178 protein-coding genes, 3 tRNA genes, 16 pseudogenes and 1 riboswitch are annotated in these 195,229 nt (G+C 68.7%); of the genes and pseudogenes, 94 read left to right on the plus strand and 103 right to left on the minus strand.

What is annotated here, in order from left to right:
• The first annotated feature begins 130 nt into the window (after positions 1–130).
• Both L1066_RS13875 and L1066_RS13880 read left to right on the plus strand, forming a co-directional pair.
• Positions 131–547: a hypothetical protein gene (locus L1066_RS13875; protein WP_235736886.1), complete on the plus strand. Its 417-nt coding sequence runs from the start codon at positions 131–133 to the stop codon at positions 545–547.
• A gap of 167 nt (positions 548–714) precedes the next feature.
• Positions 715–1,095 (plus strand): hypothetical protein, encoded by a 381-nt coding sequence (locus L1066_RS13880; protein ID WP_235736887.1) that lies wholly within the window; start codon positions 715–717, stop codon positions 1,093–1,095.
• A 34-nt stretch (positions 1,096–1,129) separates the two neighbouring features.
• On the opposite strand, the gene L1066_RS13885 is transcribed toward L1066_RS13880, so the two are convergent.
• Complete coding sequence (locus L1066_RS13885) at positions 1,130–1,654, minus strand: hypothetical protein (RefSeq protein WP_235736888.1); 525 nt, start codon at positions 1,652–1,654, stop codon at positions 1,130–1,132.
• 102 nt (positions 1,655–1,756) lie between these two features.
• On the opposite strand from L1066_RS13885, the gene dcd reads away from it, so the two are divergent.
• The 3 genes from dcd to L1066_RS13900 all read left to right on the plus strand — a co-directional run bounded on the left by dcd (position 1,757) and on the right by L1066_RS13900 (position 3,196).
• On the plus strand, positions 1,757–2,332 hold the full coding sequence (gene dcd, locus L1066_RS13890; protein WP_235736889.1) for a dCTP deaminase: 576 nt from the start codon (positions 1,757–1,759) through the stop codon (positions 2,330–2,332).
• Positions 2,332–3,093, plus strand: a complete 762-nt coding sequence (locus tag L1066_RS13895; RefSeq protein ID WP_235736890.1) for an SGNH/GDSL hydrolase family protein — start codon at positions 2,332–2,334, stop codon at positions 3,091–3,093. Before dcd ends, L1066_RS13895 begins: the two co-directional genes overlap by 1 nt.
• Before the next feature lie 27 nt (positions 3,094–3,120).
• A tRNA-Gly gene (locus L1066_RS13900) sits at positions 3,121–3,196 on the plus strand.
• 47 nt (positions 3,197–3,243) lie between these two features.
• Here L1066_RS13900 and L1066_RS13905 read toward each other — a convergent pair.
• The gene (locus L1066_RS13905; protein ID WP_235736891.1) at positions 3,244–3,903 is read right to left on the minus strand and encodes a lysophospholipid acyltransferase family protein; all 660 of its coding nucleotides are present in this window, start codon (positions 3,901–3,903) and stop codon (positions 3,244–3,246) included.
• A 65-nt stretch (positions 3,904–3,968) separates the two neighbouring features.
• Between L1066_RS13905 and L1066_RS13910 the strand changes: the two genes are divergently transcribed.
• A complete protein-coding gene (locus L1066_RS13910; protein WP_235736892.1) occupies positions 3,969–4,523 on the plus strand; it encodes a TetR/AcrR family transcriptional regulator in 555 nt (184 codons plus the stop codon).
• A 63-nt stretch (positions 4,524–4,586) separates the two neighbouring features.
• On the opposite strand, the gene L1066_RS13915 is transcribed toward L1066_RS13910, so the two are convergent.
• The 3 genes from L1066_RS13915 to L1066_RS13925 all read right to left on the minus strand — a co-directional run bounded on the left by L1066_RS13915 (position 4,587) and on the right by L1066_RS13925 (position 6,649).
• The gene (locus L1066_RS13915) at positions 4,587–5,546 is read right to left on the minus strand and encodes a siderophore-interacting protein (protein WP_235736893.1); all 960 of its coding nucleotides are present in this window, start codon (positions 5,544–5,546) and stop codon (positions 4,587–4,589) included.
• 93 nt (positions 5,547–5,639) lie between these two features.
• Complete coding sequence (locus tag L1066_RS13920; RefSeq protein ID WP_235736894.1) at positions 5,640–6,062, minus strand: VOC family protein; 423 nt, start codon at positions 6,060–6,062, stop codon at positions 5,640–5,642.
• A 68-nt stretch (positions 6,063–6,130) separates the two neighbouring features.
• Positions 6,131–6,649, minus strand: coding sequence for a GyrI-like domain-containing protein (locus tag L1066_RS13925; protein ID WP_235736895.1), 519 nt, complete (start codon positions 6,647–6,649; stop codon positions 6,131–6,133).
• A gap of 111 nt (positions 6,650–6,760) precedes the next feature.
• Between L1066_RS13925 and L1066_RS13930 the strand changes: the two genes are divergently transcribed.
• Positions 6,761–7,402: a DUF2461 domain-containing protein gene (locus L1066_RS13930; protein WP_235736896.1), complete on the plus strand. Its 642-nt coding sequence runs from the start codon at positions 6,761–6,763 to the stop codon at positions 7,400–7,402.
• Positions 7,403–7,408: 6 nt separating this feature from the next.
• A complete protein-coding gene (locus tag L1066_RS13935; RefSeq protein ID WP_235736897.1) occupies positions 7,409–9,046 on the plus strand; it encodes an ABC-F family ATP-binding cassette domain-containing protein in 1,638 nt (545 codons plus the stop codon).
• Positions 9,047–9,056: 10 nt separating this feature from the next.
• On the opposite strand, the gene L1066_RS13940 is transcribed toward L1066_RS13935, so the two are convergent.
• Complete coding sequence (locus L1066_RS13940; protein WP_235736898.1) at positions 9,057–9,503, minus strand: nuclear transport factor 2 family protein; 447 nt, start codon at positions 9,501–9,503, stop codon at positions 9,057–9,059.
• Between the two features lie 114 nt (positions 9,504–9,617).
• On the opposite strand from L1066_RS13940, the gene L1066_RS13945 reads away from it, so the two are divergent.
• The gene (locus L1066_RS13945) at positions 9,618–10,175 is read left to right on the plus strand and encodes a hypothetical protein (RefSeq protein ID WP_235736899.1); all 558 of its coding nucleotides are present in this window, start codon (positions 9,618–9,620) and stop codon (positions 10,173–10,175) included.
• 65 nt (positions 10,176–10,240) lie between these two features.
• Here the strand turns inward: L1066_RS13945 and L1066_RS13950 are convergent, their stop codons facing one another.
• On the minus strand, positions 10,241–10,918 hold the full coding sequence (locus L1066_RS13950) for a Crp/Fnr family transcriptional regulator (protein ID WP_446499909.1): 678 nt from the start codon (positions 10,916–10,918) through the stop codon (positions 10,241–10,243).
• A gap of 75 nt (positions 10,919–10,993) precedes the next feature.
• On the opposite strand from L1066_RS13950, the gene nth reads away from it, so the two are divergent.
• From nth to L1066_RS13975, 5 genes and pseudogenes are all read left to right on the plus strand, one after another.
• Positions 10,994–11,773 (plus strand): endonuclease III, encoded by a 780-nt coding sequence (gene nth / locus L1066_RS13955; protein ID WP_235736901.1) that lies wholly within the window; start codon positions 10,994–10,996, stop codon positions 11,771–11,773.
• Positions 11,770–12,441 carry a TlpA family protein disulfide reductase gene (locus L1066_RS13960; protein WP_235736902.1) on the plus strand — a complete coding sequence of 224 codons (672 nt, stop codon included), beginning with the start codon at positions 11,770–11,772 and terminating at the stop codon, positions 12,439–12,441. Before nth ends, L1066_RS13960 begins: the two co-directional genes overlap by 4 nt.
• On the plus strand, positions 12,438–13,139 hold the full coding sequence (locus L1066_RS13965; protein ID WP_235736903.1) for an NUDIX hydrolase: 702 nt from the start codon (positions 12,438–12,440) through the stop codon (positions 13,137–13,139). The genes L1066_RS13960 and L1066_RS13965 overlap by 4 nt, the downstream gene beginning before the upstream one ends.
• Positions 13,136–13,510: pseudogene (locus L1066_RS13970) on the plus strand (CvpA family protein); the annotation flags it as partial. The gene L1066_RS13965 and the pseudogene L1066_RS13970, both read left to right, overlap by 4 nt.
• On the plus strand, positions 13,474–14,313 hold the full coding sequence (locus L1066_RS13975; RefSeq protein ID WP_235737055.1) for a MarP family serine protease: 840 nt from the start codon (positions 13,474–13,476) through the stop codon (positions 14,311–14,313). The pseudogene L1066_RS13970 and the gene L1066_RS13975, both read left to right, overlap by 37 nt.
• Before the next feature lie 21 nt (positions 14,314–14,334).
• Here L1066_RS13975 and L1066_RS13980 read toward each other — a convergent pair whose 3' ends face one another.
• The 7 genes from L1066_RS13980 to L1066_RS14010 all read right to left on the minus strand — a co-directional run bounded on the left by L1066_RS13980 (position 14,335) and on the right by L1066_RS14010 (position 19,308).
• Positions 14,335–14,733 (minus strand): phage holin family protein, encoded by a 399-nt coding sequence (locus L1066_RS13980; RefSeq protein ID WP_235736904.1) that lies wholly within the window; start codon positions 14,731–14,733, stop codon positions 14,335–14,337.
• A gap of 82 nt (positions 14,734–14,815) precedes the next feature.
• Entirely contained in the window at positions 14,816–16,027 is a 1,212-nt protein-coding gene (gene nhaA, locus L1066_RS13985; RefSeq protein ID WP_235736905.1) for a Na+/H+ antiporter NhaA, read from the minus strand.
• Positions 16,028–16,132: 105 nt separating this feature from the next.
• Positions 16,133–16,966 carry an MBL fold metallo-hydrolase gene (locus L1066_RS13990; protein WP_235736906.1) on the minus strand — a complete coding sequence of 278 codons (834 nt, stop codon included), beginning with the start codon at positions 16,964–16,966 and terminating at the stop codon, positions 16,133–16,135.
• Positions 16,963–17,838, minus strand: coding sequence for an NUDIX hydrolase (locus tag L1066_RS13995; RefSeq protein WP_235736907.1), 876 nt, complete (start codon positions 17,836–17,838; stop codon positions 16,963–16,965). Before L1066_RS13995 ends, L1066_RS13990 begins: the two co-directional genes overlap by 4 nt.
• The gene (locus tag L1066_RS14000; protein ID WP_235736908.1) at positions 17,838–18,302 is read right to left on the minus strand and encodes a RidA family protein; all 465 of its coding nucleotides are present in this window, start codon (positions 18,300–18,302) and stop codon (positions 17,838–17,840) included. Before L1066_RS14000 ends, L1066_RS13995 begins: the two co-directional genes overlap by 1 nt.
• Positions 18,302–18,457: a Sp36 family protein gene (sp36, locus tag L1066_RS14005; RefSeq protein WP_235736909.1), complete on the minus strand. Its 156-nt coding sequence runs from the start codon at positions 18,455–18,457 to the stop codon at positions 18,302–18,304. Before sp36 ends, L1066_RS14000 begins: the two co-directional genes overlap by 1 nt.
• A gap of 110 nt (positions 18,458–18,567) precedes the next feature.
• Complete coding sequence (locus tag L1066_RS14010; protein ID WP_235736910.1) at positions 18,568–19,308, minus strand: lipoate--protein ligase family protein; 741 nt, start codon at positions 19,306–19,308, stop codon at positions 18,568–18,570.
• 80 nt (positions 19,309–19,388) lie between these two features.
• Here L1066_RS14010 and L1066_RS14015 point away from each other — a divergent pair, with 80 nt between their 5' ends.
• The 6 genes from L1066_RS14015 (at position 19,389) to L1066_RS14040 (ending at position 26,051) form a co-directional block, all read left to right on the plus strand.
• A complete protein-coding gene (locus tag L1066_RS14015; protein WP_235736911.1) occupies positions 19,389–20,759 on the plus strand; it encodes an MFS transporter in 1,371 nt (456 codons plus the stop codon).
• 153 nt (positions 20,760–20,912) lie between these two features.
• Positions 20,913–21,947 carry a sensor histidine kinase gene (locus tag L1066_RS26035; protein ID WP_235736912.1) on the plus strand — a complete coding sequence of 345 codons (1,035 nt, stop codon included), beginning with the start codon at positions 20,913–20,915 and terminating at the stop codon, positions 21,945–21,947.
• Positions 21,944–22,603 (plus strand): response regulator, encoded by a 660-nt coding sequence (locus tag L1066_RS14025; protein WP_312007804.1) that lies wholly within the window; start codon positions 21,944–21,946, stop codon positions 22,601–22,603. The genes L1066_RS26035 and L1066_RS14025 overlap by 4 nt, the downstream gene beginning before the upstream one ends.
• A 156-nt stretch (positions 22,604–22,759) precedes the next feature.
• The gene (locus tag L1066_RS14030; RefSeq protein WP_235736913.1) at positions 22,760–23,617 is read left to right on the plus strand and encodes an ABC transporter ATP-binding protein; all 858 of its coding nucleotides are present in this window, start codon (positions 22,760–22,762) and stop codon (positions 23,615–23,617) included.
• A complete protein-coding gene (locus L1066_RS14035) occupies positions 23,617–25,602 on the plus strand; it encodes an FtsX-like permease family protein (RefSeq protein ID WP_235736914.1) in 1,986 nt (661 codons plus the stop codon). The genes L1066_RS14030 and L1066_RS14035 overlap by 1 nt, the downstream gene beginning before the upstream one ends.
• A complete protein-coding gene (locus L1066_RS14040) occupies positions 25,599–26,051 on the plus strand; it encodes an ABC transporter permease (RefSeq protein ID WP_235736915.1) in 453 nt (150 codons plus the stop codon). Before L1066_RS14035 ends, L1066_RS14040 begins: the two co-directional genes overlap by 4 nt.
• Before the next feature lie 68 nt (positions 26,052–26,119).
• Here the strand turns inward: L1066_RS14040 and L1066_RS14045 are convergent, their stop codons facing one another.
• Positions 26,120–26,746, minus strand: a complete 627-nt coding sequence (locus L1066_RS14045) for a CoA transferase subunit B (protein WP_235736916.1) — start codon at positions 26,744–26,746, stop codon at positions 26,120–26,122.
• Position 26,747: 1 nt separating this feature from the next.
• Positions 26,748–27,533: a CoA transferase subunit A gene (locus L1066_RS14050; RefSeq protein WP_235736917.1), complete on the minus strand. Its 786-nt coding sequence runs from the start codon at positions 27,531–27,533 to the stop codon at positions 26,748–26,750.
• 146 nt (positions 27,534–27,679) lie between these two features.
• Here L1066_RS14050 and L1066_RS14055 point away from each other — a divergent pair, with 146 nt between their 5' ends.
• From L1066_RS14055 to L1066_RS14070, 4 genes are all read left to right on the plus strand, one after another.
• A complete protein-coding gene (locus tag L1066_RS14055) occupies positions 27,680–28,333 on the plus strand; it encodes an IclR family transcriptional regulator (protein ID WP_235736918.1) in 654 nt (217 codons plus the stop codon).
• Between the two features lie 130 nt (positions 28,334–28,463).
• The gene (gene bagA / locus L1066_RS14060) at positions 28,464–29,435 is read left to right on the plus strand and encodes an ATPase BagA (protein WP_235736919.1); all 972 of its coding nucleotides are present in this window, start codon (positions 28,464–28,466) and stop codon (positions 29,433–29,435) included.
• 123 nt (positions 29,436–29,558) lie between these two features.
• Positions 29,559–30,410: an ArsA family ATPase gene (locus L1066_RS14065; RefSeq protein WP_235736920.1), complete on the plus strand. Its 852-nt coding sequence runs from the start codon at positions 29,559–29,561 to the stop codon at positions 30,408–30,410.
• A 53-nt stretch (positions 30,411–30,463) separates the two neighbouring features.
• Positions 30,464–30,661, plus strand: a complete 198-nt coding sequence (locus L1066_RS14070; RefSeq protein ID WP_235736921.1) for a hypothetical protein — start codon at positions 30,464–30,466, stop codon at positions 30,659–30,661.
• Between the two features lie 6 nt (positions 30,662–30,667).
• On the opposite strand, the gene L1066_RS14075 is transcribed toward L1066_RS14070, so the two are convergent.
• Positions 30,668–30,946, minus strand: a complete 279-nt coding sequence (locus tag L1066_RS14075) for a WhiB family transcriptional regulator (protein WP_249224836.1) — start codon at positions 30,944–30,946, stop codon at positions 30,668–30,670.
• A 249-nt stretch (positions 30,947–31,195) separates the two neighbouring features.
• Here L1066_RS14075 and L1066_RS14080 point away from each other — a divergent pair, with 249 nt between their 5' ends.
• Entirely contained in the window at positions 31,196–33,559 is a 2,364-nt protein-coding gene (locus L1066_RS14080) for a transglycosylase domain-containing protein (protein WP_235736922.1), read from the plus strand.
• 138 nt (positions 33,560–33,697) lie between these two features.
• Here L1066_RS14080 and L1066_RS14085 read toward each other — a convergent pair whose 3' ends face one another.
• Positions 33,698–34,156: a GatB/YqeY domain-containing protein gene (locus L1066_RS14085; protein WP_235736923.1), complete on the minus strand. Its 459-nt coding sequence runs from the start codon at positions 34,154–34,156 to the stop codon at positions 33,698–33,700.
• 26 nt (positions 34,157–34,182) lie between these two features.
• Between L1066_RS14085 and L1066_RS14090 the strand changes: the two genes are divergently transcribed.
• Positions 34,183–35,094, plus strand: a complete 912-nt coding sequence (locus L1066_RS14090; RefSeq protein ID WP_235736924.1) for a metallophosphoesterase — start codon at positions 34,183–34,185, stop codon at positions 35,092–35,094.
• Positions 35,095–35,171: 77 nt separating this feature from the next.
• A tRNA-Pro gene (locus L1066_RS14095) sits at positions 35,172–35,245 on the plus strand.
• 71 nt (positions 35,246–35,316) lie between these two features.
• Here the strand turns inward: L1066_RS14095 and L1066_RS14100 are convergent.
• From L1066_RS14100 to L1066_RS14110, 3 genes are all read right to left on the minus strand, one after another.
• Positions 35,317–37,647, minus strand: a complete 2,331-nt coding sequence (locus tag L1066_RS14100) for an arylsulfatase (protein ID WP_235736925.1) — start codon at positions 37,645–37,647, stop codon at positions 35,317–35,319.
• Between the two features lie 129 nt (positions 37,648–37,776).
• A complete protein-coding gene (locus L1066_RS14105) occupies positions 37,777–38,520 on the minus strand; it encodes an SDR family NAD(P)-dependent oxidoreductase (protein ID WP_235736926.1) in 744 nt (247 codons plus the stop codon).
• Positions 38,521–38,557: 37 nt separating this feature from the next.
• Positions 38,558–40,888 carry an arylsulfatase gene (locus tag L1066_RS14110; protein ID WP_235736927.1) on the minus strand — a complete coding sequence of 777 codons (2,331 nt, stop codon included), beginning with the start codon at positions 40,886–40,888 and terminating at the stop codon, positions 38,558–38,560.
• A gap of 267 nt (positions 40,889–41,155) precedes the next feature.
• Here L1066_RS14110 and L1066_RS27790 point away from each other — a divergent pair.
• From L1066_RS27790 to disA, 3 genes and pseudogenes are all read left to right on the plus strand, one after another.
• Positions 41,156–41,230: pseudogene (locus tag L1066_RS27790) on the plus strand (hypothetical protein); the annotation flags it as partial.
• An 89-nt stretch (positions 41,231–41,319) separates the two neighbouring features.
• Complete coding sequence (radA, locus tag L1066_RS14115) at positions 41,320–42,543, plus strand: DNA repair protein RadA (RefSeq protein ID WP_312007811.1); 1,224 nt, start codon at positions 41,320–41,322, stop codon at positions 42,541–42,543.
• Between the two features lie 103 nt (positions 42,544–42,646).
• Entirely contained in the window at positions 42,647–43,732 is a 1,086-nt protein-coding gene (disA, locus tag L1066_RS14120; RefSeq protein ID WP_235736928.1) for a DNA integrity scanning diadenylate cyclase DisA, read from the plus strand.
• An 87-nt stretch (positions 43,733–43,819) separates the two neighbouring features.
• Here disA and L1066_RS14125 read toward each other — a convergent pair whose 3' ends face one another.
• Positions 43,820–44,668 carry a hypothetical protein gene (locus tag L1066_RS14125; RefSeq protein WP_235736929.1) on the minus strand — a complete coding sequence of 283 codons (849 nt, stop codon included), beginning with the start codon at positions 44,666–44,668 and terminating at the stop codon, positions 43,820–43,822.
• Between the two features lie 63 nt (positions 44,669–44,731).
• Between L1066_RS14125 and L1066_RS14130 the strand changes: the two genes are divergently transcribed.
• Positions 44,732–45,595, plus strand: coding sequence for an HhH-GPD family protein (locus L1066_RS14130; RefSeq protein ID WP_235736930.1), 864 nt, complete (start codon positions 44,732–44,734; stop codon positions 45,593–45,595).
• A gap of 165 nt (positions 45,596–45,760) precedes the next feature.
• Here the strand turns inward: L1066_RS14130 and L1066_RS14135 are convergent.
• The 16 genes and pseudogenes from L1066_RS14135 to L1066_RS14215 all read right to left on the minus strand — a co-directional run bounded on the left by L1066_RS14135 (position 45,761) and on the right by L1066_RS14215 (position 61,660).
• Positions 45,761–48,318: pseudogene (locus tag L1066_RS14135) on the minus strand (ATP-dependent Clp protease ATP-binding subunit).
• 147 nt (positions 48,319–48,465) lie between these two features.
• On the minus strand, positions 48,466–48,600 hold the full coding sequence (locus L1066_RS26805) for a hypothetical protein (protein ID WP_283095432.1): 135 nt from the start codon (positions 48,598–48,600) through the stop codon (positions 48,466–48,468).
• A complete protein-coding gene (locus L1066_RS14140) occupies positions 48,597–50,462 on the minus strand; it encodes a hypothetical protein (RefSeq protein ID WP_235736931.1) in 1,866 nt (621 codons plus the stop codon). The genes L1066_RS26805 and L1066_RS14140 overlap by 4 nt, the downstream gene beginning before the upstream one ends.
• 79 nt (positions 50,463–50,541) lie before the next feature.
• Positions 50,542–52,016: pseudogene (locus L1066_RS14150) on the minus strand (TIGR03032 family protein).
• Between the two features lie 284 nt (positions 52,017–52,300).
• Positions 52,301–52,630, minus strand: coding sequence for a histone-like nucleoid-structuring protein Lsr2 (locus L1066_RS14155; protein WP_235736933.1), 330 nt, complete (start codon positions 52,628–52,630; stop codon positions 52,301–52,303).
• 90 nt (positions 52,631–52,720) lie between these two features.
• Entirely contained in the window at positions 52,721–53,491 is a 771-nt protein-coding gene (locus tag L1066_RS14160; RefSeq protein ID WP_235736934.1) for a type III pantothenate kinase, read from the minus strand.
• A gap of 4 nt (positions 53,492–53,495) precedes the next feature.
• Positions 53,496–54,517 (minus strand): annotated as a pseudogene (gene nadC, locus L1066_RS14170) (carboxylating nicotinate-nucleotide diphosphorylase).
• A complete protein-coding gene (locus L1066_RS28700) occupies positions 54,415–54,738 on the minus strand; it encodes a hypothetical protein (RefSeq protein WP_376707682.1) in 324 nt (107 codons plus the stop codon). The pseudogene nadC and the gene L1066_RS28700 overlap by 103 nt, the downstream one beginning before the upstream one ends.
• A 195-nt stretch (positions 54,739–54,933) precedes the next feature.
• Positions 54,934–56,152 (minus strand): annotated as a pseudogene (locus tag L1066_RS28705) (FAD-dependent oxidoreductase); the annotation flags it as partial.
• Positions 56,153–56,154: 2 nt separating this feature from the next.
• Positions 56,155–56,574 (minus strand): aspartate 1-decarboxylase, encoded by a 420-nt coding sequence (gene panD / locus L1066_RS14190; protein WP_235736939.1) that lies wholly within the window; start codon positions 56,572–56,574, stop codon positions 56,155–56,157.
• Complete coding sequence (locus L1066_RS14195; RefSeq protein ID WP_235736940.1) at positions 56,574–57,488, minus strand: 4-phosphopantoate--beta-alanine ligase; 915 nt, start codon at positions 57,486–57,488, stop codon at positions 56,574–56,576. The genes panD and L1066_RS14195 overlap by 1 nt, the downstream gene beginning before the upstream one ends.
• A 19-nt stretch (positions 57,489–57,507) precedes the next feature.
• A complete protein-coding gene (locus L1066_RS29290) occupies positions 57,508–57,636 on the minus strand; it encodes a hypothetical protein (protein WP_283095433.1) in 129 nt (42 codons plus the stop codon).
• Positions 57,636–58,541, minus strand: a complete 906-nt coding sequence (locus L1066_RS14200; protein ID WP_235736941.1) for a Rossmann-like and DUF2520 domain-containing protein — start codon at positions 58,539–58,541, stop codon at positions 57,636–57,638. The genes L1066_RS29290 and L1066_RS14200 overlap by 1 nt, the downstream gene beginning before the upstream one ends.
• Positions 58,542–58,685: 144 nt before the next feature.
• The gene (locus L1066_RS27795; protein ID WP_235736942.1) at positions 58,686–59,531 is read right to left on the minus strand and encodes a class I SAM-dependent methyltransferase; all 846 of its coding nucleotides are present in this window, start codon (positions 59,529–59,531) and stop codon (positions 58,686–58,688) included.
• The gene (locus L1066_RS14210; RefSeq protein WP_235736943.1) at positions 59,477–60,421 is read right to left on the minus strand and encodes a LicD family protein; all 945 of its coding nucleotides are present in this window, start codon (positions 60,419–60,421) and stop codon (positions 59,477–59,479) included. The genes L1066_RS27795 and L1066_RS14210 overlap by 55 nt, the downstream gene beginning before the upstream one ends.
• 66 nt (positions 60,422–60,487) lie before the next feature.
• Positions 60,488–61,660, minus strand: a complete 1,173-nt coding sequence (locus L1066_RS14215; protein WP_235736944.1) for a hypothetical protein — start codon at positions 61,658–61,660, stop codon at positions 60,488–60,490.
• An 87-nt stretch (positions 61,661–61,747) separates the two neighbouring features.
• Here L1066_RS14215 and L1066_RS14220 point away from each other — a divergent pair, with 87 nt between their 5' ends.
• Entirely contained in the window at positions 61,748–63,172 is a 1,425-nt protein-coding gene (locus L1066_RS14220; RefSeq protein WP_249224838.1) for a bifunctional cytidylyltransferase/SDR family oxidoreductase, read from the plus strand.
• A 1-nt stretch (position 63,173) separates the two neighbouring features.
• Here the strand turns inward: L1066_RS14220 and L1066_RS14225 are convergent, their stop codons facing one another.
• From L1066_RS14225 to hpt, 22 genes and pseudogenes are all read right to left on the minus strand, one after another.
• Positions 63,174–63,800, minus strand: a complete 627-nt coding sequence (locus tag L1066_RS14225) for a sulfotransferase family 2 domain-containing protein (RefSeq protein WP_235736946.1) — start codon at positions 63,798–63,800, stop codon at positions 63,174–63,176.
• 68 nt (positions 63,801–63,868) lie between these two features.
• The gene (locus tag L1066_RS14230; RefSeq protein ID WP_235736947.1) at positions 63,869–65,029 is read right to left on the minus strand and encodes a hypothetical protein; all 1,161 of its coding nucleotides are present in this window, start codon (positions 65,027–65,029) and stop codon (positions 63,869–63,871) included.
• A 19-nt stretch (positions 65,030–65,048) separates the two neighbouring features.
• Positions 65,049–65,369, minus strand: coding sequence for a sulfotransferase family 2 domain-containing protein (locus tag L1066_RS14235; RefSeq protein ID WP_235736948.1), 321 nt, complete (start codon positions 65,367–65,369; stop codon positions 65,049–65,051).
• Between the two features lie 59 nt (positions 65,370–65,428).
• A pseudogene (locus L1066_RS28710) lies at positions 65,429–65,674 on the minus strand (sulfotransferase family 2 domain-containing protein); the annotation flags it as partial.
• A gap of 41 nt (positions 65,675–65,715) precedes the next feature.
• Positions 65,716–66,882, minus strand: a complete 1,167-nt coding sequence (locus L1066_RS14240; protein WP_235736949.1) for a hypothetical protein — start codon at positions 66,880–66,882, stop codon at positions 65,716–65,718.
• Between the two features lie 70 nt (positions 66,883–66,952).
• Positions 66,953–68,452: a CDP-glycerol glycerophosphotransferase family protein gene (locus tag L1066_RS14245; protein ID WP_235736950.1), complete on the minus strand. Its 1,500-nt coding sequence runs from the start codon at positions 68,450–68,452 to the stop codon at positions 66,953–66,955.
• A 64-nt stretch (positions 68,453–68,516) separates the two neighbouring features.
• Positions 68,517–70,454 (minus strand): glycosyltransferase family 2 protein, encoded by a 1,938-nt coding sequence (locus L1066_RS14250; protein WP_235736951.1) that lies wholly within the window; start codon positions 70,452–70,454, stop codon positions 68,517–68,519.
• Between the two features lie 29 nt (positions 70,455–70,483).
• A complete protein-coding gene (locus L1066_RS14255) occupies positions 70,484–72,100 on the minus strand; it encodes a glycosyltransferase family 8 protein (RefSeq protein ID WP_235737058.1) in 1,617 nt (538 codons plus the stop codon).
• The gene (locus L1066_RS14260) at positions 71,989–73,239 is read right to left on the minus strand and encodes a hypothetical protein (RefSeq protein WP_235736952.1); all 1,251 of its coding nucleotides are present in this window, start codon (positions 73,237–73,239) and stop codon (positions 71,989–71,991) included. The genes L1066_RS14255 and L1066_RS14260 overlap by 112 nt, the downstream gene beginning before the upstream one ends.
• Before the next feature lie 70 nt (positions 73,240–73,309).
• The gene (locus L1066_RS14265) at positions 73,310–74,194 is read right to left on the minus strand and encodes a TylF/MycF/NovP-related O-methyltransferase (protein WP_235736953.1); all 885 of its coding nucleotides are present in this window, start codon (positions 74,192–74,194) and stop codon (positions 73,310–73,312) included.
• Positions 74,169–75,230 (minus strand): CDP-glycerol glycerophosphotransferase family protein, encoded by a 1,062-nt coding sequence (locus L1066_RS14270; RefSeq protein ID WP_235737059.1) that lies wholly within the window; start codon positions 75,228–75,230, stop codon positions 74,169–74,171. Before L1066_RS14270 ends, L1066_RS14265 begins: the two co-directional genes overlap by 26 nt.
• The gene (locus L1066_RS14275; protein WP_235736954.1) at positions 75,227–76,372 is read right to left on the minus strand and encodes a hypothetical protein; all 1,146 of its coding nucleotides are present in this window, start codon (positions 76,370–76,372) and stop codon (positions 75,227–75,229) included. Before L1066_RS14275 ends, L1066_RS14270 begins: the two co-directional genes overlap by 4 nt.
• A gap of 25 nt (positions 76,373–76,397) precedes the next feature.
• Positions 76,398–76,988 (minus strand): hypothetical protein, encoded by a 591-nt coding sequence (locus L1066_RS14280; RefSeq protein WP_235736955.1) that lies wholly within the window; start codon positions 76,986–76,988, stop codon positions 76,398–76,400.
• 92 nt (positions 76,989–77,080) lie between these two features.
• Entirely contained in the window at positions 77,081–77,605 is a 525-nt protein-coding gene (locus L1066_RS14285) for a DUF3180 domain-containing protein (protein ID WP_235736956.1), read from the minus strand.
• Between the two features lie 7 nt (positions 77,606–77,612).
• Complete coding sequence (folK, locus tag L1066_RS14290; RefSeq protein ID WP_235736957.1) at positions 77,613–78,182, minus strand: 2-amino-4-hydroxy-6-hydroxymethyldihydropteridine diphosphokinase; 570 nt, start codon at positions 78,180–78,182, stop codon at positions 77,613–77,615.
• Positions 78,179–78,652 carry a dihydroneopterin aldolase gene (gene folB, locus L1066_RS14295; protein ID WP_312007823.1) on the minus strand — a complete coding sequence of 158 codons (474 nt, stop codon included), beginning with the start codon at positions 78,650–78,652 and terminating at the stop codon, positions 78,179–78,181. Before folB ends, folK begins: the two co-directional genes overlap by 4 nt.
• A complete protein-coding gene (folP, locus tag L1066_RS14300; protein WP_312007825.1) occupies positions 78,547–79,419 on the minus strand; it encodes a dihydropteroate synthase in 873 nt (290 codons plus the stop codon). The genes folB and folP overlap by 106 nt, the downstream gene beginning before the upstream one ends.
• A gap of 2 nt (positions 79,420–79,421) precedes the next feature.
• Complete coding sequence (folE, locus tag L1066_RS14305; RefSeq protein ID WP_446499910.1) at positions 79,422–79,988, minus strand: GTP cyclohydrolase I FolE; 567 nt, start codon at positions 79,986–79,988, stop codon at positions 79,422–79,424.
• Between the two features lie 41 nt (positions 79,989–80,029).
• Positions 80,030–82,060, minus strand: a complete 2,031-nt coding sequence (ftsH, locus tag L1066_RS14310) for an ATP-dependent zinc metalloprotease FtsH (protein ID WP_235736959.1) — start codon at positions 82,058–82,060, stop codon at positions 80,030–80,032.
• Between the two features lie 100 nt (positions 82,061–82,160).
• Positions 82,161–83,420 (minus strand): SGNH/GDSL hydrolase family protein, encoded by a 1,260-nt coding sequence (locus L1066_RS14315; protein ID WP_235736960.1) that lies wholly within the window; start codon positions 83,418–83,420, stop codon positions 82,161–82,163.
• A 49-nt stretch (positions 83,421–83,469) separates the two neighbouring features.
• Entirely contained in the window at positions 83,470–84,174 is a 705-nt protein-coding gene (locus L1066_RS14320) for a YwaF family protein (RefSeq protein ID WP_235736961.1), read from the minus strand.
• A 138-nt stretch (positions 84,175–84,312) separates the two neighbouring features.
• The gene (gene hpt / locus L1066_RS14325) at positions 84,313–84,864 is read right to left on the minus strand and encodes a hypoxanthine phosphoribosyltransferase (RefSeq protein ID WP_235736962.1); all 552 of its coding nucleotides are present in this window, start codon (positions 84,862–84,864) and stop codon (positions 84,313–84,315) included.
• A 122-nt stretch (positions 84,865–84,986) separates the two neighbouring features.
• On the opposite strand from hpt, the gene L1066_RS14330 reads away from it, so the two are divergent.
• The gene (locus L1066_RS14330; protein ID WP_235736963.1) at positions 84,987–86,027 is read left to right on the plus strand and encodes a VanZ family protein; all 1,041 of its coding nucleotides are present in this window, start codon (positions 84,987–84,989) and stop codon (positions 86,025–86,027) included.
• 122 nt (positions 86,028–86,149) lie between these two features.
• Here the strand turns inward: L1066_RS14330 and tilS are convergent, their stop codons facing one another.
• The 3 genes from tilS to dacB form a co-directional block, all read right to left on the minus strand.
• Entirely contained in the window at positions 86,150–87,130 is a 981-nt protein-coding gene (gene tilS / locus L1066_RS14335; RefSeq protein ID WP_235736964.1) for a tRNA lysidine(34) synthetase TilS, read from the minus strand.
• Positions 87,127–88,155 (minus strand): Rv3626c family coenzyme F420 biosynthesis-associated protein, encoded by a 1,029-nt coding sequence (locus L1066_RS14340; RefSeq protein WP_235736965.1) that lies wholly within the window; start codon positions 88,153–88,155, stop codon positions 87,127–87,129. Before L1066_RS14340 ends, tilS begins: the two co-directional genes overlap by 4 nt.
• Positions 88,156–88,247: 92 nt before the next feature.
• Positions 88,248–89,666, minus strand: a complete 1,419-nt coding sequence (gene dacB / locus L1066_RS14345; RefSeq protein ID WP_235736966.1) for a D-alanyl-D-alanine carboxypeptidase/D-alanyl-D-alanine endopeptidase — start codon at positions 89,664–89,666, stop codon at positions 88,248–88,250.
• Between the two features lie 128 nt (positions 89,667–89,794).
• Here dacB and L1066_RS14350 point away from each other — a divergent pair, with 128 nt between their 5' ends.
• Positions 89,795–90,286, plus strand: coding sequence for an inorganic diphosphatase (locus tag L1066_RS14350; protein WP_235736967.1), 492 nt, complete (start codon positions 89,795–89,797; stop codon positions 90,284–90,286).
• Between the two features lie 164 nt (positions 90,287–90,450).
• On the opposite strand, the gene L1066_RS14355 is transcribed toward L1066_RS14350, so the two are convergent.
• From L1066_RS14355 to L1066_RS14390, 8 genes are all read right to left on the minus strand, one after another.
• On the minus strand, positions 90,451–92,436 hold the full coding sequence (locus L1066_RS14355; protein ID WP_235736968.1) for an acyl-CoA dehydrogenase family protein: 1,986 nt from the start codon (positions 92,434–92,436) through the stop codon (positions 90,451–90,453).
• Positions 92,437–92,507: 71 nt separating this feature from the next.
• Positions 92,508–93,782, minus strand: a complete 1,275-nt coding sequence (locus tag L1066_RS27800; protein WP_235736969.1) for a C40 family peptidase — start codon at positions 93,780–93,782, stop codon at positions 92,508–92,510.
• Positions 93,783–94,112: 330 nt separating this feature from the next.
• Positions 94,113–95,084 (minus strand): IS481 family transposase, encoded by a 972-nt coding sequence (locus L1066_RS14365; protein ID WP_235736970.1) that lies wholly within the window; start codon positions 95,082–95,084, stop codon positions 94,113–94,115.
• 104 nt (positions 95,085–95,188) lie between these two features.
• Positions 95,189–96,238, minus strand: a complete 1,050-nt coding sequence (locus L1066_RS14370; protein WP_235736971.1) for a phosphatase PAP2 family protein — start codon at positions 96,236–96,238, stop codon at positions 95,189–95,191.
• A gap of 67 nt (positions 96,239–96,305) precedes the next feature.
• Positions 96,306–97,307 carry an ABC transporter ATP-binding protein gene (locus tag L1066_RS14375; RefSeq protein WP_235736972.1) on the minus strand — a complete coding sequence of 334 codons (1,002 nt, stop codon included), beginning with the start codon at positions 97,305–97,307 and terminating at the stop codon, positions 96,306–96,308.
• A 5-nt stretch (positions 97,308–97,312) separates the two neighbouring features.
• Complete coding sequence (locus L1066_RS14380; RefSeq protein ID WP_235736973.1) at positions 97,313–98,953, minus strand: ABC transporter permease; 1,641 nt, start codon at positions 98,951–98,953, stop codon at positions 97,313–97,315.
• Between the two features lie 30 nt (positions 98,954–98,983).
• Positions 98,984–100,090, minus strand: a complete 1,107-nt coding sequence (locus L1066_RS14385; protein ID WP_235736974.1) for a thiamine ABC transporter substrate-binding protein — start codon at positions 100,088–100,090, stop codon at positions 98,984–98,986.
• Positions 100,082–100,193, minus strand: a riboswitch (TPP riboswitch). (Overlaps the previous gene by 9 nt.)
• Before the next feature lie 77 nt (positions 100,194–100,270).
• Positions 100,271–100,429 carry a hypothetical protein gene (locus tag L1066_RS14390; protein ID WP_235736975.1) on the minus strand — a complete coding sequence of 53 codons (159 nt, stop codon included), beginning with the start codon at positions 100,427–100,429 and terminating at the stop codon, positions 100,271–100,273.
• A gap of 105 nt (positions 100,430–100,534) precedes the next feature.
• On the opposite strand from L1066_RS14390, the pseudogene L1066_RS14395 reads away from it, so the two are divergent.
• The 4 genes and pseudogenes from L1066_RS14395 to L1066_RS14410 form a co-directional block, all read left to right on the plus strand.
• Positions 100,535–100,609, plus strand: a pseudogene (locus L1066_RS14395) (LysR family transcriptional regulator); the annotation flags it as partial.
• A gap of 37 nt (positions 100,610–100,646) precedes the next feature.
• Entirely contained in the window at positions 100,647–101,399 is a 753-nt protein-coding gene (locus L1066_RS14400) for a LysR family transcriptional regulator substrate-binding protein (protein ID WP_235736976.1), read from the plus strand.
• Between the two features lie 135 nt (positions 101,400–101,534).
• Positions 101,535–101,825: a hypothetical protein gene (locus L1066_RS14405; protein WP_235736977.1), complete on the plus strand. Its 291-nt coding sequence runs from the start codon at positions 101,535–101,537 to the stop codon at positions 101,823–101,825.
• 353 nt (positions 101,826–102,178) lie between these two features.
• Entirely contained in the window at positions 102,179–102,853 is a 675-nt protein-coding gene (locus tag L1066_RS14410; RefSeq protein WP_235736978.1) for a hypothetical protein, read from the plus strand.
• On the opposite strand, the gene L1066_RS14415 is transcribed toward L1066_RS14410, so the two are convergent.
• Positions 102,827–103,834, minus strand: coding sequence for an acyltransferase family protein (locus L1066_RS14415; RefSeq protein WP_235736979.1), 1,008 nt, complete (start codon positions 103,832–103,834; stop codon positions 102,827–102,829). The two genes, L1066_RS14410 and L1066_RS14415, sit on opposite strands and share 27 nt — an antisense overlap.
• Before the next feature lie 104 nt (positions 103,835–103,938).
• Here L1066_RS14415 and L1066_RS14420 point away from each other — a divergent pair, with 104 nt between their 5' ends.
• The gene (locus L1066_RS14420) at positions 103,939–104,700 is read left to right on the plus strand and encodes an ASCH domain-containing protein (protein WP_235737062.1); all 762 of its coding nucleotides are present in this window, start codon (positions 103,939–103,941) and stop codon (positions 104,698–104,700) included.
• Positions 104,701–104,841: 141 nt separating this feature from the next.
• Here L1066_RS14420 and L1066_RS14425 read toward each other — a convergent pair.
• A pseudogene (locus L1066_RS14425) lies at positions 104,842–105,519 on the minus strand (dienelactone hydrolase family protein); the annotation flags it as partial.
• Between L1066_RS14425 and L1066_RS14430 the strand changes: the two are divergent.
• The 6 genes and pseudogenes from L1066_RS14430 to L1066_RS14450 form a co-directional block, all read left to right on the plus strand.
• A pseudogene (locus L1066_RS14430) lies at positions 105,518–106,603 on the plus strand (CehA/McbA family metallohydrolase domain-containing protein); the annotation flags it as partial. The pseudogenes L1066_RS14425 and L1066_RS14430 sit on opposite strands and share 2 nt — an antisense overlap.
• A 422-nt stretch (positions 106,604–107,025) precedes the next feature.
• The gene (locus L1066_RS14435) at positions 107,026–112,029 is read left to right on the plus strand and encodes a metallophosphoesterase (RefSeq protein WP_235736980.1); all 5,004 of its coding nucleotides are present in this window, start codon (positions 107,026–107,028) and stop codon (positions 112,027–112,029) included.
• Positions 111,975–112,139, plus strand: coding sequence for a hypothetical protein (locus L1066_RS14440; RefSeq protein WP_235736981.1), 165 nt, complete (start codon positions 111,975–111,977; stop codon positions 112,137–112,139). Before L1066_RS14435 ends, L1066_RS14440 begins: the two co-directional genes overlap by 55 nt.
• A 154-nt stretch (positions 112,140–112,293) precedes the next feature.
• A tRNA-Thr gene (locus tag L1066_RS14445) sits at positions 112,294–112,369 on the plus strand.
• A 93-nt stretch (positions 112,370–112,462) separates the two neighbouring features.
• The gene (locus L1066_RS28715; protein WP_376707681.1) at positions 112,463–113,050 is read left to right on the plus strand and encodes a Fic family protein; all 588 of its coding nucleotides are present in this window, start codon (positions 112,463–112,465) and stop codon (positions 113,048–113,050) included.
• Between the two features lie 184 nt (positions 113,051–113,234).
• Entirely contained in the window at positions 113,235–114,635 is a 1,401-nt protein-coding gene (locus tag L1066_RS14450; RefSeq protein ID WP_235736982.1) for an amino acid permease, read from the plus strand.
• Positions 114,636–114,666: 31 nt separating this feature from the next.
• Here L1066_RS14450 and L1066_RS14455 read toward each other — a convergent pair whose 3' ends face one another.
• Positions 114,667–115,464 (minus strand): alpha/beta fold hydrolase, encoded by a 798-nt coding sequence (locus L1066_RS14455; RefSeq protein ID WP_235736983.1) that lies wholly within the window; start codon positions 115,462–115,464, stop codon positions 114,667–114,669.
• Between the two features lie 150 nt (positions 115,465–115,614).
• Here L1066_RS14455 and L1066_RS14460 point away from each other — a divergent pair, with 150 nt between their 5' ends.
• The gene (locus tag L1066_RS14460; protein ID WP_235736984.1) at positions 115,615–116,877 is read left to right on the plus strand and encodes a condensation domain-containing protein; all 1,263 of its coding nucleotides are present in this window, start codon (positions 115,615–115,617) and stop codon (positions 116,875–116,877) included.
• Entirely contained in the window at positions 116,853–117,266 is a 414-nt protein-coding gene (locus L1066_RS14465) for a GNAT family N-acetyltransferase (protein ID WP_235736985.1), read from the plus strand. The genes L1066_RS14460 and L1066_RS14465 overlap by 25 nt, the downstream gene beginning before the upstream one ends.
• 48 nt (positions 117,267–117,314) lie before the next feature.
• Here the strand turns inward: L1066_RS14465 and L1066_RS14470 are convergent, their stop codons facing one another.
• The 3 genes from L1066_RS14470 to L1066_RS14480 form a co-directional block, all read right to left on the minus strand.
• Complete coding sequence (locus tag L1066_RS14470) at positions 117,315–118,316, minus strand: DNA topoisomerase IB (RefSeq protein WP_235736986.1); 1,002 nt, start codon at positions 118,314–118,316, stop codon at positions 117,315–117,317.
• Between the two features lie 6 nt (positions 118,317–118,322).
• Positions 118,323–119,696 (minus strand): SpoIIE family protein phosphatase, encoded by a 1,374-nt coding sequence (locus L1066_RS14475; protein WP_235736987.1) that lies wholly within the window; start codon positions 119,694–119,696, stop codon positions 118,323–118,325.
• Between the two features lie 178 nt (positions 119,697–119,874).
• Positions 119,875–120,711, minus strand: coding sequence for a sigma-70 family RNA polymerase sigma factor (locus L1066_RS14480; RefSeq protein ID WP_235736988.1), 837 nt, complete (start codon positions 120,709–120,711; stop codon positions 119,875–119,877).
• A gap of 243 nt (positions 120,712–120,954) precedes the next feature.
• Between L1066_RS14480 and L1066_RS14485 the strand changes: the two genes are divergently transcribed.
• Together L1066_RS14485 and L1066_RS14490 are read left to right on the plus strand one after the other, a co-directional pair.
• A complete protein-coding gene (locus L1066_RS14485; RefSeq protein WP_235736989.1) occupies positions 120,955–121,092 on the plus strand; it encodes a hypothetical protein in 138 nt (45 codons plus the stop codon).
• Between the two features lie 61 nt (positions 121,093–121,153).
• Positions 121,154–121,351, plus strand: a complete 198-nt coding sequence (locus L1066_RS14490; protein WP_235736990.1) for a hypothetical protein — start codon at positions 121,154–121,156, stop codon at positions 121,349–121,351.
• 5 nt (positions 121,352–121,356) lie between these two features.
• Here the strand turns inward: L1066_RS14490 and L1066_RS14495 are convergent, their stop codons facing one another.
• Both L1066_RS14495 and L1066_RS14500 read right to left on the minus strand, forming a co-directional pair.
• The gene (locus L1066_RS14495) at positions 121,357–122,352 is read right to left on the minus strand and encodes a TIGR03557 family F420-dependent LLM class oxidoreductase (RefSeq protein WP_235736991.1); all 996 of its coding nucleotides are present in this window, start codon (positions 122,350–122,352) and stop codon (positions 121,357–121,359) included.
• 1 nt (position 122,353) lies between these two features.
• Entirely contained in the window at positions 122,354–122,626 is a 273-nt protein-coding gene (locus L1066_RS14500) for a DUF7218 family protein (RefSeq protein WP_235736992.1), read from the minus strand.
• Positions 122,627–122,856: 230 nt separating this feature from the next.
• On the opposite strand from L1066_RS14500, the gene L1066_RS14505 reads away from it, so the two are divergent.
• From L1066_RS14505 to L1066_RS14530, 6 genes are all read left to right on the plus strand, one after another.
• The gene (locus L1066_RS14505) at positions 122,857–123,435 is read left to right on the plus strand and encodes a cysteine hydrolase family protein (protein WP_235736993.1); all 579 of its coding nucleotides are present in this window, start codon (positions 122,857–122,859) and stop codon (positions 123,433–123,435) included.
• A gap of 45 nt (positions 123,436–123,480) precedes the next feature.
• Complete coding sequence (locus L1066_RS14510) at positions 123,481–123,798, plus strand: hypothetical protein (RefSeq protein WP_235736994.1); 318 nt, start codon at positions 123,481–123,483, stop codon at positions 123,796–123,798.
• On the plus strand, positions 123,780–124,862 hold the full coding sequence (locus L1066_RS14515) for an NADH:flavin oxidoreductase (protein WP_235736995.1): 1,083 nt from the start codon (positions 123,780–123,782) through the stop codon (positions 124,860–124,862). The genes L1066_RS14510 and L1066_RS14515 overlap by 19 nt, the downstream gene beginning before the upstream one ends.
• A gap of 81 nt (positions 124,863–124,943) precedes the next feature.
• Positions 124,944–125,903: an alpha/beta hydrolase gene (locus L1066_RS14520; RefSeq protein ID WP_235736996.1), complete on the plus strand. Its 960-nt coding sequence runs from the start codon at positions 124,944–124,946 to the stop codon at positions 125,901–125,903.
• Between the two features lie 340 nt (positions 125,904–126,243).
• Complete coding sequence (locus L1066_RS14525) at positions 126,244–127,965, plus strand: sodium:solute symporter family protein (protein WP_235736997.1); 1,722 nt, start codon at positions 126,244–126,246, stop codon at positions 127,963–127,965.
• Complete coding sequence (locus L1066_RS14530; RefSeq protein WP_235736998.1) at positions 127,962–128,093, plus strand: putative transporter small subunit; 132 nt, start codon at positions 127,962–127,964, stop codon at positions 128,091–128,093. Before L1066_RS14525 ends, L1066_RS14530 begins: the two co-directional genes overlap by 4 nt.
• Before the next feature lie 83 nt (positions 128,094–128,176).
• On the opposite strand, the gene L1066_RS14535 is transcribed toward L1066_RS14530, so the two are convergent.
• Positions 128,177–130,447: an alpha-glucosidase gene (locus tag L1066_RS14535; protein WP_235736999.1), complete on the minus strand. Its 2,271-nt coding sequence runs from the start codon at positions 130,445–130,447 to the stop codon at positions 128,177–128,179.
• A gap of 97 nt (positions 130,448–130,544) precedes the next feature.
• On the opposite strand from L1066_RS14535, the gene L1066_RS14540 reads away from it, so the two are divergent.
• Positions 130,545–132,077: a serine/threonine-protein kinase gene (locus tag L1066_RS14540; RefSeq protein ID WP_235737000.1), complete on the plus strand. Its 1,533-nt coding sequence runs from the start codon at positions 130,545–130,547 to the stop codon at positions 132,075–132,077.
• 21 nt (positions 132,078–132,098) lie between these two features.
• On the opposite strand, the gene L1066_RS14545 is transcribed toward L1066_RS14540, so the two are convergent.
• From L1066_RS14545 to L1066_RS14565, 5 genes are read right to left on the minus strand one after another with little or no spacing between them, the layout of a single operon-like run.
• Positions 132,099–133,679, minus strand: coding sequence for an alpha/beta hydrolase (locus tag L1066_RS14545; protein ID WP_235737001.1), 1,581 nt, complete (start codon positions 133,677–133,679; stop codon positions 132,099–132,101).
• On the minus strand, positions 133,591–134,838 hold the full coding sequence (locus L1066_RS14550; protein ID WP_235737002.1) for a DNA polymerase III subunit delta': 1,248 nt from the start codon (positions 134,836–134,838) through the stop codon (positions 133,591–133,593). The genes L1066_RS14545 and L1066_RS14550 overlap by 89 nt, the downstream gene beginning before the upstream one ends.
• A complete protein-coding gene (tmk, locus tag L1066_RS14555) occupies positions 134,835–135,500 on the minus strand; it encodes a dTMP kinase (RefSeq protein ID WP_376707683.1) in 666 nt (221 codons plus the stop codon). The genes L1066_RS14550 and tmk overlap by 4 nt, the downstream gene beginning before the upstream one ends.
• Before the next feature lie 51 nt (positions 135,501–135,551).
• Positions 135,552–135,986 carry a nuclear transport factor 2 family protein gene (locus tag L1066_RS14560; RefSeq protein WP_235737004.1) on the minus strand — a complete coding sequence of 145 codons (435 nt, stop codon included), beginning with the start codon at positions 135,984–135,986 and terminating at the stop codon, positions 135,552–135,554.
• Positions 135,986–137,593: a helicase HerA-like domain-containing protein gene (locus tag L1066_RS14565; RefSeq protein WP_235737005.1), complete on the minus strand. Its 1,608-nt coding sequence runs from the start codon at positions 137,591–137,593 to the stop codon at positions 135,986–135,988. The genes L1066_RS14560 and L1066_RS14565 overlap by 1 nt, the downstream gene beginning before the upstream one ends.
• An 80-nt stretch (positions 137,594–137,673) precedes the next feature.
• Between L1066_RS14565 and L1066_RS14570 the strand changes: the two genes are divergently transcribed.
• Both L1066_RS14570 and L1066_RS26050 read left to right on the plus strand, forming a co-directional pair.
• Complete coding sequence (locus L1066_RS14570) at positions 137,674–137,970, plus strand: type II toxin-antitoxin system VapB family antitoxin (RefSeq protein ID WP_235737006.1); 297 nt, start codon at positions 137,674–137,676, stop codon at positions 137,968–137,970.
• Positions 137,971–137,973: 3 nt separating this feature from the next.
• A complete protein-coding gene (locus L1066_RS26050) occupies positions 137,974–138,594 on the plus strand; it encodes a LytR C-terminal domain-containing protein (protein WP_235737007.1) in 621 nt (206 codons plus the stop codon).
• On the opposite strand, the gene L1066_RS14580 is transcribed toward L1066_RS26050, so the two are convergent.
• Positions 138,527–140,038 (minus strand): potassium/proton antiporter, encoded by a 1,512-nt coding sequence (locus L1066_RS14580; RefSeq protein ID WP_235737008.1) that lies wholly within the window; start codon positions 140,036–140,038, stop codon positions 138,527–138,529. The two genes, L1066_RS26050 and L1066_RS14580, sit on opposite strands and share 68 nt — an antisense overlap.
• Before the next feature lie 87 nt (positions 140,039–140,125).
• On the opposite strand from L1066_RS14580, the gene L1066_RS14585 reads away from it, so the two are divergent.
• The gene (locus L1066_RS14585; protein WP_235737009.1) at positions 140,126–141,577 is read left to right on the plus strand and encodes an FAD-binding protein; all 1,452 of its coding nucleotides are present in this window, start codon (positions 140,126–140,128) and stop codon (positions 141,575–141,577) included.
• A 209-nt stretch (positions 141,578–141,786) separates the two neighbouring features.
• A complete protein-coding gene (locus L1066_RS14590) occupies positions 141,787–142,971 on the plus strand; it encodes a pyridoxal phosphate-dependent aminotransferase (protein WP_235737010.1) in 1,185 nt (394 codons plus the stop codon).
• A gap of 10 nt (positions 142,972–142,981) precedes the next feature.
• Here L1066_RS14590 and L1066_RS14595 read toward each other — a convergent pair whose 3' ends face one another.
• Positions 142,982–145,048, minus strand: coding sequence for a hypothetical protein (locus tag L1066_RS14595; protein WP_235737011.1), 2,067 nt, complete (start codon positions 145,046–145,048; stop codon positions 142,982–142,984).
• Positions 145,045–145,470 carry a zinc ribbon domain-containing protein gene (locus L1066_RS14600; RefSeq protein WP_235737012.1) on the minus strand — a complete coding sequence of 142 codons (426 nt, stop codon included), beginning with the start codon at positions 145,468–145,470 and terminating at the stop codon, positions 145,045–145,047. The genes L1066_RS14595 and L1066_RS14600 overlap by 4 nt, the downstream gene beginning before the upstream one ends.
• A gap of 186 nt (positions 145,471–145,656) precedes the next feature.
• Here L1066_RS14600 and L1066_RS14605 point away from each other — a divergent pair, with 186 nt between their 5' ends.
• From L1066_RS14605 to L1066_RS14615, 3 genes are read left to right on the plus strand one after another with little or no spacing between them, the layout of a single operon-like run.
• The gene (locus tag L1066_RS14605) at positions 145,657–146,055 is read left to right on the plus strand and encodes a hypothetical protein (protein WP_235737013.1); all 399 of its coding nucleotides are present in this window, start codon (positions 145,657–145,659) and stop codon (positions 146,053–146,055) included.
• 1 nt (position 146,056) lies between these two features.
• Positions 146,057–146,977 (plus strand): hypothetical protein, encoded by a 921-nt coding sequence (locus tag L1066_RS14610; protein WP_235737014.1) that lies wholly within the window; start codon positions 146,057–146,059, stop codon positions 146,975–146,977.
• Complete coding sequence (locus L1066_RS14615; protein ID WP_235737015.1) at positions 146,974–148,287, plus strand: hypothetical protein; 1,314 nt, start codon at positions 146,974–146,976, stop codon at positions 148,285–148,287. Before L1066_RS14610 ends, L1066_RS14615 begins: the two co-directional genes overlap by 4 nt.
• A 27-nt stretch (positions 148,288–148,314) precedes the next feature.
• On the opposite strand, the gene L1066_RS14620 is transcribed toward L1066_RS14615, so the two are convergent.
• Both L1066_RS14620 and L1066_RS14625 read right to left on the minus strand, forming a co-directional pair.
• Entirely contained in the window at positions 148,315–149,724 is a 1,410-nt protein-coding gene (locus L1066_RS14620) for a vWA domain-containing protein (RefSeq protein ID WP_235737016.1), read from the minus strand.
• A 3-nt stretch (positions 149,725–149,727) separates the two neighbouring features.
• Positions 149,728–150,624: an AAA family ATPase gene (locus L1066_RS14625; protein ID WP_235737017.1), complete on the minus strand. Its 897-nt coding sequence runs from the start codon at positions 150,622–150,624 to the stop codon at positions 149,728–149,730.
• A gap of 402 nt (positions 150,625–151,026) precedes the next feature.
• Between L1066_RS14625 and L1066_RS14630 the strand changes: the two genes are divergently transcribed.
• The 4 genes and pseudogenes from L1066_RS14630 to acs all read left to right on the plus strand — a co-directional run bounded on the left by L1066_RS14630 (position 151,027) and on the right by acs (position 155,959).
• Positions 151,027–151,365 (plus strand): DUF485 domain-containing protein, encoded by a 339-nt coding sequence (locus L1066_RS14630; protein ID WP_235737018.1) that lies wholly within the window; start codon positions 151,027–151,029, stop codon positions 151,363–151,365.
• A 3-nt stretch (positions 151,366–151,368) separates the two neighbouring features.
• Complete coding sequence (locus tag L1066_RS14635) at positions 151,369–152,994, plus strand: monocarboxylic acid transporter (RefSeq protein ID WP_235737019.1); 1,626 nt, start codon at positions 151,369–151,371, stop codon at positions 152,992–152,994.
• A 154-nt stretch (positions 152,995–153,148) separates the two neighbouring features.
• On the plus strand, positions 153,149–153,832 hold the full coding sequence (locus L1066_RS14640; protein ID WP_235737020.1) for a hypothetical protein: 684 nt from the start codon (positions 153,149–153,151) through the stop codon (positions 153,830–153,832).
• Between the two features lie 169 nt (positions 153,833–154,001).
• Positions 154,002–155,959, plus strand: a pseudogene (gene acs / locus L1066_RS14645) (acetate--CoA ligase).
• Between the two features lie 99 nt (positions 155,960–156,058).
• Here acs and L1066_RS14650 read toward each other — a convergent pair.
• Complete coding sequence (locus L1066_RS14650; protein WP_235737021.1) at positions 156,059–156,559, minus strand: RrF2 family transcriptional regulator; 501 nt, start codon at positions 156,557–156,559, stop codon at positions 156,059–156,061.
• Between the two features lie 442 nt (positions 156,560–157,001).
• On the opposite strand from L1066_RS14650, the gene L1066_RS14655 reads away from it, so the two are divergent.
• The 14 genes and pseudogenes from L1066_RS14655 (at position 157,002) to L1066_RS14720 (ending at position 170,708) form a co-directional block, all read left to right on the plus strand.
• On the plus strand, positions 157,002–158,618 hold the full coding sequence (locus L1066_RS14655) for an acyl-CoA dehydrogenase family protein (protein ID WP_446499906.1): 1,617 nt from the start codon (positions 157,002–157,004) through the stop codon (positions 158,616–158,618).
• Positions 158,619–158,756: 138 nt separating this feature from the next.
• Complete coding sequence (locus L1066_RS14660; protein ID WP_235737022.1) at positions 158,757–159,626, plus strand: family 43 glycosylhydrolase; 870 nt, start codon at positions 158,757–158,759, stop codon at positions 159,624–159,626.
• A complete protein-coding gene (locus L1066_RS14665; RefSeq protein WP_235737023.1) occupies positions 159,623–159,802 on the plus strand; it encodes a hypothetical protein in 180 nt (59 codons plus the stop codon). The genes L1066_RS14660 and L1066_RS14665 overlap by 4 nt, the downstream gene beginning before the upstream one ends.
• Positions 159,803–160,307: 505 nt before the next feature.
• Positions 160,308–161,030 (plus strand): annotated as a pseudogene (locus tag L1066_RS28720) (proton-conducting transporter transmembrane domain-containing protein); the annotation flags it as partial.
• 61 nt (positions 161,031–161,091) lie between these two features.
• Entirely contained in the window at positions 161,092–162,840 is a 1,749-nt protein-coding gene (gene mbhE, locus L1066_RS14675; RefSeq protein WP_235737025.1) for a hydrogen gas-evolving membrane-bound hydrogenase subunit E, read from the plus strand.
• Positions 162,837–163,286: a Na(+)/H(+) antiporter subunit C gene (locus L1066_RS14680; RefSeq protein WP_235737026.1), complete on the plus strand. Its 450-nt coding sequence runs from the start codon at positions 162,837–162,839 to the stop codon at positions 163,284–163,286. The genes mbhE and L1066_RS14680 overlap by 4 nt, the downstream gene beginning before the upstream one ends.
• Complete coding sequence (locus L1066_RS14685; RefSeq protein ID WP_235737027.1) at positions 163,283–164,983, plus strand: Na+/H+ antiporter subunit D; 1,701 nt, start codon at positions 163,283–163,285, stop codon at positions 164,981–164,983. The genes L1066_RS14680 and L1066_RS14685 overlap by 4 nt, the downstream gene beginning before the upstream one ends.
• Positions 164,980–165,552 carry a Na+/H+ antiporter subunit E gene (locus tag L1066_RS14690; RefSeq protein ID WP_235737028.1) on the plus strand — a complete coding sequence of 191 codons (573 nt, stop codon included), beginning with the start codon at positions 164,980–164,982 and terminating at the stop codon, positions 165,550–165,552. The genes L1066_RS14685 and L1066_RS14690 overlap by 4 nt, the downstream gene beginning before the upstream one ends.
• Positions 165,549–165,836: an MrpF/PhaF family protein gene (locus tag L1066_RS14695; RefSeq protein ID WP_235737029.1), complete on the plus strand. Its 288-nt coding sequence runs from the start codon at positions 165,549–165,551 to the stop codon at positions 165,834–165,836. Before L1066_RS14690 ends, L1066_RS14695 begins: the two co-directional genes overlap by 4 nt.
• Complete coding sequence (gene mnhG / locus L1066_RS14700) at positions 165,833–166,201, plus strand: monovalent cation/H(+) antiporter subunit G (RefSeq protein ID WP_235737030.1); 369 nt, start codon at positions 165,833–165,835, stop codon at positions 166,199–166,201. Before L1066_RS14695 ends, mnhG begins: the two co-directional genes overlap by 4 nt.
• Positions 166,202–166,434: 233 nt before the next feature.
• Positions 166,435–167,664: a quaternary amine ABC transporter ATP-binding protein gene (locus L1066_RS14705; RefSeq protein ID WP_235737031.1), complete on the plus strand. Its 1,230-nt coding sequence runs from the start codon at positions 166,435–166,437 to the stop codon at positions 167,662–167,664.
• Entirely contained in the window at positions 167,661–168,602 is a 942-nt protein-coding gene (locus L1066_RS14710) for an ABC transporter permease (RefSeq protein WP_312007860.1), read from the plus strand. The genes L1066_RS14705 and L1066_RS14710 overlap by 4 nt, the downstream gene beginning before the upstream one ends.
• An 83-nt stretch (positions 168,603–168,685) precedes the next feature.
• Positions 168,686–169,567, plus strand: coding sequence for a glycine betaine ABC transporter substrate-binding protein (locus L1066_RS14715; RefSeq protein WP_235737032.1), 882 nt, complete (start codon positions 168,686–168,688; stop codon positions 169,565–169,567).
• A gap of 205 nt (positions 169,568–169,772) precedes the next feature.
• Entirely contained in the window at positions 169,773–170,708 is a 936-nt protein-coding gene (locus L1066_RS14720) for a TauD/TfdA dioxygenase family protein (RefSeq protein WP_235737033.1), read from the plus strand.
• A 24-nt stretch (positions 170,709–170,732) separates the two neighbouring features.
• Here the strand turns inward: L1066_RS14720 and L1066_RS14725 are convergent, their stop codons facing one another.
• Complete coding sequence (locus L1066_RS14725; protein ID WP_235737034.1) at positions 170,733–171,149, minus strand: hypothetical protein; 417 nt, start codon at positions 171,147–171,149, stop codon at positions 170,733–170,735.
• A gap of 14 nt (positions 171,150–171,163) precedes the next feature.
• Complete coding sequence (locus L1066_RS14730) at positions 171,164–172,549, minus strand: thioredoxin-like domain-containing protein (protein WP_235737035.1); 1,386 nt, start codon at positions 172,547–172,549, stop codon at positions 171,164–171,166.
• A gap of 66 nt (positions 172,550–172,615) precedes the next feature.
• Between L1066_RS14730 and L1066_RS14735 the strand changes: the two genes are divergently transcribed.
• Genes L1066_RS14735 through L1066_RS14760 form a run of 6 tightly spaced genes read left to right on the plus strand, consistent with a single transcriptional unit; the run spans position 172,616 to position 176,342 of the window.
• On the plus strand, positions 172,616–173,422 hold the full coding sequence (locus L1066_RS14735; protein WP_235737036.1) for a maleylpyruvate isomerase family mycothiol-dependent enzyme: 807 nt from the start codon (positions 172,616–172,618) through the stop codon (positions 173,420–173,422).
• Positions 173,419–173,790: an SDR family NAD(P)-dependent oxidoreductase gene (locus L1066_RS14740; protein ID WP_235737037.1), complete on the plus strand. Its 372-nt coding sequence runs from the start codon at positions 173,419–173,421 to the stop codon at positions 173,788–173,790. The genes L1066_RS14735 and L1066_RS14740 overlap by 4 nt, the downstream gene beginning before the upstream one ends.
• Positions 173,736–174,329 carry an SDR family NAD(P)-dependent oxidoreductase gene (locus L1066_RS14745; RefSeq protein WP_235737038.1) on the plus strand — a complete coding sequence of 198 codons (594 nt, stop codon included), beginning with the start codon at positions 173,736–173,738 and terminating at the stop codon, positions 174,327–174,329. The genes L1066_RS14740 and L1066_RS14745 overlap by 55 nt, the downstream gene beginning before the upstream one ends.
• Positions 174,326–174,820, plus strand: a complete 495-nt coding sequence (locus L1066_RS14750) for a GNAT family N-acetyltransferase (RefSeq protein ID WP_235737039.1) — start codon at positions 174,326–174,328, stop codon at positions 174,818–174,820. Before L1066_RS14745 ends, L1066_RS14750 begins: the two co-directional genes overlap by 4 nt.
• An 11-nt stretch (positions 174,821–174,831) precedes the next feature.
• Positions 174,832–175,962, plus strand: a complete 1,131-nt coding sequence (locus tag L1066_RS14755; protein WP_235737040.1) for a gluzincin family metallopeptidase — start codon at positions 174,832–174,834, stop codon at positions 175,960–175,962.
• A gap of 8 nt (positions 175,963–175,970) precedes the next feature.
• A complete protein-coding gene (locus tag L1066_RS14760; protein ID WP_235737041.1) occupies positions 175,971–176,342 on the plus strand; it encodes a hypothetical protein in 372 nt (123 codons plus the stop codon).
• Here the strand turns inward: L1066_RS14760 and L1066_RS14765 are convergent.
• Entirely contained in the window at positions 176,335–176,940 is a 606-nt protein-coding gene (locus L1066_RS14765) for a TlpA family protein disulfide reductase (RefSeq protein WP_235737042.1), read from the minus strand. The two genes, L1066_RS14760 and L1066_RS14765, sit on opposite strands and share 8 nt — an antisense overlap.
• Before the next feature lie 55 nt (positions 176,941–176,995).
• Here L1066_RS14765 and L1066_RS14770 point away from each other — a divergent pair, with 55 nt between their 5' ends.
• The 3 genes from L1066_RS14770 (at position 176,996) to L1066_RS14780 (ending at position 180,275) form a co-directional block, all read left to right on the plus strand.
• A complete protein-coding gene (locus L1066_RS14770) occupies positions 176,996–178,474 on the plus strand; it encodes a carboxyl transferase domain-containing protein (RefSeq protein WP_235737043.1) in 1,479 nt (492 codons plus the stop codon).
• Between the two features lie 95 nt (positions 178,475–178,569).
• The gene (locus L1066_RS14775; RefSeq protein ID WP_235737044.1) at positions 178,570–179,445 is read left to right on the plus strand and encodes an SDR family oxidoreductase; all 876 of its coding nucleotides are present in this window, start codon (positions 178,570–178,572) and stop codon (positions 179,443–179,445) included.
• A gap of 107 nt (positions 179,446–179,552) precedes the next feature.
• Positions 179,553–180,275, plus strand: a complete 723-nt coding sequence (locus L1066_RS14780) for a GTP pyrophosphokinase (protein WP_235737045.1) — start codon at positions 179,553–179,555, stop codon at positions 180,273–180,275.
• Between the two features lie 72 nt (positions 180,276–180,347).
• Here L1066_RS14780 and L1066_RS14785 read toward each other — a convergent pair.
• The 6 genes and pseudogenes from L1066_RS14785 to L1066_RS14810 all read right to left on the minus strand — a co-directional run bounded on the left by L1066_RS14785 (position 180,348) and on the right by L1066_RS14810 (position 187,158).
• A pseudogene (locus L1066_RS14785) lies at positions 180,348–181,825 on the minus strand (dihydrolipoamide acetyltransferase family protein).
• A 42-nt stretch (positions 181,826–181,867) separates the two neighbouring features.
• Positions 181,868–182,793: pseudogene (locus L1066_RS14790) on the minus strand (alpha-ketoacid dehydrogenase subunit beta).
• Positions 182,794–182,908: 115 nt separating this feature from the next.
• Positions 182,909–184,040: pseudogene (gene pdhA / locus L1066_RS14795) on the minus strand (pyruvate dehydrogenase (acetyl-transferring) E1 component subunit alpha); the annotation flags it as partial.
• 240 nt (positions 184,041–184,280) lie between these two features.
• On the minus strand, positions 184,281–185,204 hold the full coding sequence (locus L1066_RS14800) for a cation diffusion facilitator family transporter (RefSeq protein ID WP_235737046.1): 924 nt from the start codon (positions 185,202–185,204) through the stop codon (positions 184,281–184,283).
• A gap of 166 nt (positions 185,205–185,370) precedes the next feature.
• Positions 185,371–185,547 (minus strand): annotated as a pseudogene (locus L1066_RS27805) (ArsR family transcriptional regulator); the annotation flags it as partial.
• Between the two features lie 96 nt (positions 185,548–185,643).
• Positions 185,644–187,158 carry an MFS transporter gene (locus L1066_RS14810; RefSeq protein WP_235737047.1) on the minus strand — a complete coding sequence of 505 codons (1,515 nt, stop codon included), beginning with the start codon at positions 187,156–187,158 and terminating at the stop codon, positions 185,644–185,646.
• 115 nt (positions 187,159–187,273) lie between these two features.
• On the opposite strand from L1066_RS14810, the gene L1066_RS14815 reads away from it, so the two are divergent.
• Genes L1066_RS14815 through L1066_RS14825 form a run of 3 tightly spaced genes read left to right on the plus strand, consistent with a single transcriptional unit; the run spans position 187,274 to position 188,966 of the window.
• Complete coding sequence (locus L1066_RS14815; protein ID WP_235737048.1) at positions 187,274–187,807, plus strand: maltokinase N-terminal cap-like domain-containing protein; 534 nt, start codon at positions 187,274–187,276, stop codon at positions 187,805–187,807.
• On the plus strand, positions 187,804–188,367 hold the full coding sequence (locus tag L1066_RS14820; protein WP_235737049.1) for a TetR/AcrR family transcriptional regulator: 564 nt from the start codon (positions 187,804–187,806) through the stop codon (positions 188,365–188,367). Before L1066_RS14815 ends, L1066_RS14820 begins: the two co-directional genes overlap by 4 nt.
• Entirely contained in the window at positions 188,367–188,966 is a 600-nt protein-coding gene (locus tag L1066_RS14825) for a hypothetical protein (protein ID WP_235737050.1), read from the plus strand. Before L1066_RS14820 ends, L1066_RS14825 begins: the two co-directional genes overlap by 1 nt.
• Here the strand turns inward: L1066_RS14825 and L1066_RS14830 are convergent.
• On the minus strand, positions 188,870–189,868 hold the full coding sequence (locus L1066_RS14830) for a glutathione S-transferase family protein (RefSeq protein ID WP_235737051.1): 999 nt from the start codon (positions 189,866–189,868) through the stop codon (positions 188,870–188,872). The two genes, L1066_RS14825 and L1066_RS14830, sit on opposite strands and share 97 nt — an antisense overlap.
• A gap of 245 nt (positions 189,869–190,113) precedes the next feature.
• Between L1066_RS14830 and L1066_RS14835 the strand changes: the two genes are divergently transcribed.
• Entirely contained in the window at positions 190,114–191,580 is a 1,467-nt protein-coding gene (locus L1066_RS14835; RefSeq protein ID WP_235737052.1) for a DHA2 family efflux MFS transporter permease subunit, read from the plus strand.
• Between the two features lie 107 nt (positions 191,581–191,687).
• Here the strand turns inward: L1066_RS14835 and L1066_RS14840 are convergent, their stop codons facing one another.
• Both L1066_RS14840 and L1066_RS14845 read right to left on the minus strand, forming a co-directional pair.
• The gene (locus L1066_RS14840) at positions 191,688–193,748 is read right to left on the minus strand and encodes an acyltransferase family protein (RefSeq protein ID WP_235737053.1); all 2,061 of its coding nucleotides are present in this window, start codon (positions 193,746–193,748) and stop codon (positions 191,688–191,690) included.
• A 186-nt stretch (positions 193,749–193,934) separates the two neighbouring features.
• Positions 193,935–195,229 (minus strand): hypothetical protein (locus L1066_RS14845; protein WP_235737054.1); only part of this gene is annotated, 1,295 nt, incomplete at its 5' end.

The following is a 195,229-nucleotide window of genomic DNA, read 5'->3' on the forward strand; positions in this document are numbered from 1 at the left end:
ACCTGACTGCCCCCGAACCCGAAGCCGCCGCACCGGCGGCCGAGGCTCCGGCCGAGCCGGCCCCTGAGGCCCCGGAAGGCCGAAGCGCCCAAGGCCGCACCGGCAGCCGAGGTCCCCGACCTCAACGCCGGTGGCTCGCTCTTCGACATCGCGGCCTCCGAGCCCGGGCGCAGCCGCACCGGCAGCACCCGCCGAGGAGACCGCGACGGAGCCGGCCCCCGAGGCCCCGGAGGCCGAAGCGCCCGAGGCTGCGCCGAAGACCGAGGCACCTAAGGCGGCAGCGCCGGCCGCCCCGATCCCCGACCTCAACGCCGGCGGTTCGCTCTTCGACATCGCGGCCCCCGAGCCCGAAGCAGCTGCACCTGCTGCCCCGGAACCGGAGGAGGCACCGGAGGCCGAGACGCCTGTCGAGGAGGTACCCGTCGAGGCACCGGCCGCGGAGGAGCCTGAGGCCGAGGAGAAGCCGGCCACCGAGTCGACCAGCGGCCCGGAGAACACCCCGAAGCAGGCCGACATCAACCAGGCCAACTCGCTGTTCGACCTCTGAGGTCACGTTCCACCATCAGCGCCGTGCCGCGGTGTCACCTCATGACACCGCCGTACGGCGCTGATGCATTTCCCTCGATTGAACCCGGCTGGGGTGCCGAGATGCCGTGACATCTCGGGAGCGGACTCGTTGAGCACAGAGACGACGAGGCCCGAGGAGTGCACACGATGGAGTTGATCGGCATCGAGCTGACCGAGTTCACTCGGCGCTCCCGATCGATCCTCCTGAAGCACTGCGACCTGGCCCTCGACCGGGTGCTCCTGGTGGGAGAACGCGTCGTACTCTGGGAAGCCGTCACCAGCGCCTACCACTCAGGCACCGTCGTGGACACCGACGTGGTGGGCGACGGCGATCTCCGCTACCGCCTCGAGGTCGGACTCCGACTTCCCGAAGGCATCGCGCTCGACCGGGTCACGGGCATGTCCCCCGATCCCTCTGCGCCGAGCAGTTGCGATCTCCTGGACACCCACGAGGTCCTCGCACTGCTCAGGCAGCTCCGCTTCGAGCACGCCGAAACACGGCCGCGCGGCCTCGCTCACGACCGCTGAACACCCGGTCCGGTGAGTGCCGCGCCCGACGACGTCAGTCGCGGGTGTCCGGCTTGACGCGCTGCTTCAGGAACTCCTGGGTGAACTCGCGTACGTCGCGTTCCTGGCTCGAGCGCTGGGTCACCCGGATGACGCCGTCCCTCACCTTGGCCACACAGGTGACCTCAGGGCTGGTCACGCACGGGATCTGGTCGTCTGCGGCGGAACCGTCGAGGGCCTTCTCGATGCCGGTTCCCGGCAACCACTCGACGACGACGGTGGCGCGTCCGTCGCCGCGCTGGTCGTAGTGGGTCTCGATGTCACGATCACGGGCCTCGGGCGCCCGGTCGGGCATCGTCAGCTTCACGCCCTGGACCTTGTCGGGGAACCCGAAGCGCACCTCGTTGCCGTGCTCTGCTCCCCAACGACTCAGCACGAAGATGACCACCAGGAACACGGCGACGCCTGCGCCCAGGTAGGCCCAGCGACGGCGTGGGTCGATGCCGGGTCCGGTGACGACGACCTCATGGCCGATGTGCGCAGCGCGACCGTCGCGCGTGTCAGGGGCGGGTGTGCTCACCGCTCAAATGTAATCGGTCGTCCCACACCACCCGCCGAGCGGTCGCCGGTCCAGCCGGCGAGCCCCTGACTGGGGTCGGTGCGACGCCGATATTCTGCCCCAATGCTGCTCTCCGACCGCGACATCCTGGCCGAGATCGAGGCCGACCGGATCGCCATCGAGCCCTACGAGCCGGACATGGTGCAGCCTTCCAGCATCGACTTCCGCCTCGACCGCTTCTTCCGCGTCTTCGAGAACCACCGCTATCCCCACATCGACCCCGCGGCCGACCAGTCCGACCTGACCCGTCAGGTCGAGCCGGTGGGCGACGAGCCGTTCATCCTGCACCCGGGCGAGTTCGTGCTCGGTTCGACCTACGAGCTGGTCACGCTCCCCGACGACGTCGCCGCCCGCGTCGAGGGCAAGTCGTCACTCGGCCGCCTGGGGCTCCTGACCCACGCCACCGCCGGCTTCGTCGACCCGGGCTTCAGCGGTCACGTCACGCTCGAGCTCGCCAACGTGGCCACGCTTCCGATCAAGCTCTACCCGGGCATGAAGATCGGCCAACTGTGCTTCTTCCGACTGTCCTCTCCCGCGCTGCACCCCTACGGCTCGGCGAAGTACGGCTCGCGCTACCAGGGTCAGCGCGGACCCACCCCGTCGCGCTCCTTCCAGAATTTCCACCGAACCGAGATCTGATGTCCTACCTGCGTTACGTCGCCCTCGGCGACAGCTTCACGGAGGGCGTCGGCGACCCCGACCCAGCACGCCCCAACGGATTGCGCGGCTGGGCCGACCGGGTCGCCGAACAGCTCGCTCGCCACGACAGTGGTTTCCGCTACGCCAACCTGGCGATCCGAGGTCGCAAGCTGCCCGCGATCCTTGCCGAGCAGATCGAACCCGCGATCGCCCTGGAGCCGGACCTCGTCACCATCTACGCCGGCGGCAACGACATGCTCCGGCCCAAGGTTGATCTCGACGCAAGCGTGGCGGCGTACGACGAAGCCCTCGGCAAGCTCGCTGGCACCGGGGCACGCCTGCTCGTCTGGACGGCGTTCGATGCCGGTGACAGCGGCGTCTTCGGTTCCCTGCGCGGCCGCTTCGCGATCTACAACGAGCTCGTCCGCGATGCCGCCGACCGGCACGGCGCGACGATCGTCGACTTCTGGCGCTTCCGCGAGTACCGCGACTGGCGCTACTGGGACGAGGACCGCCTCCACATGGGGCCGGCCGGCCACCAGCACATGGCACAGCGAGTGCTCGAGATCCTCGGAGTCCCGCACACCATCGAGGACCCCGAGCTGCCCGAGCTCCCGGTCCGCTCCCGCCGCGAACAGTTGCGGCACAACGTGGACTGGACACGTACCTCGGCGCTCCCATGGGTGCACCGACGCCTGACCGGCCGTTCGTCTGGCGACACGATCACCCCCAAGCGGCCCACGCTGGCGCCGATCGAGTAATATCGCCTCGATCACTCAGGTGGTCGTGCGGACGTAGCTCAGTTGGTAGAGCGTCAGCTTCCCAAGCTGAATGTCGCGAGTTCGAACCTCGTCGTCCGCTCCACGGCTCGATGCCCTGCTCACCGTCTCCGGCGCAGGGCATCGGCCATTTCAGGAGCGTGACGCATAGTGCTCCCGCGGTTCCTGCCCGACCAGCTCCCCGATCGCCGCCATGAGCGCGTCCGTGACCAGTCGCGGCGCCACAGGATCCTCCGGGTCGTACGCCGCCAGGTCCATCGGCTTGCCGAACGTGACGGTCACCCGACCACGACGCCAACCGCGCCGACCGCGTGGGTCGACCTCCGCCGTACCCGTGATGCCGACCGGCACCACAGCGGCACCGGGGACGGCCAGCGCGACACGGGCAACGCCGGTGCGGCCCCGGTGCAGCTGCCCGTCGGGTGAGCGGGTCCCTTCGGGATAGATCGCCCAGACGTCGCCGGCCCTCAGCACCTCCTCCGCCGCGCGGAGCGAAGCCACCGCGCTCCGGCCGCCGGAACGATCGACGGGGATCTGGCCGGTGACCGAGCAGAGCCAGCGCTCCACCTTTCCGCGCAGGCCGGTCCCCGTGAAGTACTCGGCCTTGGCGATGAACCGTGGTTTCCGGGGCAGCACCAGGCACAGCACCAACGAATCGATCTCGGCACGGTGGTTGGCCGCCAGGATGACCGGGCCACTGCGCGGGATCCGCTCGAGTCCGATCACTTCTGGGCGCGCGAACCAGCGCACGATCGGCCCCAGGACGATCCACTTGAGCAACCAGAACCACATGTGCGCCCGCCAGCCGTAGACAATGTCTACTGGCAGTCTCGCGCATCGCGGTAGACACTGTCCACATGAGCGCCCGCGAACGCCTCGTCAGCGTCGGCACCGAGATGCTGGAGGAGCACGGGCTCGCGGGCATCTCGCTGCGATCGATTGCCAGCTCTGCGGGCGTCTCCCACGGCGCGCCGCGCCGCCACTTCCCCACCTACCGAGCCCTCCTGGCCGCCATCGCCCGCGGCGGCATCGAGGCCCTCGACCTTGAGATCAGGCCAGCGCTCGCCGACTCCGAGCCACGCCGCGGGATCCGACAGGCGGCCGAGGCCTATCTCGACTTCGCAGCGGCCCGCCCCGAGATGTTCGCCCTGATCACCCGCCACGACCTGCTCGAGGGCGCCGGCGGCGAACTGCGGGAGATCACGGCCTGCTGGTTCGCGGACCTCCGCCAGGCCCTCGGCCGCGCCCGCGGGGATGCGGTCTCCGCCGAAGACTGTTTGGCACTGTGGGCGGGAGTGCACGGCTTGGCCGCCCTGACCAGCCGCCGCACCACCGAACCCGTCGGCTCACCCGACCGCGACAAGGCGCTCTCCCTGATCCTGGACGCAGGCTTTCGCCCACACCAGCCCTGACCACCTCGCCGAAGTCGCCCGGAATCCCACCGAGGGCGCCCGCGCGACCACGACTGGGCGCGATCAGGAGCGCATCGCGACGCCCTGGCGCCAGTAACCCATGAAGGCAACCTGGCTGCGATCGATCTCGAGCTCCTTGACCAGCACCCTGCGCAGCGCGGTGACCACCTTGGACTCACCGGCGATCCAGGCATAGATGCCTGCCAGGTCGTGTCCGACGATCCGGCTCTCCACGATCTCCTCACCGGAGGACGACCACGTCGGTGTCTCCCAGAGGTCGGGATCCACCACGTCGTCGGGCACGGCGGCCAGATCGATGGCCTTGTCGTCCAGGCCGAAGTGGTCGCGTACGGCAGCAGTCAAGGGCTCACCATGCTTCTGGCCGTTGCGCGGCAACCAGATCACTTCGACACCCGGAGGCGCGATGAGGTGCAGGATGTCGGCGGTCAGCGGGACCTCGAGGAGCGCCGTACCCACAGCATTGGCGGGCAGTTGCTCCAGGATCGCAGACACGGCGGGGACGGCGGTCTCATCGCCCACGAGCAGCAACGACCGGGCGGTGCCCGGCTGGAACTCGATGCCGCCGAAGTCGCTGCCCAACCGCGGACCGACGAGCACGAGCTTGTCGCCCGGTCGCGCCGCAGCCGCCCAGCGCGACGCCGGACCGGATGCGCCGGGCACGAGGTGCAGTACGAAGTCGATGACCAGGCGAGTCCCCTCGCCACGGCCGATGACGCGGCGCACGGTGTAGGTGCGCATGTGGCCGCGCTCATCGTCGGAGAGCTCCGTCCAAGCGGTGTACCAGTTCTCGGCCCCGGAGCGGTCGAACTGCGCCAGTTCCCCCGATGCGTTGGGGAAGATCAGCTTCACCCGCTGATCCCACGTCGGCCCGTCGACACCGAACTCGGCGAGCGCCGGACCGCCGAACTCGATCCGGACGAAGGTGGGCGTGAGCAGTTCGACTGCCATCACCTCGACCTCGTCGACGATCATCGGAGGGAGCATGGTCGCGGTCTCGGTCATCAGGGTCTCCTTGGTAGACACTTAGGCAAGGCTAACCTCTAATGAAACCGATGCCAACGTCCGGGGTCGCCGCAAACGGACCGGCGATCGAACTCAGCCCTGGTCACCAGCGATGTTGACCATCCAGATGTGGCCGAACGGATCTGCACACTGTCCGAACCAGTCACCCCACGGCGCCTTCTCCAGGGGCACGTGCACCTCGCCACCCTCCCCGAGTCGGTCGAACCAGGCACGCAGGGTCGGCTCTTCGTCCGCAGCCCCGCTGAGCGCAATCTGGGCGACCCTGATGTCGTCTGCCGACATCGAGACGGGGGTGTCACTGCACATGAGCGTCTGCCCGTCCGGCGTCGTGAGCTGGCTGTGCATGATCCAGCCCTGTTCCTCCTCCTCGAGCCCCATCCCGCCCATGTCGGCGAAGGTCATCCTGGTCACCTCACCGCCGAAGACGGACTGGTAGAAGTCGATCGCCGCAGCGGCCTGGCCGCGAAAGCAGAGATACGGATTGAGCACGGACATGTTTCCTCCTGAGTTTGGTTGTTGGAAGGCAGACCGGACTCGTCTGCTGGATTCATCGCCTCAGGTGGTCACGACAGCGGGATGACCAGATCGGTGCGCAGCTCCTCCACCTCGGTCTGGCTGGGATCGGTCACATAGATCTCGATCACCCTCGTACGCCCCTGCGCCTGCGGGTGCTCACCCAACCGCTGCCAAACAGCCCCGAGCCCCTCGAAGGAACCCAGATGACTGACGACGAGCGCCGTTCCGGTCGGGAAGGTCCCCTCCATCACTCCGTCCGGAAGATCGGCAGGAACAGAAGCAGACCTGACGGGCACGAGACTCATCGCCGCCGGGCCCGCGATCGGGAAGCCGATGGTCAGCTCGAAACTGCCGCTGACCTCCCCGTCATAGATCGCGTAGCCGGGCCCGATCGGCCCGAGTCCGGAGAGCACGGCGAAACCGCCGTCGAAGAGGGCCGGCAGGTCATCGAGCGTCACGTCCGTGTGACGCATCTCGACCACCCGGACCCGGTCGTCGAGCTCCACGTCGGTCGGCATGCGGAACGGGGTGTCGGAGAGGACGAGTGGCGGGGTTCTGGTGGTCATGGTCCATTGGACCTGATCCGGCCCGCCCTGTCATCGGCCACCAGGCCTTTTTCTGTCCGACGACCACGACCGGATTGCCCTCCCCGACCGCGTGTCCCTAGGCTTGTTCCCATGACCTTCGAGGGCTTCACCGAGACAGCGCTGGACTTCTACGACGACCTCGAGATCGACAACACCCGCTCCTACTGGGAGGCGCACAGGACGACGTACGCCGAGCACGTACGCGCGCCGATGACCGCACTGCTCGCGGCGGTCGAGGACGAGTTCGGCGCAGCCAAGGTCTTCCGCCCCTACCGCGACGTGCGCTTCGCGAAGGACAAGACGCCCTACAAGACCCATCAGGGCGCCTTCGTGGGTCTCGCGCCGGCAACGGGTTGGTATGTCGAGCTGTCCGCACGTGGAGTCCGCATCGGCGGGGGCTTCTACGAGGCAAGTCCCACCCGACTCGCCGCCGTACGCTCGGCCATCGACGACGAGCAGACGGGCAAGGAGCTGGAGAAGATCGTGCGCCGACTCGCCAAGGGTGATTGGGAGGTCGGCGGCAACCGCCTCAAGACCAAGCCGCGCGGGTACGACGCCCATCACCCCAGGATCGACCTGTTGCGGCACCGCTCGGTGGTGGTGACCCGCGACCTCGGCTTCGACGCGGTCATCCATACCCCCGAACTGGTCGACGTGCTGCGCACGGGGTGGCGCGAACTGCGGCCCCTCGTCGAGTGGGTCGCCGCCCGCACCGACACCTTGGAGGGCTGAAACCCCGTGAGTGGCACCCTCGTCGCGAAGGACCTGGCCGGCGGATTCGGGCACCGCACCCTCTTCGAGGGCCTCGACCTCACCGTTGCTCCCGGCGATGTCGTCGGTGTGGTCGGTGCCAACGGTGCCGGCAAGTCGACCCTGCTGCGACTCCTTGCCGGGATCGACACACCACTGGACGGCACCGTGTCGACCGCACCTGGCGACGCCTTCGTCGGCTTCCTGCCCCAAGAACACGAGCGACTCCCCGGCGAGACCGTTGCCGACTACATCGGGCGGCGTACCGGGGCAGCCGAAGCGACCCGTGCGATGGAGGAGAGCGCAAGCCAGCTGGGCAGCGACACGCCGGGCGCCGACGACGCCTACGCGGCGGCGTTCGACCGGTGGATGGCCAGCGGTGCCGCCGATCTCGACGACCGTCTGCCGGCCACGCTGGCCGAGCTGGGCCTCGAGTTGGGTCCCGAGGCCCTGATGACGTCGCTCTCCGGCGGCCAGACGGCACGCGTTGCCCTGGCCGCACTGCTGCTGAGCCGCTTCGACATCGTCCTGCTCGACGAACCGACCAACGACCTCGACCTGGCCGGCCTGGAACGCCTGGAGAAGTTCGTCCAGGGCCTGCGGGCCGGGGTGGTGCTGATCTCCCACGACCGCGAGCTCCTCGCCCGGTGCGTGACCCGCATGGTCGAGCTCGATCTCGCCCAGAACGAGGTCACGGTCTACGACGGCAGCTACGAGTCGTTCCTGGCCGAACGCGCCACCGCGAAGCGTCACGCCCGCGAGACCTACGAGGAGTACGCCGACAAGAGGGCCGACCTGGTCACGCGAGCTCGCACACAACGCGAATGGAGCTCCCAGGGCGTCCGCAACGCGATGAAGAAGGCGCCGGACAACGACAAGGTCCGACGCCGCGCGCAGAGCGAGTCCTCGGAGAAGCAGGCCCAGAAGGTACGCCAGATGGAGTCGCGGATCGCCCGACTCGAGGAGGTGCCGGAACCGCGCAAGGAGTGGGCGCTGCAGTTCCGGATCGCCTCCGCTGCGCGTGGCTCGACGGTGGCTGCCACCTTGGACCAGGCGCAGGTGATGCGTGGCGACTTCACTCTCGGGCCGGTGTCGCTCCAGGTGAACGCCGGCGACCGGATCGGGATCACCGGCCCCAACGGCGCGGGCAAGTCCACGCTGCTCGGCCTGCTGCTCGGCGACATCGAGCCGACCCTCGGCCGCGCATCACTCGGCGCCAACGTGGCGGTCGGGCGGATCGACCAGGCCCGCACCGGCCTGGCCGACGACGTCCCCCTGGGTGAGGCCTTCGAGGCCGTCGTACCCGACCTGACGCCTGCCGAGGTACGCACCCTGCTGGCGAAGTTCGGCCTCAAGTCCGACCAGGTCACCAGCCGGGTGGATCGACTCTCCGGTGGTGAACGCACCCGTGCGGCGATGGCCCTCCTGCAAGCACGCGGGGTCAACCTGCTCGTGCTCGACGAACCCACGAACCACCTCGACCTGCCCGCCATCGAGCAGCTCGAGCAGGCCCTGGACCAGTACGACGGCACGCTGCTGCTCGTCTCCCACGACCGCCGTCTGCTCCAGAACGTGCGCGTGGACCAGCGCTGGGAGGTGACAGCTGGGGCGGTCAGCGTTCGCTGACCCGGATCGCTCAGGCCTTGGTGTAGCTCGCCATCGTGCGGTCGGGCTCCCAGAAGGCCTTCATCGACAGCACCTGGCCCTCGTCGTCGACCACGTAGACCATGATCAGGTCGGTCGTGGTGTGGCTGCCGTCGGCGAACGTCGTCCGGATCTGACCGATGTTGGCGCAGGTGTTGCTGCCGGGGTTGGCGAACGAGTCGTTGATCGTGAACCGGAACTGGTCGACGGGCTCGATCGCAGCCTTCCAGAAGGCACTGATGCCTTCGTGCCCGTGGTGGCCCTTGCCCTCGGCATCGAACATCGAGGGGCCGACCGGGTCCTCGAGCACGGCGTTCGCGGCATAGACGGTGAGCCACTGCGCGAGATCCTTCTTCGCGACAGCCGCATAAGAGCGCTGCGAGGCCCGGCGGGCCGGGTGGTCGTCGTCGGGAGCGTTCCAGATGATGGCGTCGGTCATGGCCGCAGCCTACGCATCTTCTAGAACTCGTTCTAGTGTCGCTCCCGGAAAATGTTCACCCGCGTGACACCTCGTCCTGCGCCTCCGGCAACCCGCGACACCCACCGTGGAGCCATGGCCAAGAACAAGATCTTCCTTCACGTCGGTCCCGAGCCCCGCACCCTGACCCACACCGACCTGATCGACCACAGCACCCTCCTCGCCGGCGCCGGCTGCCTCGTCCCCACCATCGCCCAACAGGCGCTCGACTCTGCCGCCACCGAGATGCTGCGCACCCACCGCGCGCACGGCCTGCACCGCCGCGACGTCGAGGGCAGCTGGGCGGGGATCACCCGCGGCCTGTGGCGCTTGGGCATCGACGTGGCGATCTCACAGCCACGGTTCGCCGAAGCCGACGGCGACCAGTTCGCCCTGGTCCTCGACCACCTCGCCGGACTGGAGGTGCACGTCATCCTGCTGAACCGCGCCGGCACCTCCACGCTGCCGGGCTGGACCACGCAGGTCCCCGAGAGCCGCCTGCACGTCCGCGAGATCGAGGACGACGCGGCGGCGATCGACCTGGCCGAGACCATCACCGGCGTCATCTGGGCGGTACGTCGCAACGACGAGCAGGGACGCATCTCCCGGCTGCGCGTCTTCAGCCAGCGCCGGCGTACGTCCCGGGCTGCCTGACACCACCAGCCGCACAAATCACGAGTGGCCGTCCCCGAGGGGACGGCCACTCGCTGTGTCTGGGGTCAGCGCGCGCGGCGCGACAGACGCTCGATGTCCATGATCACGACGGAACGGGGCTCCAACCGCAGCCACCCGCGCGAGGCGAAGTCGGCGAGTGCCTTGTTGACCGTCTCGCGGGAGGCGCCGACCAGTTGGGCCAACTCCTCCTGCGTGAGGTCGTGGTGCACGTGGACGCCGTCGTCGGCGGTGCGGCCGAAGCGGTCGGCGAGGTCGAGCAGCGCCTTGGCGACACGGCCCGGCACGTCGGAGAAGACGAGATCGGCGACGACGTCGTTGGCCTTGCGCAGGCGAGCGGCCAGCTGGCCCAGGAGGCCGTAGGCCACGACCGGACGACCCTCGAGCCACTTGGCGAGATCGTCGTGGGAGAGCGACGCGAAGGCGACGTCGGTGACGCAGGTGACCGTCGCGGAGCGCGGACCCGGGTCGAAGAGGGAGAGCTCACCGAACATCTGGCCGGGGCCGAGGATGGCCAGCAGGTTCTCGCGCCCGTCGCTGGAGGTGCGGCCGAGCTTCACCTTGCCGTCGAGGACGACGTAGAGCTTGTCGCCGGAGTCCCCTTCGTGGAAGAGCACCTCGCCGCGTCGCAGCCGCGACTCCGTCATGGACGAGCGCAGCGCGGTGGCCGCCTCGTCGTCGAGGTGGCTGAAGAGCGGCGCTTGGCGCAGCACGTCATTGTCCACGAGGTCCTCCATCTGGGTAGAGCGTCGAAGCGAGCACAGGTCCGGCTCGATTCTAGTAGTGCTTTCAGTCACATCATGGCCTATTGGCCCCCGCGCGCCCACATCGGGTTCCCCCGTACGTCGTCGGGGCCGCCACGTAGGCTGGTGGCCGTGCTCGCCAGCGACTCCCGGACCTCAGTCGTCCGACGTGCCCGCAAGGTCAATCGTGTGCTGGCGCAAACCTATCCTGACGCCAAGTGCGAACTCGACTTCGACAACCCGTTCCAGCTGCTCGTGGTGACCGTGCTCAGCGCGCAGACCACCGACAAGCGGGTCAACAAGGTCCGGCCGACCCTCTTCGCCGCCTACCCCGATCCGCAGGCCATGGCCGCTGCCGACCGATCCGCACTCGAGCAGATCGTCGGTCCGCTCGGTTTCTTCCGCCAGAAGACCGAGTCCCTGCTCAAGCTCTCGAGCGCTCTCGTCGAGCACCATGACGGGCAGGTGCCGGGCCGGCTCGACGACCTCGTCAAACTGCCCGGCGTCGGCCGCAAGACCGCCAACGTCGTGCTGGGCAACGCCTTCGACGTCCCCGGCATCACCGTCGACACCCATTTCGGCCGTCTCGTCCGCCGCTTCGGCTGGACCACCGAGACCGACCCGGTCAAGGTCGAGTTCGCGGTCGGCGACCTCTTTCCCAAGCGTGACTGGACGATGCTCAGCCACCACGTCATCTGGCACGGACGGCGCATCTGCCACGCCAAGAAGCCCGCCTGCGGGGCGTGCCCCGTCGCGAAGTGGTGCCCGTCCTACGGCGAGGGCCCGGTCGACGCGGCCGCGGCCGCCAAGCTGGTGCGCACCGAGGGCCCGGCATGACGGCAGCTCTCCCGAGCCGTTGGCACACGGCTGCCCTCGCGGCTGCGGCGAGCCTCCTGCTCCTCGGGGGCTGCTCCGCGCTGACCCCGCCCGACTCCTCGGGCGGCAGCCATCGATCCAACGTCTCGGTCGACACCCCGCAGCTGCGGGAGATGAAGGCCGAGACGTTGCTGCCCAACTGTGTTCCGGGCGAGGGCGGCGCCGTCGACGGCGGGATGCCTGCCATCACCCTTCCCTGCCTGGGCGGCGGCACCAGCGTCGACGTCTCCACGCTGCGCGGCCCCATGGTGATCAACCTGTGGGCGGCCTGGTGCGGCCCCTGCAAGCGCGAACTCCCGATCTACCAGGACTTCCACGAGCTCCATGGTGACGAGGTGGCGGTGCTCGGCATCGACTTCAACGACGCCCAGCCCGGTGCAGCCCTGGAGCTCGTGCGCGAGTCCAAGGTGTCCTATCCGCAACTGGCCGACGTCAACAGCGACCTCTCGCTCGCCGACCCACTGCCCAACCTCCCGGCACTGCCCGGCATCCTCTTCGTTGACGCCGACGGGGTCGTGGTCGACGCCAGCGGCACCCCGCGGGTCGTCTTCGAGGAGATCGATTCGGTCCAGGAACTCGAGGACCTCGTCAAGGAGCACCTCGGCATCGACTTGAAGGCAGGCACGTGAGCGCTCCCGCATGGCTCGACCCGGTCATCTCCGGGATCGACACGATCCGCGCCGACGACCTGACCCGGTTCGTGCCGCCCGAGAACCACCGGGGTCGGCGGGGCGCCGTACTCGTGCTCTTCGCGGACGGTCCACAGGGCCGCGACCTGCTGCTCACCGAGCGCGCCCACACGATGCGCTCGCATCCCGGCCAGGTGGCCTTCCCGGGCGGCGGCATCGACCCCGGCGAGACGCCCGTCGACGCCGCACTGCGTGAGGCGTGGGAGGAGACCGGTCTCGACCCGACGGGCGTCGAGGTGCTGGGCCAGCTGCCCGAGCTGTGGCTGCCGCCCAGCGACTTCGCGGTCACACCGGTGATCGGTTGGTGGGAACGCGAGACGCCGGTGACGACCCACTCGGTCGAGGAGGTCCACGCCATCCATCGGGTGCCGTTGCGCGAGTTGATCGAGCCCGAGCACCGGGTCGCCGTGCAGGGGCCCAACGGCTGGATGGGACCGGGCTACCTCATCGGCCCCGACCACGACGTCCTCCTGTGGGGCTTCACGGCCGGGATCATCTCGCGCTACTTCGAGCACATCGGCTGGGCGACGCCGTGGGACACGGCCCGGGTCGTGGAGTTGCCGCCGCACATGATGAAGGCTGAGCCTCGCGGCCGCGTCCCGGCACCCAACACGACCCTGAGCGAGGACGAACGATGAACTTCCTCGACATCCTCCTCATCATCCTGGTGCTCACCTACGCGTTGTCGGGCTACTGGCAGGGCTTCATCACCGGCGCCTTCGCCACCGTGGGCCTGCTGCTCGGCGGCCTGCTCGGCATCTGGCTGGCTCCCTTGGCGCTCGGCGACAAGGACCCGTCCACTTGGGTCTCGCTGGGCGCACTCTTCATCGTGATCCTCGCGGCCAGCCTCGGTCAGGCCAGCTTCCAGTACGCCGGCGCACGAGCCCGGTCCCTCATCACCTGGCAGCCGGCGCGAGCCGTCGACGCTGCGGGTGGGGCGCTGCTGAGTTCCGCGGCCGTCCTGCTGGTGGCCTGGGCGCTGGGTGTCGCGGTGAGCGGCTCACAGATCGGCGCGGTCACTCCGCTCGTGCGCGAGTCCGCCGTGCTGGCCAAGGTCGACCGAGCGATGCCCGACCGGGCCAACGAGGCGCTCAACGCCTTCAACACCGTCGTCGGCACCAACTTCTTCCCGCGCTACCTCGAGCCCTTCGCCCCCGAGCGCATCGTCGAGGTGAAGCCCCCGACACCGCCCGCATCATGCGCGATCCGGACGTGCGTGACGCGGCCGCGAGCGTCGTCAAGATCCATGGTGAGAGCCGATGCGACCGCGGCGTCGAGGGCAGTGGCTTCGTCTATGCAGCCGGACGGGTGATGACCAATGCCCACGTCGTTGCCGGCGTCACCGATCCAACGGTGCTGGTCGGCGACGACCGACACCCAGCGCGCGTCGTGCACTACGACAGCGACCTCGACATCGCGGTGCTGGCCGTCGACGGCCTCGACGCTCCCGCGCTCTCGTTCGAGCGCGAGGTGGGCGAGCGCGCCAACGTGGCGGTGCTCGGCTACCCCGAGGACGGGCCGTACGACGTGCAGGCCGGCCGGGTGCGCGCCGAGCAACGGCTCCGCTCCCCCGACATCTACAACGAGGGCTCCGTGATCCGTGAGGTGCTCTCGCTGCGCGCACTGATTCGGCCCGGCAACTCAGGCGGCCCGGTGGTCAACACCAACGGCGACGTCGTCGGCGTGGTCTTCGCCGCTTCGGTCACCGACAAGGACACCGGCTACGCGGTGACCGCCGACGCCGTCAGTGGTGCGGCCGACGCCGGCCGCACCGGCACCCGGGCGGTCGACACCGGCGACTGCACCGGTTGAACCGGACGGCCAGAGCTCGGTTCAGCTCTTGCTGAGCGCGGCCTTGGTCTCCTGGGCCTGCGCAATGGCCCGCTCCGGCGCCTTGACCTTCTTGACCTTCCTGATGCCGAGCAGCACGAGGAGCACGGCCAGCAGCGTGTAGACGCCGAAGACGATCAGGTAGGCCCAGTGCAGGTCGAGGCCGTCACCGTTCCAGTGGATCAGCTGCGCCAGCGCGATCGAGAAGATGATGACTGCGAGCAGCAACAGGAACCCAGCGGCGGCAAACATGCCGATGCCCGTGGTGCCAGCCTTGACGCTGACCTTCAACTCCGCCTTGGCGAGCTGGATCTCGCTCTGGACGAGCTTCGAGATGTCGCGTTGAGCGTCGCCGATCAGCCGCCCGATGGTGGGCTCGTCGCTGTTGATCTGCTCGGCCATCCGTGTCACTCCTGATGCTGGTCCTGCGGGTCCGGTGCGGACTCTACACGGCACTCGACCCCCGCCGACGTGCCCGACGCGGTCAGTCGGCGTACGGGCCCGAGATCGTCGCCCGTCGGCGGTGGATCCGGTTGCGCCAGACGAGCAGGGCGGAGCCCGCGACCGCGGAGAGGAGCGATCCGACCAGCACTGCCGTCTTCGCCGCTTCGACCTCGGGACCGTCGAACGACAGGTCGGCCACGAGCAGCGACACCGTGAACCCGATACCGGCCAGCATCGCTACGCCGAAGACGTCGGCCCACTCCACATCGGGATCGATCTCGGCCCGAGTGAGTCGGGTGAGGAGCCAGGCACCCCCGAAGACCCCGATGGGCTTGCCGAGCACGAGGCCCGCGACCACGCCGATCACGACCGGGTCCTTCACGAGGTCGGCACCTCCGGCGACCACGACGCCGGCAGACATGAGCGCGAAGACGGGCACGGCCAGGCCGGCCGACCACGGGTTGAGCACGTGGGCCACCCGCTCCGCCGGGCCGTCCTCCTCGTCAGCGTCCGGGCGGACGCGGGTGAGCAGGCCGAGCACGACACCGGCGATGGTGGCGTGGACGCCGCTCTCGTGGGTGAACCACCAGGCGCCGATGAAGAGGGGCACGTAGACCATCCAGGCACTGACTCGCAGGCGCTGCAGCACCCACCACGCGACGCAGCAGCCCGCGGCGAGCAGCAGCGAGTCGAGCTGGAAGCCATCGGCATAGAAGAGCGCAATGATCACGATCACGATGAGGTCGTCGACCACCGCCAGTGTGAGCAAGAAGGTACGCAGCTGGCTCGGCAGCGCCGACCCGACGACGGCGAGGACGGCAACGGCGAAGGCGATGTCGGTGGCCGACGGAATCGCCCAGCCGCCGGGGCGGCCCGCGTCGCTGGTCAGGTTGATGGCGGTGTAGACCAGCGCTGGTACGGCGACCCCGCAAGCCGCCGCCACGACGGGCACCACGGCGTCCGACAGCTTCGACAGCGAGCCGACGACGAACTCGCGTTTGAGCTCGAGTCCGGTGACGAAGAAGAAGAGCGTCAACGCACCGTCGGCAGCCCACTGCTCGACGGTGAGCGGACCGATCTCGTGTTCGCGCAGGTGGTGATAGCCGTCGCCGAGGGCGGAGTTGGCCCACAGGATCGCCACGACGGCCGCGGCGAGGGCAAGCACGCCCCCGACGGTCTCGCGGCGCAGGAGATCGCCGACGTACGTGGCGTCACGACGGCTCGGGTCAGGGAGGAAGCGGAGTCTGGGCACGGGTCCTTCGTTCAGGGGTTGCGGTCAGCAGAGCCGCCGCGTCCTCCGCGGCGGGCCGACCAGACTTCCCGGCACACCACGGTCAATCTAGCACCGCGAGGGCACTCACTGGGCCGCGGGGAAACCCGAGCGTGGGCCGAACTCCGTGTGTCCCAGGTGGGCGAGTTGCGCGCGCACGCTCATCTCGGCCGCACCCCACAGCACCTGGTCGACATCGGCATAGACGATCTCGACGACGCGGCGGGGCAACTCCTCGGGCGAGATCGCGGCGACGTCGAGCCCCACCAGGGCGGCCTCGACCTGCGCGAGCCGGTCGTGCCGGTGCGCGATGTAGTGGTCGAGCACCGCCAGGGCATCGTCGATCACCGGGCCGTGGCCGGGCCAGATCGCCTTCAGCTCGTGCTCGTCGGCCAGTCGGTGGAGCCGATCGAGCGAGTCCAGGTAGGCACCGAGGTGCCCGTCGGGGTGTGCGACGACGGTGGTGCCACGGCCGAGCACGGTGTCCCCCGTGAGCACGACCCCGTCAGCGGGGAGGTGGAAGGAGAGCGAGTCCGCGGTGTGGCCCGGGGTACCGATCACGTGCACCTCGAGCCCGTCGACGCTGATCACGTCACCGTCGTGGGCACCTTCGGAGCCCAGCTGGTACGCCGGGTCGAGGGCCCGCACGCCACACCCCATCCGCTCGGCGAACTCACGCGCCGCCTCGCTGTGGTCGTAGTGGTGGTGGGTCAAGAGCACGGCGGCAACCGGGCCGGAGGCCTCTTCGATGGCGTCGAGGTGACGCGCGATGGAGGGTCCGGGATCGACCACGATCGACCGTCGGCCGCCCGGCTCGCGCAGCACCCAGGTGTTGGTGCCGTCGAGCGACATGATGCCGGGATTGGGGGCAAGCACGCACTGCCCGCGCTCACCGAAGCTGCCGCCGCTCCACTCGGTCATTGGCCGTGCACCAACTTGCCCACCCGGATGCCGAGTTCGACGATCCGGGGCCGGCTCTCGAGGCGGTTGTTGTCGGGGTTGAAGGTCGGTTCGATCATCTCGAAGGGCACTTCCCGCGCGTGGGCCAATGCCTCGTCGATGCTGGTGGCGTCGTAGAACTCGCACATCGTGGCGTAGGTCGGCGGCAGCAGCATCATCTGCTTGGCGTCGGCCAGGGCGATCGCCTCGCGCACCGGGAACCATGCAACGTTGTCGGACTCGGTCGAGACGTCGCGGGTGACCTGGCCCTCCGGAAGGGTGGCCACGAAGAAGTAGGTGAGGTAGCGCTTCGGCTCGAAGACCGGAGTCAGCCAACCGCCGAGCACCGACAGGAGGTCGGTGCGCAGCACCAGCTCCCGCTTGGTGAGGAACTCGGTCATGGAGAGCTCGTGTGCCTCCAGTGCGACCCTGTCGGCCTCCCAGTCGTCGCCCGTCGTGTCGGCGACGACGGAATCGGCGGTGCCGGCCAGCAGCACCCCGGACTCCTCGAAGGTCTCGCGCACGGCAGCACAGACCAGGGCAAGGGCCTGCTCGGCGGTGCAGTCCATCCGCTCGGCCCACTCCTCCGGGGTGGGACCGGCCCACAGGGCCGGGTCGAGTTCACTGTCGCGGGCGTCGACACCGCCACCGGGGAAGACGCTCATGCCAGCCGCGAAGGCCATGCCGACGTGGCGCCGCAGCAGATAGACGTCGAGACCACCGGGCTGCCCGTCACCGTCACGCAACAGCACCACGGTGGCCGCGGAGCGGGGCGCCGCCGGTTCGTTCTCGCCCGACGTGAAGGCCCGAGCCACCTCGAGCAGGTGGTCGGGCAGCGTCAGTGTGGGGTCCATCAGTCGCGGACCTCGACCATGATCTCCACCTCGACCGGAGCGTCGAGCGGGAGCACCGGCACACCGACGGCCGAGCGGGTGTGCTGACCGGCGTCACCGAAGACCGTGCCGAGCAGCTCGGAGGCGCCGTTGGCAACCTGCGGCTGACCGGTGAAGTCGGGGGTGGAGGCGACGAATGCCGTCACCTTGACGATGCGGGTGACCTTGTCGAGGTCGCCGATGACGGACTTCACCGCTGCCATCGCGTTGAGGGCGCACTGCTGCGCGGCCTCCTTGGCCTCCTCGGCCGAGACCTCGCCACCGACCTTGCCCGTCACGGACAGCTCGCCGTTGCGCATCGGCAGCTGACCGGAGGTGAAGACATGGTTCCCGCTGCGCAGCGCCGGGATGTAGGCCGCCACCGGCTTGGCCACCTCGGGGAGTTGTAGCCCCAGGTCTCCCAGCCGCGCCTCCACCGCGCCCATCAGCTCGCCGCCGGGCGTTTGAAGAACGCGACCAGCCCACCCTGTTCGTTGGTGGTGAGCTGGACCAGCTCCCACCCGTCCTGGCCGAAGTTGTTGAGCATCAGGCCCTCGTTGTGCAGCGGAATCGGAGCAACTTGGTATTCCCACGTGGTCATGCTCCGCACCCTACGACCATCGCCCACTCCGCCCCACCCCCTGCCCGCCGAGAGCGCCCAAATCGTGCGTCGAGGGAGCGCCGATTGCGCGCGAGGGAGCGCCCAAATCGTCACACCCGGTGATCGTCGACCAGTCCCCGCGCTGCGGCCACGAGTACGTCGGACAGGTGCGTCTCGCTGAGATCGAACCGATCGTGGTGGGCACCGATGATCGCGGTCTCGACCTCATCGAGACCGACGCCCGGCGCCTCCTCCGCGATCGTGCCGACCGACCCGGGGTCGAAGTCCAGCTCCAGGGCGCCATACACCTTGGCGAGGAGGGGCTGCAGGACCGCTGCGTCGTCGTACTGGACGACCGAGCTGAACAACCACGCGTCCTTCACCATCCGCTGCGCCGTGCCCACCAGCTTCTTCACGCCCCCGGCGTTGATGCTGTGCGCACCGGGACAGTACTCACCGGGCACCTCACCCACCCGGGCGTCGATGCCGAAGCCGGCGAGCACGTCGGCGAACATGGCCCCGAAGCCCTCGAACCGGTCGTCCATGCCTCCGAGCGACCCGGGATCACGCTGGACGAGATCGATGACGAGAGCGGCCGACGTACACGCCACGGCGCGGCCACCGGACGCGCGCACGACAGGCACGAAACCCGCGTCGCGACAGGCGCGCACCGCTGCCGGGAACCCCGGCCGCCGAGTGTCGCGCCGCCCGAACGCAACCAGAGGCGTGGGACGGAGGATCCGCAACGCACTCTCGATCTCGCCACGGCTCGCCGCACGCAGCAACGCGTGGGACGTCGCCATCTCGAGGGCAGGGTCGGAGTCGGCGACGGGGCCGCGGATCAGGTGCACAGTTGCACGGTAGGGCAGCGCACAACGGGGGCGCCCTCGACGCGCAACGAGTGCTACTTCGCGGGACCTAGACTGCGGCAGTGAGCGAGATCCGGTCCCGGCGTCGCGAGCGACAGGGCACGGGAACCATGCGGCCGCCGTACGTCGCCACGACGGTCGGCTCGTTCTCCCTCGTCTTCTTCGCCGCGTTCGAGGCGCTGGCCGTCACGACGGTGATGCCGGACGTGAGTCGCGAGCTCGACGGAGTGCACCTCTACGCGCTGAGCTTTGCCGCTCCGCTGGCCAGCGGCATCGTCGGAATGGTGGCGACCGGGTCGTGGAGCGACCGCCGTGGACCGGTGCCGCCGCTGCTGATGTGCGCCGTGCTGTTCTCGGCAGGCCTGCTCGTGTGTGGACTGGCACCGACCATGGAAGTGCTGGTGGTCGGGCGCATCCTGCAGGGCATCGGTGGCGGCGGAGTCACGGTGGCCCTCTACGTCGTGGTCGCACAGGTCTATCCGCCACGCCTGCAGCCGGCAATACTCGCCGCCTTCGCCGCCGCGTGGGTGCTGCCCTCCCTCTTCGGGCCGGCGATCGCTGCCCTGGTCGCAGAGCAGTTCGGTTGGCAGTGGGTGTTCCTCGGCACCGTCGGCCTCGTGGCCGTCGCGGTCGGGTTGATCGCCCCGGCCCTGCGTGAACTCTGGGCCGGGAGGCCGCCGCTGCCTGCGGGCCGCATGCCCCTGATGCCACTGGCCTGGGCGACGCTGGCCGCTGTCGCCGTGTTGGCGCTGGAACTGCTGGGCGACCTCGGGCCCGGTCCGCTGCTCGGCGTCACCGCCGGGATCGTTGCGTTCTACGCGGCACGCCACCTGCTGCCTCGAGGCACCCTCAGACTGGGTCGCGGCCTGCCCTCAGTGATCGCCACCCGCGGCGCGATCGCCGCCGGCTTCTTCTGCGCCGAGGCACACGTCCCGTTCGTACTCCAGGAACAGTGGGGCTTCTCCACCACCCATGCCGGCTATGCACTGGCGCTGTCAGGCGTGGCCTGGGCCGGGGCGAGCCAGGCCCAGTCCCGGCTCGCCGACCGGATGAACAACGCCACCACCCTGGTCGTCGGCTCGACCATCCTCGTCGTGGGCACCGTGATCACGTGTCTCGCCGTCTTCCTCGGCCTGCCCGCGGTCTCCCTCATCGGCGGCTACGGTCTCGCGTCGGTCGGCATGGGGCTCGCATATCCGCGTCTCACCGTAGCGATGCTGACCGCATCCCCCGTCTCGGAGCGCGGCTTCAACTCCTCGGCCATCTCCATCGCCGACTCCCTGACCGCTGCATTCGCACTCTCCGTCGCCGGCGTCCTCTTCGCCGCGGCCAGCCACGCGCATCGCTTCGACGTGGTGTTCCTCCTGGCGGTCGGCTTCACCGCCCTCTCACTGCTCTGCGCCGTCCGCAGCCGGAGCCCCGAGATCGGCTGAGGACGGCACCTGCGTGCGGTCAGGCTCTACGCTCGTCGGCATGCAGCAGCCGTGGCGACTCGGACGACGAGGTGAGCGATGGCTCGACCGGTCGCTGGCAGGCCTCCTCGTCTTCGTCTCCGTGGCCGGCACGCTGCTCGGCGGACTCTCCCCGTGGCAGGCGCCCTTTGCCTGCTGCAGACCGCTCCGCTCTTCTGGCGCCGCAGCCATCCCGTCGTCGCTGGCGCTGTGGTGGTGGCCGCCACCGCGATGCAACCGCTGCTCGTCCACATGCCGCTCCCGGGGCAGTTGGCGTTCCCGATCGCCGTCTACTCCGTGGCCCGTTTCGCCAACGCACGTTGGGGATTCGCGATGCTCGCCACGGGCGTGGTCGGCGCCGGAGTGGCGGCGTACGACTGGCTCCGCCACTACGAGGCCAGCGGTGACGCCTACCTGCCCTACTTCCTGAGCATCACCGCGATCGTGGCGACCGCGTGGGCGCTCGGCACGCTCGGGCGCACCCGGGAGGCATACGTCGCCTCGCTGGTCGAGCGCGGAGAGCGACTCGAGCGCGAGGCCGCCCAGCAAGCACAGCTGGCAGCGCAGGACGAGCGGGCGCGGATCGCACGGGAGATGCACGACGTCGTCGCGCACGGGCTCTCCGTGATCGTGGTGCAGGCCGACGGTGCGCGCTATGCGGCTGCCAAGGAGCCGCAGAAGGCCACCGAAGCGTTGACCACCATCTCGGAGACGGGCCGCGAGGCACTCACCGAGATGCGGCGCATGCTCGGCCTGCTGCGTTCCGACGGCGACTCGGGCCTGGCACCGCAGCCGGGGCTGAGCGATTTGGACGAGCTCCTCACCGAGGCCCGGGTCGGAGGCATGCAGCTCGACGTCACCCGACCGTCGCCACTACCCCGGGTCTCCGACGGGATCGCCCTCACCGTCTATCGAATCGTCCAGGAGTCGCTGACCAACGTCCGCAAGCATGCCGGCGCCCAGGCCTCCGTGCACCTCACGATCGGCACGGAGGGCGAGGCGATCACGGTGGAGGTGGTCGACGACGGCAGGGGCGCCGCCTCCCTCGATGACGGGCAGGGCCTGGGGCTGGCGGGCATGCGCGAACGCGTCACCGTCCACGGTGGCACGCTCGAGACCGGCCCCGTCGTCGGTGGCGGATTCCGGGTCTCTGCAAGGATTCCGGCGTGATCCGGGTGTTCCTGGTCGATGACCAGCAGATGGTGCGCGCCGGCTTCCAGATGCTCGTCGACTCCCAGGACGACATGGAGGTCGTCGGGCAGGCGGGCGACGGCGCCGACGCCGTCGAACAGCTCGCCGTGACCCACGCAGACGTCGTACTCATGGACGTGCGGATGCCGCGCATGGACGGGGTCGAGGCCACCCGCGCGCTCGCTGCGCGCGGCGAGACCCCGCGAGTGATCGTGCTGACCACCTTCGACCTCGACGAGTATGCGTTCGCCGCGATCAAGGCCGGTGCTGCCGCGTTCCTGCTCAAGGACGCCCGCCCCGACGACCTGCTCGACGCGATCCGTGCCGTCCATGCCGGCGACGCCGTCGTGGCACCCAGCACGACCAGACGCCTCCTTGAGCACTTCGCCGCCGCTCTCCCTGACACGAACCCCCAGTCGCCCGTCGACAGGCGACTGGACGGCCTCACCGATCGTGAGCGCGAGGTGCTCGTGCTCATCGGCCGCGGCCTCTCCAACACGGAGATCGCCGACGAGCTCGTCGTCGCCGAGGCCACCGTGAAGACCCATGTCAGTCGGGTGCTCGCCAAGACCGGCGCCCGGGACCGGGTGCAGCTCGTGGTGCTCGCCTACGAGACCGGACTTGTCACCGCCTGACATCCGCGCGCCCTCGGCGGACATCCGGGCGCCCTCGGCGGACATTGGCGCTCCTTCGGCGGGGGAGGGGGCGTCATACCAAGGGTGTACGTCGCCTCGTGAGGTCCAGACGCTGGGCTGACGATTCGCTGCACGGATTCCGGAATCGTCGAAGGCATGATCGAGACGACACCTGACCACGGCTCCACACCTGACGACGGCTCCACATCCGCCCGCGAGCCCGCCGCTGGCCGAAGGACCGGCCCGCAGGAAGCCGCCACCCGCTCGGCCGGGACGAAAGAGCTTGCCGCGAGCACCCGGGGCCTCACCAAGACCTATGGCGGCGGCAGCGACGCGGAGGTGCACGCCGTACGCGGGGTCGACCTCGACCTCCCAGCAGGCCGGTTCACCGCGATCATGGGCCCGTCGGGGTCGGGCAAGTCGACCCTGATGCACTGCTTGGCCGGCCTCGACCAGCCGAGTTCCGGGACCATCACGGTCGCCGGTGTCGCCCTCGAGAGCCTCGACGACACTGCGCTCACCCGCTTCCGGCGCGATCACCTGGGCTTCGTCTTCCAGGCCTTCAACCTGCTCCCGATGCTCACGGCGGGCCAGAACATCCTGCTCCCCCTCGAGCTCGCCGGGCGTCGCGTGGGCCACGCCGAACGTGCCCGGATGGCCGAGGTCGTCGAGACCCTCGGCCTGGTCGACCGCACCGGGCACCTGCCCAGCCAGCTCTCCGGCGGTCAGCAGCAGCGCGTCGCCATCGCCCGCGCCCTTGTCGCCCAGCCCCAGATCGTCTTCGCCGACGAGCCCACCGGCAACCTCGACAGCACCGCCTCGGCGGAGGTCCTCGGCCTGCTGCGCCACACCGTGCGGGCCCTGGGCCAGACCGTGGTGATGGTGACGCACGAGCTCGACGCAGCGGCGTACGCCGACGACGTCGTCGTGATCGAGGACGGCCGGATCGCCAGCCACCTCACCGATCCGACGCGTGACCAGCTGGTCGATGCGCTGCGTCGCAAGGCCGCCTGATGCGGAGCGTGCTGCTCGCGTCGCTACGACGCCACACCCGACGGTACGTCGCCGCGGCCGTCGCCATCGTCATCGGCGTCGCGTTCATCGTCACCACCAGCGCCCTGTCGTCCGGTGCCCGCAACGGCATGGTCTCGGGCCTCGACGCCCCCTTCCGCAACGCCGACGTGGCGATCTCCGACATCGACGGCGCACAGGCCGGCGTCCTCCTGGACCGGGCCGAGGCCGAGGGTGCCGAGGCCACGGTGCTCGGCTGGACCTGGCTGCCGGTCGACCGCAACGGCGAGCAGATCACCGATGGCGCCGACATCGGGGCCATCGCCGCGGAGCCCGGTCTGCGGTGGCAGGAGCTCACGGCCGGCCGATTTCCGGAGGCCGACGACGAGGCCGTCGTCGACACCAACGCCGCCAAGCGCCACCGCGTCAGGATCGACGACGTGCTCACCCTCGGGTCCGGCGCCACCGCACACGACGTGACCGTCGTCGGCACGGTCGACAGCCCGTCCGCGTTGGTGTGGACCAACATCTACGTCACCGAGCACCAACTGCGCACCTGGCTCGACCAGGCCCACGTCAACAGTGTCGCCTGGGCCGGTGCGGGCTCGGTCGACGAGCAGATCAGCCATCTCGAAGGCGCTGGACTCGAAGGCGCAAGGATCCAGTCGACCGACGACTTCGTCGACGAGCAGCACAACCTCGCCACCAACGGGGTCGACGTGATCGCCATCGTGCTGCTGCTCTTCGCCGCGATCGCCCTGCTCACGTCGGCGATGGTCATCGCCAACACCTTCTCGATCCTCTTCGCACAACGCAGTCGTGACTTCGCGCTGCTCCGCTGCGTCGGTGCCACCCGCCGCCAGGTGCTGCGGTCGATCCGCGTCGAAGCACTCACGCTGGGCGTGGCCGCATCCCTGCTCGGCCTCGTGGCCGGCACCGGCATCGGCTTCGGCCTCATCGAGCTGATCCAGCACGTCGCTCCGTCTGCCCGGATGGGCGACCCGGAGATCTCGCTGCCCTGGTACGCCGCGGCGTTCACCACTGGCCTGGTGATCGCGGTCGGCGCCGCCTGGTTGCCCACCCGGCGCGCGGTCCGGGTCAGCCCGTTGGCCGCGCTGCGCCCCGACACCGGCATCGATGCCCGCTCCGCCGCTGGTCGCGTCCAGCTCGGACTCGGCATTGCGTTCGTCGTCACCGGCGCTGCGGCGTTGGTCGGCGCGGTGGCTGGCAGCAACGTGATGCTCATGGTGCTCGGCGGCGCCGCCTCCTCGGTGGGCGTCGTAGTGCTCGGGCCCACCATCGTCCCGGCACTCATCCGGGTGCTCGGTCGCCCGATCGGCCGGCTCGCCGGATCGCCCGGACGTCTGGCTGCAGGCAACGCAGTGCGCAACCCGCGGCGTACGGCGGCCACCACCGCCTCGCTGTTGGTGGGCGTCACGCTGACGACGGCCGTCCTCACCGGTCTTGCCACCGGTCGCAGTTCGTTGGATCACGAGATGGACGTCGACCACCCGCTCGACGCGGCGATCACCGCCACCGACGGTGAGGCCCTCGCCCCCGAGGTCGCAGCAGCAGTGGCCCGGTTGAAGGACGTCGAGTTCGTCGTTGCCCTGTCCGGCGTCCGCGCCGAGATCGAGGGTTTCGACAGCGGTCGTCTGGCCGCTCCTGACGCCGCTGCTCGCCGGCTGCTGCGCTCCGATGTCGACTTCGCCGCACCGAAGGACGACGAGATCCACCTCCCCGCGTCCATGGCGGCAGCAGTCGAGGAGATCCCGGAGCAGGTGACCGTGACGGTGGGCGACTCCACCCGCACCCTGCGCCCGGTCGTCGGTGACGACTGGGGCGGCACCGCCCTCGTCTCTCCGGCCACCCTGGCCGCGCTGACCGACGACCCCGCCCCCAGGAGCTCTGGCTGCGCACCGATCTCGGCGCCGACGCAGACGACCTCGACGGCGACCTGGGCGCGCTGGCCACCGGGGCAGAGTTGACCAGCGCCCTGCAGAAACGGGCGTGGGTCGACCTGCAGGTCAACGTGCTCACCGCTGCCATCCTGGGCCTGCTCGGCATCGCCATCGTGATCGCGCTGGTCGGGATCGCCAACACCCTCGGCCTGTCAGTGCTCGAACGGGTCCGCGAGAACGCACTGCTCCGCGCGCTGGGGCTGACCCGTGGTCAGCTCCGGGCGACCCTGGCGGTCGAGGCAGTGCTGCTGTCGGTGGTGGCCACCTTGATCGGCACCGCCCTCGGCGTCACGTTTGCCTGGGTGGGCATCCGAACGATGCTGGGTGACGTGCTCGGGGAGACGTCGATGGACGTCCCCGTCGGGCAGCTCACCCTCGTCGTACTCGTGGCCGCGGTCGCCGGGCTCCTCGCCTGCATGCTCCCCGCACGCCGGGCCGCGCGGGTCTCACCGGCGGCTGGGCTCTCCCTCGACTGAGCCTGCCTGATGTGAGCTGTGGGCTCGAAATCGCTGGCGTGATCGCCCTCAGCTCACATCAGGGCACGTCACCGCAGGGTGGGTTCGGTCTTCGCCCTGATCTCGTCCTCGGTGACGCCGGGGGCGAGCTCGACCAGGCGCAATCCGTCGGCCTCGACGTCGATGACACCGAGATCCGTGATGATCCGCTCGACCACCCGCAGACCGGTGTAGGGCAGCGAGCACTCATCGACGATCTTGTAGCTGCCGTCGCGTGCCACGTGCTCCATCAGCACGATGACCTTCTTGGCTCCGTGCACCAGGTCCATTGCGCCGCCCATCCCCTTGACCATCTTCCCGGGGATCATCCAGTTGGCGATGTCGCCGACCGCGGAGACCTGCATGGCGCCCAGGATCGCGGCATCGATCTTGCCGCCGCGGATCATCCCGAACGACGTGGCGGAGTCGAAGTACGACGCCCCGCGGTTGACGGTGACGGTCTCCTTGCCGGCGTTGATCAGGTCGGGGTCCACCGCGTCCTCGGCCGGGTACGGCCCGACCCCGAGGATGCCGTTCTCCGACTGCAGCACCAGCTCGACGCCCTCGGGCACGTAGTTGGGCACCAACGTCGGCAGCCCGATGCCGAGGTTGACGTAGTCGCCGTCACTGAGCTCGCGGGCAGCTCGGGCCGCCATCTGCTCCCGGTTCCAGGCCATCTCAGTTGCCTCCCTGCTCCGTGGTGCGTACGGTCCGTTTCTCGATCCGCTTGTCCGCGGCCTGCTCCGGCGTCAGCGCCACGACGCGGTGCACGTAGACGCCCGGTGTGTGCACGCTGTTGGGATCGAGATCACCGGGCTCGACGAGCTCCTCGACCTCCGCGAGGGTGATCCGACCGGCCATGGCCGCGAGCGGGTTGAAGTTGCGCGCCGAGTCCCGGAAGACGAGGTTGCCGTGCCGGTCTCCGCGCCAGGCGCGGACCAGCGCGAAGTCGGCCACGATCGCGTGCTCCAGCACGAACTCGCGCGGCCCCTTGTCGGTCTCGAAGGTACGCACGTCCTTGGCCGGTGACGACACGGTCACGTTGCCCGCGTCGTCGTACTTCCAAGGCAGCCCGCCCTCGGCGACCTGGGTGCCCACGCCGGTGGCGGTGAAGAAGGCCGGGATCCCCGAGCCACCGGCACGCAGCCGCTCGGCCAGGGTGCCCTGGGGAGTCAGCTCGACCTCGAGCTCACCGGAGAGATACTGCCGGGCGAACTCCTTGTTCTCACCCACGTAGGACGAGACCATCCGCCGCAGCCGATGCTCACCGAGCAACCGACCCAGCCCCCAGTCGTCGACGCCGCAGTTGTTGGACACCGCTTCGAGGTCCGTGGTGCCTTGGGCGAGCACCGCCTCGATCAGCACCGACGGGATGCCACACAGCCCGAAACCACCGACCGCGAGTGTCGCCCCGTCAGGAATGTCGGACACCGCTTCCGCGGCCGACGCCACCACCTTGTCCATGTCTGGCTCCTTCGTCGAAGTCGTTGCCCTCCATTCAAGGAAGCGGTCACTGAGTGGTCAACACCTTGGCCCCGAGTCGCTCGACCAGTGAGGATCAGGACTCCAGGACGTCCGCTCAGTGAACGCGTCGTGGCACACTGCCCACCATGGATGCCGCCAACACCGTCATCGGGCGGGCCAGCGCGCTGCTGCGTGCGCTCGCCCAGCACGAACCGCAAGGCCTCTCGACCACGACCGCAGCCACGGTGGTCGCTCTCGCTCGTCCGACCGTCCACCGTCTGCTCACCGCACTGCAGGCGGAGGGCCTCAGTGATCGCGACCGCGGCACCGGCCAGTGGCACTTGGGCCCGGAGGCCTACCTGCTCGGCCAGGCCGCGAGCAGCCGACACGACGAGACCGAGGCCGCGCGGCCCGTCGTGCGCAGACTCGCCCGGGAGACCGGGGAGAGTGCGTTCTTCTCCGCGCTTCGTGGCGAGGAGACCGTGTGCTTGATCCGCGAGGACGGCGACTTCCCGATCCGCTCCCACGTGCTGCACGAGGGCATCCGCTTCCCGCTCGGCGTCGCCAGCGCAGGCATGGCCCTGCTGGCCTTTCTCGACAACCGCTCCCGTTCGCTCTACCTCGACCGCGTCGATCTCTCCGCAGCGTACGGCGACCACTACGGCCCGGCGTCCCTGCGCAGGCAGGTCGCCGAGACCCGCAGGCGGGGCTTCTCCGTCAATCCGGGCCTGATCGTGGAGGGCAGCTGGGGGCTCGGGGCGGCCGTGTTCGACGGTTCCGACACCCCCGTTGGGCGCTGAGCCTGACCGGGATCGAGCAGCGAATCGGCCCGCCCAAGCAGCAACAACTGGGCGAACTCCTGCTCCGGGAGGCGCACGCGCTCTCGATTCGGATCCGCGACGGTCGAACCGGCCAGTAGGCTCCCGTTTCGTGAGCACTTCGACGAGCGATTGGCCCGGCGTCGAGTTGCACGTGGTGACCGGCAAGGGCGGCACCGGCAAGTCGACCGTGGCCGCAGCCCTGGCCCTTGCCCTCGCCAGCCGCGGCCGCAACGTGTTGCTGTGCGAGGTCGAGGGGCGTCAAGGCATCGCCCAGATGTTCGACGTGCCCCCGCTTCCCTACGAGGAGCGCAGGATCGCCACCGGCCTGCCTGGGCCGAAGGGTCGTGCAGGCACCGTCTTCGCACTCCACATCGATGCCGAGTCAGCGCTGCTCGAGTACCTCGCCATGTATTACAAGCTCGGCCGCGCCGGCAAGGCACTCGACCGCTTCGGCGTGATCGACTTCGCCACCACGATCGCTCCCGGCGTGCGCGACGTCCTGCTCACGGGCAAGGTCTACGAAGCCGCGAAGCCGGGCCGCAAGCGTGGCACCTCCAGCAAGGCGGGGGCGGCGTACGACGCCATCGTGCTCGACGCCCCGCCGACCGGGCGGATCGCCCAGTTCCTCAACGTCAACCGGGAGCTCGCCGGGTTGGCGAAGGTCGGCCCGATCAAGGCCCAGGCCGACACCGTCATGACCCTCTTCCGCTCCGAGCGCACCCGCGTGCACCTGGTCACCGTGCTCGAGGAGATGCCGGTGCAGGAGACGGCGGACGGCATCGCGGAGTTGCACGACAACGGCCTTCCGGTGGGTGGGGTCGTGGTCAATCTGGTGCGCCCACGCGATCTCGACGACGACCAGCTCGTCCGAATCCGCAAGGGGAGGTCGAAGCCCCCGAGATCGCCGAGACCCTGGCGAGGGCCGGCATCGAGCCGGTTCCCGCACTCGTCGACGCGCTGCTCGCCGAGGCCGCCGATCACGCGGAGCGTCGTGCTCTCGAGGACTCCCAGCGAGCACTCGTGGCGGGGCTCGGCGTACCCACCTACGAGCTGCCGCGGATCGCCTCCGGTGTGGACCTGACCGCCCTCTACGAGTTGGCGGCCGAGTTGAAGGAGCAGGGACTGGCATGAGCAAGACCGCCCACCCCCGCGTCGGGCCTCTGGCCGCGGGCTCCCCGCCCCGCTTGGCCTCGACGTCGACCGGATGCTCGATGACCCGGCCACCCAGATCATCGTCTGCTGCGGGTCCGGCGGCGTCGGGAAGACCACGACGTCGGCAGCGCTCGCGCTACGAGCTGCCGAGCGTGGCCGCAAGGTCGTGGTGCTCACCATCGACCCGGCCCGTCGCCTCGCCCAGTCGATGGGCATCGAAGCGCTCGACAACACCCCGCGCCCGGTCCCGGGGGTGGAGGGCACCGGCTCCCTCGACGCGATGATGCTCGACATGAAGAGCACCTTCGACGAGGTGGTGCTCAGCCAGGCCACGCCCGAGAAGGCCCGCCAGATCCTCGAGAACCCCTTCTACGTCGCGCTCTCGACCTCGTTCGCCGGCACGCAGGAATACATGGCGATGGAGAAGCTCGGGCAGCTGCACGCCTCCGCACTCGAGTCCGGACAGTGGGACCTCATCGTCGTCGACACCCCACCGTCGCGCTCCGCGCTCGACTTCCTCGACGCGCCGGAGCGGCTCTCCAGCTTCCTCGATGGTCGCTTCATCCGCCTGTTGCTGACCCCGGCTCGTGGTCCCGCGAAGCTGATGTCGGTCGGCTTCGGCATGATGACCGCCGCGCTCACCAAGATCCTCGGAGCGAGCGTGCTGCAGGACCTGCAGACCTTCGTCGCCGCCTTCGACACCCTCTTCGGCGGGTTCCGGGCACGTGCCACGGCCACCTACCAGTTGTTGCAGGCCGAAGGTACGTCGTTCCTCGTCATCGCGGCCCCTGAGCCGGATGCGCTGCGCGAGGCGGCCTACTTCGTGGAGCGGCTCGGCGAGGAGCAGATGCCGTTGGCGGGCCTGGTGGTCAACCGCGCCAGCAGCCAACCGGGGGCCGACTGAGCGCCGAAGCGTCCCTGGCCGCGGCCGAGCGCCTCGACATCTCCGAGGACACGTTGACCGCAGGACTGCTGCGCCTGCACGCCGACAAGCTGCGGATCGTGGCCCGCGAGGGCCGGTTGCGAGCCGGCTTCGCAACCTCACACCCGTCGGTCGCGACCTCGGTGGTGCCGGCACTGGCCGGCGACGTGCACGACCTCGACGGGTTGCGGACCATCGGCGAGTTGCTGGCCGATGCCGAGCAGAGCCACTGAGCCAGGTCAGATGGCGAGCTTCTGGCTGGCCTTCGCCTGCTGGAGCACCGAACGCCACGAGCTCACGCTGCGACGACGCAGGAGGGCCCGGCGCTCACGCTCGGTCATGCCGCCCCACACGCCCCACTCGATCTGGTTGTCGAGCGCTTCGGCAAGGCACTCGGTGCGCACCGGACAACCCGCGCACACCAGCTTGGCCTTGTTCTGCTCCGCGCCACGGACGAAGAGCTCGTCCGGCTGCGCACCGCGGCAGGCTGCAGATGCAGCCCAGTCCTCAACCCACATGATGCCCCCACATCCATGGGACTGGTCGAGCTCCGCTGTGAGCTCCCCGCCATAAGCCAATCCCCGAGACTGACAGTAGGCGCGAAGCCGGTGGGGCGTAAGACTCAGTTCGGCCAGACCATGTAGTCATTTGTGACTAGCAAAGAGGGCCCTGCGGCGGCGCGCGACCAGCCCGTCAGGGCCATGGCCCGGGACCCTCCACGCGCGCGGAATGGGGTCGCCTCTCGCCCCACCCGTACCCTAGACGTCATGTCCGCTCGCGAAAAGCGTCCCGGGTCCGGCTCGGTCCTCGGCGCCCTCGGTTCGATGCTCCTCGTCTCCGTCGTGCTCGGCGTCCTCGTCGCAGGCCTCGCCATTCCGTTCGCCGGGATGGCGGGAATCGCCGCCCGCAACGCCTCGGACTCACTCGACGACCTCCCCGAGGACCTCGACATGCAGGAGCTGCCGCAGCGCACCCGCATCCTGGCGGCCGACGACACCCCCATCGCGACGATCTATGACGAGAACCGTGTCAACGTGCCGCTGCGCCAGGTCTCCAAGATCATGCGCAAGGCCATCCTGGCGATCGAGGACTACCGCTTCTACGAGCATGGCGCCCTCGACGTGAAGGGCACGCTGCGAGCGTTCATCACCAACCAGGCCACCGGGGAGACCCGCCAAGGTGGCTCCTCCATCACCCAACAGATGGTGAAGCTGACGTTGGTGCAGCAGGCGGGCTCCGACAAGGAGGCCCGGGCCGAGGCGACCGAGGAGACCTTCGCCCGGAAGCTGCGCGAGCTCCGCTACGCCATCGCGTTCGAGGAGAAGCACTCCAAGGACTGGATCTTCGAGCGCTACCTCAACATCGCCTACTTCGGCGACGGCGTCTACGGCATCCAGGCCGCTGCTCGTCACTACTTCAGCGTCGACGCCCGCAAGCTCAACGTGCGTCAGGCCGCCACGCTGGCCGGTCTCGTGAAGAACCCTGTCGGTTACGACCCGACCGTCTACCCCGACCGGGCCCTGACCCGGCGCAACATCGTCCTCGACCGCATGGCCGAGCTCAACGTGATCCGCGACGAGAAGGCCGACAAGATCAAGGCCAAGCCGCTCGGACTGAAGATCACTGAGAGCCGCGACGGCTGCTACTCCTCGGTCGCCGCCTTCTTCTGCGACTACGTGCTCAACTACCTCAAGAGGGACCCGGCCCTGGGGGCCACCGTCGAGGAGCGGGAGCGCCTGCTCGAGTCCGGCGGCCTGACCATCAAGACCACGCTCGACCCCCGCTTCCAGGAAGCCGCCCAGGACTCGGTCTCCAACCACGTCTACGCCCAGGACGAGGCCGTCGGCGCCCTCGCTCTGGTGGAGCCCCGCACGGGTGCGGTCAAGGCCTTGGCACAGTCGCGCCCCATGGGCAGCAAGAAGGCCCAGGGCGAGACCTACATCAACTACACCGTGCCCAAGGAGTCGGGCGGCGCACGGGGCTTCCAGGCCGGCTCGACCTTCAAGGCCTTCGTGCTCGCGCAGGCGATCAAGGACGGTGTACCGCTCTCGAAGACGATCGACTCGCCCTCACCGAAGACGTTCCAGGAACGCGACTACGAGACCTGCGGTGGCGACCCCTACGGCTACGGCTCCTTCCCGGTCCGGAACTCGACGACCTCCGGCCCGAAGAACATGTACACCGGCACCCGGGAGTCGGTGAACACCTTCTTCCTCGCCCTGGAGCAGGAGACCGGGATCTGCGAGCCCTACAAGCTCGCGAAGCGGATGGGCGTCAACCTGACCAACCCGACCGGGAACGAGGAGTCGGGTTCGGCGGAGCGGGTGCCGATGTTCGTCCTCGGCGTCACCGACACCACACCGCTGGAGATGGCCGAGGCCTACGCGACGTTCGCCGGCCGCGGCCTGCACTGCGACTCGCGCCCCGTCGCGAGCATCAGCGACGCCAACGGCACGGTCGTCAAGAAGTATCCGGCCACCTGCACCCAGGTGCTGCCGAGCGCCGTTGCCGACGCGGTCAACGACATCCTCGCCGGTGTGCAGCAGCCCGGTGGCTTCGGCTACCAGAACGGCATCAACACGATCCAGCCCTCGGCCGGCAAGACCGGAACGACGAGCAGCCAGAAGTCGGTGTGGTTCGTCGGCTACACCCCCAACCTGGCCGGTGCGTCGATGATCGCGGGCGCCAACTCCGAAGGCTCGCCCTCCACGCTCGTGGGCAAGACGATCGGTGGCCGCTACATCGGTTCCGCCTCCGGTTCCGGAACCGCCGGCCCGATGTGGGGTGACACCTTCAAGGCCGTCGAGCAGTGGCTCGACGACGAGCAGTTCGTGCCACCGTCGGCCGATGAGATCGTCGGCGTCCTCATCCAGGTCCCGAGCGTGGCCGGCATGAGCGTCAGCGAGGCGACCCGGGTGCTGGAGAACGCCAATTTCAAGGTCGCCAATGCCGGCTACGTCGACTCCGGCTACTCCCGTGGCACCGTCGCCTACACCTCTCCCGGTGGCGGCGCCTCCAGTTCCAGCGGCGACACCATCACCCTCTACGTCTCCGACGGCACTCCCAAGGTGGAGAAGAAGCCCAAGAAGAAGAACAAGAAGGGCAACCGCGGCCGGAACCGAGGCCGCTGACCCCACCCGCCCCGTGCGCCCCACGATTCCCCGCCCGGGCGGGGAACTTGTCGCCTGGTGTGCGTAGCAACAGCATCAAACAGCTGAACTTGCGCACCCAGTGTGACCCTTGGGGCGGCAGCGAGGTGGAGGCCGGGATCAGGCGAGCTGGCGACGTACCTCGGCAGCGACCGCGGAACCGTCGGCGCGACCCTTGACCTGGGGTTGGACGACGCCCATCACCTTGCCCATCGCCTTCATGCCCTCGCCCGCAGCGCCGGTGCTCTCGATGGCGGCTGTGACGATGTCGGCCACCTCCTGCTCGGAGAGCTGCTGGGGCAGGTAGTCGGTGATCACGACGAGCTCGGCACGCTCTTGCTCCGCCGACTCCGGCCGGCCACCCTCATCGAAGGCGGTGGCCGCCTCGCGGCGCTTCTTCGCCTCGGTCGCGAGGATCGTGAGCACCTCGTCGTCGCTGAGCTCACGCTGCTCCTTGCCGGCAACCTCCGCGTTGGTCACGGCGGTGAGCACCATGCGCAACGTCGAGGAGCGGATCGCGTCACGCGCCTTCATGGCGGTGGTGAGGTCAGTGCGAAGTCGGTCCTTGAGGATGCTCATACCCCCCATTGTGGCAGCCTTGGCCCATGCAGCTCACCCGGATTCTTGGCGCGGGCGCGATGGCGGGCATCGCCCTGGCCGGGTACGCCGCCGCGGAGGCCCGCGCCTACACGTTGCGTGAGGTGACGCTCCCCCTCCTCCCGCCGGGCGCACGGCCCCTGAAGGTGCTGCACGTCAGCGACCTGCACATCACCCCCGACCAGACCAAGAAGCGTGAATGGGTGCGCGACCTGGCCGGCTGGGGACCGGACCTCGTGGTCAACACCGGCGACAACATGGCGCACCGCCGCGCGGTGCCGGAGGTACTCGATGCCTTCGGCCCGTTGCTCGACGTGCCTGGGGTATTCGTCCTTGGTTCCAACGACTACTTCGAGCCCGGCATGCGCAATCCCCTCGGCTATCTCGCCCCCGATCGTGGCAAGCGGCACATCGACGTACCGCAACTCCCCTGGCGCGACCTGTCGTACGGCTTCACCTCCGCCGGCTGGCTCGACCTCACCAACAACCGCCAGATGCTCCGCGTCGCGGGTCTCGATCTCGCGTTCACCGGCGTCGACGACCCCCATCTCGGCTACGACGACCTCGAGGCCGTCGCCGGACCGGCCCCGGTCGACGCAGACGTGCGGCTGGGTGTCGCCCATGCGCCGTACCTCCGGGTCCTCGACCAGTACGCCGCCACGGGGCACGACCTCATCCTTGCGGGCCACACCCACGGCGGCCAAGTGTGCCTGCCGTTCGTCGGGGCGCTCGCGACCAACTGCGACCTCGAGCCTGCACGAGCCAAGGGCCTGCACCGTCACCCGGCGGACTCTCGTGACGGCGACCCCGGCTCCTCGTGGCTGCACGTGTCCGCCGGGCTCGGCACCAACCCCTACATCCGCCTGCGCGTCGCCTGCCGGCCCGAGGCGACGCTGATGACCCTCACTGCTCGTAGCTGACCCGATTTCGGCAGGCACCTGCGGCTCGGGTATGCTCCCTCACGGTTCGCGAGTGGTCCGCCACTCACGGATCTGATCGGGCTGTGGCGCAGCTTGGTAGCGCGCCTCGTTCGGGACGAGGAGGCCGCAGGTTCAAATCCTGTCAGCCCGACAAGATGTGATTGTTCCCGACATCACGGAAACCCGGCCCCACGATGACGTGGGGCCGGGTTTCTGCTTCGCTCAGTGCTCGATGAGCTCGCGCTCCAGCTCCTGCTGGGCGCTGGGCTCCACCACGTCGTCGCCGGTGGCGAGCACCACCTCACCGATCTTGCCGGTGTAGGCATACTCTCCGCCACGGGCATAGTCGTCGGTGATCGGGATCCCCGGCTGGGCACCGATGCTGAGTTTTCCCTGGCCGAACACCGCCGTCCGCTCGATCCGCCCGGAGGCGACCTCGACCCCGTCCACGAACAGCCGCGCCACGCCTCCGGTCCCGACTCCGGACGCATCGGAGTCGAAGCGGTGCACGATGACGTGCTCGCCGGCACTCAGTGGTCGCTCGGCGCGTACATGGGTGGTCTTCACGCCACAGAAGTTCAACGCCAACGAGACGATGCCCTCCCGCACGTAGAGCGCGCTGCCGTCATGGCCGGTGCCGATGCACACCAGGACCCCGTCGGAGGCGTCCGAGTCAGCGACCACGGGCACGGTGAAGGTGAAGGAGCGATTGACTGTCGAGGGGAAGGCGCCGTGCGGCAGTCGCCGGGTGGACGGCGGCACGACCACCGTGGTCGGCACGTCGTTGCGTCGGCGTCCGGCCGTGACCGGGTTCATCCGCTCATTGCCGCGGTCGTCGAGCGGCAGCACCTGGTGCTTGCGGGCCTCGGCGAGGAACAGCTCCTGCAACTCGGCCAGCTTCTCCGGATGGGTCGCGGCCAGGTCGGTGGCCTGGGAGAAGTCGTCACGGATGTCGTAGAGCTCCCACCGGTCGTCCTCGAACGGGATCGGCGCCGTGCTGGTGAGCTCCCAGGGAGTGCGGTGCTTCACCACCGCCGTCCAACCCTCGTGATAGATCCCGCGGTTGCCGAACATCTCGAAGTACTGCGTGGTGTGGTTCTCGGGAGCCGCACCGTCCGCCAGGGCGGCGAGCATCGACGTACCCTCGATCGGCTTCTGGCGGATCCCGTCCACCTGCACCGGCTGCGGAATCCCGGCGGCCTCCAGCACGGTCGGTGCCACGTCGATCACGTGGTGCCAGTGATTGCGCAGCGCGCCGTTGTCCTTGATCCCGGCAGGCCAGTGCACCACCATGCCGTTGCGGGTGCCACCGAAGTGGGAGGCGACCTGCTTGGTCCACTGGAAGGGCGTGTCCATCGCGAGCGCCCAGCCCACGGGGTAGTTGGAGTTGGAGAAGCGGGTGCCGATCTGGTCGATCCGGGGCAGGATCTCCTCAGCCGTCTCGGGCACGGCGTTGTAGGTGCGCTTCTCGTTGAACGTGCCACTCAGGCGGCCCTCGCACGAAGCGCCGTTGTCGCCGAGGATGTAGAAGATCATGGTGTTGTCGAGCTCGCCCGACTCACGCAACGCATCGACGAGGCGCCCCACCTGGGCGTCGGTGTGCTCGGCGAACGAGGCATAGATCTCCATCAGCCGCTCGGCAACCGCCCGGCCCGCGTCGGTGAGGTCGTCCCAGTGCGGGACACCCTCGGGCCACTGTGTCAACAGCGTCTCCTCAGGTACGACGCCCAGCTCCTTCTGCCGGGCCAGCGTGCGCTCGCGCTGCTCGTCCCAACCGTGCGAGAACTTACCGCGGTAGCGGTCCAGCCAGGAATCGGGCACCTGGAACGGCGAGTGCGTCGCTCCGAACGCCAAGTAGGTGAACCACGGCTTGGTCGCGTCCACGGTGCGCACCTGTCGGATCCAGTTCTTCGCCTGGTCCACCATGTCCTCGGAGAGGTGGTAGCCCTCGTCCGCCGTGGCCGGCGGTTCGATCTGGTTGGTCCCCTCGAAGAGCGTCGGGTGGAACTGGTCGTCGGCGCCGCCGATGATCCCGTAGAACTTCTCGAAGCCCTCGTTCGTCGGCCAGTGGGTGAACGGGCCGACCGGGGTGATGTCGCTCTGGGGGATCTGGTGCCACTTGCCGAAGGCACCGGTGGCGTAGCCGTTCTCCCTCAACGTCCGGGCCAGCGGTGCCGCGTCCTGCGGCCGGATCCCGGTGTAGCCCGGCGCGGACGAGGAGAAGTCGGTCACCACGCCCATGCCGACGCTGTGGTGGTTGCGTCCCGTCAACAGCGCAGCGCGGGTGGGAGAGCAGAGCGCCGTGGTGTGGAACCGGTTGAACCGCAGGCCGTTCTCAGCAAGCTGTTCGGCGACCGGCATCGGGCAAGGGCCGCCGAAGGGAGAGGAGGCGCCGAACCCCATGTCATCGAGCAGGATCACCAGCACGTTCGGCGCACCCTCGGGTGCGCGCACCGGTTCGGGCGCAGCGAACGGCGTCGCCTGTTGCCGGATGTCGAACGCCGCCTCGACGTCAGGCTGCTCGATGCGGATGGGCAGGGTCGTGCGGTCCATTCGGTTCTCCTCGATGGGCGAAGTGACTCCTTCCTTGCAATGTAGGACCAAACCCGGCGCCCCCAGCTCGTGCTCCCACCGAGGGGCCGGGCAGCGTGCCCGCGAGGACCTGCCCGATCAGGAGTGCGCTCAGGCCCAGATGACCCCGGGAAAGCCGCCGTCGAGCTCGATCACCGAACCGTTGGCGATCCGCCCCCGCGAGGAGGCCAGGAAGACGATGACGTCGGCCACCTCCTCGGCGGTGATGGCGTGGCCCAGCGCGTTCTGGGCCGCCTTCTCGACGTACGCCGGGTCGTCGGCGTTGCGCTCGGTGACGGTGAGGCCCGGGTGGACGCAGGTGACGGCGATGCCCTGCGGCCCGAGCTCGTCGGCCAGGCTCTTGCTGATCGCCACGACCGCGATGTTGCGCGCCGATCCCGCATAGGAGCCCGGCCGACGCGCATTCATCCCGCTGACGTTCACCACCGCTCCCCCACCGTCACGCAGGTGGGGCGCCGCCGCCCGTACGACGCGCAGGTAACCGAGCGCCTTGGTGTCGAGGTTGCGCAGGAAGTCGTCGTCGTCCACGGCGTCGAGGCCCGGCGGAGGCGCCGTCGTTGCTCGCGGCGCCGCGCAGTTGACCACGATGTCGATCCCGCCCAGCGCATCGGCTGCGCGGTCGACCGCGGCCCTCACCGCAACGTCGTCGGTGGTGTCGGCGACCACGGTCGTCGCGGCACCGACCGCCGCGGCAGCCGACGCCAGTGACTCCTCGTCGCGGCCCAGCAGCGCCACCGACACGCCCTCGGCCACCAGTCCGGCGGCGACGGCGCGGCCGATGCCGCGGTTGCCGCCGGTGACCAGCGCCTTGCATCCTCTGAGATCCAGGTCCATGGACGGCAGTCAACCACCGGCGGCGAGCCGCGAGTCGTCAGTGCTCGGCGAGCTCACGCTCCAACTTCTGCTGGGCGCTGGGCTCCACCACGTCGGCACCGGTCGCGAGCAGCACCTCCCCGATCTTGCCGGTGTAGGCGTATTCGCCGCCACGGGCATGGTCGTCGGTGATCGGGAGCCCCGGCTGCGCGCCGATGCTGAGCCGCCCCTGGCCGAACAGCGCCGTGCGCTCGAACCGTCCCGAGGCAACCTCGTCACCGTCGACGAAGAGGCGCGCCGTACCGGCGCTGCCGAGTCCCGTCCCATCGGAGTCGAATCGATAGACCACGACGTGTTCCCCTGCGGTCAGCGGCTGCTCGGCACGCACGTGGGTGGTCTCGGTGCCGCACAGGTTCATCGCCAGCGAGACGATGCCCTCGCGCACGTAGAGCGAGGTCCCGTTGAAGCCGTTGCCGACTGCGACGAGCACGCCGTCGGAGGTCGCGGAGTCGGCCACCACCGGGACGGTCAGCGAGAACGACCTGTTGGACATCGATGGGAAGGCAGCCGGCATCAGCCGGCGGGTCTGCGGCGGGAGCACGATGCTGGCCGGCATGTCATTCACATGACGTCCTGCGATCGACGCACTCATCCGCTCCATGCCCCGGTCGTCCAGCGGGAGCACGTTGTGCTTCCGCGCTTCGTCGAGGAACACCTCCTGAAGCGCAGCCAGCTTCTCCGGGTGTGTCGCAGCCAGGTCGGTGGCCTGGGAGAAGTCGTCACGGATGTCGTAGAGCTCCCAGACGTCCTCGTCGAACGGGATCGGATCGGTGCTCGCGAGCTCCCATGGCGTGCGGTGCTTCACGACGGCGGTCCAACCCTCGTGATAGATCCCGCGGTTGCCGAAGATCTCGAAATACTGCGTCGTGTGGGCGTCGCCAGCCGCAGCGTCCTTCAGCGCCCCGAGCATCGACGTACCCTCGATGGGCTTCTGGGCGAGGCCGTCGACGTGGGTGGGCTGCGGGATCCCGGCAGCCTCGAGCACGGTCGGCGCCACGTCGATCACGTGGTGCCAGTGGTTGCGAATCACGCCGGCGTCCTTGATCCCGGCGGGCCAGTGCACGACGAGTCCGTTGCGGGTGCCACCGAAGTGGGAGGCGACCTGCTTCGTCCACTGGAACGGCGTGTCCATCGCCAGTGCCCAGCCCACCGGGTAGTTCACGTACGACGTCTTGGTGCCGATCTCGTCGAGGCGAGGCAGGATCTCCTCAGCCGTCTCCGGCAACGCGTTGTAGGTGCGCTGCTCGTTGAACGTGCCGGTCTGGCGACCCTCACACGAAGCGCCGTTGTCGCCGAGGATGTAGAAGACGATGGTGTTGTCGAGCTCGCCCGACTCACGCAAGGCATCGACGAGGCGACCGACCTGCGCATCGGTGTGCTCGGCGAACGACGCGTAGGTCTCCATCAGCCGCTCGGCAACCGTCCGCTCGGTGTCGGTGAGGTCGTCCCAGTGCGGAGCACCGTCGGGCCATTGGGTCAACAGCGTCTCCTCGGGGACGACGCCCAGCTCCTTCTGCCGGGCCAGCGTCTGCTCACGCTGGGCGTCCCAACCGTGCGAGAACTTCCCGCGGTAGCGATCCAGCCACGAGTCGGGCACCTGGAACGGCGAGTGCGTCGCGCCGAACGCCAGGTAGGTGAACCACGGCTTGTCGGCGTCGACCGTGCGCACCGACCGAATCCAGTCACGCGCCCGGTCCACCAGGTCCTCCGACAGGTGATAGCCCTCCTCCGGCGTCGCCGGCGGCTCGATCTGGACGGTGCCGTCGAAGAGCGTCGGGTGGAACTGGTCGTCGGCACCGCCGATGATCCCGTAGAACTTGTCGAAGCCCTCGTTCGTCGGCCAGTGGGTGAACGGCCCGACGTGCGTGATCTCGCTCTGGGGGATCTGGTGCCACTTGCCGAAGACACCCGTCGCGTAGCCGTTCTCCTTCAGCGTCCGGGCCAACGGCGCCGCGTCCTTCGGCCGGATCCCCGTGTAGCCGGGCGCAGTCGACGCGAAGTCGGTCACCACCCCCATGCCCACGCTGTGGTGGTTGCGACCGGTCAGCAACGCCGCACGCGTCGGCGAACAGATGGCCGTCGTGTGGAACCGGTTGAACCGCAGCCCGTCCTCCGCAAGGCGCTCAGCCGTCGGCATCGAGCACGGCCCACCGAACGGCGACGAGGCACCGAACCCCATGTCGTCGAGCAGGATCACCAGAACATTCGGCGCCCCTTCCGGCGCCCGTACCTGCTCAGGAGCGGGGAACGGCGGCTGCTGCTCGCGGATGTCGAACGCCGGCTCGATGACGGGCGGCGTGAGCTGGATCGGCAGTCGGGTGCGGTCCATTCGAGGTGACTCCTACAGACGTGAGCGGAGAGCCGCCTGCGACGGGCACACGCACGGCGACACCCTCGGCGGATCACCAGCAACGTAGGGAAGTTCGGCTCCGGGCGGGCAGTTCCCATCGTGCCGAATTAAAGTCTTGGCCACGGTCGGCAGCGATTGTGGGAGTCCCCGTTGGGCGAGGTCAGTGCATCGTCGGAGGACTTGGTCATGCCCGACGGAGCCGAAGGGCTGCCGCTGAGTGTCGGGACCCAGCCCTAGGCTCGTGCCATGAGCACCGCACGCAAGTCCCGCCCCACCTACCGCTGCAGCGAGTGCGGTTGGGAGACCAGCAAGTGGGTGGGCCGCTGCGGCGAGTGCCAGGCCTGGGGGTCGGTCGCCGAGGCGGCCGTGGTCACGGCACGGGTGACGGCCTCCCCGTCAGCGCGAAGGCCGTGCCCATCGGCCAGGTCTCCGTCGAGGAGTCCCGGATGCGCACCAGCGGCGTGGCCGAGCTCGACCGGGTGCTCGGCGGCGGTCTGGTGCCGGGGGCCGCGATCCTGCTGGCCGGAGAGCCCGGCGTCGGCAAGAGCACAATGCTGCTCGAGGTCGCTGCCCAGACAGCTCGCGGCAGGCGCCGCACCCTCTATCTCACCGGTGAGGAGTCGGCCTCCCAGGTGCGGCTTCGAGCCGACCGCACCGGTGCGGTGCACGACGAGCTCTACCTTGCTGCCGAGACCGACCTCGGCGCCCTGCTCAGCCACATCGAAGAGGTCCGACCCGAGCTGATCGTGGTCGACTCGGTGCAGACGATCAGCGCCAGCGGTGTCGACGGGGTGCCGGGCGGCGTGAGCCAGGTCAAGGAGGTCGCGGCGGCGCTGATCCGGGTGGCCAAGACCCGCAACATCACGACGGTCCTGGTCGGTCACGTCACCAAGGAGGGCAGCATCGCCGGGCCGCGGGTGCTCGAGCACCTCGTCGACGTGGTGCTCCACTTCGAGGGTGACCGCAACTCTCGCTTCCGCATGCTCCGTGCGGTGAAGAACCGCTTCGGGCCGGTCGACGAGGTCGGCTGCTTCGAACTCGGTCCCGACGGCATCGAGGCGGTCTCCGACCCCACCGGCCTCTTCGTCGAGCACCATGCCCAGCAGGTTCCCGGCACCTGTGTGGCCGTCTCCATGGAGGGGCGGCGACCGTTGCTGGCGGAGGTGCAGGCGTTGGTCGCGATGACGCAGTCCGAGAAGGTACGCCGCACCACGTCCGGGGTCGACTCCTCGCGGGTCGCGATGGTGCTCGCGATCCTGCAGCAGCACGGAGGCATGAAGCTCTCCGACCGCGACGTCTTCGTGGCGACCGTGGGCGGTGCCAAGATCCTGGAACCGGCCACTGACCTCGCGGTCGCCCTGGCGCTGGCCTCCTCCCTGCACCACCGTCCCCCGCCGGCCGGGCTGGTCGCGATGGGCGAGATCGGTCTCGCGGGTGAGTTGCGCCGGGTCCGCGACCTGCCACAGCGCTTGGCCGAGGCCGCCAGGCTCGGATTCAAGTACGCCGTCGTTCCCACCAAGGCGGCGGCAGGCACCCGCGAGAGTATGGTCGACGGCCTCAAGGTGCTCGAGGTGCCCGACATCGCCACCACCTTGCAGATGCTCGGTTTCACCGGGCAGACCAACACCCGCTGAGGCCGGACCAGCCGGGGCGCGCCGAGGCGAATCTCAAGCGACGGCGCACGCGTGTGCTGCGTACACTGAGGCGACTCACAGACATGCACTGAACGGGGACGGCGTGGCCAACATCGAACAGGCGGACGAAAATCTCCGGCTGCGGGCAACACTCTCGTCCATCGCCCCGGGCACACCGCTGCGTGACGGGTTGGAGCGCATCCTGCGAGGCCGCACCGGTGCCCTGATCGTGCTCGGCACCGACAAGACCGTCGAGTCGATCTCGACGGGCGGCTTCACCCTCGACGTACCCTTCACCGCCACGGGCCTGCGCGAGCTCGCCAAGATGGATGGCGGGATCATCGTCGACGCCGACGTCACCAAGATCCACCGGGCCGCCGTCCACCTGATGCCCGACCACACGATCCCCTCCGAGGAGACCGGCACCCGGCACCGCACGGCCGACCGCGTGGCCAAGCAGACCGGGTTCCCCGTCATCTCGGTGTCGCAGTCGATGCAGATCATCGCGGCCTACGTCGGCAACACCCGCCACGTGCTCGAGGACTCCGGCCAGATCCTGTCGCGCGCCAACCAGGCCCTGGCCACCTTGGAGCGCTACAAGACCCGCCTCGACGAGGTATCGAGCACCCTCTCGGCCCTTGAGGTCGAAGACCTGGTCACGGTGCGCGACGTGGTCGTCGTTGCCCAGCGTCTCGAGATGGTGGTGCGCATCGCCCGCGAGATCGAGGACTACGTGCTCGAGCTCGGCTCCGACGGTCGGCTGCTGTCGCTGCAGCTGGAGGAGCTCGTGACCGGCGTCGACGGTGAGCGCGAGCTCGTGATCCGTGACTACCTTCCCAGCGGCCGTCGCAAGAAGAGTCCCGAGGAACTCGTCCAGCGCATCGAGTCGCTCAATGCCACCGACCTGGTCGACCCGGCGTCCGTTGCCCGGGCCCTCGGTCTAGGCACCAGCGAACACCTCGACGGCGCCGTCGCCCCGCGTGGCTACCGCCTCCTCGCCAAGGTCCCCCGACTCCCCGCCTCCGTGGTCGACGGCCTGGTCGAGCACTTCGGCACCCTGCAGAAGCTGCTCTCCGCCGGCATCGATGATCTGCAGGCAGTCGACGGCGTCGGCGAGCTCCGAGCTCGCAGCGTCCGCGAGGGCCTCTCCCGCCTCGCCGAGTCCACGATCCTCGAGCGCTACGTCTGAGTGTCCGACATGGATCGTCCCTAACAGATTTGTAGTTTTCGGCCAGAAATCTACAAATCTGTTAGGGACGATCCATGATTTTCGGGGTCAGGGCTCCTGGGCACCGTTGCCGGAGGCACGTTCCTCGGTGGGGGTGCTCGCGTCGTCCGAGGGCTGGTTCCTCTTCTTCTTCTCGGCCTGCTCCTGGGCCTTCTTCTTCTGCTTGGCCTTCTTCTCGGCGGCCCTCTTCTCGGCGGCCTTCTCCTTCTTCGTCTTCTTCGGCTTGCGGGTCTTGGTGATGACCTCGGGCTTGGCAGCGGTCAGTTCGAAGTACTGGTCGGTCGGCTCGCCGCCGAAGGTTGCGGAGATGGCGTGATAGCCGCCGGGCATCGCCCAGCCACCCAGCACGCAGCCCTCCGACGAACGGCGTCCCTCCTGCCAACCGATCGTGACGACGGCCGGTTCCGCACGACGGACGATGACGTCGTGGCTGCCCAGCGCCTTCCCGCAGTGCTGGCTCGACCAGATCAGGTCGTCTCCCGAGGTGATCTTGAGCGCCACAGTGCGCTGGGAGACCACGAAGGTGCAGGCCGCCCGGTCGGTGGTGAGTTCAAGCGGGATCTCGATCACGTCGGCGCCGGCAGGCGTGCTCTTGAGCGTCGCACCGATCGACACCTCGGCGGGGTCACACGGCCCGTCGGGCGCGGCGAGCACCGGCTTCTGCTGCTTCTTCTTTTTCTTCTTCGGCTCATCCGTCGAGGCGTCGTCGGTCGGCTGCACCTGTTCCGAGGTCTTCCCCGAGGCCTGGCGAGCCGTCGCCTTGTCGTCGCCGTCGGAGCCACCACTGAAGATCCGGGTGAGCGTGAAGACCAACAGGAAGACGACGCCGAGGACGACCCCGCGGCGTACCCAGTAGACCCGGGCCGGCAGAGGTCCCCGAGGGCTGATCGTGCTCATGCCCCCACCGTAATGAGACGGCGTCGACGGATCGGGTTGCCACTCCGCCCTAGGATGCACGCGATGAATGAGCTGCACAGCCCCGTGCTCGACTGGTACGACGAGGCCGCCCGCGACCTGCCGTGGCGTCGTCCCGAGGCATCCGCGTGGTCGGTGATGGTCAGCGAGTTCATGCTCCAGCAGACACCGGTCAACCGGGTCCTGCCCGTCCACGCCGCGTGGCTCGAGCGCTGGCCGACGCCAGCCGCCCTCGCCGAGGAGGAGGCAGGCGAAGCGGTCCGCGCTTGGGGCCGGCTCGGCTACCCACGCCGGGCTTTGCGGCTGCACGCCGCCGCGACCGCCATCGTCGAACTGCACGGCGGCGAGGTCCCACGTGATCGCGACGACCTGCTGGCCCTGCCCGGCGTCGGCGACTACACCTCTGCCGCGATCGCCTCCTTCGCCTTCGGGCAGCGGCACATCGTGCTCGACACCAACGTGCGCCGCGTCTTCGCCCGGGTCATGGACGCGACCGAGTTCCCGCCCAACTCCGTCCGCCGCGCCGAGCGCGATCTCGCCACGAGCCTGCTGCCCGACGACGAGCCCACGGCCGCCACCTGGAGCGTGGCGGTCATGGAGTTGGGCGCGCTGGTCTGCACGGCCAACAACCCCACCTGCGGCATCTGCCCGGTAAGCGACCGGTGCGCGTGGCTGGCGGCTGGACGACCGGCGTACGACGGCCCGCCCCGCAAGGTGCAGACGTACGCCGGCACCGACCGTCAGGTGCGCGGACGCCTGCTGGCGGTGCTCCGAGACGCACCCGGTGAGGTGCCCAAGGCGAGGCTCGACCAGGTGTGGCACGAACCGGTCCAGCGCGAACGAGCGCTGCAGAGCATGCTCGATGACGGCCTCGTCGTCCGACGCGGCGACCACTACGCGCTGCCCTGATCCCAGTCCGGTGGCGGCTGAGGTCATCGGACCACGTTCTGGCCAGGCACCCCGCCCGGCCTGGTCTCGACGGGCTCCACCATCGGTCCGCGCACACGAAAGACGCCAGCCGCGGACCCATCGGGCCCACGGCTGGCGTCGTGACGTGCTGTTCGGTTCAGCCGATCAGGCGTCGCCCTCTGCCTTCGGCAGGTCAGGGGCGCCGGTCTCCTCAGCGGACCCGAGCGCTGCTTCCAGCGGCGGGGTGTCGGGGAGCGGGCTGACCTTCTGGCCGACGAAGCTGAAGGTCTGGTTGGGCGCCTCGCCGACCACGTCGACGAGCACGATCTGCCCAGGTCCGACCTCTCCGTAGAGCATCTTCTCGGCCAACACGTCCTCGATCTCGCGCTGCACGGTGCGCCGCAACGGGCGGGCACCGAGCACCGGGTCGAAGCCACGCTTGGCGAGCAGCGCCTTGGCGGCCTGGGTGAGCTCCAGCGACATGTCGCGGTCCTTCATCCTGGCCTCGACCGAGGCGACCATGTTGTCGACCATCGCGACGATCTGCTCCTCGGACAGCGGCGGGAACACCACGATCTCGTCGACACGGTTGAGGAACTCGGGACGGAAGTGCTGCTTGAGCTCCTCCGACACCTTGCTCTTCATCCGGTCGTAGGACCCCTGGGTGTCACCGGCCTGGTTGAAGCCGAGGCTGACGCCCTTGGCGATGTCGCGCGACCCGAGGTTGGTGGTCATGATGATGACGGTGTTCTTGAAGTCGACCACCCGGCCCTGCGAGTCGGTGAGCCGGCCTTCCTCGAGGATCTGCAACAGCGAGTTGAAGATGTCGGGGTGGGCCTTCTCGACCTCGTCGAAGAGCACCACGGAGAAGGGCTTGCGGCGCACCTTCTCGGTGAGCTGGCCGCCCTCTTCGTAGCCCACGTAGCCGGGAGGCGATCCGAAGAGCCGGGACACGGTGTGCTTCTCGGAGAACTCGCTCATGTCGAGCTGGATGAGCGCGTCCTCGTCACCGAAGAGGAACTCGGCGAGCGACTTCGACAGCCACGTCTTTCCGACACCGGACGGACCGGCGAAGATGAACGAACCGCCGGGACGCTTCGGGTCCTTCAGGCCGGCACGGGTGCGACGGATGGCCCGGGAGAGAGCCTTGACGGCCTCCTCCTGGCCGATCACCCGCTTGTGGAGCTCGTCCTCCATCTTGAGCAGTCGCGTGGACTCCTCCTCGGAGAGCTTCACGATCGGGATGCCGGTGGCGACGGCGAGGACCTCGGCGATGAGCTCCTCGTCGACCTCGGCGACGACGTCCATGTCACCGGCGCGCCACTGCTTCTCGCGGTCGGCCTTCTTGAGGATGAGCTGCTTCTCCTCGTCGCGCAGCGAAGCAGCTGCCTCGAAGTCCTGGCCGTCGATGGCGGCTTCCTTGCGCTGACGCACCTCGGCGATCTTCTCGTCGTACTCGCGCAGGTCCGGCGGAGCGGTCATCCGGCGGATCCGCAGCCGTGAGCCGGCCTCGTCGATGAGGTCGATGGCCTTGTCGGGCAGGAAGCGGTCGGAGATGTAGCGGTCGGCGAGGGTCGCCGCCGAGACCAGCGCCTCGTCGGTGATGGTCACCCGGTGGTGCGCCTCATAGCGGTCGCGCAGACCCTTGAGCATCTCGATGGTGTGCGCGATCGACGGCTCAGCGACCTGGATCGGCTGGAAGCGGCGCTCGAGCGCAGCGTCCTTCTCCAGGTGCTTGCGGTATTCGTCGAGCGTGGTGGCGCCGATCGTCTGCAACTCACCACGGGCCAGCATCGGCTTGAGGATGCTGGCGGCGTCGATGGCGCCTTCGGCAGCGCCGGCGCCGACGAGGGTGTGGATCTCGTCGATGAAGAGCACGATGTCGCCGCGGGTCTTGATCTCCTTGAGCACCTTCTTGAGGCGCTCCTCGAAGTCACCGCGGTAGCGGGAGCCGGCCACCAGGGCTCCGAGGTCGAGCGTGTAGACCTGCTTGTCCTTCAGCGTCTCGGGGACGTTGCCCTTGACGATGTCCTGGGCCAGGCCCTCGACGATGGTGGTCTTGCCGACGCCGGGCTCGCCGATGAGCACCGGGTTGTTCTTGGTGCGTCGCGACAGGATCTGCATGACCCGCTCGATCTCCTGCTCGCGCCCGATGACCGGGTCGAGCTTGCCCTCACGCGCGTCCTGGGTGAGGTTGCGACCGAACTGGTCGAGCACCAGCGACGACGACGGCGTCTCGCCGCCGGAGCCGCCGGTCTGGGCACCAGCCGTGGCGCTCTCCTTGCCCTGGAAACCGGAGAGCAGCTGGATGACCTGCTGGCGGACCCGGTTGAGGTCGGCGCCGAGCTTCTGCAGCACCTGGGCCGCGACGCCCTCGCCCTCACGAATGAGGCCGAGCAGGATGTGCTCGGTGCCGATGTAGGAGTGGCCGAGCTGCAGCGCCTCGCGCAGGGACAGCTCGAGCACCTTCTTGGCACGGGGGTGAAGGGGATGTGTCCGCTCGGGGCCTGCTGGCCCTGGCCGATGATCTCCTCGACCTGTGCGCGCACGGCCTCGAGGGAGATGTCGAGGGACTCGAGGGCCTTGGCGGCCACGCCCTCACCTTCGTGGATCAGCCCGAGCAGGATGTGCTCGGTGCCGATGTAGTTGTGCGAGAGCATGCGGGCCTCTTCTTGGGCCAGCACGACCACCCGCCGGGCTCGGTCTGTGAACCGCTCGAACATCTCTGAGTGCCTCGCAATCTGGTGTCGCCACTTCTGCACAGGAAAGGTGCAGACGTGGTGTCAACGTCTGGCTCCACCCTACGTGTTCCCACCGACTGCGCCGCTCCGGTCCGCTCTCAGCGAACACGACGCAGCCGGCGTACGTCGTCAGGTGAGCTTGACCTTCACCTTGCGGGTGGTCAGGTTGCCGGCCAGGTCACGGAAACTCACGGTCACCACCGCCTTCACCGCTCCCTTCTTCTGCACCGCCTTCGACACCGCCTGACGATGCTTCTTCTTCACCGACAGCTTCCACAACCGCTTCTCACCGCCGGCGGCGACCCCTTTGCCACCTTCAGCGGCACCGGCGACGCCTTTCCCTTGAAGATGACCGACCCCGTCGCACGCAGCTTGACGTGCTCCTTCGCGCTCGCCTTCACCTTCACGCGCACGTTGCCCTTCGGCTGCTTCTGCTTCCCAGCGGCCTTCACCCGCGCTCCCCGGACCACGGAGTCCACGGTGGTCCGCCACCACTCCTGGCCGTGCGTGCCGTCGTTCGCCAGGAACCACACCCGACCGGCCGCCGACGTCAGGCGCGCCGGAGAGGAATCCTTCTTCCCGGGGTTCACGTCGCTGACCCGGCCCGTCCCCTTGGGGGTGCCGTCCGTCGACCACAGCTCCGCACCGTGGGACTTCGTGTGCGCCGCGAACCAGACCCGGTCGCCCGCCGCCAGGAGGTCGTCGAACTGCCCGTCGGCGAAGGGCCCCTTGACGTTGTGCAGCGGCCCCTGGTCACCCTTGCCGAAGGCAGTCAGGCGTTTGGTGCCCTTCGCCGTCCCGTCGGTCGACCACAACTCCCGTCCATCCGACTTCGTGTGGGCCGCGAACACCCGCTGGCCCGTGGGGAGCTGCTCGCTGAGCGACCACTCGTGGAGCAGCCCCTTTGCCCCCTTTGGGAAGGAAGTCAGGCGCTTGGTGCCTGCGCTGGTCCCGTCGGTGCGCCACAACTGCGTGGTCTTCCCGATCGTCACGGTGAAGAGCGGCGCACCAGCGGCGTCTGCTCCTGCGGCAGCGGACCAGCTCGAGCCCTTCGCCTTCGGGAAGGACTTCAGCTGCTTCGTCCCCTTCTCGGTGCCGTCGCTCACCCACCACGCCCGGGCGGGACGCGACGTACGGAAGACCAGACGACCGTCGCCGAGCGGGGTCAGGTCGTCGAGTCTTCCTGGATAGCTGCCCGTGCTGGCGTCAGGCTCGAGGTCGATCACCTTGCGGGTGCTCTCCTTGGTGCCCTCGGTCCGCCAGAGCTCGTTTCCGCCTTCCGCATCAGAGCTGAAGTACAGCGTGTCGCCGACCACCGTGGTCTGCCTGACACCCCAGTAGCCGTCGCCCGACACGAGTTCGTAGGTGCCTTCGTCGGTGAGGTCAGTGACCCACAACGCCGAGCTGTCGTCGTAGTAGTCCATCGCCATGACGACCTTGTCGCCGAGCGGGGCGAAGCTGTGGAAGGCGTAGTAGCCGTCCCGGACGTCGACCGCCTTGCGGGTCCCGGCCACGGTGCCGTCGGAGACCCAGATGTCCTCGCCGCCGAAGTAGTTCGACTCCGATTCGTCGACGCGCGAGAAGATCAACGATCCGCTGACCACGGCAAGGTCGCCCGTCGTGTCGTCGTCCGACATCGTGTCGTGCGCGGAGGTGAGTCGCTCGGTCCCTGAGACCGTGCCGTCGCTGATCCACAACTCCTCGGTGCGTTCACCGGCAGCCGCGGCCGTGAAGAAGAACTTGTCTCCGAAGGGAGTTACCTCGTCGATCGTGGCCTCATCGACGAGCGGTTCATCGAAGACCCGCACCGGAGTACCGTCAGGGTCGGTCCTCCACAACACGTCCTGACCCGGTGCCCCGCCCTGGAACAGCAGCGAGTCCTGCCACTGCGCCAACCAGCCGACTTCGAGGTTTCCGGCAGGATTGGCGTCACCGACCAGCTCCACCGGCCCCCTGTCGGGAGCAGCAGCTGCGACGGGGACCGTCAGGCCACTGCTGAGCAGACCCGTCACACCGACGAACGTCGCGCCGGTGATCAGCGCCGTGCGCCGAGCCTGTCGCGCTTGGCTGGCTGCTGCCTTTCGGCGCCGGAGCAGCCGCTTGCGTTGCCGAAGGCCCATGGCCATCCTCCCGAGTCAATGAACTGATGGCTCACTATAGGAGTGGCCACCGACCCGGACCGGGAAAAGACGAAAACAGATCGTGTCACCGGGGTTCTTCCGGGCGCGGCACCGTCCACGAGGTGCGCGCCAGGTCACTCCCCCACTCGGCCACCTCCGGATGCTTCACACCCGCCAGCACCGCCACTTCGAAGAGCTCCTGGATTCGGTCCTCGAAGGTCACCGAGGCGGCCACGCGCCCGGTTGTCAGCTCGATCGCCCAGACACCGCACTCGAGGTCGCCGCGTTCGGCGATCGGTAGCCCACCGAACGTGACGGTCTCCCGCACCTGGGAGGTGCCCACGAAGGCGAAGCCGCGATGGATCCCCAGACCGCGGGTGAAGCCGGGAAGCTCCGCGACGACAGCCGTCTCCCCGGTCTCCGGGTCGACCGCGAGCAGCCGGCCGCGCCCGGACTCCAACACATAGAGCTTCCCTCGTGCCAACGCGGCGAGTGCGGCATCGAGAGTCCCTCGACCAGCACCTCCCCCGTCGGCACCTTCATCAGCACACCGCCGGACGCCTTGCCGGGGCGCCAGCCGCCGGCTTCGTCGGAGACGCCGAGGGCCGTGGCATAACGCGGCAGCCCGTCGACGATCGCCATGCCGTTGAGGTGACATCGATCCTCCGGCGCCAACGCCGTGATGAAGGGCGGTTGCCAGCGCGGCACGAAGCTGTGTTGGGCGTCGAGCGTGGCCAGGCAGCTGAACTGGGTCGCCACCGCCCACAGTCCGTCGCGACCGACGCCGAGGTCGTGCACGGCGATGTCGCCGGTGACGTGCGAGTTGCGTGGCAGGTAGCACGCGTCGTACAGGCCCTTCGGTTCGAGCCCGGACGCCGCCTCGGGAAGGTCACGGTACTCGAGGATCTCGGAGCGGATGCCGACGGCGAGCCCACCGGGAAACACCGCCATGCCCATCGGCCGGTCGAATGCCCGTAGGTGCACCCCGAGTCCGCCGGGAACTGCGCGAAGGGAGATCAGGCGATCGGTCTGGTAGGTCGAGACCAGGAGGGAGGAGCCGAGCCGTCGCAGCAGGGAGGCCAAGCCGTTGTCGAGCGCCGTCAGACCGCTGTCGCCACTTGTCGGCAACAGGCTCGGTCGCAGCGCCGGAACCCTCTCGCGCACCTTCGCGTCGAGCGCCTGCAGCTCCTCCGCGTCAGCAAGAACCACCGATCCACCATCCCTGCTCGGGAGCAACCGGACGGCGCTCTTCCGCCACACGTTGGAGATACGCCGCGACCAGCCCAACCCGAGCGCCCGGAAGAGCCGCTGCAACTCCTCGTCGGGCTCGGCCAGCAGCGACTCGATCGCGACGGTGACGCAGCGATCATCGGGGAGCGCCTCCGCTCGGGAGAGGAACTGCCGGGCTGCCCGCGCCCACCCCTCGGCTGCAGCCTCCGCGTCGCCCGCCTCGGCGAGCACCGCCTCGGGGGATCGGTGGACCTGCACCACGATCGCGTCGGGGAAGAGGTCCAGAAGCGTGGCGAGCTCCCGCTCCGGGTCGGACAGCACGGCGATCATGCGTGGGCTCGCATCGCCCGGCAGCCGCGACCAGTCGATCCCCGAGCGCCGCTCCTCAAGGGCAGCTTCGAGGCGCGAGGACACCGCTCCACCCGCCGCTGACACCTCCGCCACGACGGCGGTCGCGTCCCACGCCCCGGGCGAGGCGAGCAGTGCGGGCACGAGGTGCTCCGCACCGTTGCCCGGTGCTCCCACGACGAAGATCGGCCGATCTCCCACGCCGACGACGGGCGTCGTGATGGGGGTGTCGTGCTCGGTCACGGCGTCCGGCTCTGACGACTACGTCAGTGGGCGGCGTCGTATGCCTGGCGGATCTCGGCGGAGACCCGACCCCGCTCGGAGACCTCGTAGCCGTTGGAGCGCGCCCAGTCACGGATGTCGGAGGGCGACGGGCCCGATGCGGCGGCACCGCCCGACCGGCGCCCGGTGGTACGACGACCGCTCACCCGGCGTGCGTGGCCGACGTAAGGAGCCAGCGCCTCACGCAACTTCTCGGCATTGCCGGCGGTCAGGTCGATTTCGTAGTTGACCCCGTCGAGAGCAAAGGTGACGGTCTCGTCAGCGTCGCTCCCGTCAATGTCGTCGACCAGGATGATGTTGACCTTCTGCGCCATTGTGAACTCCTCATTTGCCGGTTGCGACGAAACGCTTCACCAGCATCATGTCACCGAGACACATTCGTCCAAACCTCAAAACTCGGCAATTCAGGAGTTTCTGGCAAAGACGAGTTCGAGTCCCCGCAGTGTCAGCCATGGCACGTGTGCGGTGAAGCTCGTGCATTCGGCCATCACCAGTGGTGCTAGATGGCCTGTGGCGATCACATTCACGTCGGCCACGTCGGCACCCAGCTCGGCAATCATCCGTGCCACGAGACCGTCGACCTGTGCAGCGACGCCGAAGACCAGACCTGATTGCAATGCTTCGACAGTGTTCTTCGCGATCACCGAACGCGGTCGCAACAACTCAACCTTGCGCAACTGGGCGCCCCGACGCCCCAAGGCCTCGAGGGAGATCTCGATGCCCGGCGCAATCGCCCCACCGACATATTGACCTTGGGCCGTCACCACGTCGAAGGTGATCGCGGTGCCGAAATCAACGACGACGCTCGCACCGTCGAAACCCTTTGCTGCGGCGAGTGCATTGACGATCCGATCGGCGCCGACTTCACGGGGATTGTCGGTGAGCACCGGGATTCCGGTGCGCACTCCCGGCTCCACCACCACAGAAGGAATGTCGGAAAAGTGCCGATCCAGCATTTCTCGCCACTCGTGCAGCACCGCCGGCACCGTCGAGCACACGGCGATGCCCGTCAATTCACACGGATGCTCGGCAAGCATTCCACGCACCAGCAGGGCCCATTCATCACTCGTGCGACGCTCGTCGGTCGCGACCCGCCAATGCGCCTCCACCTCGCCGTCGGCGATCAGGCCGAGCACGGTGTTGCTGTTGCCGATGTCGACCGCCAGGAGGGTCATGGCGTCAGCTCCCGACCGGCCGCAGGTCCATGCCCACGTCGAAGACGTCGAACGAGTGGGTCAGCGCACCGACGGCGATGAAGTCGACACCGGTGGCGGCCACGTCGGCCGCGTTGGCCAGGGTCAGGCCCCCGACGCCTCGAGGGTCGCCCGGCCGGCAGTGAGGCGGACCGCCTCACGCATCTGGTCGGGGTCCATGTTGTCGAGCAGCACTTGGTCGGCTCCCGCATCGAGCACCTCGACCAACTGCTCGAGCGAGTCGACCTCGACCTGGATCGGCACGGGCGGCTGCGCATCGGCGTAACGCTCCTGCACGGCCCGGAAGGCAGCGACGACCCCGCCGGCCGCCAGCACGTGGTTGTCCTTGATCAGCGCCTGGTCGGAGAGGGACCCCCGGTGGTTGACGCCACCACCGCAGCGGACGGCGTACTTCTCGAGCAACCGCCACCCCGGCGTGGTCTTGCGGGTGTCACGCACCCGGGCACCGGTGCCCGCGAGGGCGGCGACCCAGCGAGCGGTGTCGGTGGCGACGCCGGAGAGGTGGCACAGGAAGTTCAAGGCGGTGCGCTCGGCGACCAACAGCTGCTGCACCGGCCCCGTGACGGTGAGCACCGTGGTGCCGGGAGCCAGCGCCGTACCGTCTGCGACCGGGCGCTCCACCACCGCATCGGCCCCGACGACGTACCGGAAGACGAGCTCGGCGACGGCGAGACCGGCGACCGTGCCCTCCTCACGGTTGACGAAGTCGGCGGTGCCCAGCTGGTCGGCGGAGATCGTGGCCGCGCTGGTGACGTCCTCGGTCGGCACGTCCTCGTCGATCGCCCGCACCACGTCGGCGAAGACGTGCTCGGGGTTGAGACCCGACGCTCGCAGCTCCTCGACCAAGGCGGCCGGGAGTTCGGCGTACGGGAGACGGGCGATGCTCACGGGGTTGCCCCTTCCAACTCGGTGTCGGTCGCTGGGCTCCGCCGGAACTCCCGGTGGAGCCGACGATCGACGAGCGTGACGTCGTGGTGCCCGGCGCACGCGATGTCGTCGCGCTCGGGGTGGTCCTCACGCCAGTGCGAGCCGCGGGTCTCCGGGCGGGCGAGTGCAGCCCCGGCGAGGGCCAGGCTGACCTGCAGGAGGTTGGTGGTCTCCCATGCCGGCACGCCGACCTCGGCACCGTCGTCGAGCAGCGTGCCCAGCGCGCCGAGGGCCTCGCGCAGCCCCGCCTCGTTGCGCAGTACGCCGACCAGGTCGGTCATCACGGCCTGCGCCTGCTGGCGTACGTCGTCGCGCACGATCCCGGGCACCCGCAGATCGGGGACGGGGTCGCTCCAGGGGCGGAGCTCGACCGGCAGCACCTGCGCGATGCGGCGGGAGAAGACGAGCCCCTCGAGCAGTGAGTTGGAGGCCAGCCGATTGGCGCCGTGCACGCCCGAGCAGGCAACCTCGCCGGTTGCATAGAGCCCGGGAATGTCGCTGCGGCCCCACAGGTCGGTGGCGACGCCGCCGGAGGCGTAGTGCTCGGCCGGCGCGACAGGGATCAGGTCGACGACCGGGTCGACACCGTGCGATCGGCAGGTGCTCAGGATCGTCGGGAAGCGCCGCTCCCAGAAGGCGGTGCGTGCGTCGATGGTCGACTCGTCGACCATCGACCCGTCGGGGACACCGAGGTGACGGCCGTCGAGCCACATGTGCGGTTGGCCGGCTTCGTGCATCCGACGGGTGATCGCCTTGGCGACCACGTCGCGGGGAGCGAGGTCGGCGAGCTCGTGCTGCCCCTGCATGAAGCGCACCCCGTCGAAGTCGACGAGGAAGGCCCCTCCCCACGCACCGCCTCGGAGATCAACGGCTGCTGGCCGCTGGAGTCGGGCCCGAGATACATCACGGTGGGGTGGAACTGCACGAACTCCAGGTCACGCAGCCGCGCCCCGGCGCGCAGGGCCAGGGCCATGCCGTCGCCGGTGGAGACCGACGGGTTGGTGGAGGCCGAGAAGATCTGTCCGATGCCGCCGCTGGCGAGCACGAGGGCCCGGCAGTGCACGGCGCCGACACCGTCGCGCTGCCCCTCACCGATCACGTGCAGGGTCACGCCGGCCACCGCACCGTCGACGGCGCGCAACAGGTCGAGCGCAAGTGCGTGCTGGATGACCTCGATGGAGGGGCGGCCTCGACGGCGGCGATCAGTGCTCGCTGGATCTCGGCCCCGGTGGCATCGCCGCCAGCATGGGCGATCCGGTCACGATGGTGGCCGCCCTCGCGAGTCAGGGAGAGCACTCCGTCGTGGTGGTCGAAGTTGGTGCCGAGGGCGATGAGCTCCTGCACGGCGGCAGGTCCCTCATTGACCAGCGCCCGCACGGCATCGAGGTCACATGCGCCGGCGCCGGCGACGAGGGTGTCGTGCTCGTGCTGACCGGGGGTGTCGCCGGGGCCGAGTGCGGCGGCGATGCCGCCCTGCGCCCACTGGGTCGACCCGGCGTTGAGCACGTCCTTGGTGACGACCAGGACGGTGGCACCGTCGTCGTCCGTGCGAGCACGGAGCGCCGCATCGATGCGCAGCGCAGCGGTGAGTCCGGCGATGCCGGACCCCACCACGACGACGTCGGAACGGGTCACCCAACCCGGCTCGGGGGCGACGAGTCGGCCCGGGAGCACCGGGTCAGGTGTGGTCTGCACGGTCAGCGACCGGCAGTGACGTCGCCGCGCAGGAGGCCGCTGCCGGCAACAGCTTCGGCGGGGTCGAAGCCCGTCGCGAGGACCTTGTTGTCGTTGTCGACGAACACCACGGACGGCTTGTACTCGCGCGCCTCGGCGGTGTCCATCTGGCCGTAGCCGATCAGGATGACCAGGTCGCCGGGGTGCACCAGTCGGGCCGCGGCACCGTTGATGCCGATGACGCCGGACCCTCGCTCGCCAGCGATCGTGTAGGTCTCCAGGCGGGCACCGTTGGTGATGTCGACGATGTGCACCAGCTCGCCGGCCAGCAGGTCGGCGGCGTCGAGGAGGTCCTCGTCGACGGTGACGGACCCGACGTAGTGCAGATCTGCCTGGGTGACGGTGGCCCGGTGGATCTTGCTCTTCATCATCGTGCGCAGCATCAGCTGTCTCCCTTGGTGGTGGGCTGTTCTGGGACGGTGCCCAGGAACACAGGAACGTTGTCGATCAGCCGGGTGTTCCCGACCTTGGCGGCGACGAGCACGCGACCCTCACCACACTCGGGCGCTTCGCCCAGGTTGGGGTCGGTGACGGCAAGGTAGTCGACCTCCACGCCGGCCTCTGCCTCGAGTGCGACCAGGGCGGCCTTGCGTACGGCGTCGGCGCCGTCGGCCGACGCCGTCACCCCGGCCTCCAGGGCGCGGGACAGGGTCACCGCCAGCAACCGCTGCTCGTCGTTGAGGTAGCGATTGCGTGAGCTCAGTGCGAGCCCGTCGTGCTCGCGCACGGTCTCCGCACCGACGACCTCGACGCCCAGGCAGAGGTCTGCGGCCATTCGGCGGATGAGCACGAGTTGCTGGTAGTCCTTCTGGCCGAAGACGGCGACGTCGGGACGGACCAGTCCGAACAACTTGGAGACGACGGTCAACACCCCGTGGAAGTGCCCGGGACGGGTGTGACCCTCCAGCTCCGACCCGAGCGGACCTGGGTCGACAGTGACCTGCGGGTCGCCGCCGGGATAGACCTCCTCGACGGAGGGCGCGAAGACGATGTCGACACCCTGCGCCGCGCAGACCTCGAGGTCTGCGGCGAGGGTGCGCGGATAGCGGTCGAGGTCCTCCCCGCGCCGAACTGCATGGGGTTGACGAAGATCGACACCACGACCGGCCCACCCTCGCCAGTCGAGACCCCCGTTGGTCGAGCCGACCCCGTTGGTCGAGCCGACCCCGTTGGTCGAGCCGACCCCGTTGGTCGAGCCGACCCCGTTGGTCGAGCCGACTCCGTTGGTCGAGCCTGTCGAGACCCCCGTCGAGCCCACCCCGTTGGTCGAGCCTGTCGAGACCCCCGTCGCGGCCACGCTCCCCGCGCAACCCTCATCAACGAGGCGTGCCCTTCATGCAGCGCACCCATCGTCGGCACCAAGCCGACCCGGTGACCCCGGGCTCGGTGGGGGCCAACAACTCGGCGAGTTCGGCGCGAGTGCTGGCCAGCTGGGGACGCACCATCAGCCGACCACCCGGTTGTGGGGTTCGACCCCGCTCAGCGACGCCTCGAGCACCTGCGACATCTTCGCAGCGCGCAGCGGCATGATCCGTCCGTCGGACAGCGCACGGTTGAGCGTGGAACGGGCCATGGCGACGTACGACGGCAGCGTGTGCGGGGCGTTGAGCGTGAGGTCGCGGAGGTGGGCCCGGACCGTCTCGACGTCACCTCGCACGATCGGCCCGGTCAACGCCCGATCACCTTGGTTGAGCGCGTTGTCGAGGGCAGCTTCGAGCAGGGGGCGCAGGGTGTCGGCCGGGCTGTCGCCACCGGCGGCGGTCAGCATCTCCATGGCCTCGGTGACGAGGGTGACGAGGTGGTTGGCGCCGTGTGCCAGACCGGCGTGATAGAGCGTGCGGTGCTCCTCGGAGACCCACATCGGGCGGCCGCCGAACTGGGCGATGAGCGTCTCCGCGATCTCCCGCTCCGCGGGGCCCGCGGTCACGCCGAAGACACAGCCGGCGAGACGACCCAGGTCGAGCGCGGTGCCGGTGAAGGTCATCGCGGGGTGCATGGCGATCGGGTTGGCGCCGACGAGGCGGGCCGGCTCGAGCACGGTCAGGCCGTGCCGTCCGGAGGTGTGCACGACGTACTGGCCCGCACGGATGGCTCCGGCGCCGACGAGCGTGCTCACGACGTTGTCCAGCATGTCGTCGGGCACGGTGAGCAACAGGAGGTCACAGGCGCGCGCGACGGCCGTGGGCTTCTCGACGGGGATGCCTGGCAGGAGATCGGCGATCCGGGCCCGGGAGGCCTCGGACTCACCGGCGACGGCGACAACGGGGTGCCCGGCGTCGCGGAGTGCAGCGGCCAGCACGGCTCCGACGCGTCCCGCGCCCACCACACCGACCCGCAGTGCTGCGGTCATGACGGTCCAATCTCTCGTTCCAATCCCGCCGACCACCCACATCTCGTGGGCCGGAACGGGTATCGGACGTTGCTGTTGTTGGCTCGGACACCAACGCTACGCCTGTCGATTCCGGCAGGGAACCGGGTCACCCGGTGGGCTGGGTCACACGGATCGACGCGCCAACACGCGATAGAGCACCGGATCCTCTCCCCGGTACGGCGAGAGGCCGGTCGACTCGACCTCGGCGAGCACCTCGTCGAAGCCGAAGCGTTCGGTCAGCGCTGCCCGGAAGTCCGCGGCGTTCTGGAACCGGCGGTAGTGGTTGCCGTGCACCTTCTCCGCGTCGCTGTCCTTGTCGGTGCGGAACTCCGCCGCGAAGAGGTCACCGGAACGCGCATGCGCCCGGACTGCCGCAAGCAACCGCTCCTGGACCTCCTCCGGGATCGCGTGCAGGAAGAACCGCAGGTAGAAGACGACCGGGCCAGAACGGTCGGCGACCCCGCGATCGAGCACCGCACCCAGGGCATCGACGTCGGCGACGTCGCACACCTCGAAGCGGACCGAGTCCAGACCCCGCTCAGCCGCCTTCGCCCGAGCGTGCTCGATCCCGACAGGGGACTGATCGAGCCCGAGCACCTGGCGGCCTGCGCTGCCGAAGGCGCAGGCGTCGCGGCCATCGCCACAACCGATGTCGATCACCGTGGCGGGCATTTCCGGGCGGGCGTTGATGAACTCGAAGAAGGTAGAGCCGGCGCGGTACTCGTTGCCGGCATAGAAGTTCGCCCAGTAGACCTTGGTGCGCTGCTCGGTGCTGAGCGTGCCGTCCTCAGCGGCGTCGACCCGGCTCAGGCTCCAGCTGAAGCCCGGCTTGGGCAGCCTCCAGTCGTCTCCGTAGAGATGCGCGAGCAACGGCTCGGCGTCTCGCGGAGCCAGGAACGTCCCTCCCGCGAAGGTCACTTCCTCGGTGCCCTGCCAGTCGTCAAGGATGAAGGGGGCCTTGCCGGCCACCCCCACGTGATCCGGTAGCGCCCTTCCTCGTCGAACCACGAATGGAAGAGGTCGATGCGCCGTCCCGACTCGGGGTCGTGGATGTGCAGGAGACGGTGGCGGAGGTCGACCACCAGCCCGGCCCGCCGCAGTTCCAGAGCGATCTCGACGAGCTCGTCTGCAACCTCCTCCCCCGTGTTGAACCCGGAGACGTAGGCGCAGTCGAAGTCGTTGTCGTGGCTGATCGGGCCGCCGTCGCGGACGTGACCAAGCAGGCTCCCGTAGATGAGGAAGGGCTCCAGCCCACGCTTCTCGAGGATCGCTCGGGTCTGCTGGAAGAGGCCTGCGACGTCCACACTCCATTCCTCGTTCCGCTCGAGCGGCGGCACGAGGATCCCCGACTTGGAGAGCTTGTGTCCCGACTCCAGCAGGGCGACGAGATCCTCGACGGTGCGTTCGCCGGCGTGACGAGGATTCAGCCACATCCCGTGACCGGCGATGGGCAGCCGCTGTCCATCGAACCTCACCGTCAACCGCGAGTTGCGCCCGAGATAGTTCCACAATCCCTGTATCTGGAAGCTGAAGACCCGGACCTGCTGCCCGGAGTTTCGTCGGTCGTCGCGCCGGCCGGCCGTGGGGCCGCGGCCCCGGCGACGCGGACGAGCGCTGCTGCCGTCCTCCCGGGCCAGCTCGAACCCGGACAGGGGCACGTCGGCGGTCGGGTGAGTTGCCGAGACCAGGTGGGGGCCGACGTAGAGCTCCACAGGGAGCTGTGGCGTGTCGGCCGGAACCGAGACCCACCCGATCACGCGTTTGGGCGTGAACTGCTCCACGATTCCGCTGACGGTGGGCGTATGCGCGGACGGCCCGGACGAACGACGCAGGCGGCCCAGGCGGGGACGGAGTCTCACCTGCCGCACCCTACCGAGAGTCGATGCTCCTCTTGACCGGGCGACCCGGTTCCGCCGCCGCTCCGTTCAGCGTCTGCCGAACCAACGCCGCTTGGCCGGCGCCTCGATGAGCTTCTCCGAAGCCGCACGCCCCACGGCCTTGATGGCCCGCCTCTCAACCTTTCGGTGGTTGCGCAACTCGATCTTCGCCAACGCGCGGTTGGCGCGTATTGCCGTCTCGAGGGAGACGACGGTCGGAGGCGAGATGTCCTCAGAGGTGGGAGCGTCGGCAGGGATGGCCAGGCGTTGCGGGTCACCGATCACCCGCAACCCTTCCGCCTCCAATCGCCGCAAGTCCTCGAGGCGACGCTCGCTCCGTACCCGCGCCAGCTCCATGGCCCATTTCGGCAGCGGCGGCACCCGGGGCTCGTCTGCCACGGCCGGTTGGGACTGCATGGCTCGCAGGACGCCCTTGCGCATCAACCGATGAAACTCCTCCAACGTGGCGTCGTGCTCGTTCATCGAGATGACGAAGTGCCGGAGCAGTTCGACCTCGGGATAGGTCAACGAACGGTTCGACCTGGAGACGTTGTCGCCGACCATTCCACTGGGGAGTCCGAGGAGACGCTCGAAGACACCGGAGAGGAAGCCATGATCCTGGTCGTTGGCGACGACAACGGTCACGGCGTCCATGCCCACCACTCGACTCCAGCGCTCGACCTGGTCCACCGTGTCGTGGGGCAGCCAGACCTTCCGCCACAGGGGGTCATCGCAGTGGTCCTGCATCACCAGCTCGAGATAGCTCTCGTAGCTGCGGGTGATCCGCGCCTTCACTCCCTGCTGCCACTGCGAGGGGATGTAGGTGTCGTAGCGTCGGGCGACCATCAACACGTGGGGCCGCACGCCTCCGAGGCTCTCCACGACTCGGGCCATCTGGTCGTCAGTCGCCCGTCCCAACTGTTCATGGCTGATCAGCACGCGTTCGTCGGCGGCGTCGGCCAACTCCTTGAGCAGGTCCTGCCATTCAGTCGTGTCACGCGGCGGCGCGCCTCTCATCCCGTGGAAACCCAGCGGCTCGAGGTAGGCGCGCGGCAGGTCCGGGTTGCCCGGATAACACACGCCGTGGTCGGCCAACTTCGGTCGAAGCGTCGCGAACGCTGATTGGATGGAGGTGGAACCGGTCTTCTCCGGGCCCACGTGGATCAAGTTCGTCTGCGCCGGCAACAGCTCGACGCGATCCAGTTCATTCCCCGACACCATGGCCGGAGAATAACGTCCGATGACGGGGTCCCGGGGCCATAGGTGCGTTTTGCCAAGCGCGCAGGACCGGATGAGAGACTGTCATCCATGTCGCCTCGCGGACCACGAACCACTCGCAACGTCGCCGTTCTGCTCGCAGGAGGCGTGGGCTCCCGGGTGGGACTGGACATCCCGAAGCAACTGATCAAGGTTGCCGGCAAGACGATCCTCGAACACACCCTGTCGGTGCTGCACAGCCACCCCCAGGTGGACGAGGTGCTCATCCTCATGTCCCCGGGCCACCTGGACCCGGTGCGCGAGATCGTCCGCAAGGGCGGTTACTCCAAGGTCACGGGGATCCTCGAGGGTGGCGCCACCCGGAGCGAAACCTCGCTCAAGGCGCTGGAGGCCATCGGCGACCCCGACGCCCTGGTACTGCTGCACGACGCCGTACGACCGCTGCTCAGCCACAGGATCATCGGAGAGTGCTTCGAGGCGCTCGCCGAGCACGAGGCCGTCGACGTGGCCATCCCCTCGGCCGACACGATCGTCGAGGTCGACGAGCACGACGTGATCCGGGCCATCCCGCCACGCGCCTCACTGCGCCGTGGCCAGACGCCGCAGGCGTTCCGGGTGGGCACGATCGCAAAGGCCTACGAGCGGGCCATGGCCGACCCGGACTTCGTCGCCACCGACGACTGCTCCGTCGTGCTGAAGTACCTCCCTGAGGTGCCCATCACCGTGGTCCACGGCGACGAGCGCAACATGAAGGTGACCGAGCCGATCGACGTCTACCTCGCCGACAAGCTCTTCCAGCTGACGGTGCAGGACCAACCCGAGGGCCACAGCGACGAGGAGTACGCCGCAGCGCTGTCCGGCAGGACGATGGTCGTCTTCGGTGGCAGCTACGGCATCGGAGGCGACATCGCCGACCTGGCAGAACGCTGCGGAGCCACCGTGTTCCGCTTCAGCCGGTCGACCACCGGCACCCATGTCGAAAGACGTGCAGACGTGGTGAAGGCTCGTGACGAGGTGTTGGCGAAGACCGGCTCCATCGACTTCGTGGTCAACACGGCAGGCGTCCTGCCCCGTGGCGAGCTCCTGGAGACGTCCGAGGAGACCATCTGGGCCGCCACGGAGATCAACTACCTGGCACCTGTCTTCATCGCCCAGATCTTCCACGAGGCGCTGCGCGAGTCGAGGGGTGGACTGTTGCTCTACACCTCCAGTTCCTACACGCGGGGCCGAGCCGGCTACAGCCTCTACTCCTCCGCCAAGGCAGCGGTGGTGAACCTCACCCAGGCACTCGCCGATGAATGGGCAGGCCACGGCGTGCGGGTCAACTGCATCAACCCCGAGCGCACGGGCACCCCGATGCGCACGAAGGCGTTCGGAGCGGAGCCGGCCGACTCGCTGCTGAGTTCGGACGCGGTGGCGCGCACGTCCCTCGACGTGCTCCTCGGGAGTCAGACGGGACAGATCATCGACGTACGTCGTGACGACCCGCTGGCGAGCCTGCTCGAACAGTCCTGACTCAGAACTCGTAGCCGAAGGCCTCGATGTCTGCGGCGTAGACCTCCGCGACCTTTTGCCGGGTGGTCGCGTTGTAGTAGTCCTGATAGGGACCATGGCTGCTCTTGTTTGCCCGCGGGATCTCGACCAAGGGTTCGAGCCCGAGCCGCTCCCGCACCGTGTTGACGTCTGCGTGGAAGTTCTCGATCCGACCGACGAAGTCGGCCATCCGGTCGGGGGCGCTGAGCATCTCCATCTGGGGGCGTCCGACCTTGCGAATCTTTGCGGTGCCCTCAAGGACGAACGCGTCGAAGTCCTTCGCGAACTCACCTTCGGGGAGCCAGGCCTTGGGGTTCGCGTTCACCTTGCGAACGACCCGCGGCTCACCGCGTTCGTAGGCCTCGAAAACGGTGTTGACCATGCTCCACCACGACACCATGCGCGCCCACGGATTGCGCACGAACCCGAACACCCAGTAGTCGGCCAACTCCGGTTCCGCAGCCAAGATGCCCTTCAAGGTGGCATGCCGCGGCCGTCCCGCCACCTTGCGGGAGTCCGGCACCTCGGTGTCCAGCACGCGGTCGATGGTCGAGCCACCCGTCTTGGGCACGTGGACGAAGAGGACACGACGGGAGTCGGAGACGCGCATGGGCCAAAGTCTATGGGGTGAGGTCGGGAGGCCCGGCATCACCACACGACCGCCGAGCCCGCCCCTCCTCAACGACGTCGCAGCACGCGGGCGCCCAGTTCACGCACCAATTGCTTGCTGCTGATGCCTTCGAGCGGAGAGCGATCGAGGTCCGGGGCAGGGCGCTTCCGACGCGTTGCTTCCTTCAACTCATCCCGAGCCTTCTGCTCGCGTCCCAACGCCCAGGCCATGAGCACGGCGGCGCGCTCCACACTCAGCCGCTCCGGTCCGTCCGGCTCCTGCTCACGGACTCGCGGTGCCGCTTCCACCAGCCATTGCGGATCACCGGTCACCGTCGCCCCGCAGTTCTTCAAGAACTCCACGCGTTCGACGTCGAGCTGCCGGACCCGGTCAGCGGCCCACCTGGGAAGGAGGATCTGGGTTTCGGCAGGATCCTTGGGCATGTCGCGCAGGGCGCGAGCCACCTGCACCTTCAACTTGTCGCGGTAGCGGACTCGCGGGAGGCCCAGCGCGATGGCCTCGTGATCGAGGTTCCGCACGAACTCGGCAGAGCTGAGCGTGAGCGAACTGTTCCGTGACGGCGCGGCCACGAGCATCCCGTCGGGGAGAGCCATCAGCCTTTCGAAAACGTGGAGCAGGTGGGAGTGGTCACCCTCGCGGGCAACAACGAAGTTGAGGAGTGCCGCGTCACGGCCCGGCTCCTCCGTCCACTTGCGGACCTGGTCCTCGAGCCGGTGGCGGAGCCAGAAGTGCTCATGGTGTTCGTTGCCGTCCTCGTCACCCAGCACGAGGCGCAGCCATTCGTCGTACGTCGGGGCGTTGAGTGAGCGACGAACGCGTTGCTGCCACTGGGAGGGAAGCAGCCTCTCCAGGGGGCGCACGACATAGACGACTTGCGTCTGCTCGGAGCCCAGCCCCGCGAGCAACCTCGCTGCCTCGTCGTCGGACAGTGACGCGAAGTCCTCGTTGCTGATCCACCCACGCCCGGATGCGCCGTCCTCTCGCCGTCCACGAAGCTCGTCGACCCAGCCCTGCCCACCTCTCCTGAGGTCACCCACCGCCTTGCGGGCCCGCGGACCCTCTGCGAGGGTCCGGACACCGGCTGCGCCCAGTGTCTCCTGCCCGGCGTTGAACGCTGCCTGAAGCGTGGTCGACCCCGTCTTGGGTGGCCCCACGTGGAGAAGCGTCGCCCCGTCCGCCAACGGTGCAACGTCGAGTTCCCTGCTCATGCCCGTGTCACTTCCGTCATCAGAACTCGTAGCCGAAGGCATCAATGTCTTCGGCATAGACCTCGGCGACCTTCTGCCGGGTGAGTTCGTTGTAGTAGTCCTGATAGGGGCCATGCGTGCTCTTGTTGCGGCGAGGCACCACCTGCAGGGGCTCGAGACCGAGCCGCTGACGCACCTGGTTGGCATCCTCGTGGAAGTTCTCCGTGCGGCCCACGAAGTCGGCCTTCCGGTCCTTCGCCATGAGTGTCTGCACCTGAGGGCGACCCACCTTGGCGATCTTGGCCGTGCCCTCGAGCACGAATGCATCGAAGTCGTGCGCGAACTCCCCTCCGGCAACCACGCGTCCGGGTAGGTCTCGATCTTCTTCACGGCCTTGGGATCCCCTGCTTCGTAGGCCGTGAACACCTTGTTGACCATGCTCCACCACGAGACCATCCGGGCCCACGGATTGCGCACGAACCCGAAGATCCAGTAGTCGGCCAGCTCGGGCTCGGACGCCAGCAACCGGCCGAGGGGAGCATGACGAGCCCGCCCCTCGACCCGACGCGTGTCGTCGACCTCCTTGTCGAACATGAGGTCGATCGTGGACCCGCCGGTCTTGGGGACGTGGACGAAGAGGACCCGTTGGGAGTCGGAGACGCGCATGGCGTGGAGTCTAGACGGCGGTGGAGACGCGTCCGACGGGGTCAGCCACGACGCAACGCTTTGTGCGCGAGGCCCCGAACGCCCCCACGTGCGGTTGTCCGGGTACCGGCGAGCTCCTTCTCCAGTTTCGCGACCTGCTCCAAGGCATCCTGCTCCCGCTTGATCGCGACCCGCAGCATCTCTGCCGCAGCCTCACCCATCGTCTCGACGGGGATGTGCGGGACGTAGTCGTCGCCGATCTCCTCACGTTCCCGGATCGCCCGGATCTTCTCCGGATCGCCGACCACCCGGACGCCACAGGACTCGACGAACGTCGCCCTGCGATCGTTCTCGGCACGGATCCACTCCCACGCCCACTCCGGATGAACCGCACCTCGCGGTCCGGGCTTGGGGCGTTCATTGAGCTTGAGTCCGCGGATCAGGCCGCCGGAGATGAAGCGGGCTCGGAGCGGCCTCGGCACGCCTGTCGACTCGGTGACGGCGTTCAGCGCACGCACCATCTCGGACTCGGCGTAGGAGATCCCCCGGTTTGAGCCGGCGGGCTGGTCACGCAGCGTCTGTGCGGGGAGGCCCAGGAGCTTCTCGAAGGTGCGCAGGATGTCGCCGGGGTCGTTGTCGTCGAGCACGACGAGTGTGAAGCGCTCAGGTCCGACCACGTCCACCCAACGCTCCACCATGGCCTCGACATCGTGGTGCCCCAAGGCATCGCGACGCTCGAAGGGAGTCGGATCGTCCCCGAGGACCACCCGGAGCCAGTCCTCGTAGGAGTCAGGAATGCCAGCCTTGACCCGCTCCTGCCACAACGACGGAAGCAAACGATCGAGATTGCGCACCGAGGCGACGACGTGGGCATCACTGCCACCGAGTGCATCCACCAGGGTTCGAGCCTGGTCAGCGGTGGCCCGCCCGAAGTCCTCGTTGCTGATGCACACCCGTTGGCCATCGACGCCTCGGACCTCGTCGACGAGGTCCGTCCAGTGACGCATGGGCGGGACGTCGGTACCTGCCGGACGACCGGCAAGACCCATCGCCCAGCCCGCCTTGCGCCTCCGGGCACGTGACCGCGGAACATAGACACCGTGCGTCCGGAGGGTGTCGCGTCCTTCGAACAGTGCTGCTTGGACTGCGGATGTCCCTGTCTTGTGCGGGCCGATGTGCAGGAGATGGGCTTCGTCACCCAACAGCAATGAGTCTTGCGACTCCGTCATGTCCGTCCTCCGTCAGTCACCGAACTCAGACTTCAGCCTATCGGCCGGGCTCCTCATCTGCTTCGTCGCGTCACAGATCCCCGCGGGACGCGATGACGGCATCGACGAAGCGTTCACCGGCTCTTCCGTCCTCAAGGTCCAAGTAGTCACTGCGGAACACCTCGTAAGCAGCCGAGTGGGCAGTGCGTACGCCGTCCAGGTCCTGCAGGTGAGCCACGACCTCTGCAGTGGTCTGCACCAACGGCCCCGGCGCGGTCGGCTCGAAGTCGAAGAGCCAGCCACGGGAGTCCTTGTACCGCTGGAGGTCTGGCACATGGAAGATCATCGGCTTGCCCGTCACGCCGAAGTCGAACCGGAGCGATGAGTAGTCGACGATCCCGGCGTCAGCGGCCAGGTAGAGGTCGCTCACCTCGGGATAGTCGGTGACGTCGATGGCCCGCCCCCGAGAACCGTGCCGAGACTTCGTGCGGGCGTTGAACGCATGGCCTCGAATCAGGATGACGAAGTCGTCGCCCAGCTGTTTCTGCGCCTGCTCGAAGTCGAAGAAATCCACCATCGGAGCCGACTGGTCGTTCTCGGAGAGATAGTCGCGGAACGTCGGGGCATACAGCACCGCGATCTGGTCGGGCCGGATGCCCAGCGACTCGCGCACCACCTTCCGAAGCTCATCGCGGTCCGGCGAGAAGAGCACGTCGTTGCGCGGGTAACCGATCTCGAGCACGTCGCCCGAGTAGTTGAACTCGCGCCTCAGCAACGGGGTCGCGTAGCGGGCCGGAGAGACGAGGTGGTCCCACTCAGCCGCACGGGCGTCGTAGGCATCGACCTTGGCCTGGGAGAAGTGCTGGGCGCGCCAATGCGTCCGGCCCATCACCTTGAACGGATAGCCGTGGAAGGTCTGCACCACCACTTGGCCGTCCCGCTTCGTGAAGTACTCGGGCTGATACATGTTGTCGACGTAGTACTTCACAGAACCAAGCAGGTCGTACCACTCGCGGCTGTTGACCAGCACCGGCACACCGCCTTCCGGGACCGGCACCCCGTAGTCGTGCACCGCCCAGTAGACGGGCAGGTCCGAGCCACGACGCTGCAACTCGGCCTGGATGCCGAGCCCGTTGTCGGTGGCGCGCTCGCCGAAGTAGGAGCGGAAGAGGATGCCACGCGTGAGGGCGTTCCTCGTGGATCCCTGCGTCCGGAGCTGGTTCTGCGCAAACTTCCCACGTACGTCGCCCAACGGTCGGGCGAGCCACAGTTGGACCGCGCCGCTCGGCCCCCGCACGAGATGGCCCTCATGGTCATGCGTGTCGACGAGTACCGGCAGCTCCATCCGGAGCTGGGGACCGATCTCAAGTGGGAAACTGGTGCGCGCGCCGTCGTCGAGGTCGACGACCAGGTCGTACTGACCGGCCGGGAGCGGCTGCCGACCGAAGCGGTAGAACTCGTGGCGGAGGTCGAGGCGAGCCTCGAACTGTCCACCTTCGATGACAGCGACGTCCCCCACGCACTCCATGTCGAAGCGCACGGCACGGAGCCGGAAGCTGCCCACCTCGCCCAGGACCAGGCCGGAGATCACGAGTTCGCCCTCGGGGTGGTCGTCGCAGACTGGGCGAGCACCTCGGCGGCGGTCTCGAGCGCGATCAACCCGCGGTTTCGGTTGCCCCGGACCACGATCGCGTCGCCTGCCCGCGGCGGCGGCACCTCCCCGGCGCCAGGACCAGCTTGCGGCGCGGGTCACCCTTCACCTGCACCCGCCACTCGCGGTCGTCGCCGGGGCCCAGCGGCGGGCCCTGCGGCAGCTCGATCGAGAACCGGCCGCCATCGACGCGTGCCGTCGCGGACAGATCACGGTGCGAGACCTCGACTGCCCTGATGCCGTGCCCGGCAGGCAGGGTGGCACGGATGAGGCGTCCCTCGATGCTCACGTCGGTGACCTGCACCCCGTGATCGTCGATCCGGAACGACAGCGGCTGGGCGAAGCGCCAATCACTCAGGATGCGACGTCCATTGCCGATGATCGCTCCGGGCACATAGCCGGCCGCGCCGCTGCGGAGCACCTTGGTGACCGGCTCCGTGACAAGGAACTTCCCGGCCGCGATCCGCAGCGACACGCTCCACCGGTCACCGTCGAGGGACTGGTCCGACAGCTCGTCCACCGGAAACCTCACCCTGAAGGTGCCAGGCGAGTAGTCACACCAGAGGTCGTCAGTCGCGATCGGGGAACTCGCCCTCGGCTGCTCGATCGACTCGTGGACCAGCTCCGCACCGGTGCGCTCATTGCGCAGCACGACCGAGATCTGGGCGTCGAAACGTGCGAGATCGAGCTTGAGGATGGCTGCCGAACCGCTGAGCTCACCCCACACACGGCCATCGGTCTCGGCCCAACGCAGGTTCTCCAGCGCATGCCGGATCGTCATCTGGTCGGGACGCAGCAGGAACAGGTCATCCGGCAGCTGCGGATCATCGTGCAGCGGCAACTGCAGGAGGATCCCGTCATCACGCACCTCGGAGGGCCACAGCTGGGGCTTGACGTGTTGACGTCGTACCAGCTCCTGCGCATCCGCGCGACGATCCTGCCGTGCGAGCTCGACGAGCACTCGCTGGGCGGGCTCGGTTGCGTCCCAGACCCACTGCTCGGCCTGGTCGGAGTAGTGACGGACCGCCGCGACGATCTCTGCCCAGTAGGTGTCGTCGGAGGTACCCGGACTCGCCAGGTACCACTGGAGGTGCGCGTCGAAGAGTGTCGCCAACCACCCTTGGTAACCACGCTCGGAGAGCTCGGTGCGGAAGGCCTCCTCGCTCAGCCGCCACGCCTCGATACGGGCGCGAAGGTCCTTGAGGCTCGCGGTCTGCTGGCTGATCGAGCTCTTGTCGTCGCGAGCACGGTACTCATAGACGACGTCGGGAAGGACGTCGATGCTCTTCGCCCGGGCGAAGAGCTGCGTGATGATCGGCTGGTCCTCGTAGGCAACGCCCTCACGGAACCAGAGATCCTGCGCCTCCCAGAAGTCGCGGCGAAAGACCTTGTTCCACGTGTAGAGGTTGCGCAGCAGCGGAAGGAACTCGTCGATCGTGATACCAGCACGCGCGTGGGTGTGCACGTTGGGCACCCACGTCGGGCGCCACCGCCGGCGGCTGTCGAAGCGCTCCACGGACCCCACCACGATGTCGGATCCAGACTCGGTCGCCTGCGTCATCAGACTGCGAAGTGCACCCGCGGGAAGCAGGTCGTCCGAGTCGACGAAGGTCAGGTGGCTGCCTCGCGAAGCGCGTACGCCGGTGTTGCGGGCAGCGCCCAGGCCGCCGTTGGGGCGGGTCAGGAGGAGTACCCGGGGGTCGCGAGCGACGTACTGCTCGGCGATGGCTCGGGAACCGTCCGGAGAACCGTCGTCGACCAGCAGCACCTCGAAGTCCCAGAAGCTCTGAGCGAGAATGGAGTCGAGGCAGTCCGCCAGGTAGGCCTCTACGTTGTAGAACGGCACGATGATGCTGAGCCGTGGCCGTCGCAGGCGGCGGCCGGGACCACTTTGCACCAAACGCTTGGCGAATCGGCGGGACAGGTCTAGGAAGTCAGGCATCCATATCGCTTTCAGAGGCAGGCGACTGATCAGGCCGGAGGTTTCCCAGCGCGACGCTCGACCGACTCTGCCATGGCCGTCCACTTCTCCCCATACGGGACCAGCCGGTCCTGCCACGGCTTGCCGGCCCCGGCAAAGTGGACGATTCCCTTCGCGGTGCCGTCCAACTCCTCCAGCACCGGCAGCGCATTCCACCGCGGCTCGAGTTCCCGGCGCCGGTCGCCGACGTAGGCGTTCATCAGGTCCTGGTCGTTGAGGCCGTAGAGGCCGACCAGCGGCACCCACTCCTCGACGAAGTTGTCCTTGCGCATCTGGGCAAGGTCGAGGACCAACACCCCACAGTTGATGGCCCAGAAATCGAAGCCATGGCGCGCCGACATGGTGCGGCGCAGCTCTGATGCCTCCGCAGGCCCCAACTGGTCACCAGCAGATCGCCACAGCCCGGAGACGGCCTGCCGGGCCGGGCGACCCGCGACGGGTGCTCCGCGCAGGTCAGTCGCGGCAAGCTCACACACATCGCCCTCGGTGACGGTGTCGATGTCGATGTAGGTCACCCGGTCGATCTCCGGCATCAGTTCCGGAAGGAGCAACCGATCCATGGTGGCGATGGTGATGTGCGGAATCATCCGGAGCACGTCGCCGTAGTCGACGGCGTCACACCCGAGGAAGGTGACGGGCACGTCCGGGAAGCACTCGTGGAACCACTGACGGTAGCTCTCGTCGAGACCTCTCGCGGTTATCCACAACCGGACCGGTCCGCTGGCGTTGGACACGATGGACTCGACGGTGACCGGCAGCAGCCGCTTGAAGTTGGCATCCAAGCTCAAGGTCACGTCGGTGATCGTCGTGCTGTCCACCGACGCGTGCGGACCATAGCGGTGGGTGTCGGCAGCCACGGCGGCGACCGCTGCCGCCACGTCGAAACTGGGCGCCGGAAGCCCGAGCGGCTGCGCCAGGCGCGCCTTTGCCTCGCGCACGCGCTCAGCGGTACGCGCACGCCAGTCGGACCGGACCGTCTCCTCGTCTGCTCCGCTGAGGATCAGCTCGAAGGATGACCTGAGCAGTTCACGGATGCCCTCTTGCATGGCGACGAACTCCGGTGCTCCCGGGTGCATGCCGAGGAGGCCGTCGAACCGGACGTCCCCGAATTTCTTCGGCTCGAACCTCGCGGTCAGTCCCAAGGACGTTGCGGGAAGATAGGAGTGGAGACGGCTGGTGTAGACACCGTCGAACTCACGCTGGTAGCGATCGAGGAGCTCGAGCGCGGCTCGGGTGCCCGCAGTCAGGTCAAGATCACGATAGGACTCCTCGGCGTGGCTGAGCAGCGTCGTGGGTCCATTGATCGACTTCTCGGCACCATCGGGAAGATCAATGACAACCGTGCTCCGCTCCGGAAGCCGCTCGACAGCATCCAGGTCGGGGAACGCGGCATTGACGGTGGTCGTCAGGCACCCGGTGAAGAAGGCGTCCACGCCAGCGCTCAGCAACAGGTCGACAGTGGTCCAGTCCCGGCAACCGATCGGACCGTTCGCCTTCAAGTGAGCAATCGTTGCCTCATCGAGGGCCGCCGGCCGGTTGACGTGGAAGGAGACGTAGAGCGGCCGGATGTTGGGGTGGTAGGGCAGTCCGTACTTGATGCGGTAGATGGGATGCATGTGCCAACCGAAGGCCACCATCCACGTGGCCTCGGGAATGGGGTCGCCCTCGCTGAAGTCACGGCTGACCCGCACCAGGTGGACCGGCTGCTCCGACGAGTCGATCTGGAGTTCCGGTCGGATCCGTTGCTGCACCTCCGTCGCGAGCGCGCCCATGCCGTCCAGGCCGCTGAACCGCACCCTCGAAAGCGCGCGACGTTGCCGAGCATCGCCAAGGTCTGGACATAGTCGCCGAGATTCTTCGACGCCCGCTCCAGGTCAGGCTGGTGGTAGTCGAGGACACCCAACCGGATCGCTCCTGCCGGAGGCTCCTGAATCGGCTCCGGCTTGAGCCAGTAGGCGAGGGCATCGAACTTGCGACGGTCCTCGGCGGTCAGTTCATCCAGGCGCTCGTCGACCTGCTCACCCAGCTTCCGGGCGATCTCCACCTGCCCCCGAGCCAGGAGCTGACCTGCCAAGCGCACCAGGGTGTCGGCCGAATGCCCCGGGTGCTGGGCGATCTCTCCGGCCGCTTCCGATCCTTCCGGGGTGCCACTGGCCAACCCGGCTTCGGAGGCCTCCACGGGCACGAGTTCGGCCAGTCGGCTTCGGGGAACCAGCGCGAAGAGCTCCCACGCTCGCGCCTCTTCCTTGAGCTTGCCGAGCACCAGCGCGAGACCGATGCGACGCATGTCGTCGTCGTCAGCGTTGAGCCCCATCGTCAGCGCTCGCGCGACGTGGGTCTCCTTGACCTCCAGCAGTGCCCGGATCGTTGCCACCTGCGCAACATCACGAGCAACGCCCTGAGCGCTCAGGTCCGCCAGCACGGCGAGCGCTCGAGCACGCTTCGCCTCGTCCCGCACATCAGAGAACGTCAGACCGCCCTCACCGAAGCCCACCTCCTCGACCCGGTCCACATCGCCGACAACCGCGCCCGCCAGCCGCACCAAGCGCTGCTTCGCACGCAGCTGCGACGTCCGGGCACGGTCCAACTGCCGCCGCAGACGTTGCACCTGCTTGGCCGCGTTCGGATCCGCCGGCAGTGGGGCGGGGGCGGGCGCAGGCCGGAACGAGCGCCACGCCTTGCCGACTACTGCCCGGACCGTCGTGGCTTGACCGGAGGGTTCAGAGGGGCCGAGGGGTTCAGGCATGGCCGCACAATAACCGAACACCCGATCGCGCCCGACAAGCACGACCCTTCTGGTGAGGGAACTCACCGCCTCAGCTACGGACGAGATGAACCTTCGCCCGCATCTCCAGCTGTACGTCGGAGTGGGTGGCAACGAACTCGTCCACGGCAGTTCGACAACCGGACCACATGTGGTAGTCGTCGATCATGATGCGTCCGCCGGGTACGAGGTGCGGCCAGATCCGCTCCAGGCAGGTCATCGTGGAGGCATACCAGTCGCCGTCCACATGGGCGAGCGCAACGGGTCCGTCGATGTTGATCGTGTCCTCGAACAGGCCCTGGACGAGCGAAACGTTGTGCCCCTCCACCGCCACACCGTGCCGGGCGAAGGAGTCTGCGACCTCGCCGAGGAGATTGTCCCGGTATCCGTAGTAGGTCTCACCCCCGCGAGCCATCGCCCGGCCTTCCGCGATCGTCCGATAGCGCTCCTGCGCATCATCGCTGTCCGCATCGGTCGGCGGCGGAATGGTGTCGAAGACGTCATAGACGTACATCGGCCGGCCGGCTGCCTTCGCCGCCGCCATCACGATGGCAGATCCACCGCGCGCGGTACCCGCCTCGATCACCATGCCCTCGCGACCCGCCTGCTCCATCTCCAGGACACAACTGACCAGGGCGAGCAGGTGCATCTCCTCGAGGAAGGTCAGCCCCTCCTCACGCACTGCCGCCACCAGGTCCCGCACGTCAGCGGAAACGGGAATGTCCGGGAAGATGTCGAGGGATGCTGCCCGCAGGAGAGCCAGCTCCCGGGCCTGCTTGTCGACGGTGCCCCTGAGGTTGGCGATGCTCCCTCGCAGGGTCGCCAACTGCTCCTCTTGTTTTCGGACCTTGTTGCGCAACTTCTTCAGCCGCGGACGCAGATCAGGAGCAGTCGTGCTGGCATCGGCCGTCTCAGGCGTGCCCTTCCGCAGAATCACGCGGTGAGCGTAGCCCAAGCATGACCTCCGTCACACGTCGGGCGGCATCACCGTCGTGGTTTCGGTTGAAGCGGGCGTTGAAACTGGCCAGGTCCTCGGCCGTTCTCCGCGTCAGCGCCTCGACGTCGCGCACCTGCTCGATCACCGCGGCGGTGTCGGCCACGAGTGGCCCTGGGGTCGTCTCCTCGAAGGGGAACAGGAAACCGCGCGCACCATGCGTGTAATCGGCCAGGTCGGGCACCAGGAAGACGATCGGCTTGCCGGTCAGCGCGAAGTCGAAGCGCAACGAGGAGTAGTCGAGGACGGCGACGTCTGCCGCCAGGATCAGGTCGTTGATCTCGGGGTGGTCGGTCACGTCGATGACCCCCGGCCGATCAGCACCTGCTCGGTGGAAGCGGTGCCCACGCATGAGCAGCACGTGGTTGGGCAATGCCCTCGTGAACGCGTCCAGGTCGACCGTGTCCACCGTCTCCGCTGCCCTGAAGTTGCTGGCCCTGTCGTCACGCCACGTCGGCGCATGCAGCACCGCCGTCCGATCGCCGATTCCCAGCGCCGCCCGCACCTCCGCACGGCGCTCGAGTGCCGCCGTACCGACAAGTGCGTCGTTGCGGGGATAGCCCTCGTGGACGATCGGTCCGGCCCATTCGTACTGCTCGCGATAGTGGCGGTCCATCGCCGCGTCGGGCGTCACCAGCAGCGACCAGGTCGCCGAGGTGTGCTCGAGCTGGTGCCGGATCCGGCGCGGTGAGAAGTTCTTCGACTCCCACAGCACCTTGCCCATCGTCTTGGACGGATATCCGTGGAAGGTCTGCACCAGCACCTGACCGTCACGTGGGCGGTACCAACGGTCCGGCTCGACGTTGGTGACCACGAGGTGCGCGGTCGACCACGCGGCGTACCACTCCTTGCTGCGCACCAGCACCGACTCGGCGCCCTCGGGCACGGCGACGGAATGATCGGCAACTGCCCACAGGATGCGCAGGTCGGGACGACGCCGGCTCAGCTCGCGCTGGATCGCCAGCGGGCTGTCGGTCACCGACGTGCCGGCGTACGTCGTGAAGAGCGCGAGCCGTTCGTCGATCGGTGCCTGCCCGTGCTGGAGCTGAAGGCGGGTCTGGCGATAGGGACCGCGCTCGTCGTCGGCGAGCGGAGCGGCCACGACGACCTTGAGGTTTCCCTCGGGTGCGGTGACCTCCAGCCGGTGACGGGGGTCACCAACTCGAGTGGCAGCCGGCCGGCCAGTTGCGGCGACGGTTCGAGGTGGGGAAGGGCGACCGGCCCCGACGGACGGGGGCCCCGAGGGTGGAAACGACGGTCGACCACGAGTGGGACCTCGACATCGGTGCCGACCAAGCGCACCACGTCCTCGACCACCGTGACGTCGGTGACCTGTCCGGTACGAGTCGCGTGCGGGACCCGAGCGCGGATCCGCCCTGCCCCCAGGTCGGCCGTACGTCGGAACTCGCCCACCACCAGCTCGACCCGGAGGTCCCGATCGGCATCGGGCAGGGTCAGGTGCAGCGTGCCAGCGTCGTGGCACTGGTGACGCCGGCCGGTGAATCGGGAGGCGGCCGGATCGTCGACCTGATCGACAGCGAGTGGTTCACCGTCGCGGCTGACCGTGAACGCAGGGCGGTGCGTGCCGAAGTCGAGGGCACGAACGACGGCCAGCAGCTCGAGTGCGACTCCCCCGGGTGCGGACCGACAGCGTCGGATGCGCAACTCCATCTCGGCGAGCCGCGGTTCCACCTCGAGGAGGTCCTCGGGAATGTCACGCGGCTGGAGCTCTCCGAAGTCGGCAAGGATCCGGTCACCGACGAGCCGGGTCGGGAACTGCCCCGCCACATGGGTGCGCTCGACGACGAAGTCGGCAAGCGCCTCCCGGCGCTGCTGCGCGGCCAGCCATGCGGCAACCCTGGCTTCGACAGGGACCGTGCGTACGACATCGGGTGCCGCCAGGGCTTCGGCAAGCCGCGAGGCCAGGGCAACAAGATCTGCATCGCTGGCGTGCTCGGCGTCGACGAGGAAGGGCTGTGCCTCGACGATCAGCCGCGCCGGAGGCGTGCGCCTGTGCCGACGCAGCCACTGGGGCAGGCCAGCTGCGACGGCAGGGATCTCACCGAAGCGTGCGACCGTGGGAGCAGCCCGGCGGCGAGTGAAGATCCGCTTCAGGTCCATACGTGACGGTACGGCGAGCGCACCGTCAGGCGCGCTGCTTGGCCGGCTCGGTGGCCATGGTCAGCCATGCATCGAGCTCGCCGCGGAGCACGTCGATCTCCTGCTCCAGCTCCGACACCCGGACGATGGCCTCGGCCGCGCGCTCCTCGGCAGCCTCGGCGCGCTTGCTCTCAGCGCCCAGGTGCTGCTCGGCCTGATCTGCGCGACGGGCCTCGGCCCCCACCTTGAGCGTGGTCTCGGCGACCTTGCGCTGGGCCGAGGCGAGTTCCGTCTCGAGGTCATGGATGAGCGTCTGACGCTCAGCGATGCGCTCGGTCATCGCGCGCGCGAATGCCTGGTTCTCGGCCACCCGCTCGGCTTCCATGCGGCGATAGGACTGCGCCTGCTCGGCCCGGTCCTTGGCCGCGTCGCGGCGCGACTGGAGCAGCTCGCTGTGGGTGATCTTCGTGGCGGCACCACCGAGCACGACCGCGAGGGCCGCGGCGAGAGCGACGACCAGGAAGGATCCCGTGGTCACCGCACCGATGACGGCGAGACCGGAGACCACGAGAAGGACGACTGCGACGGTCAGACGGGTGCTGCGCTGGCGGCGGCGGTCAACGGGGAAGCCATGCACCCACGGTAGGCGAGTCGCCAGCCGGAACCCGGGAGGCGCTCGGCGCGCCGCAACGTGTCCCCAGTCTCGTCCCGTTCCCCGATGAGTGCTCGTCAGGCGGGGTCTGGCTCCACGCCCTTCGTCTTCCCGTCCGCGGCGCCCTCGTCGGGCGGCACCCGGCATGCCCGTTCGAGCAGGAGCGCGGCGACGCACATCAGGAGCCCGGCGGCCGCTCCGACGCCGGAGCGAAACATTCGTTCCCCGGCAAGCGCAGCCTCGCTGCCGACCCACGTGAGCACGTAGCCGGCGTAACCGCCGCAGGCGAGGGCGCCGACGAGGGCACACGCCTTGGCGAGCACCAGCCGGTTGACGGCCTTGTGCGGCTCCAGCCAGCCCTTCTTCTTGACCAGGAGTTGCCGGGTGGTCCACGCCGCCCATCCCAGCGCGCCGGCGACCACCAGCAGCGCACACACCTGCGCCCAGCCGACGGTCGGCGGGGACTCGCCCAATCGTTGGGAGACCGGACGCAGTGCCCAGCCGAAGACCAGTCCGACCACACCACACACGACCAGCACGCCGAGCGGCGTCGTACGCACACTGCCGGGACCGTCCAACGGCCCCTTCTGCGGCAGGTTCAACGTTGATTCACTGGATTTCGATGGACAGATCGTCGCGTCGCGCGATGCCGCTCTCGTCGAGCTCCTCGAGCAGCTTCGCGATGGGGCCGGACCCGAGCAGCACGGCGTCGGACTCGAGGTCGTGCCACGGACGCAGCACGAAGGCACGCTCCGCAGCCCGCGGGTGCGGCAGCTGGAGCTCTTCGGTGGAGGAACGACGGTCGCCCACCACGATCAGGTCGACGTCGAGGGTCCGCGGCTCGTTGGGGGTGCCGCTGCGCTGGCGACCGAAGGCGTCCTCGATGGCCAGGGCCCGGTCGAGCAGGGTGCGGGCCGACAGGGTGCTGTCGAGCTGCACGACGGCGTTGAGGAACTTCGCCGAGCCCTCCGGGGCACCCACGGGCTCGGTCTCGTAGACAGGAGACACATCGGTCAACCACACCTCGGGAGTGTCGGCGAGCGAGTCCACGGCGCCCTGCAGGCTGGTCATCCGGTCGCCCTTGTTCGAGCCGATGGCGAGCACGCACCGACGGATCGGGTGCATCTCGCCGGTGAGGGTGTCGGCGTCGATGATGTGAGGGTTGGGGGTCTCAGTCACGGCGTGGTCATCCTCTTCCGGGTGATCGTGAGGGCGACGTCCGAGAATGTCGCCTCGATGGGGGCGTCCGGTTTGTGCAGGGTCACCCGCACCCATTCAACACGATCGTCGGTGAGGCAGACGTCCGCGATGCGTTGGGCAAGGGCTTCGATCAGGTCAACTGGGTCGCGTTCCACCGCAGCCTTCACGGAGGACACGAGCGTCCCGTAATCCACGGTGTCACGCAAGTCGTCCGAAGCCGCGGCAGGGCTGGTGTCGAGGCCGAGGACGAGGTCGACCACGAAGGTCTGTCCTTCGCGTCGCTCGAAGTCGAACACCCCGTGGTGTCCGAAGCATTCGACCCCGATCACGGCGAGCTCATCGGTCACGATCTGGTTCCTCCTCCACCGCTCCGGCGAGCCTCGGCAAACCTCGATGCGACCCTGAGTGCGTCGCAACAGGCACGGACGTCGTGCACCCGCAGCCCCCACACCTGGCGTTCGGCCAGGAGCGTGAGGAGCGAGACATGGGCGAACTCCCGTTGGTCGACCGCTCGTGGGCCCGCGTCGTCGGCCAACAACTGCCCCAGGAAGGTCTTGCGGCTGGCCCCCACCAGGATCGGGTGGCCCAGCTCCTCGAAGCGGCCGAGGTTGGCCACCAGGTCCCAGTTGTGGTCAGCCGTCTTGGCGAAGCCGAGACCCGGGTCGAGGATGAGCCGATCGGGCCGGATGCCAGCCGCGAGGGCGGCGTCGCGACGTACGCCCAGCTCCTCCAGGACGACACCCACGACCCCGCCGGGACCGTCGTACGACGCGTAGGTACTGCTCTGCATCTCGTCGCCGTGGGCGCGCCAGTGCATCGCGACATAGCCCGCGCCGAGCTCGGCGACCGTGTCGAGCATCGCCGGATCGGCCAGACCGCCCGAGACGTCGTTGACGATCGTCGCACCGGCCTCGACGGCTGCCCGGCAGACGGACGCCCGCATCGTGTCGACGGAGATCGTGATGCCCTCCTCGGCGAGGGCGCGGATGACTGGCACCACGCGGGCCAGCTCCTCGCTCTCGACGGGACGGGTGGAGCCGGGGCGCGTGGATTCGCCGCCGACGTCGATCAGGTCGGCTCCGGCGGCCACCAGCGCGCGGCCGTGTGCCACCGCGGTCTCCGTGGTCGCCCAACGTCCGCCGTCGGAGAAGGAGTCAGGCGTCACGTTGAGCACACCCATGACAGCGGTGCGTCCGAGCGGGGCCTGCGCAGCCACGATCAGCGCCCGCTGTGGATCAGCGCCATCGCCTCGCTGCGGGTGGCAGGGTTGTGCATGATGCCGCGGACGGCGGAGGTGATGGTGCGCGCCCCGGCCTTGCGGACACCGCGCATCGTCATGCACAGGTGCTCGGCCTCGATCACCACGATCACGCCACGTGCCTCGAGGATCTCCATGAGGGCGTCGGCCACCTGCGTGGTCAGTCGCTCCTGCACCTGCGGGCGCTTGGCGAAGACGTCGACGAGCCGGGCAAGCTTCGAGAGCCCGGTGATCTTGCCGCTCTCGGCGGGGATGTAGCCCACGTGCGCGACGCCGGTGAAGGGCACCAGGTGGTGCTCACACATCGACCACAGCTCGATGTCACGCACCAGGACCATCTCGTCGTGGCCGATGTCGAAGGTGGTGGTGAGCACGTCCTCAGGGGCCATGTGCAGCCCGGCCGTCACCTCGGCGTAGGCGCGCGCCACCCGGGCCGGGGTCTCGCGGAGGCCTTCACGGTCGGGGTCCTCGCCCATGGCGATGAGCAACTCACGAACCGCAGCCACCGCCCGGTCGTGGTCGAACACCGGGACGTCGGCGGGGTCGGAGAGGTGGCTGATCGGATCGGTCACGCTCCTGCCCCCGACGGTCCCTGGATGTCGGGCCCACCGTGGAGGTCGCCGCCGGGGCCGGGAGGCGTGATGACGGCGCCACCGTCGGAGGTCTCCTCCTCGGTTGCGGAGGCGGTCTTGCCGTTGACGATGACGGGCGGGATGGTCGACGGCACCCGGGTGTCGGAACCGGTCCACGCCGGGCGGGCTGCCCGGCGCCGCAGCGGTTCGAAGACCGTGGCGATCTCAGCCTTGTCGAGGGTCTCGCGCTCGATCAGAGCCACCACGAGCGAGTCGAGCACGTCGCGGTTCTCCTCCAGGATGTCGAACGCCTCCTGGTGGGCCTGGGTGAGCAGCTTCTTCGTCTCGTCGTCCACGATCGCGGCGACGTCTTCCGAGTAGTTGCGCGCATGGCCCATGTCGCGGCCCAGGAACGGCTCGCCCTGGGTCTCGCCGAGCTTGATGGCACCGAGTTTCTCGGTCATGCCGTATTGCGTGACCATCGCACGGGCCAGGTTGGTGGCCTTCTCGATGTCGTTGCCGGCGCCGGTCGTCGGGTCGTGGAAGACCATCTCCTCGGCGGCGCGGCCACCGAGCATGTAGGCGAGCTTGTCGAGCATCTCGCTGCGGGTCTGGGAGTACTTGTCCTCGTCGGGCAGCACCATCGTGTAGCCCAGCGCGCGACCCCGAGGCAGGATCGTCACCTTGTGCACCGGGTCGGTGCCGGGCAACGCCGCAGCGACGAGGGCGTGGCCGCCCTCGTGGTAGGCGGTGATGAGCTTCTCCTTCTCGCTCATCAGGCGGGTGCGACGCTGCGGACCGGCGATGACGCGGTCGATCGCCTCGTCGAGCGCGGCGGCGTCGATGATCTTGCCGCTCTGGCGGGCAGTGAGCAGCGCTGCCTCGTTGAGCACGTTGGCCAGGTCGGCACCGGTGAAGCCCGGCGTACGGCGGGCCACACCGAGCAGGTCGACCGAATCGGGGATCGGCTTGCCACGCGAGTGGACCTTGAGGATCTGGTGGCGACCGTTGAGGTCGGGGGCGTCCACCTGGATCTGCCGGTCGAAGCGACCGGGGCGCAGCAGCGCGGGGTCGAGCACGTCGGGACGGTTGGTGGCGGCGATGAGGATGACGCCGCCGCGCACGTCGAAGCCGTCCATCTCGACGAGGAGCTGGTTGAGGGTCTGCTCACGCTCGTCGTGACCGCCGCCCATGCCGGCACCGCGGTGGCGGCCCACGGCGTCGATCTCGTCGATGAAGACGATGGCGGGGGCGTTCTCCTTGGCCTGCTCGAAGAGGTCACGCACACGCGAGGCACCGACTCCGACGAACATCTCGACGAAGTCCGAGCCGGAGATGGAGTAGAACGGCACACCGGCCTCACCCGCGACGGCGCGGGCGAGGAGCGTCTTGCCGGTTCCGGGCGGTCCGTAGAGCAGGACGCCCTTGGGAATCTTGGCGCCCACCGCCTGGAACTTGGCCGGCTCCTGGAGGAACTCCTTGATCTCCCCGAGCTCCTCGATCGCCTCCTCGCAGCCTGCGACGTCGGAGAACGTGGTCTTGGGCGTGTCCTTGGTGATCAGCTTGGCCTTGGACTTCGCGAACTGCATCACGCGGCCGCCGCCACCCTGCACGGAGTTCATCAAGAAGATGAAGAGCAGGATGATCAGCGCGAAGGGCAACAGCGTCGCCAGCAGCTGTCCCAGGAAGCTCGGCTGCGGGTTCTCGGAGTTCGACTTCTCGATCTTGCCGGCCGCCACCTGCTCGCGGACCTCACGGATCAGGTCGTTCTGCTGACCACTGACCCAGTGGGTGCTGACCTTGCGGCCACCATCGCGGTCGACGCCCTTGTCGAGCGTCGCCTGGATCTCCTGGTCGTTGTCGATGAAGGTGATCTCATCGACCTGCCCGGACGAGATGTAGTCCTCCATCTCGGAGGTCTCGATCTCGTCCCAGCCTCCGCCGGGCGCGAGGAACTGCAGAGCGAGCAGCACTCCCACGACGGCAAGGACGATCCAGAGCCAGGGCCCCTTGAATATGCGCTTCACAGGCTTCTCTCAAGCAGGCTCAGGGCAGGCCTGAGCAGCGACGTACGTAGGTTCTGACGTTACAGGAACCAGCCAACGCCTCCGGGCCCACGGGGGTGGATCAGCGCTTCAGGCACGCAGGGCGCTTCACCTTGATGACACGCTCCAGCCTGAGCTCCTTGTCCCGCACCCGCACGACCGCCCGGACCTTGCCCTTGTGCTTCGCGAGCTTCCTGGCCACCTTGTTCAGCTTGTAGGGCGCCGCCTTGTCGACACCGAGCCTGCGCTCGCCGAGACGGAACTCCACCCGCACGACCTGCTTCTTGCCACCCTTCACGCGGGCCTTGAGCTTGCCGGCCTTGCACCTCGCGGTGAGGTTCGTGCTCTTCAACGCCTTCCTGAGGGCGGCCGTGCGCTCGGCGTCGGTGGGCCCCTCGGGCTCGACCGGTGCGCCGAAGCCGGTGCAGGAGTCGTCGAACTCCGGCACGTCCTCGCCGCGCTCCTCGCGGATCGTTCGAATGACCTGCTGGGCCATCGCGACGTGGCCACAGGTGGACGGGTGGAGCATGGCGCCGTCGTTGTGGACCTCCATCGCTCGAATCCACTGCTTCGCCGGTTCTGCGCAGGCAGTGTGCTGGTCGATGTTGGGCGTCTCACGCAGGTCCACGAAGTTGACGTCCTTCTCGGCGGCGACCTCCGCCAACATGTCGGAGAGCTCGTCGATCAGACCTTGGACGTGATTGAACTCCGCAGGATCGAGCGGGAGGGTCGTCGGGCAACCGTTCTCCGGAAGATAGGTGCCGTAGCCGATCACGAAGATCTCGGCCTGCGGCGCACGCGACTTCGCCTCATCGAGGCCAGCGAGCATCTTGACGCGGGCGGACTCGATCCCGTCACGGGCCCGCTGCGTGCCCGACTCGTCGGCGACACAGTCAGCGACGAAACAAGACGCCGCCAGACCCACCAGCCCCATGTCGTTGCCACCGAGGGTGCCGAAGGTGATCAGCGTGGTGTCCGCGGTGAGGCCGTCGAGCTGCGGCGGGTTCGTGAAGCCAGCACGCACCTGGGGTTCCGTCAGGTCCTTGGTCTGCGCGCCCCCGCAACTGACGTCGTTGAAGTCCGCGACCGCCAACTCCTCAGCCACCAGCGATGGGAAGTTGGCCCCGCTGCGCTCGCATCCCGCCACGAGGATCGGCCGGACCCCCGGCCCGGAGACGAACGAGTCACCGAAGGCGACGTAGTGGTCACCCTCCGGCGCGGGCGCCGCTTCCTGCACGGCCGTGGCTTCCGGCAGTGGCTCCGGTCCCCCGGCGGCAGGTACGGCGCTCAGCACCAGACCCGCCAGCGCTGCGACAGCGGACAGTGCGGCAGCCTTGTGCATCGATCCCTCCCAAGATCTCCCCGCCCGATGCGGGGTGACCTAGGTCATATCAGGCCGATGCCCTCTCGCGCCAGCGCCACAGCCCCACCATCGTCGCCCAGAGGGCCGCGACGAGGAGGACCTCGGTGACGACGTACGCGGGCCAGGGGCCGAGGAGGTCGAGGGCCGAGCCGCCCCCGGGCTTGCCGTTGAGATAGCCGTAGTTGGTGCCGGCCGCGCCGTTGAACACCATCACCGAAGCGGCCCAGACGGCGGTGAAGACGAAGGTGACGCGGAAGTCGCGCCACGTGGGGACGATCCGCAGACCCCAGACGAGGTAGACGCCCGACCAGACGATCAGCCAGTGCATGCCCCAGAACATCCAGAAGCGGGGCGCACCCCATCCCGAGGCGAGGTCAGGGGTCACCATCCCCTGCACGGTGAGCGTCAGCCCCCACAGCCAGGTGGCGGCGACGGCCCAGCCGCGCCTGGTCCACAGGGCAAAGACCGCAACCATCCACGCGATGTCGCAGATCTGGAACGGCAGTGAGGTGTCGAGGTCCCACTCCGCCGGCGTGAACTGCAGGACCTGCATCGGCACGGTGAAGAGCGGGATCGCCAGGGCGAAGCATCGGTTGAAGCGGTCTTCGGCGCGGCTGCCACGCAGGGACCGCCCGAGCATGACGAGGACGATGCAGCCGAGGAGGAAGACGGCGAGCATCGCCTGGTGGACGAGGCCGAAGGAGACGAAGTCGGTGCGTTGCGCGGCGAGCATGCAGCCAGCCTTGCCGGCACAGGCATCCGCGCGCGTGAGGCGGCGTACTCAAAAAACCGGGGTGGCTCGAGGCAGCGGGGTCTCGACAGGCTCGACCACCGGGGTGCGGTTCGACCGCCGAGGTGGCGGGCGGAAGGATCAGGAGTAGACGTGCGGCGCGAGCGTGCCGATGTCACGCAGGTTGCGGTAGCGCTCCTTGTAGTCGAGGCCGTAGCCGACCACGAACTCATTGGGGATGTCCCAGCCGACGTACTTCGGCTCGACCGGCATCGACAGCGCCTCGGGCTTGCGCAGCAAGGTGGCGATCTCGACGCTCGCCGGGTTGCGGCTCGACAGGTTGGAGATCAACCAGCTCAACGTGAGGCCGGTGTCGATGATCTCGTCGACCACGAGCACGTGACGCCCGGAGATGTCGGTGTCGAGGTCCTTGAGGATGCGCACGACGCCGGAGGACTTGGTGCCGGAGCCGTAGGAGCTCACCGCCATCCAGTCCATCTCGAGGTGGCGCCCCATCGACCGGGAGAGATCGGCCATGACCATGACCGCGCCTCGGAGGACGCCGACCATGAGCAGGTCCTTGCCCTCGTAGTCGGCGGTGATCGTGTCCGCCATCTCCTGCAACTTTGCCTGGATCTGTTCCTCGGTGAAGAGGACGTTGATCAGATCGCTCTCGACATGGGCGGAATCCATGACGCCAGAGTGTCACACCCGATGCGACTGCACACGCCGGGGCAGTGATCCGTGGACACCTGCTGAGGCGCCGGTCACTCACCCGGGTGTGCCCGACCGCCGGGCCGCCGTACGATCCCGCCATGTCGTCCAACATGACCAACGCGGTGCTCTCGCTGGTGGGTGGCGGAGCGCTCGCGATCTTGTTGTTGATCCCGGTGGCGGCCTATCAATACAGGCGCGACGGCCGCTTCACGCTCGGCGACATCACTGTCATGTTGAGTGCCGCCGTCTACGGACTGGCGCTGTGGGCCTACACGATGCTGCCGCTGCCGGAGAGCGGCTACTCCTGCGTCGGCAAGCAGCTCACTCCCGGCGCGACGATCCGGGAGATCCAGCCGCTGCGGGGCGAGGGCTGGGCCACGATCGTGCACGACCCCGCTTTCTTGCAGGTCGCACTCAACCTCGTGCTCTTCGTGCCGCTGGGCTACTACGTGCGGCGAGTGCTCGGCCGAGGCATCGTCACCGCCACGTTCGTGGGACTCGGGGTGTCGCTGATGATCGAGGTGACCCAAGCCAGCGGCTTGTTGTTCCTCTACCCCTGCGCCTACCGCCTCTTCGACGTCGACGACCTGACGGTCAACACGCTGGGGGCGGCGGTGGGCTCGGTGCTCGCCCTCGCGTTGGTACGTCGCCGTCCCGACTCCCCGCGGCCGTTGCCGACCACGCTCACCTTGGGAAGACGCTGGATGGGCATGGCCTGCGACCTGCTGTTCGTGCTGCTTCTGGGCGCGACCGCCGCCGTGATCTATCGCGCCTGGGTGCTCTACTGGGTCGACGGCGAGATCCACTCGTGGATCCAGACAACGCTGCAATGGGGTCTGCCCGGGTTGGTCCAGGCCCTCATGGTGCTCACCGCCGGGCGAACGGTTGGCGAGTGGGTGGTCTCCGTGACGACCGCGCCGCGACGACTGCCCCTGCCGGCGGCCCGGTCGGTCAAGCTGCTCCTGGGTGTCGCGCCGCTCCTGGCGCTCGGGGCCGCCCACACCTCGTGGTCGACCCCGACCCTCTTCGCGTTCCTGTTCGTCACCGCCGCCGCGCCCGTCTTCACCCGTGACCGTCGCGGCCTCTCCCACCTCGCCGCCGACCTCGACCTCCACGTCGCCGCGCGGACCAGCAAGTAGCTCCCGCGAACCTTCACTGGGAACACGCGAACCCTCACTAGGAACGCGCGAACCCTCAGTTGAGGCGCGCAGCTTCCTCCTTGGTGAAGGTTCGCGCCGCCTGAGTGAAGGTTCGCGTGTTCCTAGTGAGGGTTCGCGGCGAAGCGGACCTCACCGTCGGCGCGCAGCGCACGCACGTGCCCGGGCAGGTCGATCCAGCGCTGTCCGCGCCAGTCGGTGACGAGTCGGTCGACCTCCACGACGTGCTCGTGGAAGAGCTCGTCGGGCAGGGCGCCGGCAGCGACTGCGGCCGCACGGAGGGCTCGGGTGCGCAGCGACTCCGGCAACTCCGCGAGGCCTGTCACCGAAAGCCCGGTCGCCGTCGATACCGAGGCGAACGCGGCGTCGGCCATCGAGTCCAGCAGCTCCATGTCGGGCCGCAGCAGGTCGGCAGTGCGGGCGAGCGACTCGGTGACCCCGGGCCCGAGTTCACGCTCGAGCAACGGCAGCACCTCACGGCGTACCCGCACCCGGGTGAAGGAGGGATCGGCGTTGTGGGGGTCCTGCCACGCGGTCACGCCGAGCGCAGCGCATGCCGCCTCGGTCTGAGCGCGCGAGACGTCGAGAAACGGACGCACACAGCGGTCGAATCGCCGCCGCATCCCCGCCACGGAACGCCCGCCGGAGCCGCGCGCCAACCCGAGCAGCACGGTCTCGGCCTGATCGTCGCGGGTGTGGCCGAGCAGCACCCACCGGGCTCCGACCTGCTCGGCCACCTGACCGAGCACCTGGTAGCGCGCCTCCCGGGCAGCCGCCTCCGGGCCCATGCCACGGGCGTCGACCTGGACGGTCGCAGTGAGCGTCTCGTCAACACCCAGTCGGGCCATCAGCTCCACGGTGGTGGCTGCTTGGTCGGCCGAACCGGCCTGCATCCCGTGGTCGACGGTCACCCCGACCACGCGGACGCCGACCTTGGTGGCCTCGAAGACGGTGGCAGCCACGAGGGCGGTCGAGTCGGCACCACCGGAACACGCCACGACAGCGACGTCCCCCGGAGCGCCCTCCGCCAGCACCCGGCGTACGGCGACCCGGGTGGCGGCGAGCGCGGGGTCGAGCCGGCTCATCCGTGGACGCGGGCGACCCAGGAGTCCGGGTCGTGGATCTCGGCCTTCGACGGCAGGTTGTCGGCGCTGGCCCACACGGCGTTGAAGTCGGTCATGCCGACCTTGTCGACGACGTGGCGAACGAAGGTGGCCCCGTCACGGTACTGCGCCATCTTGGCGTCCATGCCGAGGAGACGACGCAGGATCTTGTCGAGCGGACCGACGCCCTTGCGGCGTTGGGTGAACTTGCGACGGATGGAGGCAACCGACGGGATCACGCCGGGACCGACGCCGTCCATCACCACATCTGCGTGCCCCTCGAGCAGCGACATCATGCCGGTGATCCGATCGATGGCCACCCGCTGCTCGTCGTTGCTGACTGCGTCCATCAGGCTGCCACCCCGCAGTGCCTGGACCGCTGCACGCAGGCCGTCCTCGAGCGCCTTCTCGTCAGGGGCCATCGTCGCGGCGAGCGACTCCACCTGCTTCATGAGGTGGTCGCGCATCCACGGCACCGCCGTGAACTGCACCCGGTGGGTCTCCTCGTGGAGGCACACCCAGAGTCGGAAGTCAGCAGGGTCGGCCTGGATCTGCTGCTCGACGTGCACCACGTTGGGCGCCACCAGCAACAGCCGGCCGTGGGGATCGTGGAACGGGTCGAACTGGCCGAGCACCCGGGTGCCCATGAACCCGAGGAGCACGCCGACCTCGGCACCGGTGATGCGGGAGCCGAGCCTCTGGGTGACGCCACCCGTCTTGCGCTTCGACATGACCGTGTCAACGACGGGGCCGAGCACGGTCGCGAAGCTGTCGGCATTGGCCTGCACCCATCCCGGTCGGTCGACGACCAGCACCGGCGCGGTGCCGTCGGGAGCATCGAGCTGGGCGAAGTCACGCACGAGGTCGGTGGACCGGACGGCGGCTGCTCGCAGATCGGCCACAGCCCGCTCGGCTGCGGCCCGTGTGGTCGTCGGGCCCTCGCCGACGATCCTGGACCCGATGCGCACCGCGGTGTCCCAGTCGATGAAATCACTCGGGTCGCTCATGGGGACGACCCTACGAGACCGGTGTCTACCCCACGGGCTCTGATGTGATCTGGGGGTCCGATCGAGGGTCGGAGTCAGGCCCCCAGGTCACATCAGCCACAGTGACACGCGGCGAGGTCGGCAGTGAAGTCGTCGATCGCCTTGCGAGCACCGAGCGCCTTCATCGGGTCGACCTTGTCGGCAAGGATCACGAAGGTCATCAAGGTGCCGTCGACGTCGAGCACCGTGCCGGCAAAGCCGTGGACCCCGGTGAGTGTGCCTGTCTTGGCACGTACTCGGCCGAGACCCTCAGGATTGCTCGACGCCAGCCGGTAGGTGGCCGATCCACTGAAGCCGGCGACCGGGAGTCCCTCGACGATGCCGCGCAGGTGATCCTGTTCAGCAGCCGTCGCCAGCACCGCGAGCAGGCTCCGGGCGGTCAGGACGTTGTGGCGCGAGAGTCCCGACCCGTCGAGGATCGTGGTGCCCTTGAGCGGGATGCCCAAGCGCTTGAGCACCTCACGCACGCCCTGCGTCCCGCCGCCGAAGTCGGCACCAGTGCCCTCGGCGATGCCCACGTGCCGGGCCAGCACCTCGGCACCGTTGTTGTCGCTGACGGCGATGACGTGCTCGGCGATCTGCTGCACCGGGGCAGAGTCCACGCCGGCGATCTCGGCCCCGTCCGTCGTTCCGGTGCGGGGCTTCCCCTTGACCTTGACGCCTGCGTCCCTGAGCAGTCCGGCGAAGGTACGCGCCGCGGCCTGGGCGGGCTCGGCGATGTGGACCTGCGACTCCTTGTCCTTGCCCTCGTCGGCCCACAGCGACGTGATCGGCGCGACCTCGCTCGGGAAGTAGCCGGGTTCCCACTCGGGGCTGAGACCGGGGCCATCGAAGAGGGTGTCGTCGAAACGAAGCCTCACCCTGGTCGTGCCCGCGTTGAGCAGGGCCGCCGCGGTCTCGGCCGCGAGCGTGGTCAGGTCGGCGCGCTGCGGCCAGGCGGACGCCTCGGAGGGCTCCGTGGCCAGGAAGGGGTCGCCGCCGCCGACCAGCACGATGGTGTCGGCACGCTCGCCGCGGCGTACCGACGTGCGGAAGGTGTGGTCGGGCCCCAGCGACTCCAGGGCAGCGAGGCCCGTGGCCAGCTTCATGAGGGAGGCCGGCGTCCCGCTCGCGGTGCCGTTGTCCCACCAGAGCGTGCCGTCGGGTGCACCGACCGCAGCGATGACGTGAGGTCCGAGGTCTTCGTTGGCGAGCGCAGCCTGCACAGCGCGGCGTACGGCGTCACGCGAGATGGGCGAGTCGGTGGCGGCAGGCGCTGCGACCGGCACCGGCGCGGCCAGCTCGGGGAGGTCGAGCCCTTCGGGCGCCGGCACCTCCTGCGGCTCCGCGGGGGCTTCCTCGGCAATGCCCAGGCGCTTGCCGAGATCGATCTCGAAACCGATGAAGGCGGTGGCCAGGACGGCCAGCACCAGTGCCACCGGCAGCCACGCCGACGGGCCGCCGAGGCGGCGGTGTCCAGTGGTGCGGGTCACCCGTTCTCCTCCTCGATTTACGCGATCAGGGCCATTGTGCGCGACAATGGCCCGCGCACTCCTGTCCGGGGTGCGCAAGTTCGCCTGTCCGACGCGCGAGATGTCGGCCGACCCTGGAGGAAAGTAGCGTGGAGTTCGAAGTCTTGGTGGAGATCCCCAAGGGCTCGCGGAACAAGTACGAGGTGGACCACGAGACCGGCCGGATCCACTTGGACCGGATGCTCTTCACCGCGATGGGCTACCCGGAGGACTACGGCTACATCGAGAACACTCTCGGCAACGACGGTGACCCGCTCGACGCGCTCGTCATCCTGCAGGCCCCCACGTTCCCCGGCTGCATCATCCGCTGCCGCGCCATCGGCATGTTCAAGATGACCGACGAAGCCGGCGGCGACGACAAGATCCTGTGCGTGCCCGCGGGCGACCCGCGGCTGGCGCACCTCGAGGACATCGAGCACGTCTCGAAGTTCGACCGCCTCGAGATCCAGCACTTCTTCGAGTCCTACAAGGACCTCGAGCCCGGCAAGTCCGTCGAGGAAGGCTCCGAGTGGGTCGGCCGGCTCGACGCCGAGGCCGAGATCCAGGCCTCGATCGACCGCTTCAAGGCCTCCGCCCACTGAACTCCCCTCACCGCGCCCCGCGTCTCGTGAGCAGGTGAAACGGAGCGGGGCCGTCGGCCTCAACTTGGGTAGTCCCTGACGAACTTGTAGTCCTTTCGCACGGATGACTACAAACTCGTCAGGGACTACCCTTTTGACCGGGTGCGCCGGAGCTCGGAGGCGAGTCACTGCCAGCTGAGCAGCTCCTCGGCGCGGAGGACCTCCTCCGGGATGCCGAAGGCGTCGACGAAGTCGACGGCCAGCGGACGGACCTTGCGACACAGGCTGTTGATCTCCCGGCTGATCGCCTTGGAGCGCTGGACGGTCAGGCGACCGTGCTCCATGAACCAGGCCCGATCGGCCTCGATCGTGGTCAGCGCATGCAGGTCGACCAGCAGGCCCAGAGCGACCTTCTCGTCGGAGTCGGGCATTGCGGCCACCTTGTCGATGAAGGCGTCGAGCACGAGCCGTTCCACGTGGGCACGTGCCGTGGCGATCACGTGGTCCTGCACCGCGGAGAACACCTCGCCCGCGTCCATGCCGTCGGCGACGCCGCTCTTGAGGCGACGAGCGACGCCACTGATCATGTGCTCCTCACGGAAGCGGAGCATGGCCTGTTGGAAGTTGGGGTCGAGCAGGCCGGCCTCCTGGTCCCACTCGTCGCCACCGGGCAGTAGGTCCTTGACCCGCTCGAGGAGCTTGGCCACGCTGGTGCGCTCGATGACCGTCTCGACCGCCAGCTCGGCCACGAAGCGGACCATGCCGAGTTGGTCGAGATCGGAGAAGTCGGAGGAGTAGCCGGTCAGCAGGCCCTTGGCGACCAGCTGCAGGAGCACCGTGTTGTCACCCTCGAAGGTGGTGAAGACGTCGGTGTCGGCCTTGAGGGCGGCGAAGCGGTTGCGAGCCATGTAGCCAGCGCCGCCACAGGCCTCGCGACACTCCTGGATCGTGCGGGTCGCATGCCAGGTGCCGAACGCCTTGGTACCGGCCGCCCGGGACTCGAGTGCGCGGCGGGTGTCCTCGTCGGCGTCCTCGCTGCCGAAGACCTCCCCAAGCCGCTCCACGAGCACTTCCTGCGCGAAGTGCAGCGCATAGGTGTGCGCGACCAAGGGCAGCAGCCGCCGTTGGTGCTGGCCGTAGTCGAGGAGGAGCTGCTCGGGCTGGTCGTCGCCGGCCGCGAACTGACGGCGGCGGTCGGCGTACCGGACCGCGATGTTGAGCGCGACCTTGCTGGCGTTGATGCCGCCGCCACCCACGGAGACGCGGCCCAGCACCAGCGTGCCCAGCATGGTGAAGAAGCGGCGGTTCGGGCTGTCGATCGAGGAGGAGTAGACGCCCTCGGTGGAGACGTCGGCGAACCGGTTGAGCAGAGCGGTGCGCGGCACCCGGACGTCGTCGAACCAGATCTGGCCGTTGTCGACGCCGTTGAGGCCGAGCTTGCGCCCGGAGTCCTCGATACGGACGCCGGGCAGCACCCGCTCGCCATCGCGCAGCGGCACCACGAAGGCGTGCACGCCCTCGCTGTGATCACTGATGTGGAGTTGCGCGAAGACCACGGCGAGCTGCGCGTGACGTGCGGCGTTGCCGATGTAGTCCTTGCGCGAGTTGTCATCGGGGGTGTTGATGACGAACTCGTCGGTTGCCGGGTCGTACGTCGCCGTGGTGCCGAGCGCCTGCACGTCGGAGCCGTGACCACGTTCGGTCATCGCGAAGCATCCGAGGAGACTGCCGTCGATGGCACCCGGCAGGTAGGCGTCGTGGTGCTCTCGAGATCCCAGCTGCTGGATGGCTCCGGCGAAGAGTCCGAACTGGACACCGATCTTCACCAGCAACGACAGGTCGCCGAATGCCATCGTCTCGAAGGCGGCGACCGACGCACCGACGTCGGCAGCGCCGCCGTACTCCTTGGGCATGCCGAGTGCCGTCTGGCCGGTCGCCGCCACTTCGAGCAGGACGTCACGCACGCGATCGCGGTAGGCGTCCACGCCGAGCTCCTCGGCTTCGTGGAGGAGCTCCCGGTGCTTGGCCAGGTTGCTGCGGACCAGAGCGCGGACCTCGGCGTACTCACCGTCGAGGAACTCCGTCAGCGCAGCGACGGACGGCTGTGGTTGGCGGTATCCCGACTCGGACCTGGTCGACTCTGCTTCGGGCTGCGACACGTCAGTGGCCATGACCCCGAGGCTAGCCGCCGGGCGGTGGCGAAACGACACTTCTGGCCTGTCGGGACAGCGCTGCCGGTGGTTCAGGGGCGCGCGAAGAAGTTGGGTGGGATCCAGTAGTACATGGACTCCTCGGTGACCGGGCGACCTGTGCGCGGGGCGTGCACGATCTTGCCGTCGCCGACGTAGAGCGCCACGTGGTGGATCGAGGAGGGGTCGCTGGTGGTGCCCCAGAAGACCAGGTCGCCGCGCTTCAGGTTGCCGGCGGAGATCGGCGTGGACGCGGCGTACTGCCCGGCCGAGTAGTGCGGCAGCGATGCTCCACCCCTGCCCCAGGCAGCCATGGTCAGTCCAGAGCAGTCCCAAGCGTTGGGGCCCGCCGCACCCCAGACATAGGTGTCACCGATCTGGGCCCGCGCGAAGGCGATCACCGCGTCGACCGAGCCACTCGGCGCGGGGGCCGGGTCGGGGGCTGGCCCCGGGCGTACGTCGTTCCCCGGCTTCTCGCCACTCGGCTCGTCCGAGCCAACCGGCCGATCCGTCTTCTCCTGCGCGGCCTGCTGGGCCCTGGACTCCTGCTCGGCAGCCTTGCGGGCACGAACCCGCGCCCGCTCCTCGAGCGCGTTCTGACGACGAGTGGCCAGCGAGACCGACACGCCCTGCAGACGGGCGAGCTCGGAGACGAGACGTTCCTTCTCAGCGGCGACCGACTGCGCCTCGCGAAGCGCCGCCTGTTCGGCCTGCTGTGCCTGCGTGCGAGCGACCCTGGCCTGGGCCGCGAGGTCCTCGGCGCGGTCCTGCGCCTTCGCGGCATCCGCCGTGGCGATCCCGGCCAACTCGGCGGCGGCATCTTCGGCCGCCTCGAGATCACGGATCGCGGTGCTGGTGCCGTAGTAGGTGTTGGCCTGGGTGAGCACACCCTCGACGCTGTCCGCGTCGGCGATCGCGCCGAGGGCACTCAGTTCAGGAGCAGACTCGTATTGCCCGACGAGAAGGGTGTCGAGTTCGGATCGGCGCTGCTTGAGGTCGGCCAGGGCCTGCTTCTCCGCGGCAGCCGCCGCGGCCGCCTCCGTACGGGCCTCACGAGCTTCCCACCGGGCTGCATTCCACGCCTCGAAGGCGGCTGCGGTGCGGACGGAGGCCTGCTCGGCACGGTCCTGGGCGAGCACCAACTCGGTGCGCACTGCCGAGACGTCACGACTTGCGTCGGACGCGGCACGCTCCGCGCGTCGTACGTCGCTCTTGGAGGGGGCATCGCCGTCGGGCTCGGCGGCCGCCTGCACGAGTGCGCTGCCGGAGACGACGAGACCCAGCACCGCGACGGGGACAGCCAGCTTGAGGCGGTTGATGCGTCTCACGCTGGCTGTCCTCTCGTCGACGGCGCCCTTGAGTGACTTCCCTTCACTCAAGGAACACGCGGCACGTTAGTACTCACGAGTCACAAAGGAAACAGGAATCTCGATTTTTCTCAACTTTGTCGGCGTGTCGACTTGAAAACTACAACGATGTAATTCCTGATTCCGCGCTGCGATGGCGAGACGACGACCGCCACAGCAGCATCACTGCGTAACGAAAATGCCCTCTTGTGGGCCGTTGCTACGGCCTACAAGAGGGCATTTCCCGCCCGGGCGGGGAATCCACACCCGTACGACGGGTGGCTGCGGACAAGCGCTAGTTGTACTCGGCCATCAGGTTGGTGACAGTCGGCTGATCGGTGGGAGGCCGCCGAGTGCGCTGTGGCGGCGTTCGGTGTTGTAGAGCTCGAGCCAGGGCGCAAGGGCGGCCAGGCGGTCTGCGTTGGTGGTGAAGACCTGGCGGTAGGCCCACTCGGTGGCCAGAGTGCGGTTGTATCGCTCGACCTTGCCGTTCTGCCACGGGCAGTGCGGGCGTATGAACTTGTGTCGGGCGCCGATCGTCACCAATGCCTGGCGAACATCGTTGGACTTTCGGTAGGACCAGTGGTTGTCGGTGATGACCCGCTCGATGGTGTCGATGCCGTGCTGGGCGAAGTAGGTAGCGGCGCGCAAGATGAACGCCGCGCAGGTCGGCCCTTGCTCGTCGGGCAGCGCTTCGGAGTAGGCCAGCCGGGAGTGGTCATCGACCATCGAGTGGATGTAGTCGTAGCCGATCTTGGCGCGCTTCTTCACCGCGGTTGACCCCATCTGGCGACCGTGGGCCTTCCACCCTCCGCCATCGGGGATCTTCCCGATCTTCTTCACATCCACGTGAACCAGTTCGCCAGGCCGCTCACGTTCGTAGCGCTGCGCGGTGTGTTTCGAGGACCGGATGACGTCACCGGTCATCGGGTCGCACTCGCGTAGGTAGGGCACTTGATGCCGGCGCAGAATCCGCGACACGGTCCGTGCTGGAACCCCGACCTTTGGGCCGAGTACGTCGGGGCCGTCGCGATGCTCACGCCGGCCTGCGAGAACTTTCTGCTCGACCTCGTCACTGGTCTTGGTCGGCGTGCTGTGGGGGCGCGAGGAACGAGTCGCCAAACCGGCCTCGCCTTCGGCGGCATAGCGGTCGATCCACGTGCGCACGCACTTGCGGGAGACACCCATCGCGGCAGCGATGTGGGCTTGGGGCCAACCGGCCTGATGGCGTTGAACGATCAGTCGACGACCGTGAACGGTCAGCCGGGCATTACCGTGGCACACGAGAACCTCCGTGTGGAAGTGGGCCTTAGACAAGCCACATCCCATTCGGAGGTTCTCGTTCGTTCAACCAGGCTCGCCGCTACCAACGTCCTGGCCGAGTACAGCTAGTCGTCTGCCTCGATGGGGATCTTCGAGGTGGTGGTCGTCGGATGGGACGACAGCCCGTGTCTGTCGAACTTCTGACCCGATGCCAGGCCACCGAGGTAGAAGGAGATGATCGCGATGGCGACGCCGGCGATGTCGTCGGCGACGTAGTGCCATCCGAAGTAGAGGGTGGCGATGACGGTGAGGGTGAAGTTGGTCCACATCACCCAGTGCACCCAGCGGATCTTGACTGTGTACTGCGCCATCAGCGCCCACAACAGGCTGACCCCGGTGTGCAGGCTCGCGAACGCCGCCACTGTCTGTGGCCCGTCATAACCTGCCCACCACAGCGCGGCCTCGCGACTGTTGTAGAGCGAGTTCATGAGGTCGGTGGTGTTCGTGTGTGCCAGGTCGAGATAGCGCGCCGGGTACTCGAAGCCGGGCCCGAGCGAGGGAAGCATGTAGTAGGTGGCCGTGCCCAGGGTCCAGATGAGCACCTGGCTGGTCACGAACCAGTAGCCGTAGGAGATGTTCTTCGACCACACGCACCAGATGGCCACGAAGACCGCGACCATCGGGATGAAGAACATGTAGACGGCCGAGAGGATGTGGGCCATGAAGGTGGTGCCGAAGATCCCGTGCACGACCCCCGCCGGCGTGTGGCCGAAGAAGAGCGCGTGATCGAGGATGTCGAGTGGCCGGTCGTAGTTCGCGTCACCGAGGATCAGCGGCAGGAACGACTTGAGGTTCCGGTAGGAGACGTAGGTCAGGTAGAAGCAGACGATGCCGAGCATCACCAGGGTGAAACGCTCGCGGTTCCAGTGCTGCTCCCAGCGCTCCTTGATGACCACGACCATGGCCTTGGGGCGGCCCTTCGCGAGCCACAGGGCCCGCGGCACCAGGTCGACGAAGAGCGCCGCCAGACAGAGCAGGGGCAGACGCATCCACGAGGGACCGAGGAAGCCGTCCGGGTCGATCAGTCGACGGTCGAGGGCGGTCGCCGCGATGAACGCGAGGACCACCATGAGAGCGGCGACTCCGATGAGGAGGGCATAGGCGCGGCGATACACGCCGGGGAGTTTAGTGGACGGTCCACCGATCGCCCCTGTCCCCGTATGGCGCCGGGTCGCTCCGGGCTCAGCTCCCGCCCAGAACGGCGAGTCGGTCACCGACCACTCGAAGGCTCACCGCGGAGCCCACCTCGCCCCATTCCTGAGCGCTCCTCGCAACTGCCGAGAGCACGCCGATGCCGGGCACGTCGACGGTCAGGCGGAGCAGTTCGGGTGCCGACCGGAAGGCCAGCACCGTGCCGACGAGCGCACCACCGGGGTGCACCTCCAACGCCGAACGTCGCAGCGCGACGGCATGCGCGTCGGGGAGCCCCGCCTCACGCAGCAGCGCACCCGCTGCTGCGCCTTCGAGCACCCGGTCGTAGCCGAGGAAGATCGCCGCCTCGGCGTCGACAGGGGCGGCCCAGACGTCGGCGGGCGCCCCGGACTGCACGACCCGGCCCGCGCGCATCAGGGCCATTCGGTCGGCGACCGCGAAGGCCTCCTCATGGTCGTGGGTGACCAGCAGGGCCGTCGTGCCCTCAGCAGTGAGGATCCGGCGGAGGTCGCCGGCCAGCCGGTCACGCAGTGCGGCGTCGAGGGCGCTGAGCGGCTCGTCGAGCAGGAGCAGCCGCGGCCGTACGGCGAGTGCCCGCGCCAGCGCGACACGTTGGCGTTCTCCACCCGACAACTCATCGGGCCGACGATCGGCAAGGGCCTCGAGACCGATCAACGCCAGCAGTTCGGCGACGCGTGCCTTCACCTCCGGGCGGGGACGCCGACGGATCCGGAGCGGGTAGCCGATGTTGCCGGCCACGGTCTGCTGGTTGAAGAGCTGCCCGTCCTGGAACATCAGCGCGAAGCCGCGCTTGTGGGTGGGCACCCGCGACAGATCCTTGCCCTCCGCCCGGATCGCACCGCTGGCCGAAGGCTCCAGGCCCGCCACCGCACGCAGCAGCGTGGACTTGCCACAACCCGACGGCCCGAGCACGGCGAGCACCTCGCCGCGGGTCACCTCGAGCGAGACGTGCTCCACGGCCGGAGTGTCGGCGTACCGGACCGTGAGGTCGGTGATCTCGAGCATGGTCATGACAGTCAGAACCCTCCCACTCCGGGCACCCGGAGTCGTTCGACCAGCACCAGCGCCGTCGCGGTGACGGCGGCCAGCACCACCGATGCCGCTACGGCGGTGCCGTAGTGGTGCGCCCCCGGGGTGCCGAGCAGCTTGAAGATGAGGACGGGCAACGTCGGGTGCTCCGAGCGTGCCAGGAACGACGTGGCACCGAACTCCCCGAGCGAGACGGTGAAGGCGAAGCCGGTGGCCGCCAGCAGCGGCTGCCACACCACCGCGAGGTCGACGGCGAGGAAGGTCCGCCATGCCGGCGCCCCCAGACTGGCAGCCGCCTGGCGCTGCCGGTCGTCGATGCCCGCCAGCACCGGCACGAGGATCCGGACCACCAGCGGCAGCGCCACCAGCGCCTGGGCGATCGGCACCAGCAGCGGTGAGTCACGCAGGTCCAACGGCGGTTCGTCGAGGGCGATGAAGAAGCCGAAACCGAGCGTCACTGCGGAGACACCGAGGGGCAGCATGAAGAGCCCGTCGAGCAGACCACGCAGCCGCCGCTCCGCCGGACCGTGGGAGCGCCGGGTCACCGCGAGGGCGACCAGCAGTCCCAGCAGCACCGCCATCCAGGTGGCGTCGAAGGCGACACGAAGGGAGTTGACGAGTGCCTCGGTCACGGTGGCCGGGATCGCCGGGTCGTCGGCGGCCGACAGGCGCCGGTAGTTGTCGAGGCTCCACGCCTCGCCGACGCGGAACGAGCGCGCGACCAGTGACGAGATCGGCACCAGCACCAGCAGCGCACCGGCGACGGCGACGAGCACCGCGGGCAGGTCCACGAGGCCGGGCCGCTTCGGTCGGGCGACCACGCGTTGCCCCGTCGTCTGCCCCTTCCGGGCCCGCTGCGCGACCGCCAGGAGCAACACGACGACCGCGAACTGCAGCAGGCACAGCGCCGCTGCGGCAGGCAGGTCGAAGAGCACCGTCGTCAGCAGGTAGATCTCGGTCTCGATGGTGGCGTGGCGCATCCCACCGAGCACCAGCACGACACCGAAGGATGTCGCGCAGAAGAGGAAGACGACGGTCGCCGCCGACACCACCGATCCGCGCAACGCCGGCCACGTCGCCACCCGGAAGACCTGCCATGGCGTCGCCCCCAACGCGGCCGCGGCCTGCCCCGGACGTGGATCGAGGCTCTCCCACGCCGTCCCGACGGTGCGCACCACGACGGCAAGGTTGAAGAAGACCATCGCCGCGATGATCGACCACGGGGTGCCGTCCCACCCGAGGAACGCCAGCGGGCCACCCACCCCGAGCAGCTGATCGAAGGCCACGCCGACCACCACGGTCGGCAGCACGAACGGCGCCATCAGGATCGTCCGGATCACCCGGGCACCCGGCACCGCCAGGCGATGCAGGGCGTACGCCGTGGGCACACCCAGGAGCACCGTGGCGACAGTGGCGACACCAGCCGCCCAGACGGTGAACCACAGCACCCGCAGGGTGCGCTCGCGACGGAGCGCCTCCCATGCGGGCGCGGGGTCCCACTGTCCGTCCGGCCACAGGCCGAGGCCGATCATCGAGCTGACGGGGAGCACGAAGAAGGCGCCCAGCACCAGCACCGGCAGACCGGCCAGGCCCACCAGCGCAGCGAGCCGGCGGGCGGTCCCGGTCATCACCTCACCCCCGGCTCGTGCTCCGCTCGATCAGCGCGAGGTCAGGTCGGTCCACGTCGTCAGCCACTCCTGGCGGTGCTCGTCGATGTCGTCGGCCGACACCTGCAGCGGTTCGTCCGGTTGAGTGGCGAACTTCGCCCAGTCGTCCGGGAGCGCGACGGTGTCGTCGACCGGGAAGACATACATCTGCTCGGGCAGGGCAGCCTGCACCTCGGAGCTCAGCAGGAACTCCAGGACCCGCGCGGCACCGGCGGGGTTGTCGGCGCCTGCCAGCACACCGGCGTACTCCACCTGTCGGAAGCAGGTGTTGAGCAACGCCGAGGTGGTGGACTCGCCGCTCGCCTCGTCGATGGTGAAGGCCGGGGAGGTGTCGTAGGAGACGACGATGGGGCGATCGCCCTCACCCCCACCGGTGAAGTCACCGTAGTAGGCCTCGCTCCAGCCGGGACTGAGCGAGGCACCGTTGTCGAGCAGCCGCTCCCAGTAGCCCTGCCAGCCGTCCTCGCCGAACTCGGCGATCGTGGCGAGCAGGAAGGCGAGCCCGGGCGAGCTCGTGGTGGCTGCCGGAATGGCGGTCAGGTCACGCCACGCCGGGTCGGCCAGGTCGTCGAAACCCTGCGGCGGGAGCTGGTCGTGCTTCTCGAACCAGGCGTTGTCGACGTTGACGCAGACCGAGGCCTGGTCGACCGGCACCAACTGGTCGCCCGCGGCGCCGTCGAGGCGCAGCTCCTCGGCGCTCCCGGGCAGCCTCACCGCGTGGTCGGCGAAGACGCCGGCCTCGACGGCGCGGGTGGCGAAGGTGTTGTCGACGCCGAATGCCAGGTCTGCGAACGGATTGTCCGCGTTGAGTGCCAACTTGGTGGTGAGCTTGCCGGCGTCGCCGGAGGGCCGCACCTTGAGCGTGATGCCGGTGTCCTTCTCGAACTGCTCGACGAGCTCGTCGGGCAGGCTGAACGACTCGTGCGTGGCCAGCACGACACTGGTCCCCCGCAGGTCCTCCGGGCTCGCCGACGGATCGGAATCCGACGACTTGTCGTCGTCACCGCTCCCGATCAGGGAGCATCCCGTGAGGGCGGTGGCCAACGCCAGGGCGAGCACGCTCGCTCGCCGGGCACGACGGTGCGCGAAATGACTCAACTTCCGACTCCCTTCGCCGGTCTTAACCGGATCAGGTCGTGAGGGTCTGCGGCGGATCCGCACTCTCAGCTCACCCGCATGGGTGGGCTCCCTGTCTGTTGATGTCAGCCTAACTGTCGACGGCACCCGTAGGAGCGCGGGGTGCGCTCGACTGCGGGATGCCTACGTCGAGAGCCCGGATCAGGCGGACTGCTCGGCCTTGTCGCCGACCACCCAGACCTGCTCAGCGCCGCACCAGCAGGTGAAGACCAGGCCCGATCCGTCCTCGGCGACGCCACGCATCTGGCTCGGGAAGATGAGTTGGGACTTGTCACAGGACGTGCAGTGGTGGACGAACATGGCGGGCCTCGAGGTGTGAGGAGAGACGGGTGGTCACTTCCATGGTCCATCCTGACCAGCAATAGGGGTAGGCTTTCTTTCCTAGGATTCCCATAGGAGTTGCCTATGCTTTCGTTGCACCAGCTCCGCTGCTTCCTGGCCACTGTCGAACACGGCTCGCTGACCGCTGCCGCCGAGCACCTCGGCTATGCCCAGCCCAGCATCTCCGAGCAGGTGCGTGCCCTCGAGCGCACGCTGGGGCCACGCTCTTCACGCGGGTCGGGCGAGGCGTCGTACCCACGCCGGCAGCGGAAGCGCTGCGCCCCACGCCGAGCGCACGTTGGCCCGCCGCGGCGAAGCGCGCCGAGCCGTGCGCGGCGTGGCCGAGCTGGAGACGGGCACCATCCGCTTCGGCGCGTTCGGAACGGTCCGGTTGTACGCCGGGGCCTCCTTGGTCGCGGACGTGCTGGAACGCCACCCCGGCGTGCGGGTGGAACTGGTCGGGCAGAACCCGACCGAGGTGCAGGAGCAGCTACGTCGCGGCCACCTCGAGGCGGCCATGATCGCCGTACCGCAGGTGACCGCCGAGGGGCTCACTGTGGTGCCGGTGGCCCGCGACGAGCTCGTCTACATCACCACCGACCCCGACACACTGGCCAAACCGGTCACCGCGAAGCAGCTGGGCAGCGCGACCTTGGTGATGGCGGAGGCGAGCTATCGGGTGGAGGACTCGACCCGACTGATGCCGCGCCGCTGGATGCACGAGGAAGGCATCAGCCCCGCCACCAGGATCGAGGTGGAGGACGTCGAGACGGCGGTGGAGCTGGTGGGTCGGGGGCTGGCCGACTCGATCGTGCACAAGGGCGTCGCCACGCAGCTGCTGCCGCGACTTGCCCCGGGAGCGGGATGGACCTCGCTGCGCCCGAAGCAGTGGGACGTACTGGCGATCGCCCACCGCACCGAGGGCACCTCTCGCCGGCCGCCCGGTTGATGATCGAACTGGCCACGCGCCGGATCCAGGCCATCGCCGAACCCCTGTGACGCCGAGGCGAGCGCCGGCGCACACCCGGCAGCCGCGGACCGCGTAGGGTCGACCGCGCACCAGACGACAACCCCAGGAGCAGACATGTCGCACGACCACGAGGAGACCGAGGACCTCACCCTGAGCGTGGCCGCGCAGGCCCTCGCCGATGAGTCCCTCACCCACACCGTCGAGCTCTCCAGCTCACGTCCCGGCATCCACCTGGAGCTCTCCGAGCTCCCCGACACCACCTCCGACGCGGACGAGTGGGACCTCGACACCGAGGCCGACCTGGGTCTGAAGATCATGCTCGGCGGCGTCGACCCGGAGATGGCCGTGCAGCTGCTGCGGGTCGCCATCGAGTTCCTCGAAGAGGCCGAGGTCGAGGAGGACTGACCTCCTCGATCCGCACCACGTCGGATCACACCCGCACCACGAGCGGAAATGTGAAAGCCCCGCAGGCGTCTCGGGTCACCTGCGGGGCATGACAAACATTAGCCGCCGAAGTCAATCCACGCACGTTTCGCGAGCGTTTCCACCCAACTGGTCCAGACCATTGGGACCAACGGCCCTGTTCCGCTTGATCCGGTACGGTCACGTCAACCAGATCAACCGCCTGCAGGTGCTTGCCACGAGGCCGTCCCGCACCACCTCCGGGGACGCCGCGCGGGCCTTCGGGGAGGCCTCGGGATCGCCGTTGCGGTTGACGAACACAAACAATGCGGTCCCAAGGATTAGGATCATCCGCGATGACCCAGACGATCGCCGCCACCCGACACCAGACGCCCGCGCTGCTGCGGGCGCTCAACATCACCGCCAAGGCGGGCTTGGTGTTGATGTTGCTGACGGCTCTGATCATCCCCGAGATGGGGAATCTCGAGGACAAGGCGGCCGGCACGCGTGCCATCGCCTATCCCGCGCTCGCCTTCGCCGTGCCGGCGATCTGGTGGTTCTTCTGGCGCGAACGGGCCTCGTTCCCGTGGCTGGCCGACTTCCTGGTCACCATCACCTGCTTCACCGACATCCTCGGCAACCGGCTCGACTTCTATGACCGCATCAGCTGGTTCGACGACTGGATGCACTTCGTCAACACCGGCCTCCTGGCCGCGGCGTGGATCCTGCTCACGCTGCACCGCAGCGCCACGCTCCCGGCGACGTTGGAGCGCGGGCTCTCCTTCGGAGCGACTGCCGCGATCTTCTGGGAGATCGGCGAGTACTTCGCCTTCATCTCGAGCCACTCCGAGAAGCGGATGGCCTACGAGGACACGCTCAGCGACCTCGGTCTGGGTGTGCTGGGCGTGACGATCGCCGCGCTCACGGTGCACGCGTGTTGGCGCCACGGCATGCTCGCCTCGACCGCACCACAGCTCGAGTGGGCCCACCAGTCGGAGCAGAAGTCAGTCGACGACCACGTGCGGCGCTGACACCCGACTGACCGAACGCCGGCGCCAGGCCGCGCGCAGCGGCTCCTCGAGCCACACCGTCGACGCGACGGCCACCACGAAGCTGACGCCGATCATCGGCAACGCACCGACCCCGTCGAAGGTCGTGCCACTGAGCCACAGCAGCGGCCAGTGCCACAGGTACCACGCATAGGAGATCCGGCCCGCGAACCGCAACGGTAGCCAGGACAGCAGCGCACTCCCCTGCACTGCTCCGTGCACCAGCAGGGTCGCCGCTCCGGCCCCGATCAGCGCACCGCTGATGACCTGCCCGGGGGCGAAGGGCACGGCGGCCAGCGCGAACACCAGGAGCAGCAGGCCGCCGGCGAGCGACGTACGCCGCCACGCGGGTGGCCACGGGGCAAGGGCCAGCAGGCATCCCATCAGCAGTGCGTAGGCATTGGTCGGCAGGCTCACGTAGGACAGGAGCGGGAAGCCGGCCACGTGGACGGCGAGGCGCAGCGCGGCGAGTACCGCCACGAACATGCAACCCCACCAGAATCGAGACTGCACCGAGCGTCTGATGAAGAAGGGCAACACGAGCGGCCACAGCAGGTAGAACTGCTCCTCCACCGCCAGCGACCAGCAGTGGTTCAGCACCTCGAGCGCATGGCTGACCGGAAAGAAGTTCTCGACGTAGAGGAGCGAGGCGAACGCGTACTCGGCGTAGGTGCCGGCCGCGCGCCCCTGCACCAGCCAGAGCACGCCGACAACCACGACCATGAGCACCAGCGCCGGCACCAGCCGCACCGCGCGGTTGGCGTAGAAGTGGCCCAACCCGTGCTCGCGTCGCAGCAGCACCTGGGTGATCAGGAAGCCGGAGAGCACGAAGAAGACGGTGACGCCGATGCCACCACTGCCGCGCGGGATGAATCCCGCATGCGCGACGATCACGATCAGCATGGCCACCCCGCGGAGGCCGTCCAGCGCCGGCCAGTAGGGCGCACCTTCGCGTGTGCTCACCGCCGGAACGTAACCGTTCCGGAGCCCCTTTGCCCGGGAATCTGCGAAATTTGTCCCACTCAGTGCCACTCGCGCGGATCCAGCCTGCGTGCCATCCTCGATCCGTGATGATCCGACCGGTCGAGCTCGAGGCGATCCGCCGCGGCGAGGTGGACCTCGCCTTCCGCCGCTGGGACAGGCCTCGGGTCCTGCCCGGCACTCGGTTGCGCACCGCCGTCGGGCTGGTCGAGGTCGTGACCGTCGACCAGGTCACGGTCTCCTCGTTGCGTGCGTCCGATGCCCGCAGATCCGGTCACGGCTCGCTCGCCTCCCTGCGCGAGGCGGTGGCCGCTCGGGCGGACCGACCGCTGTTCCGGGTGGAACTGAGGCATGCCGGCGCCGATCCGCGAGATGCCCTGCGCGAGCAGGTCCCCGACGCGGACGAGGTCGTGGAGATCCTGGCCGGACTGGATCGGCTGGACGCCGCCTCCCGAGTCGGCCCGTGGACCCGCGAGACCTTGCGGATCATCGACGAGTTCCCCGAACGTCGGGCGCCCGAGCTGGCCGCCGAGCTCGAGCGGCCGACCGCCGAGTTCAAGCGCGACGTACGCAAGCTCAAGGAGCGTGGGCTGACCGAGTCGTTGGCCATCGGCTACCGGCTCTCCCACGCGGCGAGACCGTGCTCGACCACGGCGGTCCGGCACGGTCCAGGCGACCGAGGCGCGAAGGTACGCCGCTCCCCCGCACCATCGGGGCGCCCGCGACCAGGCCCTGCGGGCCGAAGAGCTGCACCGCTGCAGACCGTGGCCGCGCGCTCGCGGGCCGAAGTGGCTGCCTTGCACGGGGTCCGGCCCCCTGGCGCTGGAACGGCTCGAGAGCCGCCATGACCGAGGCCGGGCTGGCCTGGGCCGACTGACCGGCCCGGCCCGCCATGCCGTCGCGGCGGTCAGCCCAGGAGCAGCTGCGCCGCGTGCCAGCACCTGAGCCGTCGCGCGGGCGTCGTACGACGGCAGTGACGAGTCGGTGAAGAGGTGCTGATCACCGGGGTGGAGGACAAGCTCTGCGTCCTCGACGCTCGCCACGAGTGCGCGAGCGGCGTCGATGTCGCCGCCGTCGACGAAGAACGGGTCGGCGTCGGCGCCGTGCACCTGCACCGGTACGCCGACGGGCCACCGCGGGCCGAACTCGGCAACGGGGAAGCAGCCCTCCAGCAGCAATGCGCCCTTGGCCCCCTCCCGTGTCTGGGCGAGGAACTGGGCCGGGAGCACGCCGAGCGAGATGCCTGCGTAGACGATGTCGGCAGGCAGTTCCCCGGCCGCCGCGGCACCCCGCGCGGCGATCTCCCCGAACCCGACCTCCCGCACGTGTCCGAGACCGCCGTCAATCGTGTCGAACCGCCGCCCGGCGAAGAGGTCCGGCGTGTGCACGGTGTGCCCTTCCTGCCTCAGTCGATCTGCCAGGTCGACGACACCGTCGGTCAGGCCTTGCACGTGGTGGAAGAGGAGGATCTCGGCCATCGCTCCAGCATGCCACCGGTAGTCCACTCCACGTCCAGTCGTTGCTGACCGACCGTTCATGTCGATCGGCTGGACTTCCTTGGTTCGAGCAACCTTGGAGGAACGAATGACTGTCAGATGGGGTCGTACGGCCAGTCGTGGACTGGTCGGCGCCACTGCCGGAGCACTTCTGCTCGGCGGTCTCAGCATGTTGGCCGTCCCGCAGGCGCACGCCGCGCCGCGAGACCACGATCGAGCAACCTACTTGGGCAAGACTCTCTACACCGGCGAGTTCCACTCACACACGTCGGTGAGCGACGGGGTGAAGTTGCCCGTCGACGCCTTCGAGCACGTCCACACCGCCACGCAGGCAGACTTCTTCACGGTCTCCGAGCACGACGTGATGTGGGACCTGCGCAACGGCGACGACTTCCTCGAGGACTGGCGCGACGCCGACTCCGAGGAGTGGCGCGAGGTCCACAAGGAGGCGTTCGCGTTCAACGACGCGCAGGACGAACTCGTCGCCGTCCCCTCGATCGAGAACACCTGGTACGACGGCACCGGTCACATCAACGTCTTCAACACGGACTGGAAGGCCACTGCGCGGGCGACCGAGAAGGGCTCCGTGGACGGCTTCGGCAACAGCTTCGGCACCGGCGACATGAAGTACGACATGTACACCTTCTTCGCGCGGATCAAGCAGGACCCCGATGCGATCGGCCAGTTCAACCACCCGAGCCCCACCGGCAAGGGCCACTTCTTCGGGTTCAACGGCCTCGATCGTGCAGTCGACGAGTCGATGGAACTGATCGAGGTCAAGAGCACCGCGCAACTCGACCAGTACGTCCTCGCCCTCGACACCGGCTGGCACGTCTCTCCGGTCTGGAACGGCGACGAGCACTCCGCCACCTGGGTCAGCAGCAACCAGGCGATCAGTGGCGTGTGGGCCGAGGAGCACTCGCTCGAGGGCCTGTACGCCGCCATGAAGGACCGCAGCACCTACAGCACCCAGGATGAGAACGTCGAGCTCGCCTTCGGCGCCAACGACCAGCTCATGGGCTCGATCCTGCCCGCCGACACCACCCAGGTCGACTTCGACGTCCAGCTCAAGGACCCCGACGAGCGGGACTCCTTCACCAAGGTCGAGCTCGTCACCAACGGCGGCGAAGTGGCCCACACCTTCGCCGACGTCAGCGGTCGTGAACTGACGCTCACCCGCAACCAGGCAGTCTCCGAGGGCGACTGGTTCTTCGTGCGCGCCACCCAGGCGGACGGCCACGTCATCGTCTCCGCACCGATCTGGATCGGCGAGACCACGCGCGGCGCCAACTACGCCCCGGAGATCACCGTCGCGGACGGCTTCCCCACGAGCGCGGCGTACGGCGCCACCCTGGACCTCCCGCAGGTGACGGCCAGCGACGACTCGGGCCTCGACCCCACCGTGAGCTTCGAGGTCCATGACTCGGCCGGCCTCGTGGAGGTGGAGGACGGCTCCTTCCGGGTGCGCAGCTACGACGACACGTTCGTCGTGGTGAAGGCGCAGGACGACAAGGGCAACATCGGTTCGGAACTGCTGCGCATCGTGGTCGACCAGGACGAGCTCGACCCCGAGGGGTGTTCCAGTACTTCGGGAGCACGGCAGCCGTGTCCGAGCAGCCGGGTGGCGCCGGCATCGCGGTCTCGACAGACCGCTCGATCGAGAAGGCCTATGCCCAGGTGCTGCCGGCCGACGAGGACGACTGGTCGCAGGCCGACGTGCTCACCTCCACCAACGACCGCCCCTACGAGGTCAACACGATCGGCAACGACGAGGAGGTCTATCAGCACTCGATCACCGGGCAGACCCTGCGCAGCCACGAGTTCGACCTCACCGATCTGGTCGACGGCGACCGCTACCAGTACCGCTTCGGCGTGGCCGTGGCCGGTGCGGCTCCTGCGGCCTCGGCCGCTGACGCATGGACCGACGTACAGGGTGAGTTCGTGGCAGGCGGTGCCGGCAACGAACCCATCTATGCGATCGGCGACCTTCAGGCGACCACCCATGACGCCGACGACCTCGGGCTGCTCCGCAACGTGCTCAGCACCCTCCAGGAGAAGGTGCCAGGCGGACGCACCCTCCTGCAGACCGGTGACCTCGTCGACAACGGTGGACGAGGGCAGTACTGGGAAGAGGTGTTCGAGCACGTCTTCGACGGCCTCGACATCCAGTACGCGCCGGTCGCGGGCAACCACGAGACCTACGGCGACCTCGACTACAACGCACACAGCGAGGAACGCACCGCGATCTTCGCCAACATGTTCAACGCGCCGAAGAACGGTGCCATCGGGGAGAGCAACTACTCCTTCAACCGTGGCGACGTGCACGTCTCGGTGCTCAACTCCGTGCACGACATGGACAAGCAGCTCAACTGGCTGGCCAAGGACATCCGCGCCAGCGATCGCACGTGGAACATCGTCACCGGCCACTACTCCTACTACGGCGGCTCGCACGGCAACGACGGCCCGCTCGCCGCGGACCGCCCGAAGCTGACCGCAGCCTTCGAGAAGCTGGGCGTCGACCTCTACATCGGCGGACACGACCACATCTACAAGCGCTCCACCATCCACGACGGCCGACTCGCGCAGGGCGCCGAGGAGGAGGCGCTGGGCACCACCTTCGTGACCCTCGGATCGGCAGGCCCCAAGTTCTACGACAACGTCGTGCACTGGTGGGACGACGTCGTCTTCGACGAGGACATCCAGATGGGTTCCGTCGTGGAGGTCACCGACGAAGGTCTTCAGCTGAGGACCTACACGATCGACGGTGAGGAGATCGACAGCTTCACGGTCAAGAAGCCCAACGGGCACTGGCGGATCACGTCGACCGACGTGGCCGATCGCCAGCTCGAGGGAGTCGGCGTGATCAGCAACGAGGACACCCCGGACGCGACCACACTGGTCGCCGCGACCTATGACAGCACGGGTCGCGAGATGCGCGACATCCGCACCGCTGAGGTCGAGCTGGACCACCAAGGCTCCGAGCAGTTCGTGACCTTCGAGACGCCACTGCCGGTGAACCCCAGCGACACCCTCAAGGTCTATGCGTGGGACAGCCTGGCGAATGCCAGGCCGATGGCCGAGCCGATCCTGGCTCGTGAGGGCATCAGCGGGCAGGGCACAGCGGAGGATCCCTACCTCATCGAGACCGGAACCGATCTGGCCAAGGTCTCCAACGACCCGTCCGGCCACTACCTGCTCACCGCCGATCTCGACCTGACCGGCGAGACCCACTCCCAGATCGACAAGCTGGTCGCCTTCACCGGTGTCTTCGACGGTGGCGGTCACACGATCAAGGGCTTCACCACCCCGAGCACCGAGGGGGTCGGGCTCTTCGCCGACAACCAAGGCACGATCCGCAACCTCGCGGTCGAGGGTGACGTGGCAGTCGAGCGCGGCACCATCGGCCTGCTGGCCGACGTCAACCACGGCCTGGTCGAGCGGGTCCGCACCGCTGGGTCGATCAAGGGAGCGACGCGGGTGGGCGGCATCGTCGGCGATCACTACGGCACCATCCGCGACAGCTACTCGACTGCTGACGCCACCACCACCGGCATGTACGCCGGGGGTGTGGTCGCCATCGCGATCGGCGGCTCCGTCAGTGAGCGGATCTACGGCACCGGTGCCGTGAAGGCCGAGGTGCGCAACGCTGGCGGTGTCGTCAGCTACGGCTACGAGAACACGGTGGTCTCCCAGTCGGTGTCACTCAACGACGTCGTCCAGGGTGCGTCGTTCGCCCACGCCATCGTGGGACGCGTTGCCGAGGGCCAGATCGCCGAGCTCTCCCGCAACTACACGAGTTCGACCGTCACGGTCGCGGGCGAGTCCCTTGCCGACGCCCCGGCCGCGGACAACTGGAAGGGAGAGATCGTCCGGGCCCAGGACCTGCGCACCGCCGAGTGGTTCTCCGACCTCGGTTGGGACCTGGACGACGTGTGGGAGTGGCAGCCGAAGGCCAAGCGCCCGGTGCTGCGTGACGCCCACGAACCGATCGATGCCTCCACCGTGGCGCCGAGTCTCGAGCAGGCGCCCGACGGGTTCTACCTGATCACCACGCCGGGTGAGCTCGCCCAGGTGAGCTCCTTCCCCGAGGAGGACTTCCGCCTCGCCGCCGACCTCGACCTGGCCGGTGTCGACCTGCCTCAGCTGGGCAGCCGCCGCCCGTTCAACGGCACCTTCGACGGCGCCGGGCACCAGATCTCCCACTGGTCCTCGACCGACGGCGGGCTGTTCGCCCTGATCGGCGCGGACGGCACCGTGCGGGATCTCGCACTGGTCGACGTACGGATCGACAAGGCGACGCCGCGCGCCGGCGCGCTCGTCGACACGCTGCGCGGGACCGTGGAACGGGTCTGGACGTCCGGAGAGGTGAAGGCACACTCCTATGCGGCAGGTGTCGCCGGCGACACGTTCGGCGCGATCCGCGACACCTATTCGACCGCCACGGTGAGCACCACGGTCGGCAACTACGCCGGCGGCATCATCGGTGTCGCCGACTCACCCAGTGTCACCGAACGGGTCTACGCCACCGGCGCCATCACCTCCGTGGGTACGTCGGCGGGCGGCATCACCGGCTACGCCCGCGACAGCGGCACCCAGGTGAGCAAGGCGTTCGCCCTCAACCCGACGGTCACCGGCACCACGACCTCACAGCGGGTGGTGGCCCGCGCCGCGAACGGCCAGACGCCGAACCTCAGCGCACTGTTCGCCGTCGAGACGACCGTGGTCGGCGGCCAGACTGTCACCACGACCGGCGCGGACACCTTCAACGGTGAGACCGTCACGACGACCGACGCCAGGAGCGGGGCCACGTGGGGTGACCGGCTCGACTTCGACCTCGACGAGGTCTGGGAGTGGAACGCCGATGCCCAGCGTCCGGTGCTCCGCAGCGTTGCCGAGGACGTACCGGCACCGTCCGGTCCCACCGCGGAGCAGGACGAGGACGGAGCCTGGCTCATCGCCAGCGTCGCTGAGCTGCAGCAGGTGGCACTCCATCCGACGGAGACGTTCCGGCTCAAGCAGGACCTCGACCTCGCGGGTGCCACCGTCCGCGTGCCGACCTTCAGCGGCACGTTCGACGGTGCTGGCCACGAGATCAGCGGGCTGCACTCGTCGCAGGGCGGTCTCTTCGCCGTGATCACGGCGGAGGGGCTGGTCACCGATCTGACGTTGGTCGGCGTGGAGATCGAGAAGGCCACCAGCAGGGCCGGTGGCCTGGTCGACACGTTGCGGGGCACGGCGAAACGCATCGGGGTCTCCGGATCGGTGAAGGCGAAGGACTACGCCGGCGGCATCGCCGGTGACTCCTTCGGCACCATCCGCGACGCCTGGACCACCGCCGACGTCGCGACCACGACGGGCGACTACGCCGGCGGCATCATCGGTGTCGCCGACTCGCCCAGCGTCACCGAACGGGTCTACGCAACCGGCGCGATCTCTGCGGCCGGCGCGTCGGCGGGCGGCCTCACCGGCTACGCCCGCAACAGCCAGACGGTCGTGCGCAACGGCGTCGTGCTGAGCCCGACGGTCACGGCCACCGCCAACGCGCATCGCGCCGTTGCCCGGTTCGCCAGTGGCCAGAACGCAACGCTGGAGGAGCTCTGGGCCGTCGACACGCTGGTGCCTTCGGTGCAGACCTCTGCCGAGGAGGGGCCGACCACGCGCAACGGCGGTCCCCTGACGGTCGACGCCGTCGCTCTCCCGGAAACCTGGTCCGGGGCCGGCTTCGATCTCGACGAGGTCTGGGAGTGGGACGCCGACGCGGCCCGCCCCGTGCTCCGCACTCCTGCGGTCGCGCAGGGCGCCAAGGTCGCCGACTCTGCTGATCGCTCGTCGACGGCCGGCTCGGTCGCGGCTCCGGTGCTCCTGCGCTCATCGGCCCGGGCCGCGGCTCCCGCGGGTGCCGAGGGAGGCAAGACACCGAACCACACCCTCGCGGTCGAGGCCGACGTCGCCACCGTGACGGTGCGGATGGGTGCGGAGGCGAGCGGTCAGCAGGCCGGCCTGCTGGTGCTGGCTGCCGGCGCTGACCCGAAGGCACCGCACGCTGTCGACATCGCCTTCGCGGGCCAGCCGACGTTGGACGAGGAGGGCACCGGCTCGGTGGAGATGCAGTTGCCCGGGGCGCCCTCGGCGTACCGACTGCTGGTCGGCGCGACTGGCAGTGACGCGCCGTACGTCGCCCCGCTCGACCCGGATGCGCCGGTCGACCCGACCGATCCCGCAACAGCGACGGTGACTGCCGGCAACCTGTCCCTGACCTGGGGCAAGGCGGCCAACCTGGTGGTCCGGGTGCACGGTGAGTCCGCGACCCCGACCGGCACCGTGCAGGTGCTCAACGGGTCCAAGGTCATCGCCGTCGGTCGGGTCACCGACGGGATCGCCCGGATCACGCTGCCTGCCCGCTCGCTCAAGGTGGGCAAGCACGGCCTCCGGGTGGTCTACAACGGCGACGAGCTCCACGGTGCGGCCGCCACCACCGTCAACGTGAAGGTGAAGAAGGCGGTCGCTGAGGTCCGAGTGCTCAAGGTCAAGCCCAAGAAGATCGTGGTTCGCCGCACCAGGGCCACGGTCAAGATCCGCGTGGACCTGCCGAAGGGGTCTCCTCCTCCAGCAAGATCGTCGTCCGCGTGCAGGGCAAGAAGATCAAGGCGACCCTGTCCAAGGCCGGCGTGGCCAAGGTGAAGCTGCCGAAGTTCAAGAAGGTCGGCAAGCGCAAGGTGAAGGTCGCCCTCAAGGGCAATGCCCAGGTGAAGCGCGCGACGAAGACCGTCAAGGTCAAGGTCCGCCGCTGACCTCGTCCAGTGGTCGATCCGTGCTGTTCTCCTCCTCAGAATCAGCACGGATCGACCACTGGATCCGCCGGACCGAACAGAGAGGCCGTGCCGGTTTCGCCCCTGACACCACTCGTCCGTATACTTCTTCCGGCTGGCCGGAGACGGGCAGCGCGCCGCCTTAGCTCAGTCGGTAGAGCGAGTCACTCGTAATGACTAGGTCGTCAGTTCGATTCTGACAGGCGGCTCCATGAAAGGCCTCTGGCCAGCGGAAACGCTGGGTGGAGGCCCTTTCTCATTCGCCGTGGGTAATGCGTCCGGCGACATGACACGTGTCGATCAGCATGCGGACGGTCAGCGCGCGCAGCAGCGCAGCGGTTCCCCCTCCTCCCCGCACGGTGGGCGGCTACCTGGACGACCTCATCGGTTACGCGAACCGTGACGACGTCGGTGCCATGGAACAGGCAGCGATCGTGCACGGACAGTTCGAATCGGTCCACCCGTTCACGGACGGAAACGGTCGCATCGGCCGAGCACTCATCAACACTGTCTTGCGCCAGCGCGGTGTCACGACCAAAGTGGTCATTCCCCTGGCATCGGCTGTCGTGGCTCGCCGCGACGACTACTTCCGCGCACTGGGCGACTACCGAGACGGTGACGCCACCGGTCTGGTCGCGGCGTTCACGCGAGGAAGCACCATCGCTGCAAGGGAATCACGGGTCACCGCCGACCGGTTGGCTGCTCTGCCGGAACAGTGGCGCGACGAAGCAGGCCGCCCCGGCGAGGTAGCGCCGCAGCGAAGATCCTGGACCGTCTCGCTGAGAACCCCGTCTTCTCTGCGGAGGACGCCGAGAACAGGGTCGGTGGCGCCACCTCAAGTGTGTATGCGGCGATCGACAGACTGCGGGCCTGCGGGGTCATCCGCCCCTTGACAGCCCGAACCCGCAATCAGATCTGGGTGGCTGCTGCGCTCTCCGACGAGCTTGACGACCTGGGGGTCAGGATCGCCGCCGCAGCCAGGGTTGATCAATGAGGCGACGTACCTCGATGTGCTCCTGAGCCACGTTGTTCCTAGGCTGGTGGAGTTTGCCCACGGGTCCACGAACCAGGAGAACCATGTCTTCCCAGACGGCGTCCGGCATCCCGGACGACACCGCCGACCTCGGGCACGCACTGCGCACCCGGCATCTCACGATGATGGGTCTGGGCTCCGCGATCGGGGCCGGCCTGTTCCTCGGTTCGGGTGTCGGGATCGCCACTGCAGGGCCGGCCATCCTGGTCTCCTACGCAGTGGCGGGCCTGCTGGTGATCTTCGTGATGCGGATGCTGGCCGAGATGGCGAGCGCACGGCCCGCGAGCGGCTCGTTCTCCGTGTATGCGGAGGAAGCCATCGGACCGTGGGCCGGGTTCCTGCTCGGCTGGCTCTACTGGTTCATGCTGGTGATGGTGCTCGGGGCGGAGATCACCGGAGCCGCACAGATCGTCGGAGGCTGGTTGCCCGGCGTACCCCAGTGGGTGGCCGCGCTGGTCTTCGTGAGCGTCTTCGCGGTGGTCAACCTGTGGGGCGTGCGCCAGTTCGGCGAGTTCGAGTTCTGGTTCGCCTTCATCAAGGTCGCGGCGATCGTCGCCTTCCTGGTGCTTGGTGTGCTGCTGGCGCTCGGCCTGCTCCCGGGCACCGACCCGGTCGGTGCGTCGCACCTGCTCGGCGAGGGCGGCTTCGCCCCCAACGGTCTCAGCGGCATCGCGGCCGGGCTGCTCGTGGTGGCCTTTGCCTTCGGCGGCATCGAGATCGTCACCATTGCCTCCGCTGAGGCAGAGGACCCCGAACTCGCCGTCGCCCGCTCGACCCGCAGCATCGTGTGGCGGATCCTGGTCTTCTACCTCGGGTCGATCGCGATCATGGTGACCGTCATGCCGTGGAACTCCCCCTCGCTCGAGGCCGGGCCGTTCGCCGCGGTGCTGGAGCTCACCGGACTACCGGTCGCCGCCACCCTCATGGAGGCAGTCGTGGTGATCGCGCTGCTGTCGGCGTTCAACGCACAGGTCTACGGCACCTCGCGGATGGCCTACTCACTGGCCCGCCGCGGTGACGGACCGGCCGCCCTGACCCGGATCTCCTCACGCGGAGTGCCCTCGGTGTCGGTGCTCGTCTCCATCTTCTTCGGCTTCGTGGCCGTCCTGCTCAACTGGCTGCTCCCCGATGCCCTCCTGGGAATCCTGCTCAACGCCGTCGGCGCAGCACTCCTGGTGGTCTGGCTCCTGATCGTCGTGGCACAGCTCCGGTTGCGCCCCCGCCTGGATGCCGAAGCCGCTGCGGGCGGCCAGGGACCCGTCGTACGGTCGTGGGGTCATCCGTGGTTGAACTGGGTGGTGCTCGTGGCCCTCGCCGGCCTGGCCGGACTGATGCTCACCGACGCCGACGCACGCGCCCAACTGTTCTCCACGGCGGGGCTGGTCGTGGTGATCCTGGCGATCCACGTCGTCACCCGGAAGCGCCACCGACTCCCGGCGGAGTGACCACCACGCTGCGCGGAGCGGAGCCGCCTGGTCAGCCGCGGTGGCGGACTGCGGCGCTTCGTGCGACGTCGTCACACAGGACACCCGGCCACCGGGCCACGTCGGTGGGAGTGCGAGCCACGGACAGCGTGGCCCGCGGCAACAGGCCCACCAAGGTCTCCGCGGTCGACACGGGATGCGCAGCGTCGTCGACCCACGCCAGCACCGTGGTGGGTACGTCGATGCTCGCCACCTCCTCCGGTGTCGGCAGGTCCGTGAGCGCCGCGCCACGGAAGAGGGAGGGCAGGAGCTTCTCGGACACGTCGGGCACGGTTTCGGGCGCATTCACCGTTGCCGGCGGCCGCGGCACCGCCCTTCCGGCCGCCACGAACCGATCGAGTCCGAAGCGTTCCACCACCTCGGCAGCCTTGACGTAGTCCTCGGACTTGGCCAGACGCGTCTGCCACGCCGTCGGCGGCACCAGCAGCGTCAGCCCACTGAACCGTCCCGGGTCACGCACCGCCGCATGCAGCAGGGTGCCGCAACCCATCGACGGACCGACCCCGTGCACCTTCTCGCCGGGGAACCAGTGGTCGAGCAGGCGCAACAGGTCGTCGGCGAGCACCGTCCAGCGGTAGTCCTCCGGCATCTCGCGGCCCGTCGAACGACCGTGCCCGCGGGCGTCGTAGCGCAGCAGCCTGGTGCCGCTCAGACCACGGCCGAGGTCCAGGTCCAGCAGCCGGTCGCGATAGCGGCTGGAGGTGAGGCCGTGCAACTGGACAACGGGATGACCACCCTCGTCGCTCAGCTCGACATCGAGCTCGGCTTCCGGAACGGTGAATGTCGGCACGTCGACTCCTCGCGGTCGCTCCTACGATATCGACATGAGGCTGACCAACGTTGCCCACCTACGGCTGCCGTTCGGTCGCCTCCTCGGATACGACGTCACGGTCTCCTCCCCGGCCGTCAACTGCCCGTCTCCTTCGATCAACGTCGCCACGTGGGCGCCGGCGATCGGCCCGGCTCCTGGATGGCGCTCTCCTTCCGCCTCCCCACCCCCGTCTCACCCGATGACCTGGCCGCTGCCTGGCTCGCCGTCATCGCCCGCCACGGCACGCTCCGCTCCGTCTTCGTCCCCGGTGCAGACGGCACCCCCGAACTGCACGAGGTCGACGTCTCCCCGGGCGGATGGATCGAGCACCCGATCGCACCGGGACAGGCAGTCAACGAAGCCCTGCGCGACGCGCTCGACCGCACGTGCTCACCGTACGCGCGCCCGTCACATCGTCTCTGCGTGCTGGAGACCACCACCGGGCCGACGGTCGTGATCGGCGCCGACCACTCCCACACCGACATGTGGTCGATGCTGGTGCTCGCGCGCGACCTCCTCAGCGCACTGAGTGCCCTCCGGACGGGCACGACCCCGGCTCTTGCCCCGGTCCTCGCCTTCGACCAACACACGGCCGCGTTGGCCGACCGGCCCACCGCACCCGACGACGTACGCCGCAGATGGGCAGAGATCCTGGCCGCGAGCGGTGACGTGATGCCGCGCTTCCCGCTCTCCCTGGGGCCGGTGGCGACCCTGCAGCACGAACGCGTCGAGGTCCGTGACGTGCTCGACGTCGACGAGAGCGCTGCTCTGTCCGCGCAGGCTCGCGACGACGGGGTCTCCACCCTCGCGCTCGTGGTCGCAGCGATGACGGCCGTGACGCAGGAGCTGGCGGCCACGCCGCTGCGGGCGGTCTTTCCCGTCCACAGCAGGTACGACGCCACGTGGCACGACTCGGTCGGTTGGTTCATCACCAACTCCGTACTGGAGTCCGCCGACCCCACTCCGAGGGCCAGCGCGGACGCCGTGAAGGAGGCGGTCCGGCTGGGTTCATGGCCGTTGGAGGACCTGCTGCGCCCGTGGGGCGGGATGCCCACTGCCCCAGGCATGTTCGCCATCTCCTGGCTCGACCTGCGCCGACTGCCCGTCCGGGTCGACGCCAACGGCTTGGAGGCGCAGTACGTCGGTGCCACGATCCGCACCGACGGCGTGATGATCTGGTTCATCCTCGATGAGTCTGGCCTGCACCTTCGCTGTCGCTATCCCGACACCCCCGAGGCTCGACGCAACGTGGGCGCGTGGCTCGACCTGCTCATCGCGCGACTGCGCACGACCGCCCGGGAGTCGGCAGGGGGCGACTGCTGCTCGGCGACCGGATCTTCCGGGTGGCCAGGGCGACCCGCTCCGACGTGCCCGCCCTCGTGGCCCTGTTGACCGACGACGAACTCGGGCGGACTCGGGAGGCAGCAGACCTGACCCGCTACGAGGCGGCCCACGACGCCATCAGCCGTGACTCCTCACACTTCCTGGCTGCGGTGCGTGACGAGTCCGACCGCATCGTCGGCACCATGCAGTTGACCGTCGTGCCGGGACTCTCCCGTGGCGGCGCCACCCGTCTGCAGATCGAAGCGGTGCGGGTCGCCGCATCCGAACGCTCCAGCGGGCTGGGGACCGCCATGTTCGAGTGGGCCCACGAGCACGGCCGCAACCACGGTGCGACGCTCGCCCAGCTCACCACCGACCATGCACGCGACCAGGCCCTGAGGTTCTATGAGCGACTGGGCTACGTGCACTCGCACGCCGGGCTGAAGCGACCGTTGTGACAACGCCCGTCACGATCCGCGTGGCGAACGGGCGGGGCCGAGGGCTGCTCACCGCAGGAGCCTGAGCACCGCCCGCTCGACCCGACGTCGGTCGTCGCGCAGCGCTGCGCCACCGTCCTTGCCCCGAGGGAGCCGAATCGTCTCACCCTCCTCGAAGCGCTCCAGGACCCGCGGATCGACGTACGACGTGCGGGCGATCGTCGGCGTGTTGCCGAGGTCCTCGGCCACCTGGTCCATGGCTGAACGCACTGCCTGCCGGCGGGCAGTCGCCGTCCGCGCGTCAGCACTGTCCGCCAGCGACACCGCGCAGAGGACTGTGGCGTGCCAGGTCCGGAAGTCCTTGGCGCTGACCTCCAGGCCCGCGGTCTCCCGGAGGTAGTCGTTGACGCCGTCGGCCTCCAACCGGCGCCACACCCGCCCCTCGCGGAATCCGAGCAGCTCCTCGAAGTCGCCGCTACGACGACGCAGCAACCGACGTACTCCGCCGGCGCACAGGTCGTCGTGCACCGAGACCGACTGCTCGACACCGGACTTCCCGGTGAACTCGAACACGGTCGCGTCCCCACCGACGTGAACGTGCCGCTTCTCCAGCGTCGTCAGGCCGAAGGAGTCCGGGTCGTCACCGAACTCACCACCGCCGATGCGGAAGTGGCCGAGGTCGAGCAAGCGGACCGCCAGCGCGCAGCTCCACTCCCTGCTGAACGCCTCGCCTGCCAGGTCGCCGACAAGCCGTCCTCGGATCCGTGGCAGCGCCCTGCCGAACCCCTCCACCCGGGTGAACTTCGCTGCATCCTGCTTCTCCCTCCACGCCGGGTGATAGAGGTACTGGCGACGCCCCGCAGCATCTGTCCCCACGGCCTGCAGGTGCCCGTTGGCATGGGGACAGATCCACACCTGATCCCACGCCGGCGGGATCACCAGGTCCTTGACCCGCTGCAGATCGGCCGCAGCGAGGCGCGCGCCCTGATCGTCCACATAGGTGAAGCCGCGCCCGGCACGCCGTCGACTCCAACCCGGTCCCTCCGAGGAGACCTTGCGGAGGCGGACCATCGCCGCTCAACCCGAGATCGGGAGATCGACCAACTGCAGGATCTGTCCGGCTGGCGATTCGACCGGCGCCCGCAGGCTGAGCGTGGCGCCGGTGCGACGCGTGCGTCCAACGAACTCGAAGAGTGTCTGGACCCCGGGGCTCGCCAGGTGGGTGACGCCCGTCAGGTCAACGACGGCGTCAGCGGTCCCGGCCCGAGTCGCCTCGTTGAGGGCCGCATGGAACACCTCGACGGACAGGTCGTCGACGGCACCAGTGGCCACCAAGCGGCCCGGTTCCGTGCGTGTCACCAGTTCCTGGGACTCGTCGAGGAGCGCCCCGGTGCCATCGACCACTTGCTGCAGAAGCGGCACCGGCCTCGTCAGTCGCTGGGTGAGCGTCACCCGGGTGCCGCGGCGGGACCGCACGACGCGGATCGAGTCGACCAGCCCCGACGCCATCATGAGGCCCCGGCCTCGCGATTCACGTTCACGCCACCTGCCACGGTCACACACGGTGACCCGCACGGTGCCGTCGTCCCCGAGCTCGCCCTCGATCTCCACCACCGGATCGGCTTCGGGCAGCGAGACGTAGGCATGGGCAACGGCATTCGCGGCCAGCTCCACGACGGCGTGGCCGAGCCCGACATGGTCGAGGAGTCCCACCCCCAGACCGTCGAGCCACTGGTTGATGCGATGCCGGATCATCGGCAGGTTCTCCGGCACCGCCGCGACATTGAGCCTGAAGGGGTCCGGCTCCAGCACTCGGGTTGCCAGGAGCAGGACCGCGTCATCGCCGTTGCCCTCGGGCAACAGCGCCGAGCGAAGTACCCGGTCACACAACTCGTCTCCGCGCTGGGCTGGGATCACCGCACCGGCCGGACTCGCGACCGCCTCGGAGAACGCCTGGAAGAGACGGTCGTACCCCACGTCGAGACCCTCGCCGTCAGCGCACACCAGACCGTCGGTGTAGAGGCCGAGCATCTCACCGACCTCGAGCCGGGCGCGGTGGCTGACCACGTGTCCACCGGTCCCCAGCGGCCTGCTGGGCTCGGAGCTGAGGAGCCGCGGCTCGGCGCCGGGCGTCAGGAGGAAGGGCGGCGGATGGCCTGCGGTGGCCCATTCGAGCGTGCCGTCGCGCAGACCCAGCAGCGCGATGCAGACGGTGGTGGCGCAGACCTCGGCGTGGTCGTGGGCATACTGGTCGGCGCTGGAGAGTGCGCCGGCAAGACCCGCACCCGCACTGAGTCGCTCCCGCAGGATCGCCTTGACCTGGGAGACGGCCACCGTGGCCCCGAAGCCACTGCCCACCACGTCGGCGACCATCAGCGCCACCTTGCCACCGGGCAGCGGGAGAGCGTCGAGCGTGTCGCCCTTGTTGAGCGGCTCCACACCACTCAGCACGTATCTGGCAGACAGGACGGCCCCGGGGAGGACCGGGATCCCTGGGGGGACCTGGACATCCGTGGCGGTCGTGACCAATGGTTCGCCCCTGTGCCGAGAACGTGTGGACTGACGTGGGTCAGGTACCCGAAGTTCCTATCACGATTCCCGGCTGCGCTTCTTCGGTGTCCGACCGGGGCTACGACGTGGGGCGTTCGCCGCTGCGTGGCTCGCTCTCCGGTGCGAGTTCCCCCAGTCCTCGGCGCAGGTCGGCCAGGACCCGGCTGAGCAACCGCGAGACCTGGGTCTGCGTCACCCCGAAGTCGTCGGCGATCTCCTGCTGGGTGAGTTCGTCGAAGAACCTCATCTTCAGCAGCTTGCGGTCTCGCTCCGGGAGTCGACGTACGACGGGCCGCAGCATCACGCGTGCCTCCGCCGCCGCGCGGTCCCCCGAGTTGTCCGGGTCCGGAAGCAGCTCACCGAGGGTGGCGCCGCCATCCTCGCCCACCGGCAGGTCAAGTGACGTCGGCGTGAAACAGCCTTCGGCGGCCAAGGCTTCGACCACGTCTGCCACGGGGACATCGAGAGCGAGGGCAATGTCAGCCTCCGCCGAGGAGTCACGGTCGCGAACCCTGCGGTCCCGTTCCTCGACGACGCGTGACTGGAGCTCCTGGATCCGCCGCGGAGGACGCACGGTCCAGCCCTGGTCGCGGAAGTGGCGCCGCAGCTCGCCCCGGATGCTGGGGACGGCATAGGACAGGAGGTCACCTTCACGGTCGCCGTCGAAGTTGTGCACCGCACGCACGAGCGCCGCGTTGGCGACCTGCTCGAGGTCGTCCTGGCTGATCCCTCTGGACCGATACCTCGCGGCGATGCTGCGGGCCACGCACATGTTGACCATCACGACCTGGTCGAGCAGCTCACGCAAGGTCTCGCCCTCTGCATGGCGCGCTTCGGCCAGCAGCCCCGTGGTCAGCCGTCGGCGCTGATCACGCGAGATGCCTTCATAGGGGTTCGTCGTGCCATGCCGTTCCATTGCGCCCTCCCGAGAGGTTTCGCTCTGGTGCTCGCCGGTCGGCCGAGCCATTGTCCGAGCACATCCACCGCCGTAGGAGCGGATGCAATTCGACCATAGCCCAGCGTTCGACGGGCGGCCAGAGCAACGGTCAGCAGCGCAGTCGGCCCCGGTGCATGCGGTACCGAAATGCGGGTACCGGTCGTCGGAGCACCGGAGTGTTCGCTCACCTGAGGCGTCAGCGGCGCAGGGCGGAGGCAGGCAGTGGCATCACCACAGGGCAGTCAGGACCCGGGCAGGTCCGGGCCCGATCTCAGCCGATCGCTCGTCATCGGACTGATCGTCGTTGGGCTCCTCGTGGTCCTCGGCGTGATGCTGCTGATCGGAGCGCTGACCACGTGAAGCGTCGACGGAGTCATCTCGCAGGCAACACGACCATCTTCTGCTGCCACGGAGGCCCTTCGTGACCGAGTCCCAGCACCCGACCGAACCACGTGACGAGCCGACTGCGTCCGACTTCGACATCGACATCGAGAGCGAAGCGTTGCCGGACGATGCCGACGACCCGGAGGCTCCTGCGCATCGCGCAGACGTGGATCTCGAGGAGATCGTCGACATCGAGGACGATGGCTCATCGGCCGACGTACCGTCGGAGGACTGACGAGGTCAGTCCTCGGGTGCGGCCGCGCGCAACGCCGCCAGCAGCGGTTGCGCAGCATCCTCGAGGAACCCTGGGTTCGTCGCCCCGTCGATCTGCACGAGCGCGATGTCGGTGAAGCCGGCCTGCCACCACGGCCGCACCGCCTCCACGATCTGCTCGATGTCGGGCCCGCACGGAATGGATTCCGCGACGTCCTCGCGGCGTACGTACTTGCTGGCACCGGCGAAGGATGCGGTGGTGGGGAGGTCGCTGTTGACGGCCCACCCTCCGCCGAACCAGCGGAACTGCCGGTGCGCCCGGTCGATCGCCGCCTCGCTGTCGGACGGATCCCAGCTCACGGGGAGCTGGCCGATGGCACGCGTCGTTCCGCCGATCCGCGGGGTCCCCTCCGTTTCGTTCCACTCCCGGATGAGGTCGCCATCAGGTGCTGTGGCGATCAGGTGGTCGGCCAAGGGTCCGCACCGCGCGACGACTTGGGATCCGCCGACGGCAAGGGCCAGGGGCACGGCCTCGTCGGGCAGGTCCCACAGTCGGGCGGCATCGACGTCGAAGTGGTCGCCGTGGAATTCGAACAAGTCACCCCGCAGGAGCCCCGCGATGATCGTCATCGCCTCGGTCAGCATCTCGTGCCGGGTCTCGACCATCGGCCAGCCGTGGCCGACGACGTGCTCGTTGAGGTTCTCGCCGCTGCCCAGGCCGAGGGTGAACCTGCCGCCCGAGAGCAACTGCATCGTCGCAGCCTTCTGCGCGACGACGGCGGGGTGGTAGCGCATCGTCGGGCAGGTCACGTAGGTCATCATCGGGATCCGACGGGTCGCCTGTGCGACTGCCCCGAGCACACTCCAGGCGTACGGCGCGTGCCCCTGCTCAACCAGCCACGGCGAGTAGTGGTCGCTCATCACCAAGAAGTCGAACCCAACCTCCTCAGCCGCAGCCGCGTGCCGGACCAGGTCCACCGGCCCGGCCTGCTCGGTCATCAGGGTGTAGCCGAACGACACCATGTCAGTGATTGCGCAGGGCGGTGATCAGCTCGTCCTTGTTCATCGACGAACGGCCCTCGATGCCGATCTCCGCGGCCCGGTCGTGGAGTTCTTCCACGGTCCAGTCCTCGTAGGAACCGGACTTCCCGCCCTTGCGACCCACCTCCGAGCGCGAGCTGTTGGCCGCGGAGTTGGCGATCCGCGCAGCCTTCTCCTTGCTCGCCCCGTCGTCACGCAGTTCCTCGTAGAGGTCGGGGTCCTTCACGCTCGGTCCCGGGTCCTTGTCCTTGGGCATGGTCGTCACGTCCCTTCGTCTCGTCATGGAACGTCGCGGTACCCACGGGTGTCGGGCCCACACGGGCCAGCGGGCGTACGTCGACGTACCGAGCGGGCGCGCTGACGGCGCCGAGCGGCCACGTCGCGGGGCGGCGATGTCGTGGTCGCCTTCTACGATCAAGGCGACGGCCTGCGCCGGCCGTCGAGTCCTCGTCCGCAGACCCACTCGGTCAGAGCCAGGAGCAGCAGGTGACAGGTCAGCCCGCCATCGGCCTCGTGCTCGTCGACGTCCAGAACGCCTTCTTCGAGGCGGGCGCCCTGGCGCAACGGCGGGCCGAGTTGGCCTCCCGATGCAACGCCCTCGTCCGGTGGGCCCGTGACAACGCGGTGCTCGTCGTCAACCTCCGCACCGAGCACCGGGCAGACCGCAGCACCTGGACGCTCAGCATGCTCGAAGACGACCAGGGCTTCGCGATCGCCGGCGACCACGACGCCCAGCCGCTGGAGGAGCTGGACCTGGCCGGGAGCGTCGAGGTGGTCAAGACCCGCGACGACGGCTTCTTCCGCACCAACCTGGGCGCGCTGCTGGAGCAGCACCGCGTCGAGACGCTGGTGCTGGCCGGCGTCTCCACCCACACCTGTGTGGCGACGACCGCAGCCCACGCCTATGCCACCGACCTGCACGTCGTGCTCGCCCACGACGCGATCGCCTCGGATCGACCCGAGCTGCATGAGCCGACCATCGCGCTGCTCCAGGACGAGTTCCGGTTCGCCGTGCTCCCCACGGCATCGATCATCCACTCCGATGCCGCCGCGCTGACCCGGTGACGCGTGGCAGCTTCATGAGTTCGCGGCCGTCGGGTACCGCACGGCATGGGTGAGCACGAAGACCACGAGAAGCAGGCCGCAGGCGAGAAGCGTCCACCGATCGACATCACGAACGTTCCGGACGAGGAGGGGATCTCCGAGGCCGACGTGGCCGAGCGGGTCGATCGCGACCCGGAGGAGCAGCTGAACCGTCCGGACCAGCCCGACGCCACGCCCGGGGAGAAGCGACAGTTCGACGTACCCCGGACCCGCAGGAACCCAATCAGGACAAGTGACGTCCATCCGGCACCTGGCTGTCCGACCCGCGTGGGTGCCCTCGCGACGCGGCGACGTAGGTTCGGATCGTGTCGATCCCTGCGCTGAACGAACCCCTGACCTTTGCTCACGGCCCCGCATGGCGAAACCGGCTGGCGCTTGCACCTCTCACCAACACGCAGAGCAACCCCGACGGGACACTCACCGCTGACGAGCACAACTGGTTGGTGGCCCGCGCACGCGGTGGGTTCGGGCAGGTGATGACGGCAGCGGCGTACGTCGCTCCCGCCGGCCGCGCCTGGGAGGGACAGCTCGGCGTCAGCGACGACGCGCACCGCCCCGGTCTGGCGAAGCTCGCGGACGCCATCGCCGAAGCCGGTGCCGTCTCGGCCGTCCAACTGCACCACGGCGGCCGGCGAGCAGAGGCCAACCTTGCCGGCAGCGTCCGGGTCGGTCCGTGGGACGACCCCGAGAAGCAGACGATCGCCCTGAGCACCGCGGGTGTCGAGCAGGCCGTCGAGGAGTTCGTCGCGGCGGCAGTACTCGCGGAGGAGGCCGGCGTCCACGGCATCCAGGTGCACGGGGCGCACGGCTACCTGCTCGGCCAATTCCTCGACCCGCGTTCCAACCACCGCACCGATCGCTATGGCGGGTCGCTCACCAACCGGCTGCGCATCGTGCTCGAGGTGCTGGAGGGCATCCGCTCGGCGACCGGCCCCGACTTCCAGGTCGGTATCCGGCTCACCCCGGAGGGCTACGGCATCCCACTCACGGAGGGTCGCGAACATGCCCGCCAGGTCCTTGCGTCCGGACTGGTCGACCACCTCGACATGTCGCTGTGGGACGTCTTCATGGAGCCGCGCCGCGACACCTCCGGCGGTCGCATCATCGACCGGTTCGTGGACCTCGAACGCGGCAACACCCGGCTCGGCGTCACCGGCAAGGTGATGACCGCCGCCGACGCACGCTGGTGCCTGGAGCAGGGCGCCGACTACGTGGGCGTCGGGCTCGGCGCGATCCTGCACCACGACTGGGCCACCCGTGCGCTCACCCAGGACGGGTTCACGCCACGCAGCCTCCCGATGACTCCCGCAGAACTCGCCGCGGAGCACGTCGGCCCCGCATTCGTGGACTACCTCAGCAAGGGGTGGGACGACTTCGTCGCCCTCTGACCAGCGGCACCAGGACTGCACGACCTCGCAACAGGCCCTACGTTGGGCAGGTCCGAGGTTGACCCTGACGATGGAGTCCCGATGCCCGCAGACCCGCGCGCCCCCTTCGCCCCGCCGGCCAGCATCAGTCCGGAGGCCCAACAGGTACTGGCAGCACCGTCCGCGTTCGACGTGGGCCCCAAGCCGGAGTCCGGCTCCGCGACCGAGTGGCAGCGTTGGGTCGACGCCATGGACGCAGCACTGTCGAACGTCTTCGGCCAGATCGACTTCCCGGCGGAGATGCTGGCCCGCAGCCAGTTCGAGATCGACGGCGTGACGACCTACGTCCTGCGCCCGGGCCACGTGCCCGATGACGGCAGCGCGCCGATCATCGTCGAGTTCCACGGCGGCGGCCTCGCCCTCGGCGGTGGGGAGCTCGCCTGGCAGATGGCCGCCGGTCGAGCAGTGACCCGCAACGCGATCACCTGGGTCACCGACTACCGGATGCCACCGCGCCACCCATTCCCGGCAGCCCTCGACGACTGCACGGCCACCTACCGCAGGGCCCTCGAGGAGCGATCGCCGTCCCGGGTCGCCCTGCTCGGCGCCTCCGCAGGTGGGAATCTCGCCGCCGCCGTCGTCCTTCGCGCCAAGGACGAGGGCACGCCGCTCCCCGCGGCCCTGGTGCTGCTCACTCCCGAGGTCGACCTCACCGAGTCCGGTGACACCTTCGCCACCCTTCTCGGCGTCGACCCCTTCCTCGGCAGCCTGGCCGGCATCAACGAGCTGTATGCGGGCACGCACGACCTCGACCACCCCTACCTCTCGCCGCTGTTCGGCGACGTGAGTGGGTTCCCGCCCACCTTCTTGCAGACCGGCACCCGCGACCTCTACCTGTCCAACACGGTGCGCATGCACCGCCGCCTTCTCGACGCCGGAGTCCCGGTCGAGCTGCGAGTCATGGAAGGGGCACCGCACGGTGGCTTCGGCGGGCGGACCCCTGAGGACAAGGTGATCGCCGACGAGGTGCTCGCCTTCTGCGATCTGCACCTCGGCATCTGACGTCGCCAGTGGGGCACGCCTCGTTGGTCGAGCCCGTCGAGACCCGTCCGCTGGTCGAGCCCGTCGAGACCCGTCCGTTGGTCGAGCTTGTCGAGACCCGTCCGCTGGTCGACGGGGTCTCGACGAGGTCGAACCAACGAGCGACGGGGTGGCGCAACGACGAAGAGCCTTTGCTCTCAGCAACTGTTAAGGTTCGCAGTTGCACTCCGGGGGAGGGACGAATCGCTGAGCCCTGCCCGCACGTGCTCTCTCGGAAAACTCAAATCTACATAGCGTGAGGTGGTGATCCTCTGGTCAACGACAGTCCATTGCGACTCTCGACCATGAGGGAGGTGACGCGTTGAACGCGTCCGACACAGCCCAGTTCAGCATCCCCGTCATTGTGCTGCTGCTGGTGTTCTTCTACGGGGGAACTTTCTACATCTCGACCCGGATCGGCAAGAAGAACGAGAACGCCGACGGCTACATGACCGCTGGCAACAATCTCGGCTTCGGCATCTCGGCCGCATCCATGACCGCAACCTGGATCTGGGCGTCCTCGATGTATGCCTCGGCGACGTCCGGCTACACCTACGGGATCTCCGGCCCCATCCACTACGGGCTCTGGGGCGCGTTGATGATCCTGTTCATCTATCCCTTCGGCAAACGCATCCGCAAGGTCGCCCCGAAGGCCCACACCCTGGCCGAGGTGATGCACGCGCGTCACGGACGCTCCAGCCAGATGATGCTCGCCGGATCCAACGTGATCGGCTCGCTGATCAGCTTGATGTCCAACTTCTTGGCCGGCGGCGTGCTGATCGCGATGCTCTCGCCGTTCAACTTCATCCAGGGCGTCTTCTTCGTTGCCCTGGGCGTGCTGCTCTATTCGCTCTGGTCCGGCTTCCGCGCTTCGGTGCTGACCGACTTCGTCCAGGTGGTCGCACTGCTCGGGGCCGTCGTCGTGATCGTGCCGGCGATCTTCTTCGCCGCCGACTTCCCGACAGCCTTCTCGACCGGCGCCGGCAACCTGACCGACCAGCAGTCGAACTTCTTCTCGTCCGAGGCGTTCCTGCACCAGGGCGCGCCCTACATCGCGGCGGTGCTGGCATACGCGATCGGCAACCAGACGATCGCGCAGCGCTTGTTCGCGGTGAAGGAGAGCCTGATCAAGCCGACGTTCGTCACCGCCACGGTGGGCTACGGCGCCACCGTGATCGGGGTCGGCATGCTCGGCGTGCTCGCTCTCTACCTCGGCATCGAACCGATGGACGATGACGTCAACAACCTGATCCCGCAGATGGCACTCGAGTATCTGCCCACGGCTCTGCTGGCGCTCTTCCTCATCATGATCATCGGCGCCCTCTCCTCGACGGCGGACTCCGACCTGGCAGCGCTGTCATCGATCGCGATGGCCGACTTCTACGGGCAGAACGTGGCGGGCAAGCAGAACGCCAACCCGAAGACGATGCTGCTGATCGGGCGGATCACGATGGTGCTGGCCACGGCCATCGCCATCGCGTTCGCGAGCCTGCAACTCAACATCCTCGACCTGTTGGTCTTCGTGGGGGCGTTGTGGGGCGCCCTGGTGTTCCCCGTGATCGCGAGCTTCTACTGGAACAAGGTCACCAACAGCGCGTTCACCGTCTCGGTGATCGTCGCACTCGCCTGCTTCCTGCCCGTGCGGTTCGAATGGATCTCCATGAGCGGCGGCGTGGGGTACGTCGTCGACGTGCTCAACGTCGTCGGCATCGGCGTGGTCATCGGCCTGATGATCTTCGGCTTCCTCGGCCTACGGGTCGCCATCGGCGCGAGCGTCCTTGCCATGCTGGCCTCGGCGCCATTCGTGATCGGCTTCCTGCACGACTACGCGACGCTGAGCGGATCCCTCGTTGCCTACGCAGTGAGCACGATCGTCTGCATCGCCATGTCGATCCGGGCCAAGGACGAATTCGACTTCGCCCTCATCAAGAAGCGCACCGGCGACTTCGACCACGATGACGCGGATTCGCTCGATGCCGAGCTCGACGCCCTCCTCGCGTCGACCCCGGACACGGATCCCGACAAGCAAGGAGACCCCGCATGAACGACACAGCGATGACCCTCTATGTCCTGGTCTGGCCCGTGGTCGTGGCCGTCGTCCTGGTGATCATCTGCATCGCCTTCTTCAGGGAGTGGAAGTCTGCCCACGACGAAGGTCGCGACATCATCTGAGCACGCTGATCCGTGCCCACGATGTGAAGGAGGGCCTCAGCACCACCGCGCTGGGCCCTCCCTCGTCTTCGTACGTCTCGACCTCAACTCCCGTTCACCGCGGCCCCGACCGCGGCGACCAACGCCTCGGCTCCGGGCAGATCAGCAGACACGAATGCTGCTGGAGTACCACGTGGGGCGTCGACGGTCGTCTCGGCGTCTCCGGCGTACTCCTCCCCGGTGAGCAGATGGATCCAGCGGCCGGGTGGGAAGACGACCCGCACCGTGGCGGCCCCCTCCTCGAGCACGGGGGCGACGAGCACGGAGTCCCCGAGGAAGAACTGGGTGTCCACCTCGGCGGCGGCGGAGCCGGGGTGCACCAACCAGCCGTGCCGCAGCGCGGGCAGGCCTTCCTCATGGGCCTGCCTGAGCACCGAGCGACGGTACGGAGCCAATGCCGTGAAGAGCCTCGTCATCCGGGCGAAGGAGCGTTCGGCCTCCGGCGAGTCGTAGACCTGGGCATTGTCCGCGGGTCGGTTTCCCTCGTGGGTTCGCATCACCACGCCGAATGCGGCGAGTTCCGTCCAGCGCTCGAGCAGGTCGTCGGGTCGCGTGTAGTCGCGAACCTTCGCGTCGATCGAGGTGTAGCCGCCGATGTCGGAGTGCACCAACGGCCACCCCGAGACGCCAGCCGAGAACGTCGCAAGCAGCACGGAGGCGAGCCCGTCCTGCCGCCCGAAGTCGACGAGTTGGTCACCGTTCCAGAAGAGCGCCGATTCCGCCTCCATGCCGAGCGCCCCCGAGCGGAACCACGTGACGCAGTCCGGCTTGCCCGCGAGCCGGCAAGCCTCCCGCACCGTCTGGGCCCACAGGAGCGGCCACTGGTTGTGCCGCGACGACGCCTCACCGTCGGCCAGCACGGCATCGAACGGCAGCCCCTCACCGAAGTCGGCCATGAAACCGTCCACGCCCGCACCGAGCACCTCGTCGGCGATCACCCGGGCGAACCAGTGCCGGGCCTCGGGATCGGTCAGGTCAACGAGGGTCGCCTCGAAGTCACCCTGGTCGAGTGCGTACGGAGCGCCGTCAGGACCAGTCACCAGGTAGCCGGCGTCACGGGCCTCCTTCCACAGGTTGCGGATGCCCGAGTCCTCCTTGGGGTCAGCGTCGACGAGGAACGGATTCACGTAGGTGGTGGTCCGGATCCCCTTCTCGGCGAGATCGGCGACCAGCCGCTCCCATCCGGCGTACCGCTCAGTGTCGAGCTGCCAGGTCCACCAGAGACGATCACCGAACGAGGTCGTACGCCGACCGGTCCAGTCCTGGATCCAGACCGCCGCGAGATCCGCTTCCACCTCGATCAACTCGTCCACTTCACGCCGCACCTTGTCGGTGCCTCCCTGGACGCCAAGCACCGCACCCGTCTGGGTCCACTCGGCCAGCTCAGGACGCCGGGGCCCCGCTCGGCGCGCGATCAGCTCCGCCGGCGTGCTCGCCGCAACGAGTTCCAAGGTGAGGTGCGGCGCCCACACCTCCAGACCAACGCGTCCGGCCTCACGGACGTCGGCGACGGCAAACGCATGCGATGACTCCTGGGCGGGGTCGAGCCGCACCCCACGCAGGTCGTCGGTCACGAAGCTGGACCACGCGGCGTAGGTCATCTCCTCCGTGCCACCAGCGCCGTGGTTGGTCAGGTCGGCGAGGAAGGTCAACGGCTGGAGCCCCCGCCCCACGCCCTGCTCGCGCACCACGATCGGCAGCAATCGCCCATCGAGGTCGAAGTCGGTGAACTGCTCACCGAAGCCGTGCACGCCGGCCCGACCCGAGCGCCCGGAGATCCATCCGACCGCATCGAGCCCGCCGTCGGTCGTGACATAGGCGACCACACCGCCGGCCTCGCGCACCTCCAGCGCCAGCGTGTACGGCGCGGGGTCGCCTTCGCCAGTGAGGCGACCGTGCAGCACCACCTGGCCCACCCCCGCAGCCACGCTGTCGATGTGCTGGTCGGCCAGCCGCTGGCGGATGTCCACGTCCGGCCAGAAGTAGCCCTTGTGCTCCTCCCACCCCACCGAGCCACGGGCGCCGGTGACGAACGAATGCCCACGCTGCGAGGCCCAGACCGTCCGCCCTTCCTCCGTGATCGTGAGCCCGTCGCGGGTCAGATCCACCGTGACTGTCCCGAGCGACCACGTCCCTTCCGCATCGGTCGCCACCTCCAGGGAACCCGGCTGCACCGTGTCGAGATCGTCCTCGGGCAGGGTCGCGTGGAAGATCAACACCCCGGCAGCCGCCAGCGAGACGAGCACGAGCAGCCCGATCCCACTTCTCCTGAGCCAGCGGAGGATGCGACGGCGGCGAGGGTGGGTCCCGGACACGGGGACAGTCAACCTGCTGGCACCCTGTCGGCGCCATGGCCCGCCAATCGTCCTGCTGGCGGAACCTCTAGGGTGTGCGCGGACGAAAGGGGCACAGATGAGTCGATCCGGTGGCGAAGCGACCGTCGGCCCAGTGCCGGGCATCGAGCTCGGGCCGGAGATCGGGCGTGGTGGATTCGCGACCGTCCACCGCGGCATCCAGCTCTCGGTGGGTCGCGAGGTGGCGGTCAAGATCGACAGCCGGCCGTTCGAGGACGAGCGCAACCGTCGCCGTTTCCTTCGTGAGGCCACGGCTTCGAGCCGGATCAGCGGCCATCCCCACGTGGTCTCGCTGATCGACGTCGGCACCACCCGCGACGGCCGCGCCTACCTGGTCATGGAGCTCTGCCCGCACGGCAGCCTGGGCGATGTCCTCCGCGCCCACGGCCCGCTCTCGGCAGCTGAGGCCCGCGACCTCGGGCTGGCCGTGTGCGGTGCCCTCGCCGCCGCTCACGAGGCCGGCATCGTCCACCGCGACGTCAAGCCCTCCAACGTGCTGATCGATGCCTTCGGCGCCCCGCGACTCTCCGACTTCGGGCTGGCCGCCCTCCCCCAACCGGGGCGTGACCTGTCGGTGACGTTGGAGGCCCTCACCCCGGCGTACGCCTCGCCCGAGGCCTTCGACAACCGGCCGCCCACCCCGCGCTCCGACGTGTGGTCGATGGGGGCCACCCTGCACGCGATGATCTCCCGCGTCTCTCCGCGCCGAACCGCCGACGGCTCCCTGACCCCGATCCCCGAGCTGATCGCCCGGCTGGCCGAGCCGATGCCCGACCCGGGCGTGCCCGGCAGCGCCGAACTGATGCAGGTGATCGCTCGGGCCTGCGCCTACGACCCCGCCGACCGCTATCCCACCGCGCGGGAGATGTATGACGACCTACGGTCCCTGCACCTGCCCAGCACCACGACCGTGCGTCGCGTCGCGGCTGGCCCAGACGCCGTCTTCACGAGCCTGCCGACCGGGCGCCCGTCTCCGCCGCGAGGCTCACGTCGGTGGCCGGGACTCGTCGCCGCGACCGCGCTCGGTCTTGCTGTGGGCATCGGCACCACCATGGGTCACGGCGCGTTCCTCGACGGCGAGCCCACAGATCCCGATCCCGCTGCCCGAGCCAGCACAGCGACGACCGACGGGGCTGTTGCCGACGGTCAGCCCGCCGACGGTCAGCTCGCCGACGGTCAGCTCGCCGACGGTCAGCCGGCAGACCATCAGCCTGCTGACACCGCGACCGAGGAGCCGCCCGCAGTCGGCACCTGTTGGGGAGGCATGACCAACATGAACGGGCAGATCACCGCCAACGAGGGCGACTGCGCCGATGACCACTATTACGAGACCTTCGCCAGCGGTCTGCTCGACCCCGAAATCGAGACGCCCTACCTGCGCGACCTGGTGCAGGACCCCAATGTCGTTGCGACCTGCACCGAGCAGGCACTTCTCGACTACCTGGGTGACACCGACCGCCACGACGACAAGACCCTCAGCGTTGACGTCTTCCCGCCCGACGTCATCGCCTTCACCCGCGGCGAACGCGGATTCTCCTGCGTGGTCTCGGTCGACGGCGAGGGCACTCGCACCGGATCGCTCACGGACTGAGCGGACCCGGGTCCGGGTGACTCACGCCGCCGGGCAGTCCACGGCATCGTCCGGTACGACGCCGTCCAGCAGGTAGCGCTCGACGACGTCGTCGACGCAGGAGTTGCCCTGGTTGTAGGCGGTGTGGCCGTCGCCCTCACGACTCACCAGGACGGCTGGTTCAAGCTGTTCGGCCAGCGCCTCGGCCCACTCGTAGGGAGTGGCCGGGTCGCGGGTCGTGCCCGTGACCAGCAAGGGGTCGGCGCCGGCTGCGGTGAGCGGCGCACGCTCCTCGGCGACCTCCACCTGGATGCCCGCACAACCTGCCAATCCCCATGCGAAGACGTCACCGAAGGTCGGCGACGCCTTGCGGAACGCCTTCAGCTGGCCGGGGATCTCATCGATGGGCATGCTCGTGGGGTCGTCGAGGCAGTTGATCGCCCAGATCGCCTCGGACGAGTTGTCGGCATAGGGGTCTCCGATGCGGGACGAATAGAAGTCGGAGAGTTGGAGCAGTTCGCCGGCCCTGCCCTCCAGCGCGGCGCCGAGGGCACTGTCGAGCAGCGACCAGTAGTCCTGGTTGTAGAGCGGCAGCACGATGCCGTAGAACGCATTGCCCACTGCCAACTCACGGTCACCCACCTTCATCGGTGCCGCGTCGACGTCGTCGAGGAAGTCCGTGATCGTGTCGAGTGCCGCATCGCGATCGGCGCCCAGATAACAGCCACCGTCGTCGACACAGTCATCGACGTAGGCGTCGATGGCCCGCTGGAAGCCGCGGGCCTGGCCCAGGCTCGACTCCCTGGCGTCGAGACTCACGTCGACCGCACCGTCGAGCACCAGCCGGCCCGAGGTCTCCGGGAAGATGTCGGCGTAGGTCGCGCCGAGCTTGGTGCCGTAGGAGGCACCGAAGTAGTTGAGCTTGCGTTCGTCGAGCACGGCGCGGATCACGTCCATGTCGCGCGCCGCCTCGACGGTGGAGACGTGGGCAGCGAGGTCACCGGACTTCTCGACGCAGCCCTTGCCCATCCGCTCGTCCCACTCCACCGCCGCTGCGATCTCCTCCGGGGTGTCGGGTGAGGGATCGGCAGCGAGGTAGGCGTCGAGGTCGTCGTCACTCAGGCAGTCGATCGGGCTGCTGGAGCCCGTGCCACGCGGGTCGAATCCGACGATGTCGAACTTCGCCAACAGCGGCTTGCCGAACGCGTAGGAGGCCTGGGACGCGTATTCGGTGCCCGCGGCACCCGGCCCGCCCGGATTGACCACGAGTGCTCCGACCTTTGCGTCCTGGTCGGTCGCCGGCACCCGCAGCAGCTGGAGCTTGATCGTCTTGCCGTCGGGCTCGGCGTAGTCGAGCGGCACCGTGATCCTCGCGCACTCGTTGGCCCCACACTCCTGCCAGTCGGCGACCTGGTCGTAGAACGGCTGCAGCCTCTTGGCGGGAGCCACGCGCGCCTCCTCGTCGGGGAGCTGCCACTGGGCGCCCGGACGACTGGAGGGTTGTTCCGATCGGGGTGAGTCCTCGTTGCCGGAGTCACGGCTCTGGGCGACCACCGACACGAGCACCCCGGCACCGCCGATCAGCAGTGCCAACCCCGCGACCAACGCGACGACGCGCTTCACGGCTTGCTCCCTCGGGCAGCCGTAGCGAGACCATCATCGATTCGAGTGCCAGCGAAGCCGGCACGTTGAACTCCAGCATCTGCTCCCTCGCGGTGAAGATGGCCTCGATGCGGCCCAGGTTGCTCTCGGGCGTGGTCGCCCGCACCAACCGTTGCAGGTCACCGCGCAGCTCCTCGTTGACGAGCTCGACGGCGGATCCGGTGGCGAGCACGATCGCGTCGCGGTAGACGGAGACGATGTCCATGAGACAGCGGTCGACCACGTCGAGGATCCGCCGTTTGGCACGGGTGCGCTGCCCCTTCTCCAAGGCGCTGAGGGCCGGGGCGTACTCCCGTGGGCGGCGCCCTCGCTCGACCACACCGAAGGACGAGTCGAGGTCGGCCTTCTCCTTGGCGTCGAGCTCTTGCGTGATCGCCTCGGCCTCCTCCTTGGCCATCGCGTGGATCTCGCCGGCGGCGTTCATCGCCGGTCCCAGCCCGGTGAGCCTCACAGGCCAGCCCACCACCTGGTTGCGCCGAGTGCGTGTCGCATCGTCCCTGGCGAGTGCCCGGGCCCGGCCGATGTGTCCCTGGCTGGCGCGGGCGGCGTACGACGCCAACTGCTCGGGCACGCCGTCGATCCGCGTGAGGAAACCGGCCACGTCGACCGTGGAGGGAGTGGCCAGACTGATCAGTCGACAACGCGATCGGATCGTCTGGAGCACATCTTCGACCGTGGGGGCGCAGAGGATCCAGATGGTGCGGGCGCTCGGCTCCTCGATCGACTTGAGCAGCGCGTTGCAGGCCTGGTCGGTGAGGCGGTCGGCATCTTCGACGATGAGCACCTGCCACCGTCTGCCGGACGGAGCCAGCGACGCACTACGGACCAGCTCGCGCACTTCGTCGACACCGATCGAGAGCTTCTGGGTGCGCACCAACGCCACATCGGCGTGGGACCCGGCCATGACGGTGGTGCAGGAATGGCAGTGGCCGCAGCCCTGCTGCTCGCACTGGAGCGCGGCAGCCAGCGCGACGGCCGCGTTGGAGCGACCCGACCCGGGCGGGCCGACGAAGAGGAAGGCGTGGCTCATGCCCTGCCCCGCCGCCACCTGCTTGAGCGTGTGGATGACCGGGCCCTGCCCGACCAGGGTGTCCCAGACGCTGGCCACGGCAGTGTTCATGCTCCCGCCTCGCTCCGGCGCACGACCTGCGACAACCTCGGCCTCACCGCGTCGCGGATGGTGGCGGCCAGGGCGTCGCGGCTGCCCGACGCGTCGAGCACCAGGTAGTGGTCGGGATCGGCAGCGGCGAGGTCGAGGAACGCCTGACGAACCCGCTGGTGGAACTCGGCGCCCTCCGCCTCGATGCGGTCACGCTCCTCGAAGCGGCCCAGCCCGCGCTCCGGCGGCAGGTCGAGCACGACTGTCAGGTGGGGGCGCAGGCCGGCGGTGGCCCACCGGTTGACTGCGGTGACCTCCGCCGGGTCGAGGTCACGACCGGACCCCTGGTAGGCGATGGCGGAGTCGACGTAGCGATCGGTGATCACGACCTCGCCGCGGGACAGGGCAGGCAGCAGCACGGTCTCGACGTGCTCCGCCTTGTCTGCGGCGTAGAGCAGCGCCTCGGTGCGATGGGCCAGGTCCCCGGTCTCCGGGCTCAGCACGATCTCGCGCACCCGTTGCCCGACCCGGGTGCCGCCCGGCTGACGAGTGAGGAGGGTCGGATGGCCTTCGGACTCGAGCCAGGAACGCAGCAGCTCCGCCTGGGTCGACTTCCCGCCGCCCTCGCCGCCCTCGAAGCACACGAAGAGCCCGGTGGGGGTCAGCAGCGCAGGCGTCTCGATCACGTGATGAACCCTAGTCGGCGGTCCAGACACGACCGCGACGCATGTGCGTCAGCGCAGCCGCCAGCTCGGGATCTCGCTCGGCTTGAACGTGGTCTCCCACAGGCGGGTGTAGCCGGTGTGGACGATCTTCCAGCCGTCCTCGGTACGCCGATAACGGTCGGCATAGATCGCTGCGCCCTCGAGCACGTAGTCGTCCTTCGGCCGCATGACCTTGTCCTGCAGGTGCCAGGTGCCCGTCGCGGTGTCGCCGTCGACCTCGATCTCCGGGTGGTGGACCTGGTGCATGCTCCACATGCCCTCGCCCACGTTGGTGCGCATGAAGGTCATGAGTTCGTCGAGCGAGTCGAAGTTCAGCTTGCTGTAGGAACCGGTCGCCTCGGGGGCGAAGCAACTCTCGAAGAGCTCCCAGTCCTTCGTGTCGAAGGCCCGCATGTAGCGGTACTTCATCTGGGTGATCTCGTGGATCGCCTCGAAGTCGGTCATCAACGCCGTCCTGTCCTGAAAACGCCACGGGCGATCTCGCGCGCCGCGGTCCGCATGAAGTCCTTGAACGCGCCGGACTCTACGACCTTCTCCACCAAGTCCTTGTCCTGCTTCCGCTGGGTCGGAGTACGCCGCTTCGACAGCTTTTCGGCCTCCCGTTGGTGGGGCGCCAGCCCATCGTCGGCACCCGCCCCGGCACCATCGTCCGCGTTCTCCTCCGCGGCCTTCTGCGCCCCTCGCTCCAATCGCTGCGCAAGGATCTCGCGCGCCGACTCGCGGTCCAGGGCGTCGGCGTACCTGGCCCGCAGCGACGACCCGGCCACCTGTTGCTCCAACCACGCGTCGTCGGCCGGGGACATCAACGACTCGGGCGCACGCAACCGGGTCCAGGCGACCGGGGTGGGGGCACCCTTCTCGTTCATCACCGTCACGACCGCCTCGCCGATCCCGAGCGAGGTGAGGACGCGACCGAGGTCGTCGTAGGCGGGGTGTGGATAGGTGTTGACCGTCTGCTTGAGCGCCTTGGCGTCGTTGGGCGTATGGGCCCGGAGCTGGTGCTGAACGCGGGAGCCGAGCTGGGCCAGCACCTCGTCGGGCACGTCGGTCGGCGCCTGGGTCACGAAGAACACGCCGACGCCCTTCGAACGGATCAACCGCACGGTCTGGGCGACCTGCTCGAGGAAGTCCTTGGAGGCGCCCTTGAAGAGCAGGTGGGCCTCGTCGAAGAAGAACACCAGCTTCGGCTTCTCGATGTCGCCGACCTCGGGAAGCTCGTTGAAGAGGTCGGCCAGCAGCCACATGAGGAAGGTGGAGAAGACCGCCGGACGGTTGGCGAGTTCGGGCAGCTCCAGCAGCGAGATGACTCCGCGACCGTCATCGGCGACGCGGAAGAGGTCGCTGGTGTCGAACTCCGGCTCGCCGAAGAACGCATCGGCTCCCTGGTCGGCGAAGGTGATGAGCTCGCGCAGGATCACCCCCGCGGTGGCTGACGAGAGACCGCCGAGATCCTTGAGGTCGGGCTTGCCCTCGGGACTGGTGAGGTGATGCACGACGGCGCGCAGATCTGCCAGGTCGAGCAGCGGCAGCCCCGCCTTGTCGGCGTAGTGGAAGACCAGCCCCAACGACGACTCCTGGGTGGCGTTGAGGCCCAGCACCTTCGCCAGCAGCAGCGGTCCGAAGGAGCTCATCGTGACCCGCACCGGGATGCCGTTGCCACGGCCGCCGAGCGCGAGCAGCTCGACCGGGAAACCCGTGGCTTCCCACTGCTGGCCGACCCCCGCGGCCCGCTCGACGATCTTGTCGCTGTGCTCACCCGGAACGCCGAGTCCGGTGAGATCGCCCTTCACATCGGCCGCGAAGACCGAGACACCGGCGGCGCTCAGCTGCTCGGCGAGGACCTGCAAGGTCTTGGTCTTGCCGGTCCCGGTGGCACCGGCCACCAGTCCGTGCCGGTTGAACATCGCGAGCGGAATCCTGATCGCGGTGTCGGTCAGGGTGTCGGCGTCCACCATGAGCGCGCCGACTTCGACCACTTCCTGGTCGAACGCGTAGCCGGGCGCGATCGCCGCCTGGATCGGGTGTTGTTCCGGGGTCGCCGACTGGGTCATGGCTCGGAGCGTAGACGAGAACGGTGTCGTGGACCCGCCGTCATGGCCGGGTCCACGACACCGTCAGTAGACTCACCCGCGTGATCTTCAAGCGCATCGGCAGTGGCCGGCCCTACCCGGACCACGGGCTCAGACCCCGTGACTGGGCGCAGGTTGCCCCCAGCCAGGTGCGCCTCGACCAGTTGGTCACGATCAAGGACACCCTGCGTCTCGACTCCCTGCTGGCGGAGGAGTCGACGTTCTACGGCGATCTCTTCGCCCACGTCGTGCGGTGGCGTGGCGACCTCTACCTCGAGGACGGCCTGCACCGTGCCCTTCGGGCCGCACTGCAGCAGCGCAAGGTGTTGCACGCTCGCGTTCTCGAGATGGAGGGCTGAGACGTGGGAAAGCACCACCAGGCGATCACCCTGTCCGTCCTCGCGGTGCTGTGCCTCTTCGGGATCATCTTCGGTGTCAAGGCGCTCACCGCGCCCTTCCCCGAGCAGTCGCTGGTCGCCGACGAGGAACCGGTCTGCCAGGACCGTGACATCTCGGCTGGCGAATCGGTCGGCCCGCAGGAAGTGACGGTCAGCGTCTACAACGCCGGCGGCCGCGCAGGCATGGCGAGCAAGACGATGACCGAGCTCATCGAGCGGGGCTTCTCGGCCGGGAACTCCGGCAACATCGACGCCAAGCAGGTCAAGTTCGTTCAGATCTGGGCCGAGACGAAGGACAACCCGGCGGCCAGGTTGGTGGCCCGCCAGTTCGGCACGAAGGTCAAGATCGTCGCCACCGACGACCTGCCCGGTATCGGTGTCGTGGTCGTCGTCGGCCCCAACCTCAAGGGCATGCAGAAGGACGCCCCCTCTCCGTCAAGGCCCAGACCGACTCGACCTTCTGCAGCCCGCCGGTCACCTGACCCCCGGCCCCACGGACCTCAGCGTCGATCCCGGATCAGTCGGTCCCGCTGGGATCACTCCGGAGCCACTGGGCCAGCCGACCGCTGCGGGAGATCTCGGTGAGCCTCTCGTCGGTCTCCACCCGCAGCTTGCGGGGCGTGACCACCAGGAGGTCGTCACCACGGCGCAGCACCGTACGTCGCTCGGGCACCATCGTCTCGCCGTTGCGGATCACGAGTGCCACCGAAGCTCCCCGGGGCAGCCGCAACTCACCCACCTCGACCCCGTGCATCTTCGAGCCGAGGCCGATCCGGACCTGCAACAGGTCGGCAGCAATCCGCTCGAGCGGCGCCGCCTCCACGTCGAGTTCGGGCCGGTCGTCGCGTTCGGTGAGGCCCAGCCAGCGCGCCGTGATCGGCAGGGTCGGGCCGGTCATCAGGGTGTAGACGACCACCATCACGAAGACCACGTCGAAGAGCTTCGCGGCACCGTCGACCCCTTCGGCCAACGGGATCGTGGTCAACACGATCGGCACCGCACCACGGAGGCCGGCCCAGGAGATGAAGGTCAGTTCCGGGAGCTTCATGGGTTGCACGAGGGCACTCACCATGACCGACAGGGGTCGGGCGACGAAGGTCAACAGGAGTCCTGCGGCGAGGGCGAGCCCCACCACCGACAGGCTGATCCGCTCCGGAGCGAGCAGCAGGCCGAGCATCACGAAGAGGCCGATCTGGGCCAGCCAGGCGATGCCTTCGACGAAGGACCGGGTGGCACCGCGGTGCGGCAGGTCGGAGTTGCCGAGGATCAGGGTGGCGACGTAGACGGCGGCGAACCCGCTGGCGTGGGCAGCAGCACCCGCTGCGTAGGAGCCAATGGCCAGCGAGAGGATGGCGAGCGGATAGAGGCCCGGCGCTGGAAGTGCGACGCGGCGCATGAGCCACGCTCCGGCGTACCCCACGGCGATGCCGATCAGGGTGCCGGCGAGCAACTCGTAGGTGATGATCGCGGCAACTGCCCAGATGCTCTCCTCGGCGAAGGCGCCGCTGGCGACGAGCGTGACGAGCACGACCGTCGGTGCGTCGTTGAGGCCTGACTCCGCCTCGAGCGTGCCGGAGATCCGGCGAGGCAGCGGCACCACCCGGAGCACCGAGAAGACGGCCGCGGCGTCGGTGGGCGAGCAGACCGCACCGAGCAGGATCGCCAGCTGCCACGAGAACCCGAAGAGGTAGTGCGCGCCGACCGCCACGACGGCGACCGAGACGAGGACGCCGAGCGTGGCCAGCGCCGCTCCCATTCGGATGAGTGGCCTGATCTCTGACCACTTCGTCGTGACACCGCCCTCGGCAAGGATCAGCACGAGCGCCGCGAAGCCGAGTGCGTGGGCGAGCTCGGCGTCGTTGAAGTGGATGCCGAGGCCGCCCTCACCCAGGGCCACGCCGATGAAGAGGTAGACCAGCAGGCTGGGCAGTCCGGCCCCGGCCGTGACCCGGACGGCGAGGATCGCCACCAGTGTGACCACGGACCCCAGCAGCAGGAATTGGTCCAACTGGTGGAGGTCGAAGGTCAAGTGCTGCGTCCGTTCCTAGGCATGTGGTCGCGATTCTACCGACCGAGACGTCTAGAACTTGTTCTAGTTGTGACCTACCCTGCTGCCATGACCACCGAGTTGCCCGAGGTCCTGCCCGCCATCGCCATCCCGTCCGACGCCGAGGAGTACGACGTCGTGGTCGTCGGCTTCGGCATCGCGGGCGGATCTGCCGCCCTCGAGGCGGCGCGCGCCGGCGCCAAGGTGCTCCTCCTCGAGCGTGCGGCGGTGCACGGGGGCACCTCGTCGATGAGCGGTGGCCACTTCTACCTCGGTGGCGGCACCGCGGTGCAGGAGGCGACCGGTCACGCCGACAGCGTCGAGGAGATGGTCAACTACCTGACCGCCGTCTCGGCCGACCCCGACCCGGAGAAGGTCCGCGCCTACTGCGAGGGCAGCGTCGAGCACTTCGACTGGTTGGAGGCCCTGGGGTTCGAGTTCGAGCGCAGCTACTACCCCGAGAAGGCCGTCATCCAGCCGGGCACCCAAGGCCTGATGTACACCGGCAACGAGAAGGTCTGGCCCTTCATCGAGCAGGCAGTGCCCGCACCGCGCGGTCACAAGGTCCCAGTGCCCGGCGACACCGAGGGCACCCGGATCGTCATGGACCTCCTCCGCGACCGGCTCGCCGAGACCGACGCCGAGGTGCGCTACGAGACCGGCGCCCACGCCCTGGTGACCGACGAGTCCGGCGCCGTGGTCGGGCTGCGATGGAAGCGATTCTCGGAGACCGGCCTCGTGCGGGCCCGCGCGGTCGTGCTCGCCGCCGGCGGGTTCGTGATGAACAAGGAGATGGTCGCCAAGTTCACGCCCAGCCTGGCGGAGAAGCCCTTCGTGCTGGGCTCGACCTATGACGACGGCCTGGGCATCCGGCTGGGCCAGTCGGTGCGCGGCGACACCGCGTTCATGGAGGAGGCCTTCCTCACCGCCCCCTTCTACCCGCCCTCGAAGCTGGTCAAGGGCCTGGTGGTCAACAAGCTTGGTCAGCGTTTCGTGGCCGAGGACTCGTATCACGCCCGTACCTCTGGTTTCGTGATGGAGCAGCCCGACCACGCGGCCTATCTCATCGTCGACAGCGAGCACATCGAACATCCGGCCTTTCCCCTGGCCCCGTTCATCGACGGGTGGGAGACGGTCGCGGAGATGGAGCAGGCGCTCGGGATGCCCGAGGGCGCACTGGCCACCACGCTGGAGCGCTACAACGAGCACGCGGCGGTTGGCGAGGACCCCGACTTCCACAAGCACCCCGACTGGCTCGCCCCACAGGGCACCGGCCCCTGGGGGGCCTACGACCTCACCCTCGGCAAGGCGCTCTATGCCGGCTTCACCCTCGGCGGCCTGGTCACCGACGTCAACGGACGGGTGCTCACCGCCGACCGTGCCCCCGTCCCTGGCCTCTACGCCGCGGGCGCCTGCGCCTCCAACATCGCGCAGGAGGCGAAGGGCTATGCGTCCGGCACCCAGCTCGGCGAGGGTTCGTTCTTCGGTCGCCGCGCCGGTCGTCACGCCGCCACGAAGTAGCTCCCGTTGCGCGCGAAGTAGCGCAACTGATGCGACGAAGTAGCGCACGTGGTGCGACGAGAGCGCTCCTCTTGCGGGCCACGAACAAGACGCGCAACCTCACCCCACAAGACGCGCGACCTCGCCACACATAAGCGCGACCTCGCCGCACAAGACGCGCGACCTCGCCGCACATGAGCGCGACCTCGCGGGTGAGGCAGACTGCGGGCATGAACGATCGCTTCACCGTGGCCAGCCGGGCCAACGTGCCGCCCTTCCACGTCATGGACCTGTTGGCCGCCGCGCAGGCGCGCCAGGAGAGTCACGGGGACCTGATCAACATGGTTGCCGGCCAGCCGAGCACCGGCGCGCCCACGGCAGTGCGAAACGAAGCGATCCGGCTGCTCACGTCCGGGGACCCGCTCGGCTACTCGGTGGCCAGCGGTGTCCCGGAGCTCCGAGATCGGATCGCCGAGCACCACCGGAGCTGGCACGGCCTCGACATCGACCGCGACGACGTCGTGGTGACGACGGGCTCCAGCGGCGGCTTCCTGCTCGCCTTCCTGGCGGCGTTCGAGACCGGGGACCGGGTGGCGATGGCCCGTCCCGGTTATCCCTGCTATCGCAACGTGCTGCAGGCGCTGGGTTGCGAGGTCGTCGAGTTCGACTGCGGTCCCGAGGTCCGTTTCCAACCCACGGTTGCCGCACTCGAGGATCTCGTCGCAGCCACGGGACCGATCCGGGGTCTCGTCGTGGCCAGCCCCGCCAATCCGACCGGCACCATGCTCGCCCCCGAGGAGCTCGCGGCCCTGGCCACGTGGTGCGAGACCAACGGCGTGCAGCTGATCAGCGACGAGATCTATCACGGCATCGAGCACCACGATGCCGACCTCGGACACGCCTCCGCCTGGAACACCTCCCGTGAGGCGGTCGTCTTCTGCTCGTTCTCCAAGTACTTCTCCATGACCGGCTGGCGGATCGGCTGGATGCTGGTGCCGAAGCGCCTGAGGCGGGCGGTCGACGTACTCACCGGCAACTTCACCATCTGCCCGCCAGTGATCGCCCAACGCGCGGCCGTGGCCGCCTTCACCGATGAGTCGTACGCCGAGCTCGACAGCCATGTGCGCCGCTACACCGCCAACCGCGAGCTGCTCCTGGATCGGCTTCCCCGCCTCGGGATCCACGAGCTGGCACCCGCCGACGGCGCGTTCTACGCGTACGCCGACATCACTCACCTCACCGACGACTCCATGCAGTGGACCCACGACCTGCTCGATGCCACGGGGGTCGCCGTCGCCCCGGGCATCGACTTCGACACCCGGACGGGCAACCGGTTCGTGCGGTTCTCGTTCGCGGGCTCGGTCGACGAGATCGCCACGGGACTCGACAGGCTCTCCACCCACCTGTCCCGCTGAGCCCCGACGTTCAGCGCTGCAGCCGGGTCGTCCCCTCCGGCGGCCCCGACACCCGAACCAGCTTTGCGTAGCACTGCGACGGCGCCCTCCCGGAGTCGGCGCACCACTGCAGGGCAGGCTTGGCGCGGTTCGATCCCTGCCCGACGACCGTCACCCAGTAGTCGTCACGCTCGTAGGATCCCCAGTCGCCGCTCCACAACAACCTCACGTCAGGGTGGTCGAGGCGCAGTCGGAGGTGCTCCTCGTAGATCGCGGTGTAGTCGTAGGTCCTCGCGTCCACCGAGTCGTGCGTGCCGTCCTGCTTCGAGGAGAGCTGGGGCATCCACTGACCGGCCAGGTTCTCGAGCACGTGCTCCTTGTCCTGGGCCGCGATCCGCCGCAACGCCTGCAGGCTGTTCTCCTCACGGGTGTCCGGGTCGGTGACGTCGTCGGCCGAGTCCGCACCGCCGGCGTCGGCCACCGCCGGGTCCTGGGGCGCCAACTCCTCCCCGCTGCCCGACTCCTCCCGCTCGCAGTCCACGAGGATCGCACCGCGACCGATGTAGCTCCCGATCTCCTCCGGGGTCGCCCACACCTGCTTGACGGGGAAGCCCGTGGTCACCTCCGACGTTCCCTCAGCTGGGATCCACACCCGGTTGTCGTCGGAGAAGTCGAAGCGCCCCGTCGCCAGCGGCACGTCCGATCCGTCGTCATCGCTCCCCGTCAGGTCGATCCGATACGCCGGGGAGTCGAGCCACTGGCCACTCGGGCAGGTGGCGCTGACCTCGAAGGTGACCGCGACGCTCCCCGACACGGCCTCGGACGAGATCGGGGTGAACTCCGGTTCCGAACCACAGGCGGTCACGTAGTCCTCGCCCAGTGCGAGGTCGTCCTTCGGCTCTTCGGCGGCCACCTCGTCCAACCCGACCGGTCGCTCCAGCAGATCGGGATCCGGGTCGTCGAAGTCGGCGAAGCCGAACATCGTCTCGCTCGACGTCACCACGACACCTCCGGACCACGTGGAGATGTGGGTGGTCATGGACCACCTGCTGCCGTCGTCCGACGCCTCGGTCACCGGTAGTTCCCGGCTCCAGGCCAGGTCACCGCTCCAGACGCTGCGCACGTCGAAGTGGTCGGAGTCGGGGGTGAAGCTCAAGAACGCGTCCGAGGTGGCGGCGTACGTCCACCGTCTCTCGCGGTCCCGCCAGAGCACCTCGCCGCCGAGCGCCGTCTCGAACCAGATCTCGCTCTCACCGTCCTCGGGCCACCTGCTGACGCGGAGGACGTCGTCGTTCACCCACGTGACGTCGCCGTTGTCGTCGTCCACGACCGTCCTGACCACCTCGCCGCTGTCGCGACGGACCAGCTCGCCGCCGAAGCCGACCAGGCCCCGACGCACCTGGGGGCGAGTGCCCCACAGGTCCCACAAGTAGCCGGACCAACGCTGCTCCTCGCCCTCGAACCAGGTCAGCCCGTCGCGTTGCTGGACGACCAGCGGCTGGCCCTCGGCATCGCGACCCACGTAGGTCCAGGTCTCTTGCTCCGTCAGCTCCCCGGTCGTGACGTCGACCCGGTAGGGCTTGCCCGCCACGCTGGCCCAGAGGCGTTCGCCGTCGGTCTCCAGCGTCGACCAGTCCTCGCCGCCGTACTCCTCGTCGTCGACCAGCCGGGTCTCACGATCGACGTCGCCGACCAGGTCGTCCACGCTGCCCGCAGTGACGTGGATCCGGTGCGTCCCGGTCGTCCAGTCGCTCTCCCCACCCAGGGTCCAGACCTGGTCGCCCATTCCGACCATGCCGCGCAGCCGGTGGTCGAACGTGTGCGAGGCGACCACCCGCCCATGGTCGACATCGCGCACGGTCAGCAGAGTGGACGCGGTGTCGTTCGTCTCGTCCCAGCGTTCCTCCCCGCAGACGAGTTGTTCCTCGCGCGGCAACACGATGCACGTCCCCCACGTCTCCTCGGCGAACTCCTCCGACCAACGAGTGCGGCCGGTAGCCGCGTCGAGGGCCACGATCCAGCGCTGTGACCTCTCCAGCATGCTGTCGTAGGCGTGCACCCCGATGACCGCCAGATCGCCAACCACCAGAGGTGTCACCGACTCCCCTCCCCGGAGAAGTCGGGGGCGAAGAACGTCGCACCAGGCTCATCGACCACGTCTTCGGCGCGAACGCTCCACTCCCGGCCGGGCTGCCCGAGCACCGACGTCGCCGGCTCCACCGCCGCCCCGGGGTTCGGCTTCGGGGCGGCTTCATCGTCCCCCAGCAGCACCACCCCCGTGACCGCTGCACCGGCCACCAGCAGCAATCCCACCGTCGCGGCGATCCACCATCGCCGCTTGCGGGCCCCGGACGTCGCCGGTACGGGTGGCTGCGCCTGCGGCCACGGCGGAGGGCCGCCAGGAGTCGGTCCCGCAGCCGTCTCCTGCGTGCTCCCCGGCTGCCGCACCGGCGTCCCGCACGCGGTGCAGAACTTCCTGGTGACAGGCTGGCCACATGCAGTGCAGAAGCGCTGAGTCATTGCGATGTCCCCGACCGTTTCGTGCCTTTGTTCCTGAATTCCAACACAGGCGCGTCGGCCGAGAGAATGCTTCAAGGAAATCAGTCGTGCACCGGTTTGAGCCCTGTCCAGGGTGGGAACGGGGGCGGAGAGGTAGAGGGATGGTGATCATGTACGGCGAGTCAGCCGCGATGCGCAAGCGCGTCCGTGAGTTGCACGAGCAGGCCCGCGACCTGCGGGCCTTGGCAGAACGGCCTGGTCGGGCAGGTCGAGGCCATCCGCTGGCACGGTCGGGCAGCGCGCGACCTGCGCGAGCGCATGACCGACCGCGCGGCACGGTTGCGCGCGAGCGCCGAGCAACACGACGTGGCCGCCGAGGCACTCACCCGGCACCTGAGCGAAGTCGACCGCCGCAAGGACACCATCGCCGACCTCGAGCGCCGCACTTCATCCCTGCGCGCCGACGCCCACGCCCGTGCCGAGAAACTGACCCACCCCTCCGATTCCCTCGTCGAAGTCAACGACGACGACCGCCAGATCCTGGCCTTCACCCCTCCGCCCTCCGGCCACAAGGACTGGTTGACCGTGACGATCCCGGGTCTCTGACATGGTGACGATCGATCTCACCTCGCCCGCTCCGGCCCCGCAGGACACCCTCGACGGGTTGCCCCGCCGCCTCTCACTCACCCTCGCCGAACTGCAGCTGCTGGCGAAGCGCGCCGGCGGAGCCCCGCTGCCCTTCGACGTCGCCGCGCCCGTGCAGGCGTCCGGACTGGCCAGCCGACTGGGCCAGACCCGACTCGGCGCGGAGGATGCCGCGTTCCAGCAGGCATCGGCATCGTCGCCCGACGCCGAGCAGTCCCTGCGCCGTCGCGGTCTGGTCTCCGGAAGCGTCAACGCCTCGGTGGCCGGTGCCTTGGGGGTGCTGGCGGCCCCCGACCTGGCTGTCGACATCGACGTGAGCGTCGCCGGCGACCGTGCCCGCGCCTGGCACCGCCGCTCCGGCGACGCCGTCGTCTCGCTCGCCACCGCCGACGGACTCGTTCACGAACTCGCCTGGTTCGGTGTCGACCAGTGGGCCGACGAGCTCGGTCGGGTGCTGACGCTCCCCACCGACCACGGCACCCGGCCCTCCGGCGTACCGGAACAGGCGACCCTCCCCTTCGAGCTCCTCGACGCCGGCAGCGAAGCCGCTCGGTCCGGCCGCTCCGACCTCCTCACGGCCATCACCGCACGGCATCTTCCCGGCACCCGCGACGCCGATGGCGCACCGCTCGACAGCGCGACCGCCTCAGCACTCGTGTCGGCGCTCGTCACCGAGACCCAGGGCCGGGCCCGGCTGATGGTGGCCCGCGCCTCGGCACCCGTCACCCGCGTGGGTGTCGTCTCGCTGGTCCTGCTCGCCGACGGTTGGCGCATCCTCGCCGCCCGCCGCGACGGCGACCAGCACCTCGTTGACATCCGAGCGCTGCAACCGTCCTGTCTCGCCAGCCAGCTGGCCCCGGTGATCGCGGAGGTCCAGGCATGAGCACCAGCAGCGAGGAACAGGGCATGGCCGGCGAGAAGTACGCCGCGATGGCACGACTGGCCGAGTGGTTCCGCACCACCGGCGACACCGTGCGCGAGCGGGCCGACCTGGGTCGCCAGGTGCTGACCGATCCCGACGTCGCAGACTCCGCCGAGCTCTCGCCCGACACGTGGCGGACCGCCGAGGAGGAGGTTCACCGTGCCACGACCGGTCGCTCCGGCCTCGACGCCCACGCCCTCGAGCTCGACGCCGATGCCCTCGTGGTGCGCGCCACCGTGCTCACCTACCAGTGGATCGACGACCTGCAGGAGATGGCCCAGAAGACACTCGGCTCCATCGCCGCGCGAGCGCTCGGCTACCTGGCACCCGAGGTGGCACTCGGAGGCCCGATCGTCTCTGCCGGCCTCATCGAGACCACCGCTCCCGACAGGGACGAGCTCGCGGCCTATCTCAACGAGCTGGCCGAATCCAACCCCGAGCTGATGCAGCACTTCGTCTCGGGCGGTGGCGGTCTGGTGGAGTCCCTCCAGCTCCGCGCGATGCTGACCACGTCCGTCCTCGCCGGCGACGCCCGCAACGACGTGGCCCGCGGCGGGCTTCGCGCCACCGGTGCAGGCCCGTTCGCCGACGACTTCTCCTCCGCGCTGCGTGACATCGCGGGTGGTTATGTCTCCGACGCCAGTGGCACCGATCCGCTGACCCAGCCCGAGGGTGACGCCGCTGCGGCAGACCGCCCAGCCTCCATCGCGGCACTGGTGCAGCGGCTGACCGAGGTCGAGGCCGACATCTTCGTGCAACCGGTCGGCGCGGGACGCTTCCTGGCCTTCCTCACCGGCGGGCCTGCGCCTGCCGGCGGTGCACTACAGGTCTCCGACGGCGACCTGACCGCTGCTGTCTCCGGTGCCCGGCAGGCGATCGAGAAGGCGGTCTCGGCCGTCGACGGCGCCCGGCTCATGTTGGTCGGCCTGGGTCGCGGCGGGCTCGTCGCCACGCGGCTCGCGGCAGAGGTCGACGGATCCCCGCTGCCCATCGACCAGGTCATCACTGCCGGCGCGCCCGCGGCTCAGGGCACCGAGGTCCCGGTGACCATCCCGGTGCTGGCTCTCGAAGACCGGAGCGATCCGGTCGCGCTGCTCGGCTCGCTCCTCAACGCCACGCTCGCCAACCGCCTCACGGTGGTCTTCGACGGTGCCGACGCCATCGGCGCCGCGGCCTACGTACGGGGCGGGGAGATGGCCGACCGGGCCACCCACGCCGACGTCGTCGCCGCAGTGCAGCGCCTGCGAGAGCTGGGCTACCTCAGCCTCTGACCCAGCAACACGTGCGCCTTCGCGGAGTCAGAGCACGGTCTGGACGAAGTCACCGAGCTGGGTGATGTTGCGGCACTCGACCATGGGCACGATCTCCGCATAGCGTGGCGCGATCGAGTCGCCGGCTCCCCACTGCCGTGGATGCTCCGGGTTGAGCCACCACGCGTGCCGGCACCGGTCGACCATCGCCCGGAACGGCTCGAGCTTGGGATCGGCATAGTTGGAGCGGGCGTCACCGAGCACCAGCAGGGCGGTCTTCGGGCCCAGCGCGTCGGCGTACTGCTCCTCGAAGACGGTGAAGGCGCGCCCGTAGTTGGTGCGTCCCCACAGCGCGGCCTGACGAGCGGATGCGGCCAGGGAGGCCATCACCTCGACCGGGTCGGCGCCCGGACGCAGCTCGTCGGTCACCTCGACCACGTTGTCGACGAAGGTGAAGGCCCGGATCTTGCTGAAGTGGTCGCGCAGCGCATGCACCAGCAGCAGGGTGAACTGGGCGAAATTGGCCACGGAGCCACTCACGTCGCACAGCACCACGAGGTCGCTGCGATGCGGCCGCTTCGGCCGTTGCACCGTCGTGAGCGGCACCCCGCCCGTCGACATCGAGGCGCGCACCGTCCGCCGGAAGTCGAGCGGGCCCCGCCTGTCGGCGTGGTGCTGCTGGGTGAGTCGGGTGGCCAGGCGTCGCGCCAGGGGCTGGATCTCACGACGCAGCGCCACGAGATCGGCAGAACGGGCACTCATGAAGTCAAGGGTGTCGATCGTCGGACGCCCGGTGTTGTTGGCGACGTAGCGGGTGCCCTTCTCCTCCGCGATGCGGCGCAACGAGTCGGCCTCGACGCGGCGTCGGAACTCGTCGACCGAGCGCTTGGCCCGTCGTCGCGCCCCGGCCTGGTCAGCCCCCTGCGCCAGCAGGCTCGCGACGATCCGCTCGACCAGTTCGTCGCCGTCGACCCGCTTCAGGGCCTGATAGGCACTCCACGACGAGAGTCCGGGAGCACGCCCGGGCATGGCCCCGAAGCGACCCAGCGCCTCGATGGCGAGCTCCTGCAGCTGACCGATGTCACCCTCGGCCATCGCCTCGACGGCACGGGCGCGGAAGTCTTCGAGTGCTGCCCCGTTGTCCTGACCGCGCAGTTCCTGGTCACTCGCCTCCCCGACCGGCGCCTCACCCGTGTCGAGTCCCGGCTGATCCACGTTGCCGGTACGGCCGGCCCCCACCAGCGCTGGGAACCACAGGTCGAAGAGCTGGTCGAAGGTCGGCCGGTGAGTGGCGCGCTTCACCAGCGTGGCGGCGTACGCCGTGCGCAGCGTCTCGCGGTCGTCCCACGGCACCAGCGACACCGCCCGGGCAGCATCGATGTCTTCGGCGACCGAGACCGGGAGGCCTGCACGACGCAGGGCCTCGACGAAGTCGACGTGGCGGTCGAGCAGCGACATGGGTCAGCGCCGTCCCGCGCCCCGCGCCAGTCCGAGTTCCTTGACCGCGCGCTCGTGGTCGGAGAGATGCTTGAGCACCACGCCGAGGGTGCTCGCCGCTGCCTCCTCGTCGAGCTCGTCGATCTCGAGCGCGACCACCGTGCGGGCCCAGTCGATCGCCTCGGCGATGGACGGCGCCTTCTTGAGCTCCAGCTCGCGCAGCCGGGCGACGAGACCGACCACCTGACCGGCCAGGGTCGCGTCGAGACCGGGCACCTGCGACAGCAGGATCTCGGTCTCCCGTTCCGCATCGGGGTAGTCGAGATGGAGGTAGAGGCAGCGCCGCTTGACCGCCTCCGACAGCTCCCGCGTCGCGTTGGAGGTCAGCACCACGAAGGGCCGCCGCACAGCAGCGACGGTGCCCAGCTCGGGGATGGTGACCTGGAAGTCGGAGAGCACCTCGAGCAGCAGGCCCTCCACCTCGACGTCGGTCTTGTCGACCTCGTCGATGAGCAGCACGGTGGGCTCCTCCCGCCGGATCGCCGTGAGCAGGGGCCGGGTGAGCAGGAACTCCTCGGTGAAGATGTCGTCGTGGGTCTCCTGCCACGACGAGTCACCGGAGGCCGCCTGGATGCGCAGCAACTGCTTCTTGTAGTTCCACTCGTACAGCGCGCGGGCCTCGTCGAGCCCCTCGTAGCACTGCAGTCGCACGAGCTCGGCCCCCGTCGCGCGGGCGACCGCCTTGGCCAACTCGGTCTTGCCGACGCCCGCCGGGCCCTCGAGCAGCAGCGGCTTGCCGAGCAGACCTGCGAGGCAGGCCGTGGTCGCGGTGGCCAGGTCGGCGAGGTAGCCGACCTCGCCCAGCCGGGTGAGAGCCGAGGCCGGATCGGGGAACCAGTCGTTGTCCGCAGTCGTGGTCACCCGGCCACCCTACGGGCGACGTACCGAGAAGACAGACCGCCGCCGGCGTGACGGTCGTCGACCACTTGACATGGGGCATCGCTGGACGGGGGATTCCAGCACGGCAGACGATCTCGCCACGCACGGCGGCGGCAATGTGCACTCTACGTCGGCCACCTGAGAGTGCGGCACGAATCGGGCAATATTCGCAGGCGAGCCCTTCCGTACGTCATCTCGCCGGGCCTTGTGGCCGGCCGCGGCAGGCGACGGACCCGACCGGAGGCGGGACCGCTCGTCGTGCCGAGCCGACCACTCACCGATTGCGGCTCCCCGTTGAGCGCGCACTGCGCCCTCGCCCCTGCCGAACGAACGCGCACCGTTCCTAGCGTGATGGGCATCACATCCAACGGAAGGGACGGTTCGGTGACCTCCACCCATGACCAGGCAGATCGGCAGCACGCGGTCTATGAACACCTGCATGCCACACCGGAGTTCCAGGAACTCCGGTCCCGCTACCGCGGATTCGTCTTCCCCGCCACCGTCGCATTCCTCGTCTGGTACCTGCTCTACGTGGTGCTGTCGATGTGGGCACACGACTTCATGAGCCATCGACTCGTCGGCAACATCAACGTCGCGCTGGTCTTCGGACTGCTCCAGTTCGTGACGACGTTCGTGCTGGCGTGGATCTACAGCAACTACTCCAACAAGCACCTCGACCCGCTGGCCCGCACGCTCAACGACGAGTTCCAGAAGGGGGCCTGACGCATGGACGGCAACCAGATGCTGACCGCGACCCTGTTCCTCGCGGTCGTCGCCCTGACCATCTTCATCACCTTCCGTGCCAGCCGGAGCACCAGTGGCACCACGGACTTCTATGCCGGCGGACGCTCCTTCTCCGGATTCCAGAACGGCCTGGCCATCGGTGGCGACTACATGTCGGCCGCCTCGTTCCTCGGCATCTCGGGCCTGATCGCGCTCTCCGGCTATGACGGCTTCCTCTACTCCATCGGTTTCCTCGTCGCCTGGCTGGTGGCGCTGCTGCTGGTCGCGGAGGTGCTGCGCAACTCCGGCAAGTACACGATGGCCGACCAGCTCGCCTACCGAATGAAGCAGCGCCCGGTGCGCACGGCGGCAGCCACCTCGACCGTCGTGGTCTCGATCTTCTACCTGCTCGCGCAGATGGTCGGTGCCGGCGCTCTCGTCACCCTGCTGCTCGGCGTGGAGAGCGAGTGGTTGAAGAACCTGACCATCTTCTTCGTGGGTGCCCTGATGATCTTCTACGTCACGGTCGGTGGCATGAAGGGCACCACGTGGGTCCAGATCGTCAAGGCCGTGCTGCTGATGATCGGATCGGCGCTGATCGTCATCCTCGTGCTCGCGCAGTTCGACTTCAACATCTCCGAACTCCTCGGTAGTGCTGCGGCCAACTCCGGCAAGGACGGCTTCCTCGATCCGGGCCTGGCCTACGGAGCCGACACCACCTCGAAACTGAACTTCGTCTCGCTCGGCCTCGCCCTGGTCCTCGGCACCGCCGGCCTGCCGCACATCCTGATCCGCTTCTACACGGTCCCGACGTCTCGCGACGCCCGCAAGTCGGTGCTCTGGGCGATCGGTCTCATCGGCGCCTTCTACCTCATGACGCTCGTCCTCGGCTTCGGTGCGGCCGCCCTGCTCGACACCAGCCTGGGATCCGCCGTCCAGAAGAGCGGTGGCAACCTTGCGTCGCCGCTGCTGGCCGAAGAGGTCGGCGGAGGAGCCGGTACGACGGGCGGTGCGATCCTGCTCGCCCTGATCGCGGCCGTCGCCTTCGCCACCATCCTCGCCGTGGTGGCCGGGCTGACCCTGACCTCGAGCGCCAGTGTCGCCCACGACCTCTACAACAGCGTCTTCCGCAAGGGCAAGGCGAGCGAGAAGGACGAGCTCAAGGTCGCCCGGATCGCAGCCGGCGCGATCGGCCTGGTCGCGATCATCCTCGCGATCCCGGCCCAGAAGCTCAATGTCGCCTTCCTCGTGGCGCTGGCCTTCGCGATCGCAGCCTCGGCGAACCTGCCGTCGATCATCTACAACATGTTCTGGCGCCGATTCAACACCCGCGGCGCGGTGTGGAGCATCTACGGCGGCCTGATCTCAGCGGTCGGCCTGGTCTTCTTCTCGCCGGTCGTCTCGGGCAAGGTCAACGCGGACGGGAGCAACGCAGCACTCTTCCCCAAGAGCGTCGACTTCTCGTGGTTCCCACTCGAGAACCCCGGCATCGTCTCCATTCCGCTGGCGTTCTTCCTCGGCTGGCTCGGCACGGTCACCTCGCGTGAACCGAGCGCGGAGGAACGCTACAACGAGCTCGAGGTCCGGGCCCTCACCGGCGCCGGCGCGGAAGGAGCCGTCCAGCACTGACCCGTCCCACCCCGCAGGGGCCGCGACCTCGAGAGGTCGCGGCCCCTCGAGGCGTCCCGGCCGGGACGGGCCCGGCCCGGTGGACGCCGGGTCGGCAGCAGGCGTCGGCTCACCTCGTAGGGTGGAGGCAGACCCTGTGCCCAGGAGGCGACATGTGGAAGAAGCTGACCCCCTTGCCGTGCTGGCCGTCCTGGCCGCAGGCTGCGGAGACGACGCCGGCAACAACGACGACCCGGGTGACAGCCCGGCCCGCACCGGCGACGGCGGTGACTACTTCTTCGAGGTCGTCGCCCAGGTCCAGGCCGACAACGCCGAGACGCCCGGCATGCCTCCCCAGCCCGAGTCGCTCGAGGTGATGCTGCCGTGCGGCGCCGAGATGCACAGCCTCGCGGCGACGGACGTCGTGGTGGGCGAGGTGACCGGAGCGACCGAGGGCGACGCCTATGTCTGGGGTGACGAGGCCGAGACACCCGAGCTGCTGAAGGACTTCACCGACCCCAAGGCCGATGCCCGCGACATCCTCATCACGATCTCCGGCAATGTCCTGACCTCAGACGGCGCCCGCGAGCGGACCGAGACCGTGACCGTGCGCACCAGCGTGCCCGACACGGCCGATCCGGAGGAGTTCCTCGAGTCTGCCGGCAACCTCGGCGACGTCGTCGCGCTGCTCTCGCCGCGCCCCAACGACCCGCACGAGGGAGATCTCTTCCCAGCGCTCAACGGTGCCTCGATGGGTCTCGTCGACCAGGACGAGGTGAGCTTCCCGGCACTTGCCGACGGGTTCGCCGGCGACTACACCACCACGGATGCGATCCTCTCCGCCTGTCCGGCCGACTGACCGGACGCCGCAGCGACGCGACCGTTCGCCGCACCGCACGCGCCGCCCGTCGAGCCGATGTGACGTGCGGCTCTCCGGGCGGTCGGGCGAGGCAGTAACGTCGGTCACACAACCCCAGCAGGAGAGGTGAGCGGTGAGCAATCAGCAGCCGGAGGCACTGTCCAACCTGATGCATGAAGAGCGTCGGTTTCCCCGCCGGAGGCGCTGGCCGCCTCGGCCAACGTGACGGAGGAGGCCTACGCCCGAGCCGAGGCCGACCGCGAGGGCTTCTGGGCCGAGCAGGCAGAGCGTCTCGACTGGGGCCGGAAGTGGGACCGGGTGCTCGACTGGGACAACCCGCCCTTCGCCAAGTGGTTCAGCGGCGGCACGATCAATGCCGCTGTCAACTGCGTCGATCGCCACGTACAGGCCGGCCGTGGTGACAAGGTGGCGATCCACTGGGTCGGCGAGCCGGTCGACGACACCCGTGACATCACCTATGCGCAGCTCCAGGACGAGGTCAACAGGGCTGCCAACGCCCTCACCGAACTCGGCGTGGCCAAGGGCGATCGGGTGGCGATCTATCTCCCGATGATCCCCGAGGCCGTCATCACCATGCTGGCGTGCGCCCGCCTCGGCGCCCCGCACACGGTGGTCTTCGGTGGCTTCTCCGCCGATGCACTCGCCAGTCGCATCGTCGACTGCGGGGCCAAGGTCGTGGTCACCGCCGACGGTGGCTACCGCCGGGGCGCGCCTTCCGCGCTCAAGCCGGCGGTCGACGACGCCGTGGCCAAGGCCGACGGCCTCGTGGAGCACGTGCTCGTGGTGCGGCGCACCGGCCAGGACGTCGCTTGGAACGAGTCGGTCGACAAGTGGTGGCACGATGTCGTCGACGCACAGTCGAACGAGCACGTGGCCGAGCTGCACGACGCCGAGCACCCGCTCTACGTCATGTACACCTCCGGCACGACCGGCAAGCCCAAGGGCATCCTGCACACGACCGGTGGCTACCTGGTCGGCACGTCCTACTCGCACTGGGCGGTCTTCGATCTCAAGGCCGACACCGACGTCTACTGGTGCACCGCCGACATCGGCTGGGTGACCGGCCACTCCTACCTGGTCTACGGTCCGCTCGCCAACGGTGCCACCCAGGTGCTCTACGAAGGCACCCCCGACAGCCCGCACAAGGGCCGGTGGTGGGAGATCATCGAGAAGTACGGCGTCACCATCTTCTACACCGCCCCCACCGCGATCCGCACCTTCATGAAGTGGGGCCGCGACATCCCGGCCGGCTTCGACCTCTCCTCCATCCGGGTGCTCGGCTCGGTCGGCGAACCGATCAACCCCGAGGCCTACGTCTGGTACAAGGAGAACATCGGCGGCGGCGCCGGCGACGGAGCAGGTGCGCCGGTCGTCGACACCTGGTGGCAGACCGAGACCGGCCAGATCCTGATCTCGCCCCTGCCCGGCGTGACGGAGGCCAAGCCCGGCTCGGCGATGCGAGCGCTGCCCGGCATCGTCGCCGACGTCGTCAACGACGAGGGCGAGTCGGTGCCGGACGGCAGCGGCGGCTACCTGATCATCCGGGAGCCGTGGCCGGCCATGCTGCGCACCGTGTGGGGCGACGACCAGCGTTTCAAGGACACCTACTGGTCCCGCTGGCCCGGCGTCTACTTCGCCGGCGACGGCGCCAAGAAGGACGAGGACGGTGACATCTGGGTGCTGGGCCGCGTCGACGACGTGATGAACGTGTCCGGCCACCGCCTCTCCACCACCGAGATCGAGTCGGCGCTCGTGTCCCATCCCAAGGTGGCCGAGGCCGCCGTGGTCGGCGCGACCGACGACACGACCGGTCAGGCCGTCTGCGCGTTCGTGATCCTGCGCGACTCCGCCGGTGACGAGGACGCGGCCGACAACGCCGACATCGTCACCGACCTCCGCAACCACGTCGCCAAGGAGATCGGCGCGATCGCCAAGCCCCGGCAGGTGATGGTGGTGCCGGAACTGCCCAAGACCCGCTCCGGCAAGATCATGCGCCGCCTGCTCCGCGACGTCGCGGAGAACCGCGAGATCGGCGACGTCACCACGCTGGCCGACTCCTCGGTGATGAACCTGATCCAGACCGGGATGAACACCAGCGACGACTGATCAGGCGCCGTACGCCCCACCGGGGCTCCGGCCCACATCGCGATAGTCCCTGACGAACTTGTCCTTCCACCGCCCGGACAACTACAAGTTCGTCAGGGACTACGCCGATTTCCCGGGGGTGCTGCAGCTCGGCGGGGCCTGGATCAGTGCGACTGCCAGGCGTCTTCGTCGGCCGTGCGCTTGGTGACCGCCGGGGAGGTCGCCGGCGGCGAGCGCTGCGATGCTCACGTTCTCGAAGACCTCACGCAGGGAGCTGCGGGCGGCGATCCAGACGTGCTGCAGCACCTCCGCGCTCTCGTTGTAGGAGACCGCCTCGGGGCGCAGCCCGTAGACGGAGACCAGCGGGCCATCGACCGCGCGGATCACGTCGGCGATGCTGACCGCCTCCGGCTTCGCCGCCATCCGCCAGCCGCCGGACTGACCGCGCTGGGAGACGACGATGTCGGAGCGCCGCAGGTCGGCGAGGATCGCTTGGAGGAAGCCGTGCGGGATCTCCTGCTGGCGTCCCAACTCCTCGGCACTGACGGGACCGGTGTCGCCGCGACGCGTCATCTCGATCAGCGCGCGCAGGGCGTAGTCGGACTTGGCAGAGACTCGCATGGTCCAAGTCTCTCACTTCGATGGCCATTCTCGAGCAACGGTCGCCCGACCGTCTCACGCGCCGCCACGGTGTGCAGTGGACCACCCCGCCTTGCTTGGGCTTGGGTGCGGGTGAATAATGAATGTTACTGATGAGTAATGGACGGGTCGCGTCCAACCCTGCACACGGAAAAGGTGGGTCAGTGAGCCACTACAAGAGCAACCTGCGTGACATCGAGTTCAACCTCTTCGAGGTGCTGGGCCGGGACAAGATCCTTGGCGACGGCCCCTTCAGCGACGTCGACACCGACACGGCGAAGTCGATCCTCGCCGAGGTCGACAGACTGGCCCGCGAGGACCTTGCCGACTCGTTCGTCGACTCCGACCGGTTCCCCCGGTCTTCGACCCCAGCACCAACTCGGCACCGATCCCGGAGTCGTTCAAGAAGTCCTACCAGGCATGGATGGACGCCGAGTTCTGGCGGCTGCACACCATGGCCGAGCTCGGCGGGACCCCGGCTCCGTCGTCGGTCAACTGGGCCATCGCGGAGCTCGTGCTCGGCGCGAACGCGCCGATCTGGATGTACGCCGCCGGCCCGGCGTTCGCTGGTGTCGTCCACCGCAACGGCAACGAGCGCGACCAGCGCGTCGCCCAGTTCATGGTCGAGCGTCAGTGGGGATGCACGATGGTGCTGACCGAGCCCGACGCCGGCTCCGACGTGGGTGCGGGCCGCGCCAAGGCGACGCCCAACGACGACGGGTCGTGGAACGTCACCGGCGTGAAGCGCTTCATCACCTCGGCCACCAACGACATGACCGAGAACATCATGCATCTCGTCCTCGCCCGCCCCGAGGGCGTCGAGGGTGTCGGCGGCCCGGGCACCAAGGGCCTCTCGCTCTTCTGGATGCCGGAGCACCACTTCGACCACGAGACCGGCGAGCTCACCGGCGAGCGCAACGGTGTCTACGTCACCAACGTCGAGCACAAGATGGGCATCAAGGTCTCCAACACCTGTGAGGTCACCTTCGGGGACCCGCAGGTCGGCGGCGGCGAGCCCGCGAAGGGCTGGCTGCTCGGCGAGGTCCACAACGGCATCGCCCAGATGTTCGACGTCATCGAGAACGCCCGCATGATGGTCGGCACCAAGGCGATCGCGACCCTGTCGACCGGCTACCTCAACGCCCTCGACTACGCCAAGGAGCGCGTCCAGGGCGCCGACCTGACGCGGTCGGCCGACAAGACCGCCCCGCGCGTCACGATCACCCACCACCCCGACGTACGCCGCTCGCTGATGACCCAGAAGTCGTTTGCGGAGGCGATGCGAGCCCTGGTGCTCTACACCGCCTCGTGGCAGGACGAGGTCATGCTCGCCGAGGCGAACGGCACCGACGCGAAGGTGGCGGCCTCGATCAACGACCTGCTGCTCCCGATCGTCAAGGGCTACGGCTCCGAGCGCTCGTGGGTGCTGCTGGGCACCGAGTCGTTGCAGACCTTCGGCGGCTCCGGCTTCCTGCAGGAGTACCCGATCGAGCAGTACGTCCGCGACGCCAAGATCGACACCCTCTACGAGGGCACCACCGCGATCCAGGGCCAGGACCTCTTCTTCCGCAAGATCGTCAAGGACCAGGCCAAGGCACTCGGCCACGTCGCTGGCGAGATCGAGGCGTTCCTCAAGTCCGATGACGCCAACCCCGAGCTCAAGGTCGAGCGCGACCTGCTCGCCAAGGCGCTCGAGGACGGCAACAACCTCGTGGCCACGATGATCGGGCAGCTGATGAGCGCCGACGCCAATGCCGAGGGCGGCGACCTGCGCAACATCTACAAGGTGGGCCTCAACGGCAGCCGCCTGCTCATGGTGCTCGGGGACATCATCTGTGCGTGGCTGCTGCTGCGCCAGGCCGAGGTCGCCCTCGCCAAGCTCGGTGGCGACGTGTCCGAGAAGGACAAGCACTTCTACACGGGCAAGGTCGCCGGCGCCCAGTTCTTCGCCCGCAACGTGCTGCCAAAGATCACTGCGGAGCTGAGCATTGCCCAGGCCACCGACCTCGCCCTGATGGACCTGGACGAGGCTGCTTTCTGATCCACACCCCCGTGTTCCGGGGCCACGGCCGTTCGGCCGTGGCCCCGGGCTCATTTCCACGGACGACCTGCTCGTCCGGAGCCACGGATCTGCGAATAACGACCACTGACGAGCCGTTCCACACGTAGCCTTCGGCCCGTGGGACGCAAGCAACTGGTGGTGTGCGCGGCGCTGTTGGCGATGCTGGGGGCGCTGTGGGGCGCACCCGCTGCGGCCACGAAGGACGCCGCGGATCCGGTGTACGTCGGCCGCCACTTCGGCGACCCGGCCGTGGTCCGCGCGGGCGGCACGTTCATCGCCGTGGGCACCGGACCACTGACCCTGCGGCTGAAGGGAACCTCGCTGCGCAAGTGGAAGTCGCTGCCTCCGGTGTTGAAGCGACTCCCCACGTGGGCGCGCAACGGCGACATCTGGGCGGCCGACCTGGCCAAGGTGCGCAAGAAGTGGGTGCTGTACTACTCCGCCCCCGTCAAGGGCCTGACCCCGAGCGGGCGCTGCATCGGCGTCGCGAAGGCGAGGAAGCCGACCGCCTCCTTCAAGCCGGTCGACAAGGCACCACTCGTCTGCCCGGCCAAGGGCAAGACCCCCGGTGCCGGCAACCAGGCGCCCGGCGAGGGGCTGCCACGCCACGGAGTCATCGACCCCTCCCTCTTCGTCGGCAGCGACGGCTGGCCCGTGCTCTTCTACAAGACCGACGGGCTCCCCTCGACGATCCGGATGCTCCCCCTGCGCAAGAACGGGCTCGAACCGCGCAAGGGCGCGATCAGCCGCGAGGTGCTCCGCAGCGCCGGCGTCATCGAGAACCCCGTGGTGGTCCAACGCGGCAGGAGCTGGTTCCTCTTCACCTCGGAGGGCAGCTACACCCGCTGCACCTACGCGACGCTGTGGCGCAAGGCCTCCTCCCCGACGGCTGGTCGAGCGTCGAGCCCCAGGTGCTGCTGGACCGTCGTACGACAGGCTTGTGCGGCCCGGCCGGGGCCGACGTATTCACCGATCGGGCCCGCATGATGATCGTCTTCCACGCCTGGGCCTGCTGGCAGGGCCGCAAGCCCTGTGGCGCGAAGTTCACGATGGACCGGACCGCGCAGAAGAAGGCGGTCCGGGCGATGTACGTCGCTCGCCTGCGGTTCCGCGACGATGTGCCGTATGTCTCCAAGTACGTGCGTCCGAAGGGTGCTCGCTGAGCGCGTTCCCGCGTCGCGGGAGACCAGATCGACCGCATTCTGGACCAGAGCGATCCACAAAAGCATCTACGCCTCAAGCATGGTGACCAGACGTCAGGAACGACCGATAGAATGACCGCGACCGTCGGCCCGACGACCGAAGGCCCGTAACTTGATCCAGCTGCTCCTCGCCCACCTCGTCCTGGCTGCCCTCGGCCCTGCCGCGGTGACCGTCATGGGACGCCGTGCGTTCCTGCTCATGACCTTGGCGCCTTTGGCGACCCTCGGCTGGGCGATCTCGCTGACCGACCGGGTCCGCGACGGCGAGGTGATCCGCCAGAGCTTCACCTGGGTGGCTGGACTCGACTTCGAGATCGCCTTCCAGCTCGGCACGTTGCAATGGCTCATGACGCTGGTGGTCAGCGGCATCGGCGTGCTCGTCCTCGGCTATTGCGCCTACTACTTCCACGACGGCGATCCCGTCCTGCCGATGTTCACCGGTGTCTTCACCGGCTTCGCCGGGGCGATGCTCGGGCTGGTGCTCGCCGACGACCTGCTCCTGCTCTATGTCTTCTGGGAACTCACCACGGTCTTCTCCTACCTGCTGATCGGCGCCGACCCCGAGAAGCGGGCCAGTCGACTCGCGGCCATGCAGGCACTGATCGTCACCACCTTCGGTGGCCTGGCGATGCTCGTCGGCATGCTGATGCTCGGCCACGAGGCCGGCACCCACCGGATCTCCGACATCCTCGCCGACCCACCGAACGGCGACTGGACCACCGCTGCGGTGATCCTGTTGCTCGTCGGAGCAATCAGCAAGTCGGCCCTCTTCCCCTTCCACTTCTGGCTGCCCGGCGCCATGGCCGCCCCCACGCCGGTCAGCGCCTATCTGCATGCCGCCTCGATGGTGAAGGCCGGCGTCTATCTCGTCGCCCTGCTCGCTCCTGCCTTCGCCGGTGTCCCCGGCTGGCACGGCACCCTGCTCGGGCTCGGCATCGTCACCATGCTGCTCGGCGGCTGGCGTGCGCTGCGGCAGTACGACATCAAGCTGCTCCTGGCCTACGGCACCGTGAGCCAACTCGGCTTCATGCTGGTGGTGCTCGGCATCGGCAACCAAGCGGCCACCCTGGCCGGTCTCGCGGTGCTGCTCGCCCACGCCCTGTTCAAGGCCTGCCTGTTCCTCGTGGTCGGCATCGTCGACCACCAGAGCGGCACCCGTGACCTGCGGGAACTCTCCGGGGTCGGTCGCCGGATGCCGTGGGTCGCGGGCGCAGCGATCGTGGCCGGTGCATCCATGGCCGGCCTCCCCGATGCTCGGCTTCGTCGCCAAGGAGTCCGTCTTCGGTGCCCTCCTCGAGGTCGCGGAGACCAGCGACGGCGACGGCACCGGACTGGCGACGTACGCCGGGTGGCTGGTGCTGGTGGGGATCGTGCTCGGGTCGGTCCTCACCATGGCCTACACCCTGCGTTTCCTGTGGGGCGCCTTCGCCACCAAGCCCGGCGCCGAGCCGACCGAGGTCGCGCCGGTGCCCGTCGGATTCGCCGCGAGCCCGGTCCTGCTGGCCGCACTGAGCGTCGGCCTCGGCTTCTGCGGAGCATGGCTGACCGGGGTGCTCGAACCCCACACCGCAACCTTCCCCGAGGGTCACCACCATGCCGAACTGGCGTTGTGGCACGGCCTCGGGGTGCCGCTGCTCCTCTCCGGGATCGTCGTCGTGCTCGGGGTCGCGCTCTTCATCCGGCGTGCCACGTTCGGACAGCTCCAGGGCGCACTGGCCTCGCAACGCAGTGCCGAGGGCGGCTACCGGGCGCTGATGCGTGCCGTCGACCGGTCGGCGGTCGAGGTGACCGGTCTGACCCAGCGCGGTTCGGTTGCCGCCTACATCGCGGTGATCCTGCTCGTGGTGCTCGCGCTGCCCGGAGCGGCCCTGCTGATGAACCCGCCCGACGAGCTCGAACTGGTCCTGTGGGACGCTCCGTCCCAGGCAGTCGTCGGCGCCCTGGTCTGCATCGCGGCACTCTTCACCGCTCGTTCGCGTCGGCGGCTGCGCGCGGTCATCCTCGTGGGGGTCACCGGCTACGGCACCGGGGTGCTCTTCCTGCTGCACGGCGCCCCCGACCTGGCGCTCACCCAGATCCTCGTCGAGACCACCAGCCTCGTCGTCTTCGTCCTGGTCCTGCGCCGGCTGCCCGAGTACTTCACCGACCGTCCGTTGACCCGGATGCGCTACCTGCGCATGGCGCTGGGGCTGGCGGTCGGCCTGGCGGTCGCCGGGTTCATGCTGATGGCCACCGCCGACCGGAGCGCGGAGCCGCTCAGCGCACTCTTCCCCGGCCCCGCCGTGGAGTTCGGCGGCGGCCACAACATCATCAGCGTGACGCTGGTCGACATCCGCGCCTGGGACACCATGGGCGAGATCTCGGTGCTGGTCGCGGCCGGCACCGGTGTCGCCAGCCTGGTCTTCCTCGACACCCGGCTCTCCGGGATCCGGCGCGTCCACGACATTCCCTATCCGGAGGCCGTGAAGAAGATCCCCACCGCCCCCGGACGCCGGGTCTGGCTGCCGGGGTCGCGCACCCTCACGCCCGACCGTCGCTCGATCATCTTCGAGGTGGTCACCCGGATGATCTTCCACACCATGATGATCCTGTCGGTCTATCTGCTGCTGGCCGGCCACAACCACGTCGGCGGCGGCTTCGCGGCCGGCATGGTCGCCGGCCTCGCCCTGATGGTCCGCTACCTCGTCGGCGGTCGTTATGAGCTCGACGAGGCGGCCCCGATCGACGCCGGCGTGCTCATGGGCATCGGCCTCTTCGTGGCCACCGGCACCGCCATCATGCCGTTGGCCTTCGGCGGCACCGTCCTGCAGAGCGCCGAACTCACCTTCCACCTCGGCCCCTTGGGGGACCCGCACCTGATGACGTCGATGTTCTTCGACATCGGTGTCTACCTCGTCGTGATCGGCCTGTTGCTCGACCTGCTGCGCACCTTCGGCTCCCGACTCGACCGGCAGATCCTCCGCGAGGAGCGCGCCGGGGAACAGGCGGTGCGGCTGTGAACGCCAACGTCACCTTGATCCTGGTGGCCTCCACGCTCATCGGCACCGGGGTCTATCTCATCCTCGAACGCAGCCTGACCCGGGTGCTGGTCGGACTCGTGATGATGGGCAACGGGGTCAACCTGCTGTTCATGATCGCCTCCGGGCCCGCCGGCAGGGCGCCGATCGTGGGCGCCTCCGACGGCGACATGGCCGATCCGCTGCCCCAGGCCCTCGTGCTCACGGCGATCGTGATCACGCTCGGCACGGTCGCCTTCCTGCTGGCAATGGCCCACCGTAGCTGGCAGCTCAACGAGCACGACGACGTACAGGACGACATCGAGGACGCCGCGATCCGCCAGCTGGCGCTGGCCGACGAGGCCTCCGACAGCCACGACCTCAGCCTGAGCACCACGGAGGCGGACGCCGCCACCGACGAGGTCTACGAAGAGGAGGGATCGTCTTGAGCATCAGCATGAGCGCGCTCGTTCCCATGCCCGTGGTCCTGCCCCTCCTGGGCGCCGGGCTCACCCTCGTCTTCTCGCGGCGCCCCCGCACCCAGCGCTTCGTGACCATCGGCGTGCTCGCCGCGGTCGTCGTGATCGCCGCGGTGCTCCTGGTCGCCAGCGACCGGGAGGGTCCTCAGGTGGTCTGGCTCGGCGGCTGGGAAGGCCTCGGCATCGCCCTGGTGGCCGACCGACTCGCCACCTTGATGCTGCTGGTCTCCGCCGTCGTCACCTTGCTGGTGCTCATCTACTCCCTCGGCCAGGGCATGACGGGCGACGAGCGCGAAGCGCCACTGTCGATCTATCACCCGACCTTCCTGGTACTGGTGGCCGGAGTCTCCAACGCGTTCCTCGCCGGCGACCTCTTCAACCTCTTCGTCAGCTTCGAGATGCTGCTCTTCGCGAGCTACGTGCTGCTGACCCTCGGCGGCACCGGCACCCGCATCCGCGCAGGCACGATCTATGTCGTCGTCAACATGCTGTCGTCGATGCTGTTCCTGATCTCCCTGGCCGCGGTCTACGCCGCGATGGGCACGCTGAACTTCGCCCAGCTGGCCGAGCGAGTGCCCGAGCTGTCGCACACCACCTCGCTGGTGCTGCACCTGTTGCTGCTGGTGACCTTTGCGATCAAGGCCGCTGTCTTCCCGCTCTCCTTCTGGCTCCCCGACAGCTATCCGACCGCTCCGGCACCGGTCACAGCCGTGTTCGCGGGCCTGCTCACCAAGGTCGGTGTCTACGCGATCCTGCGGGTGCAGACATTGATCTTCCCCGACCACTCCGTCGGTGACGTGCTGTTGTGGGCAGCCCTGCTGACCATGGTGATCGGCATCCTCGGTGCGGTCGCACAGTCCGACATCAAGCGAATGTTGTCCTTCACCCTGGTCAGCCACATCGGCTACATGATCTTCGGCATCGGCCTGGCCACCGAGAGCGGAGTCTCCGGCGCGATCTTCTACGTCGCGCACCACATCACCATCCAGACCGCGCTCTTCCTGGTGGTGGGGCTGGTCGAACACCGAGCCGGGAGTACGGCGCTGCTCCGGCTCGGCGGACTCGCTCGGCTCTCGCCGCTGCTCGCCCTCCTCTTCTTCGTCCCAGCCATGAACCTTGCAGGCATCCCACCCATGTCGGGCTTCCTCGGCAAGGTCGGCCTGCTCCAGGCGGGACTCGACGACGGCAGCTGGCTCGCGATCACCCTGGTCGTCGGCGGCGTCCTCACCAGCCTGCTCACCCTCTATGCGGTCGCCAAGACCTGGGCGCTGGCCTTCTGGCGCAGCCCCATCCAGGCCCACGAGATGGCCAAGCAGCTTCCCGAGCTCGAGGGCGAGCTCGATGACGCCCAGCTCGCAGCAGGCATGCGGGTGCACCGTGCCCACGTGCACGTCGGTGGCGCAGCCTTCGACAGCCGCGACCTCGCGGCGGCACGCCGGGTGATCGATGACGAGGCACCCGACCGCGACCTCTACCAACGCCTGCGCGAGGGTTCGCTGCCCAAGAAGATGCCGACCATGATGGTGCTCCCCACCGCCGCCCTCATCACGATCAGCCTGGTGCTGACCCTCGTGGCCGGCCCGCTCTTCGCCCTGACCGACCGCGCAGCGAGCGACCTGCTGGAGCGCACGCCGTACCTCACCGCCGTGTTGGGAGACGACTCATGAGCCCGCGGGTGAAGGTGACCCGGAGCGGGAAGGTCCGGCCGGCGCGCTACAAGTCGCTGCAGTGGCCGGCGCTGGTGTGGCTGACGCTCGTGTGGATGGCGCTGTGGCGCACCTGGACGCTGGGGCACCTGGCCCTCGGCTTCGTCGTGTCGGTGCTGGTGTGCCTGGCCTTCCCGCTGCCGCCGCTGCGGGTCACGATGCGGCCCAACCCCATCGCCTGCGTCTGGCTCGTGGTGCGCTTCATGTGGGACGTCATCGTCTCCAGCGTGGAGGTGGCCAAGGTCGTGCTGCGACCCAAGGGGCTGACCAACGCCATCGTGGAGGTCGACCTCGTCGCCCCCTCCGACTTCGTGCTGACCATCGTTGCGGAGATGACCACCTTGATCCCCGGCAGCGTCGCGCTGGAGGCCCGGCGCTCCACGCACACGCTCTTCTTCCACGTGATCAACGTGAAGACCGACGAGGACGTCGAGAAGTTCCGGCGCACCGTGCTCGCCCAGGAGCAGCGCGTGCTGCGCGCGTTCGGCAGCCCCAGGGACCCCAGCAGCCCCGAGAAGGTGATCTTGTGACCGTCGTCCTCGCCATCTGCATGGGGTTGCTCGGCCTGTCGGCCCTGTGCCTGCTGGCCCGGGCCACCATGGGCCCGACCATGCTCGACCGCACCGTTGCCCTCGACGTACTCCTCGCCGTGGTCATCTGCGCCGTCGGCGTGGAGGCCGCCGTCAACGAGCACACCTTCACGCTGCCGATCCTGCTGGTGCTGACGCTGCTGGGCTTCGTGTGCTCGGTGAGCATCGCTCGCTTCACCAAGGGCAGTGACGACATCGAGGCCGAGAAGGAGGCGAACCGATGAACTGGACCACCGTCTTCGACGTGATCGCGGCCATCTGCCTGTTGGCCGGAGCGCTGCTCACCTTCATCGCCGGCCTCGGCCTGGTGCGCCTGCCCGACCTGCTCTCCCGGATGCACGCCGCCACCAAGCCTCAGGTTCTGGGACTCTGCCTGGTGCTCACCGGCCTCGGCTTCCGGTTGCGCGACCTCGAGGTGGTGGCGCTGCTGGTCCTCGTCGGCCTGTTCCAGCTGATCACCTCGCCGGTCGCCAACCACATGGTGGCGCGGGCCGCCGTGCGCGCCGGCCAGATCGACCGTGACCGACTCATCGTCGACGAGCTGACCCCCGTCCTGGAGAACTTCGACGAGCCGCGAGGGGCACCCTGATCCTGCCGCCCGCAGGGAGCCGGACGGCCTCGAATGTAGGGATCTGACAAGTGGGCCACATGTCCGGATTCCTCCGCATTCACCTGGGGATGAATCGCAACAACCAGACATGGGATGTTAGATTGCCGGGGCCAAGGTTCGTCCGGAAGCACAACTCAACCTCTGTTCGGGCCGTCGGCCCACGAGGGAGCCGTGAAGTGCGGACCCGCAGCAACAAGGGGTGAACCGAGTTCGTGCCGTTGATCGAACTGTCAGGTGTCCACAAGATCTTCGGCAAGCGACCCCAGAAGGCGCTGGTCAGACTCCAGAACGGCGCCACCCGTGAGGAGTTGCGTGCCGACGGCATCACTGCGGCAGTGATCGATGCTTCGTTCTCGGTCGATGCGGGCCAGATCTTCGTCGTCATGGGACTCTCCGGATCCGGGAAGTCCACGCTGATCCGCATGGTCAACGGGCTGCTCGAGCCCACCGCCGGCTCCGTGGTCGTGGGCGGGGAAGACCTGGCCAAGCTGGATGCGCGCAAGCTTCGTCGCGCCCGTCGCGACAAGGTCAGCATGGTCTTCCAACACTTCGCGCTGCTCCCTCACCGGACCGTGGGTGAGAACGCGGCGTACGCCCTCAAGGTCAAGGGCGTGAACCGCGCCGAACGGGAGAAGCAGGCGGAGCAGGCCCTCGAGATGGTCGGTCTCGGCGGCTGGGGCGGCTCGCTGCCCAGCGACCTCTCCGGCGGCATGCGGCAGCGGGTGGGCCTGGCCCGGGCGCTGGCCGCCGGCACCGAGGTGATGCTGATGGACGAGGCGTTCAGCGCACTCGACCCGCTGATCCGCCGGGAGATGCAGGACCAACTCATCGACCTGCAGACGAAACTCGACAAGACCATCCTGTTCATCACCCACGACCTCAACGAAGCCATGCGCCTGGGCGATGGCATCGCGATGATGCGTGACGGTCGCGTGGTGCAGCAGGGCACCGCCGAGCAGATCCTCAACGACCCGGCCACCGACTACGTCGCCCAGTTCGTGCAGGACGTCGACCGCACGAAGGTGCTCACCGCCTCCTCCGTCATGGAGCGGCCGGTCGCCGTGCTCGGTGCCGGGCAGGGCCCCCGCGCCGCCCACAAGCTGATGCGCGAGAACCAGCTGAACTCGATCATGGTGGTCGACCGTCAGCAACGGCTGCAGGGAGTGATCACCGAGTCCGTCGCCGCCGACGCGGTCAAGGCCGGCAAGGACAGCCTCGACGGACTGCTCGTCGATGCCCACCTGGTCACGCCCGACACCACGCTCTCCGAGCTCTTCACGCCGTCGGCCGAGCAGCCGGCTCCGCTCGCCGTCGTCGACGGCGAACGCCTGGTCGGTGTGATCGCCCGAGTCACGTTGCTCAGCGCACTCGGCAACGTCAGCACCAACGGGGGCGACCTCGTCACCGCGGGAGCCGGCGCAGCGGAAGGAGACCACGTATGAGCGCCGTGTTGAACGCCGACGTGTTGAACGCCGAGAAGGTGCACGGAGTGCCGCGGATCCCGCTGGGCGACAAGATCGTCGAGGGCGTCGACTGGATCATCGCCAACTTCGGCGACTTCCTCGACCGGGTCGGTCGCAACATCGAGGACACCGTCAACTCCTTCACCGACCTGCTGCTGACGCCAGCGCCGCTGGTGATGGTCGCGATCCTGGCCCTGCTCGCCTGGCTGGCGAAGGACTGGAAGTTCGCCCTCGGCAGTGTGGTTGGCCTGGTCCTGGTGATCGGCATGGACCAGTGGGAGAACACCATGGCCACCGCCTCGCTCGTGGTCTCCGCCACCGTCGTGGCCCTGGTCATCGGCATCCCGATCGGCATCCTGGCCGCGCGCTTCGGCAAGGTCAGTGCCGTGGTGAAGCCCGTGATGGACTTCATGCAGACGATGCCGGCCCTGGTGTGGCTGGTGCCGGTCGTGATGCTCTTCGGCGCGGGCGTCCACGCCGGTCTGGTCGCCACCGTCATCTTCGCGTTGGCCCCCGGCGTCCGCTTCACCGAGCTCGGCATCCGTCAGGTCGACGCCGAGGTCGTCGAAGCCGGCCATGCCTTCGGTGCCACGCCTCGCCAGATCCTCCGCGAAGTGCAGCTTCCCCTCGCCATGCCGACCGTGATGGCCGGCGTCAACCAGGTCATCATGCTGTCGCTGTCGATGGCAGTCATCGCCGGCATGGTCGGCGGTGGCGGACTCGGCGGCGACGTCGTCGGCGCGATCGCCAACCTCGAGGTCGGACTCGGTTTCGAGGCCGGTCTCAGCGTGGTGGTCCTGGCGATCTTCCTCGACCGCATCACCGCCAGCGCAGGCTCACGCCGCCCCGGGCACGGTCGCCTGAAGACCCTGCGCACCAAGTTCAGCAAGGGCGAGCGGCAACCTGCTGCCGCCTGACCAGAGTTCTCCAGTTTCCTCTCGGGACGACTAGAAGAGCGCCGGGTCCCCGGACCGCGGGCGTGTAACAGAAGGGACGACGTATGAGTACGACCGTGTGGAAGAAGGTCTGCGCCGGCATCGCCGCGCTCGGCCTGACCTTGTCGCTGGCGGCCTGTGGCGACGACGACAGTGGCAGCGACGGCAAGTCGATCACCCTGGGCATCATCCCGGGCTGGACCGACGGCGTGAGCATGGCCAATCTCTGGAAGGTCGTCCTCGAGGACGAGGGCTACGACGTGAAGATCGATGAGCTCGGCGACGCGCCGCTCCTCTACACCAGCCTCAACCGCGGCGACGTCGACGTCTACCCGTCCGCGTGGCCGGAGGTCACCCACGCCTCCCTGATGGAGAAGTTCCCCAAGCTCGAGGACCTGGGCTCCTACTACGACAACGCGAAGCTGACCTTCGCGGTGCCGGAGTACAGTTCCTTGCAGTCGATCGAGGACCTGAAGGGCAAGGGCAGCGACTACGACGGCAAGATCATCGGCATCGAGCCCGGCGCCGGCCTCACCAAGATGACCAAGGAATCGGTCATGCCGGAGTACGACCTCGAGGACGAGTACCAGCTCGTCACCTCGTCGACGGCCACCATGCTCGCGGAGCTGAAGCGTGCCGTCGACGCCGACCGCGACATCGTCGTCACACTGTGGCGCCCGTTCTGGGCCAACAGCAGCTTCCCGGTGCGCGACCTCGAGGATCCGAAGGGCGCCCTGGGCGACTCCGAGACCCTCAACGAGATCGCTCGGCCCGACTTCGCCGACGACTTCGCAGATGTCGCCGACATGATGACGAAGGCCAAGCTCACCGACGAGCAGTACGGCGAGTTGGAGGACCTCGTGGTCAACACCTACAAGAACGACCCGGAGAAGGCCGCCAAGGAGTGGCTGGAGAACAACCCGGACTGGCTCGACAGCATCAAGTGACGACCTGACCGACGGCGCTCGGCGGCAACCGAGCTGACGCCGTACGTCGGCACTCGCCCGCGGCGCGGATCCCCAGGGGTCCGCGCCGCGGCTGATTTCAGGGTTGTGCTCATGCGGATCGAAACCCTTGGGTCCGACGGCGCGACGGAGGACCGTAGTACTCACGACCGCGGCCACGAGGGCCGCTTGACGAGAGGACACGAGCATGACCATCGCCCTGGACCGTGAGACCACCAGCAAGATCAGCGTGCACAAGCTGGGCAGCCGCATCGGTGCCCGCATCGAGGGCGTCCAGCTCGGCGGCAACCTCGACGCGGAGACCGTCGCACAGATCCGGGCGGCCATCCTTGCGCACAAGGTCGTCTTCTTCCGTGGCCAGCACCACCTCGACGACGAGCAGCAGATCGCCTTCGGTCAGCTGCTCGGCCCGCTCACCACCGCCCACCCCACGGTCAACACCGGCAGCGCCCGCGTGCTCTCCCTCAAGGCCACCCAGGGCATGGCCGCCAACTCCTGGCACACCGACGTGACCTTCGTCGACCGGGTGCCCGCGTTCTCGATCCTGCGCGGGGCCACGATCCCCGAGTACGGCGGAAATACGGTCTGGGCCAACACCGCCACCGCCTACGAGGCCCTCCCGCCCCAGCTGAAGGCCTTCGTCGACGACCTGTGGGCGACGCACTCCAACGACTACGACTACGCGCACCAGACCGACAGCCGCGCCGGTGAGAGCACCGCACAGTTCCTCAAGGAGGAGTTCGCCCGGGAGATCTACCTGACCGAGCACCCGGTGGTGCGCGTCCACCCCGAGACCGGCGAGCGGGCGCTCGTGCTGGGCCACTTCGTGAAGCAGTTCTCCGGCTTCAACCAGAAGGAGTCCTCGATCCTGTTCAACCTGCTGCAGGACCGCGTCACCAAGCTGGAGAACACCATCCGCTGGCAGTGGCTCCAGGGCGACGTCGCGATCTGGGACAACCGCGCCACCCAGCACTACGCCGTCGCCGACTTCGACACCCAGACCCGCGAGGTGCGCCGCATCACCGTCCAGGGCGACGTACCCGTCTCCATCGACGGCCGCCGCAGCCGCGTCGTCCAGGGCGACGCCTCCGTCTACAACGAGCTCGACAAGCTGATCAGCTGACACGCGGTTCAAGGCGGATCGTCCCTAACAGATTTGTAGTTTTCGGCCGGAATCTACAAATCTGTTAGGGACGATCCCCATTTTGGGGTGGCCAATGACAGTGGGAGTGTCAGTGGGAGGTGCCCCCGAGGGGAGGGAGAGCACGCCTGAACCGTCGGCGACGACCCGGAGCGGGACTCCCCAGTCCTGCTGGTGCATGCGGCAGGCGGCGCCCTCGCCGTCACCGATGTCGCAGGAGGCGGCACGGGCGGCGACATGGAGAATGCCCTCACCGACGGCGGGGTCGAGCTCCAGGACCCGGGCCAGGTCGGTGCCGTGGCCGTCACCGGAGCGGATCAGGGCCGACGGGGTCGCGGTCACCACCAGGTGGGTCGCCGCCCCGAATCGTTCGTCGACCTTCTGACCGGGCGGCGGCGTGAAGGGGACCGTCAGCCTGACCACGGCGCCGACCTCCGTCACCGGACGCTGGGTCCGAGTCGACGTGCCCGTCGCCTCCCTGCTCCCAGCACGACCGGCACGATTCGGTGCTCGCCCGACTCAACGACGTACGTCGTCCCGGCCGTCACGAGCAGGTCTGCCGGATCGGCGAGTCCCACCGCGAGGGTCCGCAGCCGGCCGGTCTCGGGGTCGAATCCACGGATGGCGCCGTTGTAGGTGTCGCACACCGCGACCGTGCCGTCTGGCAGCACCTGCACCCCCAGGGGGTGCTGGAGCCGAGCCTCCTCACGCTCACCGTCGCGGAAGCCGAAGTCGAAGAGCCCCAGTCCGACGGCCGTGTGCACGGCGCCGTCGGCGACCCAGCGCAGGGCGGAGGTCTCCGAGTCGGCAACCCACATCCGGTCGCCGTCGGGCGCGAGGGCAGACGGTTGGGCGAACCAAGCGTCGGCGAGCGAGCCGTCGCGCAGCCCCTCGTTGCTGGTGCCACCCACCACCTCGACGGCTCCGGTGCGCGGGTCGAAGGTCCACAGCTGGTGGGTGCCGGCCATCGCGATCCACACTCGCTCCTGCCACCAGGCCACGTCCCACGGGCTGCTCAGCGAGGTCGTCGGCTCACCCTGCATCCACTGGCGGCCGTCGCCCGCGAGGGTGCGCACCTCGCCGGTCGCCAAGGTGATGCCGCCCAGTCTGTGGCCGACCGTGTCGGCGACGACCACGTCATAACCCACGCCGGAGGCGACGTCGGCAGGCAGCACGCAGAGCCCATTGGGCTCGCGGAAGCCGGTGAAGCGGGCGATCTCCTCACCGTCGCGCAGCTGCACGACCGCATCGTGCCCCGCGTCAGCCACCAGAACCGTGTCGTCAGGACCCAACTCGGCCCGGGCCGGGAAGCGCAGCAGCGTGTCGACCACCTCGGGCGGGGTGTACGTCGCAGCGCCCGGTTGCAGGGTGTGCTTGCGACGATGCTCCTCGACCAGCTCCTCGAGAAGTGCGTCGAGAGCATGCGCATGACCCTCCCCGGCATAGGTGGCCACGACGTAGCCCTCGGGGTCGACGAGCACCAGGGTCGGCCAGGCCTTGGCTGCGTAGGCCTGCCAGGTGATGAGCTCCGGATCGTCGAGCACCGGGTGGGTCACCCCGTGACGCTCCACCGCTCGGGCCAGCGCTTCGGGATCGGCCTCGTGCTCGAACTTCGGCGAGTGCACACCCACGACCACCAGCTCGTCGGCCCACTTCTCCTCGACCGGTCGCAGCTCCTCCAACACATGGAGGCAGTTGATGCAGCAGAAGGTCCAGAAGTCGAGGAGCACGAAGCGGCCCCGCAGCTCGCGCATCGTCAGCGGACGGTCGGTGTTGAGCCAACCCCGGCCGCGGACCTCGGGGGCTCGGACGCTTCTGGGCACGTCACGATTGTCCCAGCGGACGCAAACCCCCTGTGCCCGGAGCCCCACGATCAGTAGGGTGCGAGCATGACTGACGCCGAGGAACTGGCCGGCTACATCGCGGTGTGGAAACGGTCCGTGGACGACTTCATTGCGCTGATGGAGGAGGTCCCGGCCGCGGAGTGGTCGAGGACCACCGACCTCGAGGGATGGGACGTGCACGCAGTGGTCGCCCACATCGCGCACCTCGAGGCCCTGTTGGCCGGCGCCCGCCACGACGAGCTCGAGATCGGCGAGCCGCCGCACGTGAAGAGCCCCATGGGAATCTTCACCGAGCAGGGGGTCGTGGCCCGCCGTGACCGCACCCCCGACGAGTTGCTCGACGAGATCCGCGCCGCGGTGCGCTCTCGCGCCGCGGCGTTGGACGCTGCTCCTCCCACCGACGGCTCGGTGCCGGCACCGGGCCTCTTCGGTGCCATCGGATGGAACCAGCGCACGCTCCTGCGCAACCGGCCGCTCGACGTGTGGATGCACGAGCAGGACGTACGCCGAGCCATCGGTCGTCCCGGCAACCTCGACGGCCCTGCTGCCCACCACGTCTCCTCCTACCTGATGGAGTCGCTGGGGTTCGCGGTCGCCAAGCGCGCTGGTGCCCCGGCGGGCACCACCGTCGTGCTCGAGGTCGACGGGGTGGGTACCACCGCTGTGCGGGTCAACGACTCCGGTCGCGCGGAGCAGGTCGAGCCGCCCGCCGACCCGACGGTGCGCCTCGCCATGCCGGTGGCCGACCACGTCGTGCTCGCCGGCGGCCGCAGTGCTCCCGCGGACGTGCGCATCGGAGGCGACCGTGACCTCGCCGATCGCATCCTCGCGGTCATGGGCGTCACTCCGTGACCGTCGACCTCGGCGACCAGTCGGGTCGAACCTTCGTCGTCACCGGCGCCACCAGCGGCCTCGGCCGGGAGACCGCACTGGCCCTGGCCGGTGCGGGCGCCCGGGTCGTGCTGGCGGCGCGCTCGGCCGAACGAATCGCCACGACCCGGACCGCGATCGAGCGTCGCGTGCCGCAGGCCCGTCTCGAGCAGCTGATCGTCGACCTGGCCGACCTCTCCTCGGTGCGTCACGCTGCCGGGCATGCGGTCCGCCTCGGCCCGGTCGACGTGCTGGTCAACAACGCCGGCGTGATGGCCACCCCCACACCCGCACCGTGGACGGCCTCGAGCTGCAGATGGCCACGAACCACTTCGGCCCCTTCCTCCTGACCGGCCTCCTGCTGCCGCAACTGGTGCTGTCGGGCCGCGGGCGTGTCGTCAACGTCTCCTCCGGTCTCCACCACGCCGCACGCACCGCACCGCTGGCCGAGCCCCGCGCCCAGACCGGCCGCTACGGCCGCTGGCAGGTCTACGCCCAGACCAAGCTGGCCAACCTGCTCATGGCACTCGAGCTCGACCGGCGGTGCCGCGAGGTCGGCCTCCCCGTCGAGGGGCTGGCCGCCCATCCGGGGTACGCCGCCACCCACCTCCTCGCCCACGGCCAGACGCTGGGGACGAAGGGTCGAGCCCATGCCATCCTCCACGCTGCCCAGCGCGCAACCGGACAACCCGCTGCCGCCGGTGCCCAGCCGATCCTGATGGCGGCAACGGCCGACCTGCCGGGCGGCACGTTCTGCGGACCCGACGGCTTCCGCGAGCTTCGTGGCGAGGCCACCGTGGTGCGTCCGTCAAAGCTGGCCCGGGACCCACGGGCACAACAGGCGCTGTGGGAACTGAGCCAACGCACCGTCGGTCTGGAGTGGCCATGAGCGCGTTGTTGCGACCGATCGAGCCGGACGACCACGCCTTCGTGCTCGAGCTCAACGAACGCAACGTCGAGGTGCTCTCGCCCATGGACGGGGCGCGACTCGAGGCGCTGCTGGGTTGGGCCCACCAGGCGGTGATCATCCAGCACGACGGTGAGCGCGCCGGCTTCGTGCTCACCTTCGCCTCGGGCGCCGACTACGACTCCGGCTACTACCGGTGGTTCTCCGAACGCTTCGACGACTTCCGCTATCTCGATCGGGTCGTCATCGATGAGCCCTACCGGCGTCTCGGCCTCGGCGCGAGGACCTATGCCGAACTCGAGAAGTCCCTGGGCGACGTACCCCTGCTGCTGGAGGTCAACGTCGACCCGCCGAACGAGGCGTCGTTGGCCTTCCACGCCGGCCGTGGCTACGTGGAAGTTTCCCGACTCGGCCCACCGGGCAGACAGGTGTCAATGATGCGCGGGCCGAACCGGTCGGTGCAGACAACGTGAAGGAGCACCGCGTGCGCGGCAAGTTTGTGGCCCTGGTGGCCAGTCTGGTGGCCGTCGCGGTCGCCCTTGTCGCGGTGGTGTGGGTGGTCAACCGTGATGACGCCGATGCCGGTCGGGGCAGCCAGGACCCGCCTCCGAGCACCACGACCGACATCTCGACCGACCCGACGGAGCCTGCGCACGACCCGAGTCTCGACAACCCCGCCTGGGATCCGGCGGTGAGTGAGCCCGTCGAGGACACCTACTACCCCAACATCGGCGACCCGAGTGTCGACGCGCTCCACTATGACCTCGACCTGACGTGGCAGCCGGAGCAGCGTCAGCTCACGGGCATCGCCACCATCTCGCTGCGCGCGACCAGCACCCGTGACGTCTTCCAGCTCGACTTCTCCGACGCGTTGCAGGTGGACGCCGCCACCCTCGACGGCGAGAAGGTCGAGACCAGCCACGTCGGCAAGGACCTCGTCGTGAAGTCCCCCGTCGAGGCCGACAACCGCTACCAGCTGGTGGTCGAGTACTCGGGCGAGCCCACTCCCTACTCCGCGCCGACCACGCGCAGCGACTTCGACGGCGTCGGCTTCACGATCACCGACACTGGCTCGACGTGGACGGTGCAGGAGCCCTACGGCGCCTTCACCTGGTACCCCGTCAACGACCAGCCCTCCGACAAGGCCTTCTACGACTTCACCCTGCGCGTGCCCGAGCCCTTCGTCGGGGTGGCCAACGGCGAGCTCACCTCCCGCACCGTCGAGGACGACCTCACCGTCACCACCTTCCACCTCGCCTCGCCCGCATCGTCCTACCTGACCACCGTCGCCTTCGACGACTTCGTGATGGCTGAGGCCACCAGCAGGAGCGGGGTCCCGCTGACCTGGTGGACACCGCGAGGGGACGCCCGTGCGGAGGCGGCGATGAGCAAGCTGCCTGAAGCGCTGACGTGGGTCGAGAGCAAGCTCGGCGCCTATCCCTTCGACCGGCTGGGCGCGGTCGTCGTGCCGAACCAGACGGCGATGGAGACCCAGACGATGATGACCATCGGCAACACGCCCTATGCGTTGAGCACGGACACGCTCGTGCACGAGATCGTCCACCAGTGGTACGGCAATGTCGTCTCCCCACCGACTGGCGCGACGTGTGGATGAACGAGGGCATGACGACCTATCTCGAGTTCGTCCACCAGGTCGACAACGGCGCCACGATGGAGGATGTCCTCAAGGGCGTGGTCGCCTACGAGCGCAGCCATCGCGTGGACAGTGGTCCTCCCGGCGCCTACGACCCGACCGCCTTCGGCCAGAGCAACATCTACTACGGCCCCGCGCTGATGTGGCACCAGGTGCGCGAGCGCGTCGGGGAGAAGAAGTTCTGGGCGATGGTCAAGAAGTGGCCGACCGTCGAGCCCTTCGGAAACTCCAACCGCGACGACTACCTGGCTTGGGTCGAGAAGGAGACCGGCACCGAGCTCAGCGACCTCTTCGACGCATGGCTGCTGGGCGCGGAGTCTCCGAAGCTCGATCTCAACTGATGGCGGCGAGCCGCGTGCGTACGTCGCGGCGCAACGCGTCGAGATCGTCGAACGGCCCGAGGTGCACCCAGCGGGCCCGGCCGTCGACGATGAGGAACGTGGTCGGCAGCCACCTCACGGGAGTGATCTCGGAGAGCTCCTCCTGGAGGTACGAAGCCGGGTCGAGCACGTTGGCGAAGCTCGCGCCGACCGCCTGCTGGAAGTCGCGCGCCCACGAACGCTCCTTGTCGAAGGAGATGCCGAGCACTGCCACGTCGAGGCCGGCGTCGTCGTCGAGCGCCGAGAGCGCCGGCATCTCCTCGCGACACGGTCCGCAGTAGCTGGCCCACAGGTTGAGGAGTACGACGCGCGGCAGCTCCGCCGGTACGTCGCCGTTGACCACCTCCGCGGAGGCGAGCAGGTCGGGGCGCACCGCACTGTCGACCTCGGTCCAGCCCAGGGTCGGGTCGTCCTGTGCTTCGGCGCCCACTCCTGCCAGCACACCTCCCTCGCGGCCGGCCCACCAGATCACGGCAACGGCCAACACTGCCAAGACCACACCCACCGCGATGTGACCGCGCTGCCGACGACGGTGGGCCGCGAGAGCGTGGTCGGTCATGGGGCCATCCTAGAAGCACCGACCCGGCCGAAAATCTGCTGGCACAATCGCCATTGTGAGCACCCGACGCCTCTCCGCCCATGAGCTGATCGACCTCGTTCTCGACGCGGGGTCCTGGCAATCATGGGACACGCGCCCCGACCGCACCGGCATCTCCGACGACTACGCCGCCGAACTGACGGCAGCGGAGGAGAAGTCGGGCGTCGACGAGTCCGTGATCTCTGGCGAGGGTCTGATGCACGGGCGCCGGGTCGCGGTCGTGGCCAGTGAGTTCCGCTTCCTTGCCGGCTCCATCGGCCGGGCGGCAGCCGATCGGCTCGTCACCTCGATCGAACGGGCGACCCGCGAGCGGCTGCCGTTGCTGGCTGCCGCCGCGAGCGGCGGCACCCGGATGCAGGAGGGCACCCCCGCCTTCGTGCAGATGGTGCGGATCAGCGCGGCGGTCGCCGAGCACAAGGCTGCCGGCCTGCCCTACCTCGTCTACCTGCGTCACCCCACGACCGGTGGCGTGATGGCGTCGTGGGGATCGCTCGGCCACGTGACGGTTGCCGAACCGGGCGCGCTGACCGGCTTCCTCGGGCCGCGGGTCTACGAGGCGTTGTACGACCGGCAGTTCCCGGAGGGCGTCCAGGTCTCCGAGAACCTCTACAAGCACGGCATCATCGACGCCGTCGTCCCTCCCGAGGAGATCTCCGGGATCCTCGACCGGGCCCTCACCATCTTGGAGGCGCCCCGGTTGGGGATCCGCGCCGTACCCGAGCCCAGCGATGTCGCGATCCCCGATGTGGAGACGTGGGAGGCCGTCACCCGGTCACGCAACCCGGAACGCCCCGGCGTACGCCGTCTCCTGCGTTTCGCCGCCACCGACGTGGTCCCCCTCAACGGCACCGGTCAGGGCGAGGCCGATCCCGGTTTGCTGATCGCGCTGGCACGCTTCGGTGAGGCACCGTGCGTGTTCCTCGGCCAGGACCGACGGGGCCAGACCGTGGCGAACCCGATGGGGCCCGGCGCACTGCGCGAGGCCCGCCGCGGCATGCACCTGGCGGCCGAGCTGGGGCTGCCGCTCGTGACCGTGATCGACACCCAGGGCGCCGCCCTGTCCGTGGAGGCCGAGGAGGGTGGGCTGGCAGGTGAGATCGCCCGGTGCCTGGCCGAGCTGGTGACGCTGCGGGCTCCGACGCTGTGCCTGATGCTCGGCGAGGGCAACGGGGGCGGCGCGTTGGCGTTCCTGCCGGCCGACCGGGTCGTGGCGGCCCAGCACGCTTGGCTCTCACCGTTGCCGCCGGAGGGTGCCAGCGCGATCGTGCACCGCGACCTCGACCATGCTCCCGAGATGGCGCGCGCCCAGCAGGTGCGCGCCATCGATCTCCACCGACGCGGGGTCGTGGACCGCATCGTCTCCGAACGCCCTGACGCCGCCGACGAACCCGAGGACTTCTGTCGCCGGGTGGGTGCGGTGCTCGAGCACGAACTGAGCTCGCTGCTCGAGCGCGGACCAGGGAGCGTGGCCGAGCGGAGCGCGCGCTACGTGTGAGTGGCGGGCGCTCGACGAGGAGTCCCGTCGGCACGCGGTGGCGCGGCGCATGGACACTTCTGGGACACCTGCCCCGGAACGACTAGTCTCCCGCCATGGCCGCCTCCGCTGAGTCCCGCACGTACGTCGTCACCGGCGCTGCCTCCGGCATCGGTGCCGCCACCGTCCGCCTGTTGACCGAGCGCGGCCACCAAGTGGTCGGCGTCGACCGGCACGACTCTGACGTGGTGGCCGACCTCTCCACCCCAGTCGGTCGCCAGCAGGCCGTCGCCGCGGTCCGCGACCTGACCGACGTCGTGCACGGCGTGGTGCCATGTGCGGGCCTGGCCGGCATCACCGGTGTCGACCCGGAGCTGCTGGTCTCGGTGAACTACTTCGGCGCGGTCGAGCTCGTCGAGGGGTTGCACGACCGGCTCGCCAGCTCCGGCAATGCCGCCGTCGTGCTGCTCTCCTCCAACTCCGTGACCTGCCAGCCGGCGTGGTCGGCACCGGTCGCGAAGGCCTGCCTCAACGGTGACGAAGACAGGGCGCGGGCCGCAGCCGCGAAGGTGCCGGCCGTGATCGCCTACCCCTCGAGCAAGGCCGCACTGGCCTGGTGGGCCCGCCGTGAGGGCGTGAAGAAGAAGTGGGCGGGCGCAGGGATCCGGATCAACGCCATCGCCCCCGGATTGATCGCGACGCCGATGACCGTCGAGGTGAAGGCAGACCCGGTCTTCGGCCGATTCGCCGACAGCTACCCCACCGCGCTCAAGCGCCCGGGCCGACCCGACGAAGTCGCGGAGCTGATCGGGTTCCTGCTGTCCGATGCCGCGAGCCTGATGGTCGGCTCGGTGGTGACGGTCGACGGTGGCACCGACGCCATCAAGAACCCCCGTCGCCCCAAGGGCGTCGCCACCAACCGGGTCGCGTCAACCGGACTGGCGAAGGGGATGTCGCTCTTCTCCACGATCAGCCAGCGCCGCCGGCGCTGACCACGAGGTCGCGCTCGTTGCGTCACGAGGTCGCACTCGTTGCGTCACGAGGTCGCACTTGTTGCGTAGGGACCCGCGCTGCACGAGCACCACGCATACTGGAAGGCATGAACGAGGCTGCTCCCCAGACCGATGTCGAGTTCCTGCGTCATCTGGTCAACGGCACCGGCGACCCCCAACGAACCGAGGCAGCGCTGCGCGCCCTGCAGGCCGACCTGACCACCTTCCGCCTCGAGTACGCCTGCGGCATGGAGGAGGTGGAGACCAAGATCAACATCCTCCGCCGCGAATTCGAGCAGACCCACGAATACAGTCCGGTCGAGCACGTGAAGACACGGCTGAAGTCGCTCGACAGCCTGGTCGACAAGATGCGACGGCTGAACCTGCCGCTCGACCTCGGTCAGGTCCGGGAGCAGATCCGCGACATCGCCGGCATCCGGGTGACGTGCGCCTTCGTCGAGGACACCTACCGCTTCGCCCAGATGCTCACCCGCCAGCCCGACGTGACCGTGCTCGCGGTCAAGGACTACATCGCCCACCCGAAACCCAACGGCTACCAGAGCCTGCACCTCATCGTCCAGGTTCCGGTCTTCCTCTCCGACCGCTCGGTCAACGTGCCGGTAGAACTCCAGATCCGCACCATCGCCATGGACTTCTGGGCCAGCGTCGAGCACCGGATCTACTACAAGTACGACGGCGCCGTACCGGACCACCTGCGCGAGAAGCTCCGCGAGGTCGCCGTCACGGCCTCCTCCCTCGACGCCGAGATGGGCGGTCTCCGCGACGAGATCAAGTCGCTCAACCTTCCCCCGGTCACCCGCGAGGTGTGACCACCCCTGAACGGTTCGACCACCCGGTTCAGCGAGCAGGAACTGCACGCCGTGACCTCCCACTTCGGCGGTTCAGAGGAGCAGGGCGTTGGCCGGGTCCTCCATGACGGCGGCGACGTCTGCAAGGAAACGAGAGCCGGACTCGCCGTCGATGTGGCGGTGGTCGAAACTCAGCGCCAGTGTGGTCACTTGGCGAATCGCCAGCTCGTCGTTGCCATCGGCGTCGGTGCACACCCAGGGCTGCTTCTTCACGGCGCCGAAGCAGAGGATCGCGGACTCTCCCGAGTTGATGATCGGGGTGCCAGCATCGATGCCGAAGACACCGACGTTGGTGATCGTGAAGGTGCCACCGGCCATCTCGGCAGGCTGGGTGCGGCCCTCACGCGCGACAGCGGTGAGGTCGTCGAGCGCCTCTGCCAGCTCCCGCATCGACATCGCGTCGGCATCCTTGACGTTGGGCACGACCAACCCGCGCGGGGTCGCTGCGGCGATGCCGAGGTTCACGTAGTGCTTGAGCACCAGCTCGTTGGCGTCCCCGTCCCACTGGGAGTTGATGACCGGGGTACGCCGCATCGCCAGCAGGCAGGCGCGCGCCAGCAGCAGCAGCGGACCGACCTTCACGTCACGGAAGTCTCGGTGGCTGCGCAGTCTCTCGACGAACTCCATCGCGCGGGTGACGTCGACGCTGACCCACTCGGTGACATGGGGCGCGGTGAAGGCCGAGTCGACCATCGCCTGCGCCATCATCTTGCGCACACCCTTGATCGGCTCGCGGGTCTCGCGCTCACCAGCACCCTGCCTCGCCACCGGCTGGGCCGATGCCCCTTCGGCGGCGGCGTGTACGTCGTCCCTCGTCACCACGCCACCGGCTCCGGTGGGCGTGACCGCGGCCAGGTCGACCCCGAGATCCTTGGCGAGCTTGCGGACCGGGGGCTTGGCGAGTGCGCGCACAGCGCCACCGGCCACTGCTCCCGCGGCGCCGCTGTCGGAATCGGCAGGAACGGCGGGAACTGCCGGCTCGTCGGCCTCGATCACTGCCTGCGACTGCGCACCACCCGGGGCGAAGGCGCCCTGTACCTGCATCTGGGTGGCGGCCGCCGACTCGGTGGCGGGCGACGCAGAACCCTTGCGCGGCCGGCGCATCGGACCACGGTCGGCCTTCATCCGGCCGACGAGGCTCTCGCCCTCACCACCACCGCTGGCGGCCGGGTTGGAGAGGTCGATCTCGCCGATCCCGGCCCGGTCCGCGGCGGGCTCGGCGGCTCCCGGCGCTGCCGCGGCAGTCACGGGGGCAGCGCCGGTCGACGTACTCGCGGAGGCATCGCCGATGGAGATGATCGGGGTGCCGACCGGCACCTCCTCCCCTCCTCGACGAGGATCGCAAGCACCGTGCCGGCAAACGGCGACGGCAGCTCGACCAGCGACTTGGCGGTCTCGATCTCGACGATCACGTCGTTGATCGCAACGACGTCACCGACCTCGACCTTCCAGGAGACGATCTCGGCCTCGGTGAGGCCTTCACCGACATCGGGCAGTTTGAACTCGGGCATTGCTTCTCTCTTCCTGGTCTCGACGGGCTCGACCGACGGCGTTCAGAACGCGAGCGAACGGTCGACGGCGTCGAGCAGACGGTCGAGGTCGGGGAGGAACTCCTCCTCGATCCGCGAGGCCGGATAGGGCGTGTCGAAACCTCCGACCCGCAGCACCGGTGCCTCGAGGGAGTGGAAGCACTCCTCGGTGATGCGTGCGGAGAGCTCTGCCCCCAGGCCGAGGTTGACGTGGGCCTCGTGCACGACGATCGCGCGGCCGGTACGGCGCACCGAGTCGAGAACCGGGCCCATGTCGAGCGGGAGAGCGTGCGCAGGTCGATCACCTCGAGTGAGCGGCCTTCGCCTGCCGCTGCCTCGGCGGCCCGCAGCGCCGTCTTCACGGTCGGCCCATAGGCCAGCAGGGTGCCGTCGCTGCCGCGGCGTACGACGCGCGAGGTGTGGAGCGGCTGCGGAGCCACGTCGAGATCGAGCTCGGCCTTGTCGGCGTGGTACTGCCGTTTGGGCTCGAGGAAGATCACCGGGTCGTCGGAGGCGATCGCCTGCTGGATCATCCAGTAGCCGTCGACCGGGTTGGAGCAGGCCACCACCTTGAGTCCGGGCGTGTGGGCGAACTGCGCCTCGGGTGACTCCGAGTGGTGCTCGACGGCGCCGATGCCGCCACCGAAGGGGATCCGGATGACCATCGGCATCGGATAGCGGCCCTTGGAGCGGTAGTGCATCTTCGCGACCTGACAGACGATCTGGTCGTAGGCCGGGTAGACGAAGCCGTCGAACTGGATCTCCACGACGGGGCGGTAACCACGCAACGCCATGCCGATCGCGGTGCCGACGATGCCCGACTCCGCGAGTGGGGAGTCGATGACCCGGTCCTCGCCGAAGTCCTTCTGCAAACCGTCGGTGATGCGGAAGACACCACCGAGCTTGCCGACGTCCTCGCCCATGATGAGGACCTTGTCGTCGGTCTCCATCGCCTTGCGCAGGCCGGCATTGAGGCCCTTCGCAAGCGTGATGCGTTGTGCTGAGCCTGTCGAAGTGCGCTGTGCTGAGCCTGTCGAAGTGCGTTGTGTCTGAGTCATCGTGCTCACCCTCGAAACTCTTGAGGTAGTCGGCGAAGCCTTCCCGCTGGGCGGCCAGCTCCGGCGTCTCCTCGGCATAGACGTGGTCGAACATCGCCATCGGTGACGGGTCGGGCATCGCCTTGCAACCTTCGCGCAGCCGGTGACCGAGCTCGTCGGCCTCACCCTGCACCTTGGCGAAGAAGCTCTCCGACGCCGCGCCGTTGCGACTCAGGTAGGCCTTCACCCGGGCGATCGGGTCACGCAGCTTCCACCGCTCCACGTCGTGGTCGAGTCGGTAGCGCGTCGGGTCGTCCGTGGTGGTGTGGGCGCCCATCCGGTAGGTGTAGGCCTCCACCAGGGTCGGGCCCTGTCCCTCCCGGGCCCGTTGCAGCGCAGCCTGCGTGACGGCGTACGTCGCCAACACGTCGTTGCCGTCGACACGGATGCCGGGGAACCCGAAACCGAGTGCGCGTTGATAGAGCGGGATCCGCGTCTGGCGCTCGATCGGCTCCGAGATCGCCCACTGGTTGTTCTGACAGAAGAAGACGACCGGGGCGTTGTAGGAGGCCGCGAAGATGAAGGCCTCGTTGACATCGCCCTGCGACGACGCACCGTCGCCGAAGTGGGCGACGACCGCGGCGTCGCGGGACGGGTCGCCGGTGCCGACGACCCCGTCGCGCTGCATACCCATCGCATAGCCGGTGGCGTGGAGGGCCTGGGCTCCGATCACGATCGTGTAGAGCCCGAAGTTGTGGTCGGCAGGGTCCCAACCACCGTGATCCACCCCGCGGAAGAGGCTCAGTAGGTGGAGCGGGTCGACGCCGCGGCACCACGCGACACCGTGCTCGCGATAGGTGGGGAAGACGAAGTCCTGCGGGAGCAACGACCTGCCGCATCCGATCTGCGCCGCCTCCTGGCCGAGCAGCTGCGCCCAGATGCCGAGTTCGCCGTGGCGCTGCAGCGCGGTGGACTCGGTGTCGAGTCGCCGGGTCAGCACCATGTCGCGATAGAGACCGCGGATGGCCTCATCCTCGGGAATCCGGTTGCCCTCGGCATCGGTGGGCTCGAAACGGAAGTCGGAGCGCTCGAGCCGCTCCCTCCGGAGTGAGCAACTGGACGAGTTCCGGGCCGCCGTCTGCCTGGGAGGGACCGAACACCTCAACCAGGTCGGGACCGAAATCAGTGGACTGGGACACCACTCCTCCTTCACCACCGGGGTTGCCGGTGTCGATCTTCCGCCATCAGCGCCGCATGGGTGGTGGGTCCTGATGGTCGGTGCCAGAGCCCCGCTGTGACGGGGACCACATGTCATGACCACCGTACCGGGGCGGCGCGCATGGCACCAATCCACCACGACCAACACACACGCGCGGCCCTCCAACGAGCCGGACGGAGAATCAGCAGCCCGCTTCGCCGAGGTCCTCGTGCTTGCGGTGGCCGGCCGGTTCGACCTGGAAGGTGGCGTGGCGGATGCCGAAGTGGTCAGCAACACAGGCAGCCAGCTCGTCGAGATAGGCGCCGACCCCGCGTTCGGCGAGCGCCGCATCGGTCACCGCGACGTGGGCCGAGAGGCTCGGCATCCCCGAGGTGATCGTCCACGCATGCAGGTCGTGGACCTCGACCACGCCGGGCACCTCTGCCAGATGACGCTCGACGTCGAGGAGATCGAGATCGCGGGGCGCGGTCTCGAGCAGCACCGCACCGGCGTCGCGGATGAGGGAGAGTGATCGCGGCAGGATCAGCAGCGCGATGAGCAGCGTGGCGATCGCATCGGCCCGCGTCCAGTCGGTCAGCCAGATCACCGCGCCGGCCACGATCGCGAGCACCGAGCCGAGAGCATCGGTGAGCACTTCGAGGAACGCGCCGCGGATGTTGAGCGAGGTGCGGTCGGCGTTCGCCAGGATCGCCAGCGAGACGAGGTTGGCGAGCAGGCCAGCAAGCGCGAAGAGCAGCATGCCGCCGCCCTCCACCTCGGTCGGGTGCGCGAGCCGCCGGACGGCCGACCACCCGAGGAACCCGCAGACACCGAGCAGCACGACGGCGTTGACCAGGGCCGCCAGCACCTCGAACCGGTGCCACCCGAAGGTGGCCCGCGGGCCTGCGGGCCGAGTGGCGACGTACGAGGCGGAGAGGGCAATGAGCACAGCCGACGCGTCGGTGGCCATGTGGCCGGCGTCGGCCAGGAGCGCGAGGGAGCCCGTCAGCCACGCGCCGATCACCTCGATCACGAGCACGGTGCCGGTGACCGCAAGCACCTGCACCAGCCGGCGCCGGTCGGCAGCGCGGCTCGCCGCGTGCCCATGCCCGTGTCCGTGTCCCATCACGCGTCCCGGTGCCGGAGGTCAGCCCCGATCGCGTGCTCCGCCTGGTGCACCGCCACCCGGACCAGCTCGATGGCGTGGTCGTTGGCGAGTCGGTAGTAGACCCGCGCCCCTCCTGCCGCGTCGTCACCACCCGGCTGAGCCGAAGCTTCGCCAGGTGCTGCGACACCGCCGCCTGCGACTTCCCCACGAGCTCGGCGATCTCCCCCACCGACCGCTCCCCCGTGCGCAGGCTCAGCAGGATCCGCATCCGCGTCGCGTCCGCGAGGAGCGAGAAGATCTCCACGCACACCGCCACCTCGGCCGCGTCCGGCTCAATCCAATCATCTGCATTCATGCGCATATGATTACACACCGACGAAGTTTCCGGGGTCGTCCCCAACAGATTCGTAGATCCCCGCCGGGAAACTACAAATCTGTTAGGGACGATCCACCTTGGTCAGTCAGCAGCGCGGAGGGCCCGGCGGGCGACGAGGACGGCCGCGAGGCTGAGAAGGCAGCCGATGGCGGCGGTCCAGGTGACACCGGCGTCGAAGCTGGCTACGGCGGAGTCGATGAGCGCCTGGGCAGGCACGGGGGCGAGATCCTCAGCGACCTCGAAGGCGCCACCAAGGGTGGACTGTGCCTGCACACTCGCCTCCTCACTCAGGCCGGCCGGGAGCTGCAGCCCGTTGCGATAGGCGAGATTGAGCAGGCTGCCCAGCACGGCCGTGCCGAGCACGGCACCCACCTCGTACGCCGTCTCGGACGCCGCTGCGGCAGCGCCGGCCTTGTGCTCGGGAACCGCACTGAGGGCGAGGTCGTTCGAGATCGTCTCGCTCAGCCCCACACCGATCGAGATCGCACCGAAGGCCAGCAACACCACGGCCAGCGAACCGGTGTGACCGAAGAGCGCCATCACCGCATAGCCCAAGGCGTTGAAGGACAGTCCGATGATGATCACCTGGCGCGAGCCGAGCCAGCGCGCCGCCCTGACGGCCCCGAGACCGGCGGAGACGGTGAGCACGAGCCCGGGCACCAGCAGCCAGGCAGCGTTCAACGGCGACAGGCCCGCCACCAGCTGGAGGTGCTGAGTGGCGAAGTAGATGAAGCCGACAATGGCGACCACGCTGGCCAGGTTGACCAGCAGGGCGCCCGAGAAGACCGGGTTGCGGAAGAGGCGTACGTCGAGCATCGGGTGACTCGTGCGCAGCATGCGACGGACGAAGCCCACCAATGCCGCGACACCGACCGCTGCCGCCACGAGCGCAAGCGAGCCGTGCTCGGAAGCCGCCTTGACGGCGTACACGAGGAAGCCGAGCGCAGCGGTGGCGAGCAGGATCCCGCGCGGGTCGATCGGACCCGGATCGGGGTCGCGTGACTCCGGGAGCAGGATCGGGCCGAGCACCAGCAACGGCACCAGGACCGGGACTGCGATGAGGAAGACAGAGCCCCACCAGAAGTGCTCGAGCAGCCAGCCGCCGACGAGGGGGCCGAGCGCGGCGCCGCCGGAGAATCCGGCGGCCCAGACGGCGATCGCCATCCGGCGCTCGGTGCTGTCGGTGAAGATGTTGCGGATCAGACTCAACGTGGCCGGCATCAGCATCGCGCCGAAGAACCCGAGCAGCGCCCGCGCTCCGATCAGCGCGCCAGCGGTCGGCGCGAACGCCGCGAGCGCCGAGACCACGGCGAACCCGGTGCCGCCGATCAGCAGGATCCGGCGACGCCCGATGCGGTCACCCAGCGCCCCCATCGTGACCAGGAGCGCGGCCAGCACGAGCGGGTAGATGTCGATGATCCACAGGAGCTGGTTGCCCGTCGGAGCGAGGTCGCGCGACAAGGAGGGGATCGCGAACGAGAGCGCGGTGTTGTCGACCGAGACCAGGAGCACGGGCACCATCAACACCGCGAGCGCAGCCCAGCGGCGGCGTGCCGAGAGTTGCGTCGTGACCGTGGAGTTGAGGAGCGTGACCATGGGAGTAACTGTACCGTCTGGACGGTACAGTTATGCAAGTCATTTTCCTGTGCTCTCGGCCACCATGGCCGCGCCCTCCCGGGCCCTGCGACCGGCTCGGCCATAGGGTCGGGGCATGGCAGTCATCCATCAGGCCACCATCGCCCCCACCAAGCTCGAACTCGTCACCTCGTGGCTCGACGACGCCGGTCTCGGCGAGGGACCGGTCGAGCTGGTCGGTGGCTACCGCTTCGACGACCCAGAGGGCGAGGTCGGTGTCGAGGCCCTCATTGCGCGCCGTGGCAACGACACCTTCCACCTGCCACTGAGCTACCGCGGCGCGCCCCTCGCCGACGCCGAGGACGGGTTGGTCTGCACGATGGAGCACTCGGCCCTGGGCCGCCGTTGGATCCACCACGCCCGGATCGACCCCGTCGCCGTCGCCTGCTTCCGCCGCGCCCTCGGCGGTGAGCAGGAACAGGCATCCCTGGAGTACCACCACGAGGACGGCACGGTCGAAGCACGCGAGCCGGCCGTGCGGGTACGTCGCGTGGGCACCGGCACCGGCGACCTCGTCTTCACGACCGACACCTCCGATCCGGTCACCGGATCCGCCACCCTGCTCGCCTCCTGGGACGGCGGAGAGGCCGTGGTCGCCGCGCTGCGGTGACCACGCTGAGGAGGAGACATGTCCCGACCCCCAAGGCACGCGAGAAGGCCCTCTCCGCCTACGCCGAGATCCTGCGCGAGGAGGGCGAACGGGCGGCCACGATCGATGCGGTCGCCGCGCGCGCCGGCGTCTCCAAGGGCGGGGTGCTCTACCACTTCGCCACCAAGGAGGCTCTCGGCGAAGCACTGCTGGAGTGGTTCGATGACGTCGCCACCAAGGGCCTCGAGGAGATGGCGGCGGATCCTGAAGGGCCGGCGCGCCACTACGTCCGCACCTCATGGATCACCAGCGAGCAGGATGACGACCCGGTCTACCGCGCCGTACTCCGCCTCGCCCAGGCCTCCTGGCAGCCGGCGATCGACGCCATCGAGGGGATTCACCAGGCTTGGGGCACGCTGGTCCGCGAGGAGGTCGGAGACGACTCGGTCGCCGACGCGATCCTGCTGATCGGCGAGGGCCTCTACTACCACTCCGCCATGCCGAGCACGTGGAGCGGTGGCTCCTTCGACCACTCGGTCGAGGACCTCCTGGCCGTGGTGGACCGACTGAAGGAGTTGTGATGATCAACGCGACCGACTGGACCACCGCCGCGATCACGGTGGCGTGGGAGCTGGCCCCCGACGTGGCAACCGATCCGCGACGGCGCCGCATGACGCGCGCCGGCATCGCCGTGGCGGGCGCGGCGACCCTCGCCTGGGTGGGCCGCGGCGACCTCGCCGAGGCGCGCCAGGAGCTGCGTCAGGCGCAGGAACGCCACCACCGTCTCGAGCATGCCCGGTCGGAGGCGGAGGTCGACGCGGTGCTTTGGCGGAGATGGCGGCCGACGAGACGACGCGGCCGGACCGCAGACCGCGACTGCCGCAGCCGCCGTGGCCGTGGCCGTCCTGGCCGCAGAGATCGGACTGCGCCGCTGGACCCCGCCGCCGGGTGGCCGCGGGCGCCCGGATGCCACGGCTTCCCGGGTGCGCTGGCGCGGGGAGCGCTCGCCCTGGCCGCCGGCGCAGTCGCCCACGCGCGGTCGAGGAGCGGGAGGCCGCCGCAACCCGGGGTCAGTGACCATCGTCACATGGCTCCTCGCCCGTGCCTGCTGTGCCAGCTCTCGAGTTCGGGACCCTTCGGCACGATCTGCGTCGGGTTCACGTCGGTGTGCACCACGTAGTAGTGCTTCTTGATCTGGTCGAAGTCGATCGTCTCACCGAAGCCCGGCGTCTGGAACAGGTCGCGGGCATAGCCCCACAGTGCCGGCATCTCGGTGAGCTTGTTGCGGTTGCACTTGAAGTGGCCGTGATAGACCGCGTCGAAACGGGCGAGCGTCGTGAAGAGCCTGACATCGGCCTCCGTGATTGCGTCACCCATCAGGTAGCGCCGATCGGTGAGCCGCTCCTCGAGCCAGTCCAACGCACCCCACAAGCGGTCGTAGGCAGCGTCGTACGACTCCTGTGAGCCGGCGAATCCGCACCGGTAGACGCCGTTGTTGACCTCGGTGAAGATCCGCCTCATCACGTCCTCCATCTCCCCGCGTTGCTGATCCGGCCACAGGTCAGGGGCATCGGGACGGTGGTGGTCGCGCCACTCGAAGAAGAGATCGTGCGTGATCTGCGGGAAGTCGTTGGTGACGACCCCCTTGGTCGGTACGTCGACGATCGCCGGCACCGTGATGCCCCGGGGGTAGTCGGGGTAGCGGGCGAAGTAGGCCTCCTGCAGGCGCTCGTGGCCGAGCACCGGGTCGCGCCCGCCCTCGTCGAGGTCGAAGGTCCAACTCCGTTCGTCGTGCGTGGGACCGGGAGTACCGAGCGAGAGGACCTCCTCGAGGCCGAGCAGCTTGCGGACGATGATCGTGCGATTCGCCCACGGGCACGCCTGCGCGGCGATCAGCCGGTAGCGGCCCGGCTCGACCGGCCAGACCTGTACGTCGCGTGGGCTGTCCTTGCTGCCGCTGGGGAACCGGTCATCGAGCGGATCCGCAGAACGCTCCCCTGCGAGAATCCGGTCGGGGATGTAGTTCATGTCCCGGCTGAACTCCTTGCCGGCGTCCACATAGCTGGCCTTCTTGTCGCTCATGCCTCCATCGTGCCAGTCCACCACGAGTGACCAGCACCCTCACGGCGCCGAAAAACAGATGGCGGGAACAAACCCGCTTGGGGCAGGGTTGTCACCCGGCGTACCTGACTGGGCCGCTGACGTCTCGGATCGATCGATGATTCTCGCGGCCTGCCCCGGTCTCCATGCCAGCCACACCAGCTCGACCATGCGGTCGACCGCTGGCCAGCGCCGAACCCGCTTCCGGCCCACCGAGAGGACCCCTCATGCCTGCGCCCACCGACACCGGCAACCAAGCCGTGTTCGAGGAAGAGCTCACGCCCCGGGTCGTCCGCACTCCGCTGGTCGTCAAGCTGCTCGTCGCCGCCACCTTCGTGGTGATCCTCAACGAGACGATCATGGTCAACGCGGTCCCGCGGTTGATGGACGACTTCTCCGTCACCGAGCGCAGCGCACAGTGGCTCTCCACGATCTTCATGCTCACCATGGCCGCCGTGATCCCGGTGACCGGCTGGTTGCTGCAGCGCATCACCACCCGGGCCGCCTATGCCGCAGCCATGACGACATTCAGCATCGGTACGCTGCTGGCTGCCCTGGCGCCGACCTTCGAGATCCTCCTGGCCGCCCGCGTGGTGCAGGCCGGCGGCACCGCAGTGATGATGCCCCTGCTCATGACCACGCTCATGACGGTCGTGGCAGCCGAGGATCGCGGCCGCGTCATGGGTCAGGTCACGCTCGCCATGTCGTGCGCCCCGGCGATGGGGCCGGCAGTCTCGGGTGTGCTGCTGCACTTCGGTTCCTGGCGGCTCATCTTCGTAGCGGTGCTGCCCATCGCCGTGGTGGTGTCGGTGCTCGGCATGCGCCAGCTCGAGAACGTCGGCGAGCCGAAGGTCAGCCCGATCAGTTGGCTCAGCGTCGTACTCGCTGCCGGTGGTTTCGGCAGCTTCGTCTTCGGTCTGAGCAAGGTCGGCGCCACCGGATGGCAGCAGCCGACGTTCATCATCGGCCTCGGCGTGCTGCTCATCGCCGCCTTCGTCCTCCAGCAGATCCGCCTGCAGCGTGGCGACGGGCCGCTCCTCGACCTGCGCACCCTGCGGCACCGCAACTTCACGATGTCCCTGGTGCTGATGGCTGCCGGGTTCATGGCGTTCCTGGGCAGCATGCTGCTGCTCCCGCTCTACCTGCAGAACCTGCGTGGGCTCACGGAGCTGCAGACGGGTCTGCTCGTGATGCCCGGAGGCCTGGCGATGGGCCTGCTGGGCCCGCAGGTCGGCAAGGTCTACGACCGCATCGGCGCCCGCCCCTTGGTGGTGCCCGGGTCCATCGGCATGGTGGCGCTGCTCTTCGCCATGAGCCGGATCGACGTGGACACCCACTACGCCCTCATCCTCGGCATGCACGTGGCCCTGATGGTGACGCTCGCGATGGTCTTCACCCCGGTCTTCACGATCGGGTTGGCCGATCTGCCGCCGGCGCTCTACTCCCACGGGAGCTCGCTGCTCGGCACGGTGCAGCAGGTGTCGGGGGCCGTGGGTACGGCGCTGCTCATCGTCGTCATGGACACCCGTTCCCAGCACCTCGCCGACGTGGGGAGCTCGGCCGCGGACGCGTTCGTCGGCGGCCTGCAGTGGGCCTTCGCTGCAGGCGCGGTCATCGGCATCGTCGTGGTGGCGATGGGTCTGCTCCTGCCGTCGCGGGTCGATGCGCCTGAAGGTGCGCCGGCCGGGCACTGACGCCGCTGAGGTCGCGCAGGCGCATTTGCGCGACCTCAGCGCCGCACGTGCGCGACTTCGCGCACCATGCGAGCACCCTGGGCTGCAATTTGTGCGACTTCGCGTGGTCAGAGGTCGAGGAGCTCGCCCAGCCGGCGGGTCACGAGCCTCGTCCAGGAGAGGGTCAGGTGGGCCTTGTCGCGATAGGTGACCTGGTTGCCGACCACGAGCGGACAGCGGCCTGACTGACAGATCAGCGAGGTGGTGTCGACGTAGTCGCCGCCGGCGACGTCCGTCGCCTCCTCGGTGATCGGGTTGGAGCGGATCTCGGCCCCCTCCTCGTTGGCCACGCAGTCGGCGAGCTTCGCATCAGCAGTGCTCAGGCAGTCGCGGGGGTCCTCGGGCGCAGTGGGGATGTCGCCGAGCACCTTCACCCGTGGGGTGACCTCCAGCAACTCGGCCACGGTCTTCTCGACCCCACCGCGCCAAGCCTCCTCCTTCTCCTCGTCCGTCTCCCCCTCCACCGACAGCAGGCCCCGGTGGGCGAGAACGATGACCTCGGGCTGCAGGTCGCGGATCTGCTCCTCGGCCCACTCCCGGAACTCCGGGCAGGAGGGGTACTCGGTCCCCTTGTTGCGCTGCGTGACGTCGTACGGCGCGCAACCCACCTTGATCAGCGGCACCACGCGGTAGCCCGCACGCTGGCCGAGCTTCGCGACCGCTGGCGCCCACATGCCGGCGTGGGAGTCGCCGTAGACCACCACGGTGCGCTCGGCACCGTCGTCGCCGGCGGGGCAGACCTCGTGGTCGGAGTCAGGGAAGGAGGCGTAGCAGTCCTTGAAGGGGCGCTGCCAGATGTCACGTCCGAGACGGTCGAGGTTGTCGAGATCCGGTGGCACGGGCGCGCCGGAGTCGGCCAGCTCGAGAGCGTCGAGCAGCGACTGCTCGACGTTGCTCGCCTTGGCGCGGCCCAGGGCGTCGGGATGCTCGTCGTAGTAGGCGGCGGCCGCTTGGCGACTCCGCTCGAGCTCAGCCTCTCCGTAGCTCGTGGCCAGCTGCGCACCCACGAGCACGAGTGCCAGGGACACTGGCCAGAGCGCCAGGAACCGCATGCCCCGGAGCTTTGGGACCCGGCCGGTCTGGAAGGGCTGCTCCACGAAGTGGTAGCTCAGCGACGACAGTCCGAGCGTCAGGGCCAGCAGGCCGATGGTGCCCCACCAGCCGTCCACGTGGGGGCCACCCAGGATGAGCACCGGCCAGTGCCACAGATAGATCGAGAAGGAGAGGTCGCCGAGGTAGCGCAGCGGCTGACGCCCCAACAGCTGCGACCACCTGGCCTCGCGCCCGCAGCCCGCGGCGACCAGGGCCGCAGTACCGAGCACCGGCAGCAGCGCGTTCCACGACGGGAAGGCCGTGGTCGCGTCGAAGGTCACGGTGGCCACCGCCACCATCGCCAGGCCGATCACGACGAGCGCATTGCGGGCCCGGTCGGCGAGGACGGCGAGAGCGGGTGCTGCCATGGCGAGGAGGGCACCCACACCCAGTTCATGGGCTCGGGCGAAGGACGAGAAGTAGGCCTCGATCGGCGAGTGCGTGGTCTGCCACACCGACCAGGCCAACGACGCGAGGGTGAGGGCCAGCAGGATCACGAAGAGCACCCGGCGCCGGGCTCGGAGCACCAGCAGAGCCAGCACCAGGAGCGGCCAGACGACGTAGAACTGCTCCTCGACCGCCAACGACCAGTAGTGCTGCAACGGGGACTCCTCGCCGGTGGCGAAGTAGTCGGTCCCGATGCTGGCGAAGTGGACGTTGGAGAGGAAGACCGACGACCACAGCGCATCGGAGCGGATCGACTCGAGCCGGGTCACCGACTCCTGCCACGCCGCCCACGCGAGCACGGCCAACAGCACCACCGTCGCTGCCGGCAGGATCCGCCGTGCTCGGCGGGCATAGAACCCGGCGATGCTGACGCGCCCGGTCCGCTCGCCCTCCTTGAGCAGCAGTCCGGTGATGAGGAACCCGGAGAGCACGAAGAAGACGTCGACGCCGACGAAGCCGCCGTCCACGCCCGGCACGCCCGCATGGGCCACCACGACCAGACCGACCGCCAGTGCGCGCAGTCCCTGGATGTCACCTCGCCTCACCGGCTTCTTCCCGGTCGGCTCGGCGGCAGGTCGCTGGTCGGTCACGGCGGGCAGTTTTCCACATGACACCCCGCCCCGCCGCCACGGCCGCTGAAAACACGGAGACCCGGGATAGTCCCGGACGTTCTTGTAGCCGGCTGTCCGATTTGTCTACAAGTTCGTCAGGGACTATCCCGGTTTTCTGCTGTGCCCCGGTTCGCCGTCAGCGGAGAGCTGGGCGCCAGGGGCACCTCACAACTCGTCGAGGATCGCCCCGAGGTCGTCGCTGTCGACGTTGGCGACCAGGGCGTCGCCCCAGCCGATGATCGTTGCCAGCGGATCGAGCTGCCAGCCGCCGGCTGTCTTGCGGACCATCACGAACACACTGTCCGACCCTGCCGCTGACATGAGGTCTTCTGGCAGGCACCCGTCCATGCGTTGGCCGCGGTTGGACTGCACCCAGCCGCATCGGCCCTCGAGGCCGTACTCTCCGCCGTCGCTGGGGTCACCACCGTCGGTCATCAGGAGGCGCACTCGGTTGAGGTCGATCCGGACGAGTCCGTCCGCCTCGTCGCCGACGCCCAGGTCGTCACCCTCGACCGACATCTGGATGTCAGGCAGACCCTGGTTGAGGATCTGCTCCTCGATGAGGTGGGCGTAGGGCCGCAGCAGGTTGCCCTGCCCCGGCGGAAGCGCGTCGAGGAAGCCGTTGAGGTCGTCGAGGCGGAACGCGTCGGCCAGTACGGCGAGGGCGTCCTCGGGCTGGTCAGCGGTCACGGGGTCGCGGTCGAGGCCGGCCTCGTAGGCCGACCAGTCACCACCCTCGCCGCTGGTGCCCAACGCGATGTATTCGGCGATGGTTGCGGTCGGCGAGACATACCAACGACCGTCGTCCTCGATCGCGATCATGAAGAAGTCGTCGGGCAGGTCCATCTGCTCCTGCGCGTCGGCGAAGTCGAGCTCCTCGGTGTAGGTCGATCCGTACTGGCGCTTCCCCTGCTCCGCCGCATCGGCGAACTGCTCGGGCAACTGGTCGAAGTTGACGGTGAGGACGATCTTGCCGCCGGTGACGGTCACCTTCGAGGCGTGGTCACTCAGCTCCTCGACATCGACCTCGAGATCCTGCACCGTGAAGTTGGTGCCGGTGACCTCGCCGTCGTCGACGATCTCGGCGTCCTCCATGCGCTCACGGAGTGCGTCATAGACCTCGTCGGCCCCGCGCACCTCGCCGGGGTTGAGCATCTTGAGCGCGGCGATGGCGTCCTGGTCGGCGCCCGCCTCGAGCAACTCGGTGACCGCTTCCTCCGGACTGTCGGCACCACCGTCGCTGGAGAAGAAGACCTTCCACACGGCGAAGCCGCCGATGCCGAAGGCCGCCACGACCAGCAGCACCAGCGCGATGATCGGCCCCGGGACCGGCCGCGAGGTAGGCGCCGCCACGGGCGCCCACTGCTGCTGGTCCTGCAGCGAAGGTGCAGCCCAGGGCTGGGGGCGGCCCTGACGGCTGCCACCCACAAAAAAACGACGTAACGTTTGTTCCTGAAGTC

The sequence above is a fragment of the Nocardioides alcanivorans genome (genome assembly GCF_021555175.1).
Classification (GTDB): domain Bacteria; phylum Actinomycetota; class Actinomycetes; order Propionibacteriales; family Nocardioidaceae; genus Nocardioides; species Nocardioides alcanivorans.

Coding starts and splice junctions, on each gene's coding strand:
- L1066_RS14655 (WP_446499906.1), top strand. CDS start 157,002: ATGGACGCCGAGTTCTGGCGGCTGCACACCATGGCCGAGCTCGGCGGG.
- L1066_RS14495 (WP_235736991.1), bottom strand. CDS start 122,352: ATGGTGTCGTTCGGCTACACCCTGATGACCGAGCAGGCCGGGCCGGTG.
- L1066_RS14565 (WP_235737005.1), bottom strand. CDS start 137,593: ATGACCCAGTCGGCGACCCCGGAACAACACCCGATCCAGGCGGCGATC.
- L1066_RS14720 (WP_235737033.1), top strand. CDS start 169,773: ATGACCATCGCCCTGGACCGTGAGACCACCAGCAAGATCAGCGTGCAC.
- L1066_RS29290 (WP_283095433.1), bottom strand. CDS start 57,636: ATGGTGCGTCCCCAGCTGGCCAGCACTCGCGCCGAACTCGCCGAGTTG.
- L1066_RS14055 (WP_235736918.1), top strand. CDS start 27,680: ATGGATGCCGCCAACACCGTCATCGGGCGGGCCAGCGCGCTGCTGCGT.
- L1066_RS13990 (WP_235736906.1), bottom strand. CDS start 16,966: ATGACCGAGTGGAGCGGCGGCAGCTTCGGTGAGCGCGGGCAGTGCGTG.
- L1066_RS14000 (WP_235736908.1), bottom strand. CDS start 18,302: ATGGGCGCGGTGGAGGCGCGGCTGGGAGACCTGGGGCTACAACTCCCC.
- L1066_RS14615 (WP_235737015.1), top strand. CDS start 146,974: ATGAGCACCAGCAGCGAGGAACAGGGCATGGCCGGCGAGAAGTACGCC.
- L1066_RS13920 (WP_235736894.1), bottom strand. CDS start 6,062: ATGTCCGTGCTCAATCCGTATCTCTGCTTTCGCGGCCAGGCCGCTGCG.
- L1066_RS13915 (WP_235736893.1), bottom strand. CDS start 5,546: ATGACCGAGACCGCGACCATGCTCCCTCCGATGATCGTCGACGAGGTC.
- L1066_RS14355 (WP_235736968.1), bottom strand. CDS start 92,436: ATGGCCACTGACGTGTCGCAGCCCGAAGCAGAGTCGACCAGGTCCGAG.
- mbhE (WP_235737025.1), top strand. CDS start 161,092: ATGCTCGGCTTCGTCGCCAAGGAGTCCGTCTTCGGTGCCCTCCTCGAG.
- L1066_RS14140 (WP_235736931.1), bottom strand. CDS start 50,462: ATGGCCATGGGCCTTCGGCAACGCAAGCGGCTGCTCCGGCGCCGAAAG.
- L1066_RS14540 (WP_235737000.1), top strand. CDS start 130,545: ATGAGTCGATCCGGTGGCGAAGCGACCGTCGGCCCAGTGCCGGGCATC.
- L1066_RS14130 (WP_235736930.1), top strand. CDS start 44,732: ATGAATGAGCTGCACAGCCCCGTGCTCGACTGGTACGACGAGGCCGCC.
- L1066_RS13930 (WP_235736896.1), top strand. CDS start 6,761: ATGACCTTCGAGGGCTTCACCGAGACAGCGCTGGACTTCTACGACGAC.
- L1066_RS14250 (WP_235736951.1), bottom strand. CDS start 70,454: ATGCCTGACTTCCTAGACCTGTCCCGCCGATTCGCCAAGCGTTTGGTG.
- L1066_RS14100 (WP_235736925.1), bottom strand. CDS start 37,647: ATGGACCGCACGACCCTGCCCATCCGCATCGAGCAGCCTGACGTCGAG.
- L1066_RS14320 (WP_235736961.1), bottom strand. CDS start 84,174: ATGCTCGCCGCGCAACGCACCGACTTCGTCTCCTTCGGCCTCGTCCAC.
- L1066_RS14090 (WP_235736924.1), top strand. CDS start 34,183: ATGCAGCTCACCCGGATTCTTGGCGCGGGCGCGATGGCGGGCATCGCC.
- L1066_RS13945 (WP_235736899.1), top strand. CDS start 9,618: ATGGCCAAGAACAAGATCTTCCTTCACGTCGGTCCCGAGCCCCGCACC.
- L1066_RS14050 (WP_235736917.1), bottom strand. CDS start 27,533: ATGGACAAGGTGGTGGCGTCGGCCGCGGAAGCGGTGTCCGACATTCCT.
- nth (WP_235736901.1), top strand. CDS start 10,994: ATGGCCTATTGGCCCCCGCGCGCCCACATCGGGTTCCCCCGTACGTCG.
- mnhG (WP_235737030.1), top strand. CDS start 165,833: ATGAACTGGACCACCGTCTTCGACGTGATCGCGGCCATCTGCCTGTTG.
- L1066_RS14750 (WP_235737039.1), top strand. CDS start 174,326: ATGAGCGCGTTGTTGCGACCGATCGAGCCGGACGACCACGCCTTCGTG.
- L1066_RS14665 (WP_235737023.1), top strand. CDS start 159,623: ATGATGATCGTCTTCCACGCCTGGGCCTGCTGGCAGGGCCGCAAGCCC.
- hpt (WP_235736962.1), bottom strand. CDS start 84,864: ATGGATTCCGCCCATGTCGAGAGCGATCTGATCAACGTCCTCTTCACC.
- L1066_RS14110 (WP_235736927.1), bottom strand. CDS start 40,888: ATGGACCGCACCCGACTGCCGATCCAGCTCACGCCGCCCGTCATCGAG.
- dcd (WP_235736889.1), top strand. CDS start 1,757: ATGCTGCTCTCCGACCGCGACATCCTGGCCGAGATCGAGGCCGACCGG.
- L1066_RS13880 (WP_235736887.1), top strand. CDS start 715: ATGGAGTTGATCGGCATCGAGCTGACCGAGTTCACTCGGCGCTCCCGA.
- L1066_RS14765 (WP_235737042.1), bottom strand. CDS start 176,940: ATGACCGACCACGCTCTCGCGGCCCACCGTCGTCGGCAGCGCGGTCAC.
- L1066_RS14810 (WP_235737047.1), bottom strand. CDS start 187,158: ATGGTCACGCTCCTCAACTCCACGGTCACGACGCAACTCTCGGCACGC.
- L1066_RS14815 (WP_235737048.1), top strand. CDS start 187,274: ATGGCAGTCATCCATCAGGCCACCATCGCCCCCACCAAGCTCGAACTC.
- L1066_RS14375 (WP_235736972.1), bottom strand. CDS start 97,307: ATGACCATGCTCGAGATCACCGACCTCACGGTCCGGTACGCCGACACT.
- L1066_RS14520 (WP_235736996.1), top strand. CDS start 124,944: ATGCCCGCAGACCCGCGCGCCCCCTTCGCCCCGCCGGCCAGCATCAGT.
- L1066_RS14470 (WP_235736986.1), bottom strand. CDS start 118,316: ATGGTCCGCCTCCGCAAGGTCTCCTCGGAGGGACCGGGTTGGAGTCGA.
- L1066_RS14160 (WP_235736934.1), bottom strand. CDS start 53,491: ATGACCCTCCTGGCGGTCGACATCGGCAACAGCAACACCGTGCTCGGC.
- L1066_RS14260 (WP_235736952.1), bottom strand. CDS start 73,239: ATGCCTGAACCCCTCGGCCCCTCTGAACCCTCCGGTCAAGCCACGACG.
- L1066_RS14030 (WP_235736913.1), top strand. CDS start 22,760: ATGATCGAGACGACACCTGACCACGGCTCCACACCTGACGACGGCTCC.
- L1066_RS14065 (WP_235736920.1), top strand. CDS start 29,559: ATGCTCGATGACCCGGCCACCCAGATCATCGTCTGCTGCGGGTCCGGC.
- L1066_RS14480 (WP_235736988.1), bottom strand. CDS start 120,711: ATGGAACGGCATGGCACGACGAACCCCTATGAAGGCATCTCGCGTGAT.
- L1066_RS14405 (WP_235736977.1), top strand. CDS start 101,535: ATGTCGCACGACCACGAGGAGACCGAGGACCTCACCCTGAGCGTGGCC.
- L1066_RS14380 (WP_235736973.1), bottom strand. CDS start 98,953: ATGACCGGGACCGCCCGCCGGCTCGCTGCGCTGGTGGGCCTGGCCGGT.
- L1066_RS14800 (WP_235737046.1), bottom strand. CDS start 185,204: ATGGGACACGGACACGGGCATGGGCACGCGGCGAGCCGCGCTGCCGAC.
- L1066_RS14240 (WP_235736949.1), bottom strand. CDS start 66,882: ATGACGGAGTCGCAAGACTCATTGCTGTTGGGTGACGAAGCCCATCTC.
- L1066_RS14780 (WP_235737045.1), top strand. CDS start 179,553: ATGAACGAGGCTGCTCCCCAGACCGATGTCGAGTTCCTGCGTCATCTG.
- L1066_RS14825 (WP_235737050.1), top strand. CDS start 188,367: ATGATCAACGCGACCGACTGGACCACCGCCGCGATCACGGTGGCGTGG.
- L1066_RS28715 (WP_376707681.1), top strand. CDS start 112,463: ATGCGGACGGTCAGCGCGCGCAGCAGCGCAGCGGTTCCCCCTCCTCCC.
- L1066_RS14340 (WP_235736965.1), bottom strand. CDS start 88,155: ATGAGCGACCCGAGTGATTTCATCGACTGGGACACCGCGGTGCGCATC.
- L1066_RS13910 (WP_235736892.1), top strand. CDS start 3,969: ATGAGCGCCCGCGAACGCCTCGTCAGCGTCGGCACCGAGATGCTGGAG.
- L1066_RS13895 (WP_235736890.1), top strand. CDS start 2,332: ATGTCCTACCTGCGTTACGTCGCCCTCGGCGACAGCTTCACGGAGGGC.
- L1066_RS14830 (WP_235737051.1), bottom strand. CDS start 189,868: ATGAGCGACAAGAAGGCCAGCTATGTGGACGCCGGCAAGGAGTTCAGC.
- L1066_RS14635 (WP_235737019.1), top strand. CDS start 151,369: ATGGACGGCAACCAGATGCTGACCGCGACCCTGTTCCTCGCGGTCGTC.
- L1066_RS13995 (WP_235736907.1), bottom strand. CDS start 17,838: ATGGACCCCACACTGACGCTGCCCGACCACCTGCTCGAGGTGGCTCGG.
- L1066_RS13960 (WP_235736902.1), top strand. CDS start 11,770: ATGACGGCAGCTCTCCCGAGCCGTTGGCACACGGCTGCCCTCGCGGCT.
- L1066_RS14690 (WP_235737028.1), top strand. CDS start 164,980: ATGAGCCCGCGGGTGAAGGTGACCCGGAGCGGGAAGGTCCGGCCGGCG.
- L1066_RS14590 (WP_235737010.1), top strand. CDS start 141,787: ATGAACGATCGCTTCACCGTGGCCAGCCGGGCCAACGTGCCGCCCTTC.
- L1066_RS14045 (WP_235736916.1), bottom strand. CDS start 26,746: ATGGCCTGGAACCGGGAGCAGATGGCGGCCCGAGCTGCCCGCGAGCTC.
- L1066_RS14600 (WP_235737012.1), bottom strand. CDS start 145,470: ATGACTCAGCGCTTCTGCACTGCATGTGGCCAGCCTGTCACCAGGAAG.
- L1066_RS14550 (WP_235737002.1), bottom strand. CDS start 134,838: ATGAACACTGCCGTGGCCAGCGTCTGGGACACCCTGGTCGGGCAGGGC.
- L1066_RS14330 (WP_235736963.1), top strand. CDS start 84,987: ATGTCGTCCAACATGACCAACGCGGTGCTCTCGCTGGTGGGTGGCGGA.
- L1066_RS14220 (WP_249224838.1), top strand. CDS start 61,748: ATGTCGCCTCGCGGACCACGAACCACTCGCAACGTCGCCGTTCTGCTC.
- L1066_RS14275 (WP_235736954.1), bottom strand. CDS start 76,372: ATGGACCTGAAGCGGATCTTCACTCGCCGCCGGGCTGCTCCCACGGTC.
- L1066_RS14080 (WP_235736922.1), top strand. CDS start 31,196: ATGTCCGCTCGCGAAAAGCGTCCCGGGTCCGGCTCGGTCCTCGGCGCC.
- L1066_RS14105 (WP_235736926.1), bottom strand. CDS start 38,520: ATGGACCTGGATCTCAGAGGATGCAAGGCGCTGGTCACCGGCGGCAAC.
- L1066_RS14710 (WP_312007860.1), top strand. CDS start 167,661: ATGAGCGCCGTGTTGAACGCCGACGTGTTGAACGCCGAGAAGGTGCAC.
- L1066_RS13925 (WP_235736895.1), bottom strand. CDS start 6,649: ATGACCACCAGAACCCCGCCACTCGTCCTCTCCGACACCCCGTTCCGC.
- L1066_RS14560 (WP_235737004.1), bottom strand. CDS start 135,986: ATGACCGACTTCGAGGCGATCCACGAGATCACCCAGATGAAGTACCGC.
- L1066_RS14085 (WP_235736923.1), bottom strand. CDS start 34,156: ATGAGCATCCTCAAGGACCGACTTCGCACTGACCTCACCACCGCCATG.
- L1066_RS14035 (WP_235736914.1), top strand. CDS start 23,617: ATGCGGAGCGTGCTGCTCGCGTCGCTACGACGCCACACCCGACGGTAC.
- L1066_RS14450 (WP_235736982.1), top strand. CDS start 113,235: ATGTCTTCCCAGACGGCGTCCGGCATCCCGGACGACACCGCCGACCTC.
- L1066_RS13940 (WP_235736898.1), bottom strand. CDS start 9,503: ATGACCGACGCCATCATCTGGAACGCTCCCGACGACGACCACCCGGCC.
- L1066_RS14530 (WP_235736998.1), top strand. CDS start 127,962: ATGAACGACACAGCGATGACCCTCTATGTCCTGGTCTGGCCCGTGGTC.
- L1066_RS14410 (WP_235736978.1), top strand. CDS start 102,179: ATGACCCAGACGATCGCCGCCACCCGACACCAGACGCCCGCGCTGCTG.
- L1066_RS14155 (WP_235736933.1), bottom strand. CDS start 52,630: ATGGCGCAGAAGGTCAACATCATCCTGGTCGACGACATTGACGGGAGC.
- L1066_RS28700 (WP_376707682.1), bottom strand. CDS start 54,738: ATGACCGACCTGGTCGGCGTACTGCGCAACGAGGCGGGGCTGCGCGAG.
- L1066_RS14075 (WP_249224836.1), bottom strand. CDS start 30,946: ATGTGGGTTGAGGACTGGGCTGCATCTGCAGCCTGCCGCGGTGCGCAG.
- L1066_RS13905 (WP_235736891.1), bottom strand. CDS start 3,903: ATGTGGTTCTGGTTGCTCAAGTGGATCGTCCTGGGGCCGATCGTGCGC.
- L1066_RS14585 (WP_235737009.1), top strand. CDS start 140,126: ATGACCACCGAGTTGCCCGAGGTCCTGCCCGCCATCGCCATCCCGTCC.
- L1066_RS14315 (WP_235736960.1), bottom strand. CDS start 83,420: ATGCACAAGGCTGCCGCACTGTCCGCTGTCGCAGCGCTGGCGGGTCTG.
- L1066_RS14760 (WP_235737041.1), top strand. CDS start 175,971: ATGACGACCTATCTCGAGTTCGTCCACCAGGTCGACAACGGCGCCACG.
- L1066_RS14650 (WP_235737021.1), bottom strand. CDS start 156,559: ATGCGAGTCTCTGCCAAGTCCGACTACGCCCTGCGCGCGCTGATCGAG.
- L1066_RS14620 (WP_235737016.1), bottom strand. CDS start 149,724: ATGTCGCTGCTCGACCGCCACGTCGACTTCGTCGAGGCCCTGCGTCGT.
- panD (WP_235736939.1), bottom strand. CDS start 56,574: ATGCTGCGCACGATGATGAAGAGCAAGATCCACCGGGCCACCGTCACC.
- L1066_RS13980 (WP_235736904.1), bottom strand. CDS start 14,733: ATGGCCGAGCAGATCAACAGCGACGAGCCCACCATCGGGCGGCTGATC.
- L1066_RS14230 (WP_235736947.1), bottom strand. CDS start 65,029: ATGAGCAGGGAACTCGACGTTGCACCGTTGGCGGACGGGGCGACGCTT.
- tilS (WP_235736964.1), bottom strand. CDS start 87,130: ATGAGCCGGCTCGACCCCGCGCTCGCCGCCACCCGGGTCGCCGTACGC.
- L1066_RS14775 (WP_235737044.1), top strand. CDS start 178,570: ATGGCCGCCTCCGCTGAGTCCCGCACGTACGTCGTCACCGGCGCTGCC.
- L1066_RS14510 (WP_235736994.1), top strand. CDS start 123,481: ATGGGTGAGCACGAAGACCACGAGAAGCAGGCCGCAGGCGAGAAGCGT.
- L1066_RS14835 (WP_235737052.1), top strand. CDS start 190,114: ATGCCTGCGCCCACCGACACCGGCAACCAAGCCGTGTTCGAGGAAGAG.
- L1066_RS14200 (WP_235736941.1), bottom strand. CDS start 58,541: ATGACCGCAGCACTGCGGGTCGGTGTGGTGGGCGCGGGACGCGTCGGA.
- L1066_RS14500 (WP_235736992.1), bottom strand. CDS start 122,626: ATGCCCAAGGACAAGGACCCGGGACCGAGCGTGAAGGACCCCGACCTC.
- L1066_RS14610 (WP_235737014.1), top strand. CDS start 146,057: ATGGTGACGATCGATCTCACCTCGCCCGCTCCGGCCCCGCAGGACACC.
- L1066_RS14735 (WP_235737036.1), top strand. CDS start 172,616: ATGACTGACGCCGAGGAACTGGCCGGCTACATCGCGGTGTGGAAACGG.
- sp36 (WP_235736909.1), bottom strand. CDS start 18,457: ATGACCACGTGGGAATACCAAGTTGCTCCGATTCCGCTGCACAACGAG.
- L1066_RS14225 (WP_235736946.1), bottom strand. CDS start 63,800: ATGCGCGTCTCCGACTCCCGTCGTGTCCTCTTCGTCCACGTGCCCAAG.
- L1066_RS14125 (WP_235736929.1), bottom strand. CDS start 44,668: ATGAGCACGATCAGCCCTCGGGGACCTCTGCCGGCCCGGGTCTACTGG.
- L1066_RS14390 (WP_235736975.1), bottom strand. CDS start 100,429: ATGTTCGTCCACCACTGCACGTCCTGTGACAAGTCCCAACTCATCTTC.
- L1066_RS14215 (WP_235736944.1), bottom strand. CDS start 61,660: ATGGTGTCGGGGAATGAACTGGATCGCGTCGAGCTGTTGCCGGCGCAG.
- L1066_RS14715 (WP_235737032.1), top strand. CDS start 168,686: ATGAGTACGACCGTGTGGAAGAAGGTCTGCGCCGGCATCGCCGCGCTC.